General features: G+C 67.9%; 125 protein-coding genes, 4 tRNA genes and 2 pseudogenes (1 of these 131 running past the window's edge). 47 read left to right on the plus strand and 84 right to left on the minus strand.

Going from position 1 to position 165,691, the window contains the following annotated elements:
• A protein-coding gene (locus ENSA7_RS09655; protein WP_106088934.1) for an alpha/beta hydrolase crosses the window boundary here: on the plus strand, positions 1 to 787 show its 3' portion. 167 nt of this gene lie to the left of the window's left edge; only the last 787 of its 954 coding nucleotides appear in the window; its start codon lies off the left edge, out of view; its stop codon occupies positions 785 to 787.
• On the opposite strand, the gene ENSA7_RS09660 is transcribed toward ENSA7_RS09655, so the two are convergent.
• The 3 genes from ENSA7_RS09660 to ENSA7_RS09670 form a co-directional block, all read right to left on the minus strand.
• Entirely contained in the window at positions 781 to 1,611 is an 831-nt protein-coding gene (locus tag ENSA7_RS09660) for a sterol desaturase family protein (protein WP_106088935.1), read from the minus strand. The two genes, ENSA7_RS09655 and ENSA7_RS09660, sit on opposite strands and share 7 nt — an antisense overlap.
• Before the next feature lie 536 nt (positions 1,612 to 2,147).
• The gene (locus tag ENSA7_RS09665) at positions 2,148 to 2,990 is read right to left on the minus strand and encodes a DUF6602 domain-containing protein (RefSeq protein WP_146157520.1); all 843 of its coding nucleotides are present in this window, start codon (positions 2,988 to 2,990) and stop codon (positions 2,148 to 2,150) included.
• A gap of 576 nt (positions 2,991 to 3,566) precedes the next feature.
• Positions 3,567 to 3,806 carry a hypothetical protein gene (locus ENSA7_RS09670; protein WP_106088937.1) on the minus strand — a complete coding sequence of 80 codons (240 nt, stop codon included), beginning with the start codon at positions 3,804 to 3,806 and terminating at the stop codon, positions 3,567 to 3,569.
• A 103-nt stretch (positions 3,807 to 3,909) separates the two neighbouring features.
• Between ENSA7_RS09670 and ENSA7_RS09680 the strand changes: the two genes are divergently transcribed.
• The gene (locus ENSA7_RS09680) at positions 3,910 to 4,989 is read left to right on the plus strand and encodes a hypothetical protein (protein WP_181233551.1); all 1,080 of its coding nucleotides are present in this window, start codon (positions 3,910 to 3,912) and stop codon (positions 4,987 to 4,989) included.
• A gap of 39 nt (positions 4,990 to 5,028) precedes the next feature.
• Here ENSA7_RS09680 and ENSA7_RS09685 read toward each other — a convergent pair whose 3' ends face one another.
• Both ENSA7_RS09685 and ENSA7_RS09690 read right to left on the minus strand, forming a co-directional pair.
• Positions 5,029 to 6,099: a hypothetical protein gene (locus tag ENSA7_RS09685; protein WP_106088939.1), complete on the minus strand. Its 1,071-nt coding sequence runs from the start codon at positions 6,097 to 6,099 to the stop codon at positions 5,029 to 5,031.
• 52 nt (positions 6,100 to 6,151) lie between these two features.
• On the minus strand, positions 6,152 to 7,750 hold the full coding sequence (locus tag ENSA7_RS09690; protein ID WP_146157521.1) for a hypothetical protein: 1,599 nt from the start codon (positions 7,748 to 7,750) through the stop codon (positions 6,152 to 6,154).
• Positions 7,751 to 7,829: 79 nt separating this feature from the next.
• On the opposite strand from ENSA7_RS09690, the gene ENSA7_RS09695 reads away from it, so the two are divergent.
• Positions 7,830 to 10,166, plus strand: coding sequence for a hypothetical protein (locus tag ENSA7_RS09695; protein WP_146157522.1), 2,337 nt, complete (start codon positions 7,830 to 7,832; stop codon positions 10,164 to 10,166).
• A gap of 27 nt (positions 10,167 to 10,193) precedes the next feature.
• Here ENSA7_RS09695 and ENSA7_RS09700 read toward each other — a convergent pair whose 3' ends face one another.
• The 3 genes from ENSA7_RS09700 to ENSA7_RS09710 are packed head-to-tail and all read right to left on the minus strand — an operon-like array spanning position 10,194 to position 13,798.
• A complete protein-coding gene (locus ENSA7_RS09700) occupies positions 10,194 to 11,930 on the minus strand; it encodes a SagB family peptide dehydrogenase (RefSeq protein WP_106088942.1) in 1,737 nt (578 codons plus the stop codon).
• 15 nt (positions 11,931 to 11,945) lie between these two features.
• A complete protein-coding gene (locus ENSA7_RS09705) occupies positions 11,946 to 12,677 on the minus strand; it encodes a TOMM precursor leader peptide-binding protein (RefSeq protein ID WP_106088943.1) in 732 nt (243 codons plus the stop codon).
• Positions 12,674 to 13,798 (minus strand): YcaO-like family protein, encoded by a 1,125-nt coding sequence (locus ENSA7_RS09710; RefSeq protein WP_181233553.1) that lies wholly within the window; start codon positions 13,796 to 13,798, stop codon positions 12,674 to 12,676. Before ENSA7_RS09710 ends, ENSA7_RS09705 begins: the two co-directional genes overlap by 4 nt.
• A gap of 302 nt (positions 13,799 to 14,100) precedes the next feature.
• On the opposite strand from ENSA7_RS09710, the gene ENSA7_RS09715 reads away from it, so the two are divergent.
• The gene (locus ENSA7_RS09715; protein ID WP_244923763.1) at positions 14,101 to 15,378 is read left to right on the plus strand and encodes a YcaO-like family protein; all 1,278 of its coding nucleotides are present in this window, start codon (positions 14,101 to 14,103) and stop codon (positions 15,376 to 15,378) included.
• Complete coding sequence (locus tag ENSA7_RS09720) at positions 15,375 to 16,748, plus strand: TfuA-like protein (RefSeq protein ID WP_106088945.1); 1,374 nt, start codon at positions 15,375 to 15,377, stop codon at positions 16,746 to 16,748. The genes ENSA7_RS09715 and ENSA7_RS09720 overlap by 4 nt, the downstream gene beginning before the upstream one ends.
• Here ENSA7_RS09720 and ENSA7_RS09725 read toward each other — a convergent pair.
• Positions 16,732 to 17,265 carry a hypothetical protein gene (locus ENSA7_RS09725; protein WP_106088946.1) on the minus strand — a complete coding sequence of 178 codons (534 nt, stop codon included), beginning with the start codon at positions 17,263 to 17,265 and terminating at the stop codon, positions 16,732 to 16,734. The genes ENSA7_RS09720 and ENSA7_RS09725 overlap by 17 nt on opposite strands.
• A 198-nt stretch (positions 17,266 to 17,463) precedes the next feature.
• On the opposite strand from ENSA7_RS09725, the gene ENSA7_RS09730 reads away from it, so the two are divergent.
• Positions 17,464 to 17,835 (plus strand): hypothetical protein, encoded by a 372-nt coding sequence (locus ENSA7_RS09730; protein ID WP_106088947.1) that lies wholly within the window; start codon positions 17,464 to 17,466, stop codon positions 17,833 to 17,835.
• Between the two features lie 26 nt (positions 17,836 to 17,861).
• Here the strand turns inward: ENSA7_RS09730 and ENSA7_RS09735 are convergent, their stop codons facing one another.
• From ENSA7_RS09735 to ENSA7_RS09760, 8 genes and pseudogenes are all read right to left on the minus strand, one after another.
• On the minus strand, positions 17,862 to 20,336 hold the full coding sequence (locus ENSA7_RS09735; RefSeq protein WP_106088948.1) for a thiopeptide-type bacteriocin biosynthesis protein: 2,475 nt from the start codon (positions 20,334 to 20,336) through the stop codon (positions 17,862 to 17,864).
• On the minus strand, positions 20,333 to 22,861 hold the full coding sequence (locus ENSA7_RS09740; protein ID WP_106088949.1) for a lantibiotic dehydratase: 2,529 nt from the start codon (positions 22,859 to 22,861) through the stop codon (positions 20,333 to 20,335). Before ENSA7_RS09740 ends, ENSA7_RS09735 begins: the two co-directional genes overlap by 4 nt.
• Positions 22,858 to 23,604 (minus strand): nitroreductase family protein, encoded by a 747-nt coding sequence (locus ENSA7_RS09745; RefSeq protein ID WP_106088950.1) that lies wholly within the window; start codon positions 23,602 to 23,604, stop codon positions 22,858 to 22,860. Before ENSA7_RS09745 ends, ENSA7_RS09740 begins: the two co-directional genes overlap by 4 nt.
• Positions 23,605 to 23,693: 89 nt before the next feature.
• Complete coding sequence (locus ENSA7_RS45740) at positions 23,694 to 24,026, minus strand: glutaredoxin family protein (protein ID WP_280523992.1); 333 nt, start codon at positions 24,024 to 24,026, stop codon at positions 23,694 to 23,696.
• A 3-nt stretch (positions 24,027 to 24,029) separates the two neighbouring features.
• Positions 24,030 to 24,299, minus strand: a pseudogene (locus tag ENSA7_RS45745) (redoxin domain-containing protein); the annotation flags it as partial.
• A 15-nt stretch (positions 24,300 to 24,314) separates the two neighbouring features.
• Complete coding sequence (locus tag ENSA7_RS42175; protein WP_146157524.1) at positions 24,315 to 24,449, minus strand: thioredoxin domain-containing protein; 135 nt, start codon at positions 24,447 to 24,449, stop codon at positions 24,315 to 24,317.
• Positions 24,450 to 24,556: 107 nt separating this feature from the next.
• Positions 24,557 to 26,323, minus strand: a complete 1,767-nt coding sequence (locus ENSA7_RS09755) for an SLC13 family permease (protein ID WP_106088952.1) — start codon at positions 26,321 to 26,323, stop codon at positions 24,557 to 24,559.
• Between the two features lie 102 nt (positions 26,324 to 26,425).
• Entirely contained in the window at positions 26,426 to 27,871 is a 1,446-nt protein-coding gene (locus ENSA7_RS09760) for a helix-turn-helix domain-containing protein (protein ID WP_280523989.1), read from the minus strand.
• Between the two features lie 159 nt (positions 27,872 to 28,030).
• Between ENSA7_RS09760 and aceB the strand changes: the two genes are divergently transcribed.
• Together aceB and aceA are read left to right on the plus strand one after the other, a co-directional pair.
• Positions 28,031 to 29,644 carry a malate synthase A gene (gene aceB, locus ENSA7_RS09765; protein ID WP_106088954.1) on the plus strand — a complete coding sequence of 538 codons (1,614 nt, stop codon included), beginning with the start codon at positions 28,031 to 28,033 and terminating at the stop codon, positions 29,642 to 29,644.
• A gap of 14 nt (positions 29,645 to 29,658) precedes the next feature.
• Complete coding sequence (gene aceA, locus ENSA7_RS09770) at positions 29,659 to 30,927, plus strand: isocitrate lyase (protein ID WP_106088955.1); 1,269 nt, start codon at positions 29,659 to 29,661, stop codon at positions 30,925 to 30,927.
• A gap of 15 nt (positions 30,928 to 30,942) precedes the next feature.
• On the opposite strand, the gene ENSA7_RS43435 is transcribed toward aceA, so the two are convergent.
• The 8 genes from ENSA7_RS43435 to ENSA7_RS43450 all read right to left on the minus strand — a co-directional run bounded on the left by ENSA7_RS43435 (position 30,943) and on the right by ENSA7_RS43450 (position 36,883).
• Positions 30,943 to 33,372 (minus strand): caspase family protein, encoded by a 2,430-nt coding sequence (locus tag ENSA7_RS43435; protein WP_106088956.1) that lies wholly within the window; start codon positions 33,370 to 33,372, stop codon positions 30,943 to 30,945.
• Positions 33,369 to 34,325 (minus strand): hypothetical protein, encoded by a 957-nt coding sequence (locus tag ENSA7_RS09780; protein ID WP_106088957.1) that lies wholly within the window; start codon positions 34,323 to 34,325, stop codon positions 33,369 to 33,371. The genes ENSA7_RS43435 and ENSA7_RS09780 overlap by 4 nt, the downstream gene beginning before the upstream one ends.
• Positions 34,322 to 35,062, minus strand: a complete 741-nt coding sequence (locus ENSA7_RS09785; protein ID WP_106088958.1) for an RNA polymerase sigma factor — start codon at positions 35,060 to 35,062, stop codon at positions 34,322 to 34,324. The genes ENSA7_RS09780 and ENSA7_RS09785 overlap by 4 nt, the downstream gene beginning before the upstream one ends.
• Positions 35,063 to 35,116: 54 nt before the next feature.
• The gene (locus ENSA7_RS09790) at positions 35,117 to 36,190 is read right to left on the minus strand and encodes a hypothetical protein (RefSeq protein ID WP_146157525.1); all 1,074 of its coding nucleotides are present in this window, start codon (positions 36,188 to 36,190) and stop codon (positions 35,117 to 35,119) included.
• Between the two features lie 28 nt (positions 36,191 to 36,218).
• Positions 36,219 to 36,291 (minus strand) — tRNA-Cys (locus ENSA7_RS09795).
• Between the two features lie 59 nt (positions 36,292 to 36,350).
• A tRNA-Ser gene (locus ENSA7_RS43440) sits at positions 36,351 to 36,440 on the minus strand.
• A 189-nt stretch (positions 36,441 to 36,629) separates the two neighbouring features.
• Positions 36,630 to 36,719: transfer RNA gene (locus ENSA7_RS43445), tRNA-Ser, on the minus strand.
• Positions 36,720 to 36,790: 71 nt separating this feature from the next.
• A tRNA-Ser gene (locus ENSA7_RS43450) sits at positions 36,791 to 36,883 on the minus strand.
• Between the two features lie 518 nt (positions 36,884 to 37,401).
• Between ENSA7_RS43450 and ENSA7_RS09800 the strand changes: the two genes are divergently transcribed.
• A complete protein-coding gene (locus ENSA7_RS09800) occupies positions 37,402 to 39,219 on the plus strand; it encodes a two-component system sensor histidine kinase NtrB (RefSeq protein WP_181233555.1) in 1,818 nt (605 codons plus the stop codon).
• Positions 39,220 to 39,225: 6 nt separating this feature from the next.
• Here the strand turns inward: ENSA7_RS09800 and ENSA7_RS09805 are convergent, their stop codons facing one another.
• Entirely contained in the window at positions 39,226 to 40,062 is an 837-nt protein-coding gene (locus ENSA7_RS09805; RefSeq protein ID WP_106088961.1) for a hypothetical protein, read from the minus strand.
• A 118-nt stretch (positions 40,063 to 40,180) separates the two neighbouring features.
• Here ENSA7_RS09805 and ENSA7_RS09810 point away from each other — a divergent pair, with 118 nt between their 5' ends.
• Entirely contained in the window at positions 40,181 to 40,720 is a 540-nt protein-coding gene (locus ENSA7_RS09810) for a hypothetical protein (RefSeq protein ID WP_106088962.1), read from the plus strand.
• A gap of 17 nt (positions 40,721 to 40,737) precedes the next feature.
• On the opposite strand, the pseudogene ENSA7_RS09815 reads toward ENSA7_RS09810, so the two are convergent.
• From ENSA7_RS09815 to ENSA7_RS09895, 17 genes and pseudogenes are all read right to left on the minus strand, one after another.
• A pseudogene (locus tag ENSA7_RS09815) lies at positions 40,738 to 41,022 on the minus strand (DUF427 domain-containing protein); the annotation flags it as partial.
• Between the two features lie 24 nt (positions 41,023 to 41,046).
• A complete protein-coding gene (locus tag ENSA7_RS09820) occupies positions 41,047 to 42,837 on the minus strand; it encodes an ABC transporter ATP-binding protein (RefSeq protein ID WP_106088964.1) in 1,791 nt (596 codons plus the stop codon).
• A gap of 17 nt (positions 42,838 to 42,854) precedes the next feature.
• On the minus strand, positions 42,855 to 44,444 hold the full coding sequence (gene gspN / locus ENSA7_RS09825; RefSeq protein WP_106088965.1) for a type II secretion system protein GspN: 1,590 nt from the start codon (positions 44,442 to 44,444) through the stop codon (positions 42,855 to 42,857).
• Positions 44,445 to 44,447: 3 nt separating this feature from the next.
• Positions 44,448 to 45,038: a hypothetical protein gene (locus tag ENSA7_RS09830; protein WP_106088966.1), complete on the minus strand. Its 591-nt coding sequence runs from the start codon at positions 45,036 to 45,038 to the stop codon at positions 44,448 to 44,450.
• A complete protein-coding gene (pilM, locus tag ENSA7_RS09835; RefSeq protein WP_106088967.1) occupies positions 45,025 to 46,908 on the minus strand; it encodes a pilus assembly protein PilM in 1,884 nt (627 codons plus the stop codon). The genes ENSA7_RS09830 and pilM overlap by 14 nt, the downstream gene beginning before the upstream one ends.
• Positions 46,909 to 46,917: 9 nt before the next feature.
• Positions 46,918 to 48,243 carry a type II secretion system minor pseudopilin gene (locus ENSA7_RS09840; protein WP_106088968.1) on the minus strand — a complete coding sequence of 442 codons (1,326 nt, stop codon included), beginning with the start codon at positions 48,241 to 48,243 and terminating at the stop codon, positions 46,918 to 46,920.
• Entirely contained in the window at positions 48,240 to 48,929 is a 690-nt protein-coding gene (locus tag ENSA7_RS09845) for a type II secretion system protein GspJ (protein WP_146157527.1), read from the minus strand. The genes ENSA7_RS09840 and ENSA7_RS09845 overlap by 4 nt, the downstream gene beginning before the upstream one ends.
• The gene (locus tag ENSA7_RS09850) at positions 48,926 to 49,681 is read right to left on the minus strand and encodes a type IV pilus modification PilV family protein (RefSeq protein WP_106088970.1); all 756 of its coding nucleotides are present in this window, start codon (positions 49,679 to 49,681) and stop codon (positions 48,926 to 48,928) included. The genes ENSA7_RS09845 and ENSA7_RS09850 overlap by 4 nt, the downstream gene beginning before the upstream one ends.
• Complete coding sequence (locus ENSA7_RS09855; protein ID WP_106088971.1) at positions 49,681 to 50,553, minus strand: prepilin-type N-terminal cleavage/methylation domain-containing protein; 873 nt, start codon at positions 50,551 to 50,553, stop codon at positions 49,681 to 49,683. Before ENSA7_RS09855 ends, ENSA7_RS09850 begins: the two co-directional genes overlap by 1 nt.
• Positions 50,554 to 50,588: 35 nt before the next feature.
• Entirely contained in the window at positions 50,589 to 51,104 is a 516-nt protein-coding gene (locus ENSA7_RS09860; RefSeq protein ID WP_146157528.1) for a type II secretion system protein GspG, read from the minus strand.
• 128 nt (positions 51,105 to 51,232) lie between these two features.
• Positions 51,233 to 52,483 carry a type II secretion system inner membrane protein GspF gene (gene gspF, locus ENSA7_RS09865; protein ID WP_106088973.1) on the minus strand — a complete coding sequence of 417 codons (1,251 nt, stop codon included), beginning with the start codon at positions 52,481 to 52,483 and terminating at the stop codon, positions 51,233 to 51,235.
• Positions 52,484 to 52,525: 42 nt separating this feature from the next.
• Complete coding sequence (locus tag ENSA7_RS09870) at positions 52,526 to 54,475, minus strand: GspE/PulE family protein (RefSeq protein WP_106088974.1); 1,950 nt, start codon at positions 54,473 to 54,475, stop codon at positions 52,526 to 52,528.
• On the minus strand, positions 54,476 to 56,863 hold the full coding sequence (gene gspD / locus ENSA7_RS09875) for a type II secretion system secretin GspD (protein WP_106088975.1): 2,388 nt from the start codon (positions 56,861 to 56,863) through the stop codon (positions 54,476 to 54,478).
• Positions 56,860 to 57,891 (minus strand): type II secretion system protein GspC, encoded by a 1,032-nt coding sequence (gspC, locus tag ENSA7_RS09880; RefSeq protein WP_106088976.1) that lies wholly within the window; start codon positions 57,889 to 57,891, stop codon positions 56,860 to 56,862. The genes gspD and gspC overlap by 4 nt, the downstream gene beginning before the upstream one ends.
• A gap of 53 nt (positions 57,892 to 57,944) precedes the next feature.
• Positions 57,945 to 59,393 (minus strand): sigma-54-dependent transcriptional regulator, encoded by a 1,449-nt coding sequence (locus ENSA7_RS09885; protein WP_106088977.1) that lies wholly within the window; start codon positions 59,391 to 59,393, stop codon positions 57,945 to 57,947.
• A gap of 126 nt (positions 59,394 to 59,519) precedes the next feature.
• Positions 59,520 to 60,035: a hypothetical protein gene (locus tag ENSA7_RS09890; RefSeq protein WP_106088978.1), complete on the minus strand. Its 516-nt coding sequence runs from the start codon at positions 60,033 to 60,035 to the stop codon at positions 59,520 to 59,522.
• 83 nt (positions 60,036 to 60,118) lie between these two features.
• On the minus strand, positions 60,119 to 60,892 hold the full coding sequence (locus ENSA7_RS09895; protein WP_106088979.1) for a hypothetical protein: 774 nt from the start codon (positions 60,890 to 60,892) through the stop codon (positions 60,119 to 60,121).
• An 80-nt stretch (positions 60,893 to 60,972) separates the two neighbouring features.
• On the opposite strand from ENSA7_RS09895, the gene ENSA7_RS09900 reads away from it, so the two are divergent.
• From ENSA7_RS09900 to ENSA7_RS09935, 7 genes are all read left to right on the plus strand, one after another.
• Positions 60,973 to 62,523, plus strand: a complete 1,551-nt coding sequence (locus tag ENSA7_RS09900) for a hypothetical protein (protein ID WP_181233557.1) — start codon at positions 60,973 to 60,975, stop codon at positions 62,521 to 62,523.
• Between the two features lie 749 nt (positions 62,524 to 63,272).
• Positions 63,273 to 63,662: a hypothetical protein gene (locus ENSA7_RS09905; protein ID WP_106088981.1), complete on the plus strand. Its 390-nt coding sequence runs from the start codon at positions 63,273 to 63,275 to the stop codon at positions 63,660 to 63,662.
• A 19-nt stretch (positions 63,663 to 63,681) separates the two neighbouring features.
• A complete protein-coding gene (locus ENSA7_RS09910; RefSeq protein WP_106088982.1) occupies positions 63,682 to 64,008 on the plus strand; it encodes a hypothetical protein in 327 nt (108 codons plus the stop codon).
• 9 nt (positions 64,009 to 64,017) lie between these two features.
• Positions 64,018 to 65,073: a phosphotransferase family protein gene (locus tag ENSA7_RS09915; protein ID WP_106088983.1), complete on the plus strand. Its 1,056-nt coding sequence runs from the start codon at positions 64,018 to 64,020 to the stop codon at positions 65,071 to 65,073.
• Positions 65,070 to 66,146 (plus strand): T3SS effector HopA1 family protein, encoded by a 1,077-nt coding sequence (locus ENSA7_RS09920; protein ID WP_106088984.1) that lies wholly within the window; start codon positions 65,070 to 65,072, stop codon positions 66,144 to 66,146. Before ENSA7_RS09915 ends, ENSA7_RS09920 begins: the two co-directional genes overlap by 4 nt.
• A gap of 134 nt (positions 66,147 to 66,280) precedes the next feature.
• Entirely contained in the window at positions 66,281 to 67,537 is a 1,257-nt protein-coding gene (locus ENSA7_RS09925; RefSeq protein ID WP_181233559.1) for a lanthionine synthetase LanC family protein, read from the plus strand.
• Between the two features lie 1,046 nt (positions 67,538 to 68,583).
• A complete protein-coding gene (locus ENSA7_RS09935; RefSeq protein WP_146157529.1) occupies positions 68,584 to 70,446 on the plus strand; it encodes a hypothetical protein in 1,863 nt (620 codons plus the stop codon).
• A gap of 115 nt (positions 70,447 to 70,561) precedes the next feature.
• On the opposite strand, the gene ENSA7_RS09940 is transcribed toward ENSA7_RS09935, so the two are convergent.
• The 8 genes from ENSA7_RS09940 to ENSA7_RS43455 form a co-directional block, all read right to left on the minus strand.
• Entirely contained in the window at positions 70,562 to 70,924 is a 363-nt protein-coding gene (locus tag ENSA7_RS09940; RefSeq protein ID WP_106088988.1) for a TraR/DksA family transcriptional regulator, read from the minus strand.
• Positions 70,925 to 70,933: 9 nt separating this feature from the next.
• Positions 70,934 to 71,470, minus strand: a complete 537-nt coding sequence (locus ENSA7_RS09945; RefSeq protein ID WP_146157530.1) for a sodium/proton-translocating pyrophosphatase — start codon at positions 71,468 to 71,470, stop codon at positions 70,934 to 70,936.
• 611 nt (positions 71,471 to 72,081) lie between these two features.
• Positions 72,082 to 72,627, minus strand: a complete 546-nt coding sequence (locus ENSA7_RS09950) for a transposase (RefSeq protein WP_146157531.1) — start codon at positions 72,625 to 72,627, stop codon at positions 72,082 to 72,084.
• A gap of 397 nt (positions 72,628 to 73,024) precedes the next feature.
• Positions 73,025 to 74,896: an MATE family efflux transporter gene (locus ENSA7_RS09955; RefSeq protein WP_106088991.1), complete on the minus strand. Its 1,872-nt coding sequence runs from the start codon at positions 74,894 to 74,896 to the stop codon at positions 73,025 to 73,027.
• Between the two features lie 211 nt (positions 74,897 to 75,107).
• Positions 75,108 to 79,253: a CheR family methyltransferase gene (locus tag ENSA7_RS09960; RefSeq protein ID WP_372237559.1), complete on the minus strand. Its 4,146-nt coding sequence runs from the start codon at positions 79,251 to 79,253 to the stop codon at positions 75,108 to 75,110.
• A 250-nt stretch (positions 79,254 to 79,503) separates the two neighbouring features.
• Positions 79,504 to 80,016: a hypothetical protein gene (locus ENSA7_RS09965; RefSeq protein ID WP_106088992.1), complete on the minus strand. Its 513-nt coding sequence runs from the start codon at positions 80,014 to 80,016 to the stop codon at positions 79,504 to 79,506.
• Between the two features lie 46 nt (positions 80,017 to 80,062).
• On the minus strand, positions 80,063 to 80,857 hold the full coding sequence (locus ENSA7_RS09970) for an OmpA/MotB family protein (RefSeq protein WP_181233561.1): 795 nt from the start codon (positions 80,855 to 80,857) through the stop codon (positions 80,063 to 80,065).
• A 76-nt stretch (positions 80,858 to 80,933) separates the two neighbouring features.
• Positions 80,934 to 81,491 carry a hypothetical protein gene (locus tag ENSA7_RS43455; protein WP_106088994.1) on the minus strand — a complete coding sequence of 186 codons (558 nt, stop codon included), beginning with the start codon at positions 81,489 to 81,491 and terminating at the stop codon, positions 80,934 to 80,936.
• 166 nt (positions 81,492 to 81,657) lie between these two features.
• Here ENSA7_RS43455 and ENSA7_RS09980 point away from each other — a divergent pair, with 166 nt between their 5' ends.
• The 3 genes from ENSA7_RS09980 (at position 81,658) to ENSA7_RS09990 (ending at position 83,909) form a co-directional block, all read left to right on the plus strand.
• Positions 81,658 to 82,473: a transposase zinc-binding domain-containing protein gene (locus ENSA7_RS09980; protein WP_106088995.1), complete on the plus strand. Its 816-nt coding sequence runs from the start codon at positions 81,658 to 81,660 to the stop codon at positions 82,471 to 82,473.
• 106 nt (positions 82,474 to 82,579) lie between these two features.
• A complete protein-coding gene (locus ENSA7_RS09985) occupies positions 82,580 to 83,314 on the plus strand; it encodes a transposase (RefSeq protein ID WP_106088996.1) in 735 nt (244 codons plus the stop codon).
• A gap of 163 nt (positions 83,315 to 83,477) precedes the next feature.
• Positions 83,478 to 83,909, plus strand: a complete 432-nt coding sequence (locus tag ENSA7_RS09990) for a hypothetical protein (protein WP_146157533.1) — start codon at positions 83,478 to 83,480, stop codon at positions 83,907 to 83,909.
• Positions 83,910 to 83,919: 10 nt separating this feature from the next.
• Here the strand turns inward: ENSA7_RS09990 and ENSA7_RS09995 are convergent, their stop codons facing one another.
• A complete protein-coding gene (locus tag ENSA7_RS09995) occupies positions 83,920 to 84,789 on the minus strand; it encodes a hypothetical protein (RefSeq protein WP_106088998.1) in 870 nt (289 codons plus the stop codon).
• A gap of 337 nt (positions 84,790 to 85,126) precedes the next feature.
• Here ENSA7_RS09995 and ENSA7_RS10000 point away from each other — a divergent pair, with 337 nt between their 5' ends.
• Positions 85,127 to 86,473, plus strand: coding sequence for a right-handed parallel beta-helix repeat-containing protein (locus tag ENSA7_RS10000; RefSeq protein ID WP_106088999.1), 1,347 nt, complete (start codon positions 85,127 to 85,129; stop codon positions 86,471 to 86,473).
• On the opposite strand, the gene ENSA7_RS42185 is transcribed toward ENSA7_RS10000, so the two are convergent.
• The 7 genes from ENSA7_RS42185 to gltB all read right to left on the minus strand — a co-directional run bounded on the left by ENSA7_RS42185 (position 86,386) and on the right by gltB (position 99,343).
• Entirely contained in the window at positions 86,386 to 86,880 is a 495-nt protein-coding gene (locus tag ENSA7_RS42185) for a hypothetical protein (protein ID WP_146157534.1), read from the minus strand. The genes ENSA7_RS10000 and ENSA7_RS42185 overlap by 88 nt on opposite strands.
• A 76-nt stretch (positions 86,881 to 86,956) precedes the next feature.
• Positions 86,957 to 87,649: a hypothetical protein gene (locus ENSA7_RS10010; RefSeq protein ID WP_106089001.1), complete on the minus strand. Its 693-nt coding sequence runs from the start codon at positions 87,647 to 87,649 to the stop codon at positions 86,957 to 86,959.
• A 2-nt stretch (positions 87,650 to 87,651) separates the two neighbouring features.
• A complete protein-coding gene (locus ENSA7_RS10015; RefSeq protein WP_146157535.1) occupies positions 87,652 to 88,638 on the minus strand; it encodes a DUF4349 domain-containing protein in 987 nt (328 codons plus the stop codon).
• An 88-nt stretch (positions 88,639 to 88,726) separates the two neighbouring features.
• Positions 88,727 to 89,671, minus strand: coding sequence for a DUF4349 domain-containing protein (locus ENSA7_RS10020; protein ID WP_146157536.1), 945 nt, complete (start codon positions 89,669 to 89,671; stop codon positions 88,727 to 88,729).
• Between the two features lie 237 nt (positions 89,672 to 89,908).
• On the minus strand, positions 89,909 to 91,411 hold the full coding sequence (locus tag ENSA7_RS10025) for a hydroxymethylglutaryl-CoA synthase (RefSeq protein WP_106089004.1): 1,503 nt from the start codon (positions 91,409 to 91,411) through the stop codon (positions 89,909 to 89,911).
• A 103-nt stretch (positions 91,412 to 91,514) separates the two neighbouring features.
• Positions 91,515 to 94,679, minus strand: coding sequence for a DUF4215 domain-containing protein (locus tag ENSA7_RS45315; RefSeq protein ID WP_244923765.1), 3,165 nt, complete (start codon positions 94,677 to 94,679; stop codon positions 91,515 to 91,517).
• A 107-nt stretch (positions 94,680 to 94,786) separates the two neighbouring features.
• Complete coding sequence (gltB, locus tag ENSA7_RS10035) at positions 94,787 to 99,343, minus strand: glutamate synthase large subunit (protein ID WP_106089005.1); 4,557 nt, start codon at positions 99,341 to 99,343, stop codon at positions 94,787 to 94,789.
• A 321-nt stretch (positions 99,344 to 99,664) separates the two neighbouring features.
• Here gltB and ENSA7_RS10045 point away from each other — a divergent pair, with 321 nt between their 5' ends.
• From ENSA7_RS10045 to ENSA7_RS10060, 4 genes are all read left to right on the plus strand, one after another.
• The gene (locus ENSA7_RS10045) at positions 99,665 to 101,188 is read left to right on the plus strand and encodes a sigma-54 interaction domain-containing protein (RefSeq protein ID WP_219907937.1); all 1,524 of its coding nucleotides are present in this window, start codon (positions 99,665 to 99,667) and stop codon (positions 101,186 to 101,188) included.
• A gap of 147 nt (positions 101,189 to 101,335) precedes the next feature.
• Positions 101,336 to 101,647 (plus strand): hypothetical protein, encoded by a 312-nt coding sequence (locus ENSA7_RS10050; protein WP_146157537.1) that lies wholly within the window; start codon positions 101,336 to 101,338, stop codon positions 101,645 to 101,647.
• Positions 101,648 to 101,731: 84 nt separating this feature from the next.
• Positions 101,732 to 102,016: an HPr family phosphocarrier protein gene (locus tag ENSA7_RS10055; RefSeq protein WP_106089009.1), complete on the plus strand. Its 285-nt coding sequence runs from the start codon at positions 101,732 to 101,734 to the stop codon at positions 102,014 to 102,016.
• Positions 102,017 to 102,065: 49 nt separating this feature from the next.
• Complete coding sequence (locus ENSA7_RS10060) at positions 102,066 to 103,871, plus strand: cation:proton antiporter domain-containing protein (RefSeq protein ID WP_106089010.1); 1,806 nt, start codon at positions 102,066 to 102,068, stop codon at positions 103,869 to 103,871.
• A gap of 16 nt (positions 103,872 to 103,887) precedes the next feature.
• On the opposite strand, the gene ENSA7_RS10065 is transcribed toward ENSA7_RS10060, so the two are convergent.
• The 5 genes from ENSA7_RS10065 to ENSA7_RS10085 form a co-directional block, all read right to left on the minus strand.
• Positions 103,888 to 105,495: an urea transporter gene (locus tag ENSA7_RS10065; protein WP_219907938.1), complete on the minus strand. Its 1,608-nt coding sequence runs from the start codon at positions 105,493 to 105,495 to the stop codon at positions 103,888 to 103,890.
• Positions 105,488 to 106,636, minus strand: coding sequence for an LOG family protein (locus ENSA7_RS10070; RefSeq protein WP_106089011.1), 1,149 nt, complete (start codon positions 106,634 to 106,636; stop codon positions 105,488 to 105,490). The genes ENSA7_RS10065 and ENSA7_RS10070 overlap by 8 nt, the downstream gene beginning before the upstream one ends.
• Positions 106,629 to 108,278 carry a 5'-nucleotidase C-terminal domain-containing protein gene (locus ENSA7_RS10075; protein WP_106089012.1) on the minus strand — a complete coding sequence of 550 codons (1,650 nt, stop codon included), beginning with the start codon at positions 108,276 to 108,278 and terminating at the stop codon, positions 106,629 to 106,631. The genes ENSA7_RS10070 and ENSA7_RS10075 overlap by 8 nt, the downstream gene beginning before the upstream one ends.
• 441 nt (positions 108,279 to 108,719) lie before the next feature.
• The gene (locus ENSA7_RS10080) at positions 108,720 to 108,992 is read right to left on the minus strand and encodes a hypothetical protein (RefSeq protein ID WP_106089013.1); all 273 of its coding nucleotides are present in this window, start codon (positions 108,990 to 108,992) and stop codon (positions 108,720 to 108,722) included.
• Entirely contained in the window at positions 108,989 to 109,252 is a 264-nt protein-coding gene (locus ENSA7_RS10085) for a hypothetical protein (RefSeq protein ID WP_106089014.1), read from the minus strand. The genes ENSA7_RS10080 and ENSA7_RS10085 overlap by 4 nt, the downstream gene beginning before the upstream one ends.
• A gap of 241 nt (positions 109,253 to 109,493) precedes the next feature.
• Between ENSA7_RS10085 and ENSA7_RS10090 the strand changes: the two genes are divergently transcribed.
• From ENSA7_RS10090 to ENSA7_RS10110, 5 genes are all read left to right on the plus strand, one after another.
• Positions 109,494 to 110,672 (plus strand): hypothetical protein, encoded by a 1,179-nt coding sequence (locus ENSA7_RS10090; RefSeq protein WP_106089015.1) that lies wholly within the window; start codon positions 109,494 to 109,496, stop codon positions 110,670 to 110,672.
• Positions 110,673 to 110,882: 210 nt separating this feature from the next.
• A complete protein-coding gene (locus ENSA7_RS10095; RefSeq protein WP_146157538.1) occupies positions 110,883 to 111,344 on the plus strand; it encodes a TOBE domain-containing protein in 462 nt (153 codons plus the stop codon).
• A 5-nt stretch (positions 111,345 to 111,349) separates the two neighbouring features.
• Positions 111,350 to 112,021: a DUF3291 domain-containing protein gene (locus ENSA7_RS10100; RefSeq protein ID WP_181233563.1), complete on the plus strand. Its 672-nt coding sequence runs from the start codon at positions 111,350 to 111,352 to the stop codon at positions 112,019 to 112,021.
• Between the two features lie 367 nt (positions 112,022 to 112,388).
• Positions 112,389 to 113,915 (plus strand): M20/M25/M40 family metallo-hydrolase, encoded by a 1,527-nt coding sequence (locus ENSA7_RS10105; protein ID WP_181233565.1) that lies wholly within the window; start codon positions 112,389 to 112,391, stop codon positions 113,913 to 113,915.
• An 8-nt stretch (positions 113,916 to 113,923) separates the two neighbouring features.
• Positions 113,924 to 114,505 (plus strand): thymidine kinase, encoded by a 582-nt coding sequence (locus ENSA7_RS10110; RefSeq protein ID WP_106089019.1) that lies wholly within the window; start codon positions 113,924 to 113,926, stop codon positions 114,503 to 114,505.
• Here ENSA7_RS10110 and ENSA7_RS10115 read toward each other — a convergent pair.
• Both ENSA7_RS10115 and ENSA7_RS10120 read right to left on the minus strand, forming a co-directional pair.
• Complete coding sequence (locus ENSA7_RS10115; RefSeq protein WP_106089020.1) at positions 114,466 to 116,421, minus strand: hypothetical protein; 1,956 nt, start codon at positions 116,419 to 116,421, stop codon at positions 114,466 to 114,468. The genes ENSA7_RS10110 and ENSA7_RS10115 overlap by 40 nt on opposite strands.
• A 199-nt stretch (positions 116,422 to 116,620) precedes the next feature.
• On the minus strand, positions 116,621 to 117,331 hold the full coding sequence (locus ENSA7_RS10120; RefSeq protein ID WP_181233567.1) for a metallophosphoesterase: 711 nt from the start codon (positions 117,329 to 117,331) through the stop codon (positions 116,621 to 116,623).
• A gap of 420 nt (positions 117,332 to 117,751) precedes the next feature.
• Here ENSA7_RS10120 and ENSA7_RS10125 point away from each other — a divergent pair, with 420 nt between their 5' ends.
• Complete coding sequence (locus tag ENSA7_RS10125) at positions 117,752 to 122,764, plus strand: AAA family ATPase (protein ID WP_181233569.1); 5,013 nt, start codon at positions 117,752 to 117,754, stop codon at positions 122,762 to 122,764.
• Positions 122,765 to 122,767: 3 nt separating this feature from the next.
• Here ENSA7_RS10125 and ENSA7_RS10130 read toward each other — a convergent pair whose 3' ends face one another.
• A complete protein-coding gene (locus tag ENSA7_RS10130; RefSeq protein ID WP_146157540.1) occupies positions 122,768 to 124,411 on the minus strand; it encodes a hypothetical protein in 1,644 nt (547 codons plus the stop codon).
• 188 nt (positions 124,412 to 124,599) lie between these two features.
• On the opposite strand from ENSA7_RS10130, the gene ENSA7_RS10135 reads away from it, so the two are divergent.
• Positions 124,600 to 125,412 carry a sulfite exporter TauE/SafE family protein gene (locus ENSA7_RS10135; RefSeq protein ID WP_181233571.1) on the plus strand — a complete coding sequence of 271 codons (813 nt, stop codon included), beginning with the start codon at positions 124,600 to 124,602 and terminating at the stop codon, positions 125,410 to 125,412.
• A 51-nt stretch (positions 125,413 to 125,463) separates the two neighbouring features.
• Complete coding sequence (locus ENSA7_RS10140) at positions 125,464 to 126,096, plus strand: RNA polymerase sigma factor (RefSeq protein WP_244923766.1); 633 nt, start codon at positions 125,464 to 125,466, stop codon at positions 126,094 to 126,096.
• Positions 126,097 to 126,111: 15 nt separating this feature from the next.
• On the opposite strand, the gene ENSA7_RS10145 is transcribed toward ENSA7_RS10140, so the two are convergent.
• Positions 126,112 to 126,636 (minus strand): hypothetical protein, encoded by a 525-nt coding sequence (locus ENSA7_RS10145; protein ID WP_146157541.1) that lies wholly within the window; start codon positions 126,634 to 126,636, stop codon positions 126,112 to 126,114.
• 66 nt (positions 126,637 to 126,702) lie between these two features.
• Between ENSA7_RS10145 and ENSA7_RS10150 the strand changes: the two genes are divergently transcribed.
• Positions 126,703 to 129,429, plus strand: coding sequence for a serine/threonine-protein kinase (locus ENSA7_RS10150; protein ID WP_106089025.1), 2,727 nt, complete (start codon positions 126,703 to 126,705; stop codon positions 129,427 to 129,429).
• 18 nt (positions 129,430 to 129,447) lie between these two features.
• On the opposite strand, the gene ENSA7_RS10155 is transcribed toward ENSA7_RS10150, so the two are convergent.
• Positions 129,448 to 129,948 (minus strand): hypothetical protein, encoded by a 501-nt coding sequence (locus ENSA7_RS10155; RefSeq protein ID WP_106089026.1) that lies wholly within the window; start codon positions 129,946 to 129,948, stop codon positions 129,448 to 129,450.
• Between the two features lie 133 nt (positions 129,949 to 130,081).
• On the opposite strand from ENSA7_RS10155, the gene ENSA7_RS42190 reads away from it, so the two are divergent.
• Together ENSA7_RS42190 and ENSA7_RS10165 are read left to right on the plus strand one after the other, a co-directional pair.
• Entirely contained in the window at positions 130,082 to 131,545 is a 1,464-nt protein-coding gene (locus tag ENSA7_RS42190) for a tetratricopeptide repeat protein (protein ID WP_146157542.1), read from the plus strand.
• Positions 131,546 to 131,581: 36 nt separating this feature from the next.
• Positions 131,582 to 132,877 (plus strand): tetratricopeptide repeat protein, encoded by a 1,296-nt coding sequence (locus tag ENSA7_RS10165; protein WP_106089027.1) that lies wholly within the window; start codon positions 131,582 to 131,584, stop codon positions 132,875 to 132,877.
• Between the two features lie 29 nt (positions 132,878 to 132,906).
• Here the strand turns inward: ENSA7_RS10165 and ENSA7_RS10170 are convergent, their stop codons facing one another.
• The 5 genes from ENSA7_RS10170 to gap all read right to left on the minus strand — a co-directional run bounded on the left by ENSA7_RS10170 (position 132,907) and on the right by gap (position 136,667).
• A complete protein-coding gene (locus ENSA7_RS10170) occupies positions 132,907 to 133,785 on the minus strand; it encodes a hypothetical protein (RefSeq protein ID WP_181233573.1) in 879 nt (292 codons plus the stop codon).
• Between the two features lie 258 nt (positions 133,786 to 134,043).
• The gene (locus tag ENSA7_RS10175; protein WP_106089029.1) at positions 134,044 to 134,958 is read right to left on the minus strand and encodes a hypothetical protein; all 915 of its coding nucleotides are present in this window, start codon (positions 134,956 to 134,958) and stop codon (positions 134,044 to 134,046) included.
• A gap of 6 nt (positions 134,959 to 134,964) precedes the next feature.
• Positions 134,965 to 135,294, minus strand: a complete 330-nt coding sequence (locus ENSA7_RS10180) for a hypothetical protein (protein ID WP_146157544.1) — start codon at positions 135,292 to 135,294, stop codon at positions 134,965 to 134,967.
• A gap of 39 nt (positions 135,295 to 135,333) precedes the next feature.
• A complete protein-coding gene (locus ENSA7_RS10185) occupies positions 135,334 to 135,597 on the minus strand; it encodes a hypothetical protein (RefSeq protein WP_106089031.1) in 264 nt (87 codons plus the stop codon).
• A 62-nt stretch (positions 135,598 to 135,659) separates the two neighbouring features.
• Positions 135,660 to 136,667 (minus strand): type I glyceraldehyde-3-phosphate dehydrogenase, encoded by a 1,008-nt coding sequence (gap, locus tag ENSA7_RS10190; protein ID WP_106089032.1) that lies wholly within the window; start codon positions 136,665 to 136,667, stop codon positions 135,660 to 135,662.
• A gap of 137 nt (positions 136,668 to 136,804) precedes the next feature.
• Between gap and ENSA7_RS10195 the strand changes: the two genes are divergently transcribed.
• The 4 genes from ENSA7_RS10195 (at position 136,805) to ENSA7_RS10210 (ending at position 141,638) form a co-directional block, all read left to right on the plus strand.
• The gene (locus ENSA7_RS10195; RefSeq protein ID WP_106089033.1) at positions 136,805 to 138,346 is read left to right on the plus strand and encodes a hypothetical protein; all 1,542 of its coding nucleotides are present in this window, start codon (positions 136,805 to 136,807) and stop codon (positions 138,344 to 138,346) included.
• Between the two features lie 208 nt (positions 138,347 to 138,554).
• Positions 138,555 to 140,138, plus strand: a complete 1,584-nt coding sequence (locus ENSA7_RS10200; RefSeq protein WP_181233575.1) for a sigma 54-interacting transcriptional regulator — start codon at positions 138,555 to 138,557, stop codon at positions 140,136 to 140,138.
• A 104-nt stretch (positions 140,139 to 140,242) separates the two neighbouring features.
• Positions 140,243 to 140,512 (plus strand): MoaD/ThiS family protein, encoded by a 270-nt coding sequence (locus tag ENSA7_RS10205; RefSeq protein WP_106089035.1) that lies wholly within the window; start codon positions 140,243 to 140,245, stop codon positions 140,510 to 140,512.
• Between the two features lie 4 nt (positions 140,513 to 140,516).
• A complete protein-coding gene (locus ENSA7_RS10210; RefSeq protein WP_106089036.1) occupies positions 140,517 to 141,638 on the plus strand; it encodes a WD40/YVTN/BNR-like repeat-containing protein in 1,122 nt (373 codons plus the stop codon).
• 579 nt (positions 141,639 to 142,217) lie between these two features.
• Here ENSA7_RS10210 and ENSA7_RS10215 read toward each other — a convergent pair.
• The 5 genes from ENSA7_RS10215 to ENSA7_RS10235 form a co-directional block, all read right to left on the minus strand.
• Entirely contained in the window at positions 142,218 to 142,535 is a 318-nt protein-coding gene (locus tag ENSA7_RS10215; protein ID WP_106089037.1) for a hypothetical protein, read from the minus strand.
• Between the two features lie 386 nt (positions 142,536 to 142,921).
• The gene (locus ENSA7_RS10220; RefSeq protein ID WP_146157545.1) at positions 142,922 to 143,854 is read right to left on the minus strand and encodes a hypothetical protein; all 933 of its coding nucleotides are present in this window, start codon (positions 143,852 to 143,854) and stop codon (positions 142,922 to 142,924) included.
• A 158-nt stretch (positions 143,855 to 144,012) separates the two neighbouring features.
• Entirely contained in the window at positions 144,013 to 144,822 is an 810-nt protein-coding gene (locus ENSA7_RS10225) for a hypothetical protein (protein ID WP_106089039.1), read from the minus strand.
• Entirely contained in the window at positions 144,813 to 145,550 is a 738-nt protein-coding gene (locus ENSA7_RS10230; RefSeq protein WP_106089040.1) for a hypothetical protein, read from the minus strand. Before ENSA7_RS10230 ends, ENSA7_RS10225 begins: the two co-directional genes overlap by 10 nt.
• A gap of 84 nt (positions 145,551 to 145,634) precedes the next feature.
• Positions 145,635 to 146,468, minus strand: a complete 834-nt coding sequence (locus ENSA7_RS10235; protein ID WP_106089041.1) for a PAS domain-containing protein — start codon at positions 146,466 to 146,468, stop codon at positions 145,635 to 145,637.
• Between the two features lie 281 nt (positions 146,469 to 146,749).
• Between ENSA7_RS10235 and ENSA7_RS10245 the strand changes: the two genes are divergently transcribed.
• Together ENSA7_RS10245 and ENSA7_RS10250 are read left to right on the plus strand one after the other, a co-directional pair.
• Positions 146,750 to 147,988: a DUF4215 domain-containing protein gene (locus ENSA7_RS10245; protein WP_181233577.1), complete on the plus strand. Its 1,239-nt coding sequence runs from the start codon at positions 146,750 to 146,752 to the stop codon at positions 147,986 to 147,988.
• A gap of 86 nt (positions 147,989 to 148,074) precedes the next feature.
• The gene (locus tag ENSA7_RS10250) at positions 148,075 to 149,286 is read left to right on the plus strand and encodes a penicillin-insensitive murein endopeptidase (protein WP_106089043.1); all 1,212 of its coding nucleotides are present in this window, start codon (positions 148,075 to 148,077) and stop codon (positions 149,284 to 149,286) included.
• 16 nt (positions 149,287 to 149,302) lie between these two features.
• Here the strand turns inward: ENSA7_RS10250 and polA are convergent, their stop codons facing one another.
• From polA to map, 3 genes are read right to left on the minus strand one after another with little or no spacing between them, the layout of a single operon-like run.
• Complete coding sequence (gene polA / locus ENSA7_RS10255) at positions 149,303 to 151,990, minus strand: DNA polymerase I (protein ID WP_106089044.1); 2,688 nt, start codon at positions 151,988 to 151,990, stop codon at positions 149,303 to 149,305.
• A 54-nt stretch (positions 151,991 to 152,044) separates the two neighbouring features.
• Positions 152,045 to 154,606 (minus strand): cytochrome C, encoded by a 2,562-nt coding sequence (locus tag ENSA7_RS10260; RefSeq protein WP_181233579.1) that lies wholly within the window; start codon positions 154,604 to 154,606, stop codon positions 152,045 to 152,047.
• 26 nt (positions 154,607 to 154,632) lie between these two features.
• Positions 154,633 to 155,466: a type I methionyl aminopeptidase gene (map, locus tag ENSA7_RS10265; RefSeq protein WP_106089045.1), complete on the minus strand. Its 834-nt coding sequence runs from the start codon at positions 155,464 to 155,466 to the stop codon at positions 154,633 to 154,635.
• A 175-nt stretch (positions 155,467 to 155,641) separates the two neighbouring features.
• Here map and ENSA7_RS10270 point away from each other — a divergent pair, with 175 nt between their 5' ends.
• From ENSA7_RS10270 to meaB, 3 genes are read left to right on the plus strand one after another with little or no spacing between them, the layout of a single operon-like run.
• Positions 155,642 to 157,657, plus strand: a complete 2,016-nt coding sequence (locus tag ENSA7_RS10270) for a methylmalonyl-CoA mutase family protein (protein ID WP_106089046.1) — start codon at positions 155,642 to 155,644, stop codon at positions 157,655 to 157,657.
• Between the two features lies 1 nt (position 157,658).
• On the plus strand, positions 157,659 to 159,863 hold the full coding sequence (gene scpA, locus ENSA7_RS10275) for a methylmalonyl-CoA mutase (protein ID WP_106089047.1): 2,205 nt from the start codon (positions 157,659 to 157,661) through the stop codon (positions 159,861 to 159,863).
• Positions 159,860 to 160,861 carry a methylmalonyl Co-A mutase-associated GTPase MeaB gene (gene meaB / locus ENSA7_RS10280; RefSeq protein WP_106089048.1) on the plus strand — a complete coding sequence of 334 codons (1,002 nt, stop codon included), beginning with the start codon at positions 159,860 to 159,862 and terminating at the stop codon, positions 160,859 to 160,861. Before scpA ends, meaB begins: the two co-directional genes overlap by 4 nt.
• Positions 160,862 to 160,875: 14 nt before the next feature.
• Here meaB and ENSA7_RS10285 read toward each other — a convergent pair whose 3' ends face one another.
• The gene (locus ENSA7_RS10285; RefSeq protein ID WP_146157547.1) at positions 160,876 to 161,583 is read right to left on the minus strand and encodes a hypothetical protein; all 708 of its coding nucleotides are present in this window, start codon (positions 161,581 to 161,583) and stop codon (positions 160,876 to 160,878) included.
• A 188-nt stretch (positions 161,584 to 161,771) separates the two neighbouring features.
• Between ENSA7_RS10285 and ENSA7_RS10290 the strand changes: the two genes are divergently transcribed.
• Positions 161,772 to 162,545 carry a DUF1295 domain-containing protein gene (locus tag ENSA7_RS10290; protein WP_106089060.1) on the plus strand — a complete coding sequence of 258 codons (774 nt, stop codon included), beginning with the start codon at positions 161,772 to 161,774 and terminating at the stop codon, positions 162,543 to 162,545.
• An 8-nt stretch (positions 162,546 to 162,553) separates the two neighbouring features.
• Here ENSA7_RS10290 and ENSA7_RS10295 read toward each other — a convergent pair whose 3' ends face one another.
• Positions 162,554 to 164,788: a serine/threonine-protein kinase gene (locus ENSA7_RS10295; RefSeq protein ID WP_181233581.1), complete on the minus strand. Its 2,235-nt coding sequence runs from the start codon at positions 164,786 to 164,788 to the stop codon at positions 162,554 to 162,556.
• A gap of 132 nt (positions 164,789 to 164,920) precedes the next feature.
• Here ENSA7_RS10295 and ENSA7_RS10300 point away from each other — a divergent pair.
• Positions 164,921 to 165,691, plus strand: a 771-nt coding sequence (locus ENSA7_RS10300; protein WP_280523991.1) for a peptidase associated/transthyretin-like domain-containing protein, incomplete at its 3' end; no start/stop codon positions are given.

Raw genomic sequence — 165,691 nt, forward strand, 5'->3', positions numbered from 1 at the left:
GCCGCCGCTGATCCCCGATCTCGAGCTGCCCGCGATCGCGGGGATTCAGTACCTCGAGGTCGTCACGGGCGGGGCCTCGGCCGACGCCGAGCTCCCGATGATCGTCGCCCTGCATGGCAACGGCGCGTTCCCGCGGCTGATGGAGCACGCGCTGCTTCGCAACCCCGGCACGGCCACGCACCCGGCCGCACGGTTTGACAGTCCCGCTCGCTGCATCTTCTTGCGCGGCACCCAGGCGGCGCAGGCTCCCGGCCACGCGCGGTGGTTCTCGATCACCGCCAACGAGGCGCAGGCTAGCCCCGAGCAGCTCGCCGCGTTGAGTGCACAGATCGCAGATCGCTCCGACGAGGTCGCCGCAGCGATCACGGCCCTCGCCGCGGCCCGGCCAACAATCGGCAAGCCGATCATTACCGGTCACTCGCAGGGCGGCATCTTGGTCTACGGCCTGGCGGTCCGGCACCCCGAGCTGTTCGCCGCCGCGCTGCCCGTGTCGGGGTGGCTGCCCAAGCCGCTGTGGCCCAAGCACAACGCCAACGCCGATGCGAAGGGTCTGAAGCTCATTGCCCTGCACGGCGCGCGTGACACTGTCGTGGGGTTCGACGCCGACAAGGCCGGCGTCGAGCAGCTGATCCGGCTTGGCTACGACGTCGAGCTGCACACCTTCCCCGATGTGCGGCACGACCTGTCGCCGATGCTCGGCCACCTGCGAGATCAGCTACGCGACCGACTGGCTGACCAAGCGGCTGGCCAAGCCGCCAGCTCGGCAGCCGAGCCCGCCCGTCAGTAGTCGACGAAGTCGTCGTCCCCGTCGCCGCCAGTGGGCGAGCCCCTGCCGCCAAAGGTGTCGATCCCATACTTGCGACCCTTGCGGCGCAGGGTCCCGTGCATGCGATCCCACAGCATCAGGTGCTGCCCAAAGTTCACGTGAAAGTGCACGTGGTGATCGTCGTGATACATGCTCGGCCCCTGCCAGGGAAAGCGCGACACCAGCCGCACGCCCGAGTGGTCGATGATGTTGAACACCAGGATGTAGCCGAGCACGACCATCACCGACACCACATGAAACGGCAGCACGAACAGCGGCAAGAAGGTCGCAAGTTGCAGCCCCAGCAGCTCGAGCGGGTGCATGGCCACGACCACGAACGGCGACGTGGCGATATAGCGGTGGTGGTGCCGATGAATCCGCTTGAACAGCGGCCGCAGGTGGAACCCACGATGCGCGTAATAGGCGAGGCCGTCCATCAACACGAACAGCAGCACCGTGCTGAACAGCGTATACACCCAGCCGTACTCCGCCACGTCCATGTATAGCTTGGGCGCCTTCCAGCCATTGAGGTACGCGTACACCAGATTGCCCGACACGAACCCGCCCAGCGCCAGGTTGAAGCTGCTCAGCAGCGCGGCCTCGCGGGACTGGTCCGGTCGCAAGAAGCGCTTGGGCTGGCACTTCCAGGTCTCGGGCTCGTGGCGGCGGAGCACGTAGTAGCGGATGTGGTAGTAGCCGGCGACGATCCACAACACCGCGACACCCACGAACATCGAGGCGAACACGATGCTGGCCCACATGGGCCAGTTCATCTGGTGGTCGAGGAGGTCGAACAGGCCGAGCATGGGCGGGACGGTACCAGGAGCGCCGGCCCTCCGCTGCCTCTGTTTTCAGCTCGGGTCAGGCTTCTGACCCGCTTGCGGACGCCTGTGCATACGGGGCCGCTCGTTGGGCAGCGGGCCTACATGGACCGCTCAGGGCACTGGCCGCTGGGACGGGCCTACCCGCCCGCGAAGCACGCGCATTAGCCGCGGCCACCACTCCTGAACGTGCTCGGGATCCGATGACGGCGAGGTTCGTACAGCCTGTCCCCGAGCCCCCAAGCTACGGGCGCTCGCCCTGACCAACTGCTGAGCGGTTCTGCCCTCATCGGTAGGCCTCGCTATTAAGATGGCCCGGCCGTGTGCGGGGTTCGTGCTGGCCAACGAACTCCAGCAACGGCCGCTGACGCATCGAGCGCTTGGCCGTAGCGCTGGTCCAACAGCCGCCTCGGCTGCTCCGCACTAACCCGCGACGACTCCGTTTCGCACGCGAATCGCTCAAGGAGCGGGGAGACAATCGCCCAAGGGCAACACATCTCGCAGCCAGATGGATCGTCCAACTAGTGAGGACACGGATTCGCATACTTCTCGAGCCACTTCGGATCTGGCTGAAGTGCAATTTCCGACGCTGCTGGCACCATAACCTTGTACGTGCCGCCGTACAGCGCTGCGAGATCCTCTGGCCCTAGAATTGAATGATACAGATGCTGAAGGAGATTATACATGAGGTAGTATAGCGCCGAGCCCCGGCCCTTCTGCGATGCAAAAAACATCGGGACAATCGGGTAGCACAAGTCTTCGTTCATGAAGAGGGCAGGAGCAATATCGCCATTCGGATGTCGGCACCCCCAGAACACCGTCCCGTGACCCAGCACACAAATTGCCCGAACAACATCGAGGCGCCCGAGCGTCTTACATATATCAAAGAACCGGTTTGCCACTTCGTTGATATTAACGTTGTCAGCAAGCCCCGTCGCCACAATGGCCGAGTACAAAGGGTTCGTCAGTCCATGATCACAGCTCGACCCTTCCCGATTCTCTGTCTGGCGATGGGCCCCGGTGAAGGGCCGATATAGCCTGTGCGCCGTCACCAATTTGGCCATCCCCTCATCGAAACTGGCCCAGGTCAACGTCTGCTTGACCTCCACAACACCATAAACCCCCTCATATGGCAAATGAAACCGTCGCGAGTCAGACGTCGCGCCAGATTTCACCGCAGTGAACCAAAAGTCGTTAAAAAGGACAAGGTCGAAATCTCCGGATGTATATCCCCGTTGATCGATAATGACTCCGGGACGGATGGAATAGCGACTAGGCACCAGGCGCCGAAACTCCTCACGAATCACATCCTCGACCCCTGGCCCCGAATCATAGTTATCGATGTTGAACTGGCGCTCAAGCATGGCGCGCAGGCGAATTAGCTCCTCGCTAGCGGCGCACTGCCCCTGAAACGCCGTAGACAATCGGTGCGAAACCTTCGTGCGTGGCTTCCACTTTGAGGTATCGGGCAGTGGAGGAGGCTTGATGCCTGAGCTGCGTGTGGTGGCACGTTCTTTTTTTTTCGCTCGCCGACTCATGAGCCAACCTACCACCGGCCCCCACCGCTTGCCTCCGTAATCCGACGCTATGGCACTGAACCGTCCGTCAGGTGTAGTTGACAAAGACGAAGACAAGATCTCCTGCCTGTGGATCGAGAACGTCCGCTGACAGCCGCCTGACGCGACTTCGTGAACTTTCTGTAGTCGGGTGGCCCCCATCGTCCAACCTCCCACGCTCGATGTAGCGGTAGTGCTCCGCCACCACCGTCCACTCCCACCGATAGATCTCCTCACCGAGTGCAGCCACGGCTGACTCGACCGACCCGGTCACCTCACGGGCGCGTGGGTCACGAGTTGGACCAGCTAATTCGCGCGGACGTGGAGGGTGCGCTCAACGAACGCCACCAGCGGACGCGGGAGGCTGGCGCAGGCCTTTTGGCATCACGCCGACGAAGCTTGGGTGGCCCTTCGACAGCGAGAACCATCGGAATACTTGCCGTCAAAGTCGACGTAGTTCGACAGCTTTAGGGCGCTCGCGATCTTGCCCTGCATGATCATGGCCCCAGCGGGCGCGTCGCCACCGCTGAACTCACCAACGTCGTGGGGCAGAGCCCACCGGTGCAGCGCGCGACGCACCAGCCTCCCCTCGCCGCCGATCATGCGCTCCTTGCCGTCGATCATTCGAGCGCGCGACGAGGGTTGGGAGCAACATCGTCTCGGATCCGGTGCAGTTTCGACCCACGCTCGACCCAAATCCGGTGCTGATCAGAGGTAAGTTCCCCCCGTGCGCCACATGTGGAGTTCCTGGGTCCTCGCGTCGTCGTCACTGATCGTGGCTTGTGGCGGGGTCTCGACCGACCCCTTCGAAGACGTGGTCCATGAGACCGAGACCGAGACCGACGGAGACGGCGACGGCGACGGCGACGGCGACGGAGACGGAGACGGAGACGGAGACGGCGACGGCGACGGAGACGGCGACGGCGACGGCGACGGCGACGGCGACGGCGACGGCGACGGAGACGGAGACGGCGACGGCGACGGCGACCCCTGGCTGGACGCCTGCCCGACCGTCGCCGACCCCACCGTGCAGGCCGTCGTCGACATCGACGAGCTCGACGAGGCATCCGGCCTCGCCGCGAGCCGAACAGCGGCGCTGCTGTGGGCCCACAACGACTCGGGCGACAGCGCCCGCGTGTTTGCCCTCGACCTCGCGGGCGAGCGGCTGGCGACCGTCGAGCTCACCGGCGCCAGCGCGACCGACTGGGAGGACATGACGATCGGCCCGGGTCCGACTCCCGGCGACTGGCTCTACATCGGTGACATCGGCGACAACGCCGAGGCCCGCCCCGACATCACGATCTACCGCCTGCCCGAGCCCCAAGATCTCGGCGATCCAGAGCTGCCGATCATGGTCGACGACTGGGAGGCGATCGTGCTTCGCTACCCCGACGCGGCCCACGACGCGGAGACGCTGCTCGTCGATCCGATCAGCGGCGATCTACTGATCGTGACCAAGGGCCAGCAGACCGGGCTGTTTCGGCTCGCGGCGCCGTTTGAGCCGAGCGACGACGCGCAGGTGCTCGAGCAGCTCGACGATCCGACCTTCCCGAGCGCGTATGCAACCGCAGGCGACATCTCACCGCTCGGTGATTTCATCGTGGTGCGCGGCTACCTGAGCGCGTTCTTGTGGGTTCGTGGGCCAGATCAGAGCGTCGGTGAGGCGATGCTGGGGCAGGCCTGCGCGATCCCGCTGGCGATCGAGCCCCAGGGTGAGACGCTGGGCATCGACCCGGATGGCATGGGCTACTTCACGCTCAGCGAGAGCACCAACCAACCACTTTGGCGGTTTGAGTTCGAGCGCTGACCCAGACTCCTCGGCCGCGGGTGCCGAGCAACGGCCAGCTCACTTGTCGTCGCGCTTGCGGCCGCGGAACTCCTTGGCCTCGATCCCCAGCACATCCGCCGCCAGCGACAGCTTCCAAAACGGCACCCGCCCCGCCTCCGAGAACGCCACGCGGCCCTGATCATCGATGATCACCAGCCCCGCTCCGTCGATGCCGAACGCCGCGCGTGCCTCGGCGGCCTCGGGCACGAACGCCCAGCCCTCGACCTCCCAGCCCTCGGCCTCACCCACGATCACGCCGCCGATCCCGGCCCGCTGCTCGGGCTCCCAGTCGGCGGCGAGGATCCGCGCCAGCCGGATCGAAGGCTTCTTGATCTGCTCGAAGACCGCTTGCATCTCGCCATCGAAGCCCCCGTCCTCGAGGCCGGGGATCTCGGCGCGCGCGACCTTGGTGTCGAGGAACACCAGCACGCAGAACCGGCCCGCGCAGCTGTCGCTGTCGAGCTCACCGATCGCAAACTTGGGCGCAGGCGGCCCGGGGGGCGGCTCTTCGGCGCGCAGCAGCGACTTGATCTCGGCGAGCGTGGCTTCGTCGGCGTCGCCCGCGTGACGCAGCGCGACCTCGCCCTTGGCGTCGATCACGACGAAACCCAGGTGGCCCTTGGGCAGCGAGAACGCGTCGGTGAACTTGCCGCCAAAGTCGACGTAGATCGGCAGTTTCAATTCGTCGCGCATCGGTCCGACGAAGTCGCTCTCGATCTTGCCCTTCATGATCATGGCCCCGGCCGGCGCGTCGCCAACGCTGAACCCAACGACGTCAGCGGGCAGGGTCCAGCGATGCAGGGCGCGGCGCAGCAGCTTGCCCTCGCCGCCGGTCATGCTCTCCTTGCCCTCGATCATGATGAACACGGTCTTGCCCTGCAGATCCCCGAGGCGCAGGGCCGGGACGGGACCCTGGGCGTCGAGCTCGAGCTCGGCGATCGAGACCTCCGGATTTATTTCGTCGAGCTGCGCAGGGATGTCGTCGACCTCGGGCCACATCGACCACACCACCGCGCCGAGTCCCAACACCACGACACCCACGATCCCGGCCGCGAGCTTGAGGATCTTGCGCTTGGTCCAGGCTGCCACGGCGCGGAGTATATCCACAACGACCCGCGACGATAGAGGCGCCAAGCAGCGCTCAGTCGACGTGGAGCACGCCCATTCGCAGCTCGCCGTCGGTCAGACACGCGAGCGGCAGCGTGTCGCCGACGCCGTCGAAGCTGGGCCCGACGACCGCGAGATCGTCGCAGCGCAGGCCAGTGAGCGGCTCGAGCTCCACGTCCACGCCGGTCGAGCGCAGCGCCAACACGTCGAGATCGGCGCCCATCGGGATGACGAGCGTGGGGACCCCGTCGAGCAGCGCGAGGCTCGGCGAGCCGCTGGGCATGGCCGGGAGCTCGACCAGGTCGGTGACATCGCTGGGATCCTCGAGCTGCTCGGACCACCGATTGATCCGAAGCACGCGCACGCGCGGCGCCTCGGGACCGCCCTCGAGCGCGAACGCGTGGCGCGAGCCGAACGCCCCGTCGCAGCTGCGCAGCCAGGTCGTCGCGACCGGCACGCTGGCGAGCTGCCCCGGATCGGAGCTGAGACTCGGCAGTCCGTTGCTGCCGACCGCCAACAACCACGGAAACCCGAGGGCCATCCGGACGCTCAGGGCAGATCCGTGGCCCGCAAAGGTCCACAGCCGCGCGTCAGCGGGTAAGTCCAGATCGCTGGACGCCGGCCCCCGCAGCAGCACGGGCAGCGCCGGCTCACCGTTCGACGCCAGCCAGCGCGTGACCAGCAGTCGGTCGCCCGGGCTCGAGGTCTCGGCGTCGCGCCGCGCTTCGACGCCGAGCACCACCATGCGATCGAGCAGCGTGACCGCCTGGATCTGCGCGAGCTCATGCGGCCCGAGGGCGGCGCGCTGTTGCTCGTCGTCGAGGCTCCACAGCTCGAGGGGCGCACCTGGCTCGGCGAGCGGAACCCCCGGACCGGTGACGCTGACGATCCTCGCGTAGACCGTGGCGCCGCCGTCAGCCAGGTACGCCGCCACCACCCAGCGTGCCTGCGCGTCGCCAACGGTCACCCCCGGCACGACCGACAGATCGAGCTCCGCCCGGCCCTCGACGACGCCACCCGCCACCAAGCCCGGCAGCTCGAGCTCGAAGCCAGCCAACGACCACGCCCCGGCCCGCACCTGCACGCGAGCGTTCGCGGAGTCGACCACACCGAGCACGGCCTCGCTGCCCTGCCCGTGCACGACCAGGCGATCGCCTTCGTCGAGCAGCTCGGGCTGCAGCGTCGCGGTCAGCGGGCCCGGCATGCTCGGCACGACTTGGATCTCCACGACCTCGGACCGCAGCTCGACGGAGCCGAGCTGGTGGACCAACGACAGCTCGTGTCGACCCACGACCATCGCCCCCCCGAGGGCGAGGCGCAGCGTCTCCTTGCCCTCGAGCGCAGCCGGCCCGGAACCACCCAGCGCCCACGAGCCGCCGTCAATCTCGACCCGCGTGTCATACCGCAAGTTGCTCACGGCCAGCGTGAGGTCCTCGACCTGAGCGGCGCTCACCACCAGCTCTGGAACCGGCAGATCCAGACTGGGCGGTGGTGGGGGCTCGTCTTCACCCTCGTCCGGGTCCGCCACCTCGACATCGTCCGCCCCACACCCGAGCGCCACGACCCCCGACCCGGCCACGGCCGCGGACCAGACCAAGGCCAGGCGGCCGCGTCGGGGGAGGAGTCGCCTCACTCCCGGAGTGTACGTAAACCCCTGGCAAACGGGTACTTTTGCCGCCGGCGACCACCCCGCCGAATAATTGAGCCCTGACATGACGCCGTCCACACCTGCACCCCGCCTCGACTACCGCCGCCTCGTGTTCGCCACGGCGCTGTGCTGCCTGATGTTCGAGCTGGTGCTCTCGCGCCTCGTGGACTTCCACCTCGGGGCCGACAACGCCTACCTCGCGCTGCCGATCGCGTTCCTCGGGCTCGCGCTGGGCAGCCTCTACGTCCACTTCCGACCGGCCACGCTCGAGAAGTTCAACATCCAGCGCGAGCTGATGGTGCTGGCGATCTTGTGCGTCGGCGGGCTGCTGTTCGCGTTCGTGTTGTTCAGCTGGATCATGCCCGTCACCTCGTCGGTGGTGATCGCCAAGCAGCTCGACTACCTGGCCAAGAAGACCGCGGTGTTCGTGATCATCATGGTCCTGCCCTTCTTCAGCTTTGGGCGGATCCTGACCTCCATGTACCAGCTGCGACGCGACGAGATCGGATCGATCTACGCGGCCGATCTGCTGGGCGCGGCGCTGGCCTGCGCGCTGACGCCCGTCGCGTTTCACTTTGGCGGGCTACCCACGGTCGTGGTCGTGCTGATCGTGCTCTCGTTCGCGCCGCTGCTGCTGGCCAGCACCGCGTCGCGCTCGCGGGTCATCGTCGGTGTCGTCGCGCTGGTCGTCGCGCTGGGGTCCGAGCGGCTGATCGACTACGCTGATCGCACCGTGTCCTACGAGCAGTGGGGCGCGGCGGGCACCTACGAGGAGCTCGATCGAGCCTGGAACGAGCACTCGCGGGTCGCGGTGGTCAAGCGGGTCTCGGGCTCTGGCGGCTCCACGTCCCACGCGATCATTCACAACAACTCGCGCAGCAACGTGCACGTGTGGGGCTACCGGGATCGTGTGCGCGAGGCCAATGTCCTGCAGGGCATGGAGGCCGCGTGGGCGCTGGGCCGCGAGCCCAAGAACATCCTCGTGATGTTCGCCGGCACCGGCGCAGAGATGATCCGGTTCGACGAGCTGGCCCACCACGAGGCCAACATCACGGGCGTCGAGCTCAACGGGCTGGTCAAGAAGTTCGGCCGCGAGAGCGAGCACATCAGCAGCTATCGGATCGCCGAGTTCCTGGACAAGCCCAACATCGAGTTGGTGATCGACGAGGGCCGGCACTTCCTCACCACCCGGCCCGAGGGCACCAAGTACGACCTGATCTACCTCGGCTCCAACGCGGCGACCACAGCGGTCACCGGCCACACCACCAAGTACCTGGACACGGTCGAGGCGTACCACACCTACCTCGACTTGCTCGCGCCTGGCGGGATCATGGTGTTCGACCACCAGCCCCTGCACGATCGCATCTACAACATGCGCGAGGTGTTCGCGCAGCGCGGCATCGAGAACTTCGAAGATCGCCTCATCATCATCGACGACAAGACCCGCAGCGACGACGACTTGGTGCTGTCACCCGACGGCTTCACGCCCGAGGAGGTCGAGCGGGTCGTCGCGGTCGCCAAGGGTGAGGGCCGCAACAAGCGAAAATACGCTCGGCGGATCCGCTACCTCCACCAAAAGCGGCTGCGCGACAAGAAGTACCGCGACACGATCGAAGGCGAGATGGGCCAGACCTTCGTCGACGATCGGCCCTTCATGAAGGACCTCGACCTCGAGTCGTATGAGCTGACCCCGCCCGAGGGCAAGGCCAAGACGATCGGGTGGTACGTCACCTGGATCAAGATCACCACGGTCGTGGTGCTGTCCGGCATCGCGCTGCTGTTCATCGGCGTGGCCGCGCTCAAGCGCGACGCCCGAGCGCCGATCCCCGTGCTCTTGTATCTCTTGGTCACCGGGTTTTGCTTCATGCTCTGCGAGGTCGCGATCATGGCCAAGCTCGAGCTGTTCTTGACCCAGCCGCTGCTGAGCATGGCCGCGGTGCTGTCGCTGTTCCTGCTCACCAGCGGGGTCGGCAGCGCGATCTATCCACGGCTCACCAAGCTCCACGACACCCGCGCGCTGGCCGGCCTGGCCGTGCTCGCCGTCGTGTTCGTGATGCTCACGCTCGACTGGATGGTCGGCAACCTGCTGCATTTGCCGGTCGCCCTCAAGCTCGTGCTGGCGACGCTGGCCACCGCGCCGCTCGGGATCGTGCTCGGCTTGTTCTACCCGCACGTGGTCTCGTGCCTGGTCGACCAGGATCGGGCCCAGACGGTGTCGATCAGCTACGGGCTGAGCACGCTGTCGAGCGTGGTGGGGTCGGCCTACGCGCTCGCGGCGATGATCAACATTGGGTTCAACGCGCTGCTGCAGCAGGCCGCGGTTGGCTACGGCGTGCTGCTGGTCGGCGCGCTGGTGTATCAGGTCGCGGGCGGCAAGTGGCTGTCGCGGGCCCGCGCCTGAGCGACGCCATCCGACTCGGCTGCTCCCTCACCCGCGTGATTCGGCGTGCAAGCCGACCACGAGCACGGGCGCGAGGTCGACACCGTCGACACCCAAGCACCGACACCACGCGTCGTCGTCAAAGTCGAGCTGTGGCGACGCCTCGAGTCCCAGCGACCGCGCCAGGATGTTGATGCGATGCGCCATGATCCCGGCGTCGAGCAGGCTGTAGACGTACCCACGGGCCTCATACTTGGCGCACAGTCGCGCAACCGCGCTGACGATCACGATCACGGCGCACGTCTCCGCCCCCGCTCGCTCCACGGGCGCGAGCAGGGCGCGGAGCCCAGCGGGGTCGTCATGCCGAAGCACGTCGAGCGTATCGAGCGCTGTGTCGTAGTGGTAGACGCCCGACGCGAGGCCGTCGATCGCCGTCACGATCACGTATGGTTCGGCCGAGCCCAGGTTCCCGGCCGACGCCGTATTGCGATAGAAGTGGTGACCACCCTCCGCCGCCGGGCGCACCCGGCCCCCGAAGCTCAGCGTCAACAGCTGGGCGAGGCGCTGGGCCTGCGGGGATGACGGGGATGACGAATCGCTGACAGACGACGCCGATTCGTGCGAGTCCGCGGCGGCGACCCGACGGGGCACCAGCCGCGCGTGGCGGAGCTGGTCGGAGACGTCCCGGCTCAAGTGCACCTGAATGGCGGAGGGTTGCTCGAGATGCCACGGCTTGAGCAGCGCGCTGCGATGAAAGCACAGCGCGCGATTCTCACGGTGTCCGCTGGCGAGCGTGACGGTGAACGGTGGGAGCTCCTCACCGCAGGTGGGACAATTGGGCAACTGCAGGACGTGGGCCCGAAGCGAGGTGGCGCCGGTCACCGGATCCCAACATTCGATGTGCTCGAGGGCCGGGGATTGGAAGACCCCCGTGATGTACGCGATGACATGTTGGACCGCGCGACCGAACAACGCGCGACACCACAGGTCGCGTTCGTGCTGATCGAGGTCGCCCGCGACAGGCCGAGGAGACGGGGCCCCCTGCTGCTGCAGCCGCACACAAGTGACGCAGGCGGAGTGCCCGAACACGGTCAGCGGCCCGATGCTCCACGCATGCGGGTCCACGAACAATGTGGTCGAGCGACGCAGCCGGGCTGCGCAGCGCTCTTGCGCGTCGACGTCACCGATCACCACATAGAGGGCGACCTCGAGCGCGTCGACTTCGCTCTCCATCTCGAGATCCAGTTCGACGCAGCCGCCGAGCCCGATCGGTTGCAGCAACGACGCCATCACGGCGCGGTGCTCGGCGGCCCCCACGACGGCGACGCGCGCCGACCCGAGCGCGCGCTGGGCCCCGAACCGGCTCGCGTGCCTGCCCGTCAGTCGCAGATAGCGACTAAGAAACGCCATCTGGGGACCGTGCGCGTCACTGAGCGCCGTGCGGTCGTGCTCGGTTCCAGCGTCGCAACCTTCCTCGAGCATGCCGTGCATGTACAACAAGCTGAGGACGTCACGCAGATCGACCATCGCGACCGTGGGCAGCGCCTCGGCGAGCGCCTCGATCGTGCGTGTGCCATCGAGCAGCGGGAAGATCGTGCGCACCATCCAACCCAGCGAGCCACCGTTCAAGGTCTTGGGCTCAGCGCCGACCAGGTGCAGGCCGCCGTCCGCGAGCACCACTGGGTATAGATCGGTGACCAGGCGCGGCTGAGTGGGCAACCGCAGCTCGGCGAACTGATCGGTGAGGGCGCTGAGCTTGGATGCAACATGTCCGTCGGTACCCATCGCGCAATTCTCCTTTCAGCTCGGGCGAGGTTTCTCGCCCGCTTGCGGACGCCATTCGTCGACTGGTTCAGTCCGGGAAGCCAACTCCTTTGCGACAAAGCGCTGGCCGAACCACCTGGCCGCGCGCTCGAAGCTGGCTCGTGGATCCTGGGGAGCGCAGCGTGGACACAGCCCGATCCGCGCAAACCGGCGCTGGCGAAGAATCCCGAATACGGCGTCCCCCTCCCAGTATTGGCCCATGCCGTCGGCTCGCGGCGCATATCGACCGGAGCTCATGTTGATACATTGAATCGCGGTGAGCGCCGCGACCTGCTCGGTCAGGGCGCCGAGCTGGCCGGCGAACCACGGCTCGCTGGGCTCGGACTCGGCCGCGGCCTGAGTCGCCTGATGCGCGGGTTGATCGACGACGAGCGAACGTAGACGCCGCTGGAGGCACTCCCAGCAAGGCGTCGTGGGCGGGACGACCGTGGGCCCCACCCGAAATTGGTGCCCGCACAGCTCCGCCTGGATCCACGGGATGTTCCCAGACCAGCATCGCTCGTCGAGAATCTTCGCGACCGCGGGGCTCGGACGCTCGGTGACGAGCGCGACGAGCTGATGATCACCCAGGACCTGATCCAAGTCCGTGAGCGCGGCGCCAGGTTCATCTGTCGTCACCTCCAGACCCGGAGCGTCCCCGAGCAGGGCTGCGCATCGTCGCCCAACTTCGCCGCTGCCGAGCATCAATAATTTCGTGGGCGTGGTCATGCGAACGGGATGGGATCGCTGGTAATCATGGCTTCGAGACGCTGGCCATAGCCCAGCTGGCGCGGAGCGGCGTAGAGGCGTGGGTGTGCAAGGTACCGCACATCGTGGCAAAAGCTGATCGGCATCAAGTCGGGGACGATGACCTTCACGACGACGATACCGCACTGCCGGACCTCCGGGAGCGTGACGTCGACCACCAGGACCTCCATCCCAAGCGCGCTGAGGCGCCCGACGATCGTGTCGAGTGGGTCGTCCGAGACTGCCGGAGGGACGTCGTGGCGGACATTGGGATGATCCGTGGCGAAGCCAAATCGAGCGATCGCGTCACGGTCGATATAGAGGGCGCCGAACTCCTCCGGGGTGCGGTGCGGCTGCGACATGAAGCTGCTGCGCGTGATGGGAGCCTGGTTGGCCATCGCAATGCGCAGGCTCCCCGCCTCCTCGAGCACCCGGATCGCGGCGTCGATCCCCCGCGGCCGAGACGCGCCCATGGTGATGACGTGCGGCCTCGCGTGGTGATCGACCTGCACCACCCCGATGACCGGCACGTCGAGGTTGGTCGTGAGATCGAACAGGTGGGTCTCCAGACCGATCTCGCGCGCGCGCTCGAGCAGCGTGCTCAGCCGACTGTTGGCTTCGAGCTGCAGCTCGAGCCTGGGCATGGGCAGCTGATGAAGCCACCACAGCGCCAGACTGTCGCGCTCGATGACCTCGAGCAGACCGGACAACACCGCCTGATCGTAGGTCGAGCCGGCTGCGAAGCCGGTAGACATCGGCCATGTCACGTGCTCCGAGACGGGAATTGGCAGGCCCAAGTGCACCGCGGTGAGCGGCAGCCAGGTCGGCTCTCCCCGCGAGAGAGAGTAGCCGCGGATCCAGTAGTCCTCGCGCGAGGGATCGGGGAGCCTGACCTGCTCGCGGCCCAGCTGACGCTCCCGGTCGGAACACTGGGGGAACCGCGAGTGCTCACAGATCGCGCCGTCGAGCTCACCGGGTCGGGCCAGACGTACGCCCGCGAGCGGGTACATGACCGAGCAATAGCGTTCCAAGGCCTCACAGACCGCGCGCACGCGAGCCAAGGGCTCGTCGAGCGCGGTCCCGTAGCCCATGAGGGCGCCCAAGGTTGGGTCCGTCGCGGAATGTGAAGGGTGGAGCTCCGTCGGTCGTGCGACGCACGAGCTAAATCCATACATCTGGCCAGTGAAGCCGGGCGGGAACGTCAATGGGCCCACACCGGCCAATACCCCGCAGCGTTCGTCGATCAGTGGATCGATGCGCGCAAGCAGCGCTTGCAAATCGACTGAGGACACGCGTGTTTGTACCAAACATGCGAACAGATCACGAGGGTGCCGACCAGTTGGGCTCACCGAGCTCACCCTTGCGCGACCCACGATGTGCGATCTACCCTACCGCCGCTTCGATCATGTTGTCGTCAGATCATCAAGCCCAGAGCCTGGCCGCGCGCTGCTCGCTCGTGGGCAGCGACGATCCAGGCGTCAAGATGTTTCGGGCCGAGACCCACCGGGTCGTGACGCCGGCGCAAACCATGGAGCGCCTGCGTCCGATGCTCCCCGCAATGGGGATCACGCGGATTGGGAATGTGACGGGCCTGGACTGGATCGGCGTCCCCACGGTCGTCGTGTATCGCCCCAATGCCCGATCGCTCGCGGTCAGCCAGGGCAAGGGGCTGACGCTCGACGCCGCCCGCGTGTCTGGGGTGATGGAGTCCATTGAGGCCTTTCATGCCGAGCGCGTGATCCTGCCCATGCGGCTTGGAAGCGCCAACGACCTGTCCCACGCGCTGAACCTGGTCGACATCATGGCGATCCCGCGAACGTCGGCCATGCCCCTCAATCACCACATCCAGTTCTTGTGGGTCCAGGGCGTGGACATCGTGACGGGGGACAGCGCCTGGGTCCCACACGAGGCCGTGCACATCGACTCGACCCTCCAAGGTCGGATCAATCCCGGGATCTTCTGCTGCTCGACCAACGGTCTGGCCTCGGGCAATCACCTGCTAGAGGCGATCTCCTACGGGATCGCCGAGGTGATTGAGCGAGACTCGACGACGCTGTGGGGCCTGGCAACGCCGGCACGCCGCGACGCGACCCGCATTGATCTCGAGACCGTCGACGATCCTCGCTGCCGACGAGTCCTCGACAAATTTGCCGCCGCCGGGGTCGCCACGGCGGTCTGGGAGACGACCTCCGATCTCGGCGTCCCGGCGTTCACCTGCCTGATCGTCGAGCGTGACGAGGACGCGCTTCGCTCGCTGCATTCAGCGTCCGGCCAGGGTTGCCACTGCGCCCGAGAGATCGCGCTGCTCCGCGCGCTGACCGAGGCGGCCCAGACTCGGCTCACGGTGATCTCGGGCGTCCGAGACGATGTCATGCGCGGAGAGTACGATCGCCACCGGAACCCCGACCAGCTTCGCTATGTGCGGCAGTTGGTCCACGATCAACGGGCCGGAGAGCGGTCATTTCAAGCCGTGCCAACGTTCTCCGGGGAGACCTTCGCCGCGGATATCTCGTGGCAGCTCGAGCGCTTGCGATCGGTCGGGCTCGACCAGGTCGTCGTCTGTGACCTCAGCCAGGAGCGGTTTGGAATTCCCGTGGTCAAGGTGGTCATCCCCGGACTCGAAGGAAACCACGATTTCCCCAAGTACGAGCTGGGCAAGCGCGCCAGGGCGGTCGCAGCATGACGGTCGTCATCTTCACCGGGCCCAGCCTGTCAGCCGCCGACGCGCGCCAGCACCTCGACGCGGTCTACTTGCCCCCGGTGTCGCAGGGCGACGTCTACCGGGTCACGCTCAAGAGCCCCCGGGTCATCGGGATCATCGACGGGTTGTTCGAGCGGGTGCCGGCGGTGTGGCACAAAGAGATCCTGTACGCGATGAGCAAGGGCATTCACGTGTTTGGGGCGTCGAGCATGGGGGCGCTCCGCGCCGCCGAGCTCAGCGCGTTCGGCATGGTGGGTGTCGGGCGGATCTTCGAGGGCTTCAACACGGGCGAGTACGAAGACGATGACGAGGTCGCCGTCGTCCACGCGAGCGCCGACGACGACTTCCGGGTGATCTCCGACGCGATGGTCAACATCCGCGCCAGCTTGGCGGCCGCGGTCGACGCCCAGATCATCAGCCGGACGGCTCACGATGCCCTCGTCGAGATCGGCAAGGGGCTGTTCTATCCAGAGCGCACGTACGCCGCAGTCCTCAGCCAGGCGCGAGCCCAGGGGCTCGCGCACGACGAGCTCGTGGCCCTGTCCCAGTGGCTGCCTGACGGCAAGCGAAACCAAAAGCGGGACGACGCCGTCGCCATGCTCGAGGCCGTGCAGGTGTTCTTGGCTGGCGACCCCGAGCCCAAGACCGTCGACTACGAGTTCGAGGAGACCGAGTGGTGGTTGCGGGCCCAGCAAGCTGCCGGCGAGATCCGGCTAGAGGTCTCCTCGCAACAATCGCACGGAGACTCCGTCTCGTTCGATGAGCTCCTCGACGAGCTGCGACTCGAGGCGGCCACCGAGCGCGGGGCGCTGCGGGCGGCGATGCTGCGTCACTTGCTGCTCGTCGACGCGAATCGACGGGGCATCTCGCTCGAGCCCGAGCTGCTCGAGCCCGTCTCCGATCGGCTTCGACGCGAGCGCGGGTTGCTGACCCTGGACAGCCTCAAAGCCTGGTTTCGAGCGAACGAGCTCGACGAGCAAACCTACGGGCAACTGGTCCTGGAGGAGGCGGTGATCCAAGTGATGTCTGGGTCGCTGACCGAGGTGGCCCAGGCCCAGATCGCCAATGAGTTGAGGATCTCCGGGGACTACGCGCGACTGCGCGACCGGGCCCGCGACAAGAAGCAGGTCCTGCAGGGGCTCGGCCTCGTCAACCCAGGCCTGGTGGAGGCCGACATCGACGAGATGCAGCTGCTTCGCTGGCACCTCGGCGAGGGGGCCGAGCTCGACTGGAAGGCCGCGCTGCAAGCCACGGGGTTCGAAGATCTCGACGCGTTTCGTCGGGCCTTGCTGCGTGAGTACTGCTACCGGCGAGCCTCGGGCTCCGCCCTGGGTGTCACACAGACGCCTTGAACGAGTCGCGGACCTTGGGCCGACCGAAGACGACGAACACGAGGGTCGAGAACATGATGAAGAAGCCGCTCGCGCCGACCAGAGAGATGAGAAACACCAGCGCGAGTTGCTGTTGCTCGGGATCGGGCGCGTCGAGCTGAGCGATGAACATCGGCACGAGGAAGACGCCGCTCACGACCGCTCCAATCACGGCATAGATGAGCGTTGCGAGGGCACAGGCACGGGTGAGGCCCAGACCGCGAGCGTCGCCACGAAGCAGGCGAACTCCACCCACGATGAACCCGACGCCAAGCACCATGCCCGCGAGGTTTCCGCCCGTCGTCCACGCCTCGACCAGCGGTTGGTCGTGGTGGAGCTGCATGACCTCATTCGCCTGTAGGCTGGGCAGCAGGGACGGCACGATCATGTTGAGTGCCTCGAACGTGGCGCCGAGTGTCTGCATCAGCCCGACGACCACGATTGCCCACAGCAGGACGACGAGCGCCCGGGGGCGGGCTTGCGGAGAAACGTCGGGCATGGAGGCGCTCGTTGGCGCTTGGCCACCCACAGCTTAGGGCGGGGGCAACGGGGGGGCAACTCACGCGAGCGGACCGATCCACACGCTGCGTGAGTTGCGCAGCCCGAATCTTAGTGTCTCACGACCGGATTTGGGTGTAGTCCGACACGAAATGTCATGATAGGGTTGGTGGCACATCCACTGGGATCGCAAACAACAATGAGCATTGAAGTCAAACGGTTTCTGGAACTCGGCCTCAAAGACCTCGACGAGGGAAGCGTCAACATTGACGCTGGTCTCAAGCGGCTGGACGTCACCATCACCAAAGCTGGATTCGGAGAGAAGACCTCGCTCACCAGCGTTCCGGTCAGCTCTCTGTGCACGAGCGCTTGTTTCTCGACGATCAGCAGCATGACCAAGGCTGCGATCAGCGAGAAGACCCTCAGCAAGGAAGATCTGGTGTCTCTGGTCGCGCTGCATGAAAAGGCGGTCAGCGTCCTCGGCCAAGAAGGCGTGGTCAAGATGACAGCTGAGCACGCGAAGGCAGCACCAAAGGACTTCCTTCGCGATATCGGAAAAGTGAAAGGCTAGACAGCCTTTTTCGTATCTCAGAACACCTAAACGGCATAACTGGTATCAATCGCGGCCATTCGTTTGGCTGTGAGGTCTGGTATGTCGACGAGCGTCGTTGTCCAAAGCGGTGGAGGAAACACCACCACGATGGCGCGCACGCGCTCGTGGTCATCCCGTGCGAGGGCCAAGGCCAGCTCGCACAATAGTGTGACTGACGGGCTCTGACTCCACATGTGCCGTACCGTCGGCTCGGCGCTGTGGAGCAGCGCCGCCGCGGCGAGTGGTTGCTCGGCCTCGATGTAGCCCAGCACCGCTCGTGAAGCTGCGTCCAACGCAGTGTCGAAGCCACCCTGGCAAAGACTGGCCGCGGTGACCTCCTCGAACAATTTGGCTGCCTGGTCGAACGCGCCGAGCTGCGCGAGCGTTCCCCCGAGTCGCAACCGGGTGAACAGCAGGCGGGTCGGATCGCTCAGCGTCTCGAGCAGCTGCACACCCGCTCGTTGATGGGGAAGTGCCTCGGCGAGCTGGCCCTGCGTGAACCAGGGAGCCGCTCGCCAGATGTGCGCGGTCGCGAGGCATTGCCTGGGCACGATGGCGACGGGTTTTGTGATGATCGCGTCGAGGTACCGGACGTGCTCGTCACGTCGACTCATGCGCAGCGCCGTGCACAGGGCCGCGTCGAGCAGCAGCCACGCGTGCTGCTGGCTCGACCGCTCGGCCTGCTCGAGATCGTGTTGAACGTCAGCACCCAAGCGCTCGAGCCCCTCGGCGTCGTCGTTGGTGTGCATCGTCGCCATCCACACCCGACGCGCACGCTGGCGATGGGGGCTGGGGCCCACCCGATAGGCTGCCTCGGCGGCCTGGGCCGCGAGGTCGAGCTCACGAAGCTGCAGGGTCGCCATCGCGAGGTGAACCAGGATCTCTGGGTCGGCGCCGTGGCTCGGCTCCCTCGAGATCGCCGTGGCGAGATGATGGACGCCGGTCGTGAGCGCGCCTGCTCGGCACATGTCGAGCCCGACTCGGGCGTGGTCCGTCAAAGTCGAAGGGTCGGGGGTCCGCGGCGCGGCGGGTCCACCGGGCAGCCGCAGGTGATGGAGCCCCGCCCGCTCGTGAAGCTGACGGACCAGCTGCACCCAACGCCGACCCGGGACACTGTCGCCCTGGGTGAGATCGGCGTCGGCCACCAGCACCAACACCGCGGCGCCGCGACACCGACGAAGGACGATCGTCGAGAGCGCCGCGAGGCACTCGGGGCTCGCCGCCGCGACGTCGCGGACCACGATGATCGTGGGCTCGGTCGAAGCGCTCAGCAGGAACGCTGCGATCACGTCGTACACGCCCTGCGGATCGGGGAGCATCGGGCACTCGGGGTCCGACCAGGGCTGGCGAGCGTCCGCGAGCTGGCGGTCGAGGCGGTCGGCGCCATCGCTGGAGTAGCCCCGTGCGAGTCGACGCCACAGGGCGAACGGCTGAGGCCCGTCGGGCTCATCGCGCGGGGCGACGACCCACCTCGCGCCGAGCTTGCTCGCCTGCGCGCGCCACTCGACGAGCGTCGAGTCGACGTCGCCATCGACCGCGACCGCGGTAGGGCGGCCACTCGCCAGACCCTCGACGACCTCAGCCCAGATCGCGTTGGGGCGATCGGTGTCGAGCGCCACCGGGAGCGTCGGCCGTGCCGGGAGCGCATGGACGACGCTCGCCAGCGTTGCGATCGCAACCTCCGCGCCGATGCCCAGCCCGAGGCGATTGTTGAGGGTGTGGATCAGGTTCCACAGCACCACCTGCATGGGCACGTCGAGGCGGCCCTGGCTGTCCAGCGCGCGCAGGGCTGCAACCTCGTCGCGCACAGACTCGAGCCACTGGGCCGTGGCGACATCTCCACGCCGGTCCACGTCCGCCGAGTGAGCCGCCCGGCTCCACAGCCCACCGTCGGCGCGCTCGAGCCACGCGCGGGCGAGCTCGACCTGAGCGGGGTCCGGCGACGCGGGAGCCCACTCGTCCATGCCGCGCGCGAGCAGGGCGCTCCAGTGGGCGGCGTACGCCAGGCTGCAGCGCCTGCGCGCGGCTCGATCGAGGCCGGCGCGTCGCAGCAGCACATCGAGGGCGCCGAGTCCGATCAGCGCACGGCGCTGGGGATCGGCCGCCGTCGCCTCGATGCACGACAGCGCGAATTGACTCGACGCAAAGAATTGGCGCTCGGCGATCTCGAGCCCCGCTGCGCCGCCATGCTTGTGAAGCTCGCGCTCGTACGCTGCCCGCTCGATCCTGCCGATGCTCGGTGTGTCGCGCGCGCGGACCCGCAACCAGTCGTGGAGCGCGTCGAGCCGCGTCGGATCGGTCACGCGGAGGCGATAACGGATGTGGTGGCCGCCCTCGAAGTAGCGAAGGAAGAAGAACCGATCCACCGACGCATCGCCCAGCAGCTCACGCGAGGTCGTCGCCACGAAATCGGTCAAGATGGTGTCGGCGTCGGCGGGGTCTTCGTGGAACAACTGCAGGTATAGCCAAGGGTCCGTCATGAGCCGTTCCAGTCGAGCTGAACGAGGAGCTCCGCGCAGTGGCGCTGACCATCGATGTCGATGTGGCTCTGCGCTGGCGTCGGGAGCAGCTCGGTGATCGACAACCAGCTGTCGTCGCGGAGCTCACCGAGCAACCTTCGAAGGTTGCTGAGCACCAGGGGGTTGCGCCAGTCGAGGTATTGCTGGCTTCGCGAGATATCCAGCGGGTAATTACCGCGGCTCAGTCGACGGCCGAAGCCACGCTGGGGAATGCCCTCACTGCGCCGCCATCGTTCGAGTCGGACAAAGTACTGCGAGTAGGGTTCGCGCGGCTCCTTCGAGGGAATCTCGCTGACCGGGATCGCCCACCGCGCGCGCTCGAGGACCAGGCGACCTACCTGCAGGCGTGGACGGAATCGACGCAGGCTGACACCGCCGAGCAGATCCGTGGCGTCCAGCGTGGCGTAGATCGCAGCACGCTCGGCGATCGTCTCTTCGCCGATGCGTGGCGACAGCGCCCGAATGACGAGCAAGGGATCGGGCAGCAGCTGGTCGCGGACAAACCCAAGGTGTACAGGCTCGATGTCCTTGCCCAACCGGGGCGCGTGGAGCCGCAGCTGCTGACGGCTCGAGTCGAAGCTCAGCTCGAGCTCGCCAAGTGAGAGCAGGTCGCCGCCGGGGGGTCGGCAGACCTCCAGCGGGACGTCCAGGGCGTAGCGGGTCAGGCGAGGGTGGAGCTGGAAGTTGAGCCCCATCCCCACGTGGACCGCGACCGGGACCGGCTCCGCGGCGTCGAACCATGCTCGCGCCGTGGGCAGCAGGTCTCGCTCGAACTGAGGGTCGGCCAAGTAGCGAGACAAGTACTTGTCGCGCCCGCTCTGGACCCCGTTGAGCACGATGCGCTCGACCGCCCCGTCCGTCGCGCCGTCGCGGGTGGCGAGCTGAACGAAGGCCATGATCGAGCAGGGCTGCTGCGCACCGGGGAGCCCCTCGAGCAGCGCCGCGTCGAGCTCGATCGGCTCCTTCGCCGTGCTCTCGAGCGCGCGGGTGAGCTCGACGTGGTGTTGCCAGGGTATGGGCGCGTCGACCCGACGCAGACCCTCGAGCAGCGCGCCGTCGGCCATGACCATTGCGATGAACCCAGGGACATCGTCACATTGACCATCCGCACCGAAGCGCTCGCAGAACGCCTGGGCAACCGACCGATGCTGGATGTTCGTGGCGCTGGCGCTGGCCAGCGCGGCGGCCGGTCGAAGCTCGTTCGTGAGCTCCTCGACCGACAAGGGCAGATCGGAGGCACGCAGCCCATGCACCGAGTAATCTTCGAACAGACACCCGCGCAGCTGCGTCACGCCCACCGCCTCGGCGACTTGTTCTTGCAGCTCGGCGCGCTCGGTGATCGACGCTTTCGCGTAGCGCTCGAGGTCGGTCGAGACGGCCCGCAGCCGCGCGGAGCAGGTCCGGTCGCCGAGCGCCTCGAGCTCGGCAGCCATGCTCGCCAGCCCCGACGCGGTCGGCCGCACGGCAGGATACAGCCGCTCGATCACCCCCGCTGCGACGAGGGCGTCGAGCGCCTCGCTCCAGACTTCGGCGCTCAGCTGCGCGGACGCGAGCGCTGCGATCGCCTGGGCCGCGGTCGTCCCCTCGACAGCGTCCATCAGCTGGGCGATCTGCAGGCTCAGCTCGAGCCGGCCCCACTCGGTCGAGGGTGCTCCGTCGGCGCCGATCCCCGCGAGTTGACGGGCGAACAACAGATGCGGCCGGGGCTCGGCGACCATCGTGCGCAGCGGCGTGACGCGCAGCGACAACCCAGCGCGAGCCTGCGGATCGAGGGTCGGAAACAGGCGCTCGCCCAGCAGCGCAGCGTTGAGCTGCGGGATCCCCACCCACGTGGGCGACGGGCTCTCGGGCGCCTCGCTGTCGATATCCGACCGAAACACGGCGACCCCCGCGAAGCTGCTGAACGGGGTGGTCCGCAGGGTCGCGCGCAGCAGATAGCGGGCGATCGTCGCCTCGCGAATCACCCGCGACGCGGGGTGGTGATCGCTGTCGGCGAGCTCATGGAGCTGGCGAGCCACGTCGAAGTGGTCTCGACTGGACAACAGCACCCCGCCGAGCAGCCGCGGGTGATCCAGGCGTGCGCACAGGCGCTTGGAGATGTCTCGTCGCTCACGCTCGACGGTGTCGACCAGGCGGCGCTCGACGGCGCGCCGTTGCGCCTCTTGGGCGTGAATCGAGGCCAGTCGCTCGCGGAGATCCGGCGGCCACGCATGGTCGAGATCGGCGCGGCGCAGCGGCTTGGCGTTGAACAGGCGACGCTTGAGGGTGAGCGCGCGCCTGCGCAGGTGCTCGTCGTCGCACTCGCCGACGAGCGCGTGCAGCAGCTCGATCGCCGTGTCGCGCTGCGGGGCGATCGCGTCAGTGAGGACGTCGAGCTCCCCCAGCGTGGCGGCGCTCTCGCACAGCTCGAGCCCATCGAGGATCGACAGCGGCAGCCCAGCGATGCGAACCCCCAACAGCGGGCGTGGCTCCCAGCGCCGACTCATCCGGGCTCTTCGAGTGCGGAGGCGCCCGCACCAACGGCGAACGCCAGCGCGGTCGTGTACTCGTAGCCGTCGAGCTGCAGTAGCTCGTTGGCGCGGGCCAGGGCAAACCCCCCCGTCGCCGAGTATTGCAGGCCCAGCTGCGCCGCTTGAAGGTACAGACTGTCGATCACCCACCCCACCGACATCATCGCGCCCCGATAACCGCGGTCCGCATGCATGCGAAGCCAGCGAGCCAGGGGGGTGACGACAAACACCAGCGCAGCGGCGTCGCCCTGATCGTGCTGCAGCAGCACCTCGGCGCGGAGCTGTTCCCGCGCGACGCCCTCGACGAGCACGAGCTGGTGGCCAGCGTGGTCGTAGCGGTAGACGGCCGGCTCGAGCGGGGGCACATCGAGGGCCACGACAAATAGCTGAGCTCGCAGTCGTGCATCGGGGCACAACGGGCCAGCGTCGACGATCTCCGCGTTGCGCAGCAGGAGCGAGAGCTGCGACAGCGGCAGCGAGCCGCTGTCTCGGAGCGAGGTGCTGCGTCGACTCGCGATCACGCTGCGCAGATCACAGGCAGGATCGGCGTCCACGGGCAGCGGAAGCGGGATCGCTGGCGCGAGCTCGCCAGGTCGATCCGTGGGGGCCGAAGGCTCGGCGTGCTCGTGCCGCGAGCGACCGGCCAGAATCAGGTCACGCACCATCGCGAGCGGCCCGCCGCTCGTCGTCGTCAGGCCAGGGTGCTGGTCGGACTCCACGCGGCCAGCATATCGCCGCGAGGCGCTCGTCAGCAAATCAAGCTAACGGCGCCCCGCACCTCTGCTAAACCCGGCCTCTAAACCCAGCTCTAAAGCCAGCTGCAGGTCTTGGCCAGGTGCGCGGCGATGTCCGTGGACTCGTACATGACCTGATCCCCGATCACCAACGCGGGCGCCTGCGGCTTGCCGCCGACCCGCACCAGCTGCTCACGCGCCTGTGGATCCTGGCTGACGTTGCGCACCGCCAAGCTCGACTCGATGTGGAGGTTGCTGCGCGCGTACATGGCCCAGCGACTGAACAAGCAGCGGTCCTTGATGTACAGCTCAGCGCCCGCAGGCAGCCCTTGCGGCGCGACGAATTCGGGCAGCTCGCTCGGCCAGCTCGCGTCGATCTTCTCGCACTCGGCGACCAGCGCCTCCATGTCGCGCTCGCCGGACGGACCCACCGACTGCGTGTAGCGGACCGTCCCGCCCGCGTTGATGAGCACGGTCGCGCGATCGGTGATGCCCTTGTCAGCCAGGTACACCCCCATTGACGTGGCGATCTCACCCTTGGGGTGAAAGTCGGAGATCAGCGGAAACGAGACACCGCCCATTTGCTCGGCCCAGGCCGCGTGACAATAAACTGTATCAATTGAGACCCCAATGGCGAGGGTGTGGGCGGCGCGAAGTCGGTCAGCCAACGCTTCCAGCGCTGGTACTTCCGTGCTTCACGTGGGGGTGAAGTCGAGCGGGTAGAACAATAGCGCCAAATGGCGTTTACCCCGCATCGCCGCGAGGTTCTGCTCACGACCCAGGTGGTCGATCCGCGTGAAGGTGGGCGCTTGAGCTCCGACTGCGATCATGCGGCCTACATAGCACAAGCAGCGATGCGCGCCCGATCCAGCGCGCGGCAGATTTTGATTCGATCGCGTCGGCGGGCCGCGCCAGGCGCCCACCCAGAACATCAGGTTCAAAACGGCCAGACCAGCGGCGCCAGCGTGCAGGTGACCACCCACATCAGCAGGTTCATCGGCACGCCCATCTTCAAGAAGTCCGACAGCTTGTAGCCGCCGGGCCCGTAGACCATCAGGTTGGTCTGATACCCGAGCGGGGTGGCGAAGCTCGACGACGCCGCGATCATCACCGCGATCACGAACGGCATATGGTTGACACCCAGCTGCGCCGCCGTCGACATGGCGATCGGAAACACGATCACGGCGGCCGCGTTGTTGGTCACCAGCTCCGACAAGCTGGTGGTCGCGGCGTAGATCACGATCAGCGCCAGCAGCGGGTTGGTGCCCGCGTACCCGAGCCCGAGCTCCGCGATCGCCTGCGCCGCGCCCGTGCTCTCGAGCGCGCTGCCCAGCCCGAACGATGCGCCGATCGCCAGCAGCAGCGGCCAGTCCATGCTGCGGCGCGCGGTCTCTTCCGAGCAACAGCGCGTCAGCAGCATCGTCGCCGCCGCGACCAACGCCGCCTGCAACATCGTCAGCAAGCCCGTAGTCGCGAGCGCGACCATGCCCGCGAGGATCATCAACGAGATCGGCGCCTGCGCGTTGGTCGGCGGCCCGGCGCCGTCGAGCCGACTGACCAGGTAAAAGTCCCGTGAGTTGCGTTGTTGCTCGACGAACGACGGCAGCGCCTCGATCAACAAGGTGTCCCCTGCGCGCAGCTCGATGTCACCGATGCGCCCGGGCATCCGCTCACCGTTGCGCGACACCGCGATCACCACCGCGTCGTACTTGTTGCGAAACCGGCCCTCGCGGATCGTCTGCCCGATCAGCGGGCAGCTCCACGAGACCACGGCCTCGGCGAAGCAGCGCTCGGCCCGGTGCGAGTCGAGCTTGAACACCTGCCGCGTCGCGGGCCCGACCCCCGGGATCCGCTGCAGATCCATGACCGAGTCCAACACCCCGACGAACACCAGCTGATCGTTGGCCTCGAGCTGCTCGCTCGGGTTGACGATCGGCACGATGTTGTTGCCGCGATGGATCTCCATCAGGTACAGCCCCGGCAGGTGCCGGAGGCCGGCCGCCTCGACGGTCTTGCCGACCAGCGGACCCCCGGCCACGACGGTCATCTCGACCGTGTACTCGCGTGGATCGTCGGGCACGCCCAGCTCGCTGTCGCGGTCGGGCAGCAGCCACCGGGCCGCGATCAACAAGAAGCTGACGCCAACCAGCGCGCAGGGCAGCCCGACCCAGGTGATGTCGAACATGCCCAGACCCGGCATGCCTTGCGCGACCAGCAACCCGTTGACGACGATGTTGGTGCTGGTCCCGATCAGCGTGCACAGGCCGCCCAAGATCGCGATGTAGCTGAGCGGCAACAGCAGCTTCGAGACCGGGATCCGCGTGGTCTTGCACCAATCCATGACGACCGGCATCAGCATCGCGACGACCGGCGTGTTGTTGACGAACGCGCTGCCGACCACGACCGGCGGCACCAGCCGCAGCTGCGCCCGCGTGGCCGAGCGCGGCCGACCGAGCGCGCGCTGAACCAGGTACGCCAGCGCCCCGGTCTGGCGCAGGCCCGCGGCGACCACGAACAAGATCGCCACCGTGATCAGCCCGGGGTTGGCAAACCCCGAGAAGCCCGCCGTTGGCTCGACGACCCCGGTGACCAGCAACACCGCGAGCCCACCCAGCAAGATCAGATACGGAGGATGACGCCCGACCGCGAGCAGCACGAACACGGCGGCGACGACGGCGATCGCGATCCAGGCCTGCGCGATCACGGGCGAGCCTCGCAGGTGGCCACGCCCAGCGGCCAGGAGTGGTCGGCGCAGCGCTCACGCACGCCGGGTAGATAGCCGCAGCGCGCTCGCGCACGCAAGGGGTCAGCCCTCCGGGTCCGTGTACATCGACACCCCGCGAACGTCCTCGCGCAGCTGCAGGGGCTGCCGCAGCGAGGGCAAGACCCGCTGCTCGCAGTCCCGCCGCTCGCACAGCCGACACGTCACCCCGACCGCGAGCATCCCTTCTTCATCTTGGAGGTCGACCCCATCGGCGTAGACCAGCTCCGGCGCGCGGTCGATCGGACACCCCAGCCCGACCGCCAAGGTGGCCCGTGGCGCGCCATACCCCCCGCGTCCGTGAGCGACCGTGCGCGCGACGCAGAAGAACTTGTTGGGATCGCCGGCCGGCATGATCGAGGTCTGCACGCGGATCAGCCCGGGCGTCTGAAACGCTCGAAACACGTTCCAGCGCGGGCACGCCCCCGAGAACCGCGCGAACTGAATCCCCGAGCCCGAGAACCGCTTGGAGATGTTGCCGGCGATGTCGACCCGCAACATGTGAAACGGCACCCCCTCGGCGCCCGCTCGGCGCAGCGTCGTGAGCCGATGACAGACCTGCTCGAAGCTGGTCCCGAACCGATTCGCCAGCAGCTCGATGTCGTAGCGCTGCGTCACCGCCGTCTGATGAAAGCTGGCGTAGGGCATCAGCACCGCCCCGGCGAAGTAGTTGGCCAGGACCAGGCGCGCGAGCGTGCGCGAGTTGGTGCTGGTCAGGATCGGGTCGTCCTCGCTGAGCTGCTCGAGCAGGTCGTGGTGGCAGATCAAGGCGATCTGGGTCGCGAGCTGAAAGTTGCGACTCGACGGCGGCAGGGCCTCGGACAGGTTGATCCGCCGCAAGTCTCGGTCGTAACGCCGGACGATCCGCTGCTCGTCGATCGACAGCAGCACGCCGATCCCCTGGCGCTCGAGCCACTCGGCCATGCCCGCGAACCGAGCCCCACGCTTGAGCTTGGCGGCGACCCACAGCTGCTCGGCGCGCTGCTCGAGCTCGCCAAAGTAGTTCATGTGATGCTGAATGTACTCGTTGACCTCCTCGGACGGCAGCACCTCGCCGCGCAGGTTCATGGCTCCCTCCGCGTGTCCCTCTTGGGTCGCGTAGCTGACCTCCGCCAGCTCGACCAGGGACTCGCGCGCGCGCTGAAACTGCTCGTAGAGCGTGAGCACGGCGCGAGCGATCGCGGGCGAGCTGTTGGCGAGCTCGCGGACCTCCGCCGAGTTCAGCCCGTGCTCCTCGAACACCGGATCCGCGAACGCCTCGAGCATGTGCGCGGCGAGCCGCTGATCCTCGTCGGCCGCGAACTCGCTCAGCTCCAGCGAGAACTCCTGGGCGAGCTTGATCAACAACGTCGCCGTCAGCGGGCGCTGGTTGTGCTCGATGAGGTTGAGGTAGCTCGCCGAGATGCCCATCCGCCTCGCCAGCTCGGCCTGGGTCATCCTTCGTGCGCGACGCTTGGAGCGAACTTTCGAGCCCAGGTTGGTCGTGGTCACCACCGACCCAGGCTACCGCGAGTTGGCTCGGGTCCGGGCCCGCAAATTTACAAGCATTACAAGTTCACAAGGTTGTCGTGACTTGGATTTACAGCGCTAACTAGTTGAAACTCCGTGCCTTATTGAAAATTCTAGCGTGGCTCATATGCTGTGTAAACCATGTCGGATGTCACCAGCGAGAGCCTCGAGATCGCCGAGGGCGCCGGTTCCGCGGTCCTCGGTAGCGCCCAAATCCTCACGTCAGCGGCGCTCACGCTCGTCGCTCAGCTCTGCGCAAAGTTCACGGACTCGATCGACAGCCTGCTCGCCCGTCGGCGGGACACGCAGGCCCGGTTCGACGCGGGCGAGCTCCCGCGGTTCCTGCCCGAGACCGAGTCGGTCCGACGCGGCGACTGGCGGATCGCTCCGACACCCGCTGACTTGCAGCGGCGCATCATCGAGATCACCGGCCCCGTCGAACCCAAGATGATCATCAACGCGCTCAACTCGGGCGCCGACCTGTTCATGGCCGACTTCGAGGACTCGTGCGCGCCGACGTGGGCCAACGTGATCGGTGGTCAGGTGGCGCTGCGGGCCGCGGTCCGACGCGAGCTCGAGCACCGCGACGCCGACACGGGCAAGCACTATCGGCTGCACCCGCAGGCCGCCAAGCTCGCAACCTTGCTGGTCCGCCCTCGCGGTCTGCACTTGCCCGAGGCCCACCTGCGCTGGCGCGGCCGCCCGGCTCCGGCGGCGCTCGTCGACTTTGGCCTGTTCATGGCCCACAACGCCCACGAGCTGACCCGGCGCGGCACCGGCCCGTACTTCTATCTGCCCAAGCTGCAGAGCCACCTCGAGGCCCGACTGTGGAATGAGGTGTTTGTCGCCACGCAACAATTGCTCGATCTCCCGCGCGGCACGATCCGCGCGACCGTGCTGATCGAGACCCTGCCCGCCGCGTTCGAGATGGACGAGATCCTCTACGAGCTGCGCGAGCACGCGGCGGGGCTCAACTGCGGGCGCTGGGACTACATCTTCTCGTACATCAAGACCTTCCGCGCCGACCCCAGCCGGATCGTGCCGGACCGGGCCGAGGTCGGGATGCTGCAGCCGTTCATGCGGGCGTACTCGCAGCTGCTGATCAAGACCTGTCACCGCCGGGGCGCCCACGCGATGGGTGGCATGGCCGCGCAGATCCCCCGCAAGGACGACCCGGAGGCCAATCGCCGCGCGCTCGACAAGGTCGCGCAGGACAAGCGCCGCGAGGCCGCCGATGGCCACGACGGCACCTGGGTGGCCCACCCTGGCCTGATCGAGACGGCACGTCGTGCATTCGCGGCGGTCAGCTCAGCGCCCAACCAACTCACGCGCCTGCGTGACGACGTCGACGTGAGCGAAGCGCAGCTGCTCGCGACCCCAACCGGCGCGCGCACGGAGGCTGGCCTGCGGCTCAACGTGCGCGTGGGCCTGCAGTACCTCGAGGCCTGGCTCCGCGGCCACGGCTGCGTGCCGCTCTATCACCTGATGGAGGACGCAGCCACGGCCGAGATCTCGCGCGCGCAGCTGTGGCAGTGGCGACACCACGCCGTCGTGCTCGACGACGGACAGCGCGTCGACGAGGCGCTGCTGCGGGCGGTCGTCGCTGACGAGCTGACCACGATCCGCGCCGAGATCGGTGACGCGCGGTTCGACGCCGGCCGGTTCGACCTCGCTCGTGACCTCTTGCTCGAGCTGGTCCTCGCCGACGAGCTCGCCGAATTCTCGACCCTCTACGCCTATCCCCACCTGCGCTGAACGAAAGCCGAAGCATGAACACCCAAGATCAATTTTCCAGTTCGAGCCGATTCGTCGGCGTCACCCGCCCCTACACCCCCGCTGACGTCGAGCGCCTGCGCCCGTCCGTGGTCGTCGAGCACACGCTCGCCCGCGTCGGCGCCGAGCACCTGTGGCAGCTGCTCAACCAGCGTGACTACGTCAACGCGCTCGGGGCCCTGACCGGCAACCAAGCGGTGCAGCAGGTTCGCGCCGGGCTCGAGGCGATCTATCTGTCGGGCTGGCAGGTCGCCGCCGACGCCAACTTGGCCGGTCAGATGTACCCCGACCAGAGCCTGTACCCCGCCGACTCCGTACCCGCCGTGGTCAAGCGCATCAACAACGCGCTGCAGCGCGCGGACCAGGTCGAGCGCAGCGAGAGCGGCACCACCACCCGCCGCTGGCTCGCGCCGATCGTCGCCGACGCCGAGGCCGGGTTCGGCGGCCCGCTCAACGCGTTCGAGCTGATGAAGAACATGATCGAGGCCGGGGCCGCGGGCGTGCACTTCGAGGACCAGCTCGCGTCCGAGAAGAAGTGCGGACACCTCGGCGGCAAGGTCTTGGTCCCGACCGGTCAGTTCGTGCGCACGCTCGTCGCGGCCCGGCTCGCGGCCGACGTCTGCGACGTGCCGACCGTGTTGATCGCCCGCACCGATGCCAACAGCGCCAAGCTGCTCACCTCCGATGTCGACGAGCGCGACCGGCCCTTCATCCTTGGCAGCGAGCGGACCCCCGACGGCTTCTTTCGGGTCAAGGACGGGATCGAGGCCGCGATCGCCCGCGGGCTCGCCTACGCGCCCTACGCCGATCTGCTGTGGTGCGAGACCTCGACCCCCAGCCTCGACGAGGCCCGCCGGTTCGCCGAGGCGATCCACGCCGAGTACCCGGGCAAGCTGCTGGCCTACAACTGCTCGCCCAGCTTCAACTGGAAGCGCAAGCTCGACGACGCGACGATCGCCGTATTTCAGCGCGAGCTCGGTGCCATGGGCTACAAGTTTCAGTTCGTCACGCTCGCAGGCTTTCACGCGCTGAATCACTCGATGTTCGAGCTGGCCCGCGGATACAAGGCCTCGGGCATGAGCGCGTATGCGCAGCTGCAGGCCGAGGAATTTGCGGCCGAGGCGAACGGCTACACCGCCGTTCGGCACCAGCGCGAGGTTGGCACCGGGTACTTCGACCGGGTCACGCAGGTGATCAGCGGCGGCCAGGCGTCGACGCTGGCGATGCAGGGCAGCACCGAGGTCGCGCAGTTCGACGCGGCCTGAGTCGTTGCGGTCGCGCTACTCCCCTGGGCTCGCGTCCACGTCGATCGCTTCACTCGACGCGGGCGCGAGCGGCTGCGGCTCGATCGGTGCGGGCGCTGCTGCGGGCGTGGGCGCTGCTGCGGGCGTGGGCGCTGCTGCGGGCGCGGGCGCTGCTGCTGCGGGCGCGGGCGCTGCTGCTGCTGCGGGCGCGGGCGCTGCTGCGGGCGCGGGCGCTGCTGCGGGCGCGGGACCGGGCAGCACGATCGTGTGGACCTTCGGCGCCGGCTTGGTCTCCACGTGCTTGATCACCCGAACCTTGCGCCCGCGCCGACGCTCCGCCTCGCGCTGCGTCGCCGATGCGCCGGGACCCACGGGGATCCCAAACTTGAGCCCGCTGATCACCGAGAACCCGGTGTTGCCAAAATCTGGCAGCGCCGCGCCGGTCTTGATCCGGGCGCTCCACAGCTGCCGGACCTCGCCGAACAGCCCGAAGTAGTTGGTGATCCTGATGTCGATCCCGCCGTGGATCTCGAAGCCGATCCGCAGCCCGGCGGCCACGTAGTCACCGGCGTCGTGGCGAGCGTAGCGCAGCCGCATCACGTCAAACCCCGCTCCAAACCCACCGTAGGGCCGCACGGGCCACCTGCGCGGGAAGTACAGGTTGCCGCCAAAGAACAGCGGGACCGTCAGGTAATCGAGCTGCATCGCGTCGCCGCGCGCAAAGCCGCCGTCTGCGTCGGCGGGGATGAAGCTCGCGTGGCCCTCGGTGTAGCCGGTGCGGAAGAAGCCCTCGACGACGGGATAGCGGGTCGGCGTGCGCCCGGAGAACGCACCTACCCGAACATCGGCGCCGCGCAGCGCCGAGGGGAAGCCCTTGGCGTCGAAGCCCGGCAGCTCGTTGGCCTTGATCCGCGCGTCCGGCAGCTGGATCCGCCCGGTCGGCGCGAGCACGTTGAACTCGGCCCCGACGGAGAACGACAGCCATGTCCGATCCCACTGCCAGTCCCAGTCGTTGTCGACCTCGATCTCTTCGATGACGACGGTGTCGTGTTGGGCCGCGTCGCCTTGATCTTCGCCGGTCACCCGCGCGACCTCGATCAGCTCACCGGTCTCGGGATCGCGCTGCCACACGTGGACCTCCCAGTCGGGATCGGCGACGGCGAGCAGCTGCTCTTGATCGGTGTAGCCAGCGTAGTACCCATGCCCGTACGCGACCTTGAACAGCCCGGTCCGCAGCGCGTCGTCGAGCGGGCCGCGGGCGTCGGACTGCGGCTCGTGAAACTCGAGGCGGCCGAGCGCGACCAGGCCGGTGTCGTTGGCGGCGATCTTCACCTCGCCGTCGCGGCTGCCGTCGCGGCGACTGTGGCGATACAAGAACAGCGCCCCGCTTGGGAGCCGCAGGTACGCAGGCTGGCCGCTGGCATGGTTGAGATCGGCGAGCCGAACCCCGCGGGCGTCCTCGAGGCTGTAGCGCCCGGCGTCGCCCCCGGCGAGCAGCAACACCCGCTGCTCCGTGACGCGGTCGTGGACCAGCAACGGCGCCCGCTCGTCGCCACGCGGCGGACGAACGGCGACCTCGAGCCGCGCCCGGGTGTCCCCGACCCCGCTGTTGGCCGCCGACACGAACGCGCCCAGCTCCGAGTACTCGATCCGCCCGTCGCCGTTGATGTCGGCCCCGCCACGCAGCCCGCTGAGCAGCTGATGGGTGAAGATCCCACCCTCCCAGCGCTCCCACTCGTGGGTCTGCTGATCGGCCGAGTGGGCCAGGACCACGCCCGTGTTTGGGTGCGCGCCGAGGTGGTTGTCGTCGAGGTACTCGCGGACGCTGTCACCGTAGTCGGCGGGCCCGACGTCGGGCTTCCACTCGCCCCGCGACAGCACGAATTGCTCGCTGCGGCAGGCGTCGACGATCACATGGTTGTGGTCGGCCGGCGACGCGCCGAGCAGCTTGGAGAACAGATCATGGCGAGTCAGCGTGTCGCCGTTGGCGAGCGTCAAGAAGCCCTGACCGTCGGGGCCGACGTCGCCGTGGCCCGCGTAGTAGATCGTCAGCTCGACCTCGCGCCCGGCCGCGGCCGCGGCGTTCATCTTGGTCAGCAACCGGGCCCACGCGGCGTCGAGCTTGGCCTGGGTCGGCTGCTGCGAGGCCTTGACCAGGCCTGGAAACCGGGCCTGGCTGGCCTGATCGAACACCGTCAGCAGCTCGACGTCAGCCCCGAGCTCGAGCCACAGCTCGGCGATCCTGGCCGCGTCGTCGTCGGCGAAGCGCAGCGGCTTTTGGTCCTTGCTGGTGGTCTCGTTGCTGCCGATCACCAGCGCGAAGCGGGCTGGCTCCGCGGTCGCGGGGGTCACGGCGGCGAGCGGCATCGGGCCCTCGGGACGCCCGGCGTGGGCCGCCTGCGGGCCGAGCAACGCCAACAAGCTGGAGACCAGGAGCAAGAGGGCGGGAGATACGGCGGCGTTCATGGGCGAGTCCTCGCGGGATCAGTGTGAAGCAGCAGGAATTCAGTCTCGGCCGAGGCGCAGCGATCGAGGTCGCGGCACAGAGGTGCGAGCTCGGCAGCCTCGAGGCGAAGGTGCCAGGGCAGATCGTCGACGCTCGCGCGCGGCTGCTCGGCCAGCGCCGCGGCCAGGCGATCGATGTCGGCGGTGCTCGGCTGCAGCTCGCTCGCCAGCGCGAACACCCGCACGCGACCGGGGCCATGGTTGACCGCGAGCCGGACCGACACGGGCAGCGCCGCCCAGCGATTGGTCACGGCCAGGGCCGGCAGCTCGCGGGCGTCGGGGTTGGGCAGGTAGTAGCGGACCTCGCCGTCTTCGGCGATCCCGAACACGCTCAGGTGCAGCGGGGCCGCGACCAGCGACGCGGCCGCGCGAGGATCGAGCGCCTCGTCGCCAAGCCGGACTGAGAAGCCGAGCAGCTCGTCGAGCTCGCAGCCGCGGTCGCTCGCGGGCCGCGGCGGCGTGCCGCAGACCGGCTCGAGCCCGAGCGGCCGCGCGATCGGGTGGCGACCCCGACTCGCCAGCTCGCCCGTCTCGCCGACCTCGCCCGCATCGCCGGCAGAGATCGCCGGCCCGCGCTCGTCGGCGCCGACCCACCACAGCAGCGTCGCCGCCGTCGCCAGGGTCGCCACTGTCGCGCCGAGCCAGGTCCAGCCCCGACCACGCCCGATCGGCGCGGCCTCGACCACGCCCTCGGCCGCGAGATCGTCAAACAGCCAGCGCTCGACCTGGTCGATCTCCGCGCGGGAGACCGGCCGCTGCTCGAGCACCCGCAAGGCCGCGATCGCCCGATCCCAGCCGCGCCGCTCCCTCGCGTTGCCGCGCAGGCGCTCGACCAGCGCCCGTCGCCGGCCCGGCCGCAGACCGTCGACGAGCTCGCGCTCGATCACCCGTCGCAGCTTGCTCGGTCGGCTCATCGGGTCACCTCATCGAGCACGCGCAGCAGCTCCGAGCCGAGCAGCGCGGGCACGCCCACGGCCGCGACCACACCTTCGATCAGCGTGGCCTCGCCGTGCTCGCGCAGGTAGATCAGCAGGGCCCGGCGCAGCTGCTTCTCGCTCGTGCGGATCCGCTGGCGCCCAAGCCCGAGCACCTCGGCGGCGTCGCGCTGCGACAGACCGTCGACGAAGCGCAGCTGGACCAGGCGCCGCTGCTCGGGATCGAGGCTGGCCAAGAACGCCGCGACCAGCTCGCGCACCTCGGCGTCGTGGACCTCGCGCTCGGGGCTGGGGCCATCGTCGATCGGCGCGAGCGTGGCCGCGGTCGGGTGCTCCCCGTCCGCGAGCGGGAACAGCACCTCGCGGGCCCGAAACGAGCGCAGGACCAGGTTGCGGGCGATCGTGCTGACGTACGCGCCGTAGGGGCGAATCCCGTCGTAGCTCGCCCGCGACCGCGGCTCAAAGGCCCGGCGAAAGGTCTCGTGCAAGAGGTCCTGCAGCTCGAAGCCCGAGCCGTAGCCCGCGAACCGGTGGCGGGTGCCGCTGGCCTCGAACGAGAACCCGTGGCGCAGCAGCAGCGCGACAGACTCGGCGTGGAGCCGGTAGACCTCGGTCAGCGCGGCCCGCTCGCCGGCCTTGAAGCCGCGCAGCAGATCCTTCGACCAGCCATTCGGGGCGAGCTCAGCTCGCTCGACTTGCGTGGGTCCCGTGGGCACTGCCCTTCCCTAGCCGACTCAGGTCGAGCTGGGTTGGGGGTCGGTGAAAAAATTTCAGGACTCGGGCCCGCTCGGGACCGTCGCCGAATTTTGCGTGGGCGCGAGCGGCTGTGGCTCGGCCGGCGCAGGGGAAGCCGGCCTGGCGACAGCCGCCCAGATGACCGCCGCCAGGCAAGCGGCGATCGCCAGCGCGCTGCCCGATCGGACCGCTCGCAGCTGCTTCAGCCGTCGGATCGGATCGGCGTCCCCCGGGACCGCGAAGACCAGCAGCGGGTCGCTCGTCGACCCTCGCAGCTGCCCCTGCGCGATCTCCTCCGCGGGCGCGACCACGACGACCCGATCGCCCTTGCCGATCACCTCGCGATCGACGCCCACCTGCGCGAGCATCGCCAGCATCCCGCGTTCGCTGGAGGTCTTCGTCCGCAGCGGCGAGTCCTGGTCTGGCCCTCCACGCGACTCCGAGGCCCAGTGCAGGTGTTGGGTGTCGACGGCGATCCGTGTGCCCGCGAGGTTGAACGGGTGGCGGACCTCCTCCCGGTAACCCAGCGTGTTGGTCGTGTGGGTGACGGTCGCCACGGTCTGCGTACCCCCGTGCACCGACGCAACCTCCGCGGTGCCGTGGTGGACCCCGCTCCACGAGTGCCACGAGATGGCCCGAGCGAACCTGCCCCCGAGACCGCTGACCGCACCGACGATGCGCCGCTTCGAGCTCGCCCGGAGGATCCGACTGACGATCTTGCTCGCTTCACGCTCATGCGCGAGGGCAAAGCCCAGCCACGTGATCAGCATCAGCGCGCTCGGCACCGCGAACGCCATGACCCCACCGTCTGGACTGATCAGCGCGGCGGGGGCGACCGTGCCAGTCAGCGTGAACGGGAAGATCAGCCACCACCCACCGTAGGGGGTGGGCGCCCGCTCGACCCGGGTCGGATCGAGGTTTTGCATGACGATGGGGTTCTTGCGCGGCAAGAACCGGGGCAGCTGTTGGCGGCTGGCGATCAACATGATCGCGGTCCCGAGCCACAGCGCGATCCAGATCGCACCAGCGGCGGGTTGAAGAAACGCCACGGGAACGCCGAGCAAGACGAACCCCAGCGCAACCCAGTCCCCCCGAGCCGGCCTTGGCATGCCCAAGCATAACACCCGCGGGTGCTGAAGATGCAGGCGGGACTCGAACCCGCATGAACACAGACTGCAGCCGTGCGCCTATCCATTTCGGCCACTGCATCGAGAACCACACTCGCCTATGTTGATTGGCGGAGCGATAACTCATGTACGTATCGTTGAGCGGAGAGAGGGAGGGTCGAACTCCCAAGGATCTTGCGATCTCGTCCAAGTTCAAATCGGGTGCCGTCGCCAGCTTTCGGCTTGTCTCTCCAATTGGTGTGATGGTGAAAACGGAGAGGGGGAGGGTCGAACTCCCAAGGATCTAGCGATCTCGTCCGGGTTCCATCCGGGTGCCGTCGCCGGCTGTCGGCTTGCCTCTCCAGGGTTGTTTTTCAGCTCAGGCCAGGCTTCTGGCCTGCTCGCGGGCGCTGTGCTCGTTGCGAGCGAGGCGATTGATTAGCGGAGAGAGGGAGGGTCGAACTCCCAAGGACCTTGCGATCTCGTCCGGGTAGCGGCCGGGTGCCGTCGCCAACTTTCGGCTTGCCTCTCCAGAGGTTGTGTTCAGCTCGGGCCAGGCTTCTGGCCCGCTTGCGGGCGCTTTTTGCGGACCGGAGCGCTCGTTGGCGGAGAGAGGGAGGGTCGAACTCCCAAGGACCTTGCGATCTCGCCCGACTTCGAATCGAGTGCCGTCGCCAGCTTTCGGCTTGTCTCTCCGTGAGGTGTGCGGCCCGTGTTGGTCCGCGCATGTTCGCCACGTCGGGCCCAATACGGCTCGATGCGTCGTCAATACCCATGCAGGGCTGCATGCCCTACATGGGGGCTGCTGAAGCCGGGTCAGGCTGATCGCGAGGAACTCGGACAGCGACACGCCCCAGCACTGGTAGACCGCGAGCAACTCCCGGCGGTCCATTGGACAGCGGGGGTGGCGTCTTGCGATCGGCAGGTCTGTGCTTGGCGGGCCATCTCGATACCTCAGCGAATGTTGGGCAGTGTACACGTCGGCTTCTCGCGGTCAAGGACGAACGCATATTTTTTTGGACGGTCGACGTTCGGCGCTCGCGTCCGGCTGCTCGGCAATGTGCTTCGTGGGCACCGCCGAGCAGGACATTGTTTGTTTCAGCGCGGGCCAGGCTTGTGACCAGAGCCCGAGCCAGCAGCGAGCGCAGCACCACCGACCTGGATTGTCATGTCACAATGAGGCCGCTCCCGACTCTGACCACCCATGGCCAACGATGACGAGCGATGACAAACGACCCGGCGATCCGATCGCGCTCACGGTCAACGGTATGCCGTGGGAGTGGGACGTCGCCGCCGGCAACCTGCTGCTGTTCGGTGAGCCAGCTGTCGCGTTCGGAGCACTCCCGTCGCTCGAGCGTCTCGTCGGCCCCTTGCGTGAAGAGGCAGGTGAGGAGCTGTTTCGCCTGCTCGTCGCGCTGTCCAGCACCAAGGGCACAAAGCAGTACTACCAGAATCTGATCACCAAGTTCGGCTCGACTTTCGAGGAGGGCTTCTTGACCTGGGGCGAGGCGGTCGCGGCCGCCGGCTGGGGACGTTTCTCCCTGCCCAAGTACGATCGAGCGCGCTGCGAAGCGATCGTCCGGGTCATCAACCCATGGGAGCTCCAGATGCAGACCGACACGCCCGAGACCTGGGGCTGTCCGTTCTTGCAAGGCAAGCTGATCGGCATCTTCAGCGAGGCATTCGGGGTGACGTGTTGGGCGTATGAGCAGAACATCCAGCGCGACGGCGCCCACTGCTCGATCGAGTTTCACATCGCCCGCTCGCAACGAACGATCGCGGTCGAGCTCGCGCAGCTGCGGGCGGCACGTCAGCGCGAGCGCGACGGGGAGCTGGCCCGCGAGGTCGAGCGCAAGACCGCGGCGCTGCGCGAGTCCGAGGATCGCCAGCGCGCGGTGCTGCTGTCGCTCAGCGATCTGGTGTTCACGATCGACGCCAACCTGGTCATCGAAGACTACCTGCCACCGCGCGGCGCCGCCTCGGCGTTTCCGCCGGCCGAGGCTGCTCTACGCCACACAGTCGGCGACGCGTTCGGCGAAGCCCTCGCGACCGTGTTGGGCGAGGCTATCGCTTCGATCGATTCGATCGATTCGATCGGGTCGATTGCTTCGATCGATGCTGGTCACGAGATCGAGCCGGGGTCGCAAGAGTTCGGGTTCACCCTCGACGGCGAGGTGCGTCGCTACGAAGCCCGGTTCGCCCCCCGCCAAGCGGCCAACGGCGAGCTCGACGGGCTCACCGTCGTGGTCCGAGACTTCACGCGGCAGCGCGCGATCGAGGAGCGGCTGCGCCAAGCACAGAAAATGGAGTCGCTCGGCCAGCTCGCCAGCGGCGTCGGCCACGACTTCAACAACTTGCTCACCGCGATCATGAGCGCGACCGATCTGCTGGCAATCCAGGTCCCGCAGCCGCTCCAACCCCTGACGGAGACGGTGCTCGATGCGTGCGACACCGCGGCGGCGCTGATCAGAAAGCTGCTCGACTTCGCACGCCCTGGCCTGGCCGCCGCCGCCGACGTCGACATGCACGACGTCGTCTCGACCTCGGTCAGCCTGCTCGAGGCCAGCGTCAGCCGCAGCATCCGCGTCGTGACCCAGCTCGAGGCCCCCGCACATCACATCTACGGCGACGCCAAGCAGCTGCAGAGCGCGCTGCTCAACCTCGGCGTCAACGCGCGCGATGCCATGCCCCACGGCGGCGAGCTTCGATTCGCAACTCATAACCTCACGCTCAGCGCAGACGACTGCGCGACCGCGGCGGTCGACCTGTCGCCCGGCCCCTACATCGAGGTCGTGGTCAGTGACACGGGCGAGGGCATGGACGAGCCAACCCGCCGCCGCGTGTTCGAGCCGTTCTTCACGACCAAGGCCGCTGGCAAGGGCACAGGTTTGGGTCTGGCCGCGGTCTACGGGGCGGTCGGCGAGCACCGCGGTCAGATCTCGTTGGACAGTGAAGTCGGCAAGGGCACGACCTTTCGCATTCGCTTGCCGATCCACGCGGCGAGCGGGCCGCCGATCACCCTGAGCCCCTGAGCCGGGTCAGCGCACGCCCGAGGGCAGCCACGCGAAGTTGTAGTCGAGCACCGCGCAGCGCTTGCCCATCGCCGCCGCCATCGCGGGTGGGACCGGTGGCAGATCGAGGCGGGTCAGCTCGTGCTCGAGCGCGGCGTCGAGGTTGGCGTCGCCGCTCGAGGCCTTGCGCAGGACCTTGTCGACGCTGCCGTCGGTGCAGATCCGCAGGCGAAACGTGTAGGGGTTCGAGCTCGAGACCTGGCCGGCCCACGCGGGGACCTTCATCGAGCGAAGCGCCCGCATGACCTCGCTCGCCCATGGGTCGCCGTCGGCGAGCAGATCCGACCACGCGTTGGCGTCGTGAAATGGGTCGTCGACATCCTGGCCGGGCGCCGGTCCAGGGGTCGGGGTGGGTTTGGGCTTGGGCGTGGGCGTGGGCGGAACTTCGCCCGCTTCGGTCGCGCCTGGGTCGGCCTCGCTGCTCGGCTGGTGCGCGTCCTCGCTCACGCTGGCGCCTGGCTCATCGCTGACTTGCTCCGGCGCGTCCGCCGGGAGCTCGCTGGCGGGCTCGGCCGCGGCGGCCGGCTCGGCGTCAGGCTCACCGGACGCGACCACCGACGCGGGCATGAACTCGACCACCAACAGCGCATCTTGGTCATCGGCCGCGGCTGAGCTCGGCATCCACAGCAGCGCGCCCGTCAGCGCGAGACATCCGAGCAGCGACCCGAGCACCCCACCAACGAACGGTCCCGGTCGGGACACCACCTCCTGCAGGTCGCGGCGGGCGACCGCGAACGGAGCCGTCAGCGCCGAGCGGATCGGAGGCAGACCAACGAGGACACGGGGACGGTCAGGGTCGTGCATGGCGGCTAGCGTTGAACGTCGGCATCGCCAAAACCCTTCACCTCGCCCCAGATCTCGCTGCCACCCGCGAAATGCCTGGGTTGATGACCGCTGCGCAGCGCGTGGCACACTCCCCGCCATGAGCCAGCCCGAACAACCCACCGGCCGCGTCCCCGCGCGCCTGTTCGTCGTGATCGCCCTGGCGGCGCTGGCCACGATCTTCGCCGTGGCCTTCACCCTCTACTCCAGCCTGGGCGCCGACGAGCAGCAGGTGTTCCCGATCGTCGACGACTACCTGCGCGAGCCACAGACCGTGCCCGAGCGAGTCGAGGTGATCAGCGCCGAGGTTCGGCGGATCCAGATCAGCCACGCCGGGATCGAGGTCCACGATCACGCGGGTCAGCGCTACACGATCAACCCCGACGGCACCAACCTGCGCCGCGGCGGCGAGGTCGCTGTGCCGACCGACAGCTTCGCCGTCGGCGACGTCGACTTCGCCGGGCTGCCCGTGATCCTGGCGGCCGCGAGCGAGCGCAGCGGCGGGACCCCCAACAGCGCGACGATCGAGCGGCGCGACGGTGCGCTGGTGTGGCGCGTGGTGATCTGGGCCGAGGGTGGAACGAGTGAACTGGTCTACACACAAGCTGGCGAGCTGCGCCCGGGCGCCAACGCCAGGTGACGAACTCGACGACTCGACTACTCGACCTTCACCCCGCGCCAGAACGCGACGCGACCCGCGATCTGCTTGGCGGCCTCCTTTGGCGCGGGGTAGTACCAAGCCGCGTCAACGTTGCGCTGGCCGTTCACCTCGACGGTCAAGTAGTGCGCGGTGCCCTTCCAGGGACACTCCGACTGGGTGTCGCTCTCGGTAAAATACGCGGACACGATCGAGTCGCGCGGAAAGTAGTGATTGCCCTCGACGACCACGGTGTCGTCACTGTGTGCGATGGTCTCGCCGTTCCAGGTCGCTCGCATGCGCGTGGATACGCGTGTCGCTGACCCGAGTTACTCGGCCGCGCCGGTCTGGACCCGCCACAAGCTCGCGTAGATCCCAGCTTGGGCGACGAGCTCGTCGTGCCGGCCGTGCTCGACGATCCGCCCCTGCTCGAGCACGAAGGTCTGGTCTGCCCGGCGGATCGTCGACAGGCGATGAGCGATCACGATCGTCGTGCGGCCCTGGGTGATGCGCTCGAGCGAGCGCTGGATCGCGGCCTCGGTCTCGTTGTCGACGCTCGAGGTCGCCTCGTCCAGGATCAGCACCGGGGGATCCAAGAGCAGCGCCCGCGCGATCGAGACCCGCTGCCGCTGGCCGCCCGAGAGCTTCTGCCCGCGCTCACCCACGATCGTGTCATAGCCGTCCGGCAGCGCCATGATGAAGGCGTGAGCCTCGGCTGCCTTCGCGGCCGCGACCACGGCGTCGAGTGACGCGTCAAAGCTGCCGTAGGCGATGTTGTCGCGCACGCTGCCGTGGAACAAGAACACGTCCTGGCTGACCAGCCCGATCGCGCGGCGCAAGCTGGTGAGCTCGAGCTCGCGCACGTCGATACCGTCGAGGCACACGCGCCCGGCCTTGACGTCGTAGAAGCGCAAGATCAGCTTGATCAGCGTGCTCTTCCCGGCTCCCGTGGCGCCGACGAAGGCCACCGTGTCACCGGCCGGAATCCGCACGGACAAGCCGCGCAGGATCGGCACGGGCTCGAGGTTGCCGCCGAGCCCGGGGTCATAGTGAAAGTCGACGGCCTCGAAGCTGAGCTCACCGCGGATCGCCTCGGTCGCCAGGCTCACCGTGCCCGAGCGGATCTTGGCCTCGGTGTCGAGCACATCGAGCGCGCGCGTGGTCGAGGCCATCGCCCGCTGATACTGATCGAGCAGGAGCCCGAGCTTGGTCAGCGGCCACAGCAACCGCTGGGTCATGAACACCAGCACGCTGTACACACCCACGTTCAGCTGGCCGGCGAGCACCATCTGACCGCCGAACACCAAGATCGCGACGAAGCCGAGCACGATGATCATGCGGATCAGCGGCACGAAGCCGGAGCTGAGCTCGATCGCGCGGCTGTTGGCGGCCTCGTAGGCGCGGCTGAGCGTGGCGATGCGCTCGACCTCGTGCGCCTCGGCGGTGAAGCTCTTGATCGTCGCGACGCCGCCCAGGTTGTTGACCAATTGCGCGTTGAGCAGCCCGACCTGCTCGCGGACCTCGCGATAGCGGGGCTCGAGTCGACGCTGGATCGACACCGAGCCCCAGATCACCAGCGGCATCGGCAGCAGGGTCATCCACGCGACCGAGGGCACGACCACGAAGAACAGCCCGCCGACCAGGGTGACGGTGGTGAGCAGCTGGATCAGCTGGTTGGCGCCGTCGTCCAAGAACCGCTCGAGTTGGTTGATGTCGTCGTTGAGCACCGACATCAGCCCGCCCGTGCTGCGATCCTCGAAGTAGGCCAGCTCGAGCTCCTGGACGTGGCGATACACGTCCACGCGCAGCTCGTGCTCGACGGTCTGGGCCAGGCGGCGCCACTTCAGGGCATAGGCGTACTCGAACACCGACTCTGCGCCCCAGGCTGCCAATGTGAGTCCGGCGAGGATCCACAGCTGCGTGTCGACATTCGCCCAGCCCAGCTTGGCGATGAACGAGTCCTGGCGCGAGACCACGATGTCGACCGCCGCGCCGATCAGGATCGGCGGCGCGAGGTCGAACAGCTTGTTGAAGAACGAGAACAGCGTCGCCGCTCCGATCGCGCGTCGGTGCGGACGCGCATATCGGAGCAAGCGCGCGAGCGGATGCTGGTTTTTCATGACCGACAGGCGCAGGACTACTGCGGAAGCTGCTCTTCCTCGTTCGACTCCTCAGTTGGCTCTTCCTCGGTCTGCTCTTCCTCGGGCTGCTCCTCCTCGGTCTGCTCTTCCTCGGGCTGCTCTTCCTCGGGCTGCTCCTCTTCGACGACGCCCTCGTCCTCGCCACCCTCTTCGCCGCCTCCTTCGCCACCCTCGTCGTCCCCCTCGCCCGACTCGACCATCACGCCCATCTCGGCCGGGATCGTGCGTTCGTCGGGGGGTGGGATCTCGATCTCTTCGTCGCCGGTCGCCGCGGCGGCGGCCTCTTGCGCGGCCTGCTGCTTGGCGTTGCGCTGCGCCGCCCGCTGCTCGGCCCGGTCCTTGCTCCGGTTGGTCCGGGCCTCACGCTTCTCTCGCAGCTGCTCCTGGCGAGACTTGGACTTGACCCCGCGGAACCGGCGATGCTTGAAGTTGCCCTCGAGCACGACCCCCATCCAGCCTTCGTCGGGCGGATCCATCAGCACCTTGGGGCTCGCGGTCAGGACCAGAAGATCCACGTTGTCGCTGCGCTGACGCAGCGACGGATCAATGAACACCTTGATCAGCAGATTCAGGCGCGAGTTGGCGATGGGGTCGTTGAAGTCGATCTCACCCGAGATCTTGAACACGATGTCGTCGCTCTCGGTTCCGAACTCCTCGGCCACGGCCAGGCCGTCGACGATCTCGAGCACGCCATCGAGGGTCCCAAGGTCAATCTCGGGGATCGTGACCCCCTTCGACAGCATGCTGGTCTTCTTGGACCCGGGCACGAACAGCTTGGTCTCGCCGTCGCCCACGGTGCATGAATAGCAGTGGACCTCGAGCCGCCCGCTGGACTTGGCCCACTCGTTGTTCGGCGCCGTGATGTCGACGTCGAGCGCGAACACGCCGCGCACGGGGGCGTTGACCGCGTCCTGCAGCTTCGGCACGCCATACAGCGGCAGGTCGGCGATGTTGAAGGCCACGTGAGACTCTTCGTCGCCCTGAAAGTAGGCGCCGCTCATCGTGCCCTCGTCCATCGTCGCCTCGAACTCGACGTCGATCTCGTCAAACAACAGATACTTGAGCACGGAGAAGCTGGCGTCGAGCTCCTCGATCACGAACGGCACTGGGGTCGAGTCGGGGCGCGAGGGCTTGAAGCTCCACACCACCTGCTCGAGCGTGGCCGAGCCCCACGGGCGAATCGAGACGTCCTCGACCGTGATGTTGAACCCGGCCTTGCGAGCCTCATGCGAGATGCGCCAGGCGATCGAGCGGGTCGGGAGGCTGACCCAGGCCGAGATGATGAACACCAACAACAGGCCGCCGGCCCACATCGCCACGCGCCCGAGCTTGCGACCGATCGCGCGCAGGTCGAAGCCCATGCCGCCCGGGGTCAGCCCCGCGGCCAGGCTCGCGCTCGGGCGCAGGCCCGAGCCGCTCATGCCGGTCGCGCTCATGCCAGGTCCGGTGCCGCCCGGCGCCGGGGACAGGTCGTCGAGCGGCGGCAGATCAGGACCCGAGCCGAGCCCCAGGGTCTGGCTGGGCTCGCGGGGGTAGCTGGGCTCGCGGGGGTAGCTGGGCTCGCGGGGGTTGAGTTCGTCGCTCATCGCTCAGCCTTCTTGTTCCTGCTGTTGGTCGTCTTCGGGCGTCACGCGCTCCCAGGTGGCGAGCACGACGTCGACGTTGAGCCGATCCTCGCTGCCGCTGGGCGAGCGGATCGTCAAGCCCTGGGTCAGGACCACGTGGCCCTCCTTGCTCTCGACGGTGCTCAAGAACTTGGTCAGCTGCGCGAGCGTGACCCCGCGCAGGTCGAATTCGTAGGTGCGCATCTGCAGGCCCGGCGCGACCTCGACCGCGGGTTTCTCGGCCTGATTCGAGGCCGTGACCTCGGCGACGGTCTGGGCCTCTTCGACGAGCGTGCTGAACAACAGCGGCGTCGATGAGATCTTCTTTTGCGCCTCGGCCTTGAGCGCCAGCTTCTCTTGATACGAGGGCCCAAAGGTGCGGGTGAGCTCCAGACCCTCGCGCTTGTCGGCGATCTCGTCGTCGATGTCCGAGAGCCGCTTGTGGCGCATGAACATCATGACGCCCGTCGCCATCAGCAAGAACACGCCGACGAGCGCCATGACCAGCACCCGCTCGCGCGGCTGCAGTCGCTCCCAGAACCCCGGGCCTTTGTGCTTCGCGTCAACCTTCGCCATCGTCGCTCGCTCCTTGCAGCGCGACGCTGCCCGTAAAGCAATTGTGGTCGACCGACATCTCGAATGACTGCCGGCCGTTGCGATCTTTGATCATGCCCTTGGTGATCCCGCGAATGCACCCGTACTGGCGCAGCCGGACCCCGAGTCGATCTTGGGCGGTCGCGCGCGTGGCCGACAGGTTCAGCTCGATCTTGAGGTTGCGGATCTCCATGCTGGCCAGCAGCAGCTGATCGTCGGCCAGGATCCCCGCGTTGCTGTCGGTGATCGGCGCGGGGCCGGCCTCGACCGCGCCCTCGGTCTCGCCCTCGTCGTCGCCACCCGGAGGCCCGCCGAGCAGCCCGCCTGACGGATACACGACATCCGTGGGGAACACCGGATTGCCCGAGGGATCGAGCGGGAGCGGAGCGCCGTCGGGGCCGATGATCGCGGGCGCGCCGTCGCTGCCGACCCCGGTCGTGTAGCCGGGCGGCAGCTGACTGCCATCGGGGGCGGTCGCGACTGCCCCAGCCTTGGGCGTCGCCGCCTTGGTCACCAGCTCGAGCACCTCGAGCGCCCCACGCTCGGGGATCTGGCCCTTCACGTCGCCGCCCTCGGCCTCGCCGAGCTTGGTTCGCACGGCGCCGCTGCTGTTGAGCACGGTCCCAAACACGCTGCGGGTCTCATGCTCGAGCTCGGCCGCGTACGCGTCGAGCTCGCGCTCGGCCGCCTTGACCCGAACCATGCTGTCGACGGTAGCGAACGCCAAGATCGCAATGCCCAGCGCCGCGACCGTCGAGAAGTGCTGCTGAAACCATGCCCCCTCGCCGCCGCCGGTATCGTACGCGTCGTGCAGCTGGATCAGCGGGCGCCGCCCAGTTGCGACCGCGGTCCCCAGCGCGACGAGGGAGCCGGTCCAGTCGCGGCCTTGCACCTGACGCAGCGCGCCGCTCTCTTTGGGCGCGACCACCCCGACCTCGAGCCCGGTCTCGCCGGCCAGCCACCGGTCCAGCCCACGCAGCCGCGCGACCCCGCCGGACAGGCGCAGCTCGACGACCTCGCAGCCAAACTCGGACTTCAGCCACTGGCGGGTGTGCTCGATCTCCCGCAGCAGGGGCTGCAGCGCCTGGCGGACCTGCGGATCTTCGGTGTTGCCGTCGCGCTCGAGCGCGACCGTGGCGGCGACGGTGTCCAGACCCCAAGCCTTCCCGAGCTCACGCAGCAGCTGTCGCCCACCGCGACGCATGCTGCGGGCGGCGATCGGCCCGTCGTTGCCAAGCGCGACCAGCTCGGTGCTCTTGTGGCCAAAGTCGACGACCAGGCTGGCTGGCTGCAGGCCTGGTGCAGCCCCCGGGCGCAGCCCCGGAACCGGCGTGCTGGCCAGCGCCTGGGCGATCGCCAGGGCCCCCGTGGTGATCAATTTGAGGTCGACGTCCGCGAGCTGCAGGCGCGCGCTCACGTGCTCGATCGTCGCGCGCTTGGCCGCCACGACCAACGCACGCCCGCGCCCGTCACCGAGCTTGATCGGCAGGTGATCCGTGGCCAGCTCTTCGATCGAGACTGGAAACTGCCCGTCGAGTTCAAAGTTGATCGCCTGCGCGATCTGGCGGGGGTCGTCAAACGGAAAGCTCAGCACCCGATAGCTGCCCGAGCCGCCCGGCAGCGCGATCCCGGTGGGCAGGTGCCGAAGCCCGCGCTCGTCGAGCATGCGCAGCGCGGTGTCGATCGCCGCGTCGAGCGGATCGACCGGGCCCTGCGAGGCGCCGCTGGACGACGTGGGCCGCACCTCTTGCTCCCAGACATGCATGACCTGGGCACCGCGAAGTCCGGCGGTCACCACCGCGACCTTGACCTTGCGGTTTCCGAGATCGATTCCTACGAACTTCTGGGCCATGCTGCTTGCTCAGTCTTCCCGATAATATAGCCAGGTACCCTTGCCAGCGCTCTGGTTGCGGGCGTACTGGATGTCGTAGACGGCCGTCAGGCGCTTGCGGACGCTGCCGACCGTGGTGATGATCTCGAGCCGGTAGATGCGCTCGGGCTCGACGGTGGCGACGTCCTGCAGGCCGCCCCAGCTCGCGCCGTCGTTGTTGCTGCCGCCCTTGACCCGCACCTCCATGCCGTCGGGCACCTTCGGCAGGTTGGCGGCGTAGTCGTCGTCTTCGCTGCTGTCCCCGAACAGGCTCATCGGGTTGACGAACTGGTCGGGCTTGGCGACCAGCGCCTTGAAGTCCTCGAGCTTGTCGAACAGGCTGAATTCACGCGACTCGACCACGAAGTTCGCGAGCGGCATCGTCATCATCAAGAAATTGTCGCCCTCGGTCTTCCAGCGATCCGCGCCGGAGACCGCGTGGCGCAGAACCTGGGCGATCTGCTCGGGGCTCGCAAAGTTGAGGTTGACCTTGCAGCCGCCGTAGACGGTCAGGTCGCCGCTGAACGCCGCCATCCAGTCGTCGTCCACGGCCTCGACCAGGTGCAGCTCCAGGACCGAGTCGAGCCGGGCGTCGCGTGACTCGTAGGGGTCGTGCAGCTCGGTGTAGCCGTAGCGCTCGTCCTGCGAGCTCTGGCGCAGCCGGTAGGCGTCGAACCGCTTGGTGTCGTCGTCGATGTAGTCGACGATCGCCTGCAGCACGTGCTGACGGTTGTAGCGCTCGCCGTCGCTCTTCTCTTCGTCGAACAGCGGGTCGTAGAGCTTGGGCAGCATCAGCGCCTCGAGGGTCTCGGTGACGCGTGCGCGGGGAGAGTTGTCGCCGTCTTTCTCGATCGCGAGGCAGTTGACGTTGATCTTGCCGCTCTCGGCCTCGAGCCGGACCTCGAAGCTGCCGCCGCCGTCGAGCGCGAGCTCGTTGAGCGAGCTGGTGTCGAGGCCGACCAGCGCGCCGAGCCCCTCGGCCCCGTCCGTGGTGCCGAAGATCGACATCAGGTAGGGCGCGAGCATGGTGATGTCCATCGCGCCCATCATGTCGCGGAACTGCTTTTGGTTGAACACCATGCGCTGCAGCTCGAACATCAGGACCGACAGCTGCATCGCCCCTCGCTGGACCGCGCGAGCGCGGACCTCGTCACCGTGGTTGATCGCGGACTGCCAGTCGACGCGGGCCTTGTAATTGAACGACGCCGTGAACGGGAACAAGATCGCCAGCGCGATCAAGACCATGAGGATCGCAATGCCCTCTTGGCCCTTCTTGCGCTTGCGCTTGGTCTTGCTCTGATCGGTCGCGGCCATCATTTACCCAAGTCGATCTTCTCCTGCATGGGCAGGGTCGTCTGGGTCACGAAGTACTGGACCTCGCGATCGTCGTTCATGATGCCAAGCTTGATCTCGACCCGCGGCGGCAGGCGATCGGGCTGCTGATCGACGGCGGTGGTCCGCCACTCGTCCAGCCACTCCTCGCGGGTTGGATCCCAGTAGCGAAACTCGAGGCTGTCGACGTCCTCGCACATGACGTAGGCCGGCGCGTAGCGGCGCAGATCTTCGGGCAGGTCGCCGGTCAGGCGCTTGGTCTCGCGCCGGTACAGGTGGGTGCGCGAGCTGTCGTCGGGGTCGTCGGCCAGGAAGTATTGAATGACGGTCTGATCGCTCTCGTTGGCGTCCTTGCGGATCCGCAGGTGTGAGAAGCTGGAGAAGGTCAGGCTGTCGCCGCTGGTGCTCGAGCGGCCCTCGAACATCGTGAAGTGACGGACCTCTTCGGGGCGGCGATTGAACGACAGGTAGGAAGACGCGACCTCCGAGGACATGCGATCCATCGAGTTGCGGATCGCGGCGTAGCGGACCTGAATGTCCTCGGTCATCTCGGTCGCGGTGATCGTGGCCGAGAAGCTGTTCCAGACCGACAGCATCATGATCGTGACGATCGCCATGGCGACGAGCACCTCGATCAGGGTCATGCCGCGCTGGCGGCTGCTCGCCCTCACTTGCCCCCCATGTTTCCGCCGCCGCCGCCACCCATGCTCGGCGGGCGCATGCCGCCACCACGGCCGCCGCCGCCGCTGCCGCCCGCGCCACCCGTGCTCGACCCGCTCTCTTCGCTGGTCCCCGAGTCGTCGTCTTCTTCGCTGAACTCGCCGCCGCCCGCCTCGGACAGGGCCTGCAGCGCGTTGGGATCGGTCCAGAACGTCTGGATCGTGAACTCTTGCTCGATCTCGCCCTGGTTCCAGGTGAGCGTGCAGTCGACCTTGCGGATCGAGTTCTCGATCGCGGCCTTGACCATGGGCCAGACCATGCCGAGCGCGCCAAAGGCCTGGTCGCCCGCGTCCATGTTGTTGTCGTCGCTGGCGCCCGACATGTCGTCGGCGCCCTCTTTGGACTCGAGCAATTGGTTGTACTCGGGCAGCTCGATGAAGTGGATCGTGCAGGCCCACGCAATGTCGTCGTAGCCCTGCTCGCCAAAGTCGCCCTCGAGCTCGACGTCGGAATTGACCCACCCTTCGCGGCGGTGAAAGAACTCGAGCTCGACGATCTGCTGCTCGGCGAGCAGCGCGACCGCGGTGATGTCTCGCGCGTAGCGAGTCGCGGCCATGCTGTTCATCTGCGAGCCCATCAGCGAGCTCAGCGAGACCGCGAGGATCGCCACCGCGATCAGCACCTCGAGCAGCGTGAAGCCGGTCTGCCCGAGCTTGGCCTGCCTCCCACCCGCACTCCCACCCTGGGTGTCGCGAGCGGCCATCAGAAGCTCCTCCGGTCAGCCTTGTCACCGAGGTCGTCCTCGACGTCGTCGATGACCGCGGGCAGCTCCAGATCGACGATCCCGGCCTCGACCGTGACCTTGCCGGTCAGCGGCTGGACCAAGATCGTGTACTCGATGTCGTCTTCGCCAGTGATCCGCGCGCCGAGCTTGGGCTTGCCCTTGAGCTGGATGGCCGCGAGCTGGGTCTGACCACGCGGGAAGAAGTAGAGGTCGGCCTCGCCCTCGGTGATCGGGTCGGGATCGGCGTCGGTCTGCACGCTGAGGATCTCGACGCCGTCGGGAAACACGATCGGCTCGCCGAGGTCGCCCAAGGTCGCGTCGGCCTCGAACGCCTCGAACAGCGGCGGTCGCTGGCGCGGGACCTCTTGCTTCTGGACAGTGTAGGGGTCGTAGGGGTTGGCTTCACCGGCGGCGCTGTAGACCGCGGCCGCGACCGAGCTGAAGTAGCTGTCGGCCGCCCGGGCGTCGCGCTCGGCTTGATCCTGCAGCTTGTCGTCGTCCTGGCGGAACAGCTCGCCGTTGCGGTCAGTCGACGGCAGATACATCGCGTCCTCGGCCTTTTGCAGCTGAAAGCTGCGCTGCTCGAAGTCGATGTGGATCCGGTAGTAGTAGCCGGTGAAGCGGGCGCGGTCGTAGGCAAACCGAACCGTGGACGCGAGCTGGTTGGTCGTGCGCACGACCTCGGCCTGGCTGGCCGCGCCCATGCTCATCGACGCCGACCACATGATCAGGCCGATGATCAGCAAGACGATCAGGATCTCGATCAACGTCAAGCCACGCTGCCGGCCGCGCCCCGCCGATAGTCGGCGGCGCGAGACGAGCCCTGGCTGATTGTCGTCGATCGTCGTCATTGCTAAATTGCGCCCGGATGATCAGCTCGCGGTGATCAGCTCTCTTCTTCGGGGGTCTCGCCGATGTTCTCGTCCCAAGAGTTGATGTTGTCCTCTTCGGTCGCGATGTCGCCGTCCTTGCCGCCCGAGGAGATGTCCACCGGACCGTGCTCACCGGGGCACTTGATCACGTAGTCGCCGCCCCACGGGTCCTTGGTGACCTTCTGAAGGATGCCTGCGGCCTTGATGTCCTGCGCCGTCTTCGGGCACTTGTTCTTCTGCAGCCGATACATCTCCACGCTCTGCGCCAGCGTCCCGATGTCCTTGGCGGCCGTCTTGGTCTTGGCGTCGTCGAAGGCGTTGAACGCGACGATCGCCACGCCGCCCATGATCAATCCGATGATCGCCAACACGACGAGGATCTCGATCAGCGTCATGCCGCGGCTGCTGCGGGCTGCCGCTGCGCGGTACAGCGCCGTGGGCGTGGGCGTGAGGTCAGAGGCGTCGGAGGTGGGCTCTAGACCCAACTCGAGGGTGGGGTTGGCTTCGGTGGTCATCACGGTGTTCAGCATGGCGTCTGTCTCCAAGCCCAAGGGGCTGACTGCGCTGGTTGAGATCGTGGCAAGGTGCTGCGCGGATGCAACGTCCTCGCGGTCGTTTGTCAAATCGTCGGCGCGGACGTCCGCGCGCTGTCGGGGTGTCACTGACCCCCCATTTGGTTCATCTGTAGGATGGGCGTCATGATCGCGAAGACAATGAAGCCAACGCTGCCGCCCATTGCGACGATCATGATCGGCTCGAGCACGGCGGTCGCGCGGGTGATCGCCGCCGAGGTCTCGCGGTCATAGGCATTGGCGAGATCGGTGAGCATCTGCTCGAGCTGGCCCGAGCGCTCGCCAACCGCGATCATGTGGGTCACGAGCGGCGGGAACTGCCCGCTGCGCTTGAGCGAGGGGGCGATGCCAGCGCCCTCGCGGATCTCGTCGCGGGCCGTGGTCAGCACTTTTTCCAGGACCACGTTGCCGAGCAGGCTGCGCACGATGTCGAGCGCCTGCAACAATTGCACGCCGCTCGCGAGCATGGTCGAGAGCGTGCGCGCGAACCGAGCGATGGCGATCTTGCGCGCGAGCCCGCCGACGACCGGCATCCGCAAGATGAAGCGATCGGTCAGCTCGCGGCCGGTCGGGGTCGAGTGCCACTTTCGAAACCCGTAGACGGCGCCGACGAGCAGCAGGATCAGCAGCCACCAGTAGCCCGAGACCACCGCCGAGATCGTGATGAGCGAGCGGGTCGTGAACGGCAGCTCGGCGCCCTGGCCCGCGAACATCTCGGCGATCCCGGGGACCACCTTGACCATCAGCAAGGTCACCACGCCGACCCCGACCAGGCCCATCGCCAGCGGGTAGAACATCGCGGTCGTGACCTTGCCGCGCAGCTCCTCTTGCTGATCCATGAAGTCGGCGATGCGGATCAGCACGGTCTCGAGCGAGCCCGAGGCCTCACCCGCGCGGACCATGTTGATGTAGAGCTTGCTGAACACCTTGGGGTGGCCGGCCAGCGCGTCGGCCAGCGAGGAGCCCTCGTTGACCTTGGTGCCGACGTCGGACAGCACGTTCTTGAACCGCGGGCTCTCGACCTGATCCGTCAGCGCCAGCAGCGACTCGGGCAGCGTGACGCCTGCGCACAACAAGGTGCTCATCAGCCGCGTCACGCCAGCGACGTCCTTGGGTCGGATCCGATCGAAGAGCTGGCCCAGATCGATCTCGCGCCCGCCGCCGCTGGCCCCGGTCGCGCCGCCAGCCGAGGCCCCGCGCGTGGCCTCGGTGACCGCCGTCAGGTACACGCCCTGGCGCTTGAGCAACGCCTTGAGCGCCGGCACGCTGTCGGCCGTCTCGATCCCCTTGATGGTCTTGCCACCCGGGTTGAGTCCCGTATAGGCGTACGCGGGCATGACTCAGGCGGCTCCCCCCAGGCGGTTGGTGGAGGTGAACATTTAGGCTTCCTCCGCGGTGACGCGCAGGACCTCGTCGATCGTCGAGATCCCCGAGAGCACCTTGTGCGCCCCGTCGTCCCGCAGGGTCCGCAGGCCCTGGGCGATCGCGGCGCGCTTGATCTCGGCCCCGCTGGCGTTGCGGATCGCCAGGCGGCGGATCTCTTCGGTCACCGACAGCACCTCGTAGACGCCCGTTCGGCCCCGATAGCCCGAGTCGTTGCACTTGTCGCAGCCGACGGCCGACCACAGCTTCCCGCGCGGCGGCAACTCGTAGCCGTCGGGCGCGACGATCGGGATCGCGGCGCCATGCTTGTCGCGGACGGGGACCCGCAGCGAGGGCTCGCCAGCGAAGAACGCGTCTGGGATCACGCCCATCATCTCGAGCTCTTTGGGATCCGGCGCGACGGCCTTGCAGCACAGCGGGCAGACCCGCCGGATCAAGCGCTGAGCCTGCAGGGCGACCAGCGAGCTCGCGACCAGGAACGGCTGCACGCCCATGTCGACCAGACGGGTGATCCCGGTCGCCGCGTCGTTGGTGTGGATCGTGGAAAGCACCAAGTGGCCGGTCAGCGAGGCCTGGATCGCGATCTCGGCGGTCTCGATGTCACGGATCTCGCCGACCATGATCACGTCGGGGTCGTGGCGCAGGAACGAGCGCAGCCCGCGAGCGAAGGTCAGATCGATCTTCGAGTTGACCTGGACCTGCGAGATGCCCTCGAGCTGAAATTCGACCGGGTCCTCGACCGTGAGGATGTTGAGGTCGGGCGTGTTGATCTCCGACAGCGCCGAGTACAGCGTGGTGGTCTTGCCCGAGCCGGTCGGACCCGTGACCAGGAAGATCCCGTGCGGCCGGTGGATGGTCTCGCGCACGATCCGAAGGTGGTCAGTGGCGATCCCGATGCTGTCGAGATCGAGCATGACCGCCGACTTGTCGAGCAAGCGAATCGTGATCCGCTCGCCGTGGCTGACCGGGGCCGAGGCCACGCGCATGTCGACCTCTTTGCCGGCGATCTTGCGGCGGATCCGGCCGTCCTGCGGCAGCCGCTTCTCGGCGATGTTGAGCCCGGCCATGATCTTGACGCGAGCGATGATGCTCGACATGTGGCCCTTGGGCGCGCGGCGGACCTCTTTGAGCACGCCGTCGACCCGGTAGCGGACCACGATCTCCCGGTCGCCCGGCTCGATGTGAATGTCCGACGCCTTGGCCTTCGAGGCGTTGAAGATCAGCGAGTTGACGAACCGAATGATCGGCGCGTCCTCGGCCGAGGCGTGGAGGATGTCCTCGTCCTCCTCGCCGTATTCGTCGGCCTTCTTCTCGAGGTCGACGTCCTTGGTCCGCTTCGAGTAGGTCTTGTTGATCAGCTCGAGCACCCGGGTCTGGGTGGTCAGCCAGACCTCGACCTCGGCGTCGTAGACCGTGGAGAGATCGTCGATCTCGTCGAGCTTGAGCGGATCGGCGGCCAGCACATCGAGCCGATCATCGCCGCGATCCAGCCGCCACGGCAGGACCAGGTTGCCGCGCGCGTAGCCGATCGGGAGCTGCTCGATCAGCGAGTCGTCGACGTCCTCGTCGCTCAGCTCGAAGTTGACCGGCAGCCCAAACTGCCTCGCCAGCGCCCGGGTCACGTCGAGCTCGGTGCAGTGCCCCAGCCGGACCAAAGTCTCGCCGACCCGCTCGTCCTCGAGGTGCTGGGCCGAGAGCGCCTCGGCGAGCTGCTCGGGGCGCATCACGCCAGCCTCGAGCAGGAGCTCGCCGATCGGCCGACGCTCGAGCTGATACCTCGTCGGCGCGGCGACCTGCGAGGACGAGGCCGACGGCGACGGTGAGGACGACGGCGACGGCGACGGCGTGGACGACGGCGACGCGGCCTCCCCTGCGCTGGCCTGCGTGGGAGGTCGCGGTGGCGGTGGTGGCGGCGGTCGCCGTGCTGCTTGCTTGGGCTCGCTCATCTACTTGGTGGTGCCGGCCGAGGGCCGGGGCTTGGGCCTGGGCTTGGCCGCGCTGGTCTCGTCCTCGCCCTCGTCGGCGGGGCGCGGGCTCATGCCGATCTCACCGGTGATCCGATCGGCGGTGAGCTCGGCCTCGGCCTGGCGCAGCAGCAGCTCCTCGGACTCGAGGCGCCGCGCCTCGCGGTCGATGTTGGCCAGCAGCCCGGCCTTGCTCCGGTAGTTGACGTTGGTCGCCAGGTCGCGGCGCTTGAAGCTGGTCTCGCGCTCGAGGAACTCGTAGCGCTCGCGGGTGCGTCGCTCGTGGATCCTGCGGATGTCGTCGGCGGTCTCGACCACGTGCGGGATCAGGATGATCAACAGGTTGATCTTCTCCTTCTTCTTGACCCGTCGCTTGAACAGCCAGCCGAGGATCGGGATCGAGCCGAGCCCAGGCACCTGCTCGGTGTTCTCGATCTCGCGCTCGCGCATCAAGCCACCGAGCACCAGCGGCAGATCATCGCGGGCCAGCACGTTCTCGAGCTTGATCCGACGCTTGGTCGTGGTCACGCCGAGCGTCGGGTGGGTGCTGACCAGGTCGCGGTCCTCGAGCTCGATGTCGAGGGTCAAGGAGGTGTCGTCCTTCACGTGCGGCGTGACCTTGATGTCGAGCGTCACGTCCTCGCGGCTGATCGACTGCAGCGGCGTCAGCGAGGTGCCCTGGCCACCGCCACCGAACTGCAGCGCGCCCGGGGTCGGGACCTTGCGACCGACCTCGATCTGCGCCTCTTTGTTGTCGGCCGTGTAGATGTGCGGCTCGGCGACCACGTTGACGTCTTCGTTGCTCTGGATCGCCTGCAGCACCACGCCGAACGCGGGGATGTCGTTGGGGGTGCCGAGCAGCTGGCCCGAGCCAGTCAGCAGCGGACCGAGCACGCCGCCGGCCAGACCCTGGAGCGCCTGGGGCGACAGCACCAGCGAGCTCACGTCTGCCGAGGGCGACGAGCTCACCAGGCCCACGCCCTGCCCGCCGGCCGTGTTGAACTGGCCGGCGAAGTGAGCCCCAGCGCCGGTCGTCAGCGTGCGCCCGACCGAGGCCTCGAGCAGATAGATCTCGAGGTAGACCTGCTTGCGATCGCGATCGAGCTCGTCGATGACCGGCTCGAGGCTGGTGTAGTCGGCCGCCGACGCCACGATCACCAGCGAGCGGGTGGCCTCGTCGGCGGTGATCTTGACGTCGCCCGAGAACAGCTCGACGCCCACGCCGCCCTCGCTGGCCCCCTTGCCGCGGGTCTGGGCCGCGCCCGCACCACCCGGCCCGCCCTGGACCAGGCTCTGCAGCACGGTGGCGAGCTCCTTGGGATCCGCGTTGCGCAGGCGCTTGACGTGGATGCGCCCGCCGCCGCCCGGAAGCCGCACGTCGAGCTGCTGGACCAGGCGCAAGATCGTGACGTAGTCGCTCGCCGTGGTCGTGATGATTAGCGTGCCCGTGCGCTCGTCGACGATCACCCGCGAGAAGTTGGCCTCGCCGGCCGCCGCGGCCGCGCCCTTGCCACCCTTGCCGCCGCCGCCGGCACCCTCGCCGAACACGTCGCGGATGATCTGCGCGACCTCTTCGGCGTCGGCGTACTGCAGCTGATAGAAGAAGATCTTCTCGCCGTTCTCGGCCGCGCCCGTGTCGACCTCCGTGATGATCTTGAGCAGCCGTCGCACGACCGAGCCGCGGTCGGTGACGATCAACATGTTGCCGACCACCTGCACGTCGCCCTGCTTGCCCTTGAGCTTGTTGGCGAGGTCGGTGATGTCCTTGACGTTCTCCGGCTGGACCTGGATCAGCTGGGTCACGAACCGGTCGTTGTTGGGGACCGGCTTGCCGTCCTCGTAGACCGGCAGGTTGAGCGACTTGGCGTCGGTGCTCTCGACGATCTTGAAGTAGTCGCCGGCCGGCTCGACGGTCAGGCCCATGCTCTCGATCGCGGCGTAGAAGGCCGCGTACGCCTCGCGCAGCGAGACCTGGACCGGGGACAGGATCGTGACCTTGCCGCTGCGGATCTTCGCGTTCCAGATGAACTTCTGGCACGAGATCGTCATCATCCACTGGACCAGCTGCTCGAGCTCGGCCTCACGCGGGATCGTGATCGTGAACTTCTTGTCGGCCGGCCACTTCTTGCACATGTTGGGCCCGAGGCCGGCCTCGTCGCCGCTCATCTCGCCGCCGCTCGGCGCGGTACCAGCGGTCCCAGTCGTGGGTGGCGCCGTCGCGGTTGGCGGGGCCGTGGAGCGCCCGGGTGGAGCCGCGAACACAGGCAGCGAGGTCACGCACAAGGCCAGCGCCGTGATGAAGCAGGCCAGCACCCGACGCAACGACGGCTCCGAGCCTCGCGGCGTGCAAACGGTTCGATGAATGCTCATTTGATGTCAATTTCCTTTTGAACCTGCTGCCCCTTGCGCTCGATCGTCACCGACAGGTGCGACGCGCGACGGAGCTTGGTGTACAGGTCCATGGCCTGATCGAGCGACTCGAGCTGCTGACCGTTTACCGAGGTCAACAGATCGCCGTTCTTCATGCCGAGCAGCTTGGGGAGGCTTCCAGGTCGGATGCCGTAGAACTTGTAGCCCTTGGTCTCGCCGTCGCGGACCGCGGGCACGATCCGGGCTTGCTTGGTCAGCTGCGCCGGGTTGGCGAGCAGCTTCTCGACGAACGCCTTGTCGACCGTGCAGCTGTTGAAGTCCGAGTCGCAGCTGATCGCCTCGAGCGCGCCGTCGATCTCCCGGCTGTTGGGGTCGGGCGGCTTGGGCAAGGTCGCGGCCGTGGCCGTGGCCGTGACCTGAGGCGGCGGGGCGGCGCCGAGCTCGATGTACTCCATCTGCGCGCCGTTGCGGAACACGACCCGACCGCGCTCGACCGACGTCACGACCACCCCAGCCCGGACCGTGTCGTTCGGGCTGTAGGGCGCGAGCGTGTTGCTGTCGGTGTGGAGGATCGTCGCCATCGAGTAGGCCGGGTCGTCGGACTCCATGGTTGCGAGCAACATCAAGGGCAGTCGGCTCCTGATCTCGCCGGGTCGCACTGGGCCCGAGAGCGACGAGGGATCGTCGTCTTCGTCGAGCTCGGGCTCGGGCGCACAGGTGGGACAGAAGATGTTGCCGGTCACGACCATGTTGGCCACCGCTTGCTTGCGCGAGGCGGTCGTATCGCTCACCCCGGCGAGCGAGTCCAGCATTCGGGCCTGACGCGCGCGGAGCTCGTCTTCGTCCTCGTCGTCGCCCTCGGTCTCCCCCTCGGTCTCCCCCGACTCCTCGGCGATGGTCTCGCCAGCGGGCTCGAGCGCGAGCTTGCTGACCACCATGTTGACGCCTGCGCTCGCGGCGAAGATCACCGCGATCGCCACGCCGACCAGCTTGATCAGCCAAAAGTATTTCTTGAGCAGGTTCTCCATCGCCGTGTCCCGTTCTCTTGGACCCCGAAACGTCGCTTGCAGCGGTCAGGAACTCAGTGGATCACGCCTTTGGGATCGGTCTCGTCGGTGCTGACGGTCTGGCCCCCGCTCGGCGACTTGTCCCGGTGCGGGGTGTAGCTCTCGTCGCGGATCTGCCCGGACTCGAGCTTGCGATAGATCGTGCGCGTCGCGATGCCGAGCAGGTCGGCGGCCAGGCGCTTGTCGCCGCGGGTGAACTTGAGGGTCTCCATGATCATGCGGCGCTCGACCTCCTCGAGCGGCGTGCCGACCGAGAAGGTCAACTGTCGCCCGTGGCCCGCCTGAGGATCGCGCAACTCTGGCGGCAGATCATCGGCCTGGATCACCGGCCCGCGGGACAGCACGACCGCCCGCTCGATCGCGTTCTCGAGCTCGCGGACGTTGCCCGGCCAGCCGTAGCAGGTCATGAGCTCGACGGCCTCGTCGCTCATGCCCTCGATCGCCTTGCCGTGGCGCACGGCGTACATCCGCCAGAAGTGATCGACGAGCAGCGGCACGTCCTCCAGGCGATCGCGCAGCGGCGGGATCCGGATCGGGACCACGTTGATCCGGTAGTACAGGTCCTCGCGGAACCGCCCGCCCTTGACCTCGTCGACGAGCTCGCGGTTGGTCGCGCAGACCAGGCGAAAGTCGACCGAGGTCGTGCGACCACCGACCGGCTCGACCTCGCCCTCTTGCAGGGCCCGCAGCAGCTTGACCTGGACCTGCAGCGGGATCTCGCCGATCTCGTCGAGGAACAAGCTGCCGCCGTCCGCCTCTTGAAACCGACCCGCCCGAGACCGCACCGCGCCCGTGAACGAGCCCTTCTCGTGGCCGAACAGCTCGGACTCGAGGATCGACTCGGGCAGCGCCGCGCAGTTGGTCGCAACGAAGGGCTTGCGAACCCGCGGGCTGTGCTCGTGGATGTAGCGCGCGAGCAGCTCCTTGCCGGTCCCGCTCTCGCCGAGCAACAGCACGGTCGCCGACGAGTTCGCGGCCTGCCGGGCCATCTCCAGGGTCGCGCGCATGACCTGCGAGTTGCCGACGATCGAGCGGGTGGTCGCGGCCGCGAGCTGGGCCTTGAGCTCGCGGTTCTCGGCGACCAACGCCTGCTTGTCGAGCGCCTTGCGGACCGCCGAGATCACCGACGCGCGCTTGAGCGGCTTGCTGACAAAGTCGTACGCGCCGAGCTTCATGGCCTCGACCGCGTTCTCGATCGTCCCGTAGGCGGTCATCACGATGACCTCGACCTCTGGGGTGATCGCCTTGACCGCCTTGAGCAGATCGTCGCCGGTCATGCCGGGCATCCGCAGGTCGGTGATCATCACGCGAACCGGCTGCTTACGGAGGATCTCGAGGGCTTGCCGGCCATTGCCCGCGGTCAGGACCTCGAGGCCTTCCTTGGTCAGCACCTTTTGCAGGGCCTCGAGAATGTTGGCCTCGTCGTCGACGACGAGGACGGTCTGCGCGGTGGCTTCGTGCATCGTCGGGTGTCCGTCTAGCAAGTATGACACCGATGGCTTTTACATGTGAAATCAAATACTTGAGGCGTGACATGAGCTCCCGTCGGCGCACTCTTGTCACGCTGTCGGGAGCCCGCTGCCAATTTGTCAACCACCCGTGGGTGCGCAGTACCCGGCGATGACCCGGAAGATCAAGGAGCAATGCTTCTTCGCGTAGCGCCGCGCGTAGCGGCCCTCGATCTGATCGTAGCGAGCCGAGCACTCCTCGAACCCAAACCGAGTCGAGCGCACCGCGTCGCCGACCGAGTCGCAGTAGGCCGTGCGATCGCGGGTGTCGAGGCACTGGTTCATGACGTCCGGCAGCGAGCTCTCGCACCAGCTCGACACCCCCGGGCAGGCCTCGATCCAGGCCAGCGACGCGTCGACGCAGCCATCGACGTCGAGGCCCTCCACGTGCCATTGCGGCGGGTTGTTGGGATCTTCGAGGGTCGCCTTTTGGTAGGCGGTGAACTGGTCGTAGCCCTTCGAGGTCGCCCGCCCAAACACCGCCATCAACACCGTCAAGACCACGCCAATGATCACCAGCACCCGCACACCAATCGCGTTGCGCTGGGCCTCGGTGGGCCCCGAGACTTCGCCGGAGGGCACGCTGGGTTCGGCCATCGGGCGGCGTTGTAGCTAATTTGCGAGCCCCGGACGAGCGACCGGCGCCCGGTCCGGTCAACGCGCCGTGAGCGTTCGCGCGATCATGACTGCGGCGCCGACGGTGCGCGCGAGCGCGGGATTGCGAGCAACAGCAGCACGAGGCTCAGCAGCGCCGCCCCGACCGCCAACCCCGTGCGCGTGAGCGCCTGCCCGCGCGTGGGCATGTCGAAGGTGTCGAGCATGATCGCCTTGGGCCGCAGCTGGACCCCGCTCGCCATGCCCTGATCGTCGAGCTGCACGGCGAACAGCGAGTCGACGATCTCCGGCCCAACCGGCGCGAGCCGACCTCGCAGGGTCACCAGCGTGGCACCCGGCAGCTGCGCCGGGCTGACCCGAGCGACGATCACTCGACCGAGCTGCTCGTCGGCCTGGATCATCACGGCGCTGGTCCCGAGCAACGGCAACAGCGCGGCGCTGGCCGCTTCGTTTTGATCGGGTCGCTCGCCGTCGGCCACCCTGTACTCGTCGACCACCCACTCCTTGCGCAGGTAGCCCCGCACCGCCACGTAGCCCTCTCGTTGCTCGGGCAGCGGACCCTCGCGCAGATCGTGGATCGGCATCGCGTCTTCGTTGCCCGTGATCCGCAGGAGCTCGGGCAGCTCCGGGCTCGACGCGGCGGCCATCGCCGCGAGCCCGGCCCCGACCAAGGCCTGGGTGCGCGCCGTCGTGGCCTTGACCGCGATCGGAACCGCGCACGCGATCGCGGCGAGCGGTCCGATCCAGAACATCGCGGGGTGCAGGTTCGAGACCGCGCTGATCGTCAGCAGCAGCGGAACCGCGATCGCGGCGAGTACGGCGAGAGAGCGCAGGAGCACTACCCGCAGCCTATCAGGCAGGCCGGCCACCAGCCGAGTCCCGACACGAGCGGCCGGCGGACTTCTGTTACTGTGCGTCCGTGGCCCAAAACCCGCGAGCGCACAGCTTGGCAATCCTGGGTGTCGCCGCGCTGCTGGCCAGCTGCGGCGTTCGCAAGGGCGCGCCAGACTGGATCGGCGCCGACGCTGCGATCGTCCGCTGCACCGTCGCGGGCCCCAACCTCTCGCTGCCACGCCTGTTCGACGAGGTGCCGAGCCCCGCCGTGCCGACTGGTCTGTACGCGCGGACCATGGATCCGATCGCGCTGGATCAGCTCGGCTACGAGCGCGATCGGGCCGTGTGCGCGACCTTGCAGGCGCCCGACACCGCCGAGCTCGACGCCGCAGCCGAGGCGATCGACGAGCTGCACACGACCCGCAGCGAGCTGTCCCGGCAGGCGCGCAAGCTCGGGCGGTGTCTGTGCAGCTACGCCGACGCCCTCGACTCGCGCACGATCGTGCCTGGCTGCGCCGACCAGCCCACCCGCCTCGACTGCGAGCTCGAGTCCGATCAGGTCGCCGCCCTCTCGACCTTGCTGGCTCCGCTGCGGGCCCAGCTCGAGACGACGCAGGTCCCCCGCGTGCACTGGCGCCTGTCTGGGCGCACCGATCGGATCGGGCGGTTCGTCGCCCGCTACGAGGACCTGCTCGGCCGTCACCCCGGCGGCTCCGAGGTCTACCTGCGCAAGACCCCGCTGCCGCCCCACGCGGGCATGAAGCTGGTCTCGGCGCTGCTGGCGATCGACCACGTCGTCGCCGTCGTTCGCCAAGATGGCGGGCGCGCGGTGCTGGTGGTCCGCGAGATCGACGACGAACTGATCCTCGATCACTTCGCGTACCCCGACTGGCTGTCGGCGGGCGCCCGCGGGTTCGACCTCGAGCTCAGCGCCCTGCTCCCGCACCTCGACGACGCGCAGATCAGCCGCTACCGCGCCGCCCTCGAGCCGCCCACCGAGTCGCGCGAGCTGATGTTCGAGCCGCGCAAGGGCTACATGGTCGAGCTCGATCGGGCCGGGCTCGAGCGCGTGGATCGGGGCATGGTGCTCGCGGCCCGGTTCGCGGGGCAGCACTACGACGAGACCAAAGAGGTCCGCGTGCTGCCGCCGCTGCTGATCGATCGATTCGCGCATCAGGTCCCGTATGGGACCGAGGGCACGGTTCTGCGGGTGCGGACGCGGTTGACCGATGAAGGCCGCGAGTGGATCGCCGGGGCTGGGGATGTCGCTGCCTTCGAGGCTCTGCCCGGGCTCGGCCAGGCCGACTTTACGCCGCAGTTTACGCCGGCCAGTCAAGCCGGCGCCGCGCAGCTGTTCATGTTGCGGGGGCGACCGATCGAGCAGAGCTTGTTCGCGGGAGCGACCGGGCTGCCGCAGGTGCTGATGGCGATCGAGCTCGCGGCGCCTGGTAGCGTCGAGGGTGAGATCGATGATTTCGAGGTCGCCGTGCCCTCGGGGCCGCTGCCGGGGGAGCTGCTGAGCCGGCCGGGGCTTGCGCTGTTGCGGGAGCGGTTGTCGATCACGCCGCATGAGCTTGGGGTTGAGCTCGTGAGTGGGGGTCGCGTGCTCGAGCTCGAGTTGGCGCCGGGTGAGTAGGCGTGCTCGGCTCGCTCGCCGCGATGGATGTCTGCGGTTTGGGCGGGTCGCCGCTGGGAGGGCTCGTCGCCAAGCTCCACCAGACAAGCAAGTCGCGGCAGTCGAACAGTGTCCCGCGATCATAGCGACACCACAATAGATGCGAGCCACGCGGACCGGGCCCTCTCCCTCGAGCGCGACAAGTTGGTACTTCCTGCCCACACGCCGAACATCCCCATGATTGCGAGCTATTCGATAGGGCTCGCACAATTTTGAGCCGCTCGTGACAAGGGCGCCCAATCCGAGTCAGACGTCGGTCTCGGAGAAACCGGAGGGGCCTTTGTGAGCGCGTGGTCGAACGCCTCGGGGGCGGACACGCGGGCGCACGTGATGTGGAGCGGGCTGGGGCCGTCCGCTCGCTCCAGACGCCAGGCATGTTTGTTTTCAGCTCGGACGAGGCTCCTTCCCCGCTTGCAGGCGCCATTCGTAGACTGGTTCACCTTGGGCAGCGATCTCTTAGCCGCCACGGGCGTGGGTTCATGCCCGGACGAAGTTCCGATCACGCGCACGTTGTCACGGCTCGATGAGGCTGATCGAGCAGACCACTCGCGGGACGCGCTCGCTCGTTCTCGCAATGAGGTCAATCCCTCAACGTCGCCCGGCCAAACGCCTCAGGGCTCCGGTCCACGCTCTCCGCTACTCCCAAGAGACACCCGCCGAACAATGGTCCGCCGACGGCGGCGAACCATCGAAAGCAACATAGGTAAATCGTGAGCAATTCAAATCCGACTCTTTCATTCATCGATGTCGTCGTCGTCGATCCCCATGACCCTCCCCGGCTGACCACGCTGGTTGGCTATCCCGGGGCAGCGGCCGCGCCGACCCAACGTCGCCTCTATCTCGACATCGCACTGACCGAGTACGTCGACCGGCAGCGCGACGCGGTCGTGCATGAGCAGGCTGTCTCTGGCGAATATGGGCTCCCCGCCGTGCTCGTCTGGGTCCGGGACGACGCGCGGCTCACCCATCACACGCGGACGCCAACGGGAGATCTGGGCGTCAAGGGCACGGCGGCGGAACTCGCCGGATGCGACGCGGTCGAAGCCGAGGACTGGGCCGAGACCGACCAGCACGGCTGGGTCGATCTGCGCGCTGGGTGAGGCGGCCGTCGCGGCCGCCATGAACCACGGCTACGGCTACAACTTCGGCGAGTCCGAGTTCGCCGAGGCACCGCCACCCATGGCCCAACCCGAGGCGAAGATCGGCGGGCTCCGACCACCGCCAAACCTCACCAAGACCTGTGCGATCACGATCCTCAACTGTCGGACCCAGAACCCGTTGGCGTGCCAGCGGCCGCAGATCCCGCCAACGCGAGCAACTTGGTGTCAGAAGACCAATCCACCCGTGTGCGTCCCATACACGCGGAGCTTGATCTGCACGCGCACGAAGGTCGGCTGCGGTTGGACCATGAACTTCCCCTGCCCCGGGGCTGACGGCCGCGCTTGAGGACACGCCATGTTTGTCGTCGCACAGACCGTCATTCACCACCTGCTGGCGCGGGACCTACTCGACGCCGCCGACGTGGTCGCGGGCCGGGTGGTGGTTCACGAGCAGCGTCGCCGCAACAACAACCTGGTAATCACCGTCGCCGGTCGACGCGGACTGTTCCTCAAGCAGGTCGCTAGCGCGGCCCCCGAGCACCGCGAGACGCTCGCGCGTGAGGCCTGGGTCTACCGGATGATCGCGGCGCACGGGCACCCGCGCCTTGTCGCAGTCGCCCCGCGGCTGCTCGATTACGCGGATGAACGCTCGGTCCTGGTGACCGAGCTGGTGAGTCCGACTTCCGCAGCGATTGAGGCGCCCGCCGTCGCGGCGGCGTTAGGTCGCGCGCTCGCGGTCGCACACACCCACGGCCAGGCGATCGTGCAGCGCGCGGACGATCGTTTGCCCCGGATACCGCCGTCCGTGCTCCTGCTGGCCGACCCGACGACGGTCCCGTCGAAGTCGGTCCACGTCGACATCGTACGCGCCATCCAGGAGCTCCCGGCCCTCGGGCGCGAGCTCGAGCAGCTACGACACGAGTGGCGAGGTGAGGCGCTGATCCACGGCGACATGAAGTGGGACAACGCCGTCCTCACACGTGGTCTCGACGGGAGCGCGTCGATGGTCATCGTCGACTGGGAGCTCGCCGACGTCGGCGATGAAGCCTTGGACATTGCCGGAATCCTCCAGTGGTTTCTGCATGCGTGGGTGCGAGAGCTTGGTAGCGCGGACGCAACTGCGGCGGCCGAGCTCCGCCGATCCGAGCTCGACGCGTTTTGGTCGGCGTACGTCGACCAACGCGGGCTCGAGGCGCCCCATGGTGCGACCTTACTCCACCGGAGCACCCGCCTGGCCGGAGCCCGCCTGATCCAGTCGGCGATCGAAGCTCAACCGCCGGATCTGGCTCTGGCCCCGCCGACGATCGTGCTCCTGCAGTTCGCGCTCAACGTGATGCGCAACCCTGACCGCGCGCGCCGGCGATTGCTCGGCGTCGGAGACCGGATCAGCACCTTGGAGGCTTGCGCATGAGCACGCCACAGGAGGACATCCTCGCGCACCTGTGCGAGGTGTTGAGCATCAAGGGTGAGCACGATCTCCGCGTTGACGACGTCGAGGTCGACGTGGAGCCGCTCGTCGAATTCACGCGACCCATCGCTAGCGATCTCGGCGAGACCGGCCCGCGCGACCGGCTGACGCTGGCGCTGTGGGGCCTGCTCTACCAGGGCTGCTACATGCACGGTCGGCGCCTCGACGCCGAGCTCACTCGCGCGGTGATGTCGACGCTCGTCGCTCGACCACCCAGCCCAGTCGCGCTCGTCTCTAGCCTGCGCGAGGACCTGCAGACCATCGCCGATGGGACCGCGGGCTGGGATCCAGGCTGGGAGGTCTACCAGGTCGAGCGCGACGGGCTCGTTCGTGTGCGCAAGGGTGACTGCCATCAGGTCGCGCTCGCGGGCGAGTACCTCAAGGCGGCGGCTCCGGGTGTTCAGGTCCGGGTCGGAGCGACGGTCGACCTGCGCGTGACCGTCGGGACGTTCGAGATTCAGCCGGGCTACTACCACGTCCTTGGCCGCGTCCTCGGTGACACGCTCGAGCGGTTCGACTGCGTCCGGCTCTACTTCAACACCCGGCCAGGCTCGGTCCAGATTTTGCTTCGCGCCCTGGTGGCCGCGCTCAATCGACTCGAGATCCCGTTCCGCGCCAAGACGCCGTGCTCCGCCGTCGGCTACGCACGGACAGACGCGACCGTGCTCTATGTCGCGCGCGTCCACGCGCCTCTGGTCCTCGATCTAGTCGTCGAGCTGCCCGATTGCGACCGGCTGCTCGATCCCGGCGTGCCGATGTTCAGCTTGCCCGTCGCTGCGGGCATCGGTCTCGCGGACGACCCGGGCGCGGCGGAGAGCTTCGGCACCAACCGCTGTCGACTCGTCGCCCAGGCCCTCGCTGACGCCTGGCGTGAGCGAGGTGAAGACCCGGACCAGCGCATGCGCGCGATTCGGGCCGCGTTCGCATCCGAGGGCCTCGACCTCGCGCGCCCTCACCTCGGCCCGGGCTTGGCCGAGATCCAACCCTGGCCTCAAACACTGGAGATTTTGGCATGACCCGACAATCGCCCCATGACTCGTTCTTGCTCGAAGCCGATCGCATCGGTCACGGGCTGTGCCGAAACGCCGTGTGGTCAGGGACCCGTTGCGCCTGGCTTGGCTGGTCGCTCGCACCCGATGCGAACGGTCAAATGGCGCCGGCCTACCGCAGCTTTGGCTCGGACCTCTACGAGGGTGGCCTCGGCATCGCGCTGTTCCTCGCGCACCTGTCCAAGCGGACGGGGGACCGACGTCAGCGGACCGCCGCGGTTGGAGCGATCCAGCAAGCGCTGGGGTGGCTCGACGATCGGGAGCTCGGCCCGCGGGGATTTTACGGTGGCGACGCGGGTGTGGCCCACGCGCTGCTCGAGCTTGGCCGGGTGTTCGAGCACGAGGGACTGGTCGTGCGCGCGAGCGAGCTGCTCGGGCGGCTGACGGTCGACGCGGAGCCCGACGATCGCTGGAGCTTCGACATCATCGACGGCAGCGCCGGCGCTGCGCTGGCCCTGCTCGACGCCGCCGAAGCGCTAGGGCGCGGCGACCTCGTCGACGCCGCGGACGGCCACGGGCAGCACCTACTCGGCTCAGCGCGCGTCAACGAAGACGGGCTCGCGTGGCCGAACCCGACCAACCCTCAGGAGGCCCCGCTGCTGGGCTTCTCCCACGGCGTGTCGGGCATCGCATGGGCTCTGGCCGAGCTCTACCTGGCGAGCGACGACGAGTGTTTCGCTACGGCCGCGAGGGCAGCGGCTGCATACGAGCGCGCGCAGTTCGACCCACGCGTCGGAAACTGGCCGGACCGCCGGGCCTGGGTCATGGCTGAACAGGCTGAACAGGCTGAACAGGCTGAACAGGGCGAACAGGCCGCCCCCCACTCAATCTTAGCCTGGTGTCACGGCGCGCCCGGAGTTGGCCTCGCGCGCCTGGGCATGCTCGCGTGCCTCGGTGACGACGAGGATCTGCGCGCTGATCTCGAGCTCGCCCTCATCGCGACCACCCGCGCGCTCGAGCAAGGCGGCGCCGACGGTGACTACTCGCTGTGCCACGGATCGTTCGGCACCGCCGAGTTGTTGTTGTGTGCCGCGGATCAGCTCGACCGGCCCTCGCTGCGCGAGCACGTCGAGCGGATCGCCAGCGACATCGTCGCCCGCATGAGCCAGCGACGCATGAGCTGGGGCTGCGGCGTCCCCGGTGCTGGGGCGAGTCCAGGGCTGATGCTCGGCGTCGCCGGAATCGGCAATTTCTTGCTTCGACTTCACGATCGAACGGTCCCGTGCCCGCTGCTGCCCTGCGATCCGCTGACGCGTCGGCGCGAGCGTGAACCGGCTCACCGCGACGCGTCGATCAAGCCAACCCTGACCGCGAACATGACGTCAATTCAGCTCGGACTCGGGAGCGTCGTACGATGAACGAGGATAACCAACACGCCCCACCCAACGCGCCCTCGGAGCCGCAAGCCCGTGCTGCGTCCCCAGCGACCGCTGGCTTCATGACCCCGCTCGTCAACGTCGATGTCGACGTCGCGCAGGGAGTCGTCACGATCCTGTCCGTGGCCGACCCCCTGCTCCTGACCCAGCAACCTGGCATCGAAGGGTCTATCGAGGTGGTCGAAGACCTGGATCTGGTGGTTCACGCCGACGTGGTCGTGATCCTGGGTGACCTTCGGCTGCCCGGTCGGAGCGTGACGATCATTGCCCGCGAGCTGCGTGCGATGGGCGACGCCGAGTCATCTATCGAGATCGACCTGAGTGGCCTGGCTCCGCCCCCGGCACTCGAAGCGCTGGCTCCGACGCCCCCACCGCAAGCCGCGGGAGTTGGAAGGTACGGCAGGCCGGGGAGTCACCTGCCTGGACACGGCGAGCCGGGAATCGCGGGCAGTCCTGGCGGAAACTTCACGCTGCTCGCCCTGCGCTGCACCGCATCGTTGACCGTGCGCGTCGACGGAGGCCTTGGTCAGCCAGGTCAACCCGGTCAACCCGGTCAGCCCGGGGGACCCGGCGGCGAAGGCAGCCCGGGCCGGTGGGATGGAAAACGTGCCAGGCCCATACCGCCCGGGCGAGGGAGCCCGGGAGGAACGGGTGGGACCGGGGGCAACGGTGGTCGCGGCGGCGACTCAGGGCCGGGTGGCCAGGCAATCATCGCCCGCTCGAGCGCCGGCGACGAGACGCTAACCTTCCACGGTGTTGCAGGCGGCCCCGCACAACCACAGGCGCCCGGTGGAGCGGGCGGACCCGGCGGGGTCAATGGCCCGTACGGACCCTGGGGCCGCCCTCTCATTTTCATCAATCAGCTTGGCGAGCCGACACCGGCACGCGAAACGTCACTACCGATAACCGGCACGCCGGGTAAAAATGGCCCGCCAGGCGGACAGGGACCGCGACACGCTCCCGACGTTCACCTGCTCACCGACCGCGAGCTCGCGGCACACGTGGACACCAGTCATCAAATCGCGCTCTTGCAGCAGGCCGTAGGGTACTACCTCAGCGGCGATCCAGTCCACAACGTCGACGGCTACCGCCGCGCCGCCGTGCTGCTGTCGTGGATCGAGTTTGGGACCCGAGCTGTGCACGGCGCTCCGCCGATCGAGGGTCGCTCGCTCGAAGACCAAGAGACGCTCGACGCCGTCTACCTCGAAGCACGGGCCAGGCTCGCCCAGCTCAGCCAGGGGCTCGACGTGTTCGGCAACGCCGAGGACTACGCCCCCGCAGCCTCGTTCGAGTTCTACCGACGCTCGCTCGCCGAGCGCCTCGCGCTGCTCGGGACCATCGAGCGCGCGTACGCGACCTACTTTGCGGAGCTCGCTAACCATCGCGCCGCGCGGGCGGCCCTCGAGGACGGTCGACGTCAGGCCGAGACGCTCGCCGGTCAGCATGAATTCGAACTCGAGCAGGCAGACAAGGACTTTGCCGATCTCCGCCGCCGCATCGACGCTCTCCACAACGACTCGCTCACCCTCCGCAGTCAACTCGAGCAGAGGTTGAGCCAGTTCAGGGGTGCCATCGAGCGTGTCGGTGGCTGCGGCTTGACCGATCTGTTCGCCGCGACGGGCACGCTCTCGTTCCTGCCGATGATGGGGGGTGGTGGACGGGGCGCGAAGCTGGGCGCGGCGTTGATGATCAGTCACGCCGCTGGCGACCTGATCGCCCGCGACCAACGCTACGCCAGCGTCGGTCACGGATCGGTGCCACGCGAGCTACTGCTGGGTCAGCTCGACTTCATTGGTGAAGACTTTGCCTCGCTCGCGGACGGCTATCAGGCCCACCGAGACCACATCAGCATCGATGATCCCTACGGTCAAAAGCTTCTGATGATGCAACAGCAATTCGACGCGACATTTCAGCAGTACGCGGACGTCGTCGAGGCTAGGGCCGCGCGCCGAGCGATGCGCGACTACGTCGATATCATCGTTCGTCGCAATGGCCTGGTCATGGAGCTGAATGAACTCGCCAGCCGTCGCCTCGAGCTGCAGGGGAGCATTACCCAGCTCGCGGTCCAGGCCCGGGGGATCGGGCACGCGCTCGCTAGTTCGGTCCGCATGGACCTCCCCCACATGACCGCGTTCATGGCCCAGCTCTATCGTGGCGCCACCCACCGGGCTATTCGACATATCTACCTTGCGAGCCGGGCGTTCTCGTTCTGGGCCCTCGCAGATTTCCCGCTGCTCTATCAAGCGCTGCGCCTCGACGCGCCCAACGCGATTGACCACGGGGTGCTCTCGGCGGCGGCGGCCAAGGTGCTCGACGCGTACCAGGACGCGGTCGAGGCGATCGGCAGCCTTCCTCAGCGATTCCCCGACGCGGCCGCGCGAAGCCGGACCAAACCTCGCGGCGTGTTCGTACCGATCACCGAAGCCAGCCACCCGGACGAGCTCGAGACGTTTCGCAACACCGGTGAGATCCTTGTGAACCTCCGCCCCGTCACCCCGACGACCTCCGTCGCCGAGAGCCCCTTCGCCGGCCTCGCCAATATCCGCTTGACCGACGTGCGCGCGCGCATCGAGGGCGCTCGGACCTCCGATAACCGGCTCTACGTTCGCATCGAACACAGCGGCGCAGAGGTCATTGTTGGCCGCGACGGTCAGTCCCGATCATTTCACCACGCGCCGGTCGCTGTCGTGTTTCGCTACCGCCTCGATACGGGCGCGATAGAGATCGACGGCACAATCGGCAGCGCCTCGCCAACCACGCCCTACGCCACCATCGGACCGTTCACGCTTTGGCGCGTGAGCGTGCCTCGCGAGCTCAATCACGACCTTCAGCTGTCGGCCGTTAGCCACATCGAGCTCGATTTCTGGGGTGCTTGCCACACCTTCATCTGAGCTCGCCATCGCCAACCTTACCGGCACATCGCGAGCGCCAAGTCGACAACGGTCGGAGCGGCCGTCAGCGGGTCGGTCTGGATGCGGGCGTTCTAGCGCGAGACCCCAGCGCGACTCAGCCACCCAGGGCGCGCTGGCAGATCAGGCACAGCGGCGTCTCGGGCCGAGCGTCGAGTCGACGAAAGCCGATCGGCTCTTCACAGGACTGACACTCGCCGTACTCGCCACGCTCGAGCCGGCTCAGGGCCAGCTGAATCATCTCGCGCCGTCGCTCGCTCGCGCGTCGGTTCGCGGCGGTCATTGCTTGTTGCTGCATCGCTTCCATCCGCGACAGGCGACCGATCGGCTCGTCGAGATCCACGGGCGCCGCCCCCTCCGCCGTCTGCTCGATCAGTTGCAGCAGCTCCTCGTCGAGGGCGCGCAGCTTGGCGCGCAGCTCGAGCTGCTGCGCGGCCGTCAGTGGAAGGGGCTCGCTCATGCGCCAAGCCTACTGCGATTCAGGCTGTGCGTCGCTGGCCCGCTGCTCGAGCGCCGCGCGGACCTTTGGGCTGCGCAGGTGATAGATCATCAGGCCCACCGGCGCGCCATACATCAAGCAGATCAAGACACCCATGACCGCACCGATCATGCCAGGTCCGAAGGGGTCATCGCTGGAGCCGACGGCGGCCCAGTTGGCGATCCAGCTGACCGCGAAGGCGATCAACAGCACACACAGGATCCAGCTGAGGATCTCGAGGGTGGTGCGGGCCCGGGCTTGGAGCGCCAGGAACCCTCGGCCAGCGACGATGCCGACGATGCTGAACACGCACTGGCCGGCAACGAGCACCGGGAACCACTTCCAGATACTGGAGAAGGGGAGCTCCGGCGTGCCAGCCGTCGGCGGCGGGGGCGCGGGCAGGCCGACCGCCATGGAGGCGATGAAGCTGATCGTCGCGCTGACGAGCATCAGTGCGCCGATCACAATCCACGCCCACCCGATCACGGTAACCGGCGTTGGCCTTGGCTCTTGAAAGGTCGGAGGCATTGGCCTCAGGCTAACATGCATATTGCCTAGGGCCTCCCGACTAGGACTAGGCGTCACTCTCGCAGTTTGGTGCGGGGGAATGAATAAAGTCTACAAGTTCCGGAATGCCGACTCGCACGCCTCACCGGCCGAGCAAATTTCACACTGGTGGTATGGAACCAGCTCTGGCGGCTTCAGTTCGGACCGGGCGGCGGTCGCAGGGGTCCGACTTCCCCTGCTGCGCGCGCAGGTTCTGTGCTTCGGTCCGCGGAGAGGTCGAGGCGCCCGTCACTCGGAGGGGAACCGTGCGCCCTTCGGCCACGAATGCATTAGCGGCATGGGGTGGGCGGCGCAGTCGGAGATTGACGGCTGCCAGGGCGGCCGCTGCACCCCCGTACTGCACCGTCGACGACGCCTCCTGTCCAGACGTCGCCAACGGCCAAGCGTGAGTACTCATGTACGAGACCTTCGATACCTTCACCAACGTAGAAGCTTGCGCCTAGCCGGTTCGACGGGCCGTGTTGCGGGGGGACCGGCGCGCTCGAGCTCGAGTGCCTCGACGATTCGACCAGTGAGCCTGGGCGCGGGTCACGCTGATTCACCGAAGTACTATGTCTTGCACCCGCTTTTTCCTAATGCCCCCGCCGACCAATAGGAGAATGCCGGTCACGACCAGCGGCACGCTGACACCTACCCCAACCGGGAAGAGAGCGCGAGGTGTGGCAACTCCCGCTTGCCAGGCCCCGACGGTACCAAGCACGACAGCGCCACCGATAGACCGTGTCCCAGGTCGTGCGGAAGCTCGAGGCGACCTGCTTCCAGTTGAGCACCTTCGCCCAGCGCGCGAGAAACCAGGCATAGGTCGTGGTCGTCGGGCTCTTGCCTTGGGCCCACGGGACCTTCTCGATCTTGACCCCGCAGCGCGGGCAGTCCACGCGACGCATCGCGTAGGCGAAGAACACCAGCAGCCCCCAGAGCGGCACGAACTGGAAGTAGCGAACCTTCTGCGTGTCATAACAGGGGCCGCGTTGGCCGCAGACCGAGCACACCGGCTTGCTGCCCTTGCGCGGGCGGATACGGACCATCAGGCGCTCCCGGCCGCCCTCCTCGAGCGAGACGTCCGCGTACACGAAGCCCTTGTGTTTCTCGAGCCGATTGAGCAATGTCTTAATCTGCATCCCGCCGTGCCGTTCCTCGCTGTGGATTTTGGTGTCGCAACCTCATCCTCGCAGAGCTCACGGTGGGATGCTCTTGTCCGCGTCAAATCATCGCTGAGCTCGCTCTCGCGGCGGTCTCCGGCTCGACGAGGATCGGCGCGTGGGCCGAGCCTCGAGCTTGGCCCACATCGGCTCGACGCCACGCCGCGGCGTCGCGGTCCAGGGGCGCGTAGCGCCGAGCGGAGCGAGCTTGCCCTGGAGGGTGACGTCGCGACGTGGCACCCCCTCGCGGCGTCCCGGTGCCTGGTTTGACCCACAGTTTCTTCCGAGGACCCATGAAAAGTGGGGGTGATTGTGAGACTGGCAGTCCGGTTCGGTGGGGCCTGCCACCGAGCGACCTTCGCTTGCAGAGCCGGGCTCAGACCGCGATCGGCTTCGGGCTCCAGCTGTCGACGACCGCCGCGATGCTCTCCCGCAAGCGCTCGCCGACGTCGAGCCCCGCCAGCGCGCGGTCGAGGTCGGCGTGGCCTTTGACCTCGACCTCGGCGCGGACCTTGGCCAACGCGTGGCCGAGCCGCAGCAGCTCGGTCGCCCCGCCGAGCCCCGACTCGAGCTCGTAGGTGACCCAGCAGGCGTCGTCGATGTGGCGGTGGTGGACGACCCGCCCGGCCGCGACCAGCTCGTCGAGCACCCGAGGCGGAAAACACAGGTCGAGCTGCCCGCCCCGGTGAACATGGCCAATTTCGCGTCCGCCCGGGCCAAAGAAGCCGATCGCGTTGACGCGGGCCTTGCCGATCTCGAGCCCGTCGAGGCCCTGGAGACTGGCGACCAGACGATCGATCAGGCCGCTGCGATGAGTCGCCACGCCGACCATCGACTGGGACGCGGCCGGAGCCCGCTCGGGCTCGACCCGAGTTTGGCTGGCGACGACGACCGCCTGGCCCCGGTACAGCTCGGCGGCCCAGGCGTTCGCGATCAACGCGCTGATCATCGTGGCCAGCGCGACGCCAATGAAGATGCCGACGATCCCGGCCAGATAGCTACCGAGCGCGGCCAACGGGATCGCCAGCAACAAGCTGCGCATCGCCGAGATCAGGGTCGACCGAACCGCCCGATCAACCGCGTTGAAGGTCGCACTCACGACGCTGACCACCGCGTGGGCGCCATAGGTCGCGGGGATGATCCAAAAGAACAGCTTCAGGACCTCGTGAACGGCGGGATCGGCCGAGAACGCACCGGCCACGAGTCCGCCCAATGTCGCGAGGAACAGCCACGCCCCTGCCCCCCAGATCAGCACGAATCGTCGAGCCTTGCGCAGGGCCTCGGCGGTTCGGTCGTGGCGATGGGCGCCCCAGTTTTGCCCAACGAAGGGCGTGAGGGCTGCGCTGAGAGCCATCGGGGCGATCAACACCAGGCCCTCGAGCCGCGAGCCCACGCCCCAGGCTGCGACCGCGGCCTTGCCGTGGGTCGCGATCATCGCGGTCATGACCCCGGTCGCGATCGGGGCGAGCATGTTGGTCAACGCCGCCGGAATTCCGACCGAGAGGATCGACCGCCACGAGCTGCGCAGCTGGGTGATCGCCGGCAGCTGCCACTCGATCATCTTCAGCCGCGAGCCCAAGACCCACAGCGCCGCGACGAAGGTGAGCAGCCTCGCGCCCAGAGTTGCGAGCGCGGCCCCGCGCAGGCCCAAAGCCGGGATCGGCCCGAGCCCGAAGATCAGCACCGGGTCGAGGATCCCGTTGACGAGCGCCGCGCCCATCATGATGTACATCGGCGTCTTGGCGTCACCGGTCGCCCGGATCGCGCCCGAGCCCAGCATGGGAATGACCAAGAACGCGGCGCCCAGGAACCACACCGTCATGTACTCGATGACCAGCTCGAGCACCGACCCCTCGGCGCCGAGCTGGGTGAACAGCCAGCGCTGGGTGAGCAGGCCCAGGCCCGCGAGCGCGGCGACGATCGTGACCCCGAGGATCAGCGCGTGGGTGGTCAGGCGTCGGACCAGGCGATCGTCGCCAGCACCGATCGCCCGGGCGATCGCCGAGGTGGTCCCGACCCCGAGGCCCATGGTCGCCGACATCACCAGCATCACCACCGGGAAGGTGAAGCTCATCGCAGCCAGCTCATCGGTGCCGAGCTGGCCAACGAAGTAGGTGTCGGCCAAGTTGACCGCGATCAGAAACACGATCCCGAGCGACATCGGCAGCGCCAAGCCGAGCAGTGCCTGACCGATGTCGCCCTCGACCAGGGTCGCGCGCGCGGGCTTGGGTGCTCCGGGAGTGGTCATCGACCGCACGAGCGTACGCGACCCTCGTGCGGGAGTTTCGTGAGCGACGTCTGCCTAGAGCGCCGATCAGGTTGGAGCCGCGTCGTCAGGAGATGCTTGCTGGTCGCTAGATTGGTGCGGTCCACGAGGCCCGGCCGCTGACGTGCATCGCGGATTGTGAAGACTCCCGTCCGAAATCTCTAAAAAGTTGTCCGGGATCTTTGGAAAGTTTCTAGGGCAACAGGCTGCTCAGGGCGTCGACCAGGCGTTCCATGTCGACGGGCTTGGCGAGGTGGAGCTGGAACCCGGCCGCGGCAGAACGATTGCGGTCTTGCTCGGACGCCAGCGCCGTCAAGGCCAAGGCAGGGACGTCGCCGCCGCGCGCGGGGCCGAGCGCCCGGACCTTTGCCAACAGGCTGTACCCGTCTTCTTCCGGCATTGCGATGTCGCTGATGAGGATCTGCGGGCGGAACGCCTCGAACAGCTCCAGGCCTTGGCGGACCGACTGCGCGGCTCGGACCTCGGCGCCGCTGAGGGTCAGCATCTGCAACAGCGCCTCGCGCGTCGGAGAATTGTCCTCCACGATCAGGATCTTGGTGCCCTGCATCCGACCTGGACGCGAATCACGCACGGGCGCATCGTCTCGCGCGAGCGCGGTGCGTGCGTCGTCGCTCAACAACGGCAGCATCACCGTGAACGTGGACCCCTGGCCTTTCCCGGCGCTCTCGGCCTTGATCGTGCCGCCGTGGACGTCAACGAGATGGTCGGCGATCGCGAGCCCGAGCCCGAGCCCCCCCTGCGCCCGCGTCTGCGTCAGGTCGGCCTGTGAGAACCGACTGAAGATGCTCGAAATATAGTCGGGGTCGATCCCGAGGCCGTTGTCGACCACGCGGATGCGTGCGTAGCCGTCACTTCGATCGAGCGTCACGTGAATCTCTCCGCCTGCTGGCGAGAACTTGATGGCGTTGGTCAGCAGGTTCCAGACCACCTGCCGCAAGCGCTTGGGATCACCACAGACCGGCGGCAGATCGTCATCGATCGTCTCCGTGATGTCCATCAAGCCATTGTCGGCCATCGGTAGGACCGTCTCCACGGCGCTGCGTACGATGTCCGGGAGCTGAACCAGCTGCATATCGATCGCTAGCTTGCCGGTCACAATTCGCGAGACGTCGAGCAGATCGTCGATCAGCCGCGCTTGCATCTTCACGGAGGTCCCGATCGCGGCGAGCCCCTTGCGCAGTCGCTCGGGGCTCGTCACACGCTGCAACATCTGCGACTGCAACAGGACACTCGAGAGCGGCGTGCGTAGCTCGTGGGAGACAGTGGCAAGGAACTGATCCTTGGCCATGTTGGCCTGTTCGGCCTCGGCCTGGGCCCGCTCGGCGGCGCCGAGCAGGGCGCTGCGCTCGGCGTCGTAGCGCTTGCGGGCGGTGATGTCCTCCATGCTGAGCAACACCATCGGAACGCCGACGAACGAGCGAACCGGCTCCGCGGCCAGCAAGTAGGTCTTGGCGTCCAAGCACGCGTACTCGAACGGCTCGAACGGCGCCTGCTTGGCGAGCATCGCCTCGAGGCGTCCGCGCAGCTCTACTGAGTCCCAGCATCCGTCGATGAGCTCGAACAGGCTCTTGCTCTCCGTGATGGCCTGGGTCGAGGAGAACGACTCGTAGAACGCCCGGTTGGCCGACAGTACGTGCAGGCGCTCATCGAGCACCAGGATCGGCAACCGCAAGGCCTCGACGGTGCCCATGGCGTAGTCCCGCGCCCACTCGGCGGCACCCAAGGCACGCTTGAGCAGGTCGATGTCCATGACCGTCACGACCGCGCCGTCGATCTTCTTGTCGGTCGTCAGGTACGGCCGGACCCGCAGCCGAAACCAGCGACCGGCGCGATCTTGGACCTCAGTCTCGCGCGGCGTCACGGTGTCGATGACCTCGGCGATCTCGTGATCCAAGTCGATCTCCAACTCGGACCTGATCTCGTCGATCGGGCGCCCAAGGTCGGCTGCACGGAGGTTCATGAGGGGACGTGCCCCGATCGTGAATCGGCGGACCTTGCGGTCTCCGTCCACGATGATGACGGGCAGCTCCACGCTGTTGAGCACGTTGGCCAGATCGCTGTTGACCTGCTGGAGCTGGTGGTTGCGGTTATTGAGCTCATCATTGAGGGTGGTGAGCTCTTCGTTCGTGGACTGCAGCTCCTCCTTCGCGGTCTCGAGCTCTTCGTTGAGGCTCTGCAGCTCCTCGTTGGACGAGAGCAGCTCCTCGTTGGCCGAGGTCAGGTCCTCGTTGGCGTGCTGGTGCTCGACGATGAGCGCGTGGAGGTACTCCTTGGTCGCCTTGAGCTCCTGCTCGATGCGGGTGCTGTCGTCACCGGGCGGCAGCGAGACGACGACCGACGCGGCACCCTCGGTGGTGACCGCCGGCTGCTCATGGGTTTCCTCGAACACCACCACGAACGCGCGCGCCTGCTCGCGGCGGTCCCGGAGCCCAGGCAGCGGAAACACGACGAGGTCACAGCTCAGGGTCGAGCCGTCGTGCTTGAGCTGTACACCCGGTCGGCGCACCACGGACCTGGTGCTCTTGGCCTCCGTCAGCGCCACGCGCAGGTCGGCGAGCAGCCCTTCGCGGGCCATCTTGAGCAGGTTGTTTTGCGGTCGCCCGGGTGGGGGCTCGAGGTACGGGCCGGTGCGCCCGCGGAAGTGAATGATCTCGCCCTTGGCGTCGATGACGACGCCGGCGGGAGCGTAGTTCGCCAGCAGCAGGGTCTCGGCCTGACGGATCACATCGCTGGCGGACTGCGAGAATGGGCTCGGTGCCACACCCTGGGGATTCGGGGCATGCAAGGCCAAGGGCGGGACGAAGCGTGTAGGGGGCCTGGCCTGGGTGCGACTGAAGACCTTGAATTGCTTGTCGACGCTCCAAAACAACTGATGGGGATCGACGATGTTCTCACTGCGACCGAGCAGCAGGAATCCAGACGGATTCAACGCGAAATGAAACATTGCGAGAACGCGGCTCTGCAACGCCTGGTTGAAGTAGATCAAGACATTGCGACACGACAGCAGGTCCAGCTTGGAGAACGGAGGATCGTTCACCAGGTTGTGCCGCACGAACACGCACATGTCTCGCAACGACTTGTTGATCCGATAGCCGCGCTCGGTGCGGCTAAAGTAAGCCTGAAGCCGCGCAGGGCTGATCTCGCGCACCGCGCTGTCAGGGTAGACCCCCGCCCGCGCTCGATTGATCGCCTCGTCGCTGATGTCGGTAGCGAAGATCTGAATGGTGTATTTGGAGAAGTTCTCACCGAGCGCCTCGAGCAGGCAGATGGTAATTGAGTACGCTTCCTCGCCGGTCGAGCACCCGGCCACCCAAATTCGGATCCCCCCCCCTTCGGGCTTGCTCTCGAGCAGCTTGGGCAGGATGTTGTCGCGTAGGTGCTCGAACACCTCCGGTTCGCGGAAGAACGAGGTGACGTTGACCAGCAGATCCTCGAACAGCGCGCGCGCTTCCTTCGGATCCCCCTGCAGGACCGTCAGATAGTCCGTCAGGCTCGACGCTTGTCGCACCGCCATCCGACGAGCGAGGCGCCGTCGGATCGTCGTGGGCTTGTAGTCGCGGAAGTCCACGCCGGCTCCAGCCCGGACCAGCAACAAGATCTTGCGGAGCGTCGCCTCGTCTCCAAATTCGACGACGACGTCGGACTCGGGGGCCGTGTCGAGGAGGTGGGGATGATGGTTCAGCTGCAGGAGCGCGCGCGAGAGCCCCGGGACGTCGGCGACGAGGTCGACCACCCCGGCCGCGACGGCGGCGGACGGCATGCCGCTGAACTTGGCGGTGGCCGGATCCTCAGCAAACGCCACGCCGTCCTCGGCCTTGATGGCGCGCAGCCCTTCCGTGCCGTCCGTTCCCGTCCCGGATAACACCACCCCGATCGCCCGGTTACCCATCTCGGCAGCGAGCGAGCGGAAGAAGAAGTCGATGCTATGGGTGGGACCGCGGACGCCGACCTGGCGAGGGAGCAGGGACAGGGCTCCGTTCATGACCTCCAGATCGACGTTGGGCGGGATCACGTAGATGTGATCCACTTCGATCTTCATGCCATCCTCGATCGAGAGGACTGGCATCTTGGTCGCAGGGGTCAACACTTCGCTCAGCAGGCTGGCGTGCTGAGGGTCGAGGTGCTGGACCAGCACGAACGCCAGCCCCGGCCTCTCGGGCAGGGTCTGCAATAGATGCAAGAAAGATTCTAGCCCGCCCGCCGAGGCCCCGATGCCCACGATCGGACAGGGTGCGGCGGGACAAAGCTCAGCCGGAAGAACTGAGCCCGTTTCGACGGGCGGAGCTCCCTTCGCGCGTTTGTTTTTGGGTATGCCCACTTAGCAGTTCGAGCTTTCGCCGTCCAAAGCACCAGCCCACTCCTAGCATGGACTACAGACAACCGACGAAACTGATCTAACGCGATATTTGCCGGGGCGTCCATGGCGCCCTCCAAACCCGCGTGGCACCGACGAGACGCAGCGCCACCGCCACCGCCACCGCCACGAACGTCTATCGTCACCGAGCACGGGCGGGACACTTCGGCTCGCGCCTATCACGCGGGCCGGCTGCTCGCCGACACCGCTGAGATTAGCCCGCCGGCCACTCGGACCAGTTCTCCTGACTCCACCAGTCTTCGATCGTGTTGCCGTCGGCCGCGATCGCGTCGACCTTCGTCGCTAGAATTTCCACCCGCGTCGCGTCAGCCGGCACCGCGAGCATCGGACCGTCGAGCTCGAAGGTGTTGTTCTTCTTTGGCTCGCACTTGTACTTGCCGCCCGACACCGACGTGAAGTCGTTGTCCTTCTCGAACGGCGTGCCCGGCTTGACGCGCAGCAGCTTATCGCTGGCGTCGTAGTAGCGAAACAGCAGCATCGCCCCGGCCGCGGTCTTGTCACCGTGGTTGTAGAGCCGAACCTTCAGGCCGCGCTCCTCGCCCTCCCCGATGAACTCCACCATCTCGACCGCGAGCGGCGAACCGTTGGAGGCCTCGGGCAGGACCTTGACCTCTTCCGCTTTGGGCGGCTCCTCCTTCTTGCCGCAGCCAAGCGGAACGGTCAGGGCGAGGGCGACGATGAGCGGGATCCGGGCAAACTCGATCACGGCGCGGACTCTACCAGGCCCGATTCACGCCGTCACGAGCCCGCCCTCACTTCGGCCGCGGCGGCAACAAGGCGATCTCGATCCGCCTGTTCTTGGCGCGGCTCTTCTCCTTGTTGTTGGCGGCGACCGGCCGGAACTGCGAGAATCCAGCGGCGACCAGGCGCTCGCCCGGGATCCCGCTGGACTCCTCGAGGAACCGGACCACGTTGGTCGCGCGCGCGGCCGACAGCTCCCAGTTGGTCGGGAACTTGGCCTTGACCTCCTCGGACTTGATCGGCTGGTTGTCAGTGTGGCCGCCGACCTGAAACACCGACTTGTCGGGCAGCGACTTGAGGCTCTCGGCCAGCTTGGCGATCACCTTTTGTCCGCGCTCGCTCAGCTCGGCCTCACCGACGGCAAACAGGACCTTGTCCGAGACGTCGATCACGAGGTAGCCGTGGCGCTGCGACACGCGAATGTCCCCGGTCTCGACCTCCTCGACGAGCGACTTGGACAGCTGATCCTGCAGGGCCTTGACCGCCTCGAGCGCTGCCTCCTTGGCGACGAGCTGGCCCTCCAGGTTGCCCTTGGCACCCTCGAGCTCGGCGATCTGGGCAGCCTGTGCCTCGACCTTGGCCTCGACCTCGGCGAGCGAGGCTTGCGCGGCCTCGAGCTGCTTGGCGCAGCCGTCGTCACTGGCCTTGGCCGCGTGCGCGGCCTGGGTCTCCTTCAGCTCGGCCTGAGCCGCGTCGAGATCAGCGCGTAGCTTGACGAGATCGACCTCGGGTGTGTCCTCGTCACAGGCAAAGAGGGGCAGCGCGAGGGCGCAGCCCAGGAGTGAAACACGGACGGAGCGAAGCATCGCACGACAGCCTATCGGCTGTCGTGCGTGCATGCCATTCGCTGCACGTAACAGGTTCGCCGCGCGAGCTAGACTACTACTTTGCCGCGTCGGCGGGCTTGTCACCGCTCGCCGGTTGTTCGGCGTCGGCCGGCTTGTCACCCGCTGCCGGCTTGTCGGCTTCGGCCGGGTTGTCCGCCGGCTTGTCGGCCGGCTGCTCGACATCGTCGGCTTTGACGTTGGGCTTGGGCTTTTGCTGGGTGTCGAACTGCTTGGGCTGGCCGCTCTTGCACACCTTCGACCCGACCTTGCAGCCGCGGATCTTGATGTCCGCGAGGATCCGCTCGAGGTCTTCACCGTGAGCCGCAGCCAGCTCGTCGTTGCCCGCGAGCTGCACGACCACCTGCCACGCGTCGGTCACGAACAGCACTGCCGTATAGAACTTCTCTTCGCCGTCGGCGCCCGCGGGCGTGTACGAGAAGTCAAAGCGGGTGCCGGGGACGCCGTTGCGCGACTTGACCGGCTCTTGACGCTGCAGCAGATAGCCGCGGGCCGAGAGCTTGGTGATCATGTCGTCGGCCCAGATCGCCAGGGTCCCGCCGCGGCGGTTGCTGAAGGTGGTGATGTTGAGCCCGACGTTATCGGGCGCCTTCATGCGCAGCTCGCAACGCTCGCCGGCCGGTCACGAACCCCTCGGTGTGTGCACGGCGTGAGTCGGCGAGGCCACCCTCCCGCAAGCGAGGGTGGCCCAGCTCCCGGGCACCTCGCTGGCTCACGCATGAGCTCTGCAAAGCGAGCCCACGACGGCCGAGTAGCTGGTCGTGGCTGCTCCCTCGCCGTGCTCGACGACTCCGCGCCGAGACAGCTACCAGCGCCGCAGGCCCGACGAGACGCTGCTGTACCAGCTCATCGAGGAGCACTGGCCGACCTTCCTCGAGCGCGCCGAGCAGTCCGGCGGTTTGCCTGACTTCATCGTCGAGGAGTTCGAGGCCTACCTGCGCTGCGGCATGCTCGAGCACGGCCTCGCCCACTTTGCTTGCCGGCAATGTGGCGAGTCGCTGGCCGTGGCATTTTCGTGCAAGAAGCGAGGATTCTGCCCGTCATGCACGGGCCGGCGCATGGCTGACGTCGCGGCTCACCTCGTCGACGAGGTGTTCCCGGAGGTCCCGGTGCGGCAGTGGGTCTGCTCGCTGCCGTGGCGGCTGCGTTATGCGATGGGCTACGACCGCAAGCTATGTGCCGACGTGCTCGACGCGTTCATCGTGTCGTTGCGCCGCTCGCTTCGGCGCCGAGCGAAGGCGCAGCTCGGTCTGCGCTCGGTCGACGATGCGCTGTTCGGTGCCGTCACTTTCATTCAGCGCGGCGACTCCTCGCTGCGGCTGAACGTGCACTTCCATTGCCTCGTGATCGACGGCGTGTACGTGAGGGACGAACGAGGTGCGCTGCGCTTCCACGAGCTCGGCGCTCCCAGATTTCCCCGCACGTCCTGCGACCCATGGACCCAGGAAATGGAGCCCCCCTCCAGGGGGCCACACATACCCCTGCAAACAAAAGACCCCGAGGAGCGAAGCGACCAGACGCGAAGCGGCTGCAGTCGGCGAAGTGCCAAGGTGTCTGTGGGGGTCATGACTTGTTAGGTGGACCCACGAGCGACTCGGCGTCGTTCTCGAACGTCACGGTCGCTCGCTCGACGAGCTCGCGGGCGATGACCCCGCGACCGACCTACTCGGGCAAGAGCAGCCGGTGCTCGCGTCGTGCTATGGGGCCTCGGCCGCGGACCGACAGCTGCTCGGCGACGCACCTGGGCAGCAGACTCGCAAGCTCGCGCACGCGGTGCGAGAAGTCGCCAAGCGCAACGAAGCGCTCGCCGAAGTTGGTGGCGTAAACGTGCACGCGGGTGCGGCCGTGCCCAGCCGCGATCGCCAACGGCTCGAGCGATTGTGTCGCTACGTCGCACGACCACCGCTCGCCCAAGAGCGCCTCGAGCTCACCGCCGATGGTCGCTGCCGCTACAACTTTCGGCACGCGTGGAAGAATGGTGTGCACGCCGTCTTGCTCGCTCCGCTCGATCTCATCGCGCGGCTGTGTGCCCTGATCCCGCCACCACGGTTTCATATGTTGCGCTATCACGGCGTGCTCGCTGCCCACGCCAAGGCGCGGCCCGAGGTCGTGCCAGGCCCCGAACCCAAGCGCGCTGAGCCGACGCAGATCCCGTTGTCGCTCGCGGGCGATCCGACCGCGCTCGAGGGACTCGCCAAGCAACCCTCTCGACATCCATGGGCGTGGCTGCTCTCGCGGGTGTTCGCGGTCGACATCATGACCTGCCCCCGCTGCCGCGGTGCGATGCGCTTGGTGAAGATCGCCAACAGGCCCGACGACATCGCACGGGCGCTCGCCGATCTGGGCCTCGGTGCCCGTCCGCCTCCGCGGCAAAGGCCAGCCCCAGCTGGCCAGCTCGAGTTCGACTTCGCGGCGTGACCGACCCGACTCTGAACGGGCCGTGATGGTCGAGCCGTGCCTCGGGTTCACGGAGCTGGGCAAGTTCGGGGGCGATGTCGCGCCGAACCGGTCCTGTCCGGCAGCTGACCCGTCCGCGATGCGCCTCGCCGGCCGCCGAGCACACCAAGCGCGGGGTGGCGCGATGTCCACGCATCCCGCGACCCCGCATCGGATGTCCTTTCCGCCCATCAATTCTTTACTGAAACAAGTAGCAGACGCTGCGGTGAGCCTGGCATGGATGATGGTTCATATGTATGTTGGGGCCGGGTCGTCCGCTCAGGCGAGCGGTAACCGAGTCATCGATGGCTCTGTTGACGTCTTGTTTTCGGCCTGGGTTGGGTCCGCGCTGAACCCTACCTCGGACGTAGTTTCAACTCTGTCCGATGCGATGGTATACACGGGCAACGTCACAACGCACTGTCCCGTGACAACGGACCTCGGTACCACGGTAAAGGCCAACAATGTCTCGATCTTGAAGGATGAAGTTGTTGTGGGTGAAGGTTGCGACTATGATCTGAGCCTAGCGACTCAGGGGGACGTCATGGTCGTGGTCGCGGCGGGCGCGGTGGTGTAGTGAATGTGAGTCACTGTGTGCAGCAGCAGCCAACCCAGTCCCCTTGAAGCCATCCGATGGGCTGGCCGCAGCCCAAACTGGATTGTCCCCCCACAAGTCCACCGTTGCAGATGTTCATGCTGTCGGTGTAGACGTGGGTGTTGAAATCGCAGCCGTTGTTAACGCAAGTCTCACCAAAGCTGGCACACATTTCATCACAGTTGATGAAGCCGTCTGCTTGGCTGTAACATGGGTAGAACGTAGGCAAACAGTCGCCGTCGACGCAAGAGCCAATGTCGGGGGCCCCCTTATTTAGCCAGTTGCAGACGGTGCCGCAAGACCCGCAGTTGTCGTTGTTCTCCATGACATCGATGCACTGACCATCGCACATCATCTCGTTGGGGTTGGGGCAAGGCGGATCCCCATCCCCATCCCCATCCCCGTCTCCACTAGCCTCCATACACACATTCCCAACGCACTCGAGGCTGCCGAGGCACTGTCCGCCATTGCACTCACACCCCAGCTCGCCCGGGATGCAGTTTGGGTCGGTGCAGACATCGCCGAAACACTCGAGGTCACCGAGGCACTGGCCGGCGTTGCACTCACAGCCCAGCTCGCCGGGGATACAGCTGGCGACGCAGGTGTTGTTGACGCACTCGAGGTCGCCGAGGCACTGGCCTGCGTTGCACTCGCAGTCGAGCTCGCCAGGCGTGCAGGCCGGATCGCCATCGCCATCACCGGGGTCGCGATCGCCTGGGTCGCCGTCGCCCGGGGTGTCGCCGTCGCCGTCGCCGTGTTCAGCGCTGCTGGACCCGGTGGCGGTGTCGGCACTCTTGCCATCGTCGCTGCACGCGAAGACGAGTGGGAGCACGCACAAGCTCGGCAAGGGCAGCCGCTTCATGCGCTCACGTTCGCACGCCGGGCCTCGGCTGGCAATCGAGATCGCGCTCCGTGGTGAGCTCCGTCGCACGCCAACGGAAGCGCCAGTGCGGCCCATGGGCCGGTTGACGAGGCCGGCCTGCGCGGGTTCAGGGCGGCGAGGACCCGTCGGCTTCCGGGAGCTGGACGAGGAGATTCAGGTCGTGGCGATGCGAGGCTGAGTGGGCGCAGGTGAGTCCGAGGGGGCGGCTCCGTTGGGGGCTTGATGGTGGTGGCGAGGTCTGGCTGCCGCAGAGGGCTCTCTCACTCTCCAGGGGCCTCAGGGCGGATACCAACCCGCGGGAGCCCGCACGGGCTGAGTGCGTTCTGTCCGCGGGCTGGGCGGCCAGCCCGACCCGTGCCTTTGCGAGGAGGGCGATGACCCACAGGACCCGCCGACGCCATACGAGCCCAAGACCTATCTGCCGGGCGGGCCGATCGAGGATCTCCGGATCTACGACAACCGGATCCGCAACATGGGTCAGAGCGGCATCTCGACCAGCTACTTCTGGTCCTCGAACAAGTCGTATGAGGACGAGAACAACGTGCCACGATTCATCGTGGTGACGGACGCCGACATCGCGCGAAACATCATCGAGGACAACTGCAAGACGGACACGAGCCCTTCAGGGTATCGCTACTTCGACAAGGCGCGGGGTGGTGTGATCCTGGCGGCGTCGGTCAACGCGTGGATCCACGAGAACACGATTCGCAACAATGGCAAAGTGCCGAGGGGGCCGATCTGCGGGGTCGGGCTGGTGGCGGCGATGAATGCCGTGATCGAGGACAATCAGATCGTGGATAACTGCGTGGAGCTGCCCGAGGGCTCGGACCCGGTGACACGGGGGCTGCGTGGGGGGATCGTGGTGTGGGAGGCGACGCGGTTGCGGACCAGGGCGAAGACGGGAGAGGTTGGGGAGGAGATGCCCGCGTTTCCGACCAGCACGCCGGGGGAGATCCCGCCAGAGCCGGTGAAGGACTGGACGGGTGCGAGCTCGCAGGCGGCGGTGACGGTGCGCGGGAACGAGGTGAGTCACCTGCTGGGTAAGGCGCTGTGGATCCGGCGGGGGTTTGGGGCGATCATCGTGACGGGGAACTCGCTGGTGAGCTATGGGGCGCCGGTGATCGACGATGAGCTCGAGAACGTTGCGTTTCGCTGGGCGCCGGTCGGCTTGGCTTCGGTCCAGGTGAAAGCGGGCTCTGCCGCGGTGGAGGTTGTCAACCTCGCTCATGCATTGGACGCTGATACGGCCGATGTACCGAAGGTCGCCTGGACAGACGATACCGCGGCCACGGTCGAGTGTGGGGCGCTGGTGTTCTCGAACAACAATGTCGAGGGAAGGTGGCCCTGGCGAGGTGGCGTCGGATGCGGGGTGCTGTTGTCGGCGCTTGATAGTTGTGTTGTGACGGATAATGTCTCTCGCATGGTGACCGGCAATCCGTTTGGTGGCGTTCCATCGGAGCTTCTCATGCAAGATGTGCTTAGCCCGATAGACTCGTTGATGAAGCAAGTGCTGGAACTGCATACGGCGATGGCGTGGCTGATGGTCCACCTCTATGTTGGCGCGGCGTCGTCCGTTCAGGTAACTGGCAATCGTATTGTGGAAGGTTCAGTCGATATGCTGTTCTCGGTCTGGCTGGGCTCCGAGACGTCGATCACGAGGTAGCCGTGGCGCTGCGACACGCGAATGTCACCGGTCTCGACCTCCTCGACGAGCGACTTGGACAGCTGATCCTGCAGGGCCTTGACCGCCTCGAGCGCTGCCTCCTTGGCGACGAGCTGGCCCTCCAGGTTGCCCTTGGCGCCCTCGAGCTCGGCGATCTGGGCAGCCTGTGCCTCGACCTTGGCCTCGACCTTGGCGAGCGAGGCTTGCGCGGCCGCGAGCTGCTTGGCGCAGCCATCGTCACCGGCCTTCGCCGCCTGCGCGGCCTGGGTCTCCTTCAGCTCGGCCTGAGCCGCGTCGAGATCAGCGCGTAGCTTGACGAGATCGACCTCGGGTGTCTCCTCGTCACAAGCAAACAGGGGCAGCGCGAGGGCGCAGCCCAGGAGTGAAACACGGACGGAGCGGAGCATCGCACAACAGCCTATAGGCTGTCGTGCGTGCATGCCATTCGCGGGACGTAACCGGTTCGCCGCGCGAGCTAGACTACTACTTTGCCGGGTCGGCGGGCTTGTCACCGCTCGCCGGTTGTTCGGCTTCGGCCGGTTTGTCACCCGCTGCCGGCTTGTCGGCTTCGGCCGGCTTGTCGGCCGGCTGCTCGACATCGTCGGCTTTGACGTTGGGCTTGGGCTTTTGCTTGGTGTCGAACTGCTTGGGCTGGCCGCTCTTGCACACCTTCGACCCGACCTTGCAGCCGCGGATCTTGATGTCCGCGAGGATCCGCTCGAGATCTTCACCGTGCGCCGCGGCCAGCTCGTCATTGCCCGCGAGCTGCACGACCACCTGCCACGCGTCGGTCACGAACAGCACCGCCGTATAGAACTTCTCTTCGCCGTCGGCGCCCGCGGGCGTGTACGAAAAGTCAAAGCGGGTGCCAGGGACGCCGTTGCGAGACTTGACCGGCTCTTGACGCTGCAGCAGATAGCCGCGGGCCGAGAGCTTGGTGATCATGTCGTCGGCCCAGATCGCCAGGGTCCCGCCGCGGCGGTTGCTGAAGGTGGTGATGTTGAGCCCGACGTTGTCGGGCGCCTTCATGCGCAGCTCGGCCTCGCCGCCGTAGTCGTCAGCCGAGACCTCGATGAAGCCAGGGGGAGGATTGCGGAGCTTGAAGCTGGCGCAGCCCGACGAAACCAGCAGCCCCGCACCAACGACGGCCAACGACAATGTCTTGATCAGATTCATAATTACCTCCACTCCGTGGCTTCGACGCCCAACGTGTCGACCCAACGAAATGGATCGTTGCTGGTCGGAATGCTGTCTTGCGGGCCGCGCTCGGTCAACGTGACGGTCAGGGTCGAGTACGCGATCAGATCCGAGAGCTGGCGCATGCGCCCGAGCGCGAGCTCGAGCTCCATGGTGACCTCGTCGAGGGCCCGGCGGACATGCAGCGCCTCTTCGACGGTCTTGGCCTTGCTCAGCAGCTCGAGCAGCTGGGTCTGGGTGTCGCGCAAGACCTTGATACGCGAGTCGAGATCGACGTACTCGGCGGTCACGTCCTGAGCCTGTAGGGTCCTGGCTTCGACCACGCCCAGCGTGGCGAGCATGGCCATGGCGGGCTTGAGCTTGATCGCGGGCAGCCGCAGCACGACCTGGGTCTGGCTGCGCATGTGCACCCAGCCGCCGTAGGTGTCGGGGAGCGCCTCGAGCCTGGCCATGGCGCTCTCGAGGTCGTACACGCTGATCTGCATGCCAGCGATGTAGATGATCTGCCGACCGTGATCGGGCTCGTCGTCGGCCTCTTGGTCGCCGGGCTCGGCTTGCTCGCCGGCCTGGTCCCCCCCGGCCGCTGCTGCTTCGGCGGCCGCCTTGGACTTCTTGGCCTCTGCGTTGGCCTTGCCCTTGGCGTCGCGGGCCGGTGGGGCGTTGGTCCGAAACTGCGCGCGCGCTCCCCTGCCGCGGCTGGCGATCACGCTGCGATCTGCCATGGGCTCGCGCTCGTACTCCGCGAGATCCTCGTCAAAGTCGTACTCGCCGTCGCCCGCGTAGTCGGCGCTATCTGTGATGTCGATGGTGACTGCCTGGGGCAGCTCGGTGGCGTAGCCGTATTCTTCGCCAGGGTAGGCCATCGGGTCGGCTTTCTTGCTGCACCCGAGCGCAACCAACAGCGCGAGTGGAGCCAGCAGCCGCCAGCGAGACCGCCCGGGCCGGGCGTGGAGTGGATTGAAGTTCATGGAGTCACCAGTCTTGCGGGTTTTGGTGGAGCGGTTGTTCGTCCGGCCCGGCAACGGAGCCCTGCCGAAGTTGCTTACGATGGGCAGCTCAGCGGTACTCGGTGGCTTCGACGCCCAGCTCGAGCACCCACGGAAACGGGTCGTTGCTGGTCGGCAGATCCACGGCGGGGCCGCGCGCGACGATACGGACGATCAGCGTAGAGAACGCGATGGACTTGGACAGCTCGCGCATGCGCGTGCGGGCGAGCTCGAGCTCCATGGTGATCTGGCCGAGCGCCCGCCGGATCTCGAGGGCCTGCTCGACGTCCTTGGCCTGGGCGAGCAGCAGCTCGAGCTGCTCTTGCATCTGCGTGAGCACGCGAATGCGTGACTCCAGATCCGTGTACTCGGCGGTCACATCGAGCCCCTCGAGCGTGCGAAGCTCGACGACCCCGAGCTCGGCGATCATGTCCATTGCGGCGTCGAGGTGCTCGGCGGGGATCCGCAGGACGATCTGATTGTCGAGTCGCTGGTGGAGCCAGCCACCGTAGCGATCGGGCAGCGCCTCGATCAGCACCATGCTGTGCTCGACGTCGTAGACGCTGACCTGCATGTTGGCCGTGTAGATGACCTGTCGCTTGGTCGCGGCTTGCTTGGGCGCCTGCTGGGGCGGCTTGGGGACGTCGACCCGGGTGCCAGTGTCCACGGGCGTGGGCTCAGTCGGCGACGGATCCGGGCTCGGCTTGGGTGGCGGCGGGGCCTCTTCGCGCTTGAACTCACGCCGCGTGTCGACCATCTCGTCGTGACTCGAGCGGCTGCGGGAGCTCAGTGACGCGCCCTCGGGCGCCATGATCTCCCCCTCCAGGGAGTCGTCCTCGAAGTCGTAGACGGTGGCCATGTCACCGCCGCCGCTGTCACCGCCGTACCCGTAGTTGTCGTACTCGTCGTACGGCGCCTCGGCCTTCGCCCGCATCGAGCCCGCCGACTTGCAGGCGAGGCACAGGGACAGCAGACAGACCAGCGCGGTCCAGGTGGTGCGGGCGGTGGCGGTCATGGTGGCTCGGAGCCGGACGATAGCGCGGGCCGGGGCTTGCGCGAAACCGCAGAACGCGACGATCTTCGTGAACACGAGCCGATGCGACGCACCAGGCCGAGAACAGGTCTCCGCCCATCTTGCGCCAGGTTTGGCGTATGTCACTGACCGCCGCGTCCATCGGGGTCGCTCGTGTTTCGTCTGGCGCCCGGCTTGCGGGTGGGCCTGCTCGCAGCCCCGACCCGCGGGCCCGCGGCGTCAGCCGCAGTAGCGGTAGTACTCGATGCCGATGTCCTGGAAGGACTCGTCGTTGAGCGCCCCGACCTCGCGAATTGCGAACCCCTTCGTCTTGCCGCCGAGCTGCTCGATCGAGCGCCCATCGTGCAGCGCCTCGTACTGGGCGCGGTCGAGATCGTGCGCGCCGTCGAGCGCACGCGCGAAGCCGATCGCGCTGGCCGCCTGCTCCCAGCCGGGCATCACGATCGCTGGGATCGCCTCGGCCGCGTCGCCGCTGCCGTAGCCGACCAGCAACAAGCGCTTGTTGGCGAGCTCGATCTTGCGGGTGTGCGCGTCCTCGAGGCCGGCGGCGAGCCAGGCTGGCAGCGACGCGGTGTAGAGGTTGCCGACGTCGCACACCAGGTCGGCGCCGAGGCTCAGCTTGTCCGCGGCGAAGTCACGAAACCAGGTCGACGCGCGCAGCTGCTTGGCGATCTGACCAACCGCGGCGAAGGGATCATGGCCCGGGCCGCGCGCTTGAACCTCCGCGAACAGATCGAAGTCGTCGGCGGCGTGGCGGCGAACCTCGGCGAGGGCCGCGTCGAGCTCGACGCCGGCCCCGTTGGCGAGCTCGCTCAGCTGGCCGCGAGCCTGGGGATCTCGCGCCATGTCGAACACCAACGCGGTCGCGAGCGCCGTGATCGGGAGGTGGTGGTACGGCCGATGGAAGAACAGTCCGGCGAGCTCGCCGTAGAACGCTCGGCGGCCGATGTCGAGCCCATCGAGCCCGTCGAACCCGTCGAACATGGCATCGAGCGCAGCGATGACCTCATCGACATAGCAGGTCGTCGAGTACTTGCCGTTGAACACCGGGAAGTCGCGGAACCGTACGTTGTCGTCGTGATATCCGGGCACGAAGTGGCGCGCGAACGGCTTGCGAAAGTCGTAGCCGCGGTAGCGCGAGGCCGATCCAGCATGGGCGAGATCGAGGGCCAGGAGCTTGGGCTCGGCCTCGAGCAAGAACGCGACAGCGCCCGCGCCTTGGGTCTGCTCGCCCGAGCTGCCGCGCTGGTACTCGGCGATGTCGGAGCTGACGACGATCGCCTGGCGCCCGCGACCGTCGTACGCGAGGTAGCGGGCCGCCGCCTTGGTCGCGTAGACCCCACCGAGGCACGCGTGCTTGAACTCGGGCACCTCGCAGTCGCGGGCGATGCCCGGCAGGCCAAGCGCGCGCAGACCCTCGTCGACCATGCCCTTGACGATCACCGCGCCCGCGGCGTTGTCGGTCGATGACTCGGTCCCGAGCGCGAGCATGCCGATCTGCCGGGGGTCGACGCGATTCGAGCGGATCAGCCGCAGCACGGCGCTGGCGGCCATGGTGTAGGCGTTCTCGTCGGGCCCGCAGACCCGAAAGCTGCGACCGACGACGGCGGCGACCTTCGGCCAAGCCGCGCCGGTCCACTCGCACCAGCGCTCGAGGTCGACGCGGTGGCGGGGGACGTAGATGGAGATGGCGCTGATTCCAGGGGACTGCTGCGTAGGCATCGTAGACCTGCTCGGAGGGCGATGCTTTTCGCGCGGTGTCGATCGCAGGGGTAGCGAAGTACGTCACTCGAGCGCCCTGGCCCGGTGCGCTCGGTGGCATGGGTCACAGCGAAGGTGTGGGCTCGCGCACCGTCTGACGGTGGACGACCGAGCGCAACCCCAGGCCCGATCGGCTCGATCGGCTCGATCGGCTCGATCGGCTCGATCGGCTCGATCGGCTCGACCGGTCGCGGACGCGTCCCAAGCCCAGGCCCAGGAGCGCCAGCAGCCACACGCCGGACCACGGACGCTCGTCGTGCGGCTCGGCGCTGCAGTTGCAGCCATCTTCGACGGCGGGGTCGCCAGCGCCGGCCGTGTCCGTGCCCGTGTCCCCCTCGTCGCCCGCCGACGAGTCGTCGCCAGCATCGCCATCGCCGCTGTCATCGTCGCCGCTGTCCCCATCGCCGGGGTCGCCATCGCCGTCGCCGGGATCGCCATCGCCGTCGCCGTCGCCGTCACCGTCACCGTCACCAGGCGGATCCGGCTCGGGCACACACGCGGCGTCGCAGCCGTCCCCGTCGATCGTGTTGCCGTCGTCGCACAGCTCGTCGCCGGTGACTTGGCCATCACCACACACGGCCTCGACGACCTCGACGATGCACCACGCGTCGACGGTCCAGCCGCCGAAGTGCAGGCCCTGATCGCTGATCAACGCAAACTCGAGCTCGACGTCACCGTCGGCGATGAACTCGCTGAGGTTGATGTCGTGAAAGCGCCACTCCTGATCCTTGTGGTGCGTGACGGCGCCCTCGGTCGCGAGGTTGGTCCACACGCTCTGGCCGTTGGCGCTGATCGTGGCTTGATCGTAAAACCCGTCCTCGACGCTGAGCCAGCGTCGGTACTGCAGGCGCACGTCGGTGTGGCCCGAGATGTCGACCAACGGGCTGGTCGCGGCGGTGTCCGACTCCGGCAGGTAGTCGCCCTCCATCGTGAGCAGCACGCCGTCATCGTCGTAGGGCGCGGGCGGATCCGTGGCCGAGATATCCATGAGCGCGAAGTCCCAGATGTCGCCGTCCCCAGCCAAACTCCACTCGTCGAGGTTCGCGTTCGCGTCGAGGCAGTAGATCGGGATCACGGCGCCGAAGTAGGTCTGGTACCAGGGGTCCGCGAGGTTGCTCGGCCTGTGGCCGACGGTGCCGTTGGCGTAGGTCGCCTCGACCTGAAACTCGACGACGACGCCGGTCGCCTGGGTGGGGATCGTCGCCACCCACACGCCGCCCTGCAGGCTCATGGCGACCTCGAAGATGTCCTCGGGGCTCTCGCGCACGCGCCAGCGCAAGCTGGCCGAGTCCACCGACTGGGGGCAGCCCGCGAACATCGGCGCCGACGCGGTCAGAGCGACCTCGCGGCCTGCGGGGACATTCTCGAGCTCGACCTGAAGACTGCCTGCGATCGCGCCCAGGTCCAGCAAGCCGTGCTCGGCGAACGCGGTGTTGATCGCACAGCCGTTGGGCGTGCCGTTGGACAGGTCGCCGTCGTTGTCGTCTGCGACCAGGGCCGCCGGATACATCGAGGGAATGTCGGTCGCGCGGCGGTGACCTTCGTAATAGATCAGGTCGGCGCGCGCGTGGCCGGCGACCGGGCCGAGCTGCTCGATCAACGCGGTCCGAAGGTCCCACAAGGTCCCGCCGATGATCCGCCCCGTGCCATGCGGATCGGCGCTGATATCTTCGGGCCAGGTCCACTCGCTGCCGTCGGGGTCGAGCTCGCGCAGCGGATTGTTGTCGTTGTTGAAAAACCCGCGGGCCATGCCCGAGTCGCCGGTGATCGTGGTCGCCAGATAGTCAGCGACGCCTTCGGACAGCGCGCCATCGACCGCGCCGACGCCCATGAGGATCGACTCGAAGTGAACGACGTGCCCGATCTCGTGATAGACGACGTCGCCGACCCGGCCCATGTTCTCGCATTGGTTGCCGCCGCCACGAAACAGCACGCCCTGATCATCGGCGAACGCGTTGCACTGGTTGTTGGCGTTGACGCGGGCGAGCAGCTGCTCGTCGAGCCACGCCAGGTTCGGATCGATGCCGCGCACGTGCGCCTTGGCCCGCGACGCATGCACGAACACGCTCAGCTGAGCGTCGCGCGCGGCCGTGCCAGCCTCGCTCCAGATGATCGTGCCGTTGTTGGCGAGCTGAAAGTTCGCCGTCGCGGAGGCGCCCGCGAGGTTGACCACGTCGACGAGCGGTCCGTCCACGGAGGTCGAGACCAGCGTCGGGCTGGCGCTGAGCTGCAGCAGCCCGTCGATGTCGGTCATCGCGTCGTTGCCGGTCTCGACCATGAACAGCTCCGGGGCGATCACGTCCTCGCGGCCAAACCCGGGGTAGCGCACGGGCACGTCGAAGCGGACCTCGCCAGCGGACTTGACCAGCTGCTCGCGCGCGACGGGTGAGCCCGTGTGGGCGTCGAGGTACACCGACCAGTGAGCGATCGGATCGCCGCTGCGGACCTCGACGCGGACGACGTCGTGGTAGCCGTAGTGCCCCGCCGTGGTGTTCCCAGGCGGGGTGTGCAGGGTATGGAAGATCGGCAGGATCACGCGCTCGGCCGGACCCGTCGCGCTCACCGAGGTGGCCGTCGGGTAGTCCGCGAGCACCCACTCGCGCGCGCGCGTGAGCGCCTTTGCGAGCGAGATCGTGGGCGCAGACGTGCTCGGCACCGCGAGGTTGGGCAGCGCCTGCGAGCCGACGTAGACCAGCGCGTCGGCCCGGAACTGCAAGCTGAGCTGGCCCCCGATCACGCGCAGGCCGTTGTGAAGCTGGCGAAAGCCGACGCTGCGGATCCCCGCCGACGAGTCATTGGCGACGAGCTCGAAGTCGGACAGGTCGGCCCCCGGCGCGAGCACGTCGACGTGCTGCGCGAGCCACAGCCGGGCGAACAGCTCGGCCGCCAACGCCGAGCTCGCGGTGCCCGGCGCAGGCACGCCAGCCGTGATGATGCCCCGGGGCGCGCCGCGGTGGGGATCCCAGGCGATCCACGCCCGACCAAGCGCCGCGCGAAGCCTGCCCGCGCGCGCCTCCAAGCCTCGCTGCGTGGCTGAGTCGAGCGCGGCCCCCCACACCGGAGGCGTCGGCGGGCTGGCGATCACCCCCGACGCAAGCTCGAGGCCCTGAACATCGACGGGATGCTTGGCCGCCAGCGCTTCGGGGCTCGCGAGCAAGAGCGCCGCCAGGCTAGCGAGCGCGGGAAAGGCGAGGCCGCGCTGGGTAGTGATCGACTTCGAGCGTTGCACGAGCTCGCGATAGCGAGTTCACGCGCTGCGGGCAATCACAGCTGGACCTTTGGCGTAGGGACCCGCTCGAGCTGCCCCACGCGCAATTTGGTGATGAGCGCTGGAACTCACCGGTCCGATCCGGTCGGACGGATCGGCGCGTCGACGGTCCTCGGCCTGCGCTCGCGCTCGCGGGCGACCACGAAGCCCCGCTTGGCTCGCGCCCAGTCGCCGAGCACCGCGGCCGCCGTGGCCGAGCCGGTCCGGGCGAGGTGGCGCTCGAGCATGCCCTGCAGCTCGGCCTCGGCGTCCGGATCCTCATCCAGGGCGTGAACCTCGAGATAGTCGGCGTTGATCCGCAGGACCTCGCTGCTGCGTAGATACAGCACACCGCCGGTCATGCCGGCGCCAGCGTTGTCGCCGATCGGCCCGAGAATCGCCACGCGTCCGCCGGTCATGTACTCGCAGGCGTGGAGGCCCGCGCCCTCGAGCACGGCCTCGGCCCCGGAGTTGCGCACGGCGAAGCGATCGCCGGCCCGGCCGCGCAGGTACAGGGAGCCACCGGTCGCGCCGTAGAGCGCACAGTTGCCGATCAGCAGGTTGTCCTCCGCCACGAACCGGGCCGCGGCTGGCGGAACGACCGTCACGCTACCGCCGCTCATGCCCTTGGCGACCGAGTCGTTGGCCTCGCCGATCAGCGCGACCTCGAGGCCCTGGACCAAGAAGCAGGCGAAGCCCTGGCCGGCGCTGCCTTCAAACTCGAGGGTGGCGCTGCCGGGCGCTGGCAGGTAGCAGGCGCGATCGGGATCGGCGAGCGTCCGCGGGCGCTGCTCGAGCGACCGCATGCGCGCGGCGTGGGCACGATCGGCCAGCTCACCCGCGAGGCGGGCGAGGGTGGCCCGATCGGTGGTCGCGATCGCGTAGCGGGCTCGAACCGACTCACCGCGCTCGAGCGCGGGCAGGACCTCGGCGAGCAGCCGCCGATCGAGGACGCTCATCGACTCGTCGTCGTCGCGCGAGCGCTCCGGCCACGCGCGCGCGGGCGCGTCGGCGCGCAGCTCTGGGCCCTCGAGCAGGCGCGCGAGGTCGATGCCGCGGCGCGCCATCAGCTCGCGGTGGCGCCCGGCCGGTCGCAGGGCCTCGCTGCGCCCGAGCAGCTCCCGCAGCGAGTTCACCCCGAGCGCCGCGAGCCGCTCACGGACTTCGTCGGCGAGGCGCTCGAGCACCGCGACGATCGCCTCGGGCGAGCCCTGGTACTTGGCCTTGAACTTGGGGTCGTGGGTCGCGATGCCCCGCGGGCACCGGTTCTTCTCGCAGATCCGGGCCATGATGCAGCCCTGGGCGACGAGCAGGAGCTTGCCGAAGCCGAACTCCTCGGCCCCGAGCGCCGCGGCCACGATCACGTCGAAGCCCGAGTGCAGGCCACCGTCGACGCGCAGGGTCACGCGCTCGCGCAGGCCGTTTGCGGCCAGGGCCTGGTGGACCTCCGCGAGGCCCAGCTCCCAGGTCAGGCCGGCGTGCTTCATCGAGCTCAGCGGGGCCGCGCCCGTGCCCCCGTCGCCGCCGGAGATCTGGATCACGTCGGCGCCGGCCTTGACCACGCCGACGGCGATGGTCCCGATGTCCACGCCCGAGACCAACTTGACCCCGATCCGCGCGCTCGGATTGACGGCCCGCAGCTCGTAGATGAGCTGCTTGAGGTCCTCGATCGAGTAGATGTCGTGCAGCGGCGGCGGCGAGATCAAGTCGACGCCGACGCCAGCGTGGCGGGCCTGAGCGATCGCGGCGTCGACCTTGATGCCCATGAGCTGGCCGCCCTCGCCAGGCTTGGCCCCCTGGGCGATCTTGATCTCGATCTCCTCGCCAGTGACGAGATACTCGGCGTCGACGCCAAACCGGCCGGAAGCCACCTGCTTGGTCGTGGCCGTGGTCCCATCGACGAAGTACCACGGGTTCTCGCCGCCCTCGCCCGAGTTGCTGCGCCCGCCAATGCGACGCATGGCCAGGAACACGTCGCGCTGAGCCTCGGCGCTGATCGCCCCGAAGGACATGGCTCCGGACCCGAACCGAGCCAAAATCGCCCGGCGATCCTCGACCTCATCGACGGTCAGCTCGGGCCCGACCGGGCGCAGCTCGAGGAGCTGGCGGAGGTTGACGGGGTCGCCCTGCTCGCCAGCCTCGAGGTAGGCCCGCCAGTCGATCGCGTCGCCGTCGAGGTCCCGGGGCCCGGCGAGCTTGCGGGTCAGTCGGTGGACCAGCTTCGAGCGGGCCGCGGTCATCGAGTGGGCTTCGCCCGCGTGGCCGCGGGGGTGCTCCTTGAGCAGATAGTTGCTCGGCAGGAGCTCGGCCCCGGCCCCGGCGGTGGCAGCCGCGGCCGCCCGAGTCCGCAGCATGTCAGCCGCGAGCTCGGGCAGATCCAGGCCGCCGATCGGGCTGTCGAGGCCCGGGAACAATCGATCGAGCAGGCCCTGGGCGAGGCCGAAGCTGGTGAACAGCTTGGCGCTCTGATAGCTGCGCACGACCGAGATGCCCATCTTGCTCATGATCTTGAGCAGGCCGTTGTCGAGCGCGCGACACAGCTGGGCCTCGCGCTCGTCGGCCCGCTCCGCGCTCGCGTCGGCGCTCTCGCGGGCGAGCTCGCAGGCGAGGTAGGGACACACGGCGGTGGCGCCAAACCCGACGGCGCAAGCGAGCTGGTGGGTGGTCCGGACGTCGCCAGTGTCGAGCACGATCGACGACCCGAGCCGCAGGCCCTCGCGGTTGAGGGCGACCACGGCCGCGCGCAGGGCCAGCAAACTCGGGATCGGCGGCCGCTCGTGGCTCGCCTTGCGATCGCTGAGGATCACGATCGCCCGGCCGCCCGCGGCCGCCGCCAGGGTCTGTTCGGCGATCGCCTCGAGGGCCGCCTCGAGGGCCGCCCCACCCTCGCGCTCGAGCGCCTCGGCTGCGACGCAGATGTCGATCTCCCGGGCCCGGATCCGCGGCTCACTCGGTCGAAGATCACGCGGGACCGAGTCCCGCAGGCGCCGGACCCAGGCCATCTGGGCGAGGCTCAGGACCGGCGTAGCGAGCCGCAGCCCCGGCGCCTGCGGCAGCAGCTCCTTGGCCGCGAAGATGTTCGGTCGCTGGCCCAGGTAGGTCGACAGATCGGTGACGCTGCGCTCGCGGATGTAGTCGAGGGGCGGGTTGGTGACCTGGGCGAAGGTCTGGAAGAAGTAGTCGTAGAGGCTGCGCGGGAGCGCGGAGAACAGCGCCGGCCGGGCCGTGTCCCCCATCGAACCGATCGCCTCGCGGCCGCCCTCGATCATCGGCCTCAGGACCTTGGCGTGCTCCTCGACGGTCAGCCCGAACAGCGCCCCGCGGGCCCGGACCGAGAGCCGCTGCGGCTCCTCGCTCGGGCTCGCGAGCTCGGCCGGGAAGTCGACGAGCCGGGCGTCGAAGCGGGCGCCGTGGTTCTCGCGCGAGACCGAGGGATCGCGGAAGTGGACCTCGCCGCTGTCGAGCTCGACCTTGACGCCAGAGCCGGCCGGAACCGTCCCCTGCGACTCGATCGCCGCTGGATCCAGAGCAAAGATCCCGGCCTCCGAGGCGAGCACGAACACCTGCTCGGTCATCGTCCAGCGGGCCGGGCGGAACCCATTGCGATCGAGGCGGGCCCCGACGCCGCGTCCGTCGGCCCAGGTGATCAGCGCCGGCCCGTCCCAGGGCTCCATCGCCCGGCCCCAGAAGCTGTAGAAGTCGTTGCGGATCCCGGCCACGGGGATCGTGATCGCCAAGATGTCCTCGATCTGTGGGATCGAGCTGCGCACGCGCAGCGCCTCGACCTGCTCGTTGAGGTTGCCCGAGTCCGAGACGTCGCGGTGGGTCAGCAGCTCGTTGGGCGCCAGACCCAGGGCCTGCTCGCGCGAGTAGGACCAGCTCCGGTTGCCGGCGATCGTGTTGATCTCACCGTTGTGGGCGATCAGGCGGAACGGCTGAGCCTTGTCCCAGGTGCTGCGGGTGTTGGTCGAGAACCGGCGGTGGAACAGGGCGAAGCGGGTGCGAAACCGGGGATCGAGCAGGTCCGGGTAGAACGCTGGGAGCTCCGCGGCCCGAGTCAGGGCCTTGTAGACCACGGTCTGGCTCGACAGCGAGGTGAAGAACATCGGCTCTGGAGCGCCGGCCCCAACGAGCTCGCTCAGGCGCGTGCGGGTGGTCTGTTTGGCCTGGTAGAGCCGGGCCTCGAAGCTGGGCTCGGTCCGACACGCGCGCGGGCGCTGGATGATCGCCTGAAGGATCTCCGGCGCGGTCGCGGCCGCGATCTCGCCGAGCACCTGTGGACAGGTCGGGACCTCGCGGTAGTGGAGGATGTCGAGATCGAACACCGCGAAGGTCTGCTCGAACACATCGAGCACGGCCGCGCGCTGGTCCGGGGCGGTCAGGAACAAGGTCGCAACGGCGACCGAGCCGGGCTCGTGACCGATCAACGCCCAGGGGATGTCGGTCATGATCCCGGCGCCGTCGCTGCTGCGTCCGTCTGCCGCCACGGCCCCGCGGTGCTCGACCGCGGCGAGGGCCGTGAGCGCGCGATCGAGGTGCTCGCGCCGGGCGACGCCGTCTCGGGCCGCGATGAAGCCGACCCCGCAAGCGGCGTGCTCGCGCGGCCGAGCGATGGAGAACCGTCGTTGTTTCGTACCCTGACTCATGCTCACTGAAGCCCCCCGACGACTTCGCCCGCGAATTCAGCGCCGGGGTGCATGAGCGAGAAACCTACGCCAGCGTAGGTCCGCGGCCCAATCGCAACGACGCAGAGCTTCTTGAACAAGATGTTGAGCGTAGGTAGGAGCACGAGTCCGACGAGTGCGTAGCTTTTGAAGGAGTTTCGTCGAGACATCGACGCCAATCGAACGCAAGCGCCATTCCCGTGATACGGCTGACATGAAATATAATAAAATCAAGGACTTACGGTAGATGCCTATAGCTACGTTTGCGTAGGGTCACGGAATGCCCCTACAATCTCGTAGGAAGTGCCTGACTCCGCCCCGACCGCTGACGAACTGTCGGCCACACTCGCCGAGCGCATGGAGCTCCGCGACGTGGTCGGCGGGTCCCTGCAGATGCTCGCCGAGCGGCCGGGCATGGCGCACCCCTACCTGACCCTGAGCGACTCGGAGACCGGCGAGAGCTGGATCGAGCAGGCCCACGGCCTGACCAAGGAGCAGGTGCGACGCGGTCGCTACGCGTTCGGCGAGGGCATCGTCGGGCGGGTGATCCAGAGCGGGCGAACCCGGGTCGTGCACGGCTCGAGCCCGAAATTCCTCAACCGTCTCGGCCGCAGCGAGCCCGAGTACATGTCGTTCATCTGCGCCCCCGTCCGGCTCGACGGCCAGGTGATCGGGACCGTGTCCGTCGACCGCCACGGCGCCGACCCGGCCGAGCTGCAAGTGGACGTGACCCTGGTCGAGGCCGTGGCTGACATGCTCGGCCACGCGATCGCCATGCGTCGGCGGGCAGCCGAGGCCCGGATCACGATCGAGGCCGAGAACCGCCGGCTGCGGGCCGAGCTGCGCGAGCGGTTTCGGATCTCCAACATCGTCGGCAGCCACAAGTCGATGCTCGCGGTGTACGAGAAGATCGCCCAGGTCGCGCGCAGCAACACGACGGTGCTGCTCCGCGGCGAGAGCGGGACCGGCAAGGAGCTGGTCGCCCGGGCCACCCACTTCGCCTCGCCCCGGGCCGAGGCGCCGTTCGTCGCGCTCAACTGCGCTGCCCTGCCCGAGTCGATGCTCGAGAGCGAGCTATTCGGCCACGAGCGCGGGGCCTTCACCGGGGCGATCGAGACCCGCAAGGGTCGCTTCGAGCTCGCCGACGGCGGGACCATCTTCCTCGACGAGATCGGCGAGCTGCGCCCGCAGACCCAGATCAAGCTGCTCCGGGTCCTGCAAGAGCGCAGCTTCGAGCGGATCGGCAGCAACCAGACGCGGCGCTGCGACGTCCGGGTGCTCGCGGCCACGCACACTGATCTCGAGCGGGCGATCGCCGAGGGTCGGTTCCGCGAGGATCTCTACTATCGGCTCAACGTGTTCGACATCCAGCTCCCGGCCCTCCGCGATCGCCGGGAGGACGTGCTCGAGCTCGCCAACTTCTTCGTCAACCGCTACGGCTCCGAGCGCGACCCGCCGGTGACCCGAATCTCGCGCAAGGCCGCGCGAATGCTGTGGGCCTGGGACTGGCCCGGCAACGTCCGCGAGCTCGAGAACTGCATCGAGCGGGCGGTGCTGCTGGCCGGCGGCGGGGTCATCCGGGCCGAGCACCTGCCCGCGACGCTGCGTGGGGTCGAGCCCGGCGACAGCGAAGCTCGCGGTGAGGCTCCTGCGCTGGGCGATGCCCCGGCCGGGGCGACCCTCGACGAGGCCCTGCATGCGCTCGAGCGACGCATGCTCGAGCGCGCGCTCGGGCAGAGCGGCGGAAACCGAGCCGCGGCGGCCCGAGCTCTGGGCATCAGCGAGCGCCGCATGGGTCTGCGCGTGCACAAGCACGGCCTTGGCTGAGCGCGTGTACTCTCGGCCCGCGCGGGCGCAGCATCGACTCGTTCGCCGAGAATGTGGCGACAACAATCTGGACGATTCACGCAACCGCCGTCGCGCCCTGTGACGTCCGCGTTGCTCATTGAAACGCCATGATGTACCTTCGCGGTGGTGCTGGCTCGATGGCGCATCTTGGCCGTGTTGATCGCGGTCCTGTGGTTGGCCGGGTGGGGCCCGGCCGACGCGCGCCGCACCGTCGACGACTGCGTCAGCCAGCCAGACGCCGACGGTGCCCTGCTTGCTCGGCGAGCAGATGAACGGCTCATCGAGACCGTAGGTGCCACTGGCCTGTCGGGGGACGCGGTCGCCGTGTTGCCCGCGCCGTTTCGGGTGATCCAACCGGACGCGACTCGCGGACATGACCATGTTCAGCTCGCGCAGCTGTGGGTTGGCTCGCCTCGTGGCCCACCGATGATCGGTTGAACCGCCACGGCCCGTCGTCTTGGTGGGCCCCTTCGTGGTTTGTCCGTCATCGGTCTCCGTGCCGAACACGGAGTGTGGTGAGCCATGCAAGAGAACGCTACGCCACGCGCCCGGCGCGTGGTCGTCATTGGAGTCAGCCCAGGGTTGAATACCGCGTTGGCACGAAGCATTTATGTCAACGCGGCGCATTTAGAGGCACAGGTGTCGATTGTCGCCAAGCAGGGGTCGGCGAGTGCCCTCAGCCTGTTCGCGCTATTGTCACTGGGTGCTCGCGTGGGCGATCGGGTCGAGGTCACGGCGGTCGGCCCCGAAGCTGCCCGCGCCTGCAATGCGATCGTGGCCTTGCTACTAGGCGAGGAGCCACGATGATCGGCCACACTCTCAGCGCCGTCGCGGTGGTCGCGACAGTCGAGTCCAAATGAACGCACCGTCATGGTTCCCTCTCCTCGCCGCCGGTGGCGGTACCCCGCCGATCGTGGCGAGCATCGCCGCCGCGCTGGTCGCTGCGGCCGTGTTCGCGCTGGTGTGTGAGCGCGTTCGGCTGCCGAGCATCGCTGGGTTCATCTTCGCGGGCGTGCTGATTGGCCCGGCCGGCTTCGGGCTAATCGACGATCCCCACGCGATCGAGACGATCGCCGGGCTCGGGCTGATCTTGCTGTTGTTCCTGATCGGCCTCGAGCTCGATCTGCGCGCGCTGCTGGCCAGCGGGCGGACGTTGATCGTCACGGGGGTGCTGCAGGTGCCGGTCACGGTCGCGGTCGCGTATGCGGCGTTCGTGGCCCTCGGCGGGCTCGGCCTCGCTGGTGACTACACGCCGCTGTACCTGGCGCTGGCTTGCGGGTTCTCGTCGACGCTGCTGGTGTTCAAGGTCTTGCAAGAGCGGTTGCAGCTCGACACCGTCGACGGTCGACTGTGCATCGGGCTGCTGATCTTCCAGGACATCTGGGCGATCGTGGTGCTGGCGCTGCAGCCCAACCTCGACAGCTTCGACCTCGCGCCGCTGCTCGGGACCCTGGTCGGCGTCGTGATCGTGATCGGCTGCGCGTGGCTGGTGACCCGGTTCATGCTGCCCGCGGCGTTTCGCCTGGTCGCCAAGTCGCCCGAGCTGGTCGTGACGCTGGCGCTGGGCTGGTGCTTTGGCCTGGGCATGTTCGCCGGTCAGCTCGGACCCTGGGCCACGGCGCTGGGCCTGCCGATCCAGCCCTCGGTCTCGATGGAGCTCGGGGCCCTCGTCGCGGGCACGAGCATCGCGTCGTTCCCGTACGCCCACGAGGTGTTCGCCAAGGTCGGGAACCTGCGCGACTTCTTCATCACGCTGTTCTTCGTGGCCCTGGGCATGAGCATCCCCGCGCCCGACGGGTTCGCGGTGATCATCGCTGCCGTCTGCCTCGCGGTCATCGCGTTCGCGCTCCGCTATCTGGTGTTCCTGCCGCTGCTGTACGCCAACGGGCTCGACCGACGTCACGCGATCACGACCTCGACCAAGGTCGCGCAAGTGTCAGAGTTCGCGCTGGTCATTGCGTATCTGGGGCTGTCGCTCGGGCACATTGACGGTGAGCTGGTCAGCACGGTGATCTTCGCGTTTGTGATCACCGCGATCTTGACCCCCAAGCTGTTCGATCTCGCAGATCCGCTGGTCGGCGTGTTGGCCAAGCCGCTGCACTGGCTGGGCATCCGCGACCGTCACCAGACCGAGGAAGACGCGCGTGAACGGCCGCCGCGGCTGGTTTTCCTGGGCTTCCATCGGCTGGCCTCGTCGCTGCTGCAGGACCTTCAGCATAGCCACTCGGAGATCCTGGCCGAGACCCTGGTGGTCGACTTCAACGTCGCGATCCATGACCGGATCCGAGCTCGCGGGGCGCAGGTCGTCTACGGCGACATCGCCAATCCCAAGACCCTCGACAGCCCCAACATCATGGGGGCCGACGTCATCGTGTGCACGATCTCCGACGACATCCTCAAGGGCGTGACCAACCTCGAGCTGACCCGGCAGCTGCGGCAGCGGGCCCCGAGCGCGATGATCATCGTCAACGCGGTGCGCCTGCCGGACGTCGCCAAGCTGTACGCGGCCGGAGCTGACTACGTGTTCTCGTGGCGGACCGAGACCTCGTTCGGGGTGGTGCCGGCCGTGTGCGCGGCGCTCAACGGCGAGCTGCCCGGCTTCGTCGACGCCCGGGTCCGCAGCCACGGCGATCCGGCGGGGCGCGAAGAGATCCTCGACTGATCTGGCAGCCGCCGGCTCACGTCAACAACAGCACCTGAATGAACCGGTCCCAGGTCAATGGTTGCCCCTGCGCTCGACGCTGTAATTGCTCGGTCTCCGCGCTCGACAGCGGCCGCTCGCCCACGCTCCTCATTGCGTTGTTCATCTCGTCGATGCTGATCACATCGTCGCCGTCCGCGTCGATCGGCATGAAGTAGGTGAAGAACTGATCGTAGCGGGACATCAGCCGTCGATGCCGCAGCAGCAGCTCCCCGAACTCTTCGAACGAGATCAGGCCGTCGCGGTCGACATCCAGACACTCGAGCATGAGCGCCAGCTCGGCGCCCGAGATCCCCGCCGACGCGAGATGGCCCTCGATCTCGGCGGGTGAGAGCTCGCCGCTGTGATCGTGATCGATGGCGTCGAAGACCCGCCGCAGCTCGTGCTTCTCCACGCTCGGCGCCTGATCGAACAGCGAGACCCTCTGCTCGTGGCGCGAGGCGGCCGTGAGCGCGCGCCGAAATTGGCTGATCACCTCCGAGGCGACGGCGTGGCGCTGGCGGTGCTCCTCTGGGCTCGCGACGGCGTGCAGGGCGACCGGCACCAGCGAGGGGATCGTCCGGCGTACCACCCAAAAACACCCGACCGTCACGATCGTGAACGGGATCGACAGCACTGGCAGCGGCGCCAGCCAGCGCGCGAGCACGATGCTCCCGGCCGACGCCAAGAACGCACAGATCGAGCCAAGCGTGATGCTCCGCCAGTTCGGCGCGTAGAAGACCCCACCGATCGCCGTCGCGCTCAGCACCGCGTTGTAGCCCCACAGCCCGAGGTACATCTCACCGGGCCTGGCACCGAGCGAGAGCCCCGCCACCAGCGAGATCGCGCAGCCGAGCAGCGCCACCACGAGCCCGATCGGCGTGCAGATCCCGACCGCCACCACAATCAACAGCAGCGGGATGACGCCGTCCGAGAAGAACACCTGGCCGAGACCGGCCGGCAGCGAACGCGCGAGCCGCAGCCCGTCGATCGACTCCGCCGGAAACGGAGCGGGCGACGGCCCCAGGTCAAAGAGTGTCTGCGGGACAAACACGACGACCAGGAAAAAGACCAGCATGACCGCGTTGAAGGCGACACCCAACGGCGCCGCCTTCAGTCGCGTCACGAACCAGGTCCCGAGCGTGTGCATGACGACCGTGGCCAACGCCGACAGCAACACCGCCGCGGCGATCCAGACCGGGTTCCATGGACCATTGCCCGCTCGCCCCGCGAACCCCATCGCCGCGCCGACGAGCAGCCCGTTCAACCCAAAGACGCCGTTTTGGATCGCGTCCGGGGCCAGCCGCATCGCCATCGCCATCGCCGTCGCTGAGATCACCCCGACCAGGCTCATCAGCCCCAGCCACGGCGACTGCACGAACATCGCGACGAGGATGATCAGCCCGCTCACCGGGTTGTTGGCAAAGATGACCTGGCCAATACCGCGCAACGTCGCGTTGACGAAGTTCAGCGACGGCCGCTCGGCGAGGCGCTGATTGAGCGCCTGCATGGTGCCGAGCGGAAACCGCCACGCCGCTGGGGGCGGCGCAGCGACGGGCGCCACGACACGGGCGAGCAGCTCGTGCAGTGGCGCGGGCTCACTCACCGGGGTGGCGTGCCTTGGTGTAGGCCTTCAAATGCTCGACGATCTCGTCGACGTCATCCGAGATGCACAGCCAGCGCGCGTAGTCATGGCCGGCGGCGAGCTTCTCGAGCAGCGGATAGACTGGCTTGTCCTCGGTCCAGTACTTCTTGCCCAGGAACACCATGGGGCTGACATGGCCGTAGGTGTTGTAGTGGTTTTGCGCCGCGTCCTGGAAGATCTCTTGAATGGTCCCCGCGCTGCCCGGCGCGAACACGATCCCGTACATGCCGATCGCCAGCACCCCCTCTTCACGCACGCTGTTGTCGAAGTACTTGGCGAAGTGAGTTGCGAACGCGTTGGGCGGCTCGTGACCGTAGAGCCAGGTTGGGACGGCGATGCTCCGGCACGTGGACTCGTGCTCGGGCGCCATGGGGAACATCTTGCGCACCTCGAACGCGGCGTCGAGCCAGGCGTCGGTCGGCAGCATGCCTGGCGCGCGCGCGAGCACGGCCAGCGCCGCCTCGAGCTCCTCTGAACCACGCGTGGCCAGGTAGGCGCCCAGATGGCTGGCCTCCATCGCCCCAGGACCGCCCCCCGTCGCGACGCAGAAGCCCGCGAGCGTCAGCTCGTGCCCGAGCTTGGCGACCGTGCGGTACATCGGGTCCGCGCGCGAGAGGGCGTGACCACCCATGACCGAAGCGACCTTGTGTTCGCCCTCCGCGAGCCAGTTCTCGAGGGCGTTCGTGATCGCGTGATCGTGAATGCGCTGCGCGAGGTCCTCGACAATATCACTGACCTTCCGAGATTCGCTGTAGTGACGATAGACGCGACAATCGAACGCCTGCTCGTAGCTCCCGGCCACGCCCTGCTCGTAGCCCGCATAGAGCTCCGCCACGCTGTACAGGGCGCCCCGGTACATCGAATAGGGCAGGTTTGGCAGGTCGGGAAAGAACAGCGCCCCGGTCGCGTTCGCGTGGGTCGCCGCTTCGGCTTCCAGCTTGCAGCCCAGGAACAGGGCGTTCGTGAGCGGCGACCGCAACAGCGCCGCGGTGTGACCACGCAGGTCGAGCTCCTGGAACACCCGGCCCTCGAGCGAGCCGCCAGCGAGGAGGTGGAGGTCGAGTTCCGCGATGGTCTCAATTTCGTGACGTTGTTCAATCATTGCTCGTGTCTCCGTGCATGGCTGCGTGGTTGGCGACGAGGGCTTCGGCCTCCTCGCGGGTGATGGTCCCGTCGCCGTCGGCGTCGACCATTCGAAATACATCATTGACGACGATGTCCGAGGGCGCCTCATGGGTCGCCCTGCTGATCGCGCGCTCGAGCTCCTCGGGGGTGACAACCCCGTCCTGATTGGCGTCGATCTCCTCGAAGCTCCCGAGCTGGCGCCACAGCTCCATGGAGAAGGCATCGACCAGGATCATCTTGATCTCCCGCCCGGCGTCCCGCGGCGGTATCAGGTCGGGCCGCGCGCTCGCGTACTCGACAAACGGGGTGATCCCGTTCATGCCGCCGAGCAGACCGAGCACGGTGGCGATCCGATATTCGCGGTTCGGGTCGAGCGCGAGGCCACCGATGGTGGTGACGACGTCGCCGGGGCCCTCGATCGTCATGCCGTCGTCGACCTGCAAATAGGCGTTCGAGCCCACCCGCGCGCGCGACATTGCGACAGCGTCTCGCACGACGCTGCCAGGCATGCTCACCACGACCGTCTCATTGGCATAGGGCAGCGCCGCCTTGAGGTCGGCATAGGTGAAGCGCTGCTCGTAGTCCTGCTCGCCCCGGACCCCGCCGCCATGCAGCAGGCAACCGTCGGCGCCCAGCGCGTCGCGGATGTGCGAGCACAGCACCGTGCCCATCGAGGTCTGACCGGACTTGATCCCGACGGAGGACAGCGGGGTCTCGGGTGAGGTCCGCATGAGCGTGGCCCCGTCGAGCCGGCGCACCGACGACATGTGCCGATCCACGCGGGCGCGCATGGACTGATCTTCCGGAAACTCGCGGACCTCCTGAAGTTTGTACGTGACGGTGGGCAGATCGAACGCCCCGGTCGGTGCTTCGACCGGCCACGCCAGATCGATCACCACGGCGTTCGCCGCCTCCGCGCCGGCCTTGATGACCAAACAACCATCCACGTCCTCGATGATGACCTCGTGCTCGTGACCGGCCACGATCACCGGGAACTGTGGCTCGCGCTGGCTCCGGGCCAGCTCGAGATCGTCCGCGACGTCCTGGTGCGTAATCGGTATCACGCAGGCGCACCCCTCTGTGTGCAGGACCTTCGCCCACTTTTGGGCCGTCTCGTTGGCCGGCTCGATTGTGTGCCCACCGAACGCGCCTGGTCGATAGAGGTTCTTCTGGTGCGCCAACAGCCCGAGCAGACCGACCCGAACCGTTCGCCCACCCCCACCCGGGCTGGTGACCTCGAGGATCTGGTGGGTCGGCAACTTGGGCTGGAACGTGGGCATGTTGGTGTTGAGCCAGGTGCCCGCGAACTCCTGCACACGCTTGACGAGCTCGCCCATGCCCACGTCATCCTCGTGATTCCCGAACATCGCGTGGGTGATCGGGATCTCATTGAGGCACTCGATCATCCCCGCCCCCTTGTCGAGGCTGGACAGGATGCTCGGGGCCACGAAATCGCCCGCCAGCGTCACGACCAAGCGGTCAGCCGGGTTCGACACCGCGTGGTGTTGCACGAGGCTCTTGAGCCGCGGCAGATTCTCGAGCGAGTAGATGTCGTTGACACAAATGACACGTAGGGTGGGGCCTCGCGGCGGGCTATCGCTGGTCGTGGTCGCTGCCATTGTAAAGTTCCTTCGGGAGGTGGAAGATCGGAACAGGTGTATGAATCGTCGTATCGACCGTAGGTCTCAGACGGATCTCATACGGGAGCCGGATTGCTGCCAGTCTGCGGGCTCCGGTCGTTCTCTTGATCGCTGATCGTTGCTTTGATCGCCGTATCCTCATTGGGCAACCTCCAATGGCTGGTTCCCCAATTTCCCCATCACACCTAAGCTCCATTCGCCCACGGACCTCGCGGCACGTCGGTGTGATTACTACACGGTCACCTGTGCCGTCAAGACTCTTGATGAACCTCCTTTCGTCCCCCACAAGTGCCTCGCACTTCGTGCACACCACGACCGCGAGAGCATGACGATCTCTACAGTGCTGCAATCTGCCGTCCCAAGTGTCGGGGCGCCTCGTCGGGACAGCCCGGGTTTGGGGGGTCCGCGCCGCGGCTGCTCTCACGGCGACCTGGATGCGACTGCGTAGCGCACAATCCACATGTCGCTGTCGACGTCGGCAAAGAAAATCTCGACCACGTCATCGTGGATCTCGACGGTGGCGCCGACTAGCTCTGGACGATTCGGGCTCTCGACGATCTCGTAGCTGGCATCCGCGATGGGCTCGACGTCACAACACCCGGTTGTGCCGACGAACATCCCCGCGACGACCGCAGCCAGACCCGCTCCGACAAGCGCGACTCGAGCCTTCAACAGCTTGCGCGCAACCGTCATCGCGGCTCCAACACCATGGAAGGCGAATCAGGTCCAAACAGAGTCAGACGCAAAGTGGGAGCATTCGCGCCACTGAGGTTGGCTTTGTTGGCCCAAAACTCCTGCTCCATGGTTGGCGCCATGTCGCCTTCGACGGCCGCGAGTTCGAGTTCCAATTCGGAGAAGTCACACTTCGAAGCGTGCGCCGCGGGGAGCAAGTGAGCGAGGCCGACGCCGACGCCGAAGGACACCCCGACGGTAAAGATGGTCTGTTTGAACATTTGTCTATCGCGTCCCGTTCGAGGCAGTACTCTACCGGTCTCCGAACCCCGAGCAAGTCGCCGAGCCCAAGCCCACGCAGACCGCGGCCGCCCTCACCGAGCTAGCGACGACGCTGAACGACGCCGAGCTGCTCGGGCGCGAGACCCTGAGCGCCTCGCGATCGAGGTCGACCGCGAGGCGCTCAGCTCGGCTCGCTGACGCGACCGTCCCGCGGACCCAGCGGGTCCGCTACACTCGGCCGTGCTCTACGAAGCCGAGCTGTACCTCTCCTCTGCCGCGCTGCAGTGTCTCGAGCCGCGCGAGGCAGGTGCGCTCGCGCGGCTGAGCACGTTCTTCGGTTTCACCACGCAGCTCGCCGAGCAGCGTCGGCTCCGGCTCGCGGCCGCGCTCGAGCGCGTGCTCGGGGCGCTGCGAGCCCGTGGCATCGATGACGCGGTGTTCGGCAGCCGTGACGGCGCGGCTTGCTTCGTCGACCGCGTCGGCGTGGCCGAGGACATCGACGCGCTGTCGGAGCAGGCCAGCGAGGCGCCGGTCGACTTTGACTGCTTGCGCCTGTTCGTGCGCGAAGCCACCCGCGACGATAGCGAGGCGGCGATCTTCGATCCTTATCGGGGCGAGATCGCCACCGAGCGCCCGCAGCTGCAGCTCGCCGTCGACGTCGAGATTCATCGGCTGATCCCGCTCGATGGCTACCCGCTGCGCCTGCGCGTGCACGGCCTGATCGCCGAGCTCAACTCGCCTGCCGACGAGCCCTGGGACACGCTCGCCCAGCGCACCGCCCACTACATCGAGCGCCGGTTCCCGACCCGGCGCGTCCACGGTCACGAGCATGTGCCCGAGGAATTTCAGCGACGCGTCGAGTCGCTCGCGCGCTCGCTGTGCCGCGAGTTCGACACCGAGCGCATCGATCTCACCCTGCGCAGCGCCATGGTGCTGCCTCGACACCCGCGCATGGGCACCCTCGAGGAGCTGCCGGCAGCCCTCGCCGCCGGCAGCTTCGCGCGCCTGCCCGGCCTCGAAGCCCCGCTGCGCTACGCGTTCGCCTGGCCCGAGGTCCACGCAGGTCTCTCGTACGAGCAGATGCTCGTGCTCGACGGTCGCGGTCGCCGGATGCTCGCGACCGGGCCCACGGCCGTGACGGCGAGCGAGGACTCGCTCGCCGTCGGACATCCGCCGCTGCACTTGCCGGTCCCCGATCTGCTCGCGTTCTCCGGCCACGAATGGGACGCCGAGGCCCGCCGTGAGCTGCTGCTCGCGCCCGGTGCACCGTGCGAGGGCCTCGACGGCGACGCTGCGCTCAACAGCCATGAGCGACGCACCTTCGAGTGCGGCAGCCGCGGGCCCGCACGCGCGACGACGGTGAACCGAGGCAAGGGCTCCCGCTCGGGGCGGGGCTTCCCGGGGCAGCTCGGGTTTTAGCAGGCCCTTCGGGCTGGGCCTTCACTGCGTTCAGGACGCTCGCGGGTTGACTCGCGGACCGTCGTCGCCGGCCGCTTCGGCACGACGAGAGCGGACCGCCGCCGGGTCAGCCACCGCGCGAGTAGGCCGCATCCTCGCTGAGATCCCAGCCGCTGCCGTGCACTACGGAGCGAGGTGACACTCTCGGGCTGCGGCGGTGTTCGAGTGCCCGTGAGGACCCCGAAAACCGAGATCCGCGTACGTTTGGAGGTGCTAATCGCCTGTCTGTGCGTGAGCAGCACGGTCGCGTGCACCCAGCCGGCGGCGTCGAACGAGCACGCCGCCCTGGCCAGCGCGACGGTCGCGAGCCGCACGCCGACCCACCGAGCGGCCCCGGCCCACCCCGAAAAGACCGCGAGCGGCCCACCGCTCGGGCTCGAGCCCGCCGCGACGGCAACACTCGAGGGTGAGGTCGCCGAGGTGCTGTCCGCGGGCAGCTACACCTACTTTCAGCTGCGGACCGACGCGCAAGATCGCTGGATCGTGATCATGGGCGCGGGACCCGAGCCGGGCGCGCGGGTGCGTGTCTCGGTCATGGGCGAGCGCGCCGGCTTTTACTCGCCGCGACTCGACCGACACTTTGCGTCGCTGAGCTTCGCAACAATCGACAACCAAACTGAAGGACCGACATGATGCATGTGAATCAGACTCGATATCAGGTGTGGGCGAGCGTGCTGCTCGCGGGGACCCTCGCCACCGGCACAATTGGCTGTGGCGAGCCCGCGGGCGACACGGACACGGCCGTTGATAGCCAGACGGAGACCACCACCGCAACCGACACTGCCGACACTGCCGACACTGCCGACACGGCCGACACGGAGAGCGGCGAGACCACGGACGGCGACGCAGCGACCCGCGCGCTCTACGATTGTGTCGACCCCAACTTTGGCGCCTCGCCGCTGGCCGGGCCTGGCTATGACCCCGAGATGGGGCTGCTCGAGCCAGCCGCCGAGTCGTACGTGGCCCACACCACGCAGATCATGGTCCGCGACACCCCAGAGGCCGCCGAGGACTTCGACGCCTACCTCGACGAGGTCGTCGCGGAGATCATGCAGAGCGAGGGCCTGATCGCGGTCTCGCTGGGCGGGGAGCCGACCTGTGGGTTCGCGCGTACGCTGGGTGTCTGGCGCGACGAGCAGGCCATGATGGCGTTTGTGTTCTCGAACGCACACGCCAACGCGATGGCGAACGCGGCGAGCGTCTCGCTCACCGACCGCGTGACCCATTGGCAGATCACGGCCGAGGACCTGCCCGATCTGTGGGCCCAGGCGTTCGAACAGATCGACGAGATCGAGCCAAACATCCACTGACGTCACTGAGTTGAACCCCAGGGGGGCGCTCGGCACACCGCAACAGAAGCCCGAGCCCTCGCCGAGTCGCGCCGAGCACCCACCAAGTCGTGGGTGCTCGGCCGAGCGTCTGCGGGCAGACCGGCGCGGTCCAGGTGGTGCGAACGACGGCGGTCGTGCTGGCCCGGAGCCGGGCGACAGCGCAGGCCGGGGCCGGCGCGAAACCGCAGAACACGACGATCTCTGCGAGCGAGGGCCAATGCGAGGCGCCGCGCCGTGACCGGGCCGCCCCCCAGCTTGCGCCCGCAAGCGCGGGCCGGGTATGGGTTGGCGTATGTCGCAGACCGCCGCTTCCATCGGGATCGCTCGCGTTTGTCTGGCGCCCGGCTTGCGGGCGGGCCTCCTCGCAGTCCTGATCACCGCGCCAGCGTGGGCGAGCGGGTGCGCGAGCGAGGGCTCGGCCAACACCGTCTGGGCCCAGCCGGCCGGGGACATGCCGCTGCCGAGCGCGGCCGCGGACGCGCCCAGCGTGGATCCGCCGACGAGCGGCAGCGTGGCCCCGCGCACGCCCGCGCTCGAGGCCAAGTACGTCGAGGCTGCGGCCAAGCTGACGGCGATGGCCGAGGACGACACCCGCGCGTGGGACCGGCTCGCCCATGTCGCCGACACCTTCGGTCATCGCCTGTCCGGCTCGGCGTCGCTCGAGAAGACGATCGACTGGGCGATCGAGACCATGGCGGCAGACGGGCTCACGGACGCGCGCCGCGAGAAGGTGATGGTCCCGCACTGGGTCAGGGGCAGCGAGTCGGCGGAGATCCTGGGGCCGGTCAAGCGACCGCTGCCCGTGCTCGGGCTGGGCATGACGGTGGGCACGCCCGGACGGGGGATCACCGCCGAGGTGATCGTGGTCGCGGATCTAGACGAGCTCGATCGCCGCGCGAGTGAGCTGGCCGGCAAGATCGTGGTGATCAATCAAGCGATGCCCGGCTACGACTACGAGCACCACGACGCGTCGTATGGGTCCACGGTCCAGATCCGCGCGCACGGTCCCTCGCGGGCGGGGGCGCACGGCGCCAAGGCGGTGCTGATCCGCTCGGTCACGGCCAGCAGCTTGCGAACGCTGCACACGGGCGCGCTCAACTACGCCGAGGGGCAGCCCAAGATCCCCGCGGCCGCGATCACGCCGGAGGACGCCGAGTGGTTCACGCGCATGGCCGCGCGCGGAGAGACGATCGAGGTTCGCCTGCAGCTCGGCGCCAAGCTGTTGCCCGATGCCGTCAGCGCCAACGCGGTCGCCGAGCTGCGCGGGCGCGAGAAGCCCGAGGAGATCGTGGTGATCGGCGGACACATCGACTCGTGGGATGTCGGCGACGGCAGCACCGACGACGGCGCGGGCTGCCTGATGGCCATGGAGGCCGCGCTGATGTTGAAGGAGCTCAACCTGATCCCGCGCCGGACGATCCGCGTGGTGTTGTTCACCAACGAAGAGAACGGCCTGCGCGGCGGCAAGGCGTACGCGCAGGCCCACGCGGACGAGCTGCACGTGGCGGGCATCGAGTCCGACAGCGGCGCGGGGGCGCCGTGGGGGTTTGGCGTGGGCCAGAGCCAGGCCGACCTCGACTCGCTGCTCCGCTTCGCGCCGCTGTTCGAGACGCTCGGGGCCAACAATTTCGTGGTCGGCGGCGGCGGGGCCGACATCTCACCGCTGACGGCGGAGGGCATGCTCGGGATCGCGTTGCGACCCGACACCAGCCACTACTTCGACCTGCATCACAGCCCGGCCGACACGATCGACAAGATCCCGCCTTACCATCTCGAGCGCAACGCGGCCGCGCTGGCGCTCATGGCCTATATCCTGGCCGAGCGGGACCTGCCGCAGCCCACCGCCACGCCCGAGCCCGCCGCCGCGCACTGAGTCACGTCATGGCCAAGCTGTATTTTCGCCACGGAACAATGGACAGCGCCAAGACGATGAACTTGCTGGCGGTGGCCCACAACTACCGGCAGCAGGGCAAGCGCGTGGCGCTGCTCAAGCCGCGGCTCGACGATCGCTTTGGCGGCCGCGTGATCGCTTCGCGCTCGGGTCTGAAGAAAGAGGTTGATCTGCTGCTCGAGGACGACACCGAGCTCGATCCGCCGTTCTTCGCCGAGCTCGACTGTGTGCTGGTGGACGAGGCGCAATTTCTGTCGATCAAGGTCATCGAGCAGCTGCGCGACGTGACCCGCACCTGCAACGTGCCGGTGATCTGCTATGGGCTGCGGACTGACTTTCGCACCCGGTTGTTTCCCGGGGCCCAGCGGCTGTTCGAGCTGGCTGACTCGATCGAGGAGATCAAGGTCACCTGTCAGTTTTGCAATCGCAAGGCGATCTTCAATATGCGGTTGGTCGACGGCGAGCCGACCGCGGACGGCGAGCAGATCCAGCTGGGCGCCAACGAGAGCTACGCGCCCGCGTGTCATGTCTGCTATGTGGAGCGGCTGCCTGGCGTGATCGAAGGCTCCTGAGCCTCGGCGAGCCACACGCGGGCACACAGTCGGCGGTGACCCACGCGGATCGGCCGGATGCTGAGTAGCGCCAAGCTGACCAACGTCACGAACAACACATAGTGCGCGGGTGCATCGACCGCGCGCTCGAGCCAGGGCTCGGGCCCAAAGCTGACCCACGCGCTCAACGCCACGACCGTCACCAGCACCACCCAACACGCGGCGAGGCTGCGCGCCCGCCATGGCCCGCGTGCTTGGGGTAGGTCGTCGAGTGCCTCCATGAACCGCGATGACAGGGGCGAGTCGAGCTGCGGGTCGTCGTGAACCGGGCTGGGCAAGGCGAGCGCGAAGCAGCGCGTGGCGACGCGGTGGTGAGCCAAGCCGATCACCCAGACCACGAGCGGCGAGAGGGTCACCAACACCAGGCCGCTCGACTCCCAGTCGAGCCAGTCGAGCGCGAACCGACACTCCCCGACGCCTGGCATGCAGACATGCAGGGGAACACCCGAGGCGCTCAGGCCGACGTCGAAGGCGATCGCTACCCAAGCCAGCACTGCCCCAAGCACGATCACGCTGCGAGACCTGTGCGTCTGACCAAGCTCGAGGTCTCGCGCCTTGCCGCGGCGCAGCCAGCCCAACCCGATGCTGTCGACCAGGCCACACTCGCCGAGATCCGCGCGATAGGGATCCGCGGTGGGCCGCCCGATGATCGTGGCTCGGATCTGCATGAGCTCACGATGGACGCCGCGGCGCAGCTCTGCATCGAACAACCGCGTCGCGTCGACCCAGGTCGCGGGCAGGCTGCGCACCCGGACCCGATCGACGCCGCGGGTCGCGAGCGCCTCCAGCTCATCGGGGGCGAGCGCCTCGAACCGAGCGATGAAGTCGTAGTAGGACTCCTCGAATTGTGGGTCCGCGCCGCGCTCGAGCTGCGCGCGCTCGAGCCCGGGGCTGGGCAAGCGCTGACGAACTGGCGCTGGGGCGTCGGCTTCGAGCGGGGCCTGCAGCCAGACGAACCCGAGCCCGGCGCAGAGCAGCAGCAGCATGCCGACCAGCGGAAACCCCTCGCGGGCTTCGAACGCGTAGAGCAGCTCCCCGGCTCCGGCCAAGGCGAGGATCACGACCGCGAGACAGCCGGCGAGGACACCGAGGGCGACCCAGCTCCGCGACCGCGCGAGCGCGCGATGGCCCATGGCGAGCGCGGCCGGATCTGGGGTCGCGCGCGGCTGGGATGACCCACGAGCGGGGCGTTGCAGCGGGACCGGGGCAGGTGCGCCAGCAAGCGGGCGAGGGGTGCGGCGCCGTCGGGTGGAGCGGCGGTCGAGCAGCCCAAGTCGGGCGCACAGCTCGAGCAGACCGAACGCGACGACGTAGGCCACACCCGGAAGCACCCACGGCCGCGGGTGCTGCCCCGCCACGAAGTCTTCGACGCCGAGCGAGGCCAGCGGCGCGGCGGCACAGACGGCCAGCAGACACGCCAGGCCAACCCGCCACAGCCCGCGACAGCCCGGGGGGCGGGCGCGTGCGTCGATCACCGCGGCCTCGATGCGCAGCACGACCGCGAGCCGCCCAAACCCGACGAACGCGGCCTGATAGTTGCCGGTTGGCCACACGCAGCCGAAGTCCCAGCCCTCGAGCTCGACGCCGAGATCGATCGCCCGTCGAAACAGCGCCATGTCGAGCTGCGTGAGCGCGGCCATGAGCACGGCCCCTGACAGACCGACGCGCGCGATGACACGCCGACGACGGACTCGGTCGACCTCCGCGGTCGCTGTCGTGCGGCGCGGCCAGATCGCGAGCGTTGGCGCGAGCGCGGTGATCACTGCCAACCCGATCAGGAACCAATCGGGCGAGGCCCACAACAACTCGCGCAACAGCTCGCCGTTGCCGGGGCTCGAGTGCGTGAACAGCCTCCCGAATCCGAGCTGGTTGAGCACCAGGCCGAGCGCAAACGCGACCCAAGCCGCGATGGTCAGCCGCCGAGCCGTCGCGCGCAGTCTCGGGTCATGTTGGACGAGGACTGCGGGCGGGGCGGATGGCACCGCCCCACGAACGGGGCTGGTTGGGGTTCGGTCCAGAAAAATGTTCGGCGCGGGGGACCTCGCTGCGAGTCGTCGCGCTCGCGTCTTGCAGGGCCTAGACCTGCACGACGCGGTCCTCTTCGAGACACCACGCCGTCAGCGGCCCCCCGTAGACGCAGCCAGAGTCGAGGCCGATCGTGTTGGGCCCGCGATAGTGACCGCGCCGGGCCCAGTGGCCGTGCACGATCAACGCGTCGCCAGCGTAGAACGAGTCCCACGGCTGAAACGGCGGCGGACAGCCCTCGGGTGCCCCGTCGAACCGGTTGCGCTCGCCGCTGGCCGTGCAGCAGCGCACCCGGGTTGCGAACGAGACCTCGTCGGACTGCAGCCAGTCATCGTCGTGCTCGCCCGCGTTGATCCGCGCGGCTGCAGCGTGCAGATCGTGCCAGCGCGGATCGATGCCCGCGTGGACCAGCCATACGTCGCGCCCGCCTTCGAGGCCGGGTAGGAACGCCAACGCAGGGAGCGCCCGCAGGGAAGCGAACAGCTGTTCGGCGTCGGGGGCGGCAAACAGCTCGTCGAGGGTGTCGGGCTTGCGGGGCCAGCGTCCGGCCCGAGCACACAGGGCGTAGATCTCGTGGTTGCCGATCACGCCGCGCCCGCCCAGCTCGCGCCAGCGCCGGAGCACGCCCAGCGAGTCCGGGCCGCGGTTGATCAGATCCCCGGCCGCCCACAGCTGGTCGCGCGCCGGGTCGAAGGCGATCGCGGCGAGCAGGGCGTCGAGCTCGCGGGCGCAGCCTTGCAGGTCTCCGACGATCCAGCGCACGTACAGCGTTATACACCAGCAGCCCGTGGTGCAACGCCTGGCTCGCACATCCGGCCGAGCATGCGCCACTCGCGGATCGTCTCCTCGATCGTGCGACGCTCCACCTGGAGGTGGGCTGGCCCCCGAGTGGGTAGGTTTGGTTTCGCCCGGCGATGCGCGCAATGGTACATCGCTCGAATCGACCCAGGGACAGCGTTGCACAGCGCAGATGGTGGATTGTACACTGATCACATTCACGGCCCGGCAAGCGCGAAATCGACATCGAGTGCGAATATGGGTTCCTGGTCATGGTGCCGATGCTATTGCGAGGTTCGCACGAGCTACCTGGTGTCATTGTGTGAAAAACGCGCTTGGGACATCGAGCGCTTCGAGGCGCTCGTTTGCTGTATTCTCGAAGCTACCGACTCGCGGAAAAGACGCATGGATAAGTTCGCCGGCTACACACTCACCAAGAGGATTCATGTCGGTCGCGGGACCGTCTTGTATGAGGGTCTCTGCGACGAAGACCGACAGCCCGTGGTCATCAAGCTGAGCAGCGAAGAGCACCGATCCGCCAGCGGATACGCCAAGATCGAGCACGAATACGCATTGCTGCAAGCCCTCGACATTCGAGGCATTCCAACCGCCCGCGCAATCGAGCGGTTCGAGAATGGCGTGGCGCTGGTGCTCGACCGAATTCCGGCCCCGCCGTTGAGCCAGCTGCTCGCGTCCTCGCGCCTGGATCTACGCGCGAGCCTGCAGATCGCCGTGCAGGTCGCGAGGATCCTCGGTGACCTCCACCGGGCGAGGGTCTTTCACAAAGACATCAAACCTCACAATATTCTCGTCGACCGCGAGACCTACGAGGTCCACCTCATCGACTTCGGGATCACCACGCGAATCGCGAGCGAGGTGCAGACCTTCATTCGCCCCGAGGCCCCCGACGGGACGCTGGCGTATATGTCGCCCGAGCAGACCGGGCGAATGAATCGCGGGCTGGACTACCGAACGGACTTTTACTCGCTCGGCGTGACCCTGTATCAGTGCCTCGCGGGCACCCGACCGTTCACGAGCGATGATCCGCTCGAGCTCATTCACAGCCACATTGCGCGCATGCCCCCGGCGCTCGGCGACGAGGTTCCGCCGGTCGTGGCGCAGCTGGTCATGAAATTGCTGGCGAAGGCGGCGGAGGATCGCTACCAGAGCGCCGCGGGCCTGGTCGCCGATCTCGAGCGCTGCCTCTCGTCACTCAGCGAGCACGGGGAGATCGAGTCGTTCGCGCTCGGGTCCCACGATCACACGGGCGCGCTGCAGATCTCGCAGCGACTGTTCGGGCGAGCGACCGAGCTCGGTGAGCTCCACGACGCGTTCTCCCGGGTCCGCGACGGCGCGTCCGAGCTGATCCTCGTGACTGGCTACGCGGGCGTCGGCAAGTCTGCGCTCGTCAACGAGATCTACAAGCCGATCGCGGCCGATCACGGGTTGTTCGTCGCCGGCAAGTTCGACCAATTCAATCGCACGACCCCATACGCGTCGATCGGGGCGGCCTTTGGTGAGTTGATCCAGGTCATCCTGAGTGAGCGCGCGTCGCGACTCGACGACTGGCGCCAGCGCCTGCAAGATGCGTTGGGCGCCAACGGTCAGGTCCTGACGGCGCTGATCCCAGCGCTCGAGCTGGTTGTCGGACCGCAGCTTCCGGTGCCGGAGCTGGGGTCGACCGAGTCACAAAACCGCTTCAACCTGGTGTTCAAGCGGTTCATCGACGTCTTGGCCCAGCCCGAGCATCCGTTCGCGCTGTTCCTCGATGACTTGCAGTGGGCCGATCCAGCATCGCTCGCGCTGCTGGAGGCGCTGCTGCTCGATCGTGCACGTGGCCACTTTCTGTTGATCGGGGCCTATCGAGATAGTGAAGTCGACCGCGCGCACCCGCTGTCGCTGGTCCTCGACTCGCTGCGCGAAGGGGGTGTCGAGCCGCGGATCCTGCAGCTCGAGCCGCTGTCGGCGGCCGACGTGGGTGAGTTGGTCAGCGAGACGCTGCAGAGCAAGGCCGACGCGTGCGAGCCACTCGCGCGTGTGGTTCACGCCAAGACCCTCGGCAATCCGTTCTTCGCCAATCAGTTCCTGCGAGAGATCTATGCTGACGGCGCGCTGCGCTACGACGCAGACGCGACGACACGTTGGGTGTACGACCTCGAGGCGATCAACAGGCACGCCTACACCGACAACGTCGTCGATTTCATGGCGGCCAAGATCCTGCGCCTCCCAAACAGCGTCCGCGAGATCCTCACGATCGCCGCCTGCATCGGCCACCGCTTCGACTTTCACACGCTCATCACGATCACCGGACGTTCGGCTCGGGAGATCAGCGAGAGCCTGTGGGCGGCGCTCGACCTCGGCCTGATCGTCCCGCTCGATGCGAACTATCACCTCATGCACGTGCTGACGGATTCGCCGGCCGTGAATCTCCGCTACCGCTTCCTGCACGATCGGGTCCAGCAGGCCGCCTACGACCTCACCGATCAAGATCGGCGAATGGAGCTCCACCTGAAGATCGGCCGCCCGCTGCTTGCAGACCGGGTCGCGGGCGACTCGGACGATCGCTTGTTCGAGATCGTCAACCACCTCAACCACGGCGCACCGCTGCTCACCGACCAAGCCGAACGTACCGAGCTCGCGCGACTCAACCTCGAAGCGGGTCGGCGCGCGAAGCTGGCGACCGCCTATGACGCCGCCACCGGATACCTGCGTGGGGGCACGAACTCACTGCCCGCGTCGGCGTGGGCGACTGACTACTCGCTGTGCTTCGAGCTCCACCGCGAGCTGGCCGAGTGCGAGTACCTGTGCGGCCGCTTCTCCGTGGCCGAGGAGCTGTTCCAAGCGCTGATCGAGCACGCCCAAGACCAGCTCGACGAGGCCGAAATTTACACGATCCGTCTGCGCCTGTACCAGGTCGCGGGGCGCTACAACGACGGCGTCGACCTGGCTCATGCGGCGCTGGCGAAGCTCGGCGTGACCTTCCCCGAGGACGCCGAGGGCGTCGGCGCTGCGACTGGGGCTGAGGCCGCGCGCGTGCCAGAGAACCTCGGCGAGCGAAGCGTCGCGTCGCTGATCGACGCGCCGCGGATGAGCGACCCTCGCCACGAGCGGATCATGGGGCTCCTGGCTGGGCTGCTGCCGTGCGCCTATATCGGGCGTCCCGAGGTGTTCCCGCTCGCGGCTCTCCGCATGGTCAACTTCTCGCTGCAGCACGGGAACACCGAGGCGTCGTGCTTTGCGTACAGCGCGTACGGGCTCATGTCTGTCGCGGCGTTCGGCGAGATCCCCCGTGGCCTCGAGTTCTCGGAGCTGTCGATCGCGCTCAACGAGCGGTTCGGCGACACGTCGCTGCGTGGCTGCCTGCTCCATCTCCACGGCGACCACATCAACTTTTGGCGCCACCACATCCGCACGGACTTCCCGATTCTCGAGCGGGCGTTCCACGCGTGCCTCGAGGTCGGCGACCACGTGTACGCTGGCTACCTGGCGTTCGAGACCCCGTGGCAGGCGATCGAGGCCGGCGACACGCCGACCAAGGTGCGCGCGCTGACTGAGCGCTACAAGGCCTTCGCCACCCAGACCAAGAATCACGCGGTGTTCGAGACGATTCGGATGCAGGAGCAGTACCTGACGTTTCTCGAGGGCCACACCGAGGAGGCGTCGGCGCCCACCACCGAAGTCTTTGACAAGCGCGCCTCACTGGCGCGCGTGACCGAGGCCAGCTTCGGCTGCGGGATCGCGTTCTTTCACATCATCGAGCTCATCACGCTGTACACGAAGGGGCGCCATGAGGCGGCCCTCGCGGCCGCGAGTGAAGCCCGCCCGGTGCTCGGCGCGGTCATGGCGATGCCGATCGAGGCGACCTTCTACCTGTACGAGGCGCTCGCGCTGCTCGCCTCACCCGACGCCACGACCGACAGCGTCGAGCTCCACCTCCAGAAGTTCGCGCTGTGGGCCCAGCACTGCCCGGCGAACTTCGAGCACAAGTACCTGCTGCTTCAGGCTGAAGTGGCGCGCGTGGACAACTCGCCCGCGGCCGCCGGGCTGTACGACGAGGCCCTCGAGTCCGCTCGCACGAATGGCTTCATCCAGTACGAGGCGCTCGGCAACGAGCTCGCCGGCCGCTACTACCACGCGCTCGGGCGCAGGCGGATCGCCCCCGTGTATCTCAACGCTGCCTACGTTTGCTACGTCCGGTGGGGCGCGACGGGTGTGGCGGCAGCGCTCAGGGACCGGTTCAGGGAGCATGTCTCGACCCTGACCGACAGCGATAATCCCAACCAGCACGCCCAGATCGCAACCGCGACCCACACCACCTCGACGACCGGCACGCAGCGCGTCATCGACCTCAGCACGGTGTTGCGTGCCACGGAAGCGCTCGCCGGCGAGGTCGACGTCGAGGCGCTGATCGGCAAGATCATGCAGCTCGTGCTCCACAACGCGGGGGGCGTGCACGCGAGCTTGTTCATCGTCCGGGGCGACGATCTGGTGCTCGGGGCCCGCGGGGCGGTGCAGCCCGATGAGCTGCAGATCGGCGCTGACACACCGCTCGACGACTGCCGGGACGTCGCCACCTCGATCGTTCGCCTGGTCGCTCGGACCCGGACGGGGGTCGTCCTCGCGGACGCGCAGGACGACCCGAGGTGCGCCCAGGATCTGCACGTCGCGCGCGCGGAGGTCCGCTCGATCCTGTGTGTCCCCCTGGTCCACCGCCAGATCCTCGTTGGTGTGCTCTACGTGGAGAACCCGAGGGTCAAGGGCGCGTTCAGCATCGCTCGAGTCGCCCTGCTCGAGACGCTGAGCACCCAGGCCGCCGGAGCGATGGAGAACGCGCGCCTCTACGCAGACCTCAGCCGGGTCGGCGCGGAGCTCAGCCACGCCAACGAGCGCCTCGAGGCCAAGGTCCAAGCTCGCACAGACGAATTGCGCGAGGCTAACGAACGCCTGCTCCACCAACTCGAGCAGCGTGAGGAGAGCGAGCGAGCGCGGACGGCTCTGCAGGATCAGGTCATCGACATGCAGCGCAAGCGACTGCTCGAGCTGTCGTCACCGCTGATCCCGATCACCGACCACATCCGCGTCTTGCCCCTCGTCGGGGTCGTCGACGACGAGCGCGCGCGCCACGTGCTCGAGTCGGTGCTCGAGGACAGCAGGGTCCACAGCACGCGGACCTTGCTCATCGATCTCACGGGTGTCCGCAACGTCAACACCGAGATCGTCGCGCGCGTGCTCGTCACCACCGCTCGCACGCTCCGCTTGCTCGGCACCGAGACCGTGCTGACCGGCATCCACCCTGCGCTCGCGCGCACGCTGATCGACCTCGACCTCTCGATCGGCGACCTCGCCACCCGGGCGACGCTGCAAGATGGCATCTCGTTTGCCATGCACCGCAGCGGTGCACCCAGGACCGGTCGCTGAGCGCTACAGCAGATCGAGGCGCCCAGCGACCTCGGGCAGCTCGTCGTCGCCGATCGTGTGCGTGAACCCGTAGCCGAGCTGACCGAATTGATTGCTGCCCCAACAGATCACATCCTCGCCCTCGAGCACCGCGCAGGTGTGGGCCGCACCCGCGGCGATCCGTCGGGCCGGGCCGCCGAGCTGGGCGGGGTCCCGATCAGCGGGCACGTTGATCAACCCGACGGACTCTTCGTCGCCGTTGCCGAGCTGGCCCGACCCGGCGTCCCCCCAGCAGCGCACATCGCCGCCCTCCAAGATCGCGCAGCTGTGCTGATACCCAACGGCCAGCGCGACCGCGGGGCCACCCAGCTCAATCGGCTGCAGCTTCGACGGCGTCTGGCCAGCCAGGTTGCCCCACGCGGTGCCGCTGCCTCGACCGAGCTGGCCCGACAAGCTGGCGCCCCAGCACAGCACATCGCCGGTCGACAGCAGCGCGCAGCTGTGCACCAGCCCGACCCCAACATCCACGATGGTCGTGCCGCGTGGCAGCTCGGGCGGGATCAGCTCGAGTTCACCCGCGACCTCGGGATCCTCGTTGTCGCCGATGTTGAGGGTGTTGCCGTAGCCGAGCTGCCCGCTGTCGCCGCGGCCCCAGCAGCGCAGGCCGCCGCTCGCCATGATCGCGCAGCCGTGGGCGCCGTCGACCCCGAGCTTGACCGGCTCGCCACCCAGCGCCACGACGGCGACATCGAGCGGGACCTCGTCATCGCCGATGTTGGCGACCCCACCCAGGCCCAGCTGGCCGTAGCTCCCGCTCCCCCAGCACCGCAGCTGCCCGGCCACGCGCACGCAGGTCTGGAGCACGCCCACGTCGATCCCGTTGGCGGGCGCGATCAAGTCGACGACCGGGAGGCCCTCGAGGGTCTCGTCGTCCCCGATCGCGAGTTGCTCGGCGCTGTTGCCATAGCCGAGCTGACCCGAGGTGTTGAAGCCCCAGCAGCGCACGTCGCCGTTCTCGAACAGCGCGCAGGTGTGCGCGCCACCAGCCGCGACCTGGACCGCGGCCGGGAGCGGAAGATCGGGCACCATCGCGGGCACCTCGTCGTCGCCGATGTCCGTGTTCGCGCCAAACCCGATCTGACCGGCGCCGTTGTGGCCCCAACAACGGATGCGCCCGCCCTCGATCAGCGCGCAGGTGTGAACCCCGCCCAGCGAGAGCTGGGTGATCTCGGTCAGCGTGCAGTCGTTGTCGCAGCCGTCACCCTCGATCGAATTGAGATCGTCGCAGGCCTCGCCTGGATCGACCCGGCCATCGCCGCAGGTGTCGAGCTCGCAGATCCCGTCGACGCACAGCTGGCCGTCCTCGCAGGGCGCCTCCAGGTCACACGGGCAGCCCAGACCCACGCAGGTCCCTGTCTCCTCTTCGGACATCGGCTCGGCGCACAGCCCCGCCATGCACTCGAGGCCAGGATCGCAGCCGCCACCGAGCGTGCAGTCGCACCCTTGAGATCCAACCACGCAGACTTCGCCGGTTCCGCTGTCGGATCCACCCTCTTCGGTTGTGGCACCCTCGACCAGCTGAAGCCCGCACGCTGCGGGACCTGCCGTCAGCAGGGCGATCGAGCCAGCCAGCCCGACCCGGGGGATCACCAGGGTCCACGCGCGCACGGTCACAAGCTATCACCTCTCGCCGAGCGGAAGAGAATGCTGGATGGTTCCGCAGGTCGTGTGAGGCATGGCCACGGGAAATGGCTTCAACGCCCCCTTCAAGGGGGCACACATGTGCCCGCGGCTGCAGTCGGCGAAGTGCCACGGTCACTGTGGGGGTCTCAAAATACCTGCTAGCGTCCCGGTTCGTGAAGCCCGCGCTCGACGCGATCTCGGCCCTGGATCTGGGCGGCTTGAGCTTGCTCGGCAACCCCTGGCTCGACCTCGCGCTGCTGCTCGCGGCCGGGGTCGCGGCGGGGGTCATCAACGCGATGGCGGGGGGCGGATCGTTCCTGGCGATCCCGGTCCTGGTCGGGCTCGGACTGCCGGCCAGCACCGCCAACGGAACGCTGCGCGTGTCGATCCTCGCTCAGAACGCGATCTTGATCGGCACCTTCCGCCGCAGCGGGGTCCGTGCGCCGCGCTCGAGCCTGCGCCTGGCGCTGCCGATCATCGGGGGCGCGCTGCTGGGCGCGTGGTTGGCGACGCTGCTCGACGACCGGCTGTTTCGCCCGCTGGTCGGCGCGCTGCTGCTCGCGTGGGCGGTGATCTTGGTGGTCAAGCCGCAGCGGTTCTTGCACCCGCCCGACGAGGAGCGCGAGCCGACCGCGCTGACGTACCTGCTCGCGCTCGCGGTCGGGCTGTACGGCGGGTTCTTGCAGGCCGGGGTCGGGTTCCCGCTGCTGGCTCTGCTCAGCGGACAGCTCGGCTATGACCTGGTCCGCGCCAACTCGGTCAAGGCCAGCCTGATCTTCGCGTCGACCTGCGTGGCGCTGCCCGTGTTCATGCTCGCCGGACAGGTCGCGTGGGCGCCCGCGATCGTGCTGGCAGCCGGCACGATGCTGGGCGCGTGGCTGGGCGCGCGCTGGCAGCTGGAGAAGGGCGCGTCGGTCGTGCGCTGGTTCGTGTTGATCATGGTCGCGATCGCTGGCGTGATGATGCTGTGGTCGGCGCTGGGCTGAGCGCCCGACGAACCCTGCCCACGCGACGATCGAACCAGCTAAGCTGCCCGCGTGGAGCCGCGTCCCGATGCCGAACTGTTGCGTGCCTGGCAGGGCGGCGATCCGAGCGCGGGGCAAGAGCTGGTTCGACGCCACGCGCCACGGATCACCCGGTTCTTTCGCAACAAGGTCTCGGCCCCGGTCGAGGATCTCGTCCAGGACACCTTCTTGGCGCTGCTCGAGGGCCACCAGCGCATCGATCAGCCGGACAAGCTCCCGCACTACCTCTACGGGATCGCCCACAACGTGCTTCGAGCCTACATCCGGAGCTCGATCAAGGCGCGCCAGATCGACGAAGGGGCGAGCTCGATGGCGGCGCTCGATCCGGGACCCACGTCGATCATCGCGCGTCGCCGCGAGCATCGGCTGCTGCTTCAGGCCCTGCGTCGGATCCCGATCCAGCACCAGATCGCGCTCGAGCTGTACTACTGGGAGGGGCTCAACACGGTCGACATCGCCGCGATCCTGGGGCTCTCGGCCTCGGCCATGCGCAGCCGGATGGGCCGCGCGCGCGAGCTGCTCGAGCGCGAGCTCGAGCTGCTCGCCGAGTCGACCGCCGAGCTCGAGAGCACGGTCGGCGGGCTCGACAACTGGGTCGCGGGGATCCGCCAGCAGATGGCCACCGACGAGGCGCTTCCAAGCTGATCGGCGTGAACGCGCTCAGTCCAGCTCGTCCTGGGGCGGCAGCGTCTCGGGGGTTGGGGGATCGCCCGTCGGGCAGTCCTTCTTGGGCTTGAGGATCACCGTCGGTTGACTCGAGCTCTGGCCGTCGCGGGTTGTCGCTCGCCGAAACCGAAACTCGTACACGGGCTCGAGCTGCTCGGGTCGAGGGACGACGAACGTGAGCTCGGCTCCCGACTTTTGCGACGGGAGCTCGACCCCGTCGACGAACACCTGCATGCCCAGCACCTCGTCGTAGAGGCCGAAAAAGTGGAGCGCGACGTCGTCGTTGACCTCGAATCCGTACTCCATCTCGTGCACGACGACGGGGCCCTGATCGCTCAGGTGCTCGACCTCGCTCGAGGGGAAGTCGACGACGAAGTCGAGGTCGGACTCTCCACAAATCGGCTTGACGAGCACCCCGGCTCGCGGGGCGTCGAATTCATCGTCGGCCGCGAGCTCACAGCCGCTCAGCGACATCGTCAGCAACGACAGGGACAGCATGGTTCGGCTGATGTGGTTCATCTCGTCTCCTCGAAGGGTAGTGCTCGCCAGTCGCGGGACGTCCAAGTTCTGGCTAGAATCGTTGACGTGACCGACGGTGCGCTCGATGTGGCCGAGCGCCTCCAGGCTCCGGTCGACGATCTCGAGCACGAGCGGATCCTCGCCGCCGTCAACCATAGGCTATTTGGTCAGGCACTCCTGCGGGTTGGGCCTTACCGGGTCGTCCGCCTGCTCGGCGCTGGGGGCATGGGCGAGGTGTTCCTCGCCCGTGACGAGACGCTCGACCGAAGCGTCGCCGTCAAGGTGCTCAGCGCCGACTTTGGTGCGCAGGCGCAGGTGGTCGTGCTGCAGGCCGAGGGGCGGGCCCTGGCGCGCCTGTCCCATCCCAATGTGGTCCAGATCCACGAGTTCGGCGAGCACGCCGGCCGGGCCTATGTCGTGATGGAGTACGTCGCCGGGCCGACGCTGAAGCAGTGGCTCGACGCCGCGCCACGAACCCGGGCTGAGATCCTGGAGGTCTTTCGCAGCGCGGGTGCTGGCCTCGCCGCGGCTCATGCCGTCGGCGTCGTGCACCGCGACTTCAAGCCGGACAACGTGCTGATCGGGGAAGACGGACGCGTCCGAGTCGTCGACTTCGGCCTGGCGATCGTCGATCGCAACGCCGCGGATCGGGCCGGGACGCCCCGCTATATGGCCCCCGAGCAACACGAGGGCTCGACCGTCGACGCGCGCAGCGATCAGTACTCGTTCTGCGCGGCCCTTCACGAGGTGCTGTGGGGTGAGCTCCCGCCCCGTGATCGACTCGCCGAGCATCGCGTGTCGGGCTCACGCTGGGTCTGGCGACGACTGCGGCGCGGCCTGGACCCCGATCCCGCGCGTCGCTGGCCCGATCTCGACAGCCTGCTCGACGCGCTCGACCCCCGGCCGCGGCGGCGTCGGCTCGCGCTCGCGGGAGTCGGCGCCGTGATCATCGCTACCGTTGGCGTGTGGTCGGTCGTGCCCGAGCCCGACACCTGCGAGGTGTCACCGCGAGCACTCGAGGCGACCTGGGGTCAGGATCCAGCTGACGCGCTTCGGCGCTCGTTCGCAGCCGTCGACGCCGAGCGGGGCCCGGGCGAGGCCGAGCAGCTGTGGCGTTCGCTCGAGGACTGGGGCCTCGCGTGGCGTCGGACTCGCGCGCAGCTGTGCCGAACCCAGCGCGCGGGCGGAGTCAGCGAGTTCGTGGTGCTTCGCCGCGAGGCCTGCCTCGAGGATCAGCGGCTGTGGGTCGCGGCCCTGACTGCAGAGCTCGAGCTGGCCGATCGACGGACCCTCGCGCAGGCGCGTGAGCTCGCCCGCGCTGTCCCTGGCCCGACCCGTTGCGTCGACGACGAGCTGCTCGTGACCAGCGTCGCGCGTCCGACCTCCGCCCAGGCGGACGAGGTCGACGCGATCCGCCAGGTCTTCCGGGAGGCCAAGGCCCGACGACTCACGGGCCATCCAGAGCCCAACTTCGCCGCCCTCGCGCCGATTCGCGCTCGGATCGAGGCCGTCGAGTATCGACCACTGCTCGCCGAGTACGAGGCCGAGCTCGCCTCCGCCGAGTTCATGGCCGGATCGCGTGAGCGCGGACGCGAGCTGCTCGAGAGCGCCTCACGCGAGGCCTACCGGGTCGGCGACGACCGGCTCGCCGCGAGCGCGTGGGCCGAGCTGAGCTGGCACGCGGTCAGCGAGTTCGATGATCCCAACGCGGCCCAGCGCTGGCTCGAGCGGGCCCAGGACGGATGGGCGCGAGTCGGCGAGGACGCGGACGCGCGCGTCGGGCTCGCGTTCGCGGCTGGTGCGATCGCGCTCGAGCGTGGCGACCACGATGAAGCCGAGCGTCAGCTCGAGGCGGCGATCGTGGCCCTCGACGAGGCGGGCGCCAACCAGGGTCGACGCCCGTTCGTGATCCAGCGCCAGGCATTGCTGGCGGAGGCGCGTGGCGAGCTCGCGCGGGCGCTGCGGCTGTACGAGCAAGCCCGCGAGGCGAGCGAGCACCACTTCGGTCCGACCCATCCGCGCACGAGCCTCGCCGGGATCAACTATGCGCTGGTCGCCTACAACGCGGGCGAGGTCGAGCTCGCTCGCCGCGAGCTCGACCTCGCCCTCGCGCGCTGGGACGCGGGTGGGACCCCGATCGATCGCAGGCTCGCCGACGCCCACCAGCTCGGCGCGGCCCTGGCTCAGCGAGCAGGCGAGCTCGAGCGGGCCGTCGCCGAGGCACGGCGCGCGGTCGAGCTGCTCGTCGAGGTCGCGCCGGATGCCAACGACGAGCTCGCCTACGCCAACTACAACCTCGGCACGATCGCGTATCTGAGCGAGGACTACGAGACGGCCGTGCTGGGCTACGCGGAGGCGAGCGAGCGGTTCGCCGAAGCTGACGGCCAGGCGCTCTGGGCCCGCGTTTATCGAGCTCGCAGCTTGCTGCGCCTCGGCGAGTTCGACCTCGCCCGCGCGGGCTTGGTCTCGACGCTCGACGCGAGTGACGGCGACGCCGTCGCGCTCGCTCGTTTGAGCCTGGTGGCGGTCGAGCTTGGCAGCGGACGGCTCGCGGCCGCCCGCGCCGCGCTCGCGGGGATCGAGCGGGACCGCGTCGACACGCTCGAGCTCGAGTTGCTCGAGGCCGTGCTCGCGCTTCGCAGCGACGCGTCAACGTCGGCGAGCGAGCCGATCCTGATCGCCTCGCTCGGCGAGGCGAGCGCGCAAGACCGCGCCGAACTCGAGCGCGTGTGTGTCAGCGTCGGCGTCAGCGCGCGCGAGCACGAGCTGCTCGGCCTCGAGGTTCCAGAGTAGCTCGTCGTTTGACCCGACTCAGCCGCAGGCGCAGATCGTCCCGGCGTAGGTCCACCCGCCGCATGAGGTCGGCACCGACGGCGGACACGCCGAACACGTTCGGACGTACTTCCGCGCCAGCGTGCAGCAGTTGGTGCCCGTGCACGAGCCTCCGCCCCAGCCGCCGCAGCTGATGTTGGTCTCGACGAAGTAGTGCTCCTGCCACTGGCTGCAGCCAGCCGTGGGGAGCTGCGCTTCGCTGCTCATGACGGTGAGCTCGTCCGTGAGCCACTCGTTGCACGGCGCGGCGGCGTGCTCGGGGAGGGAGACCGCCGCGTCCGGGTCGATGCTGCACACGTACTCGGCCTCCGCAAAGTCCTGGGGTTGTTGCTCGACGCCGAGCTCGAGGGGTTCGTCGGCGTCGAGCAGCGCGTCGAGATCGGCGTCGTCGGAAAGTCCATCGCAGCCAGTGGCGAGGCCAAGCGTGAGGGCGAGGACGAGAACGAAGGGAGACAGGGACTGAATGAGGGTGCGTGTCATTGCTTGCTCCGGGCGCGGGGCCCAGAGCCGGAGTGCGAGCCGCCGCCGCGACGTCCACGCTATGTTCGAGAGCTAACACACCCTCATGGGTGAGAGCCCGACGGCAGCGGCGATCGAGCCTACACTCGCCCGCGTGTCACTGCCGTCCGAGCTCCTCACCGCGCTGCCCGCCTCGCTGCCACCGTCGCGCGTTCGTGCGGCGTTCCGCAGCCCCGGCTCGCCCGGGTCGCTCGGCGGCGAGAGTTGGTTGCTCGAGCTCGACGACGGCCTGGCGATGCTGTGCCGTTCGTCGATCTTCGACTCGCTCGAGTGGCTCGCGCTCGCAGACGATGGCGCACCTGCGGTGCAGCTGAGCTCGAACGGGTTCACGTCGACGCTCGAGGTCCGCTGTGCCGACGGCACACAGCTCACGCTGCGGCCGAGCTCGACCGGCGCCGAGGCGGTCACGGCCTTGCTCGAGCGGGTTCAGAATTTGGCAGCCGCGCCCGGATCGACGCCGGACCCCGCTCCAACGAGCCAGACCAGCGCCGCCGTGCTGCTCGACTCGTCGCCGAGCGAGCTCGAGCCGCCAACCGAGTCGCCCGCACCTGAGCCGTCCGGCTCGCTCGACCACTTGAACGGGTCGCTCGCGCGCGGGGACTTTCGCAGCGCCGAGCTCGCCGCCCGCCAGACGTCGAGCGCGAGCGAGCCCGAGGCCCACGCTGACCTGGTCGCGCTGCTCGAGCTCGCGGCCGCGGGCGAGCTCGCGGCCGCGTACCTGTGGACCCGCGGGGCGAGGCGCCCGCCTGCCCGCCACCACCACGCGCTGTTCGCTGCGCTCGCGTCGGCGCTCGAGCGGGACGACGAACCCACGCTCGCGTGGTCGGCCTGGGAGCGGATCGACGACGATCGACGCGGGTCGGAGGCCCGCGGGCGGATCGAGCGAGCGCTGGGCCGCACTGGTCCCACGATCGCGCGCGAGGTGGCCGAGCGCGCCCGCACGTGGTTCAACGATCAGCTCGCCGCCGATCCCGAGCAGGTCGACGCCCTGCGCGGGCTCGCCCACGCGCACACGGACCTCGACGAGCTCGAGGCCGCGCGGCGGTGGGTCGACGCCGCGCTCGCCAAGGATCCCCACCACTTCGACACCCGCATGCACGCGGTGCAGATCCTCGCGCTGCTCGAGCTCGAGACCGGCGACGGCAACGCACGAGTCGGCGCCCTGCAGGCGATCGCCACCGACTTTCCGACCCGCGCCGAGCCGCTGCTCGAGCTCGCGGATCACGTCGAGTTCGACGATCCCACCCTCGCCATCCAGTGCCTGGTCCGCGCGCTCGAGCGGGAGTTCACCGGCTCGACCGCGGTCGCGCTCGTCGACCTCTACGCCGCGACGAAGCGCTACGGCGACGTCATGACCGTGGCCACGCAGGCCCTGAAGACCGATCAGCTCGACGCCCGCGAGCGCGAGCATCTCCAGCGACAGCTCGAGCAGGCCCAGGTGGCGACTGGCCTGCGGACCGACGGTGAGCTGACCCAGCTGCCCCCGCAGCGCTCTCGCGGCGCCGCGGTGGTCGTGTTGGTGATTCTCGCCATGCTCGGCTGGCTCCTGCTGCAGTGACGGAATCTCGGCCCGCGCTCGCGCGTACGGGCGGCGATGCTCACCCACGACCCTCGCTCGCTGTTGCTGCTACCGGTGGTGGGCCTGTGCTCGTGCGTCGTGGCGGGCGAGCTCGCGGCCAACGCCGCGCCCGAATCGGGGTTGGGCGCCAGGCCTGCGCAGTGGCTCGAGGCTGACTCGCCACACCAACCGCTGACCATGGCCGAGGCGGCCTCGCTCAGCGGCCAAGCCTCGCTCGCGGCCGGCCACTACAGCGCGGCCAACGAGTCCTTGCAGCTCGCGGCGAACCTCCAGCCCGAGCGCGTGGACCTGCGCCTGGCCCGGGTCGACGCGCTGCTTGGGCTGCGTCAATACGCGGCCGCCAAGCAGCTGCTGGCCGAGCTTCAGGCCGAGTCACCCACGCACACGGTGACGGCGATCGACAGCTATCACGTGCGCACCCACGAGCTCTCGCGGGCGCAAGGGTTCACCCCCTGCGAGGCAAAGGTCGACCAGGCTCGCCGCCCCCTGACCCGCAACGACGACTTCTTGGCGGCCTGGAACGACTTGCGCGGCGGGCTGCCCGACACCCAGCAGATCCCGCTCAGCTCGCTGGATCCGCGCGGTCGGCCTGGGTACCCGCACCATGAGGAGACCCGCGTCCACGGGGTCCCGTCGAGCGCCGCGCAGGCCCGCGACCTCCTGTGCGGTGAAGGCCTTCAGTGTGAGGCAGACGAGCCCCGACTGGTGCGGCTCGAGATCGGACTGGAGGCGTCGATCGGCCTGGTCGTCCCCCACGCCGACGGCAGCGTGTCGGTGCTGGCAGACGTGGCCCACCCGAGCTGGACGAGCTGCTGGGACGAGACCTCGCTGTCGCTCGAGCGCGTGGGCGAGCTGCTGCGCGTGCGGGTCGTGAGCGACACGCGTGAGGAGGTCGACACCTCGGACTGGGCGCTCGGCAGCGCGGCCGCGCTCGGCTCGGCGGGGGCGAGCTCGGGCTACTACGCTGGCGCCGGGTCATCGGGCTATCAGAGCTCCGGCTCCTCGGGCTATCAGAGCTCCGGCTACGCCAGCTCTGGGTATCAGGGCTACGGCTACGGCTACAGCTGTGGCGACGACGGTGGCGACCCCTACTACAGCCCCAACTACGAACCCTACTCCTGCACGGCCACGCGCACGGTCGAGCGCGACCTGTTCATCAACCTCGCGAGCGGAGAGGTCATCCTCGACATCGTGCGCAGCGGGGCAGCCAGCGGCCAGCTGGGTCAGGTCACCGTCGAGCACGACCACGTCCGCGTCGACGCCTGCGGGACCACCGACGAGACGCTGAGCCTGAGCTGGACCGAGGCGTGAGCGCGAAACCCCAGCACTAAACCGCCGCACTAAACCCAGTTCAGCTCGGCCAAGGCCGCCGCCGCCTCGTGCTGGTCATCGTGGTCGTGATCACTGGCGCTCGCTTCACCCAGCGCAGCGACCGAGGCCCCACCGCCGATGCCCACCCAGTCCAGCGCTGGATCGCCGCTGGCGAGCGCCTCGAGTGAGCGACCGCGGATCTGCTCCCGCTGGGCGCGGCGATACCCGAGCGCCCACAGCAGCTCGAGCAGGTACAGCGGCAACAACTTGGCGCTGGCCCACCACTCGTCGAGCAGCCCCCACAGCCCGCCGATCGGCGTCCACGCCAGCCGCTGCAGCCGAGCTTGCAGCGTGACCGTGGCTGGATCCCCCCAGATGAACTCGCGCACGGGCTGCCAGCGCTGCTGAAAATTAGCCCGCGGAGGAACGTGCTCTTCGAACAGATGCGAGTAGGCCTGCACGGCCGAGACCGCCGCGACCAAGGTGATCGGCCGAAGAAACCACGCCAGCTCGCCCCCCGCCACCAAGCCCGCGCACACGTTGGCCACCAGCCACAGCCCCGCGAGCACGGCCAGCACGACGCCCGCCCACAGCCCGCTGCGCAGCTTGACCGCCATCGCCGTGTACCAGGCCGCGAGCACGGCCAGCAGCACCAGCCCCGCGTTCATGAACATCGAGTCCGGCCCGCCAGTGTGGATGGCGAGCGCGTAGAACAGCAGCCCGACGTTGAGCGGAACGCAGACGAGGTGGGTCAGCCACGTGCCCCCAGCGGTGTGGAGCACCTGATTGAGATAGATCTGATAGTCCAGGTTCAAGAACGTGACGTGCGCCATTGGGGTGACGCCGATGTGGTTGATCGCGCGCGTGAGCGGAGCAGGCTGCTCACCAGGGGCGAACAAGCGGGGCACGCAACGCCGCCACAGCTGCTCCTCACGGGTCTGTGCGACCAATCGACGCGGCGTCGCCCGAGTCGGCGTCTGGAATTGCGCACACCCCAGCCATGGCCGCTTTCGCATTGCTGGAAGTTGCACGTTCACGACGACCACCGACGCCAACCATCTTGCCCGAGGCAATCGTCGTATTACAAGCTCGTTTCTCGCTGGCTGTCGGTCAAAAAATGCGCATAGTTCCACCATTGACCAATGTGGCTACTCGCGAACGCGCGCTCACCCGCCGCGGGTTCGCCAGGCTGCGTCGGGATCGAGACCGAGCGCGCGCAGCTTCGGGAAGATCTCGGTCTCGAGACAGGAATAGAAGATCACCGCATACTGGTGCTCGGTCAGCACCCCGAGGTTGGGCGCCCCGCGCTCGATGATGACCTCGGTCTCGGCGACGTCGGCGATCCGGATCTTGCCGCACACCGAGCGCTCGAACCCGGCGAAATCTGCAGCCAGCTGGGTCTGCAAGCCCGCGCGGGCGGTCTCGCTCATGCAGGGGAGCAGCAGCGCGAGCGCCTCGAACCCAAACGTCGCGTGCAGGTGTTCGTCGCGGAGGATCTGCCGACTCACGGCCTCGGCGGTCGGCTCGGTCGTGACCACGACGAGCGCCTCGAGCATCGGCCTGGACAGGGTCTCGCCCAGGCAGCACGCGGTCAGGATCGCGCCCGCCGCCCAGGCCAGGCGCGGCTCGGGATCCAGGCGCTCGCGGGGGCTCGGCGGATCGCTCCAGGGCGGGCGCGGCTGCGGCCAGCGAAACAGCTTCGGCTCGAGCGTGCGCCCCTCCGGCCAGATCACCGCGGCCAGCCGCGCGCACAGCTCGGCGTGGCGGACCTCGTCGGTGATCATCCGCGCGAGCACGCCGAGCAGCTCGAGCTCGACGCAGGCGCTCGCGAGGACCTGGGTGAGCTGGCCAAACTGCTGAACCGAGCCGTGCTCGTTGCGGGCCCGCCCGGCCCACTGCAAGGCCGCCGCGCGGCGCTGCTCGAGCGACCAGGGCGTAGGATCGAATTGCTCGAAGGCCGGCCAGGGATCTCGGTGGACCTGCTTGCGGTGCGCCCCGCCCAGCCGCTCACCAGCGGGCGCCAACATCTGCTCAATCGCTCGCGGGACCGCAAGCTCGGCGTCGGGCGCTTGGTCCGACATCGCGACTCACTGTGGTGCCTGCGCTGTTGTCGGTACCGTGTTGACCTTCGGGGAGTCGGGCCTCGGCTCCGGATCCGGCTCCGGGCCCTCGTTGACGTAGACCGGCTCGACTGCCTCGGGATCCGGCTCTGGCCCCTCGTTGGGCCGCGCGACCGGATCCGGCGGCGGGAGCGGATTGACGACCGGCTCCTCGGGCTTGGGCTTGGGCTGCTGCGCCTCCGGGTCTGGCCCGGGGTTGGAGGTCCGCTCGTCACACCCCCCGGCCCCGAGCGCGAGCGAAGCCGTCAGCAAGCTAGAACCGACGGCGAAAGACAGTCGACGAGGCGGCGTGCTCATGCACCCATCATCGCAGCGGCGCGACGCCAACCGCAAGTGTCAGGCGTCGGGCACCGTGTTCACGTGCGGGCCGTCCGGCTCCTCGTCCTCGACCTCTTCGTCTGCGTCTGCATCCACGTCCACATCCACATCGTCGGGCTCGTCGGGCTCGGGCGCCGGTCCCTCGTTGACGTGCACGTCCTCGGGCGGGTGCGCGACGTTGACGCTGTTCCCCTTCTCGCAGCCGAGCGTCCCGGAGGCCAGCGACGCCGTCAGCAGGGTGGTTCCAACGGCAAAGCTCAGACGACGCGGTGGCGGGCTCATGCTTGGATCATCCAACCACGACCCGCCGCCACGCAAGCGCTAAAGCTGTGGGCTCGCGGCCCCTACTCGCGACCGGCCATGTACACGGCCAGGTCCACGCAGCGGTTGGCGTAGCCCCACTCGTTGTCGTACCAGCTGAGGATCTTGATCGTGCGCGCGCCGATCGACATGGTGCTGAGGCTGTCGACGATCGACGAGTGCGGGTCGCCCACGATGTCGGCCGAGACCAGCTGATCGTCGCTCACGGTCAAGAACCCAGCCATCGGCCCGGCCGCGGCGGCCCGCAGCGCGGCGTGGACCGCCTCGATCGTCACGTCCTTGGCCAGGTTCGCCACGATGTCGGTGACCGAGCCATCGGGCACGGGCACCCGCAGCGCGATGCCGTCCATCTTGCCCGCGAGGCTGGGGATCACCTCGGCGGTGGCCACGGCCGCGCCCGTGGAGCTCGGGACGATCGAGACCGCGGCCGCGCGACCACGCCGATAGTCCTTGTCGGCCGGCTGATCGAGGAGCGCCTGGCTGACCGTGTAGGCGTGGACGGTGGTGATCAGGATCGACTCGACCCCGAAGCTGTCCTCGAGCACCTTGGCGACCGGCGCCAGGCAGTTGGTCGTGCACGACGCGTTGGACACGACCTGGTGCTTGGCCGGGTCGTAGCTGTCGTGGTTGACGCCCATCACGATCGTCAGATCTGGGCCCTTGGCCGGGGCCGAGATCACCACCCGCTTGGCCCCACCCGCGAGGTGGCCCGCCGCCGCCTCGCGCTTGGTCAGCACGCCGGTCGCCTCGATCACGATGTCGGCCCCCCACTTGCCCCACGGGACCTCGGCGGGGTTGCGGGTCTGGCTGAATGGCACCCGCTGATCGCCAACGATCAGCGCTCCATCCTCGGCGCGCACGCGCTTGCCGAACCGGCGGTGGACCGAGTCGTACTCGAGCAGGTAGCCAAGGTTGTGAGGGTCGGCGAGATCGTTGATGCCCACCACCTCGATGTCGTCGCGCTCCGATGCGATGCGGAACACGGAGCGGCCGATGCGTCCAAACCCGTTGATGCCGATGCGAGTCGTCATGTGGCCGGATTGTACGCCCACGCGCGAGCGCAACCCACACCCTCGCGCCATTCGCGGGCTCACGAGCTTCGCAGGGTGGCCCAGAGGTAGCCCAGCCCACCTACCCGCTGCCGCGCGCACGGGTTACCGTTCGCGAGATGCAGCATTTGGGTCTGCGCGATGTATTTCGGGTCCCCGGCCCCGACGCCAAGGTCGAGGGCTGGCACGTCTCGCCGCTGATCGATCTCTCCGCTTACTCGCTCAGCTGGGTGTGGGTGCTGGTTCCGCTGTTGCTGCTCGGGCCGGCGCGTGCCGACTACTTGTTCTGGTATCTGCTCACGATCGGGCTCACGGATCTGCACCGCCACTTTGGGCTGCCCTACGTGTACCTGGACAGCCAGGTGCGCGGCCGCTATCCGGCCCGGTTCTGGCTGTTTCCCGCGGTGCTGCTGCTGGCGTGGGCGGCGAGCCCGTACCTGGCCCACAGCAAGCTGGTGCTCAGCCCCGTGGGGGCGTGCGCGCTGGCGGGGCTGCTGGTGTTGCTCGTGCAGATCTTGCGGCGTGACGGGGGCGAGGCCGGGGTCCCGACCAGCGAGCTCACGACGGTGCTCGGCGGGGCGCTGAGCGCTGCGCTGTTGCTCGACGTCTGCACCCGCAGCTTGCGGCTCGAGTTCGACGGCGCGTGGTGGTGGTTTGGCGCCGCGCTGTTTACCTCGACGTGGTTCGACTCGCAGCGGATCCGTCGGGCCGCCGCAGACACGCCAGCCGCCGTCCCACCCAAGGAACAGGCGATCGCCAGCCTCGGCGGACCACGGTTCGCCGCTTCCATGTTGATCGTGGCGCTGATGGGGCTCGCGCTGGTGATCCGGCCCTACCTCGAGCGCCATCAAGTCGAGCCAGGGGTGCCGGTCGAGCAGCTGGTCGCGGTGCTCGGCGTGATCGCGGCGCTGTGGAATTTCTGGCACGTCTACATGCAAAAGTACGGGATCATGCGCCTGTACAACGCCAAGGCCCGGGCCCTCGCCGGCGGCGGCGAGGTCCCGGGCTGGAATGATCGCGCGCTGGTGCTGTGCTGGCTGCCGCTGTACTTCGCCTACCTCGGCCCGCTGTACCGTGAGATCGCCGTCGACTACTTCGACGACGCGGCCACCGTCCTGCCGGGTTTCATCGACCTGCTCGAGCAGATCATGCCGGTCAGCTTGCCCGTGACGATCGCCTTCGTGGTCATCGTGCACGCGCTGTGGCTGCGCGCAGAGTTTAGGGTCAACCGACTGCGCAGCGCCCCGCGGCTGCTGATGGCGATCGGCACCACCGGCCTCGCCGTGTGCTTCTTCGTGTTCGATCCGGTCAAGGTGTACCTCGCGTTCGCCTTCTCTCACGCCGTGGAGTACTGCGTGTTCGTGTGGGCCTACCAGCGCAAGCGCTACCAGAGCCCGCTCGCGCACGAGCCCGTGCTCGGCCGATTGCTGCGACGCCCGCTGTGGTTTTACCTGGGCATGATCTTGGCGTTCGGCGTGGCGCTGTTGCTGCTCAAGTATTGGGGCCGCTGGATCATGCCCGGAGCCGAGCGCCCCGAACTGTTTGGCTACCGAGCCGCCTACTGGTTGGGGTTTTGGGGCGTGTATCAGTCGCTCGTTCACTTTTACTTCGACGGATTTCTATGGAAAATGCGGCTGCCATCCGTACGCGCGAACATTTGAGCGTCAGTCGGGGACTGTCGGTCGTTCTGGTGGACAGTTCAGGACCGTCGGACGGTCGCTGTTCGCCGTCGATCCAGTCGACATCGGGCGAGAACGAGCCGACATCGAGCCGCACACTTGGCACCCGCTTTGCTCTGTCTGGCTGGCGATGGACTTCAAGCCAACTGCCCGAGCCGACTTTGCCTTCGCCCCCCGCAACGAGCACCCCATGAGCGATGAGGCCACCGTCCCGCGACCCACGACGACCGAGCAGCGCGCGGACGTCGTCCCTACCCTCACGATCATCGCCCATCCCAACCCCGAGCGCGTGCCCAGCCAGCTGCGCATCAACGGCACCTTGCAGCTCTCGCGCAGCTCGCCAGCGTTCACGCAGCTGTCCGACGGCCACCCACGCCCGCTCGGCGATCGCTACCTGAGCCGCAGCCCCGTCATCGTCAAGCCCGAGGGCGACGCGATCTGGGTGCTGCCTGGCGAGCGCCGGATCGAGGTCATCGCCGACGGCCAGCTGCTCACCGAGCCGGTCCGCTACGACGCCGCCGACATCGAGCGCGGCGTGATCCTGGTCCTGCATGGTCGCGTCGCGCTGTTGCTGCACTACGGCCCCAGCAAGTCGCTGCCCGGAATCGACACGTTCGGGCTCGAGGGCTGCAGCGAGGCGATCGAACAGGTCCGCGATGACATCCGCATCGTCGGCGACCTCGACGTCCCCGTGTTGATCCGCGGCGAGTCGGGCACGGGCAAAGAGCTGATCGCGCGGGCCATCCACCGCGAGAGCGACCGCGCGGATCGGCGCTACGAGGCCCTCAACATGGCCACGCTCTCGGCTCCGCTCGCGGCCTCGGAGCTGTTTGGGCACGTGCGCGGCGCGTTCACTGGCGCCGACCGGCATCACACTGGCTGCTTCGTGCGCTGCCACGAGGGCACGCTGTTCCTCGACGAGATCGGCGAGACCCCGATCGACACCCAGGCCCAGCTGCTGCGCGTGCTCGAGACCCACGACGTGCGCCCGGTCGGCGGCTCCTCGGCCCAGACCGTCGACGTTCGCGTGATCGCGGCGACCGACGCCAACCTCGAGGGCGCGGTCGACCAAGACGGGTTCCGCGAGGCCCTGCTCCAGCGACTGGCCGGGTTCCGCATCACCGTCCCGCCGCTGCGGGCCCGCCGCGTCGACATCGGTCCGCTGCTCTATCACTTCGCGCGCGCCGAGCTCGAGTCGATCGGCATGACCAAGCTGCTCGAGCCGACGCCCGAGGACCAACCATGGATCTCGGCCGCGACCGTGGCGCGGCTGACCAGCTACCACTGGCCCGGCAACGTCCGAGAGCTTCGCAACGTCGTCCGCCAGCTGGTCATCGTGGGCCGCTACCAGACCGAGATGTCGCTCGGCAGCGACCTCGACGCGCTGTTGCGGCCGCGCGCCGAGCCGCTGCTCGAGGCTGGCGTCCCCAGCCCCGACATCTACGAGACCCTCGAGTCACCCCGCCCGTCCGCGGGCGCGCGGCACAACTACCGCCCGCCCAGCGAGGTCTCCGAGGCCCAGCTGCTCGAGGTCCTGCGCGCCAACGACTATCGGCTGGCGCCGACGGCGAAGGCCCTCAACCTGTCGCGGACCTCCCTCTACGCGCTCGTCGAGCACTCCTCGCAGATCCGCAAGGCGGCTGACATTGGCGCCGAGGAAATCACCGCAGCGGTGACCGCCGCGGGCGGCAAGCTGACCGTCGCCGCGACCGCCCTCGAGGTCTCCGCCCACGCGCTGAAGCTGCGCATGCGCGCTTTGGGTCTGGTCAGCTGAGCTGAGCGCCTGCGATCGAGTCTCCGTGGTCGAGTTTCCTCGAGCGAGTTTCCTTGATCATGGGGCCCGGCGCCCGCCATCATGGGCGAGACCCGCGAGCGCCGATGCCCACCGTTCACTTCACCGCCAACCTGCAGCGCCACGTCGCCAGCCCCACGATCGTCGTGGAGGGTGCGACCGTCGGCGAGGTCTTGGCGGCCGTGTTCGAGCAAAACCCGCGGCTGCGTGGCTACGTCGTCGACGAGCAGGGCGCGGTCCGCAAACACATGAACGTGTTCATCGACGGCGTTCAGCTGCGCGATCGTGCTGGCACGAGCGACGCGGTCACACCCGAGTCCGAGATCTACGTGATCCAGGCCCTGTCCGGAGGTTGAGTTCGTGAGCGACACGCTGCTGGTATCCACACGCAAGGGTTTGTTCGAAGTTCGTCGGCACGGGTCCGGCTGGTCGGTCGATCGCGCCTCGTTCCTCGGCGACAACGTGACGCTGGCGCTCGCCGACGTGCGCGACGGCAGCTGGTACGCCGCGCTCGACCACGGTCACTTCGGCGCCAAGCTGCACCGCTCCGAGGACGACGGCGCCAGCTGGGTCGAGATCGGCACGCCCGAGTACCCGCCCAAGCCCGACGACGAAGACGACGTCGGCGCCGACGGCCGCAGCATCCCGTGGGCCCTCAAGCTGATCTGGTCGCTCGCGCCCGGCGGCGCCGATCGCCCGGGCGAGCTGTGGGCCGGCACCATCCCCGGCGGCCTGTTTCGGTCGCGCGACCACGGCGAGACCTGGGAGCTGATCGAGTCGCTGTGGCGCCACCCCGATCGCAAGCGCTGGTTCGGCGGCGGCGCAGACTTTCCCGGCATCCACTCCGTCCTCGTCGATCCCCGCGACTCCTCGCGCATGCTGGTCGCCGTCAGCTGCGGCGGCGTGTGGGAGACCACCGACGACGGCCAGACCTGGACCGTCCGCGCCGACGGCATGCGGGCCAACTTCATGCCCCCCGAGCAAGCCGGCGACCCCGTCATCCAGGATCCGCACCGCATGGTCGCGTGCCCGGCCAACTTCGATCAGCTGTGGGTCCAGCACCACTGCGGCATCTGGCGCAGCCGCGACGGCGCCCGCAGCTGGGTCGAGGTCGAAGAGGCCGGCCCCTCGACCTTCGGCTTCGCCGTCGCCGTGCACCCCAAAGACGGCGACACCGCCTACTTCGTCCCCGGCATCAGCGACCAGCTGCGCGTCCCCGAAGACGGCCGCGTGGTCGTGACCCGCACCCACGACGGCGGCCGCAGCTTCGACGTCCTGCGCAAGGGCCTGCCCCAGGAGCACGCCTACGACATCGTGTTTCGCCACGCCCTCGACATCGATCAGACCGGCCAACGCCTCGCGCTTGGCTCGACCACGGGCAATCTCTGGATCACCGAAGACGCCGGCGACAACTTCGAGCAGATCCGCGGCCACCTCCCGCCGATCTACGCCGTCCACTTCGTCCCCCTCAGCCCCAGCTAAACCGGGGATAAAAAGCGAGAAAAGCGAAGCGTTCCCCCAGCTGGACCCCGACCTCGAGCCCGAGCGAAGCGAGGGTGGCGACCCGCGCGGAGGCGCAGCCGAGCACGGGTCGCGTCGGGTTCGCCTGGGGGTAAAATAGTTCGCCTGGGGGTAAAAAAGAGCGAAGCGTTCCCCCAGGTGGACCCGACCTCGAGCCCGAGCGAAGCGAGGGTGGCGACCCGCGCGGAGGCGCAGCCGAGCACGGGTCGCGTCGGGTTCGCCTGGGGGTAAAATAGTTCGCCTGGGGGTAAAAAAGAGCGAAGCGTTCCCCCAGGTGGACCCGACCTCGAGCCCGAGCGAAGCGAGGGTGGCGACCCGCGCGGAGGCGCAGCCGAGCACGGGTCGCGTCGGGTTCGCCTGGGGGTAAAACAGTTCGCCTGGGGGTAAAACAGTTCGCCTGGGGGTAAAACAGTTCGCCTGGGGGTTAAGTAGCAACGGGATCCGTCGCACTTGGCGAGCGGATCCCGTAGCAGTCGAGAAGAGTCGCGGCCAACCTCGAGCCCGCGGAGCGGACAGGATCTGCGCGACGAAGAAGAGGGCTTATTCGGCCTTCTTCTCCTCCTCCTTCTCCTCGCACTTCATCATGCCTTCCATGTTGGTCGCAGCCATGACGCACTTGATCTGCTTGTTGTAAGCGTCGGCGCCCTTCTTCTCTTTTTCCTTGTCGAGATCGGCCACGCACTTCTCGGTGTACTTCTTGACTTCCTCGTCCGTGGGGGCCTTGGCGCCTTCGGCGTCACCCATCTCTTTTTTCATGATGTCCATGACGTGGTTGCACACGTCCTCGTTGGACGGGGTGCAGGCGGCGAGGAAGGGAGTGAGGGCGGCGAGCGCCAGGAACTTGTGGAACGTCTTCATGGTGGGAACCTGTCGGGTTGGATCGGTAGGAGTTCGCGTTCCGGGATCTGACGATCCGTCGAGCCCGAGCACTCTCCTTGGAGCGGCGAGGGTCCCCAGCAAACGCTCCGCTTGCAAGCGAATTCTGCGGAGAATGATCACTTTCCGCGCGCGCCGTGCCGTTGAATGCCCCAGTGGTGGTGCCTGAAACCGCACCAATCGCCGCAAGATCGGGTTCTGCGCGGTCTGGCACGGTATCGGCAGGTCGGGGCCGCCGGGGCCACTGAGGGCCCCTACATTTACAAATTTGCGTCGCGCGGAGGGGGGCGGCTGCGCCGTCACACGCGGGAAAGCGGAGCCAGCGCCCGATGAATTCGGCCGCCGAAGCGATCTCTTCGGGACCCCCCTCACCCAGCCGCGCGCAGACCCATGGCGTCCATGGGCGGGGTCCCAAACAGGTCCGCCCACGCGTCGCGGATCCATGCTCCGGTGTCTCGCCAAGCTCGGGACCCCAGCGGCGGCCCGAGCCGCAGCGACTCCGGCCACGCTCGACTCGCGTCGAGCTCCACGGCCACGCGCGTCCACCCGCGACCGTGGGTGATCGGCACCGAGCCCGGCTCACCCCCCAGCGCCCAGTGCAGCTCGCCCACGGTCAGCAACGCCTCGCGCGGGTGAGCGCCGGATCGTGGCGGCGACCAGGCTGCGTCGATCACATGTTGGGCCACGCCGAGCAGCAACCGCGCCCCGAGCTCCACCTCGGCTCGAGGGACGGCGACCAGCTCGAGGTCAGGCAACCCAAAGTGGGCCATGCCGACCGTGCTGAGCCATCGCTGGCCCAGCCGCCCGCGCGAGCTCGGGACACACAAGTGGTTGACCGCGTGCACCCGCCCATCTGCTGGCGCCCGCACCCGCGCGCGTACACCAAACATGGCGACGCTGCGGCGGGGATCGACGACGGCACCCCCGAACAGCTCCGCGAGCGCGTGGGCGACCGACAGCGCGGCCCACAGACCCGGCCGCCGCGGGCCTCGGCGATCCAGACAGCGGACCGCGATCACCCGCTCGCGACCCGGGCGTGGCTCGACGCTCGGCTCGAACGCGGCGTCTTGGGTCCACTCGACGCTGCCGTCCTCGACCAGCTCCGCCACGGTCAGCTGCAGCCAGCCGCTGAGCTCGCGCATGATCCAACATCGGACCGACTGCTCGACCCGCTCGCGCGGGGGTACCTCGATCTGCGCAGGGATCCGTACGAAGAACGTTGGCAGCGGGCGCACGGCCAGGCGCGGGGGTAGGAACGGCGTGGGCGTGTCGGCGGGGCCTGCTTGCGTTTGTGTGTGCATGTCGCACGCAACTGCATGGGCGGCTCCAGACCCAAAGCTTTGCGATCTTCGGTACTTGGCTTGAATGCTGGAGATCGCAGTGGCCCGCCCACGGGCCACTGGCCCGGAACCGGGCCGGCCCAGCCTCGGGCCACGACCCTCCCAGCTGGCGAGCAGGACTAGCTGACCAACTCAGGCGTTGGTCCCGTGCCACCGATCCGGCGGATCTCCTCCGTGAACCGCTCGCGCGATTCTGTGGCGCCGGTGTTGTACACGTCGGCGACCATCCGAAGTTGGTCTTCTAAAACTTCGGCCGATCGCGCTTCACCCGGGCCCGGAAGCACGTACGCGACGCGCCTGTGCTCGCGCCCGACCGATGCATCCCAGGCAGCCTCGTAGGCGCTGAATTTCTGAAAGATCGAGGCCACACGATCGGACGCTCCACCGCCAGAGAGAGTGACCGGCTCCATGAGCAGGATCGTGTCTTCGCCGACGACGAAGTGGGTCACCGTTCCAACCTTCGGAGGCAGTCGTTGCAACTCCGTTGCGCTCGACGGGCGGAACCGCTTGCGAACGTAGCCAGACACCCCCCAGTTGGTAAGGTGGTTCCACGCCAGCGTGGGGAGTCGTTTCTCGACGGGTGGCGCTGGGTCGTTCGGTTCTTGTTTGACGCTTGGCAACGCGGTGGACCGCACCCACATCGCAGGGTCAACGAGGCCAGCCGGCAAGTGTTCGCGGGGTCCGAGTTCGAAGTGCGGACCGAGGCTGGACGGAAGCACGGGCTCCTTCACCGACGCCAACTCCGCCACCCCGAACCGAAGCAACTCGCTTGCGCCGACCCCGCCCACGCACCGGTGGTCTAGCATGAGATCAGCCGTGACCGTCTCGATGGTGTCGCCAAGGGACAGCAGGGCAGCAACCGGCACACGCCAGTCAAGCGCGAGACGAGGCCGGAAGTACACCGTGCGGAATGATGCGGTCATCGGCATGCCTCGAGCGCCTTCAAGTACTGAGGTAGTATCGAGCCGAGCTCGCTGCAACGATAGCGTAACACCATCAGCAGTTCGTTCTCTAGGTCAGGGCATGCGGCGGCATCACACGCTTCGTGAGCGTCCGCAGCCAAGCACTCTGTGGGCAACGCTTGGGCTCGATGCGCCGCTGCCGTCGCGGCGCGAACCACGGCGTCACCGAGTGGTGCTGGCCGGAAGTGCGACGCTCGCGGGTCGGGGACCAGGTCTCGATCGTCGAGCAGACCTACAGGGCTGCCGATGTGGGCGTTGGCAAAGTCGATGTACCAGGGCCGACGGGTGCCCTCTCCGCGGTGTTCCAGGAGCACGTTGCCGTCGTGACGGTCCTCGTTGAGGACCAGCGCATCGAGAGCGTACATGGTCCCCATTGATTCTGGACCGTCCTCGATGCTCTCGAACAGCGATGGTTGCCAGTGCGACGGAGCGTGGATCAGGTGGCTCAACCACGAGGGCGATCCGCTGCTGTCTCTTGACACTCCGCCGGAGGGCACAGGCAAGTCCAGCCGGTTAGCGAGCAGAAACGACACCGCTTCGGCCAGGACCTGGTTCACGCCCATCAGTTCCTTGTGGACCCACTCCGTGCCGTCGTCGCCAACCGCAACTCGAGCATCCGAAGAGTTGGGCACGCTGATCGCCTGGCGTGGGTGCAGCGTCCCAACGCGGGCGATGCTACGCGGGATGAGATCCATGGAGCGACGTCAGAGTCTCACACCCTGGCTCGCAACCGAATCTGAACGCACGCGCACTCTCAATGCACGAGACAGGGCCACGCGTCAGCGCGCCATGACTCCGAAGCGGACCAGCGCCGCCCGCAGGCCATCGCGCAAGGTCGCGTGGGTCTCGACCCCGCCAAGGTCAATCCCCAGCTGGACCAGCGTCTGGGCAATCTCAGGCCCGACACCCACGATCTCGGTCTTGACCCCCAGCAGCCGCGCGGCCGCGACCGCGCTCAGCAGCGTCGACGCGCTCGATTCATCGACGCTCGGGATCCCGGACACATCCAAGAACACGACCCGCGCCGCCGCGCTGGCGATCGCGCTGAGTAATCGCTCGAGCACCAGGTTGGCGCGACGTGGGCTCAGCTCACCCACGAGCGGCACCAGCAAGATGCCCTCCCAGACCGCGATGACCGGCACCTCCATCGAGTCGATGACCTGCTGCTGCGCGTCGATGTGGGCCTGCCGCTTCGCCGCGGTCTGCTCGAGCGCGTGGATCTCGTCGATCCGCCGCCGCAGCGAGGTGATGTCCGAGATGATCCCGACGAGCCCGACGATCGCCCCGGTCTGATCGCGCACGGGATACTTGCGGGTCCAGAGCGTGTGCACCACGCCGCGGTCGTCGGTCAGGCTCTCCTCGTTCTCGTTGGTCTCGCCCGACCTGAACAGCTGATCGTCTAGCGCCCAGAACACCTCGACCTGGTCCGGCGGGAAGATGTCGGGGTCACCCCTGCCGATGAGGTCCGCCCGATCGCGTCCGAGCAGCGTGCAGAACGCGTCGTTGAGCGCGATCCAGCGGTGCTGCCGATCTTTGACAAAGATCGGATCGTTCATGTTGTCCAGCACCAGCTGGAGGAACTCGGAGGACGGTGTCAATTCATTCGCTGACATACGCGGACTCGATGGCCGGAAACCCGGCAGTCATACCCTACTCGGCTGCGTATGCACCGACACCGAACGCCAACCACATTATTGCCGTTAGCTTGCGGTGGGAACGCAAACTCGCAAAACATCGTCAACCTCAGCGCGACGCTCGCCATATTCAAGCTCCCATTGGGATCGGATTCTGGCATCCTGCGGGCATGCGTACGAATCACCTTTTCTTGCTCTGTGTTGGCGCCGCCGCCGTGGTGCCCGCCGTATCAGCTTGCACTGCTGACGACGGTGACGGCATGGTCACCAGCGTTGATGACACATCTCCGGAGACCAGCACTGGCGACGGCGACGGCGACGGCGACGGCGACGGCGACGGCGACGGTGACCCCGGCGACGGCGACGGCGACCCCGGTGACGGTGACGGTGACGGTGACGGCGACGGCGACGGCGACGGCGACGGCGACGGCGACGGCGACGGCGACCCGGGCCCCTACTGCGGCGACGGAGTGGTCGATCCCGGCGAGGAGTGCGACGTCGGCAACGAGACCATGTTCTGCGACAGCGACTGCACCTACGCAGTGTGCGGCGACGGCTACCACAACATGCTCTCGGAGGAGTGCGACGACGGCAACAACGCCAACGACGACGGCTGCGTCGGCGCGTGCCTGCTCAACGAGTGCGGTGACGGAGTCTTGTGGGTCGGCCAAGAAGACTGCGACGACGGCAACATGGTCGACGTCGACGAGTGCAAGAACGATTGCACGGCGGCGATCTGCGGCGACGGGGTGATCTGGGAGGACAACGAGACCTGCGACGACCAGAACCTGGTCGACTCCGACGAGTGCACCAACGCGTGTCAGATCGCGTCCTGCGGCGACGGTGTATTGTGGGCTGGCGTGGAGATCTGCGATGACGGTAACCTCGACGACGGCGATCAGTGCCCGGGTAGCTGCGAGCCAGCCTTTTGTGGTGATGGCTACATTCTCGATGATGTCGAGGAGTGCGACGACGGCAACAACATCGACGACGACTTCTGCTCCAACACCTGCGAGTCGGATCTGTGGTGGGTAGCGGGCCCGCAGACCAACGTACCCGTGAACATGCTCGGCGGCTGGACGCAATGCTGGAGCGGGACCTACAACGCCAACGCCCCGGGGCTGACCAATACGATCCTTGGTCAGCAGTGCACGGGCTCCAAGCTGCTCGAGGCCTGCCGGCCGGTGGGGGCCAACACCTTCACGGTCCTGGCCATGGGCGACCGGGCCGACGTGCTGTTTGACGTGGGCAACCAAAACGCTGGCAAGCACGAGGCCAACGGCGTGGCCTGGTACTACAGCAACAGCTACTCGATGGGCTTCGCCCGGGCCGGCGACACGGTCGCGCGCAATTCATGCGACACCGCCAACGTCAACCCGCAAGATCGGCTGTGCTGGCACACGGGCGGCGACGCGGTCACGGGCGGCTATCGCTGCGGCAGCACCACCGGGCTCAACGGCAACGCGCAGTGGGAGCGCTTGATCTTCCACGCCAACTGATCGCGACCAAGTGCAAGGCCCGCGCAGCCGATCGCTGCACGGGCTGACATGCTCGACGCGACGCACGAGCTCGCTAGGCTCAGCTTGTGCGTTCGTGGTCGTCGTTGCTGCTGATCGGCGCGCTCGTGACGGTCTCGGCGGCGGCCGACGGGCGGCGCGAGCTCATGGTCGACTCGCCCCCCAGCTTGGAGCCACAGGGGCTCGCGCCGGCCAGACAGCCGAAGGCTTCCCCACCGCCGGTCGAGAAGTCGACGTGGTTCGACATCACTGAACCTCCCGACGTTCGCCCGCGCCCGCTCACGCAGCTCGGTAGCGAGCCGCTGCCGCGCTGGATACACCACCAGAGCCTGCCGCGCGACACGATCGAGATCGTAGCGATCCGCTATGGCGTCTCGGCCCGCGACCTTCGCCGCTGGAACGGCATGTCGCCGAGAGGCCGCCTGCACCCGAGCCGACCGGGGCCCCTCCGGGTCCGAGCCAGACGCCTGCCGCCGCCGCGTGAGCAGCTGATCCACATAGCAGCCAAGGGCGACACCTGGGACTCGCTGGGCCGCCGTCATGCCGTGTTCGATCGCCACCTTCAGGCCTGGAACAAGGACGAGATCGGCTGGACGCTCGAGCCTGGCGAGCGCGTGAGCGTGTGGGTCGAGCCGATGGTCCGAGACGCCGCCCGCGACGAAGGTCCTGCTGCCGGCCGCGCCGCCCTGATCCCGCCGCGCGCCCACAGCATCGGCACCCCGCAATCTGGGCGTTTGATCGCTGGCGTGCAGGTCCCCCCGGGCGAGGGCTACGAGCGACGCTACCCCAACTCGAGCTGGGGCACGACCTTCGCGGTTCGCCACCTGGTCGTGACCCTCGATGAATTCCACCGGACCAGCGGCTACCTGGGCACGCTGATGCTGGGCTCGATGAGCTTTCGCCGCGGCGGCAAGATCGGGCCGCACATCTCCCACCAGTCGGGGCGGGACATCGACATTCGCCTGCCGATCCGCGCTGGCGTTCGCGCGTCGCAACCCGTGAAGCCCGAGAGCGTGGACTGGGCCGCGGCCTGGGAGTTGATCGCAGCATTTGCCCGATCCGGGGCGGTGAAGGTCATTTTCTTGGACTATGCCGCTCAGCGCGAACTGCTGGGCGAAGCCAGACGCCTCGGCGTCAGTGAGACCCGCCTCGCCGAGCTGTTTCAGTTCCCAGGAGGCCGACACGCGAATCGCGGCCTCGTCCGCCACTCCCCCGGGCACGAAGGCCACATTCACGTGCGCTACGCCTGCGGTCCGTTCGAGCCCGTATGCGGCGACTGACCGCCTGTGCCCAAGGCTAGTGCGCTTCGGACCAGTTCTTGCCGACGCCGACGTCGGCGACCAGCGGGACCTTCAGCGGATAGACCTGCTCCATCTGCGTGCGCGCGATCGCAACCACGCGCTCGACCTCCGCCTCGGGCGCCTCGAACACCAGCTCGTCGTGGATCTGCAGCAGCATCTTGGTCTGCAGCTTCGCGGCCTTCAGCTCGGCGTCGATCCGCAGCATCGCGAGCTTACAGATATCAGCGGCGGAGCCCTGGATCGGGGTATTCGCCGAGATCCGCTCGCCATATTGCTTGTCTTGCCAATTGTTGCTCGACAGCTCGGGAATGTAGCGACGCCGACCGAGGACGGTCTCCACATACCCATCAATGTGGGCCTGGGCGATCGTCGCGTCGAGCCACGTTCGCACGCCCGAATAATACTCGAAGTACCCGTTGATATACGCCTCGGCCTGCTTGCGCGGGACCCCCAGGATCTGGCCGAGCGCGGTCGCGCCCTGGCCGTAGATCGTCGCAAAATTGACCAGCTTGCCGACCCCGCGCTGCTTGGGCGTGACCTGATCCGACGGGATCTCGAACAGCTGCCCGGCCGTGCGCGCGTGCACGTCGAGACCCCGGGTGAACGAGTCGACCAGGCGCTCGTCGCCCGTGAAGTGCGCGAGCAGGCGCAGCTCGATCTGGCTCCAATCGGCCGAGATCAGCCTGTAGCCGGGCGCCGACACAAAGGTCTGGCGAATGCGGCGACCCTCGGGCGTCTTGACGGGTGTGCGCTGCAGGTCGGGCTCGGTGGTGATCAGTCGCCCGCTGACGCCCACGGTCTGCTGAAAGGTCGTGTGGATCCGTCCGGTCGCGGGGTTGACCGCGTTCTGGAGCACCTCGGTGTAAGTGTTGATCAGCTTGGCGAGCTTGCGGTGCTCGAGCAGGTGCTCGGCGATCTCGTGACCGGGTAGATTCGTCTTGGCGGCGAGCCGCTCGAGCACCTCGGCCTTGGTCGAATAGCCGGACTTGGTCCGCTTGATGACCGGCAGCTTCATCTCGTCGAACAACACCTCGCCGAGCTGCTTGGGCGAGGCAATGTTGAACTCGCGGCCGGCCAGCTCGTAGATCTTTTGCTCGTGGGTTGCGAGGCGCTCGGCAAATTCGGCGCCCATGCTGGCGAGGTCGTCGCTGTCGACCGCGATGCCGTCGAGCTCCATCTGGCCCAGCACCCACGACAGCGGCAGCTCGACGGTCTCGAGGTACTCGCGGTGGCCCTCCGCGTCGAGCCGCTCGCGCATGCTGGGGAACGCGGCCGCGATCACCTCGACCTGCTGGCAGCTCCACTCGCACAGCTCGTCGGGCGTGAGCTCGGTGAACAGCTTGACGCTCTTGCCGGCCCCGAGCACGCGCTTGGCCGGCGGGATCGTGCGCTGCAGGTACTCTTTGGCGATCTGGCTGAGCTCGTGCGGGATCAGCTTGAACGGGTCGATCAAGAACGACTCGAGCATCGTGTCGCCGACCGCCCCCCGCAGCGTGATGCCCACGCGCCGCAGCGCGACCCACAATGACTTGCACGAGTGGCTGATCTTGTAGCGCTCCGGCTCCTCGAACCACGATTTGAGCTTGGCGAGGGCTGGCTCGCCGAGGCCCTGGGCGCATCCGGTCGGGACGAAACGCGCGCTTTGGGGGACGAACGAGAACGCGAAGCCAGCGAGGTCGCCGCGGACCGGCGAGGGGTGATCGTAGACCGGGAACACCGCCACGGCGCCCTCGCCCTTGGGCGGGAAGCTGGCCAGCATGGCGTCGAGCTGGGCGAGCGTGGTGATCGCGGTGAAGTCGGCGCTGGCGTCGGCGGCCTGATCTTTGGCGGCCTCTTTCTCGGACAGCAGCGAGTAGAATTCGAGCCGCTTGTAGAGCTCGTTGAGCGCGGCGGGCTCGACCGGCACGAGCGTGAGATCGTCGAGCCCGAGCTCGAGCGGGACGTTGGTGTCGATCGTCGCGAGCTCGCGCGAGAGCACCGCTTGCTCGCGGTGATCTTCGAAGCGCTCCTTTTGCTTGCCCTTGAGATCCTCGATGTGGGCGAGGATCCCGTTGAGATCGCCGTACTTGTCGAGCAGCTTGGCCGCCGTCTTCGCGCCAACGCCCGGGATCCCCGGGATGTTGTCGACCTTGTCGCCGGTCATCGCGAGCAGATCGACGAACTTGTCGGGGAGCACGCCCCACTTCTTGCGGACCAGCTCGGGATCGAAGGTGATGTCGCGCAGGGTGTCGACCATGCGCACGCTGTCGGAGATCAGCTGGGCGAAGTCCTTGTCGCCGGAGATGATGTAGACCTCCATGCCGGCCTCGGTCGCCTGGCGCGTGAGCGTGCCGATCACATCGTCGGCCTCGTAGCCGGGCGCGCGCAGGCGCGGGAACTGGTGGGCCTCGACGAGCTTGTCGACCCACTCGAGCTGCTCACGCAGCTCCGGGTCCATGCGTGGGCGCTGGGCCTTGTACTCGGGGTACTTTTTCTCGCGGAAGGTCTGGCCCGGGGCGTCGAATACGACCGCGCCGCGCTCGGGCTGGCGGCCCGAGAGGATCTTGCGGAACATCGTGGCGAACCCGTAGATCGCGTTGGTGTGGAGCCCGTCCGCGGTCGTGAAGTTGCTCGGGATCGCGTAGTAGGCCCGGTAGATCAGGGCGCTGGCGTCAATGAGGATCAGGCGCTCGGGAGTGGCCACCGGGCCAGGGTAACGCCGCGGCGAAGGCCGGTCGAGCCCCGACCGGTCGCGTCGTCAAGCCTCGCGCCGACGCAGCCGCCGCCAGCCCAGCCACACGCCACCGAGGAACAGCACGCCACCAAACCCGATCCCGAGCACCTGCACCCACGCTGCGCTCAGCAGGATCTTGTCGAGCAGATCCTCGTGCGCGTCGTGTTCCGTCGGCTGCATGTCGAGGGCCGTCGACACATGCGAGAGCACCGACACGGCCAGGCTCTGCTCGGGGATCTCCTGATGGCAGCCCACACACACATTGTTGCGATCCATCCGCGCCCGCATGTCGTCGGGCAGCGGCCCCGATCCGGCGAAGTGATGCCCGACCGTCTGCAGCTGATTGCCCTCACGATCCACGATCGCCGACCAGTCCGTGAGACCGTCAATTCCGGCGATCTGCGGCTTCGCGTTGCGCGAGATCACCCGGCCGTCCGCGGTCGTCAGATCCACGACCTTGTCGCCCTCCCACGGCGCGGTCATCCGTCCGCCGCCGATCCCATAGCCGAGCGCCTTGTCCGATCCATGGCATGACTCGCAGCTGCGCGACTTGCCGACCGTGTGCGGCTGCACCGGGCTCATGTCGATCCCCAGCTGGCCCTGCTCGCCGCCGCCCTCGGTGTTGGGCGGGGTGCGAAACAGCTGGTTGAGCGCGAGCACCTCGCCGTCAGGCCCGATCACGGTCGCGCTGGTCTGGCAGCCGGGGATCAGCGGCGTGACCCGACCCTCGCCGTTGATCCCCAGCGGCGGGTCCTCCCAGCGCATGTACGAGCGCATCTCGGTGACCTTGCCCGGTAGCTTCAGATCGTCCCAGCCGTGCTCGTCGGGCTTGACCCGCCCGGCAGCGGTGAGCTTGTGGCGATTGCCGGCCGCGACCCAGTCGTAGCTGGCGACCGAGTCGCGATAGTCGACCTCCACGTGGCAGCCGTAGCACTGCGGCGCCCAGCTCGAGTGACACGCGTAGCACTCCATCGTGTCCAGGTGATCGCTGTGGACCATGGCGACCTGCGCCTCGGTCGACAGCCCGCCGCGCCTCGACTTGGCCGCCAGCGGATCGAGCACCAGCGTCTTGCCGCCAGCGGTGTGCACCAACACGGCGTCACCGCGGCGCACGACCTCGGGCATGGGGTTGCCCCGCGCCGTCAGGATCCAGCCATCTTCGGGCTCGGCCGCCGCCCCAGCGCGCAGGTGCTCGGGCAGCAGCGTCGCGACCCCGCGCCCCTGATCCCCGAGTGTCCCCAGATCCGCGCGAGCGTTCTCGTCGCCCCAGCCCAGCGGCAGCTCCCACGGCATCGCCGACGGGGTCCCGTGGCAATCCGTACACTCGATCTCGATGGGCCCGAGGTTGGCCGCGGCCAAGAACCCGTCGCCATGCACGTCACCGCTGGTGTGGCAGTCCTGGCAGAGCATCCCCTTTTGATAGTGGATATCCTGCTGCATCGCGATGTAGTGCTTGGTGTGCAGCCCCGGCTGCTCGATCGCACCGCCGCCGCCCTCTGTATAGGGCGAGGCCCAAGCCGACTCCATCAAGCCCTGATAGCTGACACCGATCCGCTTGCCGCGGTTGTGACAGGTGGTGCAGGTCTCGACCGGCACGCCCGTGTACGCCTGCCCGTTTGCGTGCACCCAGCTGTCGCGCGTGGCCTGGATCGAGTGAACCAGGGGCCGGCCAGGCTTGTCGCGGGGGATCATCGCGTCGCCCCCCTCGTACAGGCCCTCGTTGCCATAAGGCAGGTGACACGCGCCGCAGCCCATCCCACGATAGTCGCCGCGTTTCTCCCGGCCCTTCACGCCCAGGTGGCAGCGCTGACACTCGCTGCGGATATACGTGTACGCGGCCTGGCCCGGGTCCGTACGCAGCTCCTCCCAGTCCTCTTCGTTGACGCCCGGGACGGGCGCCGCGGGCAGCTGCTCGTGGCTATCCACGAACACGTTCGGATGCGCCTCGGTCTTGGACTGCATGTACGCGCGGTAGGCATCGGTGCCCAGCCGCGCGTGCGGATCTTCGGGGTTTTGTGCGTCGTAGTTGGCCCAGCGATGCTCGTAGTCCTTGGGGATCCCGAATGACCAGGTCGTGCCCTGGATCTTGCCGGCCTCGGTCATCATCAGGCTGTTCCACTGGGCGGTCACCAGCTCGGCATGGCACTGCCCGCAGCTGCGCTCGTTGACCCACGGCGAGGCCGGATCCGCGAAGAATTGATCGGGCCCGCCAGCCGCGGCCAGCTTGGGGTTGTTGCCGTGGTGGGCCAGATTCGGCGAGGTCGCGCTGGCGTCACCGCCATGACAGACCGTGCAGCCGTCTCGATCACCAAACTCGCGCCCGCGCGCGAGGATCTTCTGCATCATGCCCGTGTCGGGCTGACGGATCGGCTCAATGCCACTGTGGCAACCATTTGCGGTGCACCCGGTCCGCGACCACAGCTTGGCCAGATCCGGCGCGGGTGGGGCCACTGGCGGCGGGTAGTCGCGCTGGACTTGCTCGACGACAACCGCGGGATCGGGCGGATCAGGGCGGCACGCGCCGACCAGCGCGAGCGCGACAAACACGAGCGCGACCCAAACTCCACGCGCTGGGCGGCTGGCCACGTTGGCGACGAGCTCCGGCGCGGGGCTCAGGCGGGACCGGCCAGTGCTGGCTCGCCCCCGGCCTGCTCACCCTCGAGGAAGCCAGGCCGGATCAACGGAAGCGGCGTGCGCTGGGCCGTGAGCACTTCGTACCCGTCTTTGGTGACCAGCACCGTGTGCTCGAACTGAGCGGTGGGCGAGCCGTCGTGGGTGACGACCGTCCAGCCGTCGTCGAGCTGGACCACCCGCGGGTGGCCGATCGTGATCATGGGCTCGATCGTGAAGGTCATGCCCGCGCGCAACCGGACCCCGCGACCTGCCGTGCCGTTGTGAGGCACGTGCGGGGCCATGTGCATCTTGCGACCGATCCCGTGACCACCGAATTCTTCGACGACGCCGCAGCCCTCTTTGCTGGCGATCTCCATGATCGCGGCGCCGACGTCCCCAAGCCGCGCGCCGTGACGCACGACCGAGATCCCCGCGTTGAGGCAGCGGAAGCACACGTCGGTCACCTTGCGAGCGTCGTCGCTGACCTCACCGATCTGGAAGGTCGCCGAGGTGTCGCCGTGATAGCCGTCGATGTTGGAGGTCACGTCGACGTTGACGATGTCGCCGGCCACCAACACGTGCTCGGGGTTGGGGATCCCGTGACAGATGATCTCGTTGCGACTGGTGCACACTGCCGCTGGAAACCCCTTGTAGCCAAGCTGACTGGGGAGGGCGCCGCGCCGCGCCGTGTCCTCGCGCACCCAATTGTCGATGTCTTTGGTGGTCACCCCAGCGCGGAGCTTGCTCGCGACGTAAGCCAGGGTGCCCGCCGCGATCTCGCCAGCGACCCGCATTTTAGCGATCTCGTCGGCGCCATGGATGACGATGGCCATGTCCGCTAACTAGCCGAGGTCCCGCACACCGTCAACCAACACTCGGCGGCGAATTCGACATTTTACCTGTTTGAACGCCGTTCTGGGCCACTTTCAAGCGGTCAATTGCAGTCGGCGAACTGCCCAGGCTCTCTGTGGGGGGGCAGGATAGTTTGCTAAATGGTTTGCAAGGCACATGAGCTACATCAAGTTTTCGCCCGTGACGCGCGCGCAGTGGGAGGCCAAGGCCAACGATGAGCTAAAGGGCCGGCCGCTCGCCAGCCTGACCCGCACGACGGCCGACGGTATCGAGGTGCCGCCGCTCTACCTGCGTGACGACGACGCCCGGGCGCCCCGGCAGCTGCCCGCCAGCGCGTGGATGAGCGTGCAGGAGTACCGTCACGTCGATCCCAGGGCGGCCAACGCCGCCGCGCGCCGCGACCTCGAGCTCGGCGCGGGCGGGGCCTGGTTCACCCTCGACAGCGAGCTGCGGGCCGGTCGGGAGCCGGGCGCGCAGCCCGACGGGCTGGTGTGTGACGCCTTCGAGCAGCTCGACGTGCTGCTCGACGGCATCGACCCTGCGGCCACCCCGGTGTTCTTCGACGCCGGGCTGCTCGCCCCGATCTGGGCCGACGCGCTCGAGGAGTGGCTCGACGCCCACAGCGACGACGCCGGCCAGGCCATGACGGTCGAGCTCGGTCGCGGGCCCAGCTGCGGCGGTGTGATCTACGACCCGATCAGCGCGCTGATCCACACGGGCAGCCTCGAGCAGAACTTCGAGGGCGCGCTCACTCGTCTGAGCGACGCTATTTTGGGCATGCGCACCGGACTGCTCGGGGTCTCGACCTGTGGCTACCACGCCGGCGGGGCCAGCGACGCCGAGGAGCTCGCGCTCGCGCTCGCCACCTGCGCCGAGCTGCTGCGCCGCGGCGCCGGGCTCGGGCTCGAGATCGCGGACCTCGCCAGCGCGATGCTGTGGACCTTGCCGATCGCCGGCCGCCCGTTCGAGGCGATCGCCAAGCTCCGCGCGGCCCGAGTGCTGTGGGCCAAGTTCACGAAGGCCGCCGGTCACGAGCACGCCGAGCTGTGGATCCACGCGACGAGCTCGGCGCGAACATGGACCCGGCACGGCTCGTGGGTGAACCTCTTGCGCGGGACGGTGGGGAGCTTCGCGGCCGCGACCGGCGGCGCCAACTCGATCGCGACCGCGGCGTTCGACGATCTGGTCGACAATTCGGGCGGCCCCACGCGCGACGACGTGAACGAGGTCGAGCGGCTCGGGCACGGCAGCGAGCTCGGCCGGCGGCACGCGCTCAACACCCAGCTGATCCTGCGCGAGGAGGCCCACCTCGGTCGGGTGATCGATCCCGCGGCTGGCAGCTGGTACGTCGAGTCGCTCACCGACGGGCTCGCGCGGGCGGCCTGGACCCGGTTTCGTCAGCTCGAGCGCAGCGGTGGCCTGGTCGCCAACCTGTGCTCGGGGGCGATCCAGCGCAGCATCGCCGCGTCGGCCGAGCGCCTGCGGGTTCAGGTCGCCACGCGCCGCCAGGGCGTGACCGGCGTGAGCACCTACCCTGCCCTGGACGAGCCGCCCGCGTCGCCGCGACCCAGCCATACGTTCGCAGCCGGGAGCGAAAGCCGGCCGCACGCGAGCCCCGATCAGGCCCGGCTCAGCCCGGTCCTGGATCCGGCCGAGATCGCCCCGGTGCCGCGCCTGCGCCTCGCCGCGCCGTTCGAGCGACTGCGAGACGCCAGCGCGGCCTGGGCGAGCAAGCACGGGGCCCCGCCGCGGATCTACTCGTGCAACCTGGGTTCGATCGCGGGCTTTCAAGCGCGGGCCGACTTCGCGGCCAACAGCTTCCTCGCTGGCGGGATCGAGATTGTTGCGAGCGAGGGCTTCGCCACCGACGACCCCGAGCGCTTGCACGACAGCGTGCGCGCGGGTCTGCAAGCGAGCGGCTGCTCGCTCGCGCTGATCTGCGGGCAGGACCGAGACTACGCGCAGCTCGTCGCGCCGCTGCTGGTCAGCCTGCGCGCGGCCGGGGCCGGGGCTGTGTGGGTCGCCGGCCGCCCACCCCGGGATCACGACTGGGGCCTCGATCCCGAGCTGCCGCCCCGCTACCTGTTCGCGGGCGGCGACCTGCTCGAAGAGCTCGAGTACGCGCTGCGCGAGCTCGGCGTGATCTCGACCGGCGACCAGGAGCGTGCCTGACATGTCCGAGCCATCCGTTCCCAACTCCCTCCCCAACTCCCTCCCAAATTGGGCCACCCTCGAGTTCGACGCGATCGAGATCAGCGAGACGCCGCCCGACCCGGCCCACGCGGCGCGGTCACCCTGGACCACCCCAGAGGGCATCGAGGTCGCGCCGATCTACACGCCCGAAGATCTGCGCGAGGTCGACGAGGCCGGCCAGCTCGACACCGCCCCGGGCCTGCCGCCGTATCTGCGGGGGCCCTACGCGACCATGTATGCGGTCCGGCCCTGGACGATTCGCCAGTACGCGGGCTTCTCCACCGCCGAGGCCAGCAACGCGTTTTATCGGCGCAACCTCGCGGCCGGGCAGAAGGGCCTGTCGATCGCGTTCGACCTGGCCACCCACCGCGGCTACGACAGCGATCACCCCCGCGTGGTCGGGGACGTGGGCATGGCCGGCGTCGCGATCGACTCGATCTTGGACATGCGGATCTTGTTTGATCGCATTCCCCTCGATCGCATGAGCGTGTCGATGACCATGAACGGCGCGGTGCTGCCGATCCTCGCGCTCTACATCGTCGCCGCCGAGGAGCAGGGGGTGGCCCAGTCCGCGCTGACGGGGACCATTCAAAACGACGTGCTCAAAGAGTTCATGGTCCGCAACACCTATATTTATCCGCCGGCGCCCTCGATGCGGATTATTGGTGACATCTTCGCGTACACGGCCACGCACATGCCCAAATTCAACTCGATCTCGGTGTCGGGTTATCACATGCAAGAGGCCGGCGCGACCGCGGATCTCGAGCTCGCGTACACGCTGGCCGACGGGCTCGAGTACATTCGCACGGGCGTGGCCGCGGGCCTTCAGGTCGACGCGTTCGTGCCCCGGATCTCGTTCTTTTGGGCGATCGGCATGAACTTCTTCATGGAGGTCGCCAAGCTCCGGGCCGCGCGCTTGCTGTGGGCGGAGATCGTCGGGCGCTTCAACCCCGAGGACCCCAAGTCGCTCGCGCTCCGCACTCACTCCCAGACCTCCGGGTGGTCGCTGACCGCCCGGGATCCCTACAACAACGTCGCGCGGACCTGCGTCGAGGCGCTCGCGGCCACGCTGGGGCACACCCAGTCGCTGCACACCAACGCGTTCGACGAGGCGCTGGCGCTGCCCAGCGAGCTCTCGGCTCGGCTGGCCCGCAACACCCAGATCCAGCTGCAAGAGGAGACAGGGATCTGCGAGGTCGCCGATCCCTGGGGCGGCAGCTACTACGTCGAGCGGCTCACGCACGAGCTGGTCAGCAAGGCCCGCGCCCTGATCGAAGAGATCGAGCAGATCGGCGGCATGGCCAAGGCGATCGAGGCCGGGGTGCCCAAGCTGCGCATCGAAGAGGCCGCCGCCCGCACCCAGGCGCGGATCGACGGCGGCCAGCAGGCGGTGATCGGCGTCAACCGCAACGTGCTCGAGCATGAGCCCGAGATCGACGTGCGGCAGGTCGACAACAGCGCCGTGCGTGAGGCCCAGCTCGCGCGCCTGAGCCAGCTCCAATCCGAGCGGGACGCCGCCGCGCTCGAGCGCACACTCGAGGCGCTGCGCGAGTGTGCCAGCACCGGTGAGGGCAACCTGCTCGCGCTTGCGATCGACGCCGCGCGCGCCAAGGCGACCGTGGGTGAGATCAGCCTCGCGCTCGAGCAGGTCTGGGGGCGGCACGTCGCGCAGACGCGTACCATCGCGGGGGTGTACTCGAGCGAGCTTCACGGGGGCGAGGGCGCCGAGCTCGAGCGGGTGCAGCAGCAGACCGCCGCGTTCGAACAACAGTCGGGCCGAAGGCCGCGCTTGCTGGTCGCCAAGATGGGCCAGGACGGACACGACCGCGGGGCCAAGGTGATCGCGACCGGCTTCGCCGACATGGGCTTCGATGTCGATGTCGGGCCCTTGTTTCAGACCCCCGACGAGACCGCGCGCCAGGCCGTCGAGAACGACGTACACGTGATCGGGGTCAGCTCGCTCGCGGCCGGGCACCTGACCTTGGTGCCCGCGCTGATCACCGCGCTGACCGAGCTCGGGCGCCCGGACATCATGATCGTGGTCGGCGGCGTGGTCCCACCCGGCGACCACGCTGCGCTGCGCGAGCTGGGCGTGGCGGCGATCTTCGGACCCGGCACCGTGCTTGCCCAGGCGGCCCAGTCGGTGCTCGACCAGCTCGCCGTGCAGCTGGAGCTCACCCTTTGACACCGCCGCGCCGCGTCGACGTGCACGAGCTCGAGGCGGGCGTGCTCGCCGGAGATCGCAGCGCGCTGGGGCGGGCGATCACGCTGATCGAGAGCAGCCTCGCGCGCGATCAAGCCCTGGCCCGCGAGCTCGGCGAGCGGATCTTGCCGCACACGGGCGCGGGGATCCGCGTGGGGATCACCGGCGTCCCCGGGGTCGGCAAGAGCACCTTCATCGAGACCCTGGGTCGGCAGCTGACCGCCCGGGGCACCAAGGTCGCCGTGCTCGCCGTCGATCCCTCGAGCACCCGCAGCGGCGGCTCGATCCTGGGCGACAAGACCCGCATGCAGGAGCTGGCCCGCGATCCGCTGGCGTTCGTGCGGCCCTCCCCCAGTCGCGGGTCGCTCGGCGGCGTGGCCCGGCGGACCCGCGAAGCAATTTTGTTGTGCGAGGCGGCCGGCTATGAAGTGGTGCTGGTCGAGACCGTGGGCGTGGGGCAGAGCGAGACCATGGTCGCGGGAATGGTCGATTGCTTCTTGGTGCTCATGCTGGCCGGGGCCGGCGACGAGCTGCAGGGGATCAAGCGGGGGATCCTGGAATTGGCCGACTTGGTCGCGATCAACAAGGCGGATGGCGACAATGTCGAGCGGGCTCGGCGGGCGCGGGTCGAGTATGCGCGAGCGCTCCACCTGATGCCGCGCAAGAGCGTCCACTGGGACGTACCCGTGTTGACCTGCTCGGGCGTGAGCGGCGAGGGCGTCGACGTGCTGTGGGCCGAGATCGAGCGATTCCAGGCGGCCCTCAGCGCCAGCGGCGAGTGGGAGGCCAACCGCGCGCAGCAGCGGGTTCAGGCGATGTGGCGGGCGATCGAGTGGGGGGTGCTGGAGGTCTTCGGCGAGCACGAGCAGGTGCGGGGGCGCATGCGTACGGTCGAGCTCGACGTGCGAGAGGGTCGGCTCGCGCCCGACCACGCGGCGGCGGAGTTGCTCGCGGTCTTTCGAGGCCCAGCGCAAGACTGACTGAGCACCCCGGCTCAGGGGCAGATCTCGGTGACGCCGCCAGCAAACAGCTTGATATCGCGGATCACCGCGTCGACCCCCTCGTAGGACCAGTGGACCTGGTAGGGCCCACCATTTGGGCTGTACGAGACCGAGAACAGCGGTGAGTTGCCGCAGTCATCGTCTTGCAGCGTGACATCGGTGATGTCCCAGACATTGACGCTCTGTGGATCGGCCCCACCGCCAAGCGGCACCTGCTCGATCGCATCCATCCCGCCCTCGCTCGCGTCGACAATGGGGAGCGTGACGAGATCGAGCGAGGCGATGTCGACGGCGGTATTCAGCGCGCAGCCCATGTCGTTGAGGGCAATCGTCAGATACATGAAATTCGTTGCGAAGGTGCCACCCACCATGTCGTAGTCGGCGTACAGATAGATGCGGTCGTCATTGCCAATCCCTGACTGCATCACCGCGAGATCGAGGTTGTCCATCAGCGGAATCGGATCCGGGAACGGCCCAGACGTCGCCAGCAAGCGCTGGAATTCGACGCGCTGCTCGGGATCGGCACAGCCGTCGCCATCGCCATCGCCATCGCCATCGCCGTCTCCGTCTCCGTCTCCGTCACCATCGCCGTCACCGTCGCCGTCGCCCAACTCCTCCGTCGTCGTCGTCTCGAACACCGCGGGACCGTCGTCGCCGCTCGTGCAAGCCACCGTCAGGCCCAGCGCGAGGACCAAGGACACGTATGAAGGAGCGCAGCGAGAGAGCATCCGGCATGATCGGGGCTTATCGCTGCGGCTGTCCACCCCGCCCGCGCTCGGCGCGTCGCGTCGAGTCCCACCTCGTGGCCGGGATCACCGACGACCCCACGACAACTCGACGGCCCTCCGGCATGCTGCGCCCCATGCTCGACCCGATCCTCTCGAACGCCATGCTTGCCTGTGCCGTCGTCGCCGCGAGCTGCTGGCTGCTCTCCGTCGTCACGCGCGAGTACTCGTGGGTCGACCGGGTCTGGTCGATCACGCCGGTCGGCTACGTCGCCTACTTTGCGTGGGCCAGCGGCTGGACCCCGCGCCTGGTGCTGCTCGCCGCGCTGGTGCTGTGCTGGGGCGCGCGGCTGACCTTCAACTATGCCCGCAAGGGCGGCTACGCACCGGGCGGCGAGGACTATCGGTGGGCCGCCCTGCGCCAGGGCATGAGCCCCAAGGCGTTCCAGGTGTTCAACATCGCGTTCATCGCTGGGTTTCAGAACGCCCTGCTGCTCGCGCTCAGCGTGCCCGCGTGGGCGGCCGCCAAGCACCCGACGCCGCTCGGCTGGGTCGACGGTCTGCTCACGCTGGTGTTCCTGGGCGTGCTCGGGCTCGAGACCCTCGCCGATCAGCAGCAATGGCAATTCCAGACCAACAAGCGCGCAGCCCTCGAGCGTGGCGAGAGCCCGGCGCCATTCTTGACCACCGGATTGTTCCGGTTCTCGCGGCACCCCAACTTTTTCGCCGAGCAGGCCCTGTGGTGGGTCGTCGCTGCCTTCGCCCTCGCGGCGGGATCCCGCGAGTGGGCGGCGATCTTCACGGGCCCCGTCGTGCTGGTCGCGCTGTTCTACGGCTCCACGGGCTTCACCGAAGCCCTGACGCTGCGCAAGTACCCGAGCTATGCGGACTACCAGCGCACGACGTCGAAGCTGATCCCGTGGTGGCCGCGCGGGTGATCACCCATTCATTGCAGCAGCTTCGCTAGCTTCGCCAGGCGGCCAGCGGCCAGCTCATGGTCGAGGTTCGCCGCGTGCTTGTACGCCTCGCGGGCTTCGGTGTAGCGCATGGACTTGAGGTAGCAGTCGCCTACCAACACGTGCAGTTCACCCTCGCCGGGCCGTAGCTGCACGGCTCGGCGGGCAAAGCCTAGCGCCTTGCTGTACTCGCCAGCCTCGAAGTGAAGCTCGGCCAGCCCCGCCAGCGCTTCGATGCTGGTGCTGTCGAGCGCGAGGGCCTCGGTGAAGAGTCGCCGCGCCTCGACACGACGGCCCCCGCTGGTCGCAGCTCGGCCCCGCGACACCAGGGCGGCGGCGGCCTTGGGCGGCGCACCGTGCTTCGGCTCCTCGATGAGCGAATCGGCGGGCGCTTCGACCACGATCACAGGCTCGACGCTGGACTCGACGCTGGGCCCGACGCTGGGCTCGACGCTGGGCTCGACGCTGGGCTCGACGCTGGGCTCGACGCTGGGCTCGACGCTGGGCCCGACGCTGGGATTGAGGCTGGGATCGATACTCATCGTCTGCGCCCCCACCCACGGGTCGCGCGACTCGATCGTCGTCGTATCGACCTCGACGAGCTGCAGCAGCTCCTCGGTCTCGTGCCAGCGCCGCTGGTCCGCGCCTGGCTCGACCAGCGCGACCACACGAGTGTGTCGCCGCTCGTCGTCGGTGTCGGCCAGCGCCTCCATCAGCTTACCTGCGCGCAGCTCCGCCTGACTGAACTGGCCCCGATCCGCCCGCGCGATCAAGTCAGCCAGCTGCGTCGGCGTCAGCGGGCTGCGGTCGAGCGCGTGGGGGAGATCGTGCACGAACACCAGCGCGAGCGCGTAGAACTCGAGCGCGAAGGTCTGCCCGTGCGGCTCTTCCCAGTAGCGATCACCGAACCGGACCAGCGTCTCCGCGATCTCGTCGCGCAGCACATCCGCGCGGGCCTGGGCTGGCGCCGCGAGCTCGCCCTGCTCGGCCTCGAGCACCTTGATCCAGCGCAGCGCGGTCGCCTGCCCCGACGCTGGCGGATACACCCAATAGGCCTTCGACGCCGCCAGCCGGGTCTGGTTGGTCAGGTGATCGAGGCGCGACTCGTCGAGCATCGGAGCCGCCGCCGCCGCCTCCGCCGCCGCCGCCGCCACGGCCGGTTCGCCAATACGATCAGCAAACGCCAGCCCCGCGACCGCCCCGAGCAGCAACGTGACTCCCACCCCCACCGCCAGCCGCGCCCAGCCTGCGATTCCCAGGGGACGGTTGCGACGGGCCATGCCCTCGGCCAGCCGTGCGCGCTGCTGATCATTTACGTTGGGCAGCGCCAGATCGTCCCAGGGCGTGACGATGCCCTGGGCGATCTGCAATTCGATCAGCGCGGCCTCGAGCTCGTGGGCGTTTGGCCAGCGATCTTCGGGCGACTTTTCAAGGCAGCGCAGCAAGATCGGATCGAGCGCCCCGGGCAGCTCCGGACACAGCGCCGTGATCGGATCGGGCACGGTCAGCTCGTGCGCGACGAGCAGCTGCTCGAGCGGGCCCTCGAAGGGCGGACGCCCGGCGAGCATCACATACGCCATGCACCCGAACGCGTAGATGTCGACCCGCCCGTCAAAGTCCTGGCCGTTGATCTGCTCGGGGGCCATGTACGGCCCCGTCCCCGAGATCTTCGGGTTGCTCCCCGGCTCGGCGGCCAGCCCCAAGTCGACCACGCGGACCGCATCCGCCCGCCCGTCTTCCCGCTGCAAGACCACGTTCTTGGGCTTGATGTCACGGTGGACCAACCCAGCCTCGTGGATCGCCGCCAACGCCTTACAGCACTGGCGCAGGATCGGCAGCGCGCGGGCCAGCGACATGCGTCCGGCCTTCAGGGCGCCATGCAGATCCTCGCGCCCGAGCAGCTCCATGACAAAGAAGGGTCGGTGGTCCGGCAGCTCGCCGAAGTCCATGACCTCCACCACGAAGCGCGACTCGATGCGAGTGCAGGCCCGCGCCTCGTTCGAGAACATCTTGGACATGTCGGCCGAGCGCTCGAAGGTCGCGCGCAGCACCTTGAGCGCCACCCGGCGCTGGATGTCCACGTGGAGCGCCTCGAACACCTGCCCCATGCTGCCCTCGCCGATCCACTCGATGATCTGCAGGCGCGTGCCAGGCACCAGCTCGCCGACCAGCAAGCGACTGCCGCTCTCGATCGGCTCCCAGCCCGAGACCGAGCTGGCCTCCACCCGGGTGAGCGTCGTGTCGACCTCTACCCGACTTTCAAACGGAGCTAATGTCGCCTGGCTCGCCACGGGGGAACTCGAGATGTACACACTGAGAAAGTGTAACTTGGATAAAGTGCGTGTAGAATGCACATCATGCGCGAGCCCCCATTAGCAAACGCCATGCCCTGGACTTTGGTTGCCAGCTTGTGGCTGTATCCAGCCCTCGTCGTCGCCGGTCCCCCGGCCCCGTCTCTTGGCCACGAGACCGGCCTCGGCCCGGTCGATTACCACGGGGAATTCCCAACCTACTTCCAGAGCGAATTCGAACAAACGGTCGTCAGCTCGCTCGAGAGAGCGACTGGGGCCCCCATTCGCATGCAGGGCCAGGGCTGCGCCCAGTTCGAGTGCGTTCGGCAAGCGGCTGAAAAGGGCGACGTCGGGGTGATTATCATGTCACGTTTACTACGCGATAATCGCGACTTCCAGGTCGAGTTTGTCGCTCACGCCGTCGCCGACGGAAGGGTACTTGGGCGAACCACAGTCGAGTGCAGTATTTGCGGCCAACAAGAGCTACTCGATGCAATCCCTGCGAAGCTCACCGAGCTCGATGCAAAGATAGCGCAGGCCCTCGCCGCGCAAACATGGCCGCCTCAGCTCACCGTCAGCGGCTCCCCCAAGCACGCGCGCCTGGCCCTCGACGGCGTCACGATTCGGCCGGGGCAGGCCTCGCTCGACGTGGTTCCTGGCGGTCATGAGCTCGAGATCACCGCCGAAGGATACGCGACGCAGCTGCATCGGTGGACCGCCGTCGAGGGGGTCGAGCAGCGGATCGAGTACACGCTCACGCGTGTTGCTGTCGATCGTGAGCTGCTGATCGGGGGGTGGGTCGCGGTGTCGCTCGGCGCGGTTGGGGCTGGCGTGGGG

Origin of the sequence: Enhygromyxa salina (genome assembly GCF_002994635.1) — a bacterium.
In the GTDB taxonomy this organism is placed as follows: Bacteria; Myxococcota_A; Polyangia; order Nannocystales; family Nannocystaceae; genus Plesiocystis; species Plesiocystis salina_B.

Coding starts and splice junctions, on each gene's coding strand:
- gspN (WP_106088965.1), bottom strand. CDS start 44,444: ATGAGCGACGAACTCAACCCCCGCGAGCCCAGCTACCCCCGCGAGCCC.
- ENSA7_RS09885 (WP_106088977.1), bottom strand. CDS start 59,393: ATGCACGAAGCCACCGCGCAGACCGTCCTCGTCGTCGACGACGAGGCC.
- ENSA7_RS09870 (WP_106088974.1), bottom strand. CDS start 54,475: ATGAGCGAGCCCAAGCAAGCAGCACGGCGACCGCCGCCACCACCGCCA.
- ENSA7_RS09910 (WP_106088982.1), top strand. CDS start 63,682: ATGAACCACGGCTACGGCTACAACTTCGGCGAGTCCGAGTTCGCCGAG.
- ENSA7_RS10225 (WP_106089039.1), bottom strand. CDS start 144,822: ATGCCGATGACCGCATCATTCCGCACGGTGTACTTCCGGCCTCGTCTC.
- ENSA7_RS09695 (WP_146157522.1), top strand. CDS start 7,830: ATGACGCCGTCCACACCTGCACCCCGCCTCGACTACCGCCGCCTCGTG.
- map (WP_106089045.1), bottom strand. CDS start 155,466: ATGGCCATCGTCATCCATGGCGCCGACGAGATCGCTAAAATGCGGGTC.
- ENSA7_RS09735 (WP_106088948.1), bottom strand. CDS start 20,336: ATGACGGACCCTTGGCTATACCTGCAGTTGTTCCACGAAGACCCCGCC.
- gspC (WP_106088976.1), bottom strand. CDS start 57,891: ATGGAGAACCTGCTCAAGAAATACTTTTGGCTGATCAAGCTGGTCGGC.
- ENSA7_RS09945 (WP_146157530.1), bottom strand. CDS start 71,470: ATGCCTCCGACCTTTCAAGAGCCAAGGCCAACGCCGGTTACCGTGATC.
- ENSA7_RS10290 (WP_106089060.1), top strand. CDS start 161,772: ATGCTTGCCTGTGCCGTCGTCGCCGCGAGCTGCTGGCTGCTCTCCGTC.
- ENSA7_RS10025 (WP_106089004.1), bottom strand. CDS start 91,411: ATGCCTACGCAGCAGTCCCCTGGAATCAGCGCCATCTCCATCTACGTC.
- ENSA7_RS10200 (WP_181233575.1), top strand. CDS start 138,555: ATGAGCGATGAGGCCACCGTCCCGCGACCCACGACGACCGAGCAGCGC.
- ENSA7_RS09850 (WP_106088970.1), bottom strand. CDS start 49,681: ATGGCCGCTCGCGACACCCAGGGTGGGAGTGCGGGTGGGAGGCAGGCC.
- ENSA7_RS10180 (WP_146157544.1), bottom strand. CDS start 135,294: ATGAGCACGCCGCCTCGTCGACTGTCTTTCGCCGTCGGTTCTAGCTTG.
- ENSA7_RS10165 (WP_106089027.1), top strand. CDS start 131,582: ATGCTCACCCACGACCCTCGCTCGCTGTTGCTGCTACCGGTGGTGGGC.
- aceA (WP_106088955.1), top strand. CDS start 29,659: ATGAACACCCAAGATCAATTTTCCAGTTCGAGCCGATTCGTCGGCGTC.
- gltB (WP_106089005.1), bottom strand. CDS start 99,343: ATGAGTCAGGGTACGAAACAACGACGGTTCTCCATCGCTCGGCCGCGC.
- ENSA7_RS10175 (WP_106089029.1), bottom strand. CDS start 134,958: ATGTCGGACCAAGCGCCCGACGCCGAGCTTGCGGTCCCGCGAGCGATT.
- ENSA7_RS09940 (WP_106088988.1), bottom strand. CDS start 70,924: ATGAGCGAGCCCCTTCCACTGACGGCCGCGCAGCAGCTCGAGCTGCGC.
- ENSA7_RS10220 (WP_146157545.1), bottom strand. CDS start 143,854: ATGCACACACAAACGCAAGCAGGCCCCGCCGACACGCCCACGCCGTTC.
- ENSA7_RS10080 (WP_106089013.1), bottom strand. CDS start 108,992: ATGACGGTTGCGCGCAAGCTGTTGAAGGCTCGAGTCGCGCTTGTCGGA.
- ENSA7_RS09670 (WP_106088937.1), bottom strand. CDS start 3,806: ATGATCGACGGCAAGGAGCGCATGATCGGCGGCGAGGGGAGGCTGGTG.
- ENSA7_RS09970 (WP_181233561.1), bottom strand. CDS start 80,857: ATGCTTCGCTCCGTCCGTGTTTCACTCCTGGGCTGCGCCCTCGCGCTG.
- ENSA7_RS09990 (WP_146157533.1), top strand. CDS start 83,478: ATGTCCACGCATCCCGCGACCCCGCATCGGATGTCCTTTCCGCCCATC.
- ENSA7_RS10235 (WP_106089041.1), bottom strand. CDS start 146,468: ATGTCAGCGAATGAATTGACACCGTCCTCCGAGTTCCTCCAGCTGGTG.
- ENSA7_RS10010 (WP_106089001.1), bottom strand. CDS start 87,649: ATGAATCTGATCAAGACATTGTCGTTGGCCGTCGTTGGTGCGGGGCTG.
- ENSA7_RS09890 (WP_106088978.1), bottom strand. CDS start 60,035: ATGGCCGAACCCAGCGTGCCCTCCGGCGAAGTCTCGGGGCCCACCGAG.
- ENSA7_RS09740 (WP_106088949.1), bottom strand. CDS start 22,861: ATGAGTCGGCGCTGGGAGCCACGCCCGCTGTTGGGGGTTCGCATCGCT.
- ENSA7_RS09780 (WP_106088957.1), bottom strand. CDS start 34,325: ATGAGCCGACCGAGCAAGCTGCGACGGGTGATCGAGCGCGAGCTCGTC.
- ENSA7_RS10155 (WP_106089026.1), bottom strand. CDS start 129,948: ATGACACGCACCCTCATTCAGTCCCTGTCTCCCTTCGTTCTCGTCCTC.
- ENSA7_RS09720 (WP_106088945.1), top strand. CDS start 15,375: ATGACGGTCGTCATCTTCACCGGGCCCAGCCTGTCAGCCGCCGACGCG.
- pilM (WP_106088967.1), bottom strand. CDS start 46,908: ATGGCCCAGAAGTTCGTAGGAATCGATCTCGGAAACCGCAAGGTCAAG.
- ENSA7_RS43435 (WP_106088956.1), bottom strand. CDS start 33,372: ATGAACGCCGCCGTATCTCCCGCCCTCTTGCTCCTGGTCTCCAGCTTG.
- ENSA7_RS10060 (WP_106089010.1), top strand. CDS start 102,066: ATGAACGCACCGTCATGGTTCCCTCTCCTCGCCGCCGGTGGCGGTACC.
- ENSA7_RS10245 (WP_181233577.1), top strand. CDS start 146,750: ATGGTCACCAGCGTTGATGACACATCTCCGGAGACCAGCACTGGCGAC.
- ENSA7_RS09790 (WP_146157525.1), bottom strand. CDS start 36,190: ATGCCAAGGCCGGCTCGGGGGGACTGGGTTGCGCTGGGGTTCGTCTTG.
- ENSA7_RS10270 (WP_106089046.1), top strand. CDS start 155,642: ATGAGCTACATCAAGTTTTCGCCCGTGACGCGCGCGCAGTGGGAGGCC.
- ENSA7_RS09995 (WP_106088998.1), bottom strand. CDS start 84,789: ATGAAGCGGCTGCCCTTGCCGAGCTTGTGCGTGCTCCCACTCGTCTTC.
- ENSA7_RS10125 (WP_181233569.1), top strand. CDS start 117,752: ATGGATAAGTTCGCCGGCTACACACTCACCAAGAGGATTCATGTCGGT.
- gap (WP_106089032.1), bottom strand. CDS start 136,667: ATGACGACTCGCATCGGCATCAACGGGTTTGGACGCATCGGCCGCTCC.
- ENSA7_RS10145 (WP_146157541.1), bottom strand. CDS start 126,636: ATGAACCACATCAGCCGAACCATGCTGTCCCTGTCGTTGCTGACGATG.
- ENSA7_RS09730 (WP_106088947.1), top strand. CDS start 17,464: ATGAGCATTGAAGTCAAACGGTTTCTGGAACTCGGCCTCAAAGACCTC.
- ENSA7_RS42185 (WP_146157534.1), bottom strand. CDS start 86,880: ATGCTCCGCTCCGTCCGTGTTTCACTCCTGGGCTGCGCCCTCGCGCTG.
- ENSA7_RS10085 (WP_106089014.1), bottom strand. CDS start 109,252: ATGTTCAAACAGACCATCTTTACCGTCGGGGTGTCCTTCGGCGTCGGC.
- ENSA7_RS09955 (WP_106088991.1), bottom strand. CDS start 74,896: ATGACCACTCCCGGAGCACCCAAGCCCGCGCGCGCGACCCTGGTCGAG.
- ENSA7_RS09820 (WP_106088964.1), bottom strand. CDS start 42,837: ATGAAAAACCAGCATCCGCTCGCGCGCTTGCTCCGATATGCGCGTCCG.
- ENSA7_RS45740 (WP_280523992.1), bottom strand. CDS start 24,026: ATGGAGGCGCTGGTCGCCGAGTGCGAGAAGATCGACGCGAGCTGGCCG.
- scpA (WP_106089047.1), top strand. CDS start 157,659: ATGTCCGAGCCATCCGTTCCCAACTCCCTCCCCAACTCCCTCCCAAAT.
- ENSA7_RS09860 (WP_146157528.1), bottom strand. CDS start 51,104: ATGCTGAACACCGTGATGACCACCGAAGCCAACCCCACCCTCGAGTTG.
- ENSA7_RS10055 (WP_106089009.1), top strand. CDS start 101,732: ATGCAAGAGAACGCTACGCCACGCGCCCGGCGCGTGGTCGTCATTGGA.
- ENSA7_RS09800 (WP_181233555.1), top strand. CDS start 37,402: ATGACGAGCGATGACAAACGACCCGGCGATCCGATCGCGCTCACGGTC.
- ENSA7_RS09840 (WP_106088968.1), bottom strand. CDS start 48,243: ATGATGGCCGCGACCGATCAGAGCAAGACCAAGCGCAAGCGCAAGAAG.
- ENSA7_RS09920 (WP_106088984.1), top strand. CDS start 65,070: ATGAGCACGCCACAGGAGGACATCCTCGCGCACCTGTGCGAGGTGTTG.
- ENSA7_RS09715 (WP_244923763.1), top strand. CDS start 14,101: ATGTTGTCGTCAGATCATCAAGCCCAGAGCCTGGCCGCGCGCTGCTCG.
- ENSA7_RS10215 (WP_106089037.1), bottom strand. CDS start 142,535: ATGAAGACGTTCCACAAGTTCCTGGCGCTCGCCGCCCTCACTCCCTTC.
- ENSA7_RS09925 (WP_181233559.1), top strand. CDS start 66,281: ATGGCGCCGGCCTACCGCAGCTTTGGCTCGGACCTCTACGAGGGTGGC.
- ENSA7_RS09805 (WP_106088961.1), bottom strand. CDS start 40,062: ATGCACGACCCTGACCGTCCCCGTGTCCTCGTTGGTCTGCCTCCGATC.
- ENSA7_RS10185 (WP_106089031.1), bottom strand. CDS start 135,597: ATGAGCCCGCCACCGCGTCGTCTGAGCTTTGCCGTTGGAACCACCCTG.
- ENSA7_RS09810 (WP_106088962.1), top strand. CDS start 40,181: ATGAGCCAGCCCGAACAACCCACCGGCCGCGTCCCCGCGCGCCTGTTC.
- gspD (WP_106088975.1), bottom strand. CDS start 56,863: ATGAGCATTCATCGAACCGTTTGCACGCCGCGAGGCTCGGAGCCGTCG.
- ENSA7_RS10075 (WP_106089012.1), bottom strand. CDS start 108,278: ATGGCAGCGACCACGACCAGCGATAGCCCGCCGCGAGGCCCCACCCTA.
- ENSA7_RS09705 (WP_106088943.1), bottom strand. CDS start 12,677: ATGACCACGCCCACGAAATTATTGATGCTCGGCAGCGGCGAAGTTGGG.
- ENSA7_RS10015 (WP_146157535.1), bottom strand. CDS start 88,638: ATGAACTTCAATCCACTCCACGCCCGGCCCGGGCGGTCTCGCTGGCGG.
- ENSA7_RS10110 (WP_106089019.1), top strand. CDS start 113,924: ATGGCCAAGCTGTATTTTCGCCACGGAACAATGGACAGCGCCAAGACG.
- ENSA7_RS09830 (WP_106088966.1), bottom strand. CDS start 45,038: ATGGCGAAGGTTGACGCGAAGCACAAAGGCCCGGGGTTCTGGGAGCGA.
- ENSA7_RS10070 (WP_106089011.1), bottom strand. CDS start 106,636: ATGATTGAACAACGTCACGAAATTGAGACCATCGCGGAACTCGACCTC.
- ENSA7_RS09950 (WP_146157531.1), bottom strand. CDS start 72,627: ATGCAGATTAAGACATTGCTCAATCGGCTCGAGAAACACAAGGGCTTC.
- ENSA7_RS09725 (WP_106088946.1), bottom strand. CDS start 17,265: ATGCCCGACGTTTCTCCGCAAGCCCGCCCCCGGGCGCTCGTCGTCCTG.
- ENSA7_RS09700 (WP_106088942.1), bottom strand. CDS start 11,930: ATGGGTACCGACGGACATGTTGCATCCAAGCTCAGCGCCCTCACCGAT.
- gspF (WP_106088973.1), bottom strand. CDS start 52,483: ATGCCCGCGTACGCCTATACGGGACTCAACCCGGGTGGCAAGACCATC.
- aceB (WP_106088954.1), top strand. CDS start 28,031: ATGTCGGATGTCACCAGCGAGAGCCTCGAGATCGCCGAGGGCGCCGGT.
- ENSA7_RS09855 (WP_106088971.1), bottom strand. CDS start 50,553: ATGACGACGATCGACGACAATCAGCCAGGGCTCGTCTCGCGCCGCCGA.
- ENSA7_RS09665 (WP_146157520.1), bottom strand. CDS start 2,990: ATGCTTGAGCGCCAGTTCAACATCGATAACTATGATTCGGGGCCAGGG.
- ENSA7_RS09915 (WP_106088983.1), top strand. CDS start 64,018: ATGTTTGTCGTCGCACAGACCGTCATTCACCACCTGCTGGCGCGGGAC.
- ENSA7_RS10020 (WP_146157536.1), bottom strand. CDS start 89,671: ATGACCGCCACCGCCCGCACCACCTGGACCGCGCTGGTCTGTCTGCTG.
- ENSA7_RS10195 (WP_106089033.1), top strand. CDS start 136,805: ATGCAGCATTTGGGTCTGCGCGATGTATTTCGGGTCCCCGGCCCCGAC.
- ENSA7_RS42175 (WP_146157524.1), bottom strand. CDS start 24,449: ATGATCGCAGTCGGAGCTCAAGCGCCCACCTTCACGCGGATCGACCAC.
- ENSA7_RS43455 (WP_106088994.1), bottom strand. CDS start 81,491: ATGAAGGCGCCCGATAACGTCGGGCTCAACATCACCACCTTCAGCAAC.
- ENSA7_RS10230 (WP_106089040.1), bottom strand. CDS start 145,550: ATGGATCTCATCCCGCGTAGCATCGCCCGCGTTGGGACGCTGCACCCA.
- ENSA7_RS09660 (WP_106088935.1), bottom strand. CDS start 1,611: ATGCTCGGCCTGTTCGACCTCCTCGACCACCAGATGAACTGGCCCATG.
- ENSA7_RS10205 (WP_106089035.1), top strand. CDS start 140,243: ATGCCCACCGTTCACTTCACCGCCAACCTGCAGCGCCACGTCGCCAGC.